This window comes from Raineyella fluvialis (assembly GCF_009646095.1).
Taxonomy (GTDB): Bacteria; Actinomycetota; Actinomycetes; order Propionibacteriales; family Propionibacteriaceae; genus Raineyella; species Raineyella fluvialis.
Map to the genome: position 1 here is coordinate 3246066 of NZ_CP045725.1, position 230686 is coordinate 3476751.

The window sequence follows — 230686 nt, forward strand, 5'->3', positions numbered from 1 at the left end:
GGCTACCTGCCAACGGTGTACGCGGCCTTCAACCGGCGCGAGACGGAGGTCAGCCTCCTCGTCGCGCGGGCAGGGGCCCCCGCCTGGGGGCCCGAGATCCTGCTGCGTACGCACTGGGGGACTGGCACCAGCGACTCCGGACCCGTCCTCAGCGACCTCTTCGTACGCTGGGAACGCTGGACCGCCGAGGTTGCCGAATCGCACAACACGTACCCGACTCTGCTGCGTCTGCGGTCGCCGAGGACCAACTCCCACTGGCTGACCTCGCTGATCGCCGTCATGGACGCCGCCGCCCTGCACCTCGCGCTGGCTCCGCACTCGGACCCCAAGATCACGGCACGCCTGATGCTGCGCATGGGCTTCGAAACCCTGAACGAGATGGCCAAGGCCTCGAAATTGGCCGTCCCGGACCTCGCCCGCTTGGCCACCCACCCGCTGCCCATCTCGGTGACCTTCGAAGAATTCTCCCAAGCGGCGGCATCCCTGCGCTCGGTCGGCTATCCGGTGACCGAGACCGACGAGGATGCCTGGCCCCACTTCACCGGTTGGCGCCAGAACTACGACCGGGCCGCCCTCGCACTGTGCCGCGAACTCGACGCCCCGCCGGCCTTGTGGACCGGGCCCCGCCGGTGGCCGTCTGAGCCGACAGCTCCGCAGCGCCCCAGCCCGGGCAGGAAGCGCGCCCAGGACTGAGGTGCAACCTCCCGACCTCGCCGCGGACGTTGCTTGGTTCCCGCGGATACCCCGGTATCCGCGGGAAAGGACCAAGGTCCGCGGCAGTGCGAGATCACCGCGGTGTTGACCGTCGCAGACAGCCTCACGCTCCGTTATCCGGATCACAGGCCCGTGTCCGTACGATCCAGGCATGGGTGAACCCGCAGTCAAGGGAAAGCGCCGGTGGGTGCGGTGGGTCCTCTGGATGGCGCTCGTACTCGTTCTCGTCCTCAGCGGCTACATCGGATACGTGGCGACCCAGACTGCGCAGCCGGTCACGCTGCCCGTTCCGACCGGCTCCTACACAGTCGGTCGGACCCTCGTCGAATGGACCGGTAGCACCCGTACCGATCCGCTCGCCCCGCGACCGGGTGAGCCACGGGAGCTGTCGGTCTGGCTGTGGTACCCGGGTGTCCCCGGCCCCGGCGCGCAGCAGGCGGCCTATACCCCGGGCGCTTGGGCGGGATTGCATCTGAGCGGTCCGGCCGGTCTTGGCGAAACCAGCTTCGCGGACATTCACGTCCACTCATACGCCGACGTCCCGGTCGCCGAGGGCAGTTTCCCCATTGTCGTGCTGGAACCGGGCATGGGCCTGGCAGCCGCCCAATACACGACGCTCGCGGAAGACCTGGCCAGCCATGGCTACCTGGTCGCCGGCGTCACCCCTACCTACAGTGCGAACCTCACCGTCCTCAACGGACAGACGATATCGGCAACAGAGGCCGGTAAACCACGGGCGACCGACACCGCGAACGAGCACGCGGGCGAAGCCCAGGCCTCGGGCGATCGGCTCGTCGCCATCTGGGCCGCCGACGACCAGTTCGCCGCCACCCAGCTCGCGGCGCTGAACGCCAGCGGCCGCTTCGCTGGCCACATCAACGCCAGCACGATCGTCTATGCCGGTCACTCCTTCGGCGGGGCAGCCGCATTGGAGGCGTGCCGCACCGACCCACACTGCGTAGGCGCGGCGGACCTCGACGGCACCCAGTACGGCGCGGTCGTCCACACCGGGCTCGCCAAGCCGATGATGCTCATCGGCAGCCAGAACTCCTGCATCACCGGTACCTGCCGACCCGCCGACGACGGCGAACAAGCCAGCCGGGACACCGCCCAGACTCTGCTGGCTGCTAGCACGGGGGAGGCCTGGTGCTACCAAATCAGGGGCACCGAGCACTTCAGTTTCAGCGACTACGGCTCCTACTACCTCGCTGCACCGATCCGGTCCCAGGTCCCGCTCGGTCCTATCAACGGCACCAAAGCGCTCACCATCACCAACGCCTATCTGAGCGCATTCGTCGACCACGTGAGCCAAGGGCAGCCCGAACCACTGCTGACCGGCCACTCGCCCTATCCGCAGGTCGACGTTCAGCACACCGAGACTGTCAGATTAACGGTGTGTAGGGGACCGGTCTGATCCGAGAGGAGATGGCCGTGTCGGACACGACCGGAGCAACACCGGAGGTGATGATCGATCCCGTGACCGGGGAGATCATCGATCAGAAGGGCCTGGCCGAGCTGCTGCTCGCCCAGGCCAAGGAGCAGGGCATCAGCCTGGTCGGGCCAGGAGGCCTCCTGTCCGGGCTGACGAAGCAGGTGCTGGAGACGGCTCTGGAGGCTGAACTGACCGAGCATCTCGGCCACGAACACGGACAGACCCCGCTCGGGGCCAACGTGCGTAACGGGACCCGGTCGAAGACCGTGTTGACCGAGATCGGCCCGGTCCAAATCGAGGTTCCCCGCGACCGCGACGGCTCCTTCGAGCCGGTGATCGTCCCCAAGCGGAAGCGACGCCTGGACGGGATCGACCAGATCGTGTTGTCGCTGTCCGCGCGGGGGCTGACGACCGGGGAGATCGCGGCGCATTTCGAGGAGGTCTACGGCGCCAGGGTCTCCAAGGACACGATCTCCAGGATCAGCGAGAAGGTCGCGGGCGAACTGGCCGAGTGGTCGTCGCGCCCGCTCGATCCGCTCTACCCGGTGATCTTCGTCGATGCGATCGTGGTCAAGGTCCGCGACGGACAGGTCCGCAACACCCCGTTCTATGTCGTCATGGGCGTCACCGTGTCCGGGGAACGCGAGATCTTGGGGATCTGGGCCGGTGACGGGGCCGAGGGCGCCAGGTTCTGGCTCCAGGTCTTCTCGGAGCTGAAGAACCGCGGCATCCAGGATGTGCTCATCGCGGTCTGTGACGGGTTGAAGGGCCTACCGGAGGCGATCACCACGGCCTGGGAGCACACGGTCGTCCAGCAGTGCATCGTGCACCTGATCCGCAACAGCTTCCGCTACGCCGGCCGCCAGCACCGCGACGGGATCGTGAAGGCCCTCAAGCCCGTTTACACCGCCCCGTCGGAGCAGGCCGCGAAGGACCGCTTCGCCGACTTCGCGGCCGAGTGGGGTGACCGGTACCCGGCGATCATCAAGCTGTGGGAGAGCGCGTGGGCCGAGTTCGTGCCCTTCCTGGAGTACGACGTGGAGATCCGGCGGGTGATCTGCACGACGAATGCGATCGAGTCGATCAACGCCCGCTACCGGCGGGCGGTCCGCGCCAGGGGCCACTTCCCCAACGAGGCGGCCGCCCTGAAGTGTCTGTATCTCGTCACCCGATCACTTGACCCCACCGGCGGAGGAAAGGCACGCTGGGTAATCAGGTGGAAGCCCGCGCTGAACGCGTTCGCGATCACCTTCGCAGGCCGGTTCGAGAGAACCACTCACTGAAAACGCCCGGCCCCCACACACCGTTTATCTGACACACCCAGCACACCCCCTCCTGAGCGGACGGTGCCTTCCCGTAGGCAGAAGTGTCAATCACCGCGTCGGGCTGACCTCAAGGAGCAGGAGCGCCAATTCCTGCGGTGCGATGATCATGGCGTCATGGCCCGAGCGGAGTGTGCGTCGTTCCCAGCCCGGCCCGTACTGGGGGAGGGCTCGACGCATGATCCTGCGCATCAGCGCGACTGCCGCCCCACGGTCCGTGCACTCGATGAAGGTACGCGGGATCGCGGCGAGGGCTTCCGGGTGAGAAAGGTGCAAGGTCTGGAGGAAGGTCTTCAGCGGCTGGGGCGTCACTCTGGAGCGTACGAGACCCAGGTCCGGTTCCCGCGTGACATCGAAGAGCCCGCCCTTGCCGGGACGCCGTTCCCCCGGCGGGTTCACGCGCCAGCCATCGCCATGCCTTCTCGCCGCATAGCGGAGGAGCGCTCCGAGGTGTGCAGCACTGGCCATGGACTGCCCGTCGCGGGGGACGACTGCATCCAAGTAGACCAGACGAGCGATCCGGTCCGGGAGACTGTCGGCGACGCCGGTGATGACCATCCCCGAGTAGCTGTGGCCCACGAGGATCACCTGCCGCAGATCGTTCTCCTCGATGAGGTCCGTCACGTCCTGGATGTGGGTGTCGAGCCCGATCCCAGGAGCCAGGAGCGCCGCTCTTTCGCCCACTCCGGTGAGTGTGGGCGTGTAGGCGCGATGACCGGCGGCTTCCAGGAGGGGGACCAGCTTGTCCCAGCACCAGGCACCGTGCCACGCACCATGGACCAAGACGTAGTCAGCCATCACGCGTCAGTCCCTTCAGGCTCCGCTACACAGTCTGTGGCACCAGGCATGTGGGGTCCACCCCGTCAGCCTGTTCTGACATAATGTGCATTATCGGTCATCCGCTCGAGGGGCGGCCAGGGCCCATCAGACCACCGACGGGCCCCCACCTACCGCCGACAACAGTCAGGTCGCCTTCGCGCACGTCCAGCCGTATGGCATGGTTCCCGAGGCCAGGAAGTCCTTGACCACCTGGGCGTCGAAGTCCGACAGCGCCGTCGTGGTCACCGGATAGACGATGGGCTCCTCCTTGGCGTTGTGGCTCGCCAGCAGTGTCGTCAACGCCTCCAGGTTCTTGGAGACGTCAGTACTGGCCGAGTCGTCTGCGATCTCAGCATCCAGCGCATCCAACAGGCCCCAGATCTCCCCGTGTTCCCGCTCCATCACCATGATGGGCATCATGAGGCCGGCCTCGCGCAACTGTGGAAACATCATCGCCTCCTCGACGTAGATGTGGCGACGCAGCAGGTCCATCGAACGCCGGAACTCCTCGACGGATATCGATCCGCTGGCGAAGCGCTCGATGTCCTCGTCGATGAGCTGGTGCTCGGCTTCGAGGATCGGGACGATCGTCCGCTCAACCATTGATCAACCTCCGTGGATCGTGCATCCTGTACCTGACCTTCGACCTCGAGCGCACGGGTTCGAGTAGCAGCACCGCTCCACACAACACGCCAACCGTATGAACGTGTCTCAGGACATCCCTAAATTACACGGAGCAATTGTAAATATTCTAGGTGTCCACGTCTCCACGGACGTGGACGTGGCCCCACGGCGGGCCGCTGGAGCCCTACTACACCGCACTCCCCCGGATGTCGCCCAGGACGTCGAGATCATCCTTGCGTGGGGCTGAACGAGGCTCCCCTGCACCGGATGTACGGAGTCCATATGTACGGAGTCCATGCAGGAGGCACCCGCGAGGACTCCGGATACCAGCGCATCAACACGCGGCTCCGATGACAGTCAATGCCCATCACATCAGAGTGCGTCGATGGCCCTCACGAACGCGTCCAGGTCGTGCGGATTGCGCGAGGTGACCAAGGTCCAGCCGTTCGCATCGCTGGTCACCACCGGCTCGTCGTGCCAGGTGGCCCCGGCATTCACGGTGTCGGTGCGGATCGAGACGTACGAGGTCAGGTCCTTGCCGCGGGCCAGTCCGGTCTCGACGAGCACCCAGGGGGCATGACAGATCGCGGCGATCGGACGGCCGGCGTCGGCCTGGGCCTTCACAAGGCGGCAGATGTCCGCGTCCATCCGCCCCTTGTCAGCGTTCAACGCCCCACCGGGCAGGACGATGACGTCATAGTCGTCAGTGACGTCGGCGACCTTGGTGTCAGCCGGGACCCGGTCGGTGGGGTGCTTGTCGCTCTTCAGGGTCTGGACCGCTCCCCCGTTCGGGGTCGCGAGCGTCACTTGGTGTCCCAACTCCTTCAGTCTCTCCAATGGGACGATCAGCTCGTCACGCTCGGTGCCGTACTCCGTCGACAGGATGAGGATCTTCTTGGCCGTCATGTGTCGGGTCCCTTCACTCGGATGTGACCGTCATCCCGGCCTTCGGCTCGACCGGGCGTACGTCCACCGTAGGTCGCGGTGTCCGCGATCTTCAACGATCACACGTGGGCTGGTCGCCACCCACGGCACTGCCACGGACCTGGGACCCCGACACCTCCTGCCGATCGAGGTCCCAGATCGCGCCGCTCAGTTCTTGCCCTGCCCCTTGCCCTGCTCCGCATCGCGCCGCGGCCGCTGCAGGGTGAAGGTGTCCGAGACCTTGCACTCCCCGCCCACTCCGGTCACGGCGTAGTACGTCACCCGGATCGACGTCGTGCCACCGGGCTGGCCGGGGTCGACGTCGAACGCCGCGAAGCCATAGGCGTTCTCGGCATCACGCACGGCCGACCACGGGGCATCCTCCTGCACGTACACCGGCGGGCGCTTGCCGTTGGCCCCCGGAGCACCCACGCTCGTGATCACGCGGCAGGCCGGCGGGGTGAAGAACAGCTGGTTGCTCGGCACGCCGGTACCGCCGCTGCCGATGACCATGTGCACGGTGCCCTTGCTGGTGTCCACGACGTGGGTGTCCGTGCCGGCGGGGACAGGCGTCAGCGTCTGGTTCTGCTGGGCGCCACGCAGGGGGTGCGAGCGTTCGTAGTGGTGCTCGTGACCGCAGACGACGAGGTCGACACCGTACTCGTCGAAGAGCGGGACGAACTCCTGGCGGATACCGAGATCCGCTCCGTTGAACTTGTCCGCGGTGGAGATCACGACCTGGTGCATGGTCACGACGATCCAGTCGATCTCATTGTTGGCGCGGGTGGCCTTCAGCTCGGCCTCGAGCCACGCCTTCTGCGCCCCGTGGCTGTAGCCCCGGACGTACGAGTCGCCGCCGTCCTGGTAGCAGACGTCGTCGTTGTTGATCGAGATCACCCGCACCGAGCCGGCGGTGAACGCGTACCAGAGGCCACGGAACTCCTCGGCCTGGTCGGCGACCGGCGGCAGGTCGAAGTACGTCTGGTAGGCCAGGAAGCCGAAGCCGTTGCCCTTCTCGTTCTCGTGGTTGCCGGCGGACGGCATCCACGGGCGGTTGCGCGCGGAGCGCGTGTTGTTGTTCCAGAAGTCCCACCAGGTGCGGACCCTGTCCTGGGCCAGGTTCGCGTAACAGAGGTCGCCGTTGAAGAGGTGGAACAGCGGCTCGGCCCGCTCGACCCCCGCCACCGTATCGGCGGCGAAGGGCGAGCCCAGATTGTCATTGACGTACGGCGGATTGGGCAGCGTGACGCCGGCCGGCGGGGTGTAGCGCTTGCCGATGGTCGGCGTGGCCTGGTCACCGAAGCTGGTGAACCGGAACGCCTGACGACCCCGGGGCGCGGTCCGGAAGGTGCCGGACTGCGCCGTCGCGCCGTCATGAACGGCCAGGTAGACGTACTCCTGCGCGTCCTTGAGCGCGCCGACCCGCGCATGGTGCGCGTACACGGTCTTGCCCGACTTGGCGTCGCGGTAGCTGCGGGTGGCCGCGGCGACAGAGCCGTGGTAGCCGGAGTTCTCCGTGCCGACCAGCACGCGGGCGTTCGAGACGGGCTGCATCGTGTGCCACGACACCGTCATCTGGCTGGACGCGTCCAGGCCGAACTGGGTGTGGAGGCCCTCGACGGGCGGCGTGGTGACCGGATCAAGACCGGCGAGGTCGGATGCCGGGCCGGAGGACGGAGCAGCGAACGCGGCGGCGGCGCCGAACGGGGCGGACACCGCCGCGCCGACGAGGCCGGCGGCGGCAAGGAATCCGCGCCGACCGAGGCTGGCACGGAAGAGCGCACCATCCGTCTCGTTCGGAACGGGGCGGACGGCTTCCTGGGAGGAGGACGAGTTCATGGGCGCGATGCTCGCCGATCCGAGTGACCGCTCTCACACGGCTGGGTAACCGTTCGCGCCGTCCCCGGTGAACAATGCACCAACGCGCAGCAACGCCCTGCATGACATCGCCGAGCCCGCCCGTACAGCCGTGACACAGCGCGTCACTGAGAGATGGCTGAGGCGCCCTGGGCAAGCTCACTGGAATGCCGATCCATTGCTATGGACAGGATGGAGTCCAGGGTGAAGGGTTGTGACGCAGCTCACGTGGGCGTCTGACGTGTGAGCTGGCGGCCGCCAGGCACCTGGGGAGGCCTCGCCAGGTACCGGGCGGATGTCCACAGGCACAACGATGTGCCGCTCTCGGAAGGAGCATCAGATGCTCATCCACACCCACCGACGCGCCCGCGTACGGCTCGTGAGGCTGCTGGCGGTCCTGATCACGGCGACGCTCGTGGCCCTCGGCGCCGCGCCAGCCCAGGCCGCCACCGGCAGGACCTGGAATGTGATGGTCGGCCAGCAATCGACCGACGGGGCGATCCAAGGGATGGCCTTCGCCCCCAGGACATCTGGATCGACGTCGGTGACACCGTCCACTGGGTCGCCAATTCCATGGAGATCCACACCGTCAGCTTCGTCGACGCCACGCATCCCCTGGGACCGTTCGGTGCGCCCTACATGGTTGCTCCGACTCCGGAGACCACCATCACCGCGCCCGGTCAGTTCCGGAACTCCGGCATCATGTCGACCGACGCCGGGGGCATCACCTCGTATGACCTGCAGTTCACCGGGGTCACCGGGGACTACCACTACATCTGCTACGTGCACGGGCAGATGATGACGGGCATCGTCCACGTACGGTCGGCGGGCACCCCGTATCCCTACTCCCAGCAGCAGTACAACGCGCAGGCCAACCAGGCGAAGGCAGCCGCCCTGTCGGCCGGCTACCAGCTCCGTGCCAAGGCTCAGGCGACCTCCGACTCCCACCACGTCTACGTCGGGGCCGCGAACGACAAGGCTCTGGTGATGCGCTTCATCCGTCCGACCGTCCGTGTCCGCGCCCACGAGTCGGTGACCTTCGACATGGGGATGAACACGGGGCTTCCGGTCCCGCACACCGTCACCTTCGGGCAAGAGAAGATCGGGCCGAACGGACCTGACTTCGCCCCCTACGGCACGCCGACCGCCTACTCCGGCGGCGATCTGTCCTCCGGCATGATGCTCCCGCCGCCCTACAACACCTTCGCCCACGTCCCGTCCACCTTCACGGTCACCTTCACCAAGCCCGGGACGTACCACTACATCTGCATGTTCCACGACACCATGGGCATGGTCGGCGACGTCATCGTCGAGTGACCCATCCCACAACCGCGTGAATCACCGCGACCGGGTCGCCGCCACGGGTCCTCGCCCGTGGTCGGCGGCCCCGCCGCTGTGTGGTCCGATTCCGCGTCGTACGACCCACCGGCGCGCCTCGTCCAGCGCCACCATCACCACCGGCAGTACGCTCAGCGCTGCCCAGTCCCTCATCCTGAGCGGCGCGGTGCCGAAGACGCCCTGAAGCATCGGGACGTAGCTGAGGGCCGCCAGCAGGATGATCTCGACCCCGATCCCGACCATGATCCGCCGGTTGGAGAAGAAGCCGATCCGGCCCAACGAGTCGGCTCTCGTCCGGCAGCCGAGTACCGCCCCGATCTGTCCGAAGATGATCGCGCCCAGCGTCATCGTCGTGGCGCGCGCGTACAACTCCCCCGAACTGGCCAGCGGCACCGCCGGCCAGCCGTGCTCCACGTTCACCAGGACGTACGCCGCCATCGAGAACGCCGCCTCCAGCAGGCCGTACCACCCGAACGCCAGTGCCAGGATCCGCCGATCCATCAGCCGCTCGCTGCGGGGCCGGGGCGGACGCTCCATCACCCCCGGCTCCGGTTTCTCGGTCCCCAGGCCGAGGGCCGGCAGCAGATCGGTGCCCAGATCGATGGTCAGGATCTGCATCACGGTCAGGGGCAGCGGTACCAGCCCTCGCGACATCAGGAAGACCGCCGACGGGACAGCCTCCGCCACGTTGCTCGTCAGCACGTAGATCAGGAACTTCCTGATGTTGTCGTAGACGCCTCGCCCCTCGTCGATGGCCCGCACGATCGAGCCGAAATGGTCGTCGGTCAGGATGACATCCGCCGCCTCCTTGGACACGTCCGTGCCGGTCCGCCCCATCGCGATGCCGATGTCGGCCTTCTTGAGGGCGGGGGCATCGTTCACACCGTCGCCGGTGACCGCGACGATCTCCCCCATCGACTGCAGTGTGGCGACGACGCGGTACTTCTGTTCGGGCGCCACCCTGGCGAAGATCACCTCTCCCCGCAGGGCCTCGACCAGCTCGTCGTCGGGCATCAGTTCGAGGCGGGACCCGGAGATCACGCACAGCGTGTCCCCGCGCACGATGCCGATACTGCGTGCGATCGACTCGGCCGTCAGGCCGTAGTCGCCGGTGATCATGATGATCCGGATCCTGGCGCGGTGGCAGGTGGCGACCGCCTCGGCGATCCCTTCCCGGGGCGGGTCCTCCATCGCCACCAGGCCCAGGAAGGTCAGGTCCTGCTCGACCTCGTCGGCGCTCAGTACGGCGGGATCCTGGTCGCCGTCGAGCGTACGGACGGCGACGGCCAGCACCCGCAGCCCCAGTCGGGCGAGCCGGTCGTTCGCCGCGGTGATCTCCGCCCGGTCGTCGGCTGTCATCTCACGCCGCATCCCGTCGCGGACGAGCGAGGTGCACCGCGCCGGCAGCGACTGCGGGGCCCCTTTCACGTGGGCGACGTATCGGCCGTCCACCCGGTTGATCGTCGCCATCCGCTTGCGGCGCGAGTCGAACGGCACCTCACGGACCCGAGGATTGTCCCGATCGAGGTCGCGGAGGTCGAGTCCCGCTTTGGCTGCGGCCACGAGGAGACAGGCCTCCGTCGGGTCGCCGTGGACGGTCCATTCTGTCTGGTCGGTCTGCGGCGGGTACACCGCACTGTTGTTGCACAGGCCTGCCGAGGTGAGGAGCGCCCGCACCCCCGGATCGCCGGCGGCAGCGCCCCGGGGCCCGGACCCTGGGTCCCCGCTCCGACGGATCTCCCCCACGGGTGCGTACCCGCGTCCTTCGACCTCGTAGGTGACGCCGGGGAGCCAGAGACGGGTCACGGTCATCTGGTTCTGGGTCAGCGTGCCGGTCTTGTCGGAGCAGATCACGGTCGTGCAGCCGAGCGTTTCCACCGAGGACAGCTTCTTCACCAGAGCGTTCTGCTTCGCCATCCGCTGTACCGCCAAGGCGAGTGACAGGGTGACCGTCGGCAGCAGGCCCTCGGGGATGAACGCGACGACCATGGCGAGTCCGAAGATGAAGGCCTTGGCCCATGGTTCACCGACGAAGAGGACCGCCACCCCGACGAAGACCGCCCCCAGGCCCAGCGACAGCGCCGAGAGTTGGCGGGTCAGCCGCCCCAGCTCCTTCTGCAAGGGGCTGCGGTCGTCCTGCACCGCCTGGGTGAGGTCGGCGATCCGCCCGAACTCGGTGGCCATTCCCGTGGCGGTCACGACGGCGCGCCCATCGCCGTTCACGACGTTGGTGCCGGCGAAGACCATGTTGTGCAACTGGGGTGCGGGAAGGTCCGCATCCTCGGCCCACGAGGTCTTGTGCACCGCCCGGGACTCGCCGCTCAGGGTCGACTGGTCGATCTGCAGATCGTTGGCCACGATCACCCGGGCATCGGCGCCGATCCTGTCCCCCTCAGCGATAACGAGAAGATCACCGGGGACCAGATCCTGCGTCGGCACCTCGAGGATCTCGCCGTCGCGGACGACGCACGCGTGCGTCGACAGCATCTTCTTGAGCTCCTCGGTGGCTCGCTCGGCGCGGTATTCCTGCCAGAAGCCGAACACCCCGTTGATCACGTTGACCGCGAAGATCGCGACGCCGAGCTCGGCGATGCCGGCCACGAGCGCGACGAGTCCGGCCGCCCACAACAGCAGCGCCATCGAACTGGTGAACTCGGACAGGAAAGCCAGTGCCAGGGGACGTCGGGCCGGCTCGCGCAGGAGGTTCGGCCCGTGGGTGCTCAGCAGCTCGTCCGCCCGCGCGGCCGTGAGTCCCGTCTCCGCGGACCCCAAGGCATGCAGGGCCTCGTCCGCGGTGAGGCGGTGAACGCCATCAACCGTGGCCGTCCTGGATCGCGTCGCGTCCATCTCGCCACTCCCTGGGCGGAAGGCCCGGCGACCCGGCCCTCCGCCCTACCCGACCACTCTATCCCCGGGCGCCGCCAGGAGGCCGGTCGATGGCCGCGCCGACGATCTGGCGGCCGGGTCGGCCGAGCTCCGGAGGCGACCCCGGCTCTCCCCCATTCCTCCCTCGGCACGGCACCGGTGGACCCGGCAGGCGTCACCATGGAGACATGCAGTCCGATCCGTACGCCAATCGACCGTACGATCCTCGTCTCGGTCACGCGTCGAGCATGACCGATGGCGAGGAGCGTTCCGTCGCCGCCCTGGCCCACCTGTCCGCCATCATCGCCATGGTCCTGAGCGCCGGCTGGCTCAGCTTCGTGGGACCCCTGATCGTCTGGTTCCTCTACAAGGACCGCAGCCCGTACGTCCGCAACGCTGCCGCCGGTTCGTTCAACTTCAACGTCTGGGCCTGGGTGATGAGCGTCGTCGCCTGGATCATGGCGTTCACCGTCATCCTGCTGCCCTTCGCCGTGATTCTGTGGGTGATCGCCGGGTTCCTGACGCTCTGGTGCCACATCCGCGGCGCACTCAAGGCCACCCGCGGCGAGGTCTACCGCTACCCGGCCAGTATCGGCCTGCTCCAGTGATTCAGCAGCTCCCACGACACCACTCCCCTTCGACCTCGTCGGTACGGAAGACCGCCGGGCCACCCTCGGCCTAGGCTCGTCGCATGACTGATACGTCGCTCGAGGAGCTGCACGCGGTGGTGCACGGCCACGTGCAGGGCGTCGGGTTCCGGTTCTGGACCGAACGACAGGCGGCCCAGCTCGGGCTCGTCGGCTGGGTCGCCAATAGGTCGAACGGGACCGTCGAGATCCTCGCGCAGGGTACGCACGAGCAGGTGGTCGAGCTGCTGCGCAAGCTCAAGTCGCCGATGACCCCGGGCGCCGTCGAGTTCCTCGATCGTGAGATCCGCACCCCGACGCAGCGCTACCACAGCTTCGACATCAGCTACTGACAGCCCTCCGGACGCACACCCCACACCGACACGCGGCATTGTCCACACCCGGTCGGTCGTCGGGGAGATGCGACGATGAAGCGTGTGAGTCGTCGTGCGTGGTCCGTGTGGAGTGTCGGGGTTTTCGTGTACGGCATGGCTGTCCTGCAACGCTCCAGCTTCGGGGTCGCCGGGATCGAGGCGTCCCGGCACTTCGGGGTCGGGGCGGGCCTGGTCTCGATGTTCGTCGTGCTCCAGCTCGCGGTCTATGCAGCGGCCCAGGTGCCCGTCGGCCTCGCACTCGACCGGCTCGGGTCGCGCTCGGTGGTCACCGCCGGCGCGCTGGTGATGGCTGTCGGCCAGCTCCTGGTCGCCACCACCCATTCGATCACCGTCGCCATCATCGGCCGAGTCCTCGTCGGACTCGGCGACGCGATGACGTTCAACTCCGTGATCCGGCTGGTGCCCGCTTGGTTCCCCCCTCACGTCGTGCCCGTGGTCACGCAGCTCACCGGCCTGCTCGGACAACTGGGACAGATCCTCAGCGCGATCCCGTTCCGGGCCGCCCTCGCGAGCTATGGATGGCAGCCGGCCTTCCTCGCAGCCGCCGGTGCCTCACTGCTGGCGGCAACCCTGATGGGGACGTTCACCCGCAACGCCCCGCCTGGCCGGTGGCAGCCCGACACCTCCGGCTCCTTGGGCGCCATCGTCGCCAGCATCCGCGGGATCGGAGCCGAGCCAGCCACCTCCCTCGCGTTCTGGATCCACTTCACCGTCTGCTTCTCCACGATGATGTTCCCGCTGATGTGGGGCTATCCGTACATGACGGCCGGCCTCGGGTACCCCCCGCGCTCGCCAGCGGACTGCTGACCTTCTTCGCCGCCGTGGCCGTCCCGGCCGGCCCGGTCGTGGGGCGGCTGACCGCTCGCTACCCGCGGGACCGCAGCAGGTTGGCGCTCATCCTGGTCTGGATCCAGGTGGCCGCCTGGGCGGTGACCCTGCTGTGGCCCGCCACCCCGCCGGTCTGGCTGCTCGTCGTGCTCATCGTCGCGATCGCCATGGGCGGCCCGGGATCCAACATCGGCTTCGACTACATCCGTACGTCCCAGCCGCTCCAGCGCGTCGGGACCGGCACCGGCATGGTCATCATGGGGGGCTTCATCGCCTGCCTGGTGAGCATCCTTCTCGTCGGTCTGGCCTTGGACGCACTCACTGGCGGAGCCGGCTACGACCGCCGGTCCTTCACCCTGGCCCTGAGCACCCAGGCACCCATCTACCTCGTGGGGCTGGTCGGCATCTATCTGTCCCGGCGCCGGCTCCGGGCCCGGACCAGCAACTGAGCCTCCGATCGGACGGGCGCTCCGCCGAACTGTTCCGCCATGGGTGACGTTGTCGCCCGGCGGGCGGCCATGTTTCCCGCGTCGGCACGATAAGGCCCCTTCCCGCGAGCGTCCTTGAGATAGTGGGCGACGACCGAGCTGAACGGAGCAGTCCTGTGCCCACCCGATCCCCCGTGGAGACCCTGCGGTTCCTCGCCGCACCCACCGACGTTCTCTTCGACGGGGAGGACATCGTCAACGGGGGCAGGATCCTGGAGTGGATCGACAAGGCGGCGTACGCCGTGGCCGCCGGGTGGAGCGGCCACTACTGTGTCACCGCCTACGTCGGGCACGTCTCCTTCCGGCACGGGATCCCCTCAGGCCACCTCGTCGAGGTCGAGGCCCGGATCGTGTACACCGGCCGCACCTCGATGCACATCCACTGCACCGTACGTAACTCCGACCCCAAGACTCTGCACTGGACCGAAGCGACCAACTGCTTGGTCATCTTCGTCGCCACGGACGGACAGGGACATTCGGTGCCCGTCCACGAGTTCGACCCGATCACCGCGAAGGAGCGGGCGCACGCCAAGGGCGCGGTCGGCCGCGCCGGGATCCGCCGGGAGATCGAAGAACAGATGGCCGAGCAGGTGTACACCGATGCGGGCACCGCCCCGAAGGTCGTCACCCGGTTCCTGGCCCAGCCCACTGACGTCAATTGGGGCGGCAAGGTCCACGGTGGCACGGCCATGGAATGGATCGACCAGGCGGCCTGGCTGTGCGCGAGCCGCTGGTCGGGCATGACGCCCACCGTCGTCTACTCCGGCGGGGTCCGCTTCTACCGTCCGATCCACATCGGCCACGTGGTCGAGCTCGAGGCCCGGCTGCTGCGGACGAACCGCAAGACGATGGACATCTCGGTGCACGTACGCTCCGGCGACCCACGCAGCGACCAGCGCGATCTGACCACGCACTGCGCCATCACCTACGGTGTCCGCGGCTCCGACGGCCGCCTCGTCGACATCCCGCAGTGGCAGCCGGTCTCGGACGAGGACCGGGCCCTCGCCGAGCACGCCCACCAACTGCGCAAGATCCGCGGCCGGCGGGTCCCTGGTCTGGCCACCGGCTAGCTGTATTGACCCGCCAGGTTGGGTACGCGGTCGGCTGGTGAGGCGCCTTTGAGTGCGGTGTGGCCGCGGTCGTGATTGTAGGCGTGGAGGAAGGCGGGGAACGCGGCGACACGTTCGGACTCGCTGGTGTAGGGGCGGGCGTAGGCCCATTCCTCTTGGAGGGTCCGGTTGAACCGTTCGACCTTGCCGTTGGTCTTAGGCGTGTAGGGACGGGTCTTCTTGTGGACGATCCCGTTGTCGGCCAGCAGTTGGGCGAACAGGTGTGAGCGGTAGCAGGACCCGTTGTCGGTCATTACCCGGGCGGTGGTGATCCCGATCGCGGCGAAGTGGTCAAGTGCCCGGGCCATGAACGCGGTCGCGGTCTGTTTCGTCTCGTCGGTCAAGATCTCGGAGTAGGCGTACCGGGAGTAGTCATCGACCGCGTGGTGGAGGTAGGCGTAGCCGAGGTTCGGGCGTCCGGGGGCCTTTCGTTTCCTGTTGGGGTCACGGTGGGCGCCGGAGTTCCGCACGCCTTGCGCGCGGCCCACGGCACGGTGGCCGCCGCCGTCGGGGATCCGGCCGAGTTTCTTGATGTCGACGTGGATGAGGTCGCCGGGCGCGTCGCGCTCGTAGCGCACGACCTGGCGGCGACGGGCGCGCACGGGCGCTCCGGTGGCCGGGTCGGTCCAGCGCAGCAACAGGCAGCCGTAGCGGGTCAGGATCCGCTGGACCGTGGCCGGGTTCATGCCCAGGTGGTAGGCGATCCGGGCTGGGCCCCACCGGTGGGTGACGCGGAGCCCGACCACGCGTCGTTCGCGTCGTTGGCTGGTCTGGTGCGGACACGATCGGGGACGACTGGACCGGTCGACCATGCCGGCGGGTCCGGACGCCCGGTACCGGTCGGCCCACCGTTTCGCCGTGGTGACCGAGACCGAGAACCGCTCAGCGGCACGGCGCAACGGCCAGCCGTCCTCGACGACACAGCGAGCGAGTAACAGCCGCCCTCGCGGGGTCAGCAAAGCGTTAGCGTGGGACATGAAGGCCTCCGGGACGAGCGAGTGGGTGCGTGGTTGCTCCACACCTCACCCGGAGGCCTTCCCCATGTCACGCCGACAGGCCGAAGCCGTACCTAACGTCCCGGGTCAATACAGCTAGCTAGCCGACCCCGGCCTGGGGTGCCCGTCGGCGCGGCGGCGCGCCCATGTCACCCTCAACGGACCGTCGTGTCCCCCGATGGCTAGGCTGACGCCAGTGCGGCAGGCAGGCAACAGGAGGGGGATGACGATGTCCTCGGCAGTGCTCATTCCGATGGCGCAGCTCATGCAGGAGATGGCCGACGGCACCATCAAGCAGGTCAACCCGTTCAGCGGCACCGAGGTGTGGACCGTCCCCGGTCGTGGGCATCGCCCCCTCGGGATCAGCTACCCCGATCCACAGCCTCTCCGTACCGAGGACGAGGGTCGTTGGTGTGCCTTCTGTGAGAACCGCTACCTGGAGACCCCGCCGGAGAAGTCACGGGTGATCCGGGAGGGTGAGCGCTGGCTCCGTCTCGACGGGCTGGGCGCCGACCACATCCACGACTCGATCGCCGAGTTCCGCCGGATCCCCAATCTGTTCGAGATCGTCTCCTACGACTACTGGCACCAGAACTACGGCTACGCCATGCCCCCCGACGCGCAGCGCCGGATGGACGACTACCTCGCCACCACCATCGGGCGCGACCACGTGCTGCGGATCCTCCAGGCGAAGCTGCGGGCCGCCGGGCACACCAACAGCGAGTGGGCGGCCCTCACCGAGGAGGAGCGGCGGTCCCAGGCGGCCGGCTTCTTCGGTGGCGGCCACGACGTGATCGTGGCCCGGCGTCACTTCGTCGAGGGGGCCTACGACGACTCGATGCTGGCCTCCTCGGGCACGCTCAGCCCGGAGGAGCACTACCAGTACATGGCCTTCAGCGTGGACGCGATGAAGCAGCTCTACAAGGCCAACCGTTACGTCCGCTACGTGGCGGCCTTCCAGAATTGGCTGAAGCCCGCCGGCGCATCCTTCGACCATCTGCACAAACAGCTGGTGGCCATCGACGAACGCGGCGTCAACAATGAGCTGGAGATCGAGAGGATCAGGGCCAACCCGAACCTCTACAACGAGGCTGCCGTGAATTACGCCGGGTATCACAACCTGGTGATCGCCGAGAACGAGCATGCTGTCGCCTTCGCCGGTTTCGGGCACCGCTACCCGACGCTCGAGGTGTACTCCAAGAGCGCGGCGGCGGTCCCGTGGAAGGCGACCGACGAGGAGGTCCGCGCGATGTCGGACCTGCTGCATGCCTGCCACGCCGCCACCGGCGCCGACGTGCCCACCAATGAGGAGTGGTACCACCGTCCGATCGACGTGCTGGAGCCGATGCCGTGGCGGATCATGCTGAAGTGGCGGGTGTCCAACCTGGCGGGCTTCGAGGGCGGCACCAAGATCTATCTCAACACGCTGTCGCCGGTCACCGTACGTGACCGCGTGGTCCCCAAGCTCTACGAACTGCGCGACCGTGGCCGGATCGCGAACATGCGGATCGCCACCGAGGCACTCTGCGAGCCCAACTCCCTGCGCTACATCGAGCAGACCAGGCACTGAGGCCCGGCAGCCGGACGTGCGACGGGCGGCGGGGCCGACACCGCCACCCGGCGCTGGTCTTTCCTGGTCAGTTCAGTGGACCCGGTCCTTGAGGAACGCGACGGCGCGTTCCCAGGCGAGCTTCGCCTGCTCCGGGTCGTAGTTGCCGGCGAGGTTCTCGTCGTTGTGGAAGGCGTGCCCGGCCGGATAGTAGAAGTACTCCACGTCGACGCCCGCCTCGTCGCGGATCTGCTGCTCCTGCCGGCGTGCGTCGGCCACCGGGAACATCGTGTCCTTCTCCGCGTAGTGACCCTGCACCGCAGCCGTCAGGCCGGTGAACGAGCCGGGCACGGCTTGGCCGACGCCATAGAACGGCACCGCGGCGCTGACCTTGTCGCCCTGCTGGACGGCCATCGCCAGGACGAAACCGCCGCCCATGCAGAAGCCGATCACTCCGACGGTGTCGCTGGTGACGAAGTCCTGGCCCAGCAGGTAGTCGACCGCACCGCCGAGCAGGCGCGCCCCCTCCTCCGCGGGAAGATCGGCCATCATCTGCCCCGCCTCGGCGGAATCGTGCGTCACCCACCCACCGAAGAGATCCGGTGCCAGCGCCACGAATCCCTCGGCCGCCAGCCGGTCGCAGATGTCACGGATGTGGTCAGCGATGCCCCACCACTCCTGGACCACGATCACGCCGGGTCCTTCCCCGGTCGAGGGGCGGGCCAGATAGCCGTGTGCCTCCCCCTCGGTGCTCGGGAAGCTCACGTTCTGGTGCGGGGTCCTGAAGGCCATGGGTCCTCCTGCGCTGGCTTGATGGCTCGGTCGTACGGCCCTGAGAGCAGGGCGTGGTCAGTCTAGGAACCGAGGCGGCTCACTGGAAGGGCGTCGGGTCCCCCGCCCCCACGCGGTCGACACTGACCTCGTCCCCGGTGAAGTTGACCACTGTGGTCGGCTCCACGCCGCAGTCGCCGGAGTCGATCACGGCGTCGACCTGGTGGTCGAGCTCCTCCTTGATCTGCCAGCCGTCGGTGAGCGGATCGACGAAGCCGGGCAGCAGCAACGTGCTGGACATCAGCGGCTCGCCGAGGGCGTCGAGCAGCGCCAGCGCGGTGATGTGGTGCGGGACCCGGACACCCACGGTCCGCTTCTTCGGGTGCACCATCGCCTTCGGCACCTCACGGGTGGCCGGCAGGATGAACGTGTACGGGCCCGGGGTGGCGGCCTTGACGGCCCGGAAGACCGCATTGTCCATCTGGACGTACTGACCGAGCTGGGCGAAATTCGAACACACCAGGGTGAAGTGGTGCTTGTCGTCGAGCTTGCGGATCTGCCGGATCCGGTCGAGACCGTCTTTGTTCCCCAGCAGGCATCCGAGGGCGTAGCAGGAGTCGGTCGGGTAGGCGACCAGTCCCCCGCCGCGCAGGATGTCGACCGCCTGCTGGATGGACCGCGACTGCGGGTTGACCGGATGGACGTCGAAATACTTCGCCATGACCGGACAGCCTACCGCCGGGCCCCTCGGGAGGGCAGGAGGCGCACTAGTCTGCAGGGGTGACGTACGAGATCCTCACCGTTCCCCTGGCCGAGCTGCGCACCCGCACATCGATGAAGTGGCGCCGCTACCCGGAGGACGTGCTGCCGCTGTGGGTGGCCGAGATGGACTGTCACATCGCACCACCGGTGGCCGCCGCCCTCCACGCCGCCATCGACCGCGGGGACACCGGCTACCCGGCCGGCCCGGTCTATGAGGAGGCGGTGGCACGCTTCGCGCTGGACCGTTGGGGCCTGTCGCTGGACCCCGCCCTGATGGGCCTGATGCCCGACGTCATGGGGGCATCCGCAACGCCATCCTCGTCACCACGCACCCCGGCGACCACGTGGTGGTCAATCCGCCGGTCTACCCCCCGTTCTTCGCCGCCGTCACCGGGACCGGCCGCGCGCTGCTCGAGGTCCCGATGGCGCCGAACGGGCATCTGGACCTGCCCGCCCTGGAGGCCGCCTTCTCCGGCCGAATGGGCGTACGCCCGACCGCGTATCTGCTCTCCAGCCCGCACAACCCGACGGGGCGCGCGCACACGGCCGAGGAACTGAGCACCGTGGCGCATCTCGCCCACGAGCACCACATCCGGGTCATCGTGGACGCGATCCACGCCCCGCTGACCGACCCGGGCGTGCCGTACGTGCCGTACCTGTCCCGATCGGGGGCTGAGGATGCCCTGGTGCTGTTCAGCGCGTCGAAGGCCTGGAACCTCGCCGGGCTCAAGGCCGCGGTGATGGTCGCCGGCCCGGCTGCGGCGAAGGACCTGGCGGCCGTCCCGTACGACGCGGCCCGCGGCGCAGCGAGCCACCTGGCGGTGCTCAGCCACACCGTGGCCCTCGACGAGGGCCGGTCCTGGCTCGAGCAACTGCGCTCCGAGATCGCCGCCAACCGGGGCCTGCTCGATCGACTGCTCGCCGAGCACCTCCCGAACGTCACCCAACTGCCTGCCGATGCGACCTACCTGGCTTGGCTGGACTGCTCCGCGCTGGGACTGGACGATCCGCAGCAGCACTTCCTGGACACCGCGCGGATCGCACTCAACCCGGGCCCCGCCTTCGGCTCCGTCGGCCGTGGGCACGTACGCCTCAACCTGGCGACGTCCCCGCAGATCCTCACCGAAGCGATCACCCGGATGGCGGCCTCGCTCCGCTGAACCGCCCACTCACCCGGCTGACCGGGTTGGGGGTGCGCTCACGGGACCCGGACCAGGTCGGCCGTGGCCGATGCGTGGGCCCGTACGCTGCCGATGCCGATCACCGAGAGGAAGACGGTGGGGGCCTCCGCACTGGTCTCGACCCGGACGCGCAGACCGGGCAGGACGGTGACACTGCCTCTGACCTCCGGGTCCGACGCCAGCACGGCGCGGGCCGCCGAGCCCGCGGCTCGCGGATCCGGTGACCCTTCGAGCGCCGATGCCGCGGCGGCATCGGTGGCGGCCCGCGCGGCCTGCTCGGCCACGGCCGTTGCCCGCCGGGAGGCGGCGACCTGACGTCCCCCATCGACGACGAGACCGGCCATCAGCCCCAACGCGGTCGTGACCACCAGCACCATGGCCGACAGTGCGTGCCCCCGCTGGTCCCGGGGCCGGCGCGCCGCCCCGGCCGGTGCCGGCAGCGTGGTCGTCGTGTCGGGCCCTGCGGGCGTGGTCGGCGTGTTCCTGGTCATCGGGCTCCCCCTCGTGTCTCCCGTGACGGCCATGGGCATGATGGCACGGCGCCGGGCCGCCCGGAGGGTGGCAGGCGAGCCCGCGGATGCACCCCGCCGCCGAGCGGCGAAGGGAGGCCACTTAGGCTGGTGCCGTCCTCCTTCACGAACGAAAGGTATCCACATGCCGGGCAAGGTAGCTCTGTTGACGGCCGGCGGCTTCGCCCCGTGCCTGTCCTCCGCCATCGGCGGTCTCATCCAGCGCTACACGGAGATCGCCCCTGAGCGCGAGATCATCGCGTACAAGCACGGTTACCAGGGTCTCCTGCAGGGTGATTACCTCACCATCACCCAGAACGTCCGCGAGAGCGCCGGCCTGCTGCACACCTTCGGCGGTTCCCCGATCGGCAACTCCCGGGTGAAGCTGACCAATGAGAAGGACCTGCTCCAGCGCGGACTGATCCAGCCGGGTCAGAACGCCCTCCAGGTCGCGGCCGACCGGCTGGTCGCCGACGGGGTCGAGATCCTGCACACCATCGGTGGCGACGACACCAACACCACCGCCGCCGATCTCGCCGCCTACCTCCACGAGCACGACTACGAGCTGACGGTCGTCGGGCTGCCCAAGACCATCGACAACGACGTGATCCCGATCCGCCAGTCCCTGGGAGCCCAGACCGCCGCCGAGATGGGCGCCCGGTTCGCGCAGAACATCGTCGCCGAACACAACTCCGTCGGGCGCGAGCTGATCGTGCACGAGGTGATGGGGCGCCACTGTGGGTGGCTCACCGCCGCCACCGCACGCGAGTACCGCAACTGGCTGGACACTCGGGCCTGGCTGCCGGAGATCGGCCTGAGCCGGGACGCCTGGGAGATCCACGCCGTCTACGTCCCCGAGGACGAATTCAGCATCGAGGACGAGGCCGTCCGCCTCAAGGAGATCATGGACCGGGTCGGCAACGTGACCATCTTCCTGTCGGAGGGTGCGGGCGTCGAGGCGATCGTCAAGGAGTTGGAGGACCGCGGCGCCGACGTGCCGCGTGACGCCTTCGGTCACGTCAAGATCGACAAGATCAACCCGGGCAACTGGTTCGCCAGCCAGTTCGCCGAGCTGATCGGCGCCGAGAAGGTCCTGGTCCAGAAGTCCGGCTACTACTCGCGGTCGGCGGCCCCGGTCGAGTACGACGTCGACCTCATCTCCTCGATGTGCGACCTCGCCGTGGAGTCGGCGATCGCACACGTCCCCGGCGTCATCGGCCACGACGAGGAGAAGGGCGACGAACTGCGCGCCATCGAGTTCGAGCGAATCAAGGGTGGCAAGCCCTTCGACGTGACCACCGAGTGGTTCACCGAGATGCTGCGCCAGATCGGCCAGCCGATGCCGAAGTCGACCAAGCCGCTCGAGGACTGAGCCGGGCCACCGGGCACCAACTCGCCTCGTGGGGCGGTCGCTTCGGCGGCCGCCCCACGCCGCGTTCGAGGCGCCCTCAGCGGCGCCGCGACATCCGCCGCGTCCCTGCCGTCAAGAGGGCTCCGAGCCCCATCCCGGCTGCGGCGCCGGTGACCCATCCGGTCCGCAGGGCAGCCCGCGCCGCCCGAACGGCTGTGCTCCGACCGACAACGGGCGTGCCCGGCGGGGAGGCCATCGCCTCCTGATAGCGGCTCCCGGAGGCAGACTGCGAGGCCGAGGGCTGCGCCACTGCCGGAGTAGGCTGCGCCCCTGCCGGAGTGGGCTGCGTGGGTGCCGACGTGGGCTCCGTCGGTGCCTGGCTGGGCGCCTGCGTCGCATCCGACCGGTCGCTCGAGTCGTCGTCCGGCGGGAGGATGCCCAGGGGCGCGTCGATGTCCTGGACCTTGAGCGGATTGGCCTGTTGCACGGCGGTGGCCATCCAGGCTGCGACGTAGAGGATCAGCCGGGCGAAGAGGTTGAAGAAGAGCATCAGGACGATGACCGGGCCGAAGAGCGCCGCCGCCGGGTTGCCGGTGAAGGCGCCGACCAGGAAGCTTGCCAGATACTCCAGCAGGGTGAGGCCGACCGTCCCGATCACGGCCGCCCACGCCGTCACCCGGAAGGGGAAGCGCTTCTCCGGGAAGACGGTCAGGATGTAGACGAACAACAGCCAGCCCGCCGCGATGGAGGCCACAGGTCCGATGATCCGCACAGCCACGCCGGCACCGGGGACCGCCTCCAGGTGGAGGACGCCGAGCACCCATCCCGTGAGCACGGTGGAAGCGTTCGCCAAGGCCAACGTGACCGGGATGAGGACGATCAGCCCCAGCAAGAGGGCGATGTTGATCAGGGTCTCCAGGACGATGTTGCGACGGGACTCCCCCAGGTCGAACTCCGCCCGGGTCTGGGCGCGGATGGCGCTCTTGAGGTTGCCGGCCCACCCGGCCGCGGAGTAGAGCCCGGAGAGCAGGCCGACCACGCCGATGGCACCCCAGTTATTGAGGAACCGGGCGACGACGGCCGAGATCTGCTGTTGCAAGGCGGTGCCCATGCCCGCGAGTCGTCGCGCTACCTCGGCATCCACGACCTGCAGGAGCTCGGGGCGTACGACAGTCAAGGTGAACCCGATCCCCGAGAAGGCGACCATCAGCAGGGGGATCAGGGCCAGCACCGAGAAGTAGGTGATCGCGCCGGCGAACTGGGTGCCGAGTCTCGTGCCGAAGCGGTCCTGCATGCGCAGGACGTGGGCGATCCAGGGCGTACGTTTCGCCCTGGCGAGGAGGTCCTTCAACTTCTTCATCGCTGCTCCTTCGGGAGGAAGCGGCGCGGGTGGATCGGCTCAGCTGGCCTGCCGACGCCGGCGCCGCACCGCCAGTTCGTCGCCCGCGACGGCGGGGCTGCTTTCCCCAGCGTTGCGTTCGGCGGGCAGTTCGGACAGTGAACCCTCCACGTCGCGCCAGACGGATCCGATGGCGATGCCGAACATCCCCTGGCCGCCCTTGAGGAGGTCGATCACCTCGTCGTCACGCGTGCACTCGTAGACGGACGCGCCGTCGCTGATCAGGGTAACCTCGGTCAGGTCCTCCACGCCGCGGTCCCGCAGGTACTCCACGGCCGTGCGGATCTGCTGCAGGGAGACGCCGGCGCTGAGCAGGCGCTTGATCACCTTCAGCATCAGGATGTCGCGGAAGCTGTAGAGCCGGGCACTCCCGGAACCATTGGCGTCGCGTACCCCGGGGATGACGAGCCCGATCCGAGCCCAGTAGTCGAGCTGGCGATAGGTGATGTCGGCGGCCTTGGCTGCCACCGGGCCGCGGAATCCCACGTCCTCGGGGACCGGGGCGAAGTCACCGTCGAAGAGCGTGCCCTGTGCCACCGAGGGCTCGCCGGAGGGTGTCGGGGTGCTCGTCGTGCTGCTCATGATCTCCGCCTTCCGACGACCTGCTCGCTGTCTGCTGACGACGTCGACACTAGCTATCTCGGCCCTCTTGGGCCGGTGGCCACGGACGACACGCCCATGCCGCACCTCAAGCTGAGGGAGGGGTTGAGGGTTCAGGTCAGACTCTACGCCGGCCCGTCATCGTCGGCATCCTCCCCGCCGTCGGCATCTCCCCCGTCGGGGGGCTGCTGGCCCTCGTCGCCTTCTTCACCTTCGTCGCTGAAGTCGTCGGCACTCACGTGGTCGAGGAATTCGCGGAACTTCTCGACCTCCTCCTCGGCTTCCTCCTCCTCCTCGAAGCCCGCGGCCTCGAGCACGTCTTCGGCGCAGTAGACGGGCGCCTGGCAGCGCAGTGCCAGGGCGATGGCGTCGGAGGGACGGGCGCTGATCTCGACACCGTCCACCAGCAGCACGGCGTAGAAGGTCCCGCCCTCGAGTTCGGTGATGTGCACTTCCTTGAGGGTGTGCCCCAGGCCGGCGAGAGTGTCGACCATCAGGTCGTGGGTCAGCGGGCGCGGCGGACGCAGCCCTTCGAGGGCCTCCGCAATGGCGTTGGCCTCGTTCCAGCCGATCCAGATGGGGATCATCCGGTGCCCGCCCACCTCGCGCAGCAACACGATGGGCTCGTTGTTGGGCATCTGGGCCCGAACACCGACGACGTCCATCTCACGCATGCCCCCACACTACCCGGGGCGGCCCGTTGCGCCAGCCCCTCCGAGTGGACCCATCGGCCCGCTCCGCAGGGATTCAGCCGAGTTCGCGCTGGACCCCCGAGCGCACCATCGCCAGGTGGGTGACGTTGATCAACCGGGTCAGTTCCTCGATGGTCTGGCGCGAGCTGCCCCGACGGGTGTGCGCGGCGGTCGCCTGGTTGATCAGGCCGACCTCCTTGTCGGCGGCGATCTTGATCTGGCGCAGGTGCCGAGGATCGATCCCGTAGCTGGCGAGCTGCTTCGCGGCGACTGCGACCGCGAAGGCGTCCTGGTCGTAGTAGTGCGTCCCCCGACGTGGCGTGATGACCAACAGCCTCTCCAGCTCGGCGAGGATCGGCTCGGCGAGGCCGGACTTCTCGATCAACTCGGCCCGGCTGAGCCGGACAGGCCGGCGCCGGCGCTCCTCCTGCGGGGAACGTGGTGGATCACCGGCGGGCGGCGGATCGACAGGCCTGACGCGGCGCGGGGGCCCGGCGACCGGCTCTGGCGGCGGATCGGGCACGGCCGGGCTGGGCGTGTCGATCCGCGGCGGGGTGAGGCCACGATCGATCTGATCCAGATGCTCGCGGATGATCTTCAGCGGAAGGTAATGCGTCCGCTGCATGGTCAGGATGTAGTGCAGGCGCTTGACATCCCCCTCCGTGTACTTGCGGTACCCGGAGGGAGCTCGCTCGGGGCTCAGCAGTCCTTCGGTCTCCAGGTAACGAATCTTGGAGATCGACAGATCGGGGAACTCGGGCGTGAGTTCCTTGACCACCCACCCGATCGAGTGTCGGGCCTCGGCCATCAGCGGGAGCCGCGTCCGCCGGTGAAGTAGATCATCCGGAACTTGCCGATCTGCACCTCGTCGCCGTCCTTGAGCACGACGTCACGGTCGACCAGGGTCCGGTTGACGTACGTCCCGTTCAGGCTGCCGACGTCGCGAAGGAGGATGCCCTCGGGGCGGCGCAGGAAGGTCACATGGTGGCGGGACACGGTGATGTCGTCGAGGAAGATGTCCGAGCGGGGATGGCGTCCCGCGGTGATCTCGTCACGGTCGAGCAGGAAACGCGCGCCGGCGTTGGGGCCGCGCCGGACCACGAGCAGCGACGAGCCGGAGGGCAGCGCGGTGACGGCCGCTTTCTCCTCCGAGTTCAGCTCGTCGACGTCGTTGTCATCGCTGAAGGCGGGAATGACCTTGGTGGTATCGGTCAGCGCGACCAAGGGCTCGCCGCACTGGGAGCAGAACTTGCTGCCTTCGGTGTTCTCGTAGCCGCAGGATGGGCACAACATGTCAGTCAATTCCTTGCTCTCGGGGGGTGAGCTTTCAGGACTCGATCAGGTCGCCGTAGGCGTCGGCGTCCAAGAGGTCGTCCAGGCCGTCGTCGTCGCTCAGTTCGACCTCGAACAGCCAGCCATCGCCGTACGGGTCATCGTTCACCAGCTCGGTGTTCGCATCGAGGTCGGGGTTGACGTGAGTCACCACGCCGGAGACGGGGCTGAGGATGTCACCGGCGCTCTTGACCGACTCGACCTCCCCGATCACGTCGCCGACCGTCACCTCGTCCCCCGCCGTGGGTAGCTCGATCGACACGACTTCACGCAGCTGGTCGGCGGCGTACTCGCTGAAACCGATCCGGACGGACCGGCCGTTACCCGACCTGACCCAGAGGTGTTCCTGGCTGTACTTGAGGTCCTCGGGGAGCTCCATCCATCCTCCTGCGTCTGGGATGACCAATCGTCGCTGAACACTGAACCTTAGCCTAACGCCGAGGGATCGGCCGCGCTCATGCGGTGATGAGGCGCCTGACACGCGGCGCTGGGTGGGCTCAGCCGCCCGATCCGGTCCCCGCGGAGGCGCTCGGATCGGCACGGGCGAAGCGAGGGGCCTCGGTCGAGTGCAGGGAGGTGACGGTGAGGTGGTCGGACTTGGTGATGGTCACCTGCCCGCCCACCCGCGGGTCCGTGATCTGACTGACCAGTCCGCCGCGGAACCGTGCCGCCTCCTCCAGAGCGTGCGGGTCGCCGATCACGTCGAGGGTGATGGGCGTCGACACCGCTTGGCCGTCGACCACGATGCCCGAGGAACCGCTGGCGACCCAGGTGCTGGCCACCACACGGATCCTGCCGTTGATCTGCATGACCTCGCCCCCGGCGTCACGCATCTCCTCGAGCGCGTCGAGGATCATGCCGGCCTTCACCTTCCCCTGCGGATCGGTGATGGTGATGGTGATCCCGGTCCCCTGGGCGGGAATGGTCCCGGCGAGGATGCCGAGCGCGGTCAGCCGCTCCTCGGCCTGCGCGCGAGCCAGCGCCTCGTTGTTCTTCCCCGACTCCAGCTGGCTACGCGCCGTCTGCAGGGATTCCAGCTCGCTCTGCAAGCGTTGGGACTCCTGGTTGAGCCCGTCGAGCATGCCGACCAGGTCGGATTGACGCAGTGAGCTGTAGGAGTCGACCGCACTGCGGGCGCGGACCTGGGTGACGAGCCCGAACGCCACGACCGCGAGCACGAGTGCGACGACGACCTGGCTCCGCTCCGGACGCAACCAGTCGCGGAAGGTACGGCGGCTGCCCTTCGGTCCGGCCGCAGGCGGTACCGGCTCGGGCTCGGACTGCTCTGGCTCGGGCTCTGGCTCGGGCTCTTCGGAGTCGGACGCCCTGGAGCGGTGATCGTCGTCCGCGGACCAGTCCTCGGCCGCGACCTCGGGCACCTCGCCCACGACGGCGTCCTCCGCGCCGATCTGCTCCCCGACCGGCTCCTCGGAACCGAGCTCCGCAGGGACGTCGTCCTCCGGTGCGCTGACGGGCTCCGGCTCGCTGTGCCCTGCCGCGGGAGCATCGTCGGGCCGCGTCGCCTCGGCCGCAGGGACGTCGGATGCCTCAGCCGCGGGCTGGGCGGGCGTACGCTCCCCCGGCTCCCGCGACTGAGTGCCCTCGACGGCCGCAGCATCGCCGGGGACATCCACGCTCTCCACAGCCGGGGTGTCGGCGTCGTCGTTCGCCGGCTGCACCGTCTCGGCGGCCGCCGGCTCGTCCTCCGGACGCGGCTCCTCGTCGCGGCGGCGCAGCTCTTCGTCAGGCATGGAAGATCGACCGCCTGATCGAGGCGACGTTGGTGAAGATACGGATGCTGAGCACGACCACCACGCCGGTCGAGAGCTGCGACCCGACACCGATCTGATCGCCGACCCAGACGATCATCGCGGCGATCAGGACGTTGGAGAAGAACGAGACGACGAAGACCCGGTCGCTGAAACGACCCTCGAGCCAGGCCCGGAACGCCCCGAACATCGCGTCCATCGCCGCGATGATGGCGATCGGCAGGTACGGCTGGAGGGCCGTGGGAACGTCGGGCTGGAAGAAGATCCCGAGGACGATACCGGCGATGAGCCCGATGATGGGGATCACGAGGTGCCTCCCTTCGCGTGGCGGAGCGTGACCCTGGTGGCTGCGGGTAGCGACACGCTCTTCGGCCGGGTGACCGTCACCCGGATCCCGATGTTCTTCTCCAGGTAGTTCCACCAGACGCCGCCGTCGGTGCTGATGAACTTCTGCTGGAGGGTGTTGGGGTCACCGATCACCTCGATGGTGTACGGCCTGGTCAAGGAACGATAGTCGACGGTGATGGCGTCACCGGCACCCCGGATGGCGGTGAGCGTGGTGAGGCGATGGCCGTTGACGGCGATCCCCTCGGCCCCCGCCTGCCACAGCCCGTTGGTCAGCTGCTGCAGGTCGGTGTCGATCACCCGAGCGTCGGCGGCACCGGACGGCGAGTCGTCGACCACGAAGACGATCCCGGCGCCGGTCACGGCGGTCGCCCCCGTCGGCACCGACAGCTGGTCCAGCTGGGCGGCGATCCTGGCGTTGCCGGCGTTGCTCGCGAGGCCTTGTTGCTGCAGGGCGTTCACCTCGGACTGGGTGGTGGCGATCTGCTTGCGCAGGGAGTCCTGCTGCGCCTGGGCGGCCTGGACGGCGGCGATCGTCGCCGCCCGGTCCTTGGCGACCTGTGGAGCGGCGCGCGTGGTCATCACGGCCGACATGGCGAAGAGCATGGTCGCCACCACGAACACGGGCAACTGGGCCCACCGATGCCCGTACCCACCCTGCACCCAGGCCCGCTCCCTGGTGTAGTCCGGGTCGACGGCGGTCGCCTGGATCTCGCGCAGCAGGTCCATGCTGTCGAGGCGCGGCCGGACCGACGCCTGGCCCCCCGCTCCCCGTTCACACCGACAGCCTAGGCGATGCCGTCGAGGAACCCGGGAGTCGATGCCGCCGGACCTGGGTGACGGCCGCCGCGGACAGCAGTCCGACGAGGCCGACACCGGTGCCGATCCCCTGCAGGAGCGCACCGAAGCGTACGGCCGGGGTCAGCGTCGTCGAGAGCGGGACATCGACCACCATCGCCTCCGGGGTGTACCACGGCACCCGTGCCAGCACCCGCCCGTCCGGCGCAAAGGCGGCGGTGTGACCGACGGTGGAGACCTGCACCAACGCGCGACCGGTCTCGACTGCGCGCAGCCGGGCGAAGGCAAGCTGCTGGTCGAGTTCGTCGGTGCGGCCGAAATCGGCGTTGTTCGTCGGCGAGAGCAGCCATTGGGCGCCGTCGTGGACCGATTCGCGGGCCAGTGCGTCGTCGATGATGTCGTAGCAGATGGCCAGTCCCACCCCGGTGGTGCGGCCGTCACGGGTCGTCACCGACAGCACGGGATCCCCGGTCCCAGGGACCACGTCGCGACCGATCAGCCCGATCAGGGCCGGGGCGATCTTCGCGTACGTGTCGCGGTCGGGGACGTACTCCCCGAAGGGCACCGGATTCCGCTTGTCGTAGATCTCGCGCTGTCCCCCGGTCATCGGCCAGACGTATTCGGACTGGTAGGTCTTGCCGCCCCGCTCCGTCGACGATCCGAGCAGCAGCGGCGCCCCGAGCGCCGCCGACAGGTTGTCGAAGCGGCTCTGCAGTTCCGGCCACTCGGCCGGATCCCATTCCGCGGCGCCTTCGGGCCAGGCCACCACGTCGGGGTTCGTGCCGGGAGCGATGAGCCTGGAGGCCCTCAGGTGTGCGGCGAGCACGTCGCCGGGTTGGCCGCCCATGAAGTAGCCGGCCCGTTCGTCTCCGCCCTGGATGCCGGCCACCCGGATCGTCCCCTGGGTGGCCACCGGGAAGGCGGGCACCGCGACGAGTCCCAGGACGAAGGCCAGCAGGGCGGTGAGAGGCAGGACACGTCGCGATGGCGGCGCCCCGGGACGGACGAGTCGGCGTGCCACCGGGACGGTCCAGGCTGCGACGAGGCAGAGGACGAATCCGGTGCCGGCCAGCCCGAGCCAGGTCACGAGGTGGAGCAGCTGGCTCCAGGCGAGCGACTGCGCAAGCCGCCCCCAGGCGAAGCCGCGGTAGGGCCAGGAACTCGACGCGGCGTCGCGAGCGGTCCACACGCCAGCCGTGACCAGTGGCGTGAGCAGCCACGTCCCTACCGGCCCCGGCCAGGCGGTGCGTGCCCAGCGATGCAGCCACCAGATCGCCAGGTAGCCGAGGCTCCACCACAACGCCATCTCCGTGCCCAGCGCCAGCCAGGGAAGCCAGCCCAGGAAGAGCGAGGCCCAATGCACCAGGGGCAGGTAGAACGCCAGACCACTGAGCAGGCCGATCGGCAGGACGGCACGCCGACGTCTGATCGGCACGGCAGCCGAGCCGAGGACGAGGGCCAGGCCGGGCAGCAGTAGCGGCCACCATCCCGGCTGGGGGAAGGCGAGACGCATCGCCAGGGCTCCGGCCACGGCCATCGCGGCGGAGACCCACCACGGTGTCCATTGGTCGGGGGCCGGTTGTGTACGCACCGGCGCGGGACCGGTGACGACGGTACCCATCAACCCTCCTGCAGGACTTCCGCCTGGGCCTCGACGGCCGCCAGTCGTTGCCCGACCGTGACCGTGCCAGCGAGGGCCAGCAGCACCACGGCTCCCTCGGCGGCCCACGGCACGCCCAGTCCCGCCAGCAGCAGCCCGAGCAGGATGACGACCAGACGGTCGGCCCGCGCGGCGATCCCGACGTCGGCCCGGAAGCCCTGCGCCTCGGCCCGGGCCTTGACGTAGGACGTGATCTGCCCCATCGCAAGGGCCCATCCCGCCAGCCCGACCATCCACGGGGAGGCTCCGGTGCGGGCGAAATGGATCATCACGGCGGTCATCACGGCGGCGTCACTGACCCGGTCCAGCGTGGCGTCGAGGAACGCGCCGTACCGCGACTCCTTGCCTCCGAGCCGCGCCATCTGCCCGTCGACCGAGTCGGACATCACCAGCACCCCCATCGCCAGGGCACCCTGCCAGAGCAGCCCGAGCGGGACGGTGAGGAAGGCGACGATGACCAGGAGCACCGTCCCGACCCAGGTGACCGTGTTCGGATGCACCCCCAGGCGCAGCAGGAGTCGGGCCGGGGGCGTCATCACACCCCGCCAGCCGTGGCGGAAGCGCTCGAGCATCAGGCATCCTGTCCCGAGGGTGCCACCGGCCAGGCCGCCGCCAGCAGTTCCCGGGTCTGCCCGAGCAGTTGGGGAATCGCCTTGGTCCGGGCCACGATCGGGAAGAAGTTCGCGTCGCCCCGCCAGCGCGGAACCACGTGCTGATGAAGGTGCGCCGCGATGCCGGCTCCGGCGACCTCCCCCTGGTTCATCCCGAGGTTGAAGCCCTGGGCGCTGCTCACCGTCCGCAGCACGGTCATCGCCGTGCGGGTCAACTCGGCGACCTCGATCACCTCGTCGGTGGTCAACTCGGTGTAGTCGGGGACGTGCCGGTAGGGGCACACCATCAGGTGCCCCGCGTTGTAGGGGTACAGGTTCAGCAGGACATAGGCCAGGGCACCGCGGTGGACGATCAGGCCGTCCTCGTCAGAGCCGAGCGGTGCGGTGCAGAACGGGCAGGCGTCGCCGGCGGCCGTCCGGGGGTGCTTGTCCCCACCGACGTAGGCCATCCGATGCGCGACCCAGAGCCGATCGAAGACGTCGGGGTCGCCGGCCAGCGTCGAGGCATCGACGCTGATCGGCTCGGTCGATGCCTCGCCCCCTGCCGGCTGCCCGTCCCGCAGCCCCTCGTCCGGCCCGCCCGTGTGCTCAGGCTGCACCCCCATGCGGTCAGACCTGGGCCTTCGACGCGATCGCCGCGACGATCTCGTCGATCGCATCGTCGATCGGCACGCCGTTCTTCTGTTCCCCGTCGCGATAGCGGAACGACACCGCGCCGGCGGCCCGGTCGTCCCCACCGGCGATCAGCATGTAGGGGACCTTCTGCTTCTGGGCGTTGCGGATTTTCTTCTGCATCCGGTCGTCGGAGGAGTCCACCTCGACGCGGACCCCCGGGCGCGGAGCTTCTCGGCGACCTCGTCGAGGTAGCCGGTGAACTCGCCGGCGACCGGGATCCCGACCACCTGGACAGGGGCCAGCCAGACCGGGAAGGCGCCCGCGTAGTGCTCCAACAGAACGCCGAAGAACCGCTCGATCGAGCCGAAGAGGGCCCGGTGGATCATCACCGGCTGCTGGCGGGAACCGTCCGCGGCGGTGTACTCGAGCTCGAACAGCTCCGGCTCGAAGAAGTCCAGTTGGATGGTCGACAGCTGCCAAGTCCGCCCGATCGCATCCTTCGCCTGGACCGAGATCTTCGGGCCGTAGAAGGCGGCGCCGCCCGGGTCGTCGACGAGCTCCAGACCGGAGGCCTGGGCGACCTCGGCGAGCGTACGCGTCGCCTCCTCCCAGGTCGCGTCATCACCGACGGACTTCTCGGGGTCACGGGTCGACAGCTCGAGGTAGAAGTCGTCCAGGCCGTAGTCCTTGAGGAGGTCGAGGACGAAGGTGAGCAGCCGGGTCAGCTCGTCCTTCATCTGCTCGCGGGTGCAGTAGATGTGCGCGTCGTCCTGGGTGAAGCCGCGGGCACGGGTGAGTCCGTGGACGACACCGGACTTCTCGTAGCGGTAGACCGACCCGAACTCGAACAGCCGCAGCGGCAGCTCCCGGTAGGAGCGCCCGCGCGAGGAGAAGATCAGGTTGTGCATCGGGCAGTTCATCGGCTTGAGGTAGTAGTCGATGCCCGGCTTGACGACGTTGCCGTCCTCGTCGCGCTCCTCGTCGACGCGCATCGGCGGGTACATGCCGTCGGCGTACCAGTCGAGGTGCTTCGAGGTCTCGAACAGGTGCCCCTTGGTGATGTGCGGGGTGGAGACGAAGGAGTACCCGGCCTCGAGGTGGCGCTGGCGGGAGTAGTTCTCCATCTGCATCTTGATCAGCGCACCCTTGGGGTGGAACACCGGCAGGCCGGAGCCGATCTCGTCGGGGAAGGAGAACAGGTCGAGTTCGCTGCCCAGCTTGCGGTGGTCGCGCTTGGCGGCCTCCTCCATCCGAGTCTGGTAGTCCTTGAGCTCCTCCCGGGACGGCCAGGCGGTGCCGTAGAGGCGCTGGAGCTGCTGGTTCTTCTGGTCACCACGCCAGTACGCGGCCGATGACCGGGTCAGGGCGAACGCCGGGATGTAGCCGGTGTGCGGCACGTGCGGACCGCGGCAGAGGTCCTCCCAGGCGCGCTCTCCGTTGCGCCGGACGTTCTCGTAGATGGTGAGCTCGCCCGACCCCACCTCCATCGCGGACCCGTCCTCGGCGTTCGCCGACCCCTTGTCGATGATCAGCTCGAGCTTGAACGGCTCGTCCGCGAGCTCGGCGCGGGCCTCCTCGTCGGAAACCACCCGGCGACGGAAGCTCTGCTTCTCCTTGATGATCCGCTGCATCTGCTTCTCGAGCGCCTTGAGACCCTCGGGGGTGAACGGCTCGTCCACCATGAAGTCGTAATAGAAGCCGTCGGTGATCGGCGGGCCGATGCCCAGCTTCGCCTCCTCGTGCAGGTTCTGCACGGCCTGGGCGGCCACGTGGGCGCAGGAGTGGCGCAGGATGTTGAGGCCCTCAGGGCTGCCGATCAGGACCGGTTCCAGCGTGGCGCCGTCAGGCACCGGGAGGTGGAGATCCCTGATCTCCCCGTCCACGCGACAGGCGACGATCGTACGATCCTCGCCGAACAGGTCCAGACCCGTGGTGCCGTCGTCGAGGACCTCCTGCGAGGTGTCAGACGTCCGGACCAGGGTGACGGTGATGGACACGGCGGTTTCCTCTCTCCCCGCACGGGTGTCGCATACATACCTGGCATGCGTCCGGACGGGCTCGTGTTCGCCGGCGCACCGGGCGGCGCCGCGTCCGAAGCTTACCGCGCCCACCGACCGCGTCCCCTCACCGCTGCCCGGGGGACGCGCCAGCGCCACGGGGCTGGGCCGGGAGCCGGCCCGCTGTCAGCCGACGTCAGCGAGGTGGCGCTGGGCGGAGCGTACGAAGCCGCGCACCAGCGTGCCGGTCCGGGCGGCGAGGGCGATCCGGTGTTCCTGCAGGGCCCGTCGATCCGCCTCCCACTCGGCGTCGTCGTCGGTCGGCGCGCCGGCAGTCGCGCTGAACGAGGTCCGCCATACGTCGAGGGTCGCCTCCGTGGCCTCCGGGTGGAACTGGACCCCGAGGTGCGGACCGTAGCCGAAGGCCTGGACGGACGCCGCACTGGTGGCGATGACATCGGCCTCCGGCGGCGGGACGATCTCATCGCGGTGATGGGCGTACCAGGGACCCGCCGGGACGCGATCCACCTGTTCCGAGCTGACGTCGACCATGCCCCGCTCCATCGCGGCTCCGGGCAGCACCCTGCCGCCGGTGAGGCCGGCGAGGAGTTGGGCGCCGAAGCAGATCCCCATGACCGGTACGCCGCGCGCGATCGCTGCGGCGACGAAGCGACTCTCGTCGTCGAGCCAGGGCAGGCTCCTGTCGGTACTCGAGTCGCGGGAGCCCATCACGACAAGCATGCGGACTCCGTCGAGACTGATGCGGGGTCGTGGTCCTCCCGTGAACGAATGCGTGCCGATGTCGTGGCCGCATCGGGCAAACGCAGCGGTGAGATGCCCGAGGACGCCGTCCTCGTTCCCGGGGGCTACACCGTGCAGCAGGGCGATGACTGAATGAGCCACTGTCGTCCTCCTCGATCCGGGAAGGTTTCGACCATCGTGACCGATTAGGGGGCCCATAGGTTACGGTCGCGTGTCCATCGCGCTGTCTGTCCCGTCACACCGTCGGGGAGGGCTCGAAGCGGCGGAACCAGGGGAGTCCATGATTGCCGCGTGGTGGGCGGTACTGGGTTCGAACCAGCGACCTCTTCCGTGTCAGGGAAGCGCGCTACCGCTGCGCCAACCGCCCGAGGTGGAGACGGGATTTGAACCCGCGTGCACGGATTTGCAGTCCGTTGCCTCGCCTCTCGGCCACTCCACCAGGTGGGAACCTCACCCTGGTGGAGGGCGTACGAGTCCGCCCCTGGGGGCGGGACCCGCTCCGAGCGGACGACGGGATTCGAACCCGCGACCCTCACCTTGGCAAGGTGATGCTCTACCAGCTGAGCCACGTCCGCATTGCCTCCGGCCGACCGTTTGACCGGCGACCTTCAACCATTCTCCGCCTCCACAATCGCTTGGTGAGGCGTTCAGGAACTCTAGCAGAGGTCACCCGGGATGGCGCAAATCAGGCGCCAGCCCACCTCACGCTGAGTATTCCCTGAGTAGTCCCCTCGTCAATAGTTCAAGATTCAAGTTTCAGTGCTACTGTTCTTTGCAGGGCAGGCGACAACCTGCCGACACCTGGAACGAGGAGATTTCCATGAACAACGTCACTGTGATCGGGACCGGAAACGTCGGTTCGGCCGTCGCCGGCATGCTGGCCAAGGCCGGCGCCGGGCTGCAGATCCTCGACCGCGACAAGGAGAAGGCCGCGGCGCTCGCGGGGCAGGTGAACGGCACCGCGGGCACCGTCGGCGAGGCCCTCACCGGCGATGTCGTGGTGCTGGCTGTTCCCTACCCCGCCCTGGCCGAGATCGCCGGCATCTACTCCGGTGACCTGGACGGCAAGACCGTCGTCGACGTGACCAACCCCGTGGACTTCGAGACCTTCGACGACCTCGTCGTCCCGGCCGATTCCTCCGCGGCCGCCCAATTGGCGAGCCTCCTGCCGAAGGCCAACGTCCTGAAGGCCTTCAACACCACGTTCGCCGGAGTTGTCGGCGCTGGCTCGCTCGGCGGCAACGACGCCGTGGTGCTGGTGGCCGGTGACGACAACGGCGCCAAGGAGACCCTGATCCGCCTGGTCGAGGCCGGCGGGCTGAAGGGTGTCGACGCGGGCAGCCTCAAGCGTGCACGCGAACTGGAGGCACTCGCCTTCCTGCAAATGACCCTCGCGGCCAAGGAGACGATCTCCTGGAACGGCGGCTTCGCGCTGGTGAAGTGACACGGCCCGGTCACGGGACCGGCCCAGACAACAAAGACGCCCTCCGCGCTGCTGCGCGGAGGGCGTCTTTCTGGTGGGCGGTACTGGGTTCGAACCAGCGACCTCTTCCGTGTCAGGGAAGCGCGCTACCGCTGCGCCAACCGCCCGAGGTGGAGACGGGATTTGAACCCGTGTACACGGATTTGCAGTCCGTTGCCTCGCCTCTCGGCCACTCCACCACGTGAAGGACCCCACCCGGACCACCTGCACGATCCGGGTGAACCCGCCAGCATGCAGGAGACAAGCTCCTACCGGGTTCCACAAGGGCGAGACCCTCTCCGAGCGGACGACGGGATTCGAACCCGCGACCCTCACCTTGGCAAGGTGATGCTCTACCAGCTGAGCCACGTCCGCAATGAATCCGGATGACCCGCGGGCCAACCCTCTTCATCATGCCCCCCGGGACCCCGAGGCGCGATCAGGAACTCTAGCAGGCTTCCCACAGGCCACCAAATCCGCTCGAACCGGATCAGCCTGCCCGTCGCCAGCCTTGCTCCTGACGATCGCCGCCCGTTTCCGTGCGGCGAGAGAGAGGTCTACCAGAGCAAGTCACACCGATGCAACTTTCCCCACGCTCGGCGGCCGGTTTGCTGATTCGCGTTGAGCATGGCTATTGTTGGCTCTCGCACGGGCGGTTGGCGCAGTGGTAGCGCACTTCGTTCACACCGAAGGGGTCGCTGGTTCGAATCCAGTACCGCCCACCCATACGAAACCCGCTCTGACTAGGTGATTCACCGGTCAGGGCGGTTGTCGTTTTCCCGGGTGCAACTTCTACGCAACGCAAGGCCTCCGAAGCGGGGCCAGGACGTGACGTAGGACACGTACCGGTGCAACCTTCCCGGCCAGGGGCCAACCAACAAGACGGCCCCCGGGAGCGTTGCAACCGCTTCAACCGGGGGCCTAGGACAGCAGAGGACGCTGACCATGGGCACAACCGTACCTGCCGACCGCGACTGGGACCGCATCGAAGCGGGCCACCAGGCCATCGACGCCCTGAACAACATCGTCGGGGAGCTGCGAGGCACGCTCGAGCACGACCCTGAAGCGGTCACCCAGCTCGAGGCGTCCCTCGCCGTCCTGTTCGGCACCGCCAACGCCACCCCGACCGTATAGCCGTCCACCTGGGCGGCCTGACAGCGCTCCCCGCCCGCTCCCCCTCGAGGTCGAGCACACAAGGATGCACCCGGTATTGCTCCCCTGGGCGCCGAACCGGCGGCGCCCGTCCCTCCCCAGCGTGGCCACGCGACGGGAGAGACCAGACGTATGAGCCTGCCGCCCCTGGGACGGCGGGCCATCGGGCGTGGGTCGACAACGCGGGAGCGGCAACAGGGGAAACCCACTGGGGGGGTCGAAGACGAGGCCGCGAAGCCTGCATGCTCGTCAGGGGGCCTCCACTCTTTTCGCCACTACCGAAAGCGAGGCCATGGTGGCGTGAAGCGCCAGCCTTGCCCGCTCGGTCCGATCAGCCCCAATGACTCTGCTGCGCCGCCAGTCAAGCGGCTTGGCCGGGAGTGGCCAGATGCAGTGCACCCCTGGGGCGACCATCTTCCGCAGCGGTATTTCCCTGACCATTACAGCAGTAAGGTCGTGAAGAGGATAATTAGCCCCGAACCACTGTTCAAATATCACAAGACCATCGATGGCCAAGTATGCCGAGCCGCAGTTAGTTCCGTGCTCCCGCACATACTTCGCGCCATCTACCCCGGCCGGTACGAGTGTCCTGGAATCGCTCCAAATTCCGAAGCCTGCATAGGGGCTATTGCTCTTGGCGATGAAGATATGCGTGTCGCTGGTTATCGCTCGTTTCTCGTAAAAGTCGCGGTACTCGCTCGCAGGGTACCGACGGTCCCCCGGGTCACAAAATTGGTCGTACATCATGAACGTCTTGTGGGCCCACACCGCCAAGTCGCACATTTCCGCAGGGGTTATAAACTCCCTGCTCCCGTTGCGGGACATCTCATAAATTAAGGGCTTGATCCCCCTTTCCAGGGTGCTCATCCACCCAGAATTGCAGGAACGGCACACAACCTTCACCTGCACTTCATGTAGGATCGGGGTTTTCTTACCGCGCGTTACCTCATACTCGACCAGTTCATCTTCATCTGTGAACCCCCAGGTTAGTTGAGGGATAGATTCTTGGTACGCCCCATGCTCAGCGATGTACTTAGATGGTGCATCAAACTTGCGTAACCATTGGGGATAAACATGCTCCTTTGAGTCCGCCAGCCCCCACACCAGATGCACCTGCGCATTGCCTTCCCCCTGAAGAGTGCACTCACCCACCCTGCTCATGATATAGCGAGAGGCTATGCGCATCGGCGTGCCTAGGCGACAGGGACCCTATGGAACAGCGCGGAAACGTTCAACCCTATGGAAGAGGCGTCCAGCCGCCCCGGACGCGCTCCGGGAGTTCGCTGGGGTGGTCCTCGAGGCGGCGGACCGGCTCGAGGCCATCGGGTGACACCCTGAGAACGACGAGACGCCCCCGCCCGGGAGTATCTGGGCGGGGGCACTGTTCATGCCTGAACGGTCAGACGAACCGGAGTCCGGCGGTGCTGCCGTCACGCGTCACGCCAGTCGAGGACCACTCGGGGTTACGCCGGGCGGACCAGCCAGGGGCTACGCCGGGCCTGTTCCTCGGATTCGGCCGTGGCGCGGTCGATGTCCTCCAGGGCGCGGGCCCTCATCCGCTCGACCCGGTCCCGCTCGGCGGCATCCTCCCGGGCACGCCAGGCCGCGTTCGCGGCGGCGGTCCGGGCAGCCACGCACGGCGCGTACCCGTCGATCTGCAAGGCGGCGGGCAGGCGGTCGAGCGGACACACGGTGGTCGGGTCACCCCCGTTGGCGGCGACCCTGAGAGCGTCCCGCTGGCCGGTCAGGTAGGCCAGGTTCGCGGCGAGCTGCTCGCCGTTGGGATCCTCGAGGGTCACCTCCGTCCCTGCCAGTTCGCCGAGTCGATTGAGGAGGTCGGCGACCTGGGCGGCGTGCTTGTCGTGGGCCTCCTGGGCGGCGGTGATGGCCGGGTCCAGGGCGGCGGCATCGGCGTTCAGCCGGGCGGTGAGCACGTCCTTCTCGGCGGCTTCAGCGGCCGTCTGGGCGGCCTGCAGCCCGTCGCGGTAGATGGATACGAGTTCGCGTGCCGTGACGCGCTCACGGGCAACCTGGGCCGCCTGCTCGGGGTCGGTGACGGGCGCGGCGAGGCGGTTCACGTCTGCTTCGGCGGCGGTGAGTTGCTCTCGCCAGTTCTTGACGGCGGCGCGGGCGGCTGCGAGGGCGGCGGTCGGGGTCATCATGATGGGGTTCCTTTCGTAGGTCAGCTGGTCGTGGTGTCGAGTTCGGCGCGGACGGCCGCGCCAAGCTCCCGGTATCCGGCCTGCAACTGGCGGTCGGACACGGACGCGGCCATGCGTTCGAGGTGCTCGAGGTGGGTCTGCTTGGCCCGCCGGGCGGCGTTCCTGGGCGCCCGCTTCAGCAGTACCGTGTCCGCGGCCACGGCGCCCTTCCGGGCCTGCTCGAGCTCGGCGCGGAGCCGGGCCAGCTCGGCCTTCTGGCGGGCGGCTGCCTGCCGGACGGCGGCGTCGATCATCTTCTCGACGGTCGCGCGGTCAAACGTTGTCTTCGGGACGGGCATCGGGGTTCCTTTCGTAGGCGGTAGGGGGCCTCCATGAGGTGTTGTCATTCCGGGGGGCCTCCATGAGGTCGGGTGTGTCTAGTCGGGCTCGTAGGGGTAGGCGGCGACCGCGGCGAGGAAGGCCCGGGCGGCCGGGTCGGGGGCGGGCCGCTGGTAGCGGCGGCGGGCCGCAAGGACGGCGAGCTGGTCGGTGGTGGTGTTCTGCCCGGCGTCCTGGCGGCGAACCAGGTCGGCGTACAGCCGGTCCAGGTCGGCGAGGGTGCGGGCGTCGTCCTCATCGCGGGTCGCGGGCGAGTCGGGGGCGATCATGACGGGTGGTCTCCTGTCTGGCGTAGCGGTTGGGTCCCGGTCATCCCAAGGGGGTCTCCATGGGGTTCAGGCGCGCGGGGGGTCTCCATGGGGTTCAGCCATTCCGGGGGTCTCCATGGGGTCACCTGCGGAACGGGGACGTGATCGGCGGTGTCCTGGGGGCGTTTCGGGGTGTCGGGCGCGACTCGTACCGGACCCCGCCGGGCCAGTCGACGAACGCGGCCCGGACGGCTTCGAGCGCGGCGACGGGGACGACCCACCGCATCCCCCGGCGGTCCCAGCGGCGGCCGGGGATCGTCTGAACCCTTTCCAGTGCCGAGTAGGGCGAGACGATGAGGGCGACGTTCCGGCCGACGGTGACGACGACGGGCCCGGTCTGGTCGGTCATCGGGTCACCCCGCGAAAGTACGGGCACGAGTTGTCGTGGTAGGTCGTCACCCGGTAGATGCCGCTGCTGTCGCGGGTCATGGTCTGGTAGGCGTGGCAGTCGTCACAACCGCCGGGGAACGACCGTCCGACGAGGGCGTCCAGGGCGGCGTTCCCGGGGGCTTTGCGCGCGCGGCGGCGGCTCACGCCGAACACCCCATGTGCATGGTGTCGCCAGCAGCGACAAGGGACGGGTGGAGGGGTTCACCGCACCCCGTGCAGAAGAAGGTGTCCGAAGTGTCCGTTGTGTCCGTTTGCGCACTCCGCCCTTCCTCGGTTCGGACACTTCGGACACTTCGGACAGTGGTTTCGGACGGGGTGAAGATTCCTCGGCCAGTCTTCGTGATCCGTCCGGACTCCGCGAGGCGACGCAGGTACTTACCCGCCTTGTCGGCGTCGATGTCGAGGGCCTCGGCCACGTCGGCGGCTCGGACACCCTCGGGGTGGGCGTTGACGTGGCGGAGGATGTTGCCCTGATCGTCCCCCAGGTTGCCCTGCTCGCGGCGCGTGGCGGCCTCCCGGGCGGCCTGGGCGAGGTTATCCCCCACGACCGTCCACTGCCCGTCGAAGTGGAGCGCGTACTCGTCTTCGTCCACGTCACGCCCCGTGACCCGAATGATCCCGTCAGCCTCCTGCCGCTTCCGGGCGAGCAACAGAATCGAGTCGGCGGCCCCGGCGATGCCGTTGGTGCCGGACACCTGCTGCACGAAGTCGTCGGCGCCCATCTTCCGGTCGTGGTGGAGTGCCAGCAGCGCGGACCCGGGCCAGTCGTCCACGATCCGCTTCAACGACGCTGTGAACAGGTAGTCATTCACATAGCCGGACTCCCCCGACCGGGTCGGGGGCATCGCCTTGCCCAACGTGTCGAGAATGACCAGGGGTGCGGGGCCGCAGTTCGGGAGCCGCTCCATCCACGCTTCGATGGTGTCCACGACGAGGGCGGGCTTCACGTCGGTGAGGTAGTCCAGGCCATTGGGCAGCGCCCGACCGAGGGTGAGCTTCCGCATCCGTTCCTGCAGTCGCCGGTCGCCGTCCTCGAGGGCCATCAGCAGCACGGGCCGGGCCGGTCCGACAGGGACCTTCCCCAGGGCCTTCCCGCCGGACGCAACCGCGAGGGCGAAGTCCAACGACATCCACGACTTGCCCATCTTCGGGCCACCGACCAACAGCGAGAACCCTTCGGGAACGATGCCCGGAATCATCCACTGCAGCGGCGGGAACGTCTGCTGGTCGAGCCAGACGGCCGACCGCAGTCCTGAGAGCAGCTCGGTGGTCATGCGCCCACCTCCCCGCACTCGGGGTGCGCGGCGTACCAGGCGGCAGCGGCCCGGTCAGCCCGCTCGAGGTCGGCCTCACGGCGGGCCCTTTCGGCCTCAGCCCGGGCGCGTTCCCGGGCCTGCCGGGCGATCTCGGCACGGACGGCGTTGCCCCACCGGGTGTACTGGGTGGGGTCCGAGGCCTCTACGTGGACCCGACCCAGGTGCAGCAGCGGCACACCGTCCAACAGGCCGTAGGGCTGGACCCGGGCCCCGAGACGGATGACGACATGCGTCCCGGCGGGCGCCTGCTCGCATGCCATCCAGAGGTCGCTGCGGGTGCGGCGGCTGTCGTCGGGTACGTGGACGACCAGGACACCGGTAACGACGGGGCCTGATACGCTGGCGGTGTCGCGGGTAACGACTTCGAGCCGCTCCGGTCCTGTACCGGGGCGGCTTTCGTATGTGGTCATGCGACTGCACCCCCGCGGGTTGCGGCCAGCCGGCCCCCGGTCGGGATGACGGACAAGGCGGCATCGATCTCGTTCAAGTCGACGCGAACGGACTTCGAGCCCATCCGGTAACCCGTGATCTCGCCCCGCGCGATCATGTCGCGGACGTGGCGGGTGGAACACACCAGGTACTCAGAGGCCTGGTCGAGGGTGGCGTAGCGGCGTACAGGCGGCAGGTGATCCTGAGGGACCTTGAGGCCAGCCCTCTGCGCAGTGGCCTTCGTGGCCATGAAAAACCTCCATGAGGAGTCGCAAGATAGCGACCCTCCATAGAGGTTCGTGATGGCACCTACGCTACACCATGCTGGCGCCGTGTGGAAACCCGGCGCGGGGTGTGTCTCCGTCAGGCGGGGTTACGCGCCCCGCAGCCACTCCATCAGCGACACACCCGACGACGGCGACCAGGACTCCACGGCGATCTCGGCATCCCGGCCCCGAATGTCGGCCAGCAGGGCGCGGACGTCCGGCACGTCGAACTCCACGACCCTGAGCCGCCACAGTTGCCCCGTGAACCGCTCCAGCTCCCCATCGTCTCTCGTGGCACCGGCAGGTAGAGGCCACAGGACGGCCGGGAGCAGGTGACCCGCCACCGGGAATGCGTGAACGTGGTCGCGGAGTCCTCATGGGGGCGGGTGAGCAGCTCGGCGGCCGTCTCATCCGCGGTGAACTCGTGGGTGACGTTGATCCCGTCATGCGTCCGCAGGATCATGACCGGCCCGTGCGACGGGTTGTCCGGGCAGAGGATGTTCACCGTGGTCCAGCGGGCCCCCTCGGGAGCTTCCGGCGGGGGTGTGCCCGGTTCCCAGTGGCCAAGCGGCCGGGCGGCCCAGGGGTTGTTCTCGGGCATCAGCGGTTGTTCCCTTCGTGGGGGGTGGCGATCAGGGCGGACAGGGACGCGGCGATCTCGGCGTCACGGCCCTTCGCGGCGTGCTGGTAGCGCAGCGCGGCCCCGGCGGTGGAGTGACCCAACCGGGCCATCAGCTCGGCCAGCGTCGCCCCGGTCGACGCGGCAAGGACCGCACCAGTGTGACGCAGGTCATGCCACCTCAAGTCGCTGCGCCCGGCCTTCTCGCGCGCCAGGCCGTAGACCTTGTACAGAGCCGACTGCCGAAGGTGGCCGCCCCCGCGGCAGGGAACACCAGGCCATCGCGGCCAGGCTGGGCGTAGGCGTCCAGGTGGTAGGAGAGTATCGGGAGCAGGTGCGGCGGGACGTGTACGTCCCGGATACCGCTGTCGGACTTGGGTGTCCCGACGACGGGCACGACCGACGTCGGGTGATCCGGATCGGCGCCCCGGACCCACGTCACGGCCCGGCGGACCCGGATCACACCGCGTTCCACGTCGATGTCGCGGCGGCGGAGTTCGGTCAGCTCGCCGAACCTCAGCGCGCACCAGGCGGCCAGCATCACCGCAAGCTGATACTTCGAGGGCATCGCCTCCGCGATCTTCGTCAGCTCGTCCACGGTCGCTGGCCGGGTCTTGTGGACTGTCTTCGCCGACCCCGCCCCCGGACGTGGCAGGGCTGAGACATGATCAACTGCTCCCCCAGCGCGGTGTTCATGACCGTCCGCAGCAGGCTGTAGGCGTGGGCCCGTTGAGTCGGGGTGTCCGACCCCAGACCGGACCACCACGACCGGACGACGAGCGGCGTGATGGCAGCTAGCTCGCGGTCCCCGAGGGTCGGAAGGATCTGCTTGTCGAGCAACTTGCGGTAGTGCTCCCGCGTCCTGGGCTTCAGGTCCCGGTCGGCGAGCCACTGCTCGGCGTACATCCGCAGCGTCAGGGGCGGTTCCTCGTCGTCCCCGCGAGTCTCGGGCGGGGTCCACGCGCCCCGTTCGACCAGTCGGCGTTCCCCAGCGAGCCACGTCTCCGCGTCTACGCGGGCGGTGAATGTGGTGCTGGCGTGGTGCTTCAGCAGGTCGGGCCCCGTGTACTCGGCCTGCAACCGGCCGGAGCGTTGCACCCTGATGGTGCCCCATCCACGACGCTTGCCCATTTGCCTGCAACCTCCGTGCACCGTAACCGGGTTGGAACCGTTCCATTTGGCTCCACTTGCCGCAACCGTATCACGGGACTAGATTGGGCGTCAGGTCGCCTGAAATGGCGGGTTTCCCTAGCAATCACGCGGACACCGGAGTCCACAGGTTGCGTGCGAGTGGTACAGGTTCGAATCCAGTACCGCCCACCCGCGGAAGCCGCTCTGACGAGGTGAAACACACCACGCAGAGCGGCTTCCTCCTTTCCCGGAGGCTCGCCGTATGCCCACCAGGCCGGCACAGGAAGGCCTTCTTCGGCGGGCCAGCCGAGGCCTCGGCACACGGCCCGACGGCGCGTACACCACCGCCACATTCTGGGAGAGGGTCCCAGTCCGTGAGACATCGACTTGCACTAGCCATTTCCGGCGGGTGAAAGTTCTCCTATCCACTTTTTGAGACGCCGTCCCAGGACGGCCCTCCTGACCAATACTCCCCCGCCACATCTTCGGACGTGTCCGCGGCTGGGGAGGAAAGGAACCGGCAATGACGGCCCCGGCCCTCGTCCTGCTCGCCCATGGCCACAGCGATCCGCAGATCGCCGAGATCACCCATGCGATGCGGAACGAGCTCATGGCCAGGTGCCCCGAATTGGTCGTACGCGCCGCCTATCTCGGCGGATCCGGCCCCTCCCCCGTACAGGTGGCCAGCAAACTCGCACGCATGGGCACCGAGGAGGCCGTCTTCGTCCCGCTCGAGGTCGGCTGCGCCTACCGGGCCAGCGTCGTCGCCCGTGACGCGATCGATCGGATCGCCGCCGCTGTCCCGGACCTGCGGGTGCAGTTGTCGCGACCGATCGGCCCCGAGCCGGTGCTCCTCACGATGCTCGACCGTACGCTTCGCCAAGCCCTCAGCGACCACCACGTGACGGAGCTCGACGGGTTGGTCCTGTCCACCGCCGGAACCGAGGACATCCGCAGCAGGGCGCTCCTGGCCCGGCGTACGCGTCAATGGGGCATGCACCACAAGCTGGCCTGCGTGACCGCCTACGTCGACGAGACCGGCCCTTCGGTCGAGGAGGCCATCCAGAGCCTCTGGAACCAGGGACGCCGCCATGTCGCCGTAGGATCGTGGTTCCTCAGCACCTCCGACCTCTGGGCCCATCAGGCGGAGTCCGCGCTGGCGGCCGGTGCGGTGGCGGTGAGCAGGCCGATGACGGCCGGTCCGGAGGTCGCCGAACTCGCCATGCACCGGTACGTGGTCGGCGCCATGGACCTGATCGATTTCGGGAGCCTGCTGCCGGTGGACGAGGACGCCGACGGGCTGGACGAGGTCGCGCAGTTGCACGCCATCGGCGCCTGACGGCCGCCCGGCCCTGGGCCCCGCCACGATCCCCTGTGACCCCGGTGGCCCGGATTACACTGGCCGGCATGAAGTCCCCCCGCCATCAGCCCCCGCAGGAACCGGCCCTGAAGCTGTCGGACCAGGAATGGCGCGCCCGGCTCACGGCCGCCGAGTATCACGTGCTGCGCGACGCAGGCACCGAACGTCCGTTCAGCGGTGAATACGAGACCACCACCACGCCGGGCGTGTACCGCTGCCGAGCCTGTGGCGCGGAATTGTTCCGCAGCACGGAGAAGTTCGACGCCCACTGCGGGTGGCCGGCGTTCTGGTCCCCCCTGGCCAAAGACCGGATCATCGAACTGGTCGACGACAGCCTCGGGATGCGACGCACGGAGGTGCGCTGCGCGAACTGCGGCTCCCACCTCGGACATGTGTTCGAGGGCGAGGGGTTCGACACGCCCACCGACCTGCGCTACTGCATCAACTCGATCAGTCTGACGCTCGAGCCGGGCGACGCACCCGCCTGATCCTCACGGCCGGCGGCCACGACGGTCCGCTCCCACGGAGGGGGCGGACCGTCGCCGCGGCAGGGGCGGTCGTCAGCGCCGTGCAGGTCAGCCCGGTCGTTCAGACCGTGGTGGGATTCCAGCTGCTCACGATCTCCGGGAGTTCGTAGCGCCGACCGGTGTAGAAGGGCACCTCCAACCGGGTGTGCCGACGGGCCTCCGCCCCACGCAGGTGGCGCATCAGGTCGACGATGCGGTGCAGTTTGTCAGCCTCGAAAGCCAGGATCCACTCATAGTCCCCCAGCGCGAACGAGGAGACGGTGTTCGCCCGGACGTCCGGGTACTCGCGCGCCATCATCCCGTGCTCGGACAACATCCGGCGTCGGTCGTCATCGGGCAGCAGGTACCACTCCAGCGACCGCACGAAGGGGTAGACGACGACGTAGTTGCGGGTCTCCTCGTCGGCCATGAAGGCCGGGACGTGCCCCTTGTTGAACTCGGCGGGACGGTGCAGGGCCACCTGCGACCAGACCGGTTCGAGCGTACGGCCGAGTGCTGAGGCCCGCAGCGTGTGGTACGCGGCCTGCACGGTCTCGACGGTGGGGGCATGCCACCACACCAGGAGATCGGCATCGGCGCGCAGCCCGGAGACGTCGTACCAGCCACGGATGACGAGGTCGTGCTCCTCGTCCTGGAGTCCGTCGAGCGCGGCGAGCGCCTGGTGGGCGGCCCCCGCACCGACGGCGGGGTCGGTCCGCCGGAAGACCGACCACATGGTGTAGCGGATGGTGTCGTTGATCTCGCGTGCCTTCTTCACGGCAATGCCTTTCTGCTGAGGGAGAGGGGTCAGTGTCCCAGCGCCTCGGCGCGGAGGGCGGGGCCCTCCTCGTGCACGAGGGCCACCAGGCGGGTCAGCACGTCGGGGTCGGCCGTGGCCGGGACTCCGTGGCCGAGATTGAAGATGTGACCCGGCGCCGCGGCGCCGGCCCGGATGACGTCCCGGGCGCGTTCGGCGACGACCTCCCACGGTGCCGACAGGAGAGCCGGGTCGAGATTGCCCTGCACCGCGCGGTCCGGGCCGATCCGCTTGGTGGCGTGGTCGAGGGGCACGCGCCAGTCGACGCCGACGACGTCGGCGCCGGCCGCGCCCATCAACCGGAGCAATTCGCCCGTCCCGACCCCGAAGTGGATCCGCGGCACGTCGGCGACCCGGGAGAGGACCGCGGTGGAGTGGGGCTGGACGCGGGTCGCGTAGTCGTAGGGGGCCAGGCTGCCGGCCCAGGAGTCGAAGAGTTGGACAGCCTGGGCGCCCGCGTCCACCTGGACCCGCAGGAAGGTCGCGGAGATGCGAGCCAGCCTGGCGCAGAGCTCGTCCCACAGCATCGGCTCGCCGGCCATCAGGGCCTTGGTCCGGGCATAGTCCCTGCTCGGGCCGCCCTCCACCAGGTAGGACGCGAGGGTGAACGGCGCCCCGGCGAAGCCGATCAGGGCCTTGTGCGCCGGCAGCTCCGCCCGGATCGCACGGATCGCCTCGGCGATGTCCGGGATCGCCGCGGGGTCGAGCTCCGGCAGTTCGTGGATCTGACGGGCGGTGCGGATCGGCTCGGTGATCACGGGTCCGACACCGGACTTGATCTCCAGATCGACTCCGGCAGCCGCCAGCGGCACCATGATGTCGGAGAAGAAGATCGCCGCATCGACGTCATGGCGCCGGACGGGCTGCAGGGTGATCTCGGTCACCAGGTCAGGCCGGCGGCAGGAATCCAGCATGGCGATGCCTTCACGGACGGCGCGGTATTCCGGCAGCGAACGTCCGGCTTGGCGCATGAACCACACGGGAAGGGCGGTACCCTGACGGCGATGCGCGGCGGCCAGCAGGCTGGGAGTGTCGGTCACCCCGCCATCCTCGCACGTCGGGCAAGGTGTCCCCGAGGCGTCCGACTCGCCGTTCCGCCGTACGGGTCGGCGGCACCCGCAAGGGCCCGGCGCGTCGCAGCCGGGCTGGGCGACCGTTCAGAATACCCTACAGGGGTGGCAGCGCATCCCGACCCCACGGCGACTCCGACCCCTTCCAGCGGGTGGTCGACGACTTGAGGGCGCACTCGTGGCGTCCGGGTCTGTCGATCGAGGAGGTTCCCTCCCCGCAGCGGGTCGCTCCGTACGCCGTGGCGTTCTCGGCGGACCTGACCCTGCGTGACCAGGAACTCGGAACGGGACGCCTCGTCATCCTCCATGACCCCGAGGGGGTGGACTCGTGGCAGGGCACCTTCCGCGTCGTCGCGTACGCCAAGGGCGACGCGGAACCCGAGATGGTCACCGACACGATGGCCGCCGAGGTCGGCTGGTCCTGGCTCTTGGAGGCGCTCGACTCCCATCACGCCGCGTACGTCGCGCCGAGCGGGAACGTGGCCTGCACCTGGAGCCGCTCCTTCGGGGGGCTGGAACAGCAGTCGCCGCAGGCCCAGCTGGAGGTCCGGGCCTCCTGGACCCCGGTCCTCGACGCGGACGGCGCCGGGATCGATGCCCACCTGGACGCCTTCGCCGAGTTGCTCTGCGCGACGTGCGGCATCCCGCCGCTGCCGGAGGGTGTCGTGATGATGACTCCGCTGCGGCAGCGCCGCCAGGAGCGCTGACCGTGGACGAGCCCGACGAGGATCTCCCCACGCTGCTCACCCCACGCGACGGGGTCCCGCCCCTGATCGACACTGATGCGGGCTTCGAGGCGATGATCGCCGCCCTGGCCGAGGGTGACGGGCCGGTCGGTATCGACACCGAGCGGGCGCACGGCTTCCGCTACTACCCGAAGGCTTGGCTGATCCAGCTACGCCGCCACGGCGGGGGCACCTTCCTGCTCGACCCGGTGGCGCTTGCCCCGGACGACGAGCTGGCTGACCTGAGCAGCCTGCGCGACGCGATCGGCCAGGCCGAGTGGATCATCCATGCCGCGACGCAGGACCTGCCGTGTCTGGTCGAAGTGGGTCTGATGCCGACCCGGCTTTTCGACACCGAGCTGGCGGGACGTCTGCTGGGCTACCCGCGGGTGTCCTTGGGCGCTATGGTCGAGCGGTTCTGCGGGGTGCGCCTGCTCAAGGAGCATTCCGCGGCCGATTGGTCCACCCGGCCGCTGCCGGAGGAATGGCTCGTGTACGCCGCCCTCGACGTCGAGCTGCTCGGCGAGTTGCGCGACGCCATGGCCGCCGAGCTCGTGGCCGCCGGGAAGGACGGGTGGGCGCAGGAGGAGTTCGCGGCTCTGGTCGCTGATGCCGGGACACCCAGACCGCCGCGGGAGGAGCCCTGGCGGCGGGTCTCCGGACTCCACGACATCCGCGGACGGCGCCAGCTGGCCATCGTCCGCGAGTTGTGGACGGCGCGCGAGGACCTCGCGGCGCGCCGGGACAAGGCACCGGGGCGCATCCTCCACGATCGCGTGATCATCGCGGCCGCCTCACGTCCCGATCTGACCGCCGGCAATCTCGCGGAACTGTCCGGCTTCCGTAAGGGCGTCGCGAAGCGCTACCTCAACGTCTGGTCCGATGCCGTGCGCCGGGTCGAGACGATGCGGCCCGAGGACTATCCGTCGGTCCGGGCCGCGCGGCGCGGACCGGGTGCCCCGCGGACCTGGCAGGGACACAACCCGGAGGCGTACGCCAGGTTCGTCGCGACGCGGGAGGTGCTCGTCCGGATCGCCGAGGAGCACTCCGTCCCGCCGGAGAACCTGCTCAGTCCCGACTCCTGGCACCAGCTCTGCTGGGACCCTCCGGCCTCACCGTCGCCCGTCGCGATCGACGAACGCCTCACCGAGGCCGGAGCACGACGCTGGCAGCGCGAACTGACCAGGGAGGCCCTCGCGGCCGTCCTGGCGAGCGACCGAGGCTGAGCCGGCCGATCCCGTCCGACTCAGCCTCTTGTCCGGCTCAGTCTCTCGTCAGGCTCAGTCCCGCTCGGGACGTACGACCTCGGTCGGGGAAGGTACGGGCAGGCGATCCAGTCGCAGCATGTGCTCCACCACGGAACGGGCGATGTCCTGACCGGTGAGGCCCAGGTCGGTGAGGATCTCGCCTCTCGAGCCCTGCGCGAGGTACTGGTCGGGGATCCCGAAGGTCTGGACGGGTGTGGTGATCTCGTGGTCCGCCATCGCCTGCTCGAGCCGGGCGCCGACTCCACCGACGACGCAGTTGTCCTCGATGGTGACCACGAGGTCGTGGTCCGCGACGAGGCCGAGGAGGTCCTCCCCCACCGGCAGGGCCCAGACCGGGTCGACCACGGTGGCCGGGATGCCCTGCTGGGTGAGGCGGCGGCCCACGTCGAGGCCGGTGCCGACCATCTGGCCGTACGCGACGACGAGCACTCGCGGCCGTCCTTCCGAGGAGTAGAGGACGTCGACCTCGCCGCGGTGCGTGATCGCTTCGATGTCGTCGGGCAACTTGTCCTTGGAGAAGCGGATGAGTGAGGGGGCATCATCGATGTCGACCGCCGCGTTCAGGGCGTCGCGCAGTCGCTGGCCATCGCGGGGGGCGGCGATGTGCAGCCCTGGCACGACCTGGAACACCGACATGTCCCACATGCCGTTGTGGCTGGGACCGTCGCTGCCGGTGACGCCCGCCCGGTCCAGGACGAAGGTGACACCGGCCCGGTGCAGACCGACATCCATCAGCACCTGGTCGAACGCCCGGTTGAGGAACGTGGAGTAGACCGCCACCACCGGATGGAGTCCCATGGCGGCCATCCCTGCCGCTGAGGTCACCGCGTGCTGCTCGGCGATGCCGACGTCGAAGGTGCGGTCAGGGTAGGTGGCGGCGAACCGGTTGAGGCCGGTCGGATGCAGCATGGCCGCGGTGATGGCCACGACATCGTCCCGGCGGCCACCGATCCGGACGAGCTCCTCGGCGAAGACATCGGTCCAGGTCGCCGTGACGATGCTGGAGAGCGGCTCCCCGGTGTGGGCGTCGATCTGGCCGATGGCGTGGAAGCGGTCCTCCTCGTTCTGTTCGGCCGCCCGGAAGCCATGCCCCTTCTGGGTGAGGCAGTGGACGATCACGGGCCCGCCGAAGTCCTTGGCCTGGGCCAGGGCCCGCTCCACGGCCGGCTCGTCGTGGCCGTCGATCGGCCCGACGTACTTCAGGCCGAGATCGGCGAAGAGCCCTTGAGGCGCCAGGACGTCCTTGAGCCCGATCTTCAGGCCGTGCAGCAGTTCGTACGCCGGTCGCCCGACCAGGGGCGCCCGGCTGACGTTGCGCTTGATCACGTCGAGGAGATCCTCGTAGCGCCGGTCGGTCCGCATCACGGCGAGGTGCTGTGCCAGACCGCCGACGGTCGGGGTGTAGGAGCGGCCGTTGTCGTTCACCACGATGACCAGTGGCAGGTCGTCCTGGACGGCGATGTTGTTGAGCGCCTCCCAGGCCATGCCTCCGGTCAACGCGCCGTCACCGACGAACGCGACGACCGTACGATCCTTCTCACCGCGGATCTTGAGTGCCTTGGCCATGCCCTCCGCCCACGACAGCGCGGCCGAGGCGTGCGAGTTCTCGACCCAGTCATGCTTCGACTCCTGGCGGCTGGGATAGCCGGACAGGCCGCCGCGCTGGCGCAGATCGTCGAAACCGCCCTGCCGACCCGTCAGGATCTTGTGGACGTAACTCTGGTGACCGGTGTCGAAGACGATCGGGTCGTGTGGAGAGGTGAAGGTGCGATGTACGGCCAGGGTGAGCTCGACCACACCGAGATTGGGTCCCAGGTGACCGCCGGTGCGGCTCACGTGGGTGATGAGGAAGTCACGGATCTCCGCGGCCAACTCGTCCATCTCGGTGCGGGTCAGGTCACCCAGGTCCTCAGGACCCTGGATCCTCTCCAACAATGGCATGCTGATCAGTCTAAGGCGCGACCCTTGGGATCCTCGACATTCACGGTTCCACCGGCATACTCACAGCCTCGGCACGAACGCCATACCGCGCAGCGCGTCGTCCACCAGACCGATGCCGTCACGGATCGTTCGCAGCCTCACCAACTCCTCCCGCCACGTGCGCACCGCCTCCTCGACCACCTGCGGCTCGACCTGGTCCCGCAGACTGAGCCGGGCGCGCGCCAGTCCCTCCTCCGATGCCCGCACCTGGGCCTCGACGACCTGGGCGGCGAACTGCGCGAGCACCACAGGGTGGCGCCGCAGCACCGGGTACCCCCGGAAATCCGCCGGACAGCAATCGAGGAGGAAGGCGATCGCACTGCGCTCCCAGTCGTCCACCCCAGGTGGCAGCACCGAGACCGGCCAGCCTGCCGGGAGGAAGGGCCGTCCGGACCCCCGCCCCGCGGGGCAGGTCCCTCCCCCACACCCCTGGTCACCCGGGCGTCCGCCCTGTCCCGGCCCGGGTGACGTCCCTCTTCTCCTGAGCGCCGCTGCGTCCAGGCCTCGGACGACTGCGGGCTGACGGCGCGCGGATCGCGACCCGGCGCCCCGGACGGACGATCCCCCGGCGGCGGCGAAACGTAGTCACCTCGCGGATACCCCATGGCCACTCCTCCTCCACCATTAATCGTACGCATGTTCGTAGCGTAGGCAAAGGCGCTGACAGTGGCACGGGCGGACCGCGACAGCGCAGCCCCGACTTCCCCCGCCCGACTCCGAGGCGGTATCATGCATCACAAGCTAACTGGTTGTCCGATACTCTCGGAGCGCCCGCCCGTCTCTCCGGCTCCGGCCGGGACCAACGACCCTCGAGGACGACAAGGAAGGCTCCGATGCTGGAGATCTCACACCTCACCCACCGCTTCGGCAGCACGCTGGCGGTGGACGATCTCACCCTGACCGTCCCCGCCGGGCGGATCACCGGGTTCATCGGCCACAACGGCGCGGGGAAGTCGACCACCCTGCGCGCGGCGGCCGGCATCCTGCCGTTCAACGCGGGTGCCATCGCGGTCGACGGGCACGACGTCCGTACCGATCCGATCGCGGCGAAGCGCGCCAGTGCCTTCCTGCCGGACAACCCCGATCTCTACGACTTCATGACCGGTCTGGATTTCCTGGCCTTCATCGCCGACCTCTATCGCATCCCGCGAGCCGAGCGTCGCGACCGCATCGGCTTCTACGCCGAGGCGTACGACATGACGGGCAACCTCGGCGGGGTGATCGGGGGCTACAGCCATGGCATGAAGCAGAAGCTCGCCCTGATCAGCGCCTTCCTGCGCCGCCCTCGCCTGCTGTTGCTGGACGAGCCCTTCGTCGGGCTCGACCCGTTGGCATCCCACACGCTCAAGGAGCACCTGCGCGCGCTGTGCCGCGACGGCGGCGCCGTCCTCTTCTCCACCCACGTCCTCGAGGTCGCCCAGACCCTCTGCGACGACATCGCCATCATCCGTCAGGGGCGCCTGGTGGTGAGCGGCCCCACCGCGACGGTGACCCGGGACGCTTCCCTCGAGGACGTGTTCCTCGAGCTGCAGGAGAACGCCCGATGACCCCGATCGTGGCTCTCACCCGGATCCAGTTGTGGGGCCTGCTGGTGGGGATGGGCGGGCGGACGCGCACCCGGCGCCGCTGGTCGGTGGCCGCTCTGGTGTCCATCGTCTCCCTCGCCACCCTGGGGCTCAGCGGCGTCTACTCCTTCGGCCTGGCGACCCTGCTCGGCAGGGTGGGCGCGGCCGATCTCGTCCTGGTGATCATGCCGGCCCTGGCCGCCTTCGGCGCCATCTCGGCCGGCACTTTCGGGGTCAGCAGGTCCGTCCTCGGCGGCCGGGACGACACCCTGTTGCTCAGCCTGCCGCTCCACCCGCGCACCATCGCCCTGGCGAAACTGGCCGCCGTGGCACTGCAGAACGCGTTGCTGCTCGTGCTCGTCACCGTCCCCGCGGGATTGGCGTACGCAGGGCAGGTCGCCGTCCCGGGGTGGTTCTGGCCGGTTCTGCTCGCCGGGGCACTGGTCCTCGCCCTCGGGGTGACTGGCCTGTCGATGGCCCTGGCGCTGCTCATCACCCTGGTCGCCCCCGGCGTCGTGGACGCACGGTGGTCAACGTGGTCATCCTCGTCGCCACGGTGGCGCTCTCGCTGGCCCCGTTCCCCGCCGCCCAGCGGGTCCGCACCCTGCTGGCATCCGACCCGGCCGCGGTCCGCGAAGCCCTGCGCCCGTGGGCCTGGGGATTCATGGCCCTGCGGGATGTCGCCGTCGACGGGTCGCCCGGTGCCGCGGCCCTGCTCCTGGCCCTCGGCCTCGTCCCGTTCGTCGCCGTCGCGTGGCTGGTGTCGGTGACGTACGTTCCGCTGCTCGCCGGGCGCACCGATGTCGCCCCCGCGGCCCGGCGGGTACGCATCGAGACCCTGGACGTGCGCTCCCCCTTCGCGGCACTGCTCCGTCGGGAGGCCCATCGCTTCCTCACCAGCACGATCTATGTGGTGAACAGCGGCTTCGGGGTCGTCATGCTGCTGGCCGGCGCCGGATGGCTGCTCTTCTCGGGCGGTCTGCCAGAGCCGCTGCGCGCTCTGGCCGTCGCCCTCGAGGTCCCCCTGCCGATCCTCGCCGCGGTCACCTTGGTCCTGCCCGTGTCGATGACCTGCACCACGGCCCCCAGCATCTCCCTGGAGGGGGACCGGTTGTGGATCCTTCGGGGCGCACCGCTCGACCCGCTGGAGGTCCTGGCCGCCAAGGCCACGCTCAACCTTCTCGTCGTGCTCCCGGCGCTCCTCCCGGCGGGGCTGGTGCTCGCGGTGTTGAGCGGCGCCGGTCCACTCGACGGGCTGCTGATCCTGCTGATCGGCATCCTCGTCACCGTGGCCGTGGCGGAGTTCGGTCTGGTCACCAACCTGGTCTGGCCGGTGCTCGATGCCCCCAGTGATGCCGTGGTGGTGAAGCAGAGCGTGAGTGTGCTGGCCGCGCTGGTCGGCGGATTCGTCGGCTGTGTCGCACTGACCGGCGTCGGGCTGGTCGCGGCGCCTGCAGTGGGCTCCACCGGGGCACTGGTGCTGATGGTGCTGGCCGCGGGTGTCACGGCCCTGCTGCTCTTCGGGGTGCTACGTGGCTGGGGGGTACGCGCCTTCGGCCGGCTGGGCTGAACTGTTGCGGGTGGACCGGTGGGCCGGGTCGATCAACCCCAGCCCAGCAGCCGGGTGATGGCCGCGGCGAGCGCGCCCAGGACCACCACGAGCAGGAAGGGCGCTCGGACCCACAAGGCCAGCGCGGCGACCCCGAGGGCGACCAGCCGGGCGTCCAGGACCAGGCCCTGGCCGTGGGCGAAGGTGTTCGTCACCACCAGGGCCGCGAGCAGACCGACGGTCAGCACCATCGTCAGTCTGGTCATCGCCGGCTGCTGCAGCACCCGGTCGGGCACCAGGTAGCCCGACAACTTCAGCGCGTACGCCGCGACGCAGGCCAACAGGATCCAGGCCCACACCGTCATCTGCGCTCCTCCTTCGCCCCGCGGGGCCGGCCGGGCCCCCACAGCGACCAGAGCACGGCCACGACGGCGGCAACCAGGATCGGGATCCCCGCCGGCACGAAAGGGGTCGCCACAGCGGTCGCCAACCCGCACACCACGGCGATCGAGCCGGCCTCACGGGTGCGGAGACGGGGCCACAGCAGACCCAGGAAGGCGGCGACGGCGGCCCCGTCGAGGCCCCACGCCCGGGGATCCCCCAGCGAGGATCCGATCAGGGCACCGACGAGGGTGAAGGCGTTCCACAGCACGAAGACACCGACACCGGCGGTCCAGAACCCGCGTCGCGTCTCCCCCGGGTCACTCCGACTGGATCCCACCGCCGTCGACTCGTCGATCGTCACCTGGGCGGCCACGTACCGCCGCCAGCCCCGCGGCCGCAGCAAGGCATTCATCGACACCCCGTAGACGGCGTTGCGCACGCCCAGCAGGGTCGCGGCGAGGGCAGCCGTGCCGCCGGCACCGCCACCGGCGATCGTGCCGATGAAGGCGAATTGCGACCCTCCGGTGAACATCAGGACCGAGAGCGCGCAGGTCTGGAGGAGGCTCAACCCGGAAGCCACCGAGAGCGCCCCGAAGGAGATCCCATAGAGCCCCGTCGCCGCCGAGACCGACAGTCCCAGCCGCACCGCGGGGGACGTCAGAGGGGAGGCCAGCACCTCGCGAAGTCTAGGCGAACGCGGGAACGCCGCCGGCCAGGAGTCGACGGGTGAGCCCCACCAGAGCGTGGTCGCCTCCGACCGGACCGATCAGGCTCAGGCCGACCGGAAGCCGCCGCCGGGTGGCGAGTGGCAGGGTGAGCGTCGGAAGTCCCCCGAGTGCCGCGATCCCGGTGAGGAGCGACGTCCGTTGACGTCCGCGTCGTCCTGCCGCCCCGCCCAGATCGCGGGTCGGCGCGACCGTCGCGGTGGTGGGGACGAGCAACACCCCATTGCCGATGAGCTCTGCCACGGCAGCCCGCGCTGCTGCCTGCGCCCGGCGCACCGCGTCCCCCCGGTCGGCGCCCACCGCTCGACCGGCGCGCAGCACCGCCCCGGCCTCGGGGCCGAGGTCGTCCTGGTGGGCGAGGGCCCAGGGACCGTACTGCGCCGCGGCCTCGACCTGCCTGGTGTCGCGGAACGTGTCCGCCCAGCCTTCCACCGTGGTCCGGGGCAGGTCGATCATCCGCATCGGCAGCACCGCGCTGTCCCACCGCTCCGTGATCGTCTCGATCGCCCGGACGACATCAGGATCGGCCAGCTCCAGCAGACTGCGGGCGAGCAGGACCTCGTCGGGCTCGCGGTGGCCGGCTTCCGGAAGCAGGACATCGGCGACGGCAGCCAGCGTTGCGAGGTCGCGCCCGACCCATCCGATGGCGTCGAGGGAGGGCGCGACGGTGGTGACCCCGTCGGTGGAGACAAGCCCGTGGGTCGTCCGCAACCCGAAGAGTCCTTGGTAGGAGGCGGGTACCAGGAGCGATCCACCGCTGTCCGTGCCGAGGCCGATGTCGGCCTGGCCGTGGGCGACCGCCGCGGTCACGCCGGACATCGCCCCGCCCGGGATGCGGTCCACCGCCCGGATGTTGAGCGGCATCCCCACGGGCCCGGCGCCGGAGGTGCCGAGGGCCAGTTCGTCGAGCTGGGCCAGCCCGACCAGCGCGGCGCCCGCCTCCAGCGTGGCCTCGACGACGGGAGCGGAGACCGAGGCCGTCGCGGCCTCGGTGAGCACGGCGTCACTGCCGAGCCCGCTGCGATGTCCCGCGACCCCGATGACATCGGCGACCGCAAGCCGGAGGCCGTCGAGGACTCCCGACCCCTGGGGCGCGACGAGCGGCGTGCCGGCCTCGCGCCAGATCCTCGGGTCGAGGGCGGGGACGGGAGCATCGACGTGGGCCGAGGCGATGCGCCAGCCCTCCGCCGTGTTCTCCCACAGGAGGGTCATCAGCCCGCGTCCGCCGCCCGGCGCGCGGTGGGTGACCGTGATCAGGGTGCCGTCGGGACCGATCTCGCGCAGGTGGGACTGGACCAGTCCGGCGATCGCCGGGAGGGGGTCGGCCCGGACCGCCTCAACGATCGCGGCGAAGCCCACCACCATGCCACCCCCGCGACCGAGCAGCGTCTGCTCACCGGGCAGGAAGAAGCGCTCGACCAGGCGAGGATCGCCGGCACCGAGGGCGGCGACGAAGTCACGGAAGGTGGGAGCCAGATCGGCGTCGTGGCTCGGCATGCGCGGCGTCACGCCACCACCGTAGCGCCCAGCCACGTCGGCGTCCGTGCCGAGCGTCGAGGACGCCGGAGCCGGCCGGGTGGTGTCCCACCCGACCGGCTCCGATCAGTTCAACGCAGCGACCTCAATCGGTCAGATTTCAGGCAGCAGCCTTCATGTGACGCAGCACGTACTGCAGGATGCCGCCGTTGCGGTAGTAGTCGGCCTCACCGGGGGTGTCGATGCGGACGACGGCCTCGAACTCGACGACCGAGCCGTCGGGACGGGTGGCGGTGACGTGCACCGTCTTGGGGGTGTTGCCGTTGTTGAGCTCCTCGACACCGGAGATGTCGAAGGTCTCCTCACCGGTCAGGCCCAGGGACTCGTGCGACTCGCCGGCGGGGAACTGCAGCGGGAGGACGCCCATGCCGATCAGGTTCGAGCGGTGGATCCGCTCGTACGACTCGACGATGACGGCCTTGACGCCCAGCAGCATGGTGCCCTTGGCGGCCCAGTCACGCGAGGAACCGGAGCCGTACTCCTTGCCACCGAGGACGACCAGCGGGGTGCCTGCCGCACGGTAGGCCTCGGAGGCTTCGAACACCGTGGTCACCGGGCCCTCGGCCTGGGTGAAGTCGCGGGTGAAGCCACCCTCGGTGCCCGGCGCGACCTGGTTGCGCAGGCGGATGTTGGCGAAGGTGCCGCGGATCATCACCTCGTGGTTGCCACGACGGGAACCGTACGAGTTGAAGTCCTTGCGCTCCACACCGTGACCGGCCAGGTAACGACCGGCCGGGGAGTCTGCCTTGATGTTGCCGGCCGGCGAGATGTGGTCGGTGGTGACCGAGTCACCCAGCTTCAGCAGGACGCGGGCGCCCTTGATGTCGCTGACCGGCTCAGGGGTCTCGGGCATGCCGTCGAAGTAGGGGGCCTTGCGGACGTAGGTGGAACCCTCGTCCCAGGTGAAGGTCTTGCCCTCCGGGGTGGGCAGCGAGCGCCAGCGCTCGTCACCCTTGAAGACGTCGGCGTAGTCCTTGGTGAACATCTCCGGGGAGATCGAAGAGTTGACCACCTCGTCGATCTCGGCCTGGGAGGGCCAGAGGTCACGCATGAAGACGTCGTTGCCGTCCTGGTCCTTGCCGAGCGCCTCGGTGGCCAGGTCGATGTCCATCGTGCCGGCCAGCGCGTAGATGATGACGAGCATCGGCGAGGCGAGGTAGTTCATCTTCACGTCCGGGCTGATCCGGCCCTCGAAGTTGCGGTTACCGGACAGCACGGCGGTGACCGCCATGTCGTTCTCGTTGACCGCCTGGGAGACCTCGGGGATCAGCGGGCCGGTGTTGCCGATGCAGGTGGTGCAGCCGTAGCCGACGGTGTTGAAGCGGATGTCGTCGAGGTACTGCTGCAGTCCGGCCTTCTCGTAGTAGTCGGTGACGACCTGGGAGCCCGGGGCGACTGAGGTCTTCACCCACGGCTTGGGCGAGAGACCCTTCTCGACGGCCTTCTTGGCGATCAGGGCGGCGCCCAGCATCACCGAGGGGTTCGAGGTGTTGGTGCAGGAGGTGATGGCCGCGACCGTCACCGCACCGTTGGGCAGCTCGAAGGAGGTGCCGTCGGCCAGGGTCACCGGCGCGGTGGCCTTCCAGTCCTCGGTGTAGGACGGCACGGTGGCCTCGAACTTGTCCTTGGCCTCGGACAGCAGGATGCGGTCCTGCGGGCGCTTCGGGCCAGAGATCGACGGGACGACCGTCGACAGGTCCAGCTCGAGGTACTCGGAGTACTTGGCCTCCTTGGTGGTGTCCAGCCACAGGCCCTGGGTCTTGGCGTACGCCTCGACGAGGGCGATCTGGTCCTCGGTGCGCCCGGTCAGGCGCAGGTAGTCGATGGTCTTGTCGTCGATCGGGAACACCGCGATGGTCGAGCCGTACTCCGGCGACATGTTGCCGATGGTGGCGCGGTTGGCGAGCGGGATCGAGGCGAGGCCCTCGCCGTAGAACTCGACGAACTTGCCGACGACGCCGTGCTTGCGCAGCATGTCGGTGATCGTGAGCACCAGGTCGGTGGCGGTGACACCCTCGTTGAGCGAGCCGGTCAGCTTGAAGCCGACGACGCGCGGGATCAGCATGGAGACCGGCTGGCCCAGCATCGCGGCCTCAGCCTCGATGCCGCCCACGCCCCAGCCGACGACGCCGAGGCCGTTGACCATCGTGGTGTGGGAGTCGGTGCCGACGCAGGTGTCGGGGTAGGCCTGCAGCACACCGTTGACCTCACGCGGGAAGACGACGCGCGCCAGGTTCTCGATGTTGACCTGGTGGACGATGCCGGTGCCCGGGGGACGACCTTGAAGTCGTCGAACGCGGTCTGGCCCCAGCGCAGGAACTGGTAGCGCTCCTGGTTGCGCTGGTACTCGACGTCCACGTTCTTGGTGAAGGCCTCGGGGGTGCCGAAGTGCTCCACGATCACGGAGTGGTCGATGACCATCTCGGCCGGGGAGAGCGGGTTGACCTTGGTCGGGTCCCCGCCGAGGTCGGTGATCGCCTCGCGCATGGTGGCCAGGTCGACCACGCACGGCACGCCGGTGAAGTCCTGCATGATCACGCGGGCCGGGGTGAACTGGATCTCCTTGCTCGGCTCGGCAGCAGGATCCCAGGAGGCGAGGGCCTTGATGTCGTCGGCGGTGATGTTCGCGCCGTCCTCCGTACGGAGCAGGTTCTCCAGGAGGACCTTCAGGGAGTACGGGAGGTGCTCGGAGCCCTCGACCGCATCCAGGCGGAAGATCTCGTAGTTCGTGCCGTTGACCTCCAGGCCGGCTTTGGCACCCAGGCTGTTGACGCTCATGAATACAGCTCCCTCGACAGTTTTCTCTTGACGTCAAGATACCACGGTTTTCCCGTGCTTCCCCGATCCAAGCACGTCACCGCCGTCCGCGCAGCCCGCCCCGGAACATCACCCCGATCCACACCGAAGCACGGCACACCGACGGGGACCGCGTCACCGGACCCCACTGCGCGTCCTCTCAGCACCATCGGTTAGCGTCATCGGACCATCACAGTGCGGGAGCTCCGTCGTCGCAGGGGCTGAGAGGACGCCGGCATCGGGCGTCGACCGCTGGAACCTGCCCGGGTAATGCCGGCGAAGGGAGACACCATGGGTCACACCCATCCCACCGTTGCTGACGCCAGCGACATCACCATCGGCCCCATCCGCGGGAGCCACAAGGCCTGGGTCGGGACCACCGGTCCGGCCGGGGAGCCCCTCCGGGTGCCGGTGCGTCGCATCGAGCTGACCAACGGGGAACATCTCGACGTGTACGACACCTCCGGTCCGTACACCTCGTACACCACCGCCGCCGAGGTGCACGACCTCGCCGTCGGACTACCACGGCTGCGCGAGGACTGGTCCCGGCCCCACGCCGTGCCCGCGGACCCGGCCCAGCCGTCGTCCCCGCGGGTGCGTACGCAACTCGCCTGGGCCCGCAACGGGGTCACCACCCCGGAGATGGCCTTCATCGCGGCACGTGAGGGCTTGTCCGTCGACGTGCTCCGGGCCGAGGTCGCGGCGGGCCGCGCCGTCATCCCGGCCAACCATCGCCACCCGGAGGCGGAGCCGATGGTGATCGGCAAGAAGTTCGCCGTGAAGGTCAACGCCAACATCGGCAACTCCGTCGTCCGCAGTTCCATCGCGGAGGAGGTGGAGAAGATGGTGTGGGCGACCCGGTGGGGTGCCGACACGATCATGGACCTGTCGACGGGCCGCGACATCCACCTGACCCGGGAATGGATCCTGCGCAACTCCCCCGTGCCGCTCGGCACGGTCCCGATCTACCAGGCGCTCGAGAAGGTCGACGGCGACCCCACCGCGCTGACCTGGGAGATCTACCGCGACACGGTGATCGAGCAGGCCGAACAGGGCGTGGACTACATGACGGTGCACGCCGGCGTGCTGCTGCGCTACGTCCCGCTGGCGGCCCGCCGGGTGACGGGCATCGTGTCCCGGGGTGGCTCGATCATGGCCGCCTGGTGCCTGGCCCACCACACCGAGTCGTTCCTCTACACCCACTTCGCGGAACTCTGCGACATCCTCGCCGCGTACGACATCACCTTCTCGCTCGGTGACGGCCTGCGCCCGGGCTCCATCGCCGACGCCAACGACGAGGCCCAGCTCGCCGAGTTGCGCACCCTGGGTGAACTCACCCGGATCGCCAAGGGTCGCGGGGTCCAGGTGATGATCGAGGGCCCGGGCCACGTGCCGATGCACAAGATCGTGGAGAACGTCCGCCTGGAGGAGGAGTGGTGTGACGAGGCGCCGTTCTACACCCTCGGCCCGCTGGCCACCGACATCGCCCCCGGCTACGACCACATCACCTCCGCCATCGGGGCGGCGATGATCGCGCAGGCCGGCACCGCGATGCTGTGCTACGTCACCCCCAAGGAGCACCTGGGGCTGCCGGACCGCGACGACGTGAAGGTTGGGGTGATCACCTACAAGATCGCCGCCCACTCGGCTGACCTCGCCAAGGCCCACCCCGGCGCCCAGTTGCGCGACGATGCCCTGTCCAGGGCCCGGTTCGAGTTCCGGTGGCAGGACCAGTTCAACCTCGGACTCGACCCGGACACGGCTGTCGCCTTCCACGACGAGACCCTGCCCGCGGAACCCGCCAAGAACGCCCACTTCTGCTCGATGTGCGGGCCCAAGTTCTGCTCGATGCGGATCAGCCAGGACGTCCGTGACTACGCCGAAACGCACGGCCTGACCTCGGTGGAGGCGATCGAGGCGGGGATGGCGGAGAAGTCGGCGGAGTTCGTCGACCAGGGGGCCCGGGTCTACCTCCCGGTGGTGGACTGAAGCGCGTCCCAGGCGGGGCATCAGCGACCCACACCCAGCGTCAGAGGCGGCCCCTAGGCTGCGGCCATGTCCTCGCGCATCTCGTCCGACTTCGGCTCCCTCGGGGACCGCACGGGTGGGACGGCGCGGGGACCTGCCGCGGCCACGGAGGAGGGCCGCACCCGCTGGGTCGAAGTCGATGACGGGAGGTGGCTGCCGGGCGTTCTGGTGTCCTGGTCCCACTCCCCCGGCGGCTGGCTGGCCCTGGTGGCCTGGGTCGACGAGGAGCGACTCACCGTGGCCACGGTTCCGAGCACCAGGGTGCGCCCGGTTCGCCGGGCCGTGGCGCCGACGCCGTACAAGCCGCATCCCGGCCCGTAGGATGACGATGTGAACCTCTCAGCGCGCACCGAGTACGCCGTCCGCGCGATGGTGCACTTGGCGACCGCCGATCCGGCCGAGCCGATGACCTTGGACTCCGTCGCCCAGCAGGAGGACCTGCCGCGCAAGTTCATGGAGGCGATCTTCGCCGACCTGCGGCGGGCCGGGCTGATCACCAGCCTGCGGGGATCTCGCGGCGGCTACTTCCTGGCCCGTAGCGGTGACGCCATCACCATCGGCGACATCATGCGGGCCGTCGACGGGCCTCTCTGGGAGGTGCGCGGGCTGCGCCCCCAGGACACCGAGTATCGCGGCGTCACCCAGCACCTGCCGACCCTGTGGGTGGCGGTGCGCGCCTCCCTGCGCGCGGTGTTGGATTCGACCTCGCTCTCCCAGCTCGCCAGCGGGCATTTCAACGATCGCGTGACGGCACTGACCGCCGATGACGGCGCCTGGACCAACCACTGAGGCTTTGCCCTTACCCGCCGCGTGCCATGACTCGGCACGGCCAACCGACCTGAGCGGCACTTTATACCCCTTATTCCTACATCTTTAGTGATGTATTGACTCGCCTTATTGTTCTGGCTAACGTCGAGGCCACGAAGCCCATCGCCTCCCTCGAAAGGCCGCCCCATGACCCAACTGCTCACCGTCTCCGGCAGTCCATCGGCCACCTCCCGGGGAAACGCCCTCGCCCGGCTCGTCGGCGCCCAGCTGACCGGCAATGGACACTACGTGGACCACCTCGCCGTCCGGGACCTGCCGGCCGACGCGCTGCTGCACGCCGACTTCGCTGATCCGGCCATCCGAGCCAGCCAGGACGCAGTCGCCAGCGCCGAAGGCCTGGTCATCGTGACACCGGTCTACAAGGCGTCCTTCTCCGGGGCTCTCAAGGCATGGCTGGACCTGCTGCCACAGACGGCGCTCGACGGCAAGACCGTGCTACCGCTGGCGACCAGCGGCTCCCTCGCCCACGCCCTCGCCCTCGACTACGCCCTGCGGCCGGTGCTCCAGGCCCTCGGCGCCCGCCACGTCGTGCAGAGCCACCTCGTCACCGACACCCAGATCGCGGTCCAGGCGGACGGCACCGTACGCCTCCACGAATCGGCGGTGGAACGGCTCGACGCCGCCGTCGAGGCGTTCTCCACCGCCCTGCCGTACGTCTCCGCCGCCGCGTGACACCGAGAGGACCCCACCATGCTCGACGTCAACTGGTTCCTGCCGACCTACGGAGACTCCCGCGGGATCGTCGGTGGCGGCCACGGGCAACCGGCCCGGACCGCCTCGAAGGATCGCCCGGCCACCCTCAGCTACTTGTCCCGGATCGCCACCGCCGCCGACGACCTGGGCTTCGAGGGCCTGCTCGTGCCGACCGGAGCCTGGTGCGAGGACGCCTGGGTGACGGCCGCCATGCTCGCGGCCATCACCGAGCGGATCAAGTTCCTGATCGCGCTGAGGCCCGGGGCGATCAGCCCGACCCTCGCCGCCCAGATGGCTTCCACCTTCCAGTGGCAGTCCCGCGGCCGGCTGCTGCTCAACGTGGTCACCGGCGGCGAATCACACGAACAGCGGGCGTACGGGGATCACGAGGACAAGGCGAGCCGGTACGCCCGCTGTGACGAGTTCCTGCGGGTCGTCAACGCGCTGTGGCAGTCCGAGAAGCCGGTCAGCTTCCGGGGCGCGTACTTCGACATCGAGGACGCCACCCTGCAACGACTGCCCGACCCGCGGCCACCGCTCTATTTCGGCGGATCCTCCGGACCGGCGGGGCCGGTCTTCGCCGACAACTGCGACGTCTACCTGACCTGGGGCGAACCGCCGGCCGCGGTCCGGCGCAAGGTCGAGTGGATCCGCGGTCTGGCGGAGGAACGCGGTCGCACCGTCGAGTTCGGCATCCGGCTGCACGTGATCACCCGGGACACCTCCGCGGCGGCCTGGGCCGAGGCCCAGCGGCTGCTCGACGGTGTCTCCCCCGAGCAGATCGCCCGGGTGCAGGCAGGGCTCCGACGCTCTGAGTCCGAGGGACAGCAACGGATGCTGGAACTCAACCGGGGCACCAAGGACGGACTCGAGGTCTCCCCCAACCTGTGGGCAGGCGTCGGACTCGTCCGCGGCGGCGCCGGCACGGCGCTCGTCGGGTCGCACACCGAGGTCGCGGACCGGCTCGAGGAGTACGCCGAGCTGGGCCTGACGAAGTTCGTGCTGAGCGGTTACCCGCATCTCGAGGAAGCCTATTGGTTCGGCGAGGGTGTCCTGCCGATCCTCGAGGAGCGTGGCCTGTGGAAGCACCCCGGACGGCCCGGCGCCGCACCGGTCAGCCATGTTCCGTTCGCCGCGGCGATCTGAGCCGGGACATGACGACAACCGGCATCCCGGCGAGGACCGGACAGCACGCGCCGACCGTTCCCGTCCTCGATGCGGACAGCGCACGGATGATCGCCCGGGGGCTCGCGGCCACGTACACGGACAGGGCAGCGCACCGTGATCTCCACCGGGAGCTCCCGGCACCGGAGATCGAGTCCCTGAGCGCCAGCGGCCTCCTGGCGCTGGGAGTCCCGACCGCCTTCGGCGGCGCCGGCGCCGGCGCCGCGACCGTGGCCGAGGTGCTCCGCATCCTGGCCACCGCCGATCCGAACATCGCCCAGATCCCCCACTCCCACTTCGTGTATCTCAACCTGGTGCGACTCGCCGCGCCACCAGACCTGCAGGAGGAGATCTTCTCCGCCGTGTTGCAGGGAGCACGGCTCGGCAACGCCCAGTCCGAGCTCGGTGGTCCGACCGCTCTCTCGGTCACCACCCGGCTCAGCCCGGACGCCGCCGGCGGCTACCGGCTGACCGGCCGCAAGGGCTACGCCACCGGCGCGTTGTTCGCGACCTGGATCCCGGTTCTCGCAGGCCTGGCCGGCACCGATGACCAGGTGGTCGCCTTCGTGCCTCGCGACGCCCCGGGCGTGACCGTGATCGACGACTGGGACGGCATCGGCCAGCGCACCACCGCCAGCGGCCAGGTTCACCTCGATGACGTCGCGGTGCCCGCCCACCGGGTGATCAGCCGCCGGGCGGCGGTGTCCGGACCGTACGGCTACGGGGCGTACGCCCAGTTGTTGCACGGTGCCATCGACGCCGGGATCGCGGAGGGGGCACTTGCCGAGGCCGCGGCGTTCGTCCGGACGACGGCGCGCCCGCATCACGAGGCCGCGGTGGGACGCGCGGTCGATGACCCCTCACCATCCAGCGCGTGGGCGAGCTCGAGGTGCGACTCCGTGCCGCCGCGGCCCAGCTGCGAGTGGCCGCCGAGCAGTCGACGCCGTGCAGACGACCCCGGACGAGGACCTGGCCACGGAGGCGACCCTGGCGGTCGCGGCCCTCAAGATCCTCGCCACCGAGGCGGCCCTGGCTGCGGCCGAGGGCGGCTTCGAGATCTCCGGCACCCGCGCCGCAGGACGTACGTACGACTACGACCGGCACTGGCGCAATGCCCGCACCCACACGCTGCACGACCCGGTGCGCTGGAAGTACCAGCACCTCGGCCGATACCGCCTTACCGGCGAACGACCGCCACGTACCGGGACGCTGTGATCGCGTCCGCCCGCCGCAGCCGGCCATCGGTCCCGCCGCACGGCACCCCCCGCCCAAAAGCACCTGCCCGACCGACACCCGATCCACAGAGACCTGATCCAGGAAGACCGAGGCCCCGATGACCGACCGACCCGCCCGGACCCCCGGGCGCGAGATCCTCTTCAACGCGTTCGACATGAACTGCGTCGCCCACCAGTCCCCCGGCCTGTGGCGTCATCCCGACGACCGGGCCCGTACGTACACCACGCTCGGCTACTGGACCGACCTGGCCCGCACCCTCGAGCGTGGCCTGTTCGACGGCCTGTTCCTCGCCGATGTCCTCGGCACGTACGACGTCTACGGGGCGAGCAACGAGGGGCCCCTGCGAACCGGCGCCCAGGTCCCCGTCAACGATCCGATCCTGCTGGTTTCGGCCATGGCCGCGGTCACCGAGCACCTCGGCTTCGGGGTGACAGCGGGCACGGCGTACGAGCACCCGTACCCGTTCGCCCGGCGGCTGGCGACCCTCGACCATCTCACCGAGGGCCGGGTGGGTTGGAACGTCGTCACCGGCTACCTCCCATCCGCGGCGCAGAACCTGGGTCACCGCGACCAGATGTCCCACGACGAGCGCTATGACCACGCCGACGAGTACCTCGAGGTGGTGTACAAGCTGCTCGAGGGCTCCTGGGAGGACGACGCGGTGCTCGACGACAGCGTGAAGGGGTTCGTCGACCCGGCGAAGGTCCACGCCATCAACCACCACGGCCGCTGGTTCGACGTGCCCGGTATCGCGATCACCGAACCGAGCCCTCAGCGGATGCCAGTGGTCTACCAGGCAGGCACCTCGCCACGGGGAGTGACGTTCGCCGGCGAGAACGCGGAGGCGGTGTTCATCAGCTCGCCCACCGTCGACATCATGCGTGACAGCGTCCGGAAGGTCCGGGCCGCTGCCGTTGCTGCCGGACGGGACCCGCAGGCCATCCGGGTATTCGCCATGAACACGATCATCACCGCCGCCACCGACGAGGAGGCGTGGGCGAAGTTCGAGGAGTATCGCCACTATGCCGATCCGGAGGGTGCACTGGTGCTGCTGTCCGGATGGACCGGGGTCGACCTGTCACGGTTCGGCCTGGACGAGCCGGTCGGCACTGTGGAATCCAACGCCATCCGGTCGGCGGTGGAGACCATCCTCGGCGCCCGGCGAGAGGACGGCCGTCCATGGACGGTCCGGGACTTCAGCGAGTACATCGGTGTGGGCGGATTCGGGCCGATCCTCGTCGGCTCGGGGCCACGGTGGCCCACAAGCTGGCTGCGCTGCAGGACGAGACCGACGTCGACGGCTTCAACCTGGCGTACGCCATCACGCCCGGCACGTTCGAGGACATCGTCGAGTTCGTGGTGCCGCAGCTGCAGGATCTCGGGCGCTACAAGACGGCCTACACCCCCGGAACGCTGCGCCACAAGCTGTTCGGACGCGGCGACCGGCTCCCGACGGACCATCGCGGCAGCCGGTTCCGGATCGGCGGCGACCTGTCCACCGCCTCGGACCACCTGGAGTCGATCACCTCCCAGCTCGCCGGGGTCGCCCGGCCCTGACCCTGTCCCGGTCCGCTCCCGACCAGCGGGTCCGCCCCGCTGAGGCTCCCACCCTCTTCCCACCCCTGGAGAAACCCCATGACCACCGCACAGCTCCGCCGCCTCACCGGCCCCACCGCTCGCCCCGCGCTGCTGGCCGCCGCACAGCGCCTGATCCCGGTGTTCGACGAGCTCGCCGCCGGCGCCGTCGCCCGGGAGGCCGACCACGTGATCGACCACGACGCGATCGACCGGCTCCGCGCCGCCGGCTACACCACCCTGCGGATCCCGACGGAGTTCGGCGGCGCCGGACTCGGACTGGCCGAGTTCTACCCCTTCGTCATCGAGCTCGGCGCCGCCGATCCCAACCTGGTGCAGGCCCTCCGGGCGCATCTGCTGTGCGTCGAACAGCTGCTGGCCGCTCCGCAGGGCGAACGACGCGCCCGGTGGTTGCAGCGCATCGGTGCCGGAGCGGTGGTCGGCAACGCCGTCACCGAGGTTGACAACCGGGTCGGCCAGGTCACCACCCGGGTGTCCCGCGACGGCGACGCTTTCCGGCTGGACGGAACGAAGTACTACAGCACCGGAAGTCTCTACGCCGACTGGATCCAGGTCCATGCCGAGGACGAGGAGGGCCGCAGCGTGTGGGCTTTCGTCCCGTCGGACGCCCCCGGCGTCACGATGACGGACGATTGGGACGGCTTCGGCCAGCAACTGACGGCATCTGGCACGACAGTCTTCACCGGCGTCCCGGTGGCCGCCGACGAGGTCGTGTCGAGCCCCTACAGCACAGCGGCGAGCCACGCCCAGGCGCTGGCCCAGTCCGTCCACCTGGCCAACCTCGCCGGGATCGCCCAGTCGATCGTCCGCGACGCCACAGCGTACGTGGCCGGCCGGACCCGTTCCTACAGCCACGCCAACACCCCATTGCCGCGCCACGATCCCCAGGTGCAACAGGTCATCGGTGAGCTGTCGGCCACCGCGTACGCCGCGCGGGCGATCTTCCTGACGTTCGTCGACGAGCTGGCCGAGGTCCAGCACCGGGTGGCCGCGGGCGTCGCGACCGACGACGACTACACAGCGATCGACATCAGCGCCTACCAGGCCCAGCTCGCCATCGCGCCGAGTGTGCTGCGCGCCGCCACCCAGCTGTTCGAGGTCGGCGGCGCCTCCCAGACCAGCAGGGCGCGCGGACTCGACCGGCACTGGCGCAACGCACGGGTCCTGGCCCAGCACAACCCGCTCATCTTTCGTGCCCGGCTCGCCGGATCGCATCTGCTCAACGGCGGCCATCGCGCCGTCCAGTACACGGTCGGGACCGCTCCCGCTGCGGTTGGCGCTCCCGCCGCGACCAGCAGCACGGCCGGTGCCGCCGCGGACAGCGGATTCCCCGTCGGCAGCTGACCAGCAGTCCGGCGCACCCAAAGCACCCGTCACTCAAAGCCCCCGTCACGCAAAGCCCCCACCAAAGCCCGCGCTCCACCCGAAAGTGAGACCCCGATGACCGAGATCCTGCAGACCCCGCCCACCACCGACCAACTGCGGGCGCACTTCGCGCCGGTACTGGCGCGCATCCACGCCGGCGCCGTCGACCGGGAACGGGACCGGATCCTGCCGTTCGACGAGATCCGCGAGCTGGCCGCCGCCGGTTTCGGCCGACTGAGGATCCCGACCGACCGGGGCGGCTTCGGGGCCTCCTTCGAGCAGCTCATCGAGGTGCTGATCGACGTCGCGACCGCCGACAGCAACATCGCCCAGGCACTGCGTGGCCACCTCGGCTTCGTCGAGGACGTGCTGGTCTCGCCGGATGCGGACTTCCGGGCGTTCTGGATCCAGGAGATCGCGGCCGGAGCCCTGGTCGGCAACGCTGAGACGGAGAAGGCCGGCAATTACGGCAACCCTGCCACCCGGGTGGTCGAGACCGACGGCCGATTCCTGCTGAATGGCACGAAGTACTACACCACCGGGACCCTCTACTCCGACTGGACGCGGGTCACCGCGGAGCTGGTCGGCGCGGACGGCGACGCCACCCTGATCCATCTCGCGGCCAGAACGGACGACCCTGGTGTCACCACCGTCGACGACTGGGACGGGTTCGGGCAGCGGCTCACCGCCTCGGGCACCACGACCTTCCTCGACGTGCCGGTCGACCCCCGGTTCTTCGTGCCGCTCGGCAGCCAGCAGACCCTCATCTGGCCGATCTACCAGCTCGACCTGCTGGCGAGCCTGGTCGGCATCGCCGAAGCGGCGACGGCCGAGATCATCGCCTTCCTCCGGCAGAAGGGCCGCAACGCCTGGAACCCGACCGTCGCCCCCACCCAGGACCCGGCCGCCCTGTATGCCGTGGGCTCCGTCCGGGGCCGCACCGGGCTGGTGCGCGCCGCCGTCGTCGACGCCGCCCGTCGGCTCGGCGCGGCCCTCGACCAGCACCAGGCCGGGCACCTGGACGAATCCGACTTCGACGACGTCGACGCGTACGTCGCGCAGTTGTGGCCGGTCGTCATCGAAGACGTCCTGCGGATCACCTCCGAGATCTTCGAGGTCGGCGGGGCTTCGGCGACGGCCAGCGGACGGCAGCTGGACCGGTTGTGGCGCAACGCACGCACGATCGCGTCGAACAACCCCAGCTTCCACCAGACCCTGGCCGTGGGCGACCACGCGCTGAACGGCGTCCCGGTGAGCACCTTCATCCACAACGCGCTGGCCCCGATCCAGCCCGCCGCGACGGTCGCGGCGCCCAGCGCCTGACCTCACCGGTGGCCGCACCGCAGTGGGCGGCCACCGGCCCACCCTCGCACGGACGCGCCCGCTCCGTGCGGCCCGCCCGGACTTGCCGACAGGACCTCCCGATGGCCGACCAGCCTCTCGCCTTCAACGCCTTCCTGATGAACACCCCCAGCCACATCCACCACGGACAGTGGCGTCACCCCGACGCGCACCAGGTCGAGTTCAACAGCCTGCGGTTCTGGGTCGACCTGGCCCGTACGCTCGAGGAGGGGCTCTTCGACGCAATGTTCTTCGCCGACGTCACCGGCCTCTACGGACCCCCGGACGGCCGGTTCGCGGACAACGTGACCGAGGGTCTGCAGATCCCATCCAACGACCCGGCAGTGCTCCTCAGCGCGCTGGCGCTGGCCACCGAGCACATCGGCCTGGCCTACACCTCGAACATCATGCAGAACCCGCCGTTCAACTTCGCCCGGCAGATCTCCACCCTCGACCACCTCACCGGCGGACGGGTGGCCTGGAACATCGTCACCTCCACCCAGGAGAACGCGGCGCGCAACTTCGACCTTGCCGGCCTGTTGGACCACGACGCGCGCTATGACTGGGCCGACGAGTACCTCGATGTGCTCTACAAGCTCTGGGAGGGCTCCTGGGACGAGGACGCGGTCGTGCTGGATCGGGCGGGCAATCGGTACGCCGACCCGGCAAAGGTGCACAAGATCCACCACCGCAGTGCGCGATACAGCGTCGAGGGGCCGCATCTGGTCGCACCGTCGCCGCAGCGCACCCCACTGCTCTTCCAGGCGGGCGGATCGGCTCGGGGCATCGCGTTCGCGGCTCGCCATGCCGAGGCCGTCTTCATCACCACTCCGGATCCGGACGTCGCCCGGGAGCACATCGCCACCACGCGCCGCCTTGCCACGGAGCTGGGCCGACGGCCCGATGACCTGCGGTTCTTCCAGGGCCTGACCTTCGTCGTGGGCGAGGACCAGTCCGAGGTCGAGGCCAAGCTGGCCGACTACGAGGCGTACGCGTCGATCCTCGGCTACCAACTGCACACCGCCCTCGGGACACTGCCGGACGGCTCGCACCTACCCGACGACACTCCACTGCGGGCCATCGCCAACAACGGCGGGCGCGGGCACGTGGACTGGGTGAGCGCGACCGTCGATGGTCGCGAACCCACCCTGGGCGACCTGGTGAACAGCCGGGTGCGCCGCGGACTGGTCGCCGGCACGCCCGAGCAGATCGCCGACGTCCTCGCCGACTACCGCGACGCCGGAGTGGACGGCATCAACGTCATCAACTGGCGGCTCCCCGGCACGTACGAGGAGTTCACCCGTCTACTACTGCCCACGCTCCAGCGTCGTGGCCTGGCCAAGCTGGCGTACGCGCCCGGCACCCTGCGCCACAGGATCTTCGGGACCGACCGGCTCCCCGATCGCCATCCGGCCGCCCGCTACCGCGGCGCGTACGCCGGCAACTGACCAAACCCCACCCCTACCGGGAAACACCCGGGAAGAACAGGAAGAGGAACAATGCCCCAGCCCATCGCCCTGCTGAAGGCCGCCGTCGTCGCTGTGTCCCTGGCGCTGCTCACCGCCTGCAGCGCCGGGAACGCCACCGAACCCAAGTCCGCGGGCCTGCCCACCGACCTGAAGACCGTCAGGATCGGCGTCTCCGATGGAGCGGAGCCCTACTGGCAGGTCTACGCCCACACCGTGAAAGAGCAGACCGGCGTCACCGTCGAGTTCCAGAACTTCTCCGACTACAACCAGCCCAATCCGGCGCTGGACCAGAAGCAGCTCGACCTCAACGAGTTCCAGCACCTGCAGTACTTGGCCACGTACAACGTGAAGAACGGCAAATCGCTCCAGCCGATCGGCTCGACCGCCATCTACCCCTTGCCGCTGTACTCGAAGAAACACCACAGTCTCGCCGAGATCCCCAGCGGGGGGCAGATCGCCGTGCCCAACGACCCGACCAACCTGTCCCGCTCCCTCGTCGTCCTGGAGCAGGCGGGCCTGATCACGGTCAGGGGCGGCGCCAACTCGACCTCCACGCCGGCAGAGATCGACCGATCGGCCTCCCGGGTGACGGTCGTCCCGGTCGACGCGAAGGTCACCGCCCAGAACCTCGACTCGCTGGACGGAGCCATCGTGAACAACAACTACGCCACGGCGGCCAAACTCTCCCAGGACCTCATCCTCGCGAAGGACGACCCGACCGCCCAGGCCTCCGCGGCGTACCTCAACGCCTTCGTGGCGCGACCGGAGGACAAGGACAACCCGACCCTGCTGAAGATCGCGGCGATCTACCACGATCCGACGGTCCAGGAAGCCGTCCGTAAGGATCTGGGGTCCGGAACCTTCCTCAAGCAGGACCCCGCTGCCCTCCAGGCCAGCCTGGCGACGATCCAACAGCGCATCGCCTCCAAGCAGTGACGCGCACTCCTCCGATCTCCCGACTCCTCTGCCCCGGAAGGACCCCTGTGACGGCCATCGTCAGCCTTCGTCACGTCTCCAGGACGTTCACGCCCCGACGGCGCTCCTCGACCGCCCCGGCGGTCACTGCTGTCGACGACGTCAGCCTCGACGTCGAGGCCGGTAGCGTGACCGGGATCATCGGGCACTCCGGGGCCGGGAAGTCGACGCTTGTCCGGCTGATCAACGCCCTCGAACTGCCCGACAGCGGTGCGGTGGAGGTCGGCGGGCGCGAGGTGACGTCGCTGAGCGAGCGGGAGTTGCGGCGACTGCGCTCCTCCATCGGGATGATCTTCCAGCAGTTCAACCTGTTTGGATCGCGAACGGTCGAGCAGAACGTCGAGTACCCGCTGCGGATCGCCGGCTGGGACAGGGCCGAGCGGTCCCGTCGGGTCGCCGAACTACTCGCGTACGTCGGCATGTCCGGGGCAGCGCACCGGTTCCCCGGACAGCTGTCGGGCGGCCAGAAGCAACGGGTCGGGATCGCCCGGGCACTCGCCACCAGGCCATCCCTCCTGCTGGCCGACGAGGCCACCAGCGCCTTGGACCCGAACACCACCGCAGAGGTCCTCGAGCTGCTGCAGCGGGTGAATCGCGACACGGGCACCACGATCGTCGTGATCACCCACGAGATGAACGTCGTACGCTCGATCTGCGACACGGTCGCGGTGATGGAACACGGCCGCCTGCTCGACCACGGCCCGGTCTACGACGTCTTCGCCCACCCACGGTTCCCGGAGACCCGACGCTTCATCGAGTCCACGATCCAGGACGCGCCGACCGCGGCCACGATCGACCGGCTCCGGGCCCATCATCCCGGCACGTTCGTGACGGTTTCCATCGTCGACTCCGCTGCCGCGTCCGCCGGTCCGTCCGCGCAGCAGCAGGTGCTCGAGACGCTGGCCCGCCACCGGAGCGTGAGCAGCGGCGTCGTCTTCGGCGCGGTCGTCGAGATCGCCGAGCGCCCGTACGGGTCACTCACCTATGCGCTCGACGGGTCACCCGACGCGGTCCGAGCACTGGTCGACGACCTGGCGGCGAGCACCAGTGTGACGGTCTGGCCGGCCGTGACGCCGGACGGCGACGCGGCGCCACCACAACCGGGCGGACCCGCCCTCGTCACCACGCCTGACCGCCTCGAGGTGAAGGGCGGCCGACGATGATCGACTGGACCATTATGGGACCACTCCTGGGGCAGTCCGTGGTCCAGACCCTGCAGATGGTGTCCCTGACGATGCTGGTGGGGGCGGTGGCCGGGACCCTCATCGGGATCCTGCTCTACGCGACCAGACCCGGCAACCTGCTGGAGCATCGGGTGCTGTTCGCCGCCGTCAACCTGCTGGTCAATGTCGTGCGGCCGATCCCGTTCGTCATCTTCATCTCCTTGGTGCAACCGTTGTCACTCGCACTGACGGGTCGCTCGGTGGGAACGCAGGCGGCGATCCTCCCGATGACCCTGATGGCCTCGGTCGTGGTCGGCCGCATTGTCGAACAGAACCTCGTCGGGATCGACGCCGGGCTGGTCGAGGCCGCCCGGGCGATGGGCGTCTCCCGGACCAGGGTGCTGCTCGACGTGGTGGTCAGGGAGTCCATCGGACCCCTGGTCCTCGGCTACACCTTCGTCTTCATCGGCGTGGTCGACATGTCCGCGGTCGCCGGCTACATCGGTGGCGGCGGCCTCGGGGACCTGGCGATCACGTACGGCTACCAGCAGTTCAACTACGCCGTCACCCTGCTCGCGGTGGTGGTGATCATCGTGATCGTTCAACTCGCCCAGGTGATCGGCAACCGACTGGCTCACCGGGTGATGCACCACTGAGCCCTCTTGCCGGCTCAGCCGAGCAGCAGCGGCTGGGCCGGCTCAGGCGGGTACGCAGATGGCCACGCACTCCACGTGATGCGTGTTCGGGAACAGGTCGAAGGCCCGCAAAGAGGACAGCTCGTACCCCTGGCGGCGCAACCGCCCCAGGTCACGACCCAGTGCCGCCGGATCACACGCGACGTAGGCGATCGCCCGCGGATTGCGGTCTGCCACCGCATCGACGACGTCCTTGCCCGCCCCGGTCCGCGGTGGGTCGAGCACCACGAGGTCGGTCGACCTGGGCATCCGCCGCAGGAGGCGGTCGACCCGGCCGGCGGTGAAGCGCGCCTCCGGCACGTTCTCCCCCGCCAACTCGATGGCGCGCCGGTCCACCTCCACGCCCCACATCTGCACCCCGGCGGCACTCAGCGCGCCGGCGAAGAGGCCGACTCCACAGTAGAGATCGAATCCCCGCTCGCCGGCCTGCGGAGCGAGCCCCTCCATCACGGCCCCGACCAGGGTGTCGGCGGCGTGGGGATGCACCTGCCAGAACCCGTCGGCATCGACCCGCCAGTCCCGCTCGACAGCATGTTCGACGAGGTCCTGGGGCCCCTGCGTGACGACTCCGTCGATCATCACGGTGGACGTCCCGCTCCAGTCCGTCACGACGCGCAGGGCGTGCTCATCGGTGTCAGGCAGTGCCGCTGCCAACGCGTGCGGGTCAGGCTGTGCCGGGACGGCCAGGGGGCAGCCCTCGGAGGGGACGTCGATCAGGTCGTTGCTCCGATGTACTCGCATCGCGGAGCGTCCCGAGTGTGCAACGTACGCCATCCGCGTCCGCCACCCGAACATCCCGCCAGGCAACTCCTCCACCACGACGTCGAGATCGAGGCCCGCCAGGTGCGAGAGCTGCTCGCGGACCACGCTGGCCTTCAACTCGCGCTGCGTGGAGGGATCGGCGTGCTGGAAGTCGCATCCGCCACACATCCCCGGTCCGGCGACCGGGCAACGAGGGGTGATCCGCGCGGGGTCGGCCCGCAGCACCTCCACGGCATCACCGCGCCAGAAGCGATCGTGTGACGTGTCGGTCAGGCGGACGCGCACCGTCTCGCCGGGCAACGCGTGGCGGACGAACACCACACGGCCCTCCAGGCGACCCACGCAGTGGCCGCCGTGGGCCACGGCACCGACGTCGACGGGGCCGACGACCGTTCCCGGTGCGGCGGTGACCAGCGCATCCTCGGCCATGGCTCAGCCCTGGATCGCGGTGGACTGGCCGCTGGGATCCGGTGGCAGCGTACGACGCTGTCCCTCAGCGTTCGACTGCGCCTGCGCTTGCGCTTCGGCCTCCGCCTCGGCCTGGGTCGCGGCGCGGATCTGCTCCTCGAGCTCGGGCGGAAGGGTCAGCGGGATGATGCTGCCCGGAGGCATCGGCAGGTCACCGCGGCGGACGACGGTGTCCCGCAGGACCTCGCGCAGCTCTGCCGTGACCGCCTCGTCGGCATAGTCGATCGCGGCCCGGCCGTACACGACCGCGCGCAGCGCCCAGCGCGGCCCCTCGATCATCAACATCCGGGTCGGCTGCAGCCCTTGCTGGCCGTCCGGGGTGACGACAGGCATCATCCGGCGCACCTCGACGCCGAACGGGCCCTCGGCCAGTTCGGCGGTCCCACCCTCGTGCCGGGCGACGTCCATGACCTCGCTGCGCACGTCGGCCCACAGCCCGCCGCTGCGGGGAGCGGCGTAGACGCTCAGCTCCATCGCCGATTCGCCGTGCATCAGCAGGACGGCGGTGGCCCGGGCGGACGTCTGTTCCACCTGGAAGCGGACCTCCATGCCGTCGATCGGTGTGATGACGAGCGCTCCGAGGTCCATCCGGCCGACCGGGTCACCGTCGAGGTCGACCTCGTCGATGTCGAAGGGGCCGTCCGTGCGCCAGTCGCGGGCGTCGACAGCGGCCCAGGCGTCCGCCGCTTCGGCGTCGCCGCGCCAGTCGACCTGCTGGTCGGCCTCTGCGCCGGCGGCGTCGGTGTCCGGGATGTCCGGGCGCTCATCCTCGGGCTCGGCCTCGTCGTGCCCGCCCTTGCGCCTGCGTCCGAAGATCATGCGTTCTCCTGTCCTGCGGACGACCGGGTGCCGGTCGAACCGTGTCCCTCGGTGCCCCGTTCCGAGACCGGCAATGCGGTGACCTCGGTGAAGACGGCCCGCAGCACCGGCTGGATCACCAGCTGGGCGATGCGATCACCGCGATGGATCCGGATACTGCGGTGCCGGTCGGTGTTGATCAGGCACACCTTGACCTCACCACGATAACCGGCGTCAACAGTACCGGGCGCGTTGACGATGCTCAGCCCCTCGCGCGCCGCCAGCCCCGAGCGGGGATGGACGAAGGCCGCGGTTCCGGCCGGGATGGCCAGTGCGATACCGGTGCCGACGAGTCGACGCTCCCCCGGTGGCAACTCGACGTCCTCGGCAGCGTGCAGGTCGGCACCCGCGTCCAGCGCCCGAGCGTACGAGGGCGTCGGCAACTCCGGGTCGAGGCGGACGATCTGCACCGCCACCTCCTGCTCCCCGGCGCCGATCCCCGCACCGAGCCCGAGCCCGCTCACCGTCCGGCCGCCCGGCGGATCGCGTCGGCGAGCTCTTCGGGGTGGCGCGAACTGACCAGCCAATAAGGGTGCGGGTCGGCCGGATCGGCGAGGGTCACCTCGACGACGCGCCGGATGTAGGGCCGGGTGACGAGGAAGGCCCGAGGATCGGCCCCCGTCCCCAACCGGTCCCGCGACTCGTCGACCGACAAGGCTCGGGCATCGGCCACGTAGGGCCATCCGAGCTGATGGCGGCCGACGTGCAGGCCGGCAGGCTCGACGCGCACCCGAGCACTCCCCGCGGCGGCAGCTCCGGCGGCCAGCGCCACCAGGCCGAGAGTGACGGCGCCGGCGATCTGCGGCGGCTGGTAGACGAAGTAGACGACGGCGACGGAGAGGATGAGTCCGGCGATCACCACGATCCACCACCACGACAGCATCAGTCGTTCGCGATATGCCACGGACCTACCTAACCATCTCCTTGCCCGGGCGAGGCACGACCGCCCTAGGATGGACCCAACGCCCGATCGCACCGAAGGGACTCGAATGGCCATCGCCGAGACACTCGTCTACAAGGCCTACACAGCACTCGCCACCACGGTCGCCACGGTGGTGGCGCACAAGGCCCTGACGGCGGGCTGGCAGTACGTCACCGGCGAGGAGCCGCCGGAACCGACCGATCCCGATGCCAACCTCACCTCCGCGGTGTTGTGGGCCCTGGCGAGCGCCGCGGGAGTGGCCGTCGCCCAGGTCGTCGCGCACCGCGTCGGTACCCGCTACCTCTTCACGCGGGGGCAGAAGTTCAAGCCGCATCGCATCGGCGTGAAGGTCTGATCTCATCCACGTACGCCCAGGGGCCCAGGTGTCATCACCTGGGCCCCTGGGGCACGTCACCGCTCGTCGCGTCGGCTGACGCTCAGCTGCTGACACAGTCCGTGCAGTAGATCAGGTCGCCGTCGATCTTGGCGATCTGGCTCCGCTTGCGCACGAGGAAGCAGCTGGCGCAGGTGAACTCGTCCTGCTGCTTCGGCAGGACCTTGACGGTCAGCTCCTCGTGGGAAAGGTCGGCGCCGGGGAGCTCGAACGACTCAGCGGCAGCGACCTCGTCCTCGTCCACGACGCCCGACTGCTGGTCGTTGCGCCGGTTCTTGAGGGCCTCGAGCGAGTCCTCGCTCACTTCCTCCTCGGACTTGCGAGGAGCGTCGTAATCAGTGGCCATGCCTGCCTTCCCCATCACAGCCCCGCGGTCTGCGGGCCATCTCGGTGGATCAATACAGGGGCATTCATACCATGCCTGTCAAGTCCCGGATCGTCGGCGCTCCGCGGAAGCCGGGCGGCCCGGCCGTACGGGACGGGGGCAGCAGCCCTCCGGGCAGGGCCGGGGATCGGCGGCGGTGCTGACGAGCCGGTCCACCAGGCCGCTCACGAAGGCCGGATGGACGCCGGCGGTCGCAGCCCGGGCCATCTCCAGGCCCAGGCGCTCCGCCGTGGCGGCCGCCTCGACGTCGAGGTCGTACACCACTTCCATGTGGTCGCTCATGAAGCCGATCGGCGCGACGACGACCGCCCCGACCCCACGTTCCGCCAAGGCCTGCAGCGCGTCGTTGACGTCGGGTTCCAGCCACGGCACCGCCGCCGGTCCGGACCGGGAGCAGTAGGCCAGCCCACTGTCGGGACGCGTACCCGTCTCCTCGGCAAGGGCGCCGAGGATGCGGTCCGCCACAGCCTCCAACGAGGCGACGTACGCTCCGCCGGGGTTCCCTTCCCGCTCGGCCGAGCCGACAGGGCCTGAGGTCCGCGCCATCGAGAGGGGGATCGAGTGGGCGACGAACAGGATGTACGGATCCTGTCGCCCCCGGGCGGCCAGCGCGTCACGCGCGTCGCGCACCGCCTCGAGGTTGGCCGTCACGAAGCCCTGGTCCTCCCCGAACGGGAGGACCTTGTCCACCCGCAGCCCCGGCGGGCAGTGCAGGGCGATGTCCTCGAGGTACTGCCGGCAGCCGGAGTACGAGGGATGGGCGCTGGTGGCGAGGGCGAGCACCCGGCGCGCACCGCTGTCCGCGAGGTCGGTGAGGACGTCGGCCACGTACGGCGCCCAGTTCCGGTTGCCCCAGACCAGCGGGATGTCGAGGCCCCGGGCGTCCAGTTCAGAGCGGAGGGCCGCCAGCAGAGCGCGGTTCTGGTCGTTGATCGGGCTACGGCCTCCGAAGAGCCGGTAGTGGCGGCCGACCTCCTCGAGCCGCGCGTCGGGGATGTCCTTGCCGCGGGTGACGTTGCGGAGGAACGGTACGACGTCCTCCTGTCGTTCCGGGCCCCCGAAGGAGAGGAGCAGGACGGCGTCGTACGTGGACAGGGCAGAGGTCACTCCGCGAGTCTAGGTTGAGGGTTTCAACTGGGGAGCGTCGGTCCACCGGGGTATCTTGGCCCGCATGGACAGCTCTTTGACACTGCGCGAGATCCAGGACCGGTTGCGGTCCGGGTCGAGTGTCGAGGAGGTCGCCCTGGAGGCGGGCGTGGAGCCCGCCGAGCTCGCGGGCTACGCCGTCCCGATCGTCGCCGAGCGGGAGCACATCGCCGATCTCGCCCGCGCCGCCAACGTCCGGCGCGCCGGCGAGTCTCCGGCCCATCGCGGCCTCGAGGCTGTCGTCACAGAGCGGCTCCGTGCGCTGGACCTCGATCCACGAGAGGTGGAGTGGTCGGCGGTACGCGTGGAACGCCGCCACTGGCAGGTGATCGCGGTGCTGACCGAGGACGAGGAGTCGCACCGGGCCGTCTTCAATTTCGACCTGGACGGGCGCTACTCGGTCGCGGCGAACGAGGCGGCACGCTGGATGCTGGGTGAGTCCCCGTTGCCCCCGCTGGATCTGGACACCGAACCCACCGTCGAGTTGACCGAGGAGGAGCGGCGGGCGCGGATGGCCCTTGCCGACGACTTCGACGAGGACTGGGACGACGACGGCCCCACCGAGATGGACGCGCTCAACGAGATGATGAGCGAGTACGAGGACACCCTCTCCGGGTACGAAGACACCCTCAGCATCCTGCGCGGCTTCGGTGGGGACCGCGAGGCGTATGCGGGCCCGCGGCTGGTCCCCGACCCCGCGGACGACGAGGCTGCCTCCGACGAGGACCGCTACGGCCCCTCGGAACGGTCAGAGGACGACAGTGACCCCGGCGCCGCCGCTCGCCGGCCGTCGAATCGGGCGGCTTCGCGAGCCGCCGCCCAGCGCCGTCCCCGCCCCGACTCCGATCAGCCGCCCCTGGTCGAGAGCGATGTCCCGGTGCCCCGTAAGCGGACACCACGCAAGCGCGCGCATGTACCCAGCTGGGACGAGATCGTCTTCGGCAGTGGCTCCGACGGCCAGGATTCCTGACGGCTCAGAGCACCGTCCGGATCAGTCCTCCCCCACCGCCACCGGCCGCGCGGGGTCGCTGATCCAGTCGCTCCAGGACCCGCCGTAGACCGCCACGCCCTCGCCGAGCCCGGCATGACGCAGCGCCAGCAGCGTCCGCATCGCCGTCAGCCCGGAGCCACAGGACAGGACGTCCCCCGGCTCGATGTCGGCGAACCGGCGGCGCAGCTGCTGAGCGGGCAGGAACAGGCCGTCGGCGCCGAACTCGTCCGCGCCGGGACGGTTCTCGGCCCCCGGGATGTGGCCGGCGACGGGGTCGATCGTCTCGTTCTCGCCGCGGAAGCGATCGGCGCCCCGCACGTCGAGCAGCCGGTGGCCCGCGCGCAGCGCGTCCATGGCCCCGTCGGCGTCGACAATGGGCAACCGTCCACCGGCACCGGTGAGGTCACCCGGCGGGACCGTGACCTCCCCGGTGGCGAGGGGCAGCCCGGCGGCCGACCACGCCGCAATGCCGCCGTCCAGCACCCGCACGTCGGGGTGGCCGAGATCCTCCAGCAGCCACCACACCCGGGCCGCCCCGAGCTGGCTCCCGCCGTCGTACACGACGACCGGACGGTCGACGCGGACCCCGGCGGCACGGAGCACGCGCAGGACCGAGTCGTGGTCGGCCAGCGGGTGGCGGCCACCCTCCCCTCGTGGGCCACGGGGCCCGGACAGTGCGTGCTCGACGTCGACGTGGGCGGCCCCCGGCAGGTGGCCGGCCAGGTACTCCGCATGGGCGTCGGGGCCGACGAGGTTGAACCGGGCGTCGACCAGCACCGGTGGGGCGTCGGCCGTCAGCAGGGTCGCAACCTCAGCGGCGCGGACCAAGGGGTCACGGGTCATGGCTGGTTCCTCCCGTCGGTGGGTGCCGGCTCCTCCGGTCCCCCGAGTTCCTCTTGTCCGGGGCCGCCCAGCGGCAGCGGCTCGGCGGGCGAGCCGAGCGCGACGACCTTGCGGGTGGTGCCGCTGCGGTGGTGCTTGCGACAGAGCACTTCGTACGCCAGGACGCCCTGACCTGCTCCGGCACCATCCTCGGTGCGGCCGCCCACGTCGCCGACCACCTTCTGGTCACCCTCGGTGACGATCCATCCGTCGACCGTCCGGGTGTTGGTGGTGGCTTTCGCGCCGCACCAGCACAGCGGGGTGACCTGCAGCGTCTCCAGGCGGTCGGCCAGCTCGACCAGTCGGCGCGAGCCCGGGAAGATCTCGGTCCGGAAGTCGGTCAGCAAGCCGAACGCGTACACGTCGAGCTCGAGGTCGTCGACGATCCGGGCCAGCTGGTCCACGTGCGCGGGCCGGTAGAACTGCGCCTCGTCGCAGATGAGGTACTCCAGTCGTTCGCCGTGGGTCAGCAGCCCGATGACGTGGTGCCAGAAGTCGAAGTCATCGCTCACCTCGACGGCGCGCCGGGTCAGCCCGAGGCGCGAGGTGACGACCGCCGGCCCCGAGCGGTCCTCACAGGTGAAGACCGCCCCCCGGCGCCCGCCGGTGGTCAGGGTGTGATCCAACTGCAGCGCGAGGGTCGACTTGCCGGATTCCATCACTCCAGTGAAGAAGACCAGCTCGGCCATTCAGTCCACCACCAGAGGCACGTACATCTCCCCGGCGGTGAGGGAACCGTGCATGCCCACGAGACTGAGCTCGCCGGGCAGCCGCCGGGTCATCACCGCCCAGTCCTCGAGCATCGCCACCACGACGTCGCCGTAACGGGGCAGCACCTCGGGATCGACGTCGCCGAACCAGCCCTCGGCGACCGCATCCTCGCGGAGGCGGACCAGGGCGTGGTCTCCGACCTCCTGGCGCCAACGCTCTGCCACCGCCCGAGCCCTTCCCGGCACGGTGTAGACCTGCCGGAAGCGACCCTCGCCGGCGACCATCTCGACGTCGCCCTGCAGCGCGGGGACGTCCTCGACGATGACGCGGTGCTCCTCGGGGATGTCGATCATGCCGTGGTCGCCGGTGACGACGATGCGTACGTCGGCGGGTAGCTCGTCGCGGAAACGCTCGATCAACGCGTCGATCCGGCGCAGTTGGTGGCGCCACTCGCCGGAATCGACGCCGGCGGTATGGCCAGTGTGGTCGAGCTCACGTTCGTACGCGTACACCACACCACGGGGACCGGCGGTGGCGGCGCGGACCACCGCCTCCACCCGCTGGTCCTCGTCCCGCTCCTGATGGATGGGGAAGAATCGGGGGCCGGCGAGGGCGACCTGGGTCAGCCCGGAGCCCTCGAACCGCGCCGGAGCCACCATGCCGACCGCGAGACCGGCGTCGGCGAGGGCCTGCAGGCGGGTCGGGTGGGGTTGCAGGGAGACGGGATCGTCCTCCCCGTCCCAGGAGAGCATGTTGAGGAAGGCGCCGGTACGCGGATGCCGGGCGGAGTAACCGACGATTCCGTGCCGCCCGGGGACCAGGCCGGTGCCGAGGCTGGTCAGGCTGGTGACGGTGGTCGAGGGCAGACCGCTGGTGAAGCCGTCGAACGGCGCATGATCACCCTCCCCGCGCAGCAACGACGCCAGGTACGGGGCGTGGTCGGCGTGGTCGGCGAGCTGGAGCGCGCCGAGTCCGTCGACCAGCACCAGCACCCAGCGGTCCGCCTCGGGCAGCCCGAGGACGTCCGGTCCGGCCTGGCCCAGCCGGGCGCCGATCGCCGGCAGCAGGTCACACAGGGACCCGCGCCCGTACTGCGGCAACGTCACCTGACCGGACGCGGGGTACATGGGTCCCGCGACAGACCTCATGAGACGTTCGACGACTGCTGCAGCGCCAGCCCGAACCGGAGGAGTTGGGCCACTCCCTCGGCGCCGTCCGCGTCGCTGCTCATCCGCATCACCAGGTCGTCACCGACGAGTTGGCCCGTCAGTCCGTGGTCCGCGTCGCAGTCGGGGTTGTCACAGGTGGCCGGCTCGAGGTCGATCCGCGAGGCGAAGCCCCACGCCACCGTGAGCAGCGCCTCCTGGACGCCCGCCTGACCGGGACGGTAGGTGCTCGGCTCGTTGACGATGCGGCTCAGACTGACCGAGGAGATCCGGCTCAACCCGACGACCTCGCTCGTCGACGCGGCCTGGGCCCCGCGCCCGGACTGGCGTCGGCGTCGTCGGTGTGGTTGATGATCAGCCGGGTGGGTGTGAGCACCGCCACGGTCACGTGACGGTGGATGCCGTCGGGGGTGATCGTGGGTTCGTGCTGGACGACGTAGGAGACCATCTCCTCCGTGCCCAGCGAGATCATCACGCTGTCATGGACGAGGGCCGGAAAGTAACCGCACGCCTCGATAGCGGCCCTGAGTTCGTCCGCGCCCGTCAGCTGTTCCGATCCAGTCACCCGGCCATCTTCGCACATCGGGTGGAACCACCGGATCCCCGAAAGTGATCGGCCACCCCGTCGGGCGGCCCGCGGATGACGTGGTGCCCGGTCGTGTGTGTAGTGTCGGGGCCATGTCGCGATCGTTCTTCGCTGCCCGCGTCGAGGAGGCGTTGAATCGTGCGGTGGGCCGATTCCTGCGCCGCCGCGGCTGGAAGGAACGCGTCGTCGCCTACACCGGCTACGGCGATCCGACCTTCGTGCGGGTGATGGCGCGACTGATCCTCGTCCCCGAGCGCTCCGCGTCCGGGGCCTTCGGCCGCGAACTGCTCAAGCGCCGCGGCTGGCGCAACTTCCTCGCCCTCCCGGTCGTCCGGGGCACCATCGTGGTGCACACCTCGCGAGGCCCGATCGAGGTCCGCACCGATCGCTCCGGCTACATCGACGTGCGTCTGGAGAACGGGTCGCTGGAGCCTGGCTGGCGGAAGGTGGAACTGTCCACGACCGACGGCCGCCGTACCAGCGCAGACATCCAGGTCATCGATCCCCGCACCGACTTCGGGATCATCTCCGACATCGACGACACGATCATCTCCACGATGCTGCCCCGCCTGATGCTGGCAGCCTGGAACTCCTTGGTGGTGCACGAATCGGCCCGCCAGGCCGTCCCGGGGATGGCCCGGCTCTACCGCGACCTGCTGGCGGAGCACCCGGGGGCTCCGCTGGTCTTCGTCTCCACCGGGTCATGGAACACCCAACCGACGCTCAACCGCTTCCTGCACTCCCGGCGCTTCCCACTGGGCGCGATGCTGCTCACCGACTGGGGCCCGACCTCCACCGGATGGTTCCGCTCCGGACGCGAACACAAGGAGCGCGAGGTACGCCAACTCGCCGAGGACTTCCCGAACATCCGCTGGGTGCTGGTCGGTGACGACGGGCAGCACGACCCCGCCATCTATGGCCGCTTCACCCTCGAGTACCCCGATCACGTCCGGGTCGTGGCCATCCGCCAGTTGACCCCCGCGGAGCAGGTGCTGGCGCACGGTACGCTCGACGCTCTGGAGAGCGAGCAGATGGATCGTTCACACTCCGTACCGTGGGTGGCCGGCCAGGACGGCTGGGAGATCCACGTAAAGCTGGACGCGGCGCTCTCCGGGGAGGACCCGGGAGGGCACCGGGTCGACACGCCGTAGCCCCGGTCCCTCGGGACCGACCCGCAGCAGCGACAATTCCCCTTGTCGACGCGGGTCCCTGACCCGCCGGGGCAGAAGGGAAGGGACGCGATGGCCCGCAGGAGCACCACGGTCGACGAGGAGGAGTTCGAGGAACACGTCATCGACGTCGATGTCTCCGACGAGATGCAGTCGTCGTTCCTCGAGTACGCCTACTCGGTCATCTACGCCCGGGCCCTTCCCGACGCCCGTGACGGCCTCAAGCCGGTCCAGCGGCGCATCCTCTACTCGATGAACGAGATGGGCCTGCGGCCCGACCGTGCCCACGTCAAGTGCGCCCGCGTCGTCGGGGAGGTGATGGGCAAGTACCACCCGCACGGTGACAGCGCCATCTATGACGCCCTGGTCCGGCTTGGCCAGCCATGGGCCATGCGCCTGCCGATGGTGGACTCGCACGGCAACTTCGGCTCCCTGGACGCCGGCCCCGCGGCGATGCGCTACACGGAGTGCCGGATGGCCCCCGCTGCGCTGACCATGACCGACGGTCTGGACCTCGACACGGTCGATTTCCGCCCCAACTACGACGGCCACGAGACCGAGCCGGCGGTCCTGCCCGCATCCTTCCCCAACCTGTTGGTCAATGGCTCCACCGGGATCGCCGTGGGCATGGCGACCAACATCCCACCGCACAACCTGATCGAGGTCGTCCACGCCCTGCGTCACCTCCTCGCCCATCCCGAGGCGGACCTGGACGCCGTGATGCGGTTCATCCCGGGACCGGACTTCGCCTCCGGCGGCACCATCGTCGGCCTCGAAGGCATCCGCGACGCGTACGAAACGGGCCGTGGCACCTTCCGGATCCGGGCCAAGGCCCGGATCGAGCAGATCAGCGCACGTCGCCAGGGCATCGTGGTGACCGAACTGCCACCGATGATCGGGCCCGAGAAGATCATCGAGCAGATCAAGGTGCTGGTGCAGTCCAAGAAGCTGCAAGGGGTCTCCGACGTCAAGGACCTCTCGGATCTGCAGCACCCGACCCGGCTCGTCATCGAGGTGAAGAACGGATTCCATCCCGAGGCGCTGCTCGAACAGCTGTACCGGCGGACCAAGCTGGAGGACTCCTTCGGCATCAACACGGTGGCGCTGGTCGACGGCCAGCCCCGCACCCTCAGCCTCATCGAGGCGCTGCAGGTCTACCTGGAGCACCGGCTCGAGGTCACCCTGCGCCGGTCCCTGTACCAGCGGGCCCGCGCCGAGGAGCGCCTGCACCTGGTCGAGGGCCTGCTGATCGCCATCCTCGACATCGACGACGTGATCGCGATCGTTCGACGGTCCGAGGACGCCGGCGAGGCGAAGGCGGCCCTGATCGAGGCCTTCGACCTCAGTGACGTCCAGGCGACGTACATCCTCGACATGCAGTTGCGCCGGCTGACCCGGTACTCACGGCTGGAGCTCGAGGGCGAGCGCGACGAACTGACCACACGGATCGCGGCGTTGACCGAGATCATCGAGTCGGACGAGAAGCTCCGCGGCCTCGTCGGCGACGAACTGGCCGCCGTCGCCACGGCCCACGGCGACGCGCGCCGCACGGTGCTGCTGTCCTCCGCCGGCGTCTCCACGGCGGCCGCCGCCCCGATCGAGGTGGCCGACGAGCCGTGCTGGGTGATCGCCTCGGCGACCGGGCTGCTCGCCCGCACCTCCGACGCCTCCCCCTTGCCGGGCGCCGGACCCCGCACCGGTCACGACGTCCTCGCGGCGGTCGTCCGGACGACCGCCCGGTCCCAGATCGGCGTCGTCACCTCGACGGGGCTGGTGCACAAGCTGTCCGCCTTGGATCTCCCGGTGCTGCCGCGGACCGCGTCGGCGCCTCATCTGCAGGGTGGCTCCCAGCTCTCTGAACTGCTGCCCCTGGAGCCCGGTGAGGAGCTCCGTGCCCTCGTCCCGCTCGACCCGGACTCCCCCGGCCTGGCGATCGGCACCCGTCAGGGTGTTGTCAAGGTGGTCCGACCCGAGATCCTCGGGCGCTCGGAGTGGGAGGTGATCCGGCTGGACGCCGGCGACGAGGTCGCGGGTGCGGTGTGGCTCGGGGGGCTGCCCGGCGCCGAGCTGTGCTTCATCACCTCAGACGCGCAGTTGCTGCACTTCCCGCTCGACGCCGTGCGTCCGCAGGGACGCACCGGCGGCGGAGTGGCGGGGATCAAGCTGACCCCCGGGGCTCGCGTGGTCTTCTTCGGCGCCGTGCCATCGACTGGTTCGGTCGTCGTCACCGTCGCCTCGACGGCCGGCGCGCTGCCGGGTGGCGGGACCGGCAGCGTGAAGGTGGCCCCGTTCGAGGAGTTCCCCGGCAAGGGCCGGGCCACGCAGGGCGTCCGGTGCCACCGCTTCCTGAAGGGCGAGGACGAACTGCAGCTGGCGTGGGCCGGACCTACCCCCGCCATCGCCTGCGCCGGGTCCGGTGCTCCCATCGACCTGCCACCGGCCGACGGGAGGCGGGACGGATCGGGACACCCGGTCCCCCAGCCGATCCTCGCCATCGGGAGCCGGACCTTCGCCGTGCCGTCCTCGGGTGAGACACACCACATCGCCGGACCGGCGGAGTAACGTCGGCGCCATGCCTCACGATGACTTCGCCGATCTGCTCGCCAGCAACGCGCACTACGCCGACTCGTTCACCGACAGTGGGTTCGACGGGATCGCCAAGGCGGGTGTCCTGATGGTCACCTGCATGGACTCCCGCATCAAGCCGCTGGAGATGATCGGGCTGCGTCTGGGCGATGCCAAGATCCTGCGCACGCCCGGTGGCCGCGTCACCCCCGACGCTCTCATCGGCTGCATCCTCGGCGTGCACCTGCTCAATGTCAACCGGATCATGGTCGTCCCCCACAGCCGCTGCGCGGTGGGCTCTGGCGACGACAAGTTCCTGGCCGACAAGGTCCGCAACGCGACCGGTGCGGACATCTCGGGCATGGTGCTCGGCAGCACCCCGGACCAGGAGGCAGGGCTGCGCTTCGACGTCGAGCTGCTCCGTTCGCACCCCCTGATGGCGGGCCGCGAGGTCTTGGTCGGCGGCTTCTACTACGACGTCGATTCCGGCCGCCTCGAGCAGCGCCTCTGACCACCGCCTGCCCCGCCCGGTCCTGACCGGGCGGGGCGGGTCGCCAACGAAGGGCCGTCGCGGTCCTCCTCCGGGAGGACGGTGGCGGCCCTTCGTCGTGCCTCGCGCCGCTGAGCGTTCCTCTGCGGGACTCCCCGACTTGACCCGTCCCACGGATCGCCGACATACTCACCGTGTCTTAGGTAAGGCTCACCTTACTTAGTCTTACCTCACCCGATTCCGATGGAGGCAATGATGCTGGGCAACTTCCTGATCGGCCTGCGCGAGGGGCTGGAGGCGGCGCTGGTCGTCGTCATCCTCCTCGCCTATCTGGTCAAGACCGATCGGCGGTCACTCATCCCGGGGATCTGGGGGGCGCGGGCCTGGCGGTCGCCGTCTCGTTGGCCTTCGGCGCGATCCTCACCTTCGGGCCGAGCGGCCTGTCCTTCGAGGCCCAGGAGATCATCGGCGGTTCGCTCTCGCTGGTGGCCGTCGGCCTGGTGACCTGGATGATCTTCTGGATGGCCCGGCACGCGAAGCACCTCTCCGGTGAACTCAAGGGCAGCATCGACAACCACGCCGCCTCCGGACGCGGGGGCATGGTCCTGGTCGCCCTCCTGGCGGTCGGCCGCGAGGGTCTGGAGACCGCACTGTTCCTCTGGGCCGCCACGCGGGCCGCGGCGGGGACGTCCGAGGGCGGCTGGGTGCCCCTGACCGGTGCCGCGCTCGGCCTCGTGAGCGCCATCCTCATCGGCTGGCTCATCTACCGAGGTGCCCTGCGCCTGGACCTCGGCATGTTCTTCACCTGGACGGGTGCCTTCCTCATCCTCGTCGCCGCGGGCGTACTCGCCTACGCCTTCCACGATCTCCAGGAAGGCGGCCTGGTCCCCGGCCTCGACGCCGTCGCCTGGGACATCAGCGGACTCGTCCCGCCCACCTCGATCGTCGGCTCCGTCCTCAAGGGCGTCTTCAACTTCACCCCGAGCCCGACCCTGCTCGAGGCGGCCGCCTGGATCGTGTACGTCGCGATCGTCCTGCCGCTGTACTTCATCCGCCTCCACCGCGGCCACCAGACCAGCACCGAGTCCACCACCGCCACCACCGAAGGAGTCCACGCATGACCTCCCGCCCCACCCGCTCGATGGTGCTGCTCGGCGGCACCGCGCTCGCCGTCGCCCTCACCGCCGGATGCACCCGCAACGTCTCGACCGCCGCGCCGGCCACCGGCACCGGTGCCGTCGCCGTCACGTCCACCGACGACGCCTGCCGGCTCGCGACCACCTCGGTGCCCGCGGGCAAGGTCACCTTCGACGTCACCAACAAGGGGACGAAGGTCACCGAGTTCTACCTCTACGCCGCCGACGGCAAGCGCATCCTCGGTGAGGCCGAGAACATCGCCCCCGGCCTCACCCGCAGCCTCGTCGTCACCGCCGCGGAGGGCAGCTACCTGACCGCCTGCAAGCCGGGTATGACCGGAGACGGGATCCGCGCCGCCTTCACCGTCACCGCCTCCCACGAAGCGGTCGCCGCGCCCGCCGGCGACCAGGAGCTCGCCGGCCAGGCCAAGGCCGCGTACGCCACCTACATCCGTGCCGAGGCGGACCAGTTGCTCGAGGGCACCAAGGAGTACGCCGAGCTCTACAAGGCCGGAAAGGACGACGAGGCCCGGGAGGAGTACGCCGAGGCACGTACGCACTGGGAGCGGATGGAGCCCGTCGCCGAGTCCTTCGGGGATCTGGATCCACGGATGGACGCCCGTGAGGCCGATCTCGAGCCCGGGCAGGAGTGGACCGGCTGGCATGCCATGGAGAAGGACCTCTGGCAGCCCGCGGGCGGCGGCCACACCGCCCTGACCCCCGCGCAGCGCGCGAAGCTGGCCGATCAACTGGTCACGGACACCGAGGAGCTGCACCGCCGCACCCGCGACATGGCCTTCACCCTCGACCAGATCGGCAACGGCGCGAAGAGCCTCCTCGACGAGGTGGCCACGGGCAAGGTGACCGGGGAGGAGGAGACCTGGTCGCACACCGACCTGTGGGACTTCCAGGCGAACATCGACGGCGCCAAGGAGGCGTACGAGACGCTCCACCCGCTCCTGCAGCAGCGCAACCCCCAGCTCGACCAGGAGATCGACGAACGCTTCGACGCCCTGCAGGCCCTGCTTGACACCCACCGCAAGGGCGACGGGTTCGTCGGCTACGACACCCTGTCCAAGGACCAGGTGAAGCGCCTGTCCGATGCCGTCAACGCACTCTCCGAGCCCCTCTCCCGGATGACCGGGGCGGTGCTCTGATGGAGGCCGGTCTGATGCAGGTCGGTCGCCGGGGCTTCCTCGGGCTCGCCGGGGCCGGTGCCGCCGGGGCAGCGGTCGCCCTGGGAGCTCAGGCCGGACTCGGCCAACGCCGCACGGGCGCTCCGGCCGCAGGGATGTACGCCTTCGAGGGGCCGCATCAGGCCGGCATCGTCACCCCGGCCCAGGACCGGATGTACTTCGCGTCCTTCGACGTCACCACCCGGTCCCGGGAGCGGCTCGTCGCCCTGCTCCAGGACTGGACCCGCGCGGCCCGGGAGCTGACGGCGGGACGCGAGGTGGGTGGCGGGACGCTGCCGTACGCCGACCCGCCGGCCGACACCGGCGAGGCGATCGGCCTGCCGGCCTCGGGTCTGACGCTGACCTTCGGTGTCGGCCCGTCGCTGTTCACCGGAGCGGACGGGACGGACCGGTTCGGGCTCGGCGGCCGCCGGCCGGCCGCACTGGAGACCCTGCCGCACTTCCCCAAGGACCACCTGGACCCTTCGCGCAGCGACGGGGACCTGTGTGTCCAGGCCTGCGCCGACGACCCCCAGGTGGCGTTCCACGCCATTCGCAACCTGACCCGACTCGCCTTCGGGACGGCGGCGCTGCGCTGGAGCCAGCTCGGCTTCGGCCGGACGTCCTCGACCAGCAGCTCACAGGAGACGCCGCGGAACCTCTTCGGGTTCAAGGACGGGACGGCGAACCTCAAGGCCGAGGAGAGCGGCGAACTCGACCGGCACCTCTGGGTGGCCGCCGGGGACGACCCGAGGGCCGATTGGCTGGCCGGCGGGACCTACCTGGTGGCCCGCCGGATCTCGATGCGGATCGAGACCTGGGACCGGACCAGTCTGCGTGAACAGGAGGGCATCTTCGGACGTGACCGGGCCCAAGGGGCTCCCCTGTCCGGTGGCCGGGAGTTCGACAGGCCCGACTTCACCGCCACCAGTCGTGACGGGGCTCCGCTGATCGCCACCGGCAGTCATGTCCGACTGGCCCACCCGTCCCAGAACGACGGGCACCGGATGCTGCGCAGGGGCTACAACTACACCGACGGCGACACGTCGCTGGGCCGCATGGACGCCGGTCTGTTCTTCGTCGCCTTCGTCCGCGACCCGGCCCGTCAGTACATCCCGCTGCAGAACACATTGGCCCGGCAGGACGCCCTCACCGAGTACCTGCAGCACACCGGGTCGGGGCTGTTCGCCTGCCCGCCCGGCGTCGGCCCCGACGGCTGGATCGGCGAGGGACTGTTCGCCTGACGCGGCCGCTCAGACGTCGATGTGCTCCTGGTCGAGCCGGTAGGCGCCATCCACGATGAACTCCTTGCGGGGTGCGACCTCACTGCCCATCAGCATCTCGAAGACCTGCTCGGCCCCCTCGGCATCGTCGAGGGTGAGCCGGCGCAGCGTACGACGCCGAGGATCCATCGTGGTCTCCATCAACTGGTCGGCGTCCATCTCACCCAGGCCCTTGTACCGCTGCGGCTCCTTGAACCGGATGCCCTTCTTCGTCAGCTCCGCGCGCTTGCGCTCGTACTCGGCGTCGGAATAGGTGTAGAGGTACTTCTCCTGGCCCTTCTTCGGATTGGTGAGTTCGAACCGGTGCAGCGGCGGCACGGCGCTGTAGACGTGACCCTGCTCGATCATCGGTCGCATGTAGCGGAAGAACAGCGTCGCCAGCAGCGTCCGGATGTGGGCGCCGTCGGAGTCGGCGTCCGCCATGAAGATGACCTTGCCGTAGCGGCTGGCGTCGATGTCGAACGTACGTCCCGATCCGGCCCCGACCACCTGGATGATCGAGGCGCACTCGGCGTTCTTCAGCATGTCGGTGATCGACGCCTTCTGCACGTTGAGGATCTTGCCGCGGATCGGCAGCAGGGCCTGGTACTCGGCGTTCCTGGCCCGCTGGGCGGTGCCGAGCGCGGAGTCGCCCTCCACGATGAACAACTCGCACCGGTCGACGTCGTTGCTGCGGCAGTCCTTGAGCTTCGCCGGCAGGGTCGAGGACTCCAGCGCGTTCTTGCGGCGCTGAGCCTCCTTGTGGATCCTGGCCTGTACCCGGGTCCGCGAGGCGGCGACGATCTTCTCCAGCACCGTACGTGCCTGCTGCTTGTCGTCACGGCGGGTGGAAGAGAAGTACTTCCCCAGCTCGGCCTCCACCACTCGGGCCACGATCCGGGACACGGCGGGCGTGCCGAGCACCTCCTTGGTCTGGCCCTCGAACTGCGGTTCGGCCAGGCGCACCGTGACCACGGTGGTGAGCCCCTCCAGGACGTCGTCCTTGGCGACCTCCTCGCCGCTCTTCAGCAGCCTGGTGCCCTCGAGGGCGCGGCCGACCGCCCGCACCAGACCACGGTCGTAGCCTTGGACGTGGGTGCCGCCCGACGGTGTCGCGATGATGTTCACGAACGACTTGGTGATGGTGTCGTAGCCGGTCCCCCAGCGCAGCGCGATGTCCACCCCCAGGTCGCGCGTGACGTCGGTCGGGGTCATGTGGCCGCGGTCGTCGAGGACCGGCACCGTCTCCTCGAACGTGTCGTGGCCCTGCAGGCGGATGACATCGGTGAGGGGCGGGTCCTGGGCCAGGAAATCGCAGAACTCCGAGATACCCCCCTCGTGATGGAAGACCTCGACCTGCGGCGCGTCCCCGCGCGCGTCGGTCACCTCGATCCGCAGCCCCGGCACCAGGAAGCTGGTCTGCCGTGCCCGGGCATACAGGTCGGGCAACGAGAGCTTGGCGTCCTTGAGGAAGATGTTGTGGTCGGGCCAGTAGCGGATCCGCGTACCGGTCGCCCCCTTGGGAGCCCGGCCCGCCTTGACCAGCCCACCCCCCGGGGTGAACGCGGCGTCGGGGCCCTCCCCCGCGAAGCTGCCGGGCGTGCCGTGCCGGAAGGACATCGTCCACCGGGAGCCGTTGCGCGCCACCTCCACGTCCAGCCGGCTGGACAGGGCGTTCACCACCGACGCGCCCACGCCGTGCAGGCCGCCCGAGGCACCGTACGATCCGGAGCCGAACTTGCCGCCCGCATGCAGTTTGGTCAGCACCACCTCGACACCGCTGAGGCCGGTGCGCGGTTCGGTGTCGACCGGGATCCCTCGGGCGTGGTCGGTCACCGTGATCGCGCCGTTTGCCCCCAGCAGCACCTCGATGGCGTCACCGAAGCCCGCCAGCGCCTCGTCCACCGCATTGTCGATGATCTCCCACAGGCAGTGCATCAGGCCCTTGGTGTCGGTCGACCCGATGTACATGGCAGGACGCTTGCGCACCGCCTCCAGCCCCTCCAGCACCATCAGGCTGCGAGCGTCGTACGCGCGGGGTTCCGCGGAATGGGATTCGGAGAGGGGGACGGAGCTCGGCACGGTCAGAGCCTACCTTTCCGTCACCGAGACCCCCGCCGGCGACATGCCTGTCAACGCGTCACAGGATCGAGACACGTCCGTCATCGTCAGGCGCTGGTGTCGTTGGTCCACGGCGGTAGTCTCGGTGGGAACAAGGACGAGCGGGCGTACGTTGCATCTCCAAGAGCGCGCATGACCAACAACGATGCGCGCATCACCGATCGAGACCACCACGGCCTCCCGCGGGATCATCCGCAGCGACGCCACGACGGCACCACCCGCAACTCCGAGTTCACCGCCCCGGCGCACCGGCCACCCGGCCGAGAAAGTGAGGCCCATCATGAGCACGACGACCACCACGGTCCAGGATCCCGCACTGACCGCTGCCGACCGCTGCGACCGCTGCGGCTCGAAGGCCTATCTCCGGGTAACCCTCGCCAGCGGCGGGGAGCTTCTCTTCTGCGCCCACCACGCCAAGGAACACGCGGAGGCGTTGGCCAAGGTTGCGGCCCGGATCCAGGACGAGACGCACCTGCTGTCCTGACCGACCACGAGGTCCACAGCTCAGATACACGACTCCCCGTCGCCCTTCGGGCGGCGGGGAGTTTTCCGTGCTGCGGGACCGGTCGCCCGGCCGCGCCCACTCAGGAGGCGCTGCCCTGGGTGGCGCAGGTCCCGTTCGAGATCGGCCCGGCGGTGACCGGGTGGGAGGAGTCGGGGTCGACGATGACCTGGCCGGGACCGGTGATCCTGTCCATGCACGTCGCGGAGGCGGCCCGACCGGCCGCCGCACCGTCGATCCACACGTCCAGCCGGGTAGAGGCGCCGGACTTGGCACCGAGGTGACAGGCCCCGCAGATGTCCTCGACGATCAGGTAGCGCTGGAGCTTCGGGACGTAGAAGCGGGTGCCGGGCTGCCAGTCCATGCTGCTGGTCCGGCCACCGCTACCGGTGAAGCCGACCGCCACGGTGATCGGATCGGCGTAAGTGCCGGTGCCACCCGCCTTCGCGTGCAGCACCGAGTTCGAGACGGCGGCCGACCCTGCGGGCGAGTTGTCCCAGTAGGAGTAGCCGGTCAGGTACGCACTGACGGTACGTTCCTTCGTCGCGGCCGGTGGTGTGCTCGACGGCTCGGAGGGGGCGGGAGCAGACGTGGGCGTGGACGACGTGGTCGGCGTGGACGACGCCGAGGGCGAGGGCGAAGACGTCACCTCGGTCAAGGGCGGCCGCTCGGTGGAGCGACTGGTGCCGACGGTGTCCTCACGGTCGATGGCCACCGCCGTGGCCGGGGAGGCCTCGGGCGAGCGCGCCTCGCCCGGTCGGACCAGGACCCCGGTCAGACCGGCGGCGGCCACGAGGACCGCCGCGGTCGTCACTGCGAGCCGACGAACCACCCGCGCCGATCGGCGTGGAGAGGCCGCGGGAACCTCCTCGTCGAGGAGATGTCGCGCGGGTTGCCCAGCCCGGTCGGCCGGGCCGAGCAGGTCTGCTGGGGTCCCCGCTCGGGCGCAGGACAGGGCGCGGCGGGCTTTGCTCACGTGGTGCCTCTCGATCACAGGTGGTCGAGAACGAAACTACGTCAAGATGAGCAAAGATCACAATTTGGACACATTCGGATCACGTTTCAGCATCTGTCTGTGCCACAGGCCGGAAAAGCCAGTGGCCCGAGCCGGTGTCGGCTCCTGACGCACGGTGCCCCCGCCGCGACCCGGAGGTCGCAGCGGGGGCACCGTAGCTGGGATTGAGGCCCGATACGTCAGTCGAGGTAATCCCGCAGCACCTGGGAGCGGGACGGGTGACGCAGCTTCGACATGGTCTTCGACTCGATCTGGCGGATCCGCTCGCGGGTCACGCCGTACACCTTGCCGATCTCGTCCAGCGTCTTCGGCTGACCGTCGGTCAGGCCGAAGCGCATCGACACCACGCCCGCCTCACGCTCGGACAACGTGTCGAGCACGTCGTGCAACTGCTCCTGCAACAGCGTGAAGCTGACCGCGTCCGCCGGGACGACCGCCTCGGAGTCCTCGATCAGGTCGCCGAACTCCGAGTCGCCGTCCTCACCGAGGGGGGTGTGCAGCGAGATGGGCTCACGCCCGTACTTCTGCACCTCGATGACCTTCTCAGGGGTCATGTCGAGCTCCTTGGCGAGCTCGTCCGGCGTGGGTTCGCGACCGAGGTCCTGCAGCATCTGCCGCTGGACACGGGCGAGCTTGTTGATCACCTCGACCATGTGGACGGGGATACGGATCGTCCGGGCCTGGTCGGCCATCGCGCGAGTGATGGCCTGCTTGATCCACCACGTGGCGTACGTGGAGAACTTGTAGCCCTTGGTGTAGTCGAACTTCTCGACCGCACGGATGAGACCGAGGTTGCCCTCCTGGATCAGGTCCAGGAACAGCATGCCGCGGCCGGTGTAGCGCTTGGCCAGCGACACCACCAGACGGAGATTCGCCTCGAGCAGGTGGTTCTTGGCGTTGTGGCCGTCGTTGGCGATCCACTCGTAGTCGCCCAGGTCGTTGGGCGAGAGCTTCCCGTTGTCCTCACCGAGCTTCTCCTCGGCGAAGAGGCCGGCCTCGATCCGCTTGGCGAGCTCGACCTCCTGGGCAGCGTTCAGCAGGGCGACCTTGCCGATCTGCTTGAGGTAGTCCTTCACCGGGTCCGCCGTCGCACCGGCGACGGTCACCTGGATCTCGGGCTCGTCCGAGTCGTCGGACTCGGCCAGGCTGAAGCCCTCCTCCTCGTTGATCTGCTTCTCGTCGACCTCGGCCTCTTCGACCTTGAATTCCTTGTCATCGACCTCATCGAGGTGCCGGCCCTTCTCGCCGCCACCGATGGTGATCTCGAGCTCGTCACCCACTCGGGTCGCCTCGACCGTGGTGTCGACCGTCTTCCGGGCGGCGGTCTTGCGGGCCGTCGTCTTCTTCGCGGTGGTCTTCTTGGCTGCAGCCTTCTTGACCGGCGCGGCCGCGCCGGCAGCGGCGGTCTTCCGCGTGGTGCCGGTCCCGTTGGCCGTCTTCGCGGTGGTCCGGTGAGCCGCCGCCTTGCGAGCGGGACCCTGCGAACCCCCCACCGTCGGTTCGGAGGAGTTTTCCTCAGCAGCTGATGACACAGACAACCTCTCTGCTTGGTGTCTCGGAGAACACGGGCGCGCAGAACCAGACCGGTCGATGCGCAGACCTGCAGGCCATTGTGACACGCCGGGGCAAACCGGGGCCAATGGAAATGGTCCGCCGCCACCATCCCCTGCGACCGTAAGGGATCGCCTGGGGCGGCTCAGGCTCCCGTCATCGTGGTCGGCTCAGCTGCACTTGACCGTGACGACCGGGCAGGGCGCCTCGAGCAGGACGCGCTCGGCCGTGTGCCCCAGGTTCAATCGGCCCTCAGCCGTCCGGCGGCGCAGCCCGATGACGATGGCCGGTGCACCGCAGCCGTCCCCGGGCAGGGCCGGACAGGCGGCCCGGAGCATGGCGTCGGCGAAGTCGTCCCCGGGCCCGCACTGCTCCCATTCCCAGGTCAGTCCGTCCAACAGCTCTCGGACCCCGTCCGGGACGGGATCACGGCTCACCACATGCAGGACGGTCCCGTCATGGCGGGCTCGCATCACGCCATGGGCGAGAGCTGCCCGGCCTTCATCCGACGACGAATGGGCCACCACGGTACACACGCTCGAAAGGGCCTTTCCCAGCTCGCTGCGCGGCGTTCCCCGGGCGCCGTCTCGAATCATTCGGACGACAGTGGCCACTCGTGGACGGGGAGATTCGACCTCATCAGATCCACGTACGAGGCGAGCATAGCCCTCAGGGCCGCCCTGCGGTCGAGCCCGTCCGCTTCGCGGGCGGCGACATGGGCCACCTGCCAGCTGGAGCCGTTGCGGCCGCGCAGGCAGCGGCGCTCGATGATGCCGAGCAGCCGATCGATCTCCTCCCCCGCCACCCCGCGATCAGCGAGGCCCTCGGCGGCCAGCGGCAGCAGCGTCCGCACCACCAACTCCTGCCCCGGAACCTGGCCGACACCCGGCCAGTACTGCTCAGCGCGGATGCCGTCGCGCACCGCCGCGCGGAAATTGTCCTCGGCCGCGCGGAACGACATCTTGGCCCACAACGGAGCGTCCTGGTGGGCCAGCGCATGGACCAGTCCGGCGAAGAACGCGACGTTCGCGAGGGTATCGACCACCGTGGGCCCGCCGGGTAGCACCCGGTTCTCCACCCGCAGGTGCGGCCGGCCGTCCGGCGCGGAGAAGATCGGCCGGTTCCAGCGGTAGATGGTGCCGTTGTGCAGGTTCAGCTCGGTCAGCCGCGGCACCCGCCCCGCCTCGAGCTCCGCCTCGGGATCCTCGGCGCCGGTGATGGGCAGCAGGGCCGTGAAGTAGCGCCGGTTCTCCTCGAAGAGGTCGAAGATCGAGTCCACCCAGCGCTCGCCGAACCACACCCGGGGCCGTACGCCCTGGGCGACCAGCTCGGCGCTGCGGGTGTCGGTGCTCTGCTCGAACAACGGCACGCGGGTCTCGGCGACCAGGTGGCGCCCGAAGAGGAAAGGCGAGTTCGCCCCGACGACGATCTGTGCTCCCGCGATGGCCTGGGCGGCGTTCCAGTGGGCGGCGAACTCGTCCGGGCTGACCTGCAGGTGCACCTGGGTGGAGGTGCAGGCCGCCTCCGGCATGATCGAGTCGGTTTCGATGCTGAGATGCTCGGCACCCCTGATGTCGATCAGGATGTTCTCCTGGCGTGACTCGAGGATCTGGTCGTTCAGCAGCAGGTAGCGGCCGCCGCCGGAGATGTTCGCGATGTCCAGATGGCGCGGTTCGAGAGTGGGCAGGGTCCCGATCATCACCACGGACGGGCGCACCGTGAGGTCGGCGGCATCGACCCGTGTCTGCGCGTGGCTGAGGATCTCGGCGACGTCCTGTTCGAACGAGCTCAGCCCGTGCGGCCCCAGGGCCCGCGGTTCGACGTTGAGCTCGATGTTGAACCGGCCGAGTTCGGTGGTGAAACGGTCGTCGTCGATGGCCTCCAGGACCTGGGCGTTGACCATCGCGGGCCGCATCCGGTCGTCGACCAGATTGAGCTCCACCTCCAGTCCCGCCAGCTTGGGCTCGGTGACGAACTCCACCTCCTCGAGCAGACGACCCAGCACGGCCACGTCCCTGGCCACCTTGCGCCGGTACCGACTCCGGTCACGACGGTCGAAGGTGCGGATCTCGACTTCGGCTCCCATGGCTCCATCATTCTGGGCATGCGGGCCATGGCGCAAAGGATCCCCCGCACCACGCGTCCGTTGCGAGCAAGCTCACAGGATCCGTCCTGGACACAGCTCCCTCCGATCCCGTCCCCGCGGGCCCTAGGGTGGGGTCGTGTTCGACTCCGCCGATACCCGCCCCAGCGGCGCTCCCCGGGCCGCGCGTCTCCCCCGGGAACGTACGCACCACGGCCGTACGTTCCTCGACCCGTACGAATGGCTCCGGGACGACGATCCCGCGGTGACCGCCTACCTGCGGGCGGAGAACGACTGGTTCGACGCCTGCACGGCGGAGCAGGAGCCGTTGCGGCGCTCGATCGTCGCCGACATCGCGGCGCGGACCCAGCAGACCGACCTCAGTGTCCCGGTCCGCGTGGTGCACCAGACCGCGGACGGGCCGCGGACGTACTGGTACTACCGCAGGTTCGTCGAGGGTGACAGCTATCCCGTCCAGGTCCGGCTGCGGACCGAGAGCGGTCCCGACGAGCTCCCGCCACGTCCGGATGACGCGCCGGAGGGCGAAGAGGTCCTGCTTGACCTGAATGCACGCGCCGAGGGCCACGACTTCTACCAGGTCGGCCTTCTGGAGGTGTCTCCGGACGGGAGTCTGCTCGCCTGGTCGGAGGACACGACCGGTGATGAGCGCTTCACGGTGCGGTTCCGTGACCTCGTCACCGGGGAGGAGGTTGCCGACACGCTGGAGGAGGCCGCCTGGGGCGGGGTCTGGGCGGGCAACGCGGCGCTGGTCTTCACCCGCTGCGACGCGGCGTGGCGGCCCTTCGAGGTGGTCGTGCACGAGCTCGGGACCGCTCCCGAGGAGGACCGGGTCGTACTGAGGGAGACCGACGAGCGCTTCTGGCTGTCGGTCGACGAGTCGCGCGACCACCGCTGGGTCGTCATCACCTCCTCGAGCAAGGACAGCTCGGAGTGCTCCCTGCTCTCCGCCGCGGCACCGTACGAGGCGCCGCACGTCGTCCTGCCCCGCACCCCGGGGGTCGAGTACGACGTGGAAGCCGGGCCGGACCGGCTGTGGATCATCCACAACGCCACCCTGGGCGGGGAACGAGCCGTGGACTTCGCCATGGCCACCGCCGCCTTCAACGCCACCGCGTTGAGCGACTGGACGCCGATGATCCGGCCCTGCCCTGGCGTCCGCCTGCTCGGCGTGGATGCGTACGACACCCACGTGGTCGTCCATCTGCGCCACGGCGGCGCCCTCGACGCCTACGTGGTGCCCACCACCGCGCTGCCCGAGGCCGGGCCGGCCGACGCCGGGCGGCCCGTCGAGTCCGCGCCTCCTGCCGACCGGATCCCGGGTCTTTCGATCGCCGCAGCACTGGCCGGTGTCGGCTCCGGGGGGCGGTCCGACGTGACCTCGCAGCCGATGACGGTCCAGGCGATGTCCCTGCCCGAGCTGGCGCCACGCCGGGTCCGGGCAGTGCTCACCTCGCTGGTCGACCCCCAGACCGTGGTGGAGTGCGACCTGGACCCGACCGGCGAGCTGAGCGGGCGCCCGGTCCATGTCCTGCGGCGTACGCCCGTCCTGGACCACCCCGAGCACGGGCCCTTCCGCGCCGAGGACTATGTCCAGTCGCGACTGTGGGCCACGGCCGACGACGGCACCCAGGTGCCGATGTCGGTCGTGCACCGTCGCGAGGTCCCGCTGGACGGCAGCGCTCCCGCGGTCCTCTACGGCTACGGGGCCTACGAGATCAGCATCGACCCCGAGTTCAGCATCTCGCGCCTGTCACTGCTCGACCGTGGCTTCGTCGTCGCCCTGGCCCACGTCCGTGGCGGCGGTGAGCTGGGCCGCGCCTGGTACGACGACGGCCGCCTGCTGAACAAGCGCCACACCTTCACCGACTTCGTCGCCTGCGCCCACCGGCTGGTCGAGGCCCGCTACACGTCGTCCTCGCGCCTGGTCGCCGAGGGTGGCAGCGCCGGCGGTCTGCTGATGGGTGCCGTAGCGAACCTGGCCCCCGACGACTTCGCCGGGATCCTCGCCGAGGTCCCGTTCGTCGACCCGCTCACCTCGATGCTGATGCCCGAGCTCCCCCTGACCGTGACCGAGTGGGACGAGTGGGGCGACCCGCTGACCGACCCGGTCGTCCACGACTACATGGCCGGCTACTCGCCGTACGAGAACGTGGCCCACCGCCACTATCCCCGGATCCTCGCCACCAGTGGCCTGCACGACACCAGGGTGTCGTACGTGGAACCGGCGAAGTGGGTCGCGGCGCTGCGCCACACCGCGATGAATGACGACGCCGAGATCCTGCTGCGGGTGGAGATGGAGGCCGGTCACGGCGGGGTGTCGGGCCGCTACGAGGGCTGGGCCGAGCGCGCCCGCGAACTGGCCTGGATGATCACCGTCGCCGGCGCGTAGTTCGCCCGGGCCCGGGTAAGAACATCATTGACGGGTCAACCCTGATCGGTCACAGGCCCAGATCAGGGTCGGCTCAGGGTCGGCTCGGGAATGAATTCCACGCTGAGGGACGTTGAATGTCCGTAGGTAACGGAAAGGGGCCCTCCTGTGGCTACGACGCGCACACGCACCAGCGATGGCATCGACGGCAAGGACGCGGTCGGTCTCTACCTCGACGGCATTGCGAAGACCGCACTGCTGAGCGCCGAGGAGGAAGTCGCCCTCGCGAAAAAGATCGAACTCGGCCTCTACGCCGAACATATTCTGTCCGGCGACGTCACGACTGCCGAGCGGCGTGCCGCCGCAGCCGAACGCGACGGGCTGACGCTGCGGCGGCCGACCGTCCAGGAGCTCGAGTTCCTCGTGGCCGAGGGGAGCAGGCGATGCAGCGGTTCGTCCAGGCCAACCTGCGCCTGGTGGTGTCGGTGGCCCGTAAGTACGGTCGCGGCCAGATGCCGTTGCTGGACCTCGTCCAGGAGGGCAACACCGGCCTGATCCGTGCGGTCGAGAAGTTCGACTACAGCAAGGGATTCAAGTTCTCGACGTACGCCACCTGGTGGGTCCGTCAGTCCATCTCCCGGGGTATCGCCCAGCAGGGACGCATCGTCCGGCTCCCCGTCCACGTGGCCGAACAGGTCAACCAGGTCGGGGCCGTGCGCCGCACCCTCGAGCGCGCCCTGGGGCGTGAGCCGGAGCTGGCCGAGATCGCCGCCGAGATGGGCCTGGAGGAGGAGAAGGTCATCGACCTGATCCGCTTCGGCCATGACCACGTCAGCCTGGACGCCCCGGTGGAGCAGGACGGCGACACCGCCCTGGGTGACCTGATCGCCCGTGAGCCCATGCCCGGACCAGACGAGGTCGTCCTGGACGCCGAGGACCACGCGCTCCTCGAGGACCTGCTGTCGACCCTCGACGACCGGTCGGCCGATGTCGTCCGCCGCCGCTATGGGCTGCTCGACGGCCGGCAGGCGAAACTCGCCGATATCGGCGCCGTCTGGGGGATCACCGCCGAGCGGGTCCGACAGATCGAACGGCACGCGATCACGCAGCTCCGCGTCCGGAGCGAGGAAATGGCTGCCTGACAACCGACCACCACGTCGGTCGCTACGAGAAATCGACCGGCGTGGTGGGGTGCTGTGCGCCCCACCACGCCGGTCGTCCACGTCCGGGCCCGGTTCGCAGCCGGCTCAGGATCTGCGGATGAGCCCTTCCTGGGCCTGGGTCGAGACCAGCTCCCCGTCCTGGAAGACGCGCCCCAGGGCGAGTCCGACGGCCATTGACGCCGATGGCGAGACCTGTTCGAAGAGCATCCAGTCATCGACCCGGATGGGCCGGTGGAACCACGTGGAGTGATCGAGCGAGACGGCCGTCAGCTCCGGGCTGAAGCTCACCCCATGGGTGACCAGGGTGGTCGACAGCAGCGAGACGTCCGACAGATAGGCCAGGATGCAGTCGTGCAGTCGCTGGTTGACCACCGGGTCGGTGCCGACGTCGGGGATGGTTCCGTTGGTGCGGTACCAGAAGCGCTGGGCGGACGGATGGGCCGAGTTCTCCTTGGCCTCGCCCACCCAGCGGATGTCCAGGACGCCCCACTCCTCGTCGACGTCGAGGAACGGTAGGCCGAGCCGCCGGTAGACCCGCTCGGTTTCGGGACCGCCGTCGAGCCGGGGGCACTCGTCCGGGCCGGGGATGCCGGGCGGCAGCGAGTCCTGGTGTTCCAGGCCCTCCTCGGGGGCCTTGAAGGACGCGGACAACCGGAAGATCTGCTTGCCGTGCTGACGGGCGGTGACGGAGCGCGTCGTGAATGTCCGCCCGTCCCTCTCCATCGCGACGTAGTAGATCAGCGGGGCGTCGTACTGCCCGGGACGCAGGAAATAGGCGTGCAGGGAATGCACCCGCCGCTCCGTCGGCACGGTGAAGTACGCCGCTGCCAGTGCCTGGGCGAGCACCTGTCCACCGAAGACCCTTTGCAGGCCGGATCGGGGATTGCGCCCGCGGTACAGACCGAACTCGATCTCCTCCAGACGCATCAGGTCGACGAGCTCATCAATGCCTTTGGGCACCAGTCATCCTTCCGGGGTGTCACCGTCCCCGGTGTCACGGCGACGGTCCTGCTCGGCCAGAAAACGCTCGAACTCGGCGGCCAGTTCGTCGGCGCTGGGCAGGTCACCCACCAGCGTGCGGAACTCGTCGTAGTTCGATTCCAGGATGGACACTACCGCCGGACCGTTCTCTGTCGCCGTCACCTGGGCGTCGATCTCGGCACGATTGACCAGCGCCCGCTCCTCGAGTTCGCCCGGTGCGAGATTGAGCCCGCAGGTCGCCTGGATGACTTCCAGCGCCGCGAGCGCCGAGGCCATGTGTTCCGACTTGCCCAGGTAGTAGGGCACGCAGACGTCGATGCCCAGGGTGCGATGTCCCTTCTCCTCGAGCACCGTCTCCAGGTATGCACCGAACGTCGCGATGACGGACAGCGAACCGCTGAAGGCCTCCCAGGGCTGCAGGACAAGCTCAGGTTCCGCGGAGTGGGTGAAGACCTGGGCCGGGCGCGTGTGCGGGACACGCATCGGCAGCCCGGTGAGATTGACGGTGAGGCGGACGTCCAGTCCGACGATGAGCTCCGTCATCGCCGCCACGGCCCGCTCCCACAGCAGCATCGGCTCGGGACCGATCAGGGCGAGGAAGGTCTCTCCCGCCGCGTCCGTCATCGCGTAGAGCACCAGTTCGGGTGCCGGCGGCCGGGTGAAGTGCCCGTCCTCGAAGTCGAGCATCGGGCGTCGGTCCGCGTATTGCGTCAGCAGGTCGAGGTCGAACCTCGCCAGCGGCCGATGGTCGCACTGCCCGAGGAGGTGGTCGCCGACGATCTGCTGCACCTCCCCGGCGCTGCCCGCGCCGTCGAGCAGGAGCAGCAGCACCGGGCGTTTCCCACCGAGCTCTCCCCAGCCGTCAGGGTGGGAGCGATAGAGGGGATGGGAGCCGGACATGGTCCCCACAGTACCCGCCGCGACCACAGCGGGAGCCGCCGATGCTAGGTGGCAGCCCGCTCGATCGCCTTGCGGACCCGTTTCGCCGAGACCGTCATCCGGGTGCCGAGGGTCTGGGCGAACAGGCTGACCCGCAGCTCCTCGAGCATCCAGCCGATCTCGTCCACGGCGGCAGGCAGCCGGCCGGGTGGCTGGCGGGAGCACAGGTCGGCGTACGCCTCCTCCAGCGCGTTCACCGTCTCCATCCCCTGGCGGTCACGGACGGCGGCACCAGGCAGAGCTGCCAGCCGCGCCACGATCGCGCGAAGGTAGACGGGTAGCCGCTCGTAGTAGGGATCATCGGTCGCGGCGATGAATCCGGGGAAGACCAGATTGGCGCGCTGTTCTGTGACGTCCGCCCGGACGTCGGGATCGGTGACGGATCCCAGCGCGAGACTGACCTGCTGGTCGGCCCGCAGCACCTCGGCCGCGATGGCGACCACCCGGCGCATATGGTCCGCGTTGTCCTGGCGGACGGTGTCGCACAGGGCGGCGAAGGCACGCTCATCCCGTACGTCCTCCGGGTCGACCGCCCGGGCGACCAGATCGCCCACGGACTTCAGCCGGGCGTCGGCGAGCAGGTCGGGGACGCTGGCGTACGGGCTGGATCCCAGGGCGAACTTGTCGGGATTGGGCAGGTGCGAGACCACCCACCGGGTCGGGTCCGGAGTGTTGAGCAGGACCAGTCTCCGCAGGCCGACGCGGTGACTGGCCGCCGCATGCGCCGGGGTGTCCTGGACGACACTGCCGACCGATGTCCCCTCATCCACCAGCGCCGGATGGCCTGTGGCCCGAGTGCCGAGCCGCTCGACCGTGATCTCGCGGGGCAGACTGCCGAAGACCCAACTGGTCGACCCCGCGTGCCGGGCAGTCTGCGAGGCCTTGGACAGCGTGGCGGCGACGGTGCGGGTGTGCTCCTGCTGCAGCTCGGCCAGCGACTTCCCGCGGGCCACCTCGACCTCGCCGTCCGCGCCGCCGCGCGAACCGCCGGGTCGGACCACCACGAAGGTGACGCGTAGGTGGTCGGGCAGCTTGGCCAGATCCCAGTCGGCGGGTGCGACACGCAAGCCGACATCGACCGCCAGTCGGCGGGCGAGGGCCGCGGTCAGCGACGTGACGGACGGGTCGATCTCACCGTCGCGGATGTCGTCGGCCAGCTCGGCGAGGAGCCGACGCGCCCAGTCGGGCGCCGGCACCACCCGGGTGCGCTGCGCCTTGGGCAGCGACCGGATCAGCTGGGTCACCAGCTCCAGCCGCAGCCCGGGAACCTGCCAGGTGAACGGTGCCGACGGCAGTGCGCTGAGGATGGGCAGTGGGATGCGCACGCTGACGCCGTCGGCGCCCGCCCCCGGGTCGAAGACGTACTCGACGTCCAAGGTGTGCTCCCCCACCCGCCAGGTGTCGGGGAAGTCGCCCGCGCGACCCAGATCGGCCGTGTCCTGCACGAGGTCCTCGAGGGACAGGTCGAGGAACCCGTCGTCCTCGTGGCGCTTGCTCCGCCACCACGCGTCGAACGCCGCCACTGTGCAGACGTCGTGCGGCACCCGGGCGTCGTAGAAGTCGAAGAGAGTCTGGTCGTCGACGACGATGTCGCGGCGGCGGGTCCGCTCCTCCAGCTCCTCTGCGCGACGGCGGGTCTCCTCGTTGCGCGCCCAGAAGTGGTGACGGGTGTGCCACTCGCCCTCGACCAGCGCCGAGCGGAGGAAGATCTCGCGGGCGGCCACCGGGTCGACCCGGGCGTACGACACCTGCCGGCGCGCGATGATCGGGACCCCGTACAGGCTGGCGGTCTCGTACGCCACCGCCTGGCCCGAGCGCATGGACCAGTGCGGCTCGGCGTAGTGGCGCTTGAGCAGATGCCCGCCGACCTCCTCGACCCACTCGGGGCGGATGCCCGCCACGGTGTGCGCCCACAGCCGGGTGGTTTCCACCAGCTCGTTGGCCATCACCAGCTCGGGGGGCTGCTTGGCCAGCGCCGAACCGGGGTTGATCGCGAACCGGGCGCCGCGGGCGCCGAGGTATTCCCGCGGCGCCCGACGGACACGCCCTCGGCCATCCCTGGGGCGGTTCTTCCGCTCGTCCTTGAGGTCCGCAAGCCCGACCCGCGAGAGCAGACCGGTCAGTACCGCGATGTGCACCCGGTCGGCGTCCGCCGTCTGCTCGTTGCGGGTCATCCCCAGGTCTCGGCAGATGTCGCGCAACTGGTTCTGCAGGTCCTGCCACTCCCGGATCCTCAGGTAGTTGAGGAACTCGTCGCGGCACATCCGGCGGAAGGCGTTGCCCGACATCGCCCGGCGGCTCGTCGTGAGGTAGTCCCACAGCCGCAGCAGGGCGATGAAGTCGGATCCGTCCGGCTCGGGGGCCGGGGCGTCGGCGGCGTCGGCGGCGTCGGCGGCGTCGGCGGCGTCGGGGGAGCCTCCCGGAGCCGGCATCGGTGCCCAGAAGCGCCGGTGCAACTGGTCCGCCTTCTCCCGCTGCTCGCGCGGCCGCTCCCGGGGATCCATGATCGTCAGCCCGGCGACGAGCACCACCATCTCCCGCAAGCAGCCGTAGTGCTCACCGGCCAGCAGCATCCGACCCATCCGGGGATCGAGCGGGATCCGGGCCAGGCGGTGACCCATCCGGGTCAGTCGTGGCCGGGACCTGGTGGCCTGCGGCGCGAGCGCGCCCAGCTCGTCGAGCAGGCGCATCCCGTCGGTGATCTGGGCGGACTCGGGGGGTTCGACGAAGGGAAACCCCTCGATGTCGCCGAGTCCGGCCTCGGTCATCTGCAGGATCACCGAGGCGAGGTTGGTCCGTAGGATCTCCGGTTCGGTGAACTCCGGTCGCGAGAGGTAGTCCTCCTCCGCGTAGAGGCGGATGCAGATGCCAGGGGCGACGCGGCCGCATCGGCCGGCCCGCTGGTCCGCTGAGGCCCTGGAGACCGGCTCGATCGGCAGGCGCTGCACCTTGGTCCGGGTCGAATACCGCGAGATCCGCGCGGTTCCCGGATCGACGACGTAGCGGATGCCGGGCACGGTCAGCGAGGTCTCCGCGACATTGGTGGCGAGGACGATCCGACGGCCGGTGTGCGGGCTGAAGACCCGATGTTGCTCGGCCGACGACAGCCGGGCGAACAACGGCAGCACCTCCGTGCGCGGCAGCTTCAGGTCGCTGATGGCCTGCTCGGCGTCGCGGATCTCCCGTTCGCCGGACAGGAAGACCAGGATGTCGCCCGGTCCCTCGGCCGACAGCTCAAGGATCGCGTCGCAGATGCCCTCGGTCTGGTCCTTCTCGACCGCAGGGGTGACGTCCTGCGTCTCGTCGTCCACTGCTCCGTTGTCGGTCAGGGCCCGGTAGCGCACCTCCACGGGGTAGGTACGACCCGACACCTCGATGATCGGGGCGTCGTCGAAATGCCGGCTGAACCGCTCCGTGTCGATGGTGGCCGAGGTGACGATGACCTTGAGTTCCGGTCGCCGCGGCAGCAGTTGCTTGAGGTAGCCGAGCAGGAAGTCGATGTTGAGGGACCGCTCGTGGGCTTCGTCGATGATGATGGTGTCCCAGGTCCGCAGGTCGCGGTCATGGGAGATCCCGGCGAGCAGGATGCCGTCGGTCATCACGGTCAGCGCCGTGTCGCGCTGGGCCTTGCGGGTGAAGCGGACCTGGTAACCGACCTCGTTGCCGAGATCGACGCCCATTTCCTCGGCGATGCGCTCGGCCACCGTACGCGCGGCGATGCGCCGCGGTTGGGTGTGCGCGATCCGCGTACGCCCCAACCGCAGGCACAACTTCGGCAATTGGGTGGTCTTGCCGGAGCCCGTCTCCCCCGCCACGATGACGACCTGGGATTCGGACAGCGCGGCGGCGATGTCCTCGACCCGCGCGCTGATCGGCAGCTCCGCGGGGAACGTGATGGTCGGGCTCAGGAGGGCTGGCCTCCCCGGATCTCCTCCTCGTCGAGGGGGCCGGTGTCCTCGGCACGGTCGCGGATCAGCGCGAGCGGGCACTCCGCGTGAGCCATCACACCGCGGACAACGCCTCCGACACCGAAGCCGGCGGTGGTGTGCACACCGAGCCAGAGCAGGTCGAGCTCCTTGGAGCGGGCGACCATCTCCTTGACCGGGTGGCCCTGCACGACATGGGTGGTGACGCTGACATCGGGGTAACGCTGCTGCAGGGGCTGCAGCAGGGCCTGGACACCGCCGATGGCGGCTTGTCCGGCGACGTCGACCGCGTGCTCACCGGTCCGATGCACCGGCCCCGGGACGTCCCACACGTGGATGACCTCGAGGCCGACCTTGCGCAGGGACGCCTCGGCGAAGGCGGCGGCGAGGGCGGCTGCCCCGTTCGCGGTGGCATCGACGCCGACCCCGATCCGCTGCAGGCGTCCGGTGGACGCCGGTGAGGACGCGGCGGAGATCATCACCACCGGACAGTGCGCGGTCGCGGCAACTCCGACGCTGGTGGACCCGACGAAGATGCGCTCGAGGCCGGACAGGGAGCGGCGGCCGACGACCAGCAGGTCGGCGGTGCGGGACAGCTTGGTGAGGGCCGCAGTGGCGTTGCCCATGACCACCTCGGTGCGGATCCGCTCCGCGGGGAAGCCCTCGGCCTGGACGGCGTCGGACGCTTCGCTGACGACCTGCATGCCCGCCTCGTGGAGGACGGACGGGTCGTACACGACACCCCAGGCACCGGCCAGGATCGCATCGTCGACGACGTGGGCGATCAACAGGTCATCCCCGCGCAACTCGGCCGCCCCCACGGCGTACCTCAGCGCTCGGTCGGCGTCCGGAGAACCGTCCACACCGACCAGGACGACACCTCGACGAGAATCTGATTCAGTCATCACTGCCTCCTGCTGTCGAGTTTGTCACTTCTCCTGGCGGTCCACCACGCGTCCGCTGATTTCGCGCACCTGCAGTGTGATGAACAGATCACGGTCCCCCATCGCCCAGGGCATGGGGCCGTCGACCCGGAGAGCCTCGAGCTGCGCAGGCGAGGTCGGAGTGGACGAGACCCCCTGGAACATCACGCTCCACCCGTTGCCGGTCGACACGTCGATGTCGTCCACCTGGAAGGAGATCTCGCGCTCGTCGCCGAGTTCGGCGAGGACGGACTCGCGTGACGTCCGGAAGACCACCAGCCCGTCACGCACGACGTAATTGACCGGCAGGATGAGCAATCCCGCCGCAGGAGAGGTCCAGGCGACGCGACCGACCTCCTGGGTGCGCAACAGGGCGCGACAGTCCTCGGGGTCGAGCGCCGCGAACATGCCTTCGTGCATGGTCCTCCTCCGTTTTCCTCGTCCGATGTTACTGGAGTGCGGACACCTCACTCGACCTCGAACGTGGTGTGACCTCCGAGCTTGTGCGCGAGTTCGTCGTCGATGGCGTCGGCGATGTCGCTCATGATCCGGACGGCCTGGTGGAGATGGGCCGGCACGAAGGGATGGGTGAGCACCGAGAGGCTGGCGAAGACCTTGTCCCGGACGAGGTGGAACTTGACCATCCGGGCGTCGGCATTGAGGTCGTTGAGCACCTCCGCCGCGCGCGAACGTCCCGCCACGTCATGGACGAGCACCGAGAAAAGGATCAGCTCGCGACCGTCCTGGCTGAGCCGCAGGAACAGCATGGCCGACCCCACCCGCAGCGCGATGTCACCCTCGTGGTCCCGCAACGGGGCATGACCGAACATGTCGGTCAGCTCCGCCTCGATCATGTCGTTGAGGTGTTGCGTGGTGACCGGGATCGTCGCGATGACGTCCTCGGCGTCGAACTCGGTGGCCCCGGAGAGCGGCTCGGGCCGCGGCGTCAGCACCTCCGCCAGGTGGTCGGGGGCGAGGAAGACCGGGTGCTGGACCCCGAAGACGTCACGTAGGGCCCCGACGGCGGCCCCGGCGAGCCGGTCCGACGCCTCCTGGTCGAGCTCGATCCAGAAGTTCGCGGTCGGGCGCGGCCCCTCGTTCGTCGGCGCCGACCAGCCCAGCCGCTCCATCAGCGCCAGTTGCTCCGAGCCGAGCTGGTAGTCCTCGCCGAGCACCGAGTTGCTGGAGGCTTCTGCTCGGATCGTCGTACGGTCCAGGGCCGTGAAGGTCACGTACGGGACCTGACTCTCGTCGACGGCCACACACCCGATGGTGAAGTCCGCCGAATCGTCGATCACCGAGATGACCTCGGCGAGGCGCAGCTCGAACTCGTCCCACGCCTGCGCGATGCTGCGATCGAGGTCGAAGTCTCCGTACTGGGGCACGGCCCGAAACTAGCGCACGGAAGGGAGCACGTCACGAGAGCAGCGCTGCGATCCCGAAAATGCTCAGCACGGACAGCACTGTGGTCACGAAGATGGCGTCGCGCACCATGACGACGCCGGTGTCGTAGCGGGTCGCGATCACGAAGACGTTCTGCGCGGTGGGCAACCCCGCCATCACGGTGACGGCGAGCAGGTCCTCGTGGCCGAGGTGCATGGCGAACCGTCCGAAGGCCCAGGCCACCAAGGGCATGGCGACAAGCTTCAGCCCGGTCTGCCAGGCCAGCATGGGCCCGCCGGCACGATCGGGCCGGGGCCCCAGGCACAAGGAGATGCCGAAGGCCATCAGCACGCCAGGCACGGCCATCGCCCCCACCATCGACATGGGTGCGGCCAGCAGCGGAGGGATCCGCGTGCCCGTCACGGACAGCAGCACACCGACCAGGGTGGCGATGGTCAGCGGGTTGCGGAGGAACCGGCTGACGAACGCCCGGATCGTGAAGCGCGCCTCCGTCCCCGTACTCAGGTCGAGGAGGGCCAGACCGACCGGCTGCAGGAACAGCAGCTGGGTGAGCATCACCGGTACGGCTCGGGTCGGCGACCCGAGGACGTAGGTGGCGATCGGCAGACCCAGGTTGCCGGCGTTGACGTAGGCCGAGGCGAATGACCCCGCGACGGTCTCCCCCAGCGGCATTCTCCAGATCAGGCGGGCCGAGGCGACCCACAGCAGGACCGTGGCGCCGATCGAGACGAGGGAGGCGACGAGATCGACCGACAGCACGGCCCCGACATCCTGTCCGGCCATCAGGGTCACGAAGAGGACGGGCATGGCGACGTAGAAGGAGAGCGTCCCCAGCAGATTCTGGGCCTGCTCGGTGAAGACGCCGAGCTGAGCCATCAGGTAACCGACGCCGACCACCACACCGATGACGAAGAAACCCGACAGCACTCCCTGCACGGGCACACTGTAGGCCCGTGTGGTCGCTCGCCGGCCGACGACCGCACGGTTGTGAGTGGCAGGGCTGCGGAGGGCACGGCACCGGTGCACGGGCGGGTAGGCCCGAGCGCGCCTGAGATACTGGCGCCATGACCGCTCCCCCGCAGCCGTCGTCGCCGCGCCCCGGAGCCGCGGGCCTGCCCCCCGCCGCCCCGTTCGGCGCCGACCCGATCGAGCACCCCCCGGCCCAGGGGGGCCCACCCACACCGCCGATGACGCCCCTCGCCGAGCACACCACCGCGGTGCTGCCGAGCGTCCCCGCGGCGCCGGGTGAGGACGAGTTGCCAGCCACGCCTCCCCCCTCGCCCAGGGGTACCCAGGTCCCGGGGCGGGGCCCCGTCGCCGCCCCCATCCCCACCACGAACGCCCCCCGTCGCGCGAGACCCCCGCGTCGCGGACGACGATTGCCGAAGGTGGTGGTCGGCACGGTGCTGGCGCTGGTGCTGCTCGCCGGCGCGCTCCTCACCTGGCGCTCCGCCGTCGGTCGGGAGTACGACACGAGGCTGACGACGGATCGCGCCGCCGCCCGCCAGGTCGCCGAGGCCTACCTGGGCGCCCTGCGCGATGCGAATGCCGCAGCGGCCCTGGACACCGCCGCGACGCGACCGCGCAACGCCTCGTTGCTGACTGACGACACCCTGCGTGGGTCGCAGGCGAGCGGCGGTGTCACCGGCATCCGGGTAGGCGAGGCAACAGTGGCCCATGACGCCACGACGAGGGTCGTCGGCGACACCGGGACGGTCCAGGCGCACTATCTGATCGGCGGAAAGCCGGTCGACGTCCAGCTCCCGGTCACCCGGGTGGGATCGCGATGGAAGATGTCGGCGGTCACCGCCCGGGTGGACCTGGGCGGACCGCCCACCCGCAGCGTCGACGGGAAGGTGCCTGAGGCGTCGACGGTCGACCTGTTCCCCGGCACCTATCGCATCGCCACGACGTCGACGTACGTCACCCTCGCCCAGCCTGACCTGGTGGTGACCGCCCCCGATCCGGTCGGGGACACGGCGAAGCACTGGTCCGGCGGGTCGCCGAGCCTGTCGGCCGACGCCAAGGACAGGATCCTCCGGGCAGCACAGGCATCGTTGTCGGCGTGCCTGGGCCAGAAGTCGCTCAATCCCGCCGGCTGCCCGATCGCCATCACCACCGGCCCGGCCATCAGCGTGAACGAGGCGACTATCGCCTACACCCTGCTGGACGATCCCTGGCAGGGCGTCGAGGTGGCGTACGAGGACAGCACCGGAGGCGCCACCGGCCGCGTGCCGCTGCACTACCGCCTGGACGCGGCGGCCACCAACGGATCCGTGGAGGGGGTCGTCCGCCAGGACTACCGCTACGACGCGACCTTCGTCGCCGATCTCACCGGCACCGATCCCGCCATCAGCTGGAAGTGACGTCGGGCCCGCTGACGTCGCCCGCACGATGACGCCGACGCCTGCGGCGCCGACCCGGCTGGCCGGCCGCCGACCCGCCGTCGGGCTCGTCCGCGTGGCTTTCGGCGTTGTGGCTTTCGGCGTCGTGGCTTTCGGCGTCGGCCGGCTCATCGGCCGGGTGCCCGGCGGCCCATTCCTCGAAGGCAGAGATCGCCGTCGGGAGGGTGGGGAACACGTAGTCGCGGCCCACGGCGTCGATGATGCCGGCACGTTCCAGCTGCGCCAGGGCCTCCTCGTTGAGACGAGCGATGGCGAACCGGATGCCGTGCTCGTCCAGCATCCTGCGCAGTTGTTCCATCTCGTCGCCGGCGGTGAGGTCGACCTCACCGTTGGCCTCCGCATTGAGCAGGAACCAGCGGGTCGGCGTCTCGGCCGACAGGGCCGCCTGTAGAGCCCGGCGGCGGAAGTCCACGGAGTTGGCGAAGAACAGCGGAGCGTCGTACCGATAGACGACCAGCCCGGGAACCGGCTGGGCGGCCGGGGTGTCAGCCGTGTCGTACATGCCCGGCGTTCCCGGCACCCGCCCGAGGACGGCCTCGGCGGGGGCCGTGAGCCGTCGGAGCAGGTCGATGATGGACAACCCGACCGCGATGGCGATGCCGATCAGCACGTCGAACGCCAGCACCCCGGCCGTGGTGAGGACGGCCAGGACGAGCTCGCTGCGGCGGAAGCGGGACACGCGTCGCCATTCGCGCAGGTCGATCAACTTCAGGGCGGCGAAGATCACGACCGCACCGAGCGCCGCGGACGGGAACGAGGCGATGACCGGCCCGAGGAAGAACAGGGTGGCCAGGACACAGGCGAGGGAGACGAGTGAGGCGACCTGCGTCCGGCCACCCATCGCCGCTCCCAGCGCGGTGCGGCTCCCGCTGCTGCTGACCGGGAAGCCGCCCGAGAGGCCGGCCGCGATGTTGGCGGCCCCGAGGGCGAGGAACTCCTGGTCGGAATCGATCTCCGCCCCCTGGCGAACGGCGAAGGACCGACCCGTGAGGACGTTGTCGGTGTACCCGACCAGGGCGACGCCGACGGCGACGGGGACCATCTCGCGCCACGGGATGCCTGACAAGTCGGGTGGTCCGAACGGCGGCAGTCCTGCGGGAACGGCACCGACGACCCGGATACCGACGGCGGTGAGGTCCCAGCCGGCCACGATGCCGGCCGAGGCGACCATCGCGAGCAGGGGCCCAGGCCAGCGCGGCAGGAAGCGGTCGAGCAGAAGGAGCGCCGCCAGGACCGCCAGGGCCAGGACTGCGGTCTGCCAGTGCAACTGGCCGGCGTTCTGGAGGAGGCTACGGACCTCGAGGTAGGTGCTGCGACCATCGGTCGCGATCCGCGACACCTTGCCCAACTGGCTGAGGATCATCAGGGCGGCGATGCCGCTCATGTAGCCGAGCAACACCGGGGTGGAGAAGAACTCCGACAGGAAGCCCAGGCCGGTCGCCCATCCCACGAAGCAGATCAGCGCCACCGTGAGGGCGAGGACCGCGGCCAGGGTGGCACGCTGGCCGGGACCCGCGTCGGGAGCCAGGGTGGCGATGGCCGTCGCCGTCATCAGCGCCGTGGTCGACTCGGGCCCGACGGAGAGCTGACGGGAACTCCCCAGCACGGCATAGAGCAGCAGTGGCCCGACGATCGCCCACAGTCCCGTCACGGCCGGCAGACCGGCAACCCCCGCGTACGCCATCACCTGGGGGACGAGATACGCCGCGACGGTGACACCGGCGAGCAGGTCACCCCGAAGCCAGCGCCGTTGGTAGTGGCGCAGGACCCGGAGGCCGGGAAGCACACGGGAGCCTTCGAGGCGACCGCGTTCCGCCCCGGGGGCCGGCTGCGCCGGCCGTGACCCCGCACCGGCTGTCATCCCCCCATCGTAGGGATGCTTCCGCCGACCTCGCCGGGAATCAGCGAGGGACAATTGGGAGGGCGGGGACCTGGACGGGGGTCAGACAGCCTTCCGCCGGGACTTGCCGCCTGAGGTGCGCGTGGCCGCCTCGTCACCAGCCGCCTCGTCACCGGCCGCCTCGTCAGCGGCCTCAACCTCGTCACCACGCCCCGCACCCGACTTCTTGTCATGCGCTGCGCGCTTCTTGCCGACCGCTGGCCCCTTGTGCTCGGTGTCCGCCTCTGTGTCCGTGTCGGCCGAACCGCCGCGCTTGCGTTCGAGGGAGGCCTGCAGGGCGGCCATCAGGTCGATGACTTCGCCGCCCTCGACCGCGGGTGCCGGGGTGGGTTCGGCGACGATTACGCCCTCATCCGCCGCAAGCCGGGCCTCAACGAGCTCCTTGAGCTGCACCTGGTAGTCGTCGACGTACGCCGAGGGGTCGAAATCCTCGGACAGTTGCGCCACGAGCATGTTGGCCATCGACTGCTCCGCCTCCGTCACCGACGCGTCGGGGACCTTGCCCGCGAAGTCAGGCTCCCGGACCTCGTCGGCCCACAACAACGACTGCAGGACCATGAGATCGCCGCGCACCCGCAGCACTCCGAGTCGGGTCCGCTGGCGCAGGGCGTACTTGACCACGGCCGTCCGTGCGGTCTGCTCGAGAGTCGACCGCAACAGGAGGTAGGGCTTGGCCGCCCGGGAGCCGGGCTCCAGGTAATAGGCGGAGCCGAGGGTCAGGGGGTCGATCTGTTCGCTCGGCACGAACTGCAGCACCTGGATCTCATGGGCCGCCTCGGCCGGCAGATTCTCCAACTCCTGCTCCGTGAGCACCACGCGCCTGCCGTCGGCTTCGTACGCCTTGTCGATGTGCTCGTACGCCACGACCTCACCGCAGACCTCGCAGCGCCGCTGGTAGCGGATCCGCCCCCATCGGCGTCATGGACCTGGTGCAAGGGCACGTCATGGGAGGACGCGGCGGCGTAGAGCTTCACCGGCACGTTGACGAGTCCGAACGCGATGGCGCCGGCCCACATCGACCTCATGTCTCCATTGAACCCGACAGAACAGGTAAGGGGAACCTAAAGTGAAGACAGACCGGTCGCGATCCCCTCGCATACCGGCCGCCGACGGCCGAAACGGCCACAGTCCGGGCGCGGAGGTGAGATGGAGGGCAAGCCGCGAACGATCCACGTCGAGGGCCGCGCGATCAGGTTGACCAATCCGGACAAGATCCTCTACCCGTCCACGGGGACCCGGAAGGGCGACGTTCTCGAGTACTACCTGGCCGTCGCGGAACGCCTCGTCGGCTGGGCCCGCGACCGCCCGGCGACCCGCAAGCGTTGGGTGCATGGCGTCGGGACCGCCGAGGCCCCCGGACAGGCCTTCTTCACCAAGCAACTGGAGCGGGGGGCACCGGCATGGGTGGCCCGCCAGGACATCCCGCACACGGAGCGCGTCATCACCTATCCCCTCGTCAACGACGCCGCGACCCTCGCCTGGCTGACCCAGGTGGACACCCTGGAGATCCACGTCCCACAGTGGCGGTTCACCGCCTCGGGCGAGCAGGGACCGCCCGACCGACTCGTCCTCGACCTCGATCCGGGGCCCGGCACCGGACTGAGGGAGTGTGTCCGCGTGGCTCGCGAGGCACGCGACATCCTCGCCGGCATGGGACTCGGTGCGACGCCGGTCACGTCCGGCTCGAAGGGGATCCACCTGTACGCGCAGCTGACCGGCACCGAATCGTCCGAGCAGGTCAGCGCTGTCGCGCGAGCGCTCGCCGAGGCCCTGCGACACGAACTGCCGACCCTCGTCGTGTCGGAGATGCGCAAGTCCCTGCGGGTCGACCGTGTCCTTCTGGACTGGTCGCAGAACAACGCCCGGAAGACCACCATCTGCCCGTGGTCCCTGCGTGGCCGGCTCACCCCGACAGTGGCGGCTCCTCGGGACTGGGACGAGCTGGATGACCCTCAGTTGGCGCAGCTGTCCCTGCATGACGTGCTGGACCGCCTCGACCAGTCGATCGGGAACGGCTCGGGCCCCGTCGAGGGGACCGGCGGTCGGGATCTCCCGCCGCCAGCTGACCGAGCCGACCATGCCACCCTGCGATCGCCGGAACGCTCCTACTCCCCCATGCTGGCCACGCCCGGGACCCTGGCGTCGATGTCGGGTGCCGGATGGGCGTACGAGATGAAGTGGGACGGCATCCGGGTCATCGCACGAGTGAGGGACCACACCGTACGACTCACGAGCAGAGGCGGCCGCGACGTGACCGCGACCTATCCCGAGCTGGCGCAGATCGCGGCGCGGGCCGGTGTGGACATGGTGCTGGACGGTGAGGTGGTGGCCATCGGCTCGGGCCGGCCCGACTTCGCGCTGCTGCAGCGGCGGATGAATCTGACCGGGGCAGGAGACATCCGCCGGCTCAGCGTCGAGGTCCCCGTGACGTTCATGGCGTTCGACCTGCTCGAGGCCGAGGGGCAGGACCTCACCGGTCAGACGTACGACGAGCGGCGGGCACTCCTCGAAGACCTGGTGCCCTCGGGGGGCGTTGTCCAGGTGCCGCTGGCGCACCATGGCTCAGCGGCCGAGGCGATGGAGATCTCGGCCGAGCTCGGGCTGGAGGGTGTCGTCGCCAAGCGGCGAACGTCCCGCTATCACCCCGGCGTACGCTCCTCGTCCTGGCTGAAGGTCAAGCACCACCGAAGCCAGGAGGTGGTGGTGGTCGGGTGGCGGCCACTGACGGGCGGTGTCGACGTGGGGTCGGTCCTCATGGCGGTGCCGGACCCCTCCGGGGCCCTGGTCTTCGCCGGGCGGGTGGGGTCCGGGTTCAGTGACCGGGCGCGGGCCGAGGCCCGGGAGCTGCTCCTCCCGCTCGCGGTGCCGACACCACAGCTGGATGTCCCGTCCGCGGAGGTTGCCGGGACCCACTGGGTGGACCCGCGGCTGGTGGCGGAGGTGCGTTATGGCGAGGTCACGCCCGAGGGGAGACTGCGGCATCCGGTCTGGCGGGGCTGGCGGCCGGACCGGATGCCGCAGGACGTGCGGTGGGAATGACGGCTCAGTGGACGGCGTCGGGCTCGACATCCGACGACGGCTGTGTGGTCTTCGGAGCTGTGCTCAGGTGCAGCGCCAGGTAGAGCGGGCAGGTGGAGATCGAAGCGGTCCCGATCAGCAGAAGGCCGACGATGACCGCGACGATGCCGAGGACGGACGTGAAGCCGAGGATGTAGGCCAGGACGATGAGGATCGGGCCCAGGATGAAACGGATGAGACGGTCGGTGCTACCGATGTTCTTGATCACGAAGTTCTCCTCAGATAAATACCCCAGGGGGTATTAGCGTACGTCCAGCGTACTACGTCCTCCGTGGGCCGGTCACCCCTCGGTGGCACGAGTGCCACCCGTCGGCGACGACAGGAAGGACGGGGGTGGCGCGCCCGTGCGGCGCACCACCCCCGTCCTCGTTCGGCCGCTGTGATGCGTCACGGCGACCGGTCGGTCATCAGCTGCAGCCGCTGGTCGAGCCGCAGCCCTCACACACGTAGCAGGAGCCGCTGGGCCGCATCTTCGTCCCGCAGGTGAGACAGAGCGGTGCGTCGACCGAGGTGCCCGTCAGCTCCTCCATCAGTTCGGCGCTGGTACGAGCGTCGTGAGCGGCCGGACGGGTGGTCTCCGCGGCAGGCTTGCGCGCGGGGGCACTCTCCACCGGGGCCGGGGCCGAGGCCGTGCGGGACGCCGCGACCGGTCCAGTGGACCCCAAGGCCAGTGGCGCGACCAACAGGGCGGGGGTGGAAGACGGCTTGACATCTGCCACCGGCTGCGAGATCTCGGACTCGTCCTGGTAGCTGCCGGTGTCCAGGTATCGCGCCCGCTCGGCGGCGGTGTAGATGCCCAGCTCGCTCCGTTCCTCGAAGGAGAGGTAGTCCAACGCCAGGCGGCGGAAGATGTAGTCCATGATCGACTGCGCCATCCGGATGTCGGAGTCGTCCGTCATGCCGGCCGGCTCGAACTTCAGGTTGGTGAACTTCTGCACGAAGGTCGTCAGGGGCACCCCGTACTGCAGACCGATCGACACCGCGATCGAAAAGGCGTCCATCACGCCGGAGAGCGTGGACCCCTGCTTGCCGAGCTTGAGGAAGATCTCGCCCAGACCATCGTCGGGGTACGACCCCGTGGTCATGTAGCCTTCGGCACCCGCCACTGTGAACGAGGTGGTGAAGCTGGGACGCTTCTTGGGAAGACGCTTGCGGATCGGGCGGTACTCGATCTGGACCTGCGGCTCGACGACCTTCTTGGCCTTCTCCGCCTTCTTGCCGGTCGACAGCGGCTGGCCGACCTTGCAGTTGTCACGGTAGACGGCCAGCGCCTTCAGCCCGAGCTTCCACCCCTGCATGTAGACATCGGCGATGTCCTCCACGGTGGCGGATTCCGGCAGGTTGACCGTCTTGGAGATCGCGCCGGACAGGAACGGCTGCACGGCCGCCATCATCCGGACGTGGCCCATGGGCCGGATCGCCCGCTGCCCCATCGCGCAGTCGAAGACCTCGTAGTGCTCGGCCTTCAGCCCCGGCGCGTCGACGACGTGACCGTGCTCGGCGATGTAGGACACGATCGCCTCGATCGTCTCCTCGGCGTATCCGAGCTTGGCCAGGGCGCGCGGCACCGTGAGGTTCACGATCTGCATCGATCCGCCGCCGACCAGCTTCTTGAACTTCACCAGCGAGAAGTCGGGTTCGATGCCCGTGGTGTCGCAGTCCATCATGAAGCCGATGGTCCCGGTCGGCGCCAGCAGGGATGCCTGGGCGTTGCGGAAGCCGTTCTCCGCCCCGAGCGACACGACCTGCTCCCACTCCAGGGTCGCCGCGCGATGGATCGTCGCGTCCATCTCGTTGACCGTACGCAGCTCGTCGTTCGCGGCCTGGTGCTTGCGCATCACCCGCTGGTGGGCGTCGGCGTTGCGGGCGTACCCGTTGTACGGCCCCTCGATGGCGGCGAGCTCGGCCGAACGGCGGTAGGCCGCGCCGGTCATCAGCGACGTGATCGAGGCAGCCAGGGCGCGCCCACCGTCGGAGTCGTACCCGTGGCCGGTCGCCATCAGCAACGCCCCGAGGTTCGCGTACCCGATCCCGAGCTGGCGGTAGTTGCGCGTCGTCTCGGCGATCGCCTCCGTCGGGAAATCACCGAAGGTCACCGAGATGTCCATTGCGGTGATGATCAGCTCGACGGCCTGGACGAACCGCTCGACGTTGAAGGTGTCCTCGTCGGTCAGGAACTTCAGCAGGTTGAGGCTGGCCAGGTTGCACGACGAATTGTCGAGGCTCATGTACTCCGAGCAGGGGTTGGACGCGGTGATGCGGCCCGTCTCGGGGTTGGTGTGCCAGTCGTTGATGGTGTCGTCGTACTGCAGCCCCGGATCGGCGCACTCCCACGCGGCCTGGGCGATCTTCCCGAACAGGTCACGGGCGTCGACGGTGTCGATCACATCGCCGGTGAGCCGAGCTCGCAGGCCGAACTCGTCCCCGTCCTCGACGGCACGCATGAACTCGTCGGAGACACGCACCGAGTTGTTGGCGTTCTGGTACTGGACCGAGACGATGTCCTTGCCGTCGAGATCCATGTCGAAACCGGCGTCACGCAGAGCGCGGATCTTGTCCTCCTCGCGCGCCTTCGTCTCGACGAACTCCTCGATGTCGGGGTGGTCGACGTCGAGGACGACCATCTTCGCAGCGCGGCGCGTCGCCCCACCCGACTTGATGGTGCCGGCCGAGGCATCGGCCCCCGCATGAACGAGACCGGACCGGAGGCGGTCCCACCGGAGCTGAGCAACTCCTTCGAGGACCTGATCCGGGAGAGGTTGACACCGGCACCGGAGCCGCCCTTGAAGATGCGCCCCTCCTCGGCGTACCAGTTGAGGATCGAGTCCATGGAGTCGTCGACGGAGAGGATGAAGCAGGCGCTGATCTGCTGGGGAGCCTGCGTGCCGACGTTGAACCACACCGGGGAGTTGAAGCTGAAGTATTGGTGCAGTAGCAGCCAGGTGAGCTCGTCCCCGAAGACCCCCGCATCCTCCGGCGTGGCGAAATAGCCCTCCTGCTCGCCGGTGGTGCGGTACTTGTCCACCACTCGGTCGATCAGTGTCTTCAGGCTCGCCTCGCGTACGTCCGACCCGACGGCGCCGCGGAAGTACTTCGTGGTGACGATGGTGGAGGCGTTGATGCTCCAGAAGTCGGGGAACTCGACGCCGCGCTGCTCGAAGACGTTCTCGCCCGTCTTCCAGTTCGTCTGGACGATGTCGCGCTTCTCCCACGTGACCTCGTCGTACGGATGAATGCCTTCAGAGCTGAAGACCCGCGCGATCGTCAGACCCGCACCCTTGACAGGCTCAGGACGGGCCGACCGCGACCGGCTGGTCGTCGGACGGGTGGATTCGGACATGGATGACCCCTCTTCTGGTGGGTGAAGGCTAGGCGTTGGTAGCGGCGATCGGGGTCGACCCGGCCCGAAGGGCGGCGATCTCGGCCTCGAAGTCCTCGGCGGACTGGAACTGGCGGTAGACGCTGGCGAAGCGCAGATAGGCCACCTCGTCGAGCTCCTGCAGGGGGCCGAGGATCGCCACCCCGACCGCATGTGACGGGATGAGGGTCTGGCCGGAGGCCCGGATCGCGTCCTCGACCTGTTGGCCGAGCCGGGCCAACTGGTCCTCCGTGACGGGGCGGCCCTTACAGGCCTTGCGAACACCCTGGACGACCTTGTCACGATCGAACGGCTCGACGACACCAGACCGCTTGCTCACCGAGAGCAGCATCTGCTCCACGGTGGTGAAGCGACGTCCGCATTCGGGGCACTGGCGACGCCGGCGGATGCACTGACCGTCCTCGGTGGCTCGTGAATCCAGGACGCGCGTGTCATGGTGGCGACAGAACGGGCAATACACGACCTCCCCCTGTCTCCGGTTGCACCGGCCGCTCGGCAGACAGGTCCACCGACGCACGGGGCTGGGGATGGGCCTGTTGATCACGTGTGGACAACGTGTGTGCAAAAGACCACAATCTGTGGATTAACCACACACGTGTAACTACTAGATGTTGTGATCTTAGGCCGGTCGCCTCCATAGATCAACCCGTTGGCCGGACGGGTTTTCGCAGCGCGGCGATGGGGTGCAGTTCGTCGTCAGCAGACCTTGTCCGGTCACCCCTCGCCAGAAGCTCCCGCCAGCACCCCTGGCCGACGCGACACCCGATCGGTCACGAAATGTAGCCCGCCATCACCCCGACGACGACAACACCCACGACCACGGCGGAGATGGCCATCACGACCATCAGGGCAACAGTGCAGACACTGTCCCACAGCGCACCCCACCCCACCCCGGCGTGGGACCGCGGGGCCACCCCAGCCGGGCCGAGACCCAAGGCGTGCAAGACCTCTCCGGCGAGCCCCGCACCCCCGACACGAACCTGCCACGGGGCCGAAGTGTCCGACCTCACCGCTCCAACCGCCCCGCTGACGAACAGGGCCGAGCCGCCGCACCGTCGAGCGCTGGACGTTGCGCTCAGACGGGACTCGACGTCCACTGCACACGTCCTGGAGCTGCGGACGCCGCTAAGTCCGGCGTCTGCCGCCTTGGCGCGGCGGTGAGCCGACACCGTCACCGCCGAGGCGGTCATCACGGGCCTATCCACGACAACAGTCATCGCGACCTCCTGAGTCGAACCTACGTACGAAAAGCCTACCGAACGCCTGATCGAATGACAAGGGTGTGATGCCCTCGCGCTGAGACGTTCGATCACGAGGACAAGCAGACCGCAGGGGTCTGACATCGCCCCGGACACCGAACCCTCAGCCACCTCCGGCACCACCGAAACTCGCTGGCGCTCCCTTGCCGCGACACGCTCGAACAGGTGTTTGATTGGGGGTTTCGCCGACGATAGCCTGAGGTCATGGCCGATGTACCGGACGTGATCCCGGCTCCCCGACGAGGGCGCCCCCGTACGAGCGCCGTCGAGGAACAGGTGCGAGCGGCGCGCCGCGCCCGTCGCCAGGACCTCGCCGAGCGGGAGCAGCGTCCGACCGCTCCTCCTCGCCCCTTGGGGGAGCTCACCCCGCGCCAGCGCCTGATCCTGGATCTCATCCGCGCGACCGTGGAGGACCGCGGCTATCCGCCCACTGTTCGTGAGCTGGGAGAGGCTGCCGGCCTGTCCAGTCCGTCAAGCGTCTCCCACCAGCTGAAGGTGCTGGAGGAGAAGGGCTACATCCGGCGCGACCCCAATCGCCCGCGTGCCATGGAGGTGGTGACGGGGAGTGACGCAGCGTCTCCGGAGGCATCGTCCGGCCCCGAGGTCCCCGCCTTCGATCCCACCGGTCTGCGCGATGCGATGCCCACCGCGGTCAACGTGCCGGTCGTCGGCCGGATCGCTGCTGGCGTCCCGATCACCGCGGAGGAGCACATCGAGGACGTCTTCGCCCTGCCGAAGCAACTCGTCGGCGAGGGCACCGTGTTCATGCTCGAGGTTCGTGGCGACTCCATGATCGAAGCCGCCATCTGTGACGGCGACTGGGTCGTCGTGCGTCAGCAGCCGGATGCCGAGAACGGGGACATCGTCGCGGCCATGCTGGACGACGAGGCGACGGTGAAGACGTTCAAGCGCACGGCGGACAAGGTGTGGCTGCTGCCGCACAACCCCGCGTTCGAGCCGATCGACGGCAGCGCGGCGACCGTTCTGGGCAAGGTCGTCGCCGTGCTGCGCCGGGTCTGATCCGTCCCTCAGGCATCGTGTTCGGTTGTCCGGTCCGCCTCGGCAGCCAGCCGCTGCAGCGCCTGCACGGCGACGTCCGACGTGGTCGTGGTCCACATCGGCGGGAGTGACGCGCGCAGGAAGCTCCCGTAGCGGGCAGTGACGATCCGAGGGTCCAGGACGGCGACCATCCCCCGATCGGTAGTGCGGCGGATCAGCCGGCCGGCTCCTTGGGCGAGGAGCAGCGCCGCATGCGTGGCGGCCACCGACATGAATCCGTTGCCCCCGTGGCGCTCGACCTCCTGCTGGCGCGCTTGCATGAGCGGCTCGTCCGGGCGCGGGAAGGGGATCTTGTCGATGATGACCAAGCGGCAGGTGTCCCCCGGCACGTCAACCCCCTGCCACAGGGAGAGCGTCCCGAAAAGACTGGTCGCCGGCTCCGCCACGAACGTCCGGGTCAGTTCGGCGAGATGGGCATCCCCCTGCAACAGCACCTCCAATGCCGGCAGTTCCTGGCGGACGTACTCGGCCGCAGCCTGCGCCGCCCGCTGGGAGGAGAACAGTCCGAGAGTGTGACCGCCAGCGGCCCAGACGAGCTGGGCGATCTCGGCCAACACCGCGGGGTCGGTCCCCTCGCGCCCCGGGCGGGGCAGGTCGCGGGCCAGGTACAGGATCCCCTGCCGGCTGTAGTCGAAGGGCGATCCGACGTCGAAGGCTCGCCAGGGGAGGACACCCTCCATCGCCGCGGTGAAGCCCTCTCCCATCACCTCGTCGGCGGAGGGACCCTTGTCCCCGTTCTGCTCGGTGTCCTCCACCTGCTCGGATGCCCGCAGGCCGAAGGACCCGGCGACTTTGGTGAAGCCGCCCCCGACCTTCAGCGTCGCCGAGGTGAAGATCACGGTCCGGCCGGAAAGGATCGACCCACGCATCAGCCCGGCCACGGACAACGGTGCCGCGCGCAGCTCCCGGCCCGATCGATCCCGGTCGATCACCCAGACGACGTCACCCTCGGTCGGGGAGGCCATCCGCTCGGCGACCTCGAACACTTCCTGGAGGGTCGCCTGGGCCTGGCGCCGCTCGTTGTCGGCCTCCCGGCCCTCCTTTCCCTTGCCCAGCTGGGACACCCCGTCGCGGGCGAGGTCCCGGACCTGGGCCAGAGCCGTCGTCAGAGCGGAATCCCCCGGCTCCACCCGGGCGAGTGGCGCGCTGTCCAACGCTGTCCCGAGGGCCTCGCCGGCATCCATCAGGTCCAACGCGGTGTCGTCATCCATCCAGGCCATCGCCCGCTTGGCCACCCGCTCGACGATCTGAGGACTGAGTTCGGCAGAGGCGGCACCGGTCACCCGGGCAACCAGTTCGTGGGCCTCGTCGATCACCACGGCAGAGTGCTCGGGGAGCACCGACCCCTCCTGCATGGCGTCAATGGCCAGCAGTGCATGGTTCGTCACGACCAGATCCGCGGCTCGGGCACGCTCCCTGGACCGCTCCACGAAGCACTCCGCCCCGAACGGACAGCGCTGCGCCCCGAGGCATTCCCGCGACGAGATCGAGACCTGGGCCCAGCCCCGGGCCGTGTGCGTCGGGGCGACATCACGATCGGCGAGCCCGTCCCGCTCCGCTTCCTCCTCCGCCCACTCCCGCAGGGCGAGCACCTCGGCCCCGAGCACGGAGACGTCGTCGGCCCCGGAGCCGCGGATCTGGTCGACCACCTCCGCACCACCGAACAGCCCCTGCTGCTCGGCCACTCCGTTCTCACGGACCCGCAGCAGACAGGCGTAGTTCGACCTCCCCTTGAGCACGGCGGACCGTACCCGCTTGCCGGCCACGTTCTCCAGCGCCGCCAGGGCGTGCGGGATGTCACTGTCGGCGAGCTGCGCCTGCAACGCCAGTGTCGCGGTCGCGATCACCACCCGGTCGTCGGGATGGGCCGCGAGATGGGCCAGGACGGGAGCGAGATAACCGAGGGACTTGCCGGTGCCGGTGCCGGCCTGGACCAGCAGGTGCTCACGGCCCGCCAGGGCGTCGGCCACAGCGTGCGCCATCCGCTGCTGCCCAGGCCTCGGGCTGCCACCGATCTCGCCGACGGCCGCCTCGAGGAGGGCGTCAGCGGTCACCGTGGGCACTTTCTGGGATGGCACCTGACAACAGTAGACGCTCTCCCCGACACGCCCGATCCACCGCCGGTCCGGACCGTACGCTGAGCCCATGAGCGACAGGGGCAGCGCGCCGCACCCGGTGGGCGACAGCCCGGAGGACGCCGACGTCCGGGCGGTCATCGAGGCCGAGCTCGAGCTGCTGCGACCGGCGACGGCGACGGATCGCGCACGGATCGAGCAACTACTGGCCCCGGATTTCCGAGAGGTCGGGGCCTCCGGTCGTCTCTGGGACCGGACCGCGATGGTCGAGGCCATGGTCGCCGGCCCGTCGGCACGCTCCGTGCGGGCCAGCGACATCGAGGGTCGCCGGGTCGGCGCGGACCTCGTCCTCGTGACGTGCGTGTCCATCAGCGGTCATCGTCGGGCACATCGGACGTCCTTGTGGCGCCGCTACGGCCGGCGCTGGCGGATCGTGCACCACCAGGGCACGTTCATCCCGGAGCGGGAGCACGATCCGGGATGAACGTGCCCTGGTGGTGCACGATCCGGGACGCTGAGGCCTCAGGCTTGCCTGTCGACCACCACGCCGGTCACGGCGCAGGCGTGGTCGGGTCCTCGAGGTAGGGCTGGAAGTCGCCCGCGAGGTCCGGATGCACGCGAGCGACGACCCTGGTGCCCTCGGCGGTGAATTCCTGGGTGATGAACTCCCCGTGCTGGTGCACCTTGTCCAGCAGGTCCCCCGGGCGTACGGCACCAGGGCCCGGACCTCGACCTCGGGTCGGGGCAGCCCCGATTCGACGGCCGCCCGGACCTCGTCCACGCCTGCCCCGGTCCGGGCCGAGCAGAAGAGCGCGGACGGGAAGGTGGAGGCCAGTTCCAGCCTGGTCGTCGCATCGATCAGGTCCGCCTTGTTGAAGACCAGGAGCTCGGGGACGTCCGTCGCCTCGATCTCGGCGAGGACCTGCCGCACGGCCTCCACCTGGCCGGTGGGATCCGGATCGGCCCCGTCGACGACGTGCACCAGCAGATCGGCCTGCGCCGACTCCTCCAATGTGGACCGGAAGGACTCGATCAGTTCGGTCGGCAGGTGGCGGACGAAACCGACGGTGTCGGTCAACGTGTAGATCCGCCCGTCAGCCGCTTCAGCACGTCGCGTGGTGGGATCGAGGGTCGCGAAGAGCGCGTCCTCGACCAGCACCCCCGCGCCGGTGAGCCGGTTGAGCAGGGAGGACTTCCCCGCGTTCGTGTAGCCGACGATGGCGACCGAAGGGATCCGGTGGCGGTGCCGCTCGGCACGCTTCGTCTCGCGGGTGACGTCCATGTCGCGCAGCTTGCGACGCAGTATCGCAATCCGGGTGTTGATCCGGCGCCGATCCGTCTCGATCTTCGTCTCACCGGGGCCGCGGCCACCGATGCCCGCGCCGCCCGCGGCCTGGCCACCGGCCTGACGGGAGAGGTTGCCGCCCCACCCGCGCAGGCGCTGCTTGCGGTACTGCAGTTGGGCGAGTTCGACCTGCGCCTTGCCCTCGGCGCTCTTGGCGTGCTGGGCGAAGATGTCGAGGATGAGGATCGTACGGTCGACGACCTTGACCTTGATCTCGTCCTCCAGGTTGCGGAGCTGGGAGGCGGAGAGTTCGCCGTCGCAGATCACCGTGTCGGCCCCGGTCGCCTGGACGACCTCGCGGACCTCGACGACCTTGCCGCGGCCGATGTAGGTGGCGGGGTCGGGTTGCTTGCGTCGCTGGATCAGGCCGTCGAGGACCTCCGAGCCGGCCGTCTCCGCCAGCAGCTTGAGCTCTGCCATCGCGTTGTCGGCGTCGTCCTGGCTGCCAGTGGTCCAGACGCTGACCAGGACGACCCGTTCGAGTCGCAGCTGGCGGTACTCGACCTCGGTGATGTCCTGCAGGTCGGTGCGGATGCCGGCGACCCGGCGCAGCGAGAGACGCTCGGCGAGTTCGAGCTGGTCGCCGTCGTACGCTTCGGGATCCTCACCCTCGGCCGGGACGAAGTCGTCGTCGCCCAGCAGGGTGGGCCCGTCCTCGTCGTCCTCGTCGTCCCAGTCGTCCTGGTCGTCGTCCTGGTCGACGGCCGGCGCGTCGGACGACGCGGCCTCGTCGGTGTGGATCCGGTGGGCCCGGATCGCGGCGGCACGATCACGTGCGGGCCAGCAGCCGTCCTGTGGGTCTTCCGGAGCGGGTCCGGACGGGGTGATGGCGATGGTGGTCCTCCCTGGGTATCCGATCACCCCAGTGTAGGAGGTGCCACCATCCCCCGACGACGGCTCGGCCGCAGCCAGGTGCCGACCGCGGGCGCTCAGCCGAGGTCGGGGATGACGATCTTCCCCCGGAAGACGAGTTGGGCCGGACCGGTCAGGGTGGCCATGAGAGGGCCGTCGGACTCCGGGCGGCTGAGGCCGACGACCACCGCACCGCCCGGGACATCCACCCGTATCCGCCGTTCCTCAGCGCCGATCTCCAGGCCGAGACGCGCCGCGCTGGCAGCCGCCACGGCCACCGTTCCGGTGCCGCACGACTCCGTCTCGCCGACCCCCCGCTCGTACACCCGCATCCCGACGTGGCCCTCGTTGTGGACCCGGACGAACTCCGCGTTCACCCCCAGCGGGAACTCCCCTGCCGGCCACAGCGGTTGGCGGGTGAGGTCGAGGACACCGATGTCGTCGGTGAAGGCCACGGCGTGCGGGTTGCCGACGTCCACCGGTTGGGCGTCCCAGGTGCGCTCCACCAGGGCGCCATCGAGCACGGTGATCGGGACGGTCGGCCCGAGCAGTCCTTCGTGCAGGCGCACCGGCCCCATCCCCACCCGCACGCGGTCATCGGGCAGCAGCACTGCGTGGCGGGCGCCGGCACGGGTCCCGATGGTCACCTCGCGCTCGTTCACCAGTCCAGACTCGTAGAGGTAGCGGACGAACACGCGCACCCCGTTGCCGCACATCTCGGCGATCGAGCCGTCGGCGTTGCGGTAGTCCATGAACCAGACGTCGGGGTCACCCTCCCACTCCGCGATGTGCTTGCCGCGGACGGCGCGCAGGAGCCCGTCGGCGCCGACGCCACCGCGACGGTCGCAGAGGAAACGCACCTCCACCGGCTCGAGGTCCAGCATGCCGGCCTGGTCGGTGAAGACCACGAAGTCATTGCGGGTGCCGTGGCCCTTGGCGAAGGTGATGTCGCGCATGGCGACCATCATTCCACGCTCGTCAGGTGACCGACGGCAGGAGAAGTCCCCGCAATGGTCCCATGAGCAGTGCCTCGGCGAGCTCCTCCGACGGTCGCGTGGCGTCGACCCAGAGGATCCGGTCGTCGCGACGGAACCATCCCAGTTGCTTGCGGGCGAAGCGGCGGGTCCGGGTGATCGTCAGCTCCTTCGCCGTGGGCTCGTCGATCACCCCGTCGAGGAGATCGAGGACCTGCCGGTACCCCAGGGCCCGGGACGCCGTACGTCCCTCCCGCAGACCGTGCGCGGCCAGACGCCGCACCTCGTCGACGAATCCCTCCGCCCACATCCGTTCCACCCGCTGCGCGATCCGGGCGTCGAGCACGTCGCGGTCGAGGGAGAGACCGATCTCGGTCACGCCGTCCAGGGCGTAGCGGTGCTCCGGGAGCGTGGAAGTGTAGTGCCCGGTGAGCTCGATGACCTCGAGGGCGCGCACGATACGGCGCTCGTTGTTCGGCTCGATGCCGGCCGCGGCCCCGGCGTCGAGGTCACGCAGTCGGGCGTACATCGCCTCCGCCCCGGAGGCGGCCAGCTCCGCCTCGAGCCGGGCGCGGACGCCGGGATCGGTCCCGGGGAACTCGAACACGTCCAGGATCGCGCGGATGTAGAGCGATGAGCCCCCGACGAGCAGGGGCAGCACCCCTCGCGCCCGGCAGTCGGCGATCGCCTCCCGGGCGAGCCGCTGGAAGTCGGCCACCGTGGCCGTACGGTCGATGTCCCAGATGTCCACCAGGTGGTGGTGGACCATCGCCCGCTCTTCGGGCGTCGGCTTGGCGGTACCGATGTCCATCCCCCGATAGACCAGCATCGAGTCGGCATTGACGATCTCGGCAGGCCTTCCGACGGCCGCCAACCGCCGGGCCAGGGCGATCGCCAACGCCGTCTTGCCTGAGGCTGTGGGACCGATCACGGCGATGACGGGCGGGGGCGGGGACGCAGGCACGCCCCCAGTCTGCCGCACCTTGCGCCCGCGATTACGGCCCGATGACGGCCGATCACGCCGCGGTGACGATGTGCTGCCCGCCCGTTACGACACCGTGAAAGCACTTCCCCGCAGTCGGGCCCGCCTATCTACTGGTGTCAGGCCCCCACAGTTCGGCCCCCGGATCAGCCGGCCGCCGCCCTGCGGACCTCGGCCGAGACGCCACCCAGACGTCCGGTGCACGAAAGGACACTGCCATGGACCCCGTGAACATCATCGGCACCAGCCTCCTCGCCCTCGTCGGTCTCGAACTGGCGGTCGACTCCGTCCGCACCTGGTTCCAGAGCCGGGACGTCGATCCCCAGATCAGAGCCCGGAAGGCTCAGGACCGCCTCACCGGCATCCCCAGCTGGACGCTGGTCGGTCGCACCGACCCGTTCTGATCCTCCGACAGGCCGCCTCCGACAGATACCCCGCCGACCGCCGCACCCGCAGCGCGACGACGCAGCTCCCAGGCGTCGCCGCCGCGGGTGCGGCGCAGGTTCCTGATCCCCGCATCGGCGTTCAGATGGTGCGGCGCCGCATAGGTGATGACGGTCTCGGCGATGTCGCCCGGGCGCGGGCGCAGGGCCGGGTCGTCGGGGACGGCGACGTGGACCAGTCGATTGTCCCGTGCCCGGCCCGACATCCGGTTGGTGTCAGCGTCCTTCTTGCCCTCACCGTCTGCGAACATCACCTCGACACTTTCCCCGACGAGCTGCTTGTTCTCCTCCCAGGCGATCTCGTTCACCAGGTCGACCAGTCGCTGGTAGCGGGCATGCTTGACCGTATCGGACACCTGGTCGGGCATCGTCGCCGCCGGCGTTCCCGGCCGGATGGAGTAGAGGAACGTGAACGCCGCGCTGAACCGGGCCCGCCGGACCACCTCCAGCGTCTGCTCGAAATCCTCCTCGGTCTCCCCCGGGAAGCCGACGATGATGTCGGTGGTGATGGCCGCGTGCGGCATCGCCGCGCGGACCCGTTCGAGGATGCCGAGGAAGCGGTCGGAGCGGTAGGACCGGCGCATCCGTCGCAGCACCTCGTCCGACCCCGACTGGAGCGGCATGTGCAGCTGTGGCATCACGTTGGGGGTCTCGGCCATCGCCGCGATGACGTCGTCGGTGAAGTCCTTGGGGTGCGGACTGGTGAAACGGACCCGCTCGAGCCCGTCGATCTCCCCGCACGCCCTCAGCAGCGAGGCGAAGGCCTGCCGGTCGCCGTGCGGGCCCAGGTCCCCCGGCCGGTCCTTTCCGAACCATCCGGTGCCGTAGGCATTGACGTTCTGACCGAGCAGGGTGACCTCCTGGACGCCCTGCTCCACGAGCGTACGGATCTCGCGCAGCACGTCGCCGGGGCGCCGGTCCGTCTCCTTGCCCCGCAGCGACGGGACGATGCAGAAGGTGCAGGTGTTGTTGCAGCCGACGCTGATCGAGACCCAGGCGGAGTAGGCGGAGTCGCGATGCGTCGGCAGGTCGGACGGGAAGGTCTCCAGGGCCTCCTTGATCTCGACCTGCGCCTCCTGCCGCAGCCGGGCCCGCTCCAGCAGCACCGGCAGCGAGCCCAGGTTGTTGGTGCCGAACACCGCGTCGACCCAGGGGGCACGCGCCACGATGGTGTCCCGGTCCTTCTGCGCCATGCAGCCGCCGACGGCCACCTGCATGCCGGGCCGCTCCGCCTTGACGGACGCGATGTGGCCGAGGTTGCCGTAGAGCTTGTTGTCGGCGTTCTCCCGCACGGCGCAGGTGTTGAACACCACCACGTCCGCGTCCTGCCCCTCGTCGGCGGGCACGTACCCCGCCTCGTCGAGCAGACCGGCGATCCGCTCGGAATCGTGCACGTTCATCTGGCAGCCGTACGTGCGCACCTCGTACGTACGGGGCCGGGCCGGCCCAGTGACGGCGGGACGATCGGCGGTGGTGGAAGTCTCAGTCATGGCGGCCCCACTGTACAGGAGCGGCCTCCTTTACCACATCACGCGCAGGCACGCCTGACACTTCCGTTGACGTGTGGGGCCGTTCACCTCACCCGGTCATGTGACGGCCAGGCAACGATCGGTGGTGATGGGCGTGTGAAACGCTGTCCAATCGGCCCCGGGGGCCATATCGTGCCGTCATGACATCAATCAAGCCCGAGGGCACCGGGCCGCTGACCCCCGGGATCGGTGAACCGGTCGTTGTCCTGAAGGACGTGAACAAGCACTTCGGCGAGCTGCACGTCCTGCGTGACATCAACCTGTCGGTGGCCAAGGGTGAGGTGGTCGTCGTCCTGGGCCCCTCGGGCTCGGGGAAGTCGACGCTGATCCGGACGATCAACCGGCTGGAGACGATCGATTCCGGCAGCATCGCCGTCGACGGCAAGCAGCTGCCCTCCGAGGGGAAGGAACTGGCCCAGCTGCGCGCCGAGGTGGGCATGGTGTTCCAGTCGTTCAACCTGTTCGCGCACCGAAGCATCCTCGAGAACGTGACGCTCGGCCCGATCAAGGTACGCAAGGCGGGCAAGGCCGACGCCGAAACCCAGGCCATGAAGCTGCTGAAGCGCGTCGGGGTCGCCGACCAGGCGAAGAAGTACCCCGCCCAGCTCTCCGGTGGCCAACAGCAACGCGTCGCCATCGCCCGGGCTCTGGCGATGAACCCGAAGGTGATGCTGTTCGACGAGCCGACCTCAGCCCTGGACCCCGAAATGGTCCAGGAGGTGCTCGACGTGATGATCAACCTCGCCGGCCAGGGCATGACGATGATCGTCGTCACCCACGAGATGGGCTTCGCCCGCAAGGCGGCGAACCGGGTGGTCTTCATGTCCGAGGGGCAGATCGTCGAAGAGGGCGACCCCAAGACGTTCTTCACTGCCCCGAAGAGTGACCGGGCCCGCGACTTCCTGTCGAAGATCCTGCCCCACTGAGCCTCCCGGACGACACGACCGCACCCCCGCGTACGCCCGTACGCACCCGCGCCGGGTGACAACACCCGGCACAACCGAAAGGAACGCGTGATGCAGCATCGCAGGATCGGCCTCGCCGTCGGTGCCGCTGTCATGAGCCTCGCCTTGTCCGCCTGTGTGGCGGGCGGCTCCGGCGGCTCGTCCAGCGGAAGTTCCAGCGGAGGCGCCTCCGGAAACATCACCATCGGCATCAAGTACGACCAGCCCGGTCTGGGCCAGCAGGTCGGCAACCAGTACAAGGGTTTCGACGTCGACGTCGCGACCTACGTCGCCAAGGAGCTGGGCTACCAGCCCAACCAGATCAAGTGGATGGAGGCCCCTCCGCCCAGCGCGAGACGCTGATCCAGTCCGGTCAGGTGCAACTGGTCTTCGCCACTTACTCGATCACCGATGCCCGCAAGCAGAAGGTCGACTTCGCCGGTCCCTACTTCATCGCCGGCCAGGACATCCTGGTCAAGGCGGACCGTAACGACATCAACGGTCCCAACGACCTCGCGGGCAAGAAGCTCTGCTCGGTCGTCGGCTCGACCTCGGCCAAGCAGATCAAGGACAAGGTTCCGCAGACCCAGCTCCAGGAGGTGGACACCTACTCCAAGTGTGCCGAGGCGGTCGCCGCCGGCTCCATGGACGCGATGACCACGGACGACATCATCCTCGCCGGCTACGCCGCGCAGGACCAGTACAAGGGCAAGCTCAAGGTGGTCGGGCACCCGTTCACCCAGGAGCGCTACGGAGTGGGCCTGAAGAAGGGTGACACCGAGCTGCAGAAGAAGGTCAACGACGCCCTCACCAAGATGATCAGCGACGGCTCCTGGCAGAAGTTCGTGGACGCCAACGTCGGCGCCTCCGGCTACACGCCGAACAAGGATCTGAACCCGCCGAAGCCCGGCACCGCCTGATCCGGCCGGTGACCGCGGCGTGGGTGGCTCGCACCCGAGGTCGACCCACCCACGCCGCGGGACCCGTCCACCCCGTGCGACCCGGCGCCCTCCGGGACCCCCTTGACCCAGGAGGTGAGTCGCCGTGCAAGGTCTGGTCGACCTGCTGACGCAGTACAACGTGTTCTCGGCGTTCTGGATGACGATCAGGCTTACCCTGGTCTCGGCGCTCGGTGCGCTTGTGATCGGCACCATCATCGCGATCATGCGGGTGTCCCCCGTCCCGTCGTTGCGGGCCTTCGGAGCCGGCTATGTCAACATCATCCGCAACACGCCCTTGACGCTGATCATCACGTTCTGCGTGCTCGGGCTGTATCTCTTCATGAACCTGCATCTGCTGCCCGACTCCGTCGACCCCAAGGCCCAACTGTTCACTTGGGCGGTGGTCGGCCTGTCCGTGTACCACGCGACGTTCGTCGCCGAAGGCATCCGGTCGGGAATCAACACGGTGCCACAGGGTCAGGCCGAGGCAGCCAGGGCGATCGGCCTGACGTTCGGCCAGTCGCTGGCCCAGGTGGTGCTCCCTCAGGCGTTGCGAGCGGCGATCACGCCGCTGGGCAACACCTTCATCGCCCTGACGAAGAACACCACGGTGGTCTCGGCCGCCGGCGTCGCCGAAGCCTCCTACCTGATGAAGAACATGATCGAGTTCAGTCCGCAGTTCCTCTACGCGATCTTCTTCCTGATGGCGCTTGGTTTCGTCATCCTCACCCTGCCGGCCGGCCTGTTCTTCTCCTGGGCCTCGACGAAGTGGCAGGTGCAGCGATGAGTACGCGTGGCGCCACCGTCCTCTTCGACGCCCCCGGCCCGCGCGGGATCGTCCGTAACCGGATCATCGGACTCGGCGGCGCGCTGCTGGTCCTGGCCCTGTTGGCCGGCCTCACGTATGGCCTGCGCGTCCAGCTCGTCGGCGCCAAGTGGTCGCCGTTCCTCCGCTCCGACACCTGGGTCTCCTACCTTGTCCCCGGCATCATCAACACCCTGGAGGCGGCGGCCATCTCGGTCGTCACCGCCTCGCTGCTCGGCCTCGCCCTGGCCCTCGGCCGGATGTCGTTCAACGCGTTGGTGTCGTGGCTGTGCACGGTGGTCATCGAGTTCTTCCGCGCCGTCCCGGTGCTGATGATGATGCTGTTCGTCTACTTCCTGACGATCTTCGCGCCGTTCATCTCCCGCCTCTTCCCGGGACCGATGGTGGAGCTCAAGCCGCTTGTGGCGGTCGTCGCCGGGCTGACGTTCTACAACTCCGCAGTGATCGCCGAGCTGCTGCGCTCGGGGGTCAACAGCCTGCCGCGCGGCCAGACCGAGGCCGGACTGGGGATCGGCCTCAACATCGGTCAGACCCGCCGGCTGATCCTGCTGCCGCAGGCCATCACCGCGATGCTTCCGGCGCTCGTCTCCCAGCTGGTCGTCATCGTCAAGGACTCCGCCCTCGGCTACATCATCAGCTACCCCGAGCTGCTGCGGTCCTCCCAGACCCTGGCGAGCCGCTGGTCGAACTCGATCGCTGCCTTCATCATCGCGGCGGTGCTGTTCATCATCATCAACTACTCCCTCACCCGTCTCGCCGGCTACCTCGAGGGGCGTTCCCGCTCCCGCCAGGCCGGACGGCCGGTGCAGCTCGAGGCGCTCAACATGGAGGACCACGCCCACAACGAGGTCCCCCTCAAGGAGTGAGGTCGTCCCCGACTGAAGCTGATGACCTGACAGGGGCTCCGCACTTTCGGTGCGGAGCCCCTGTCAGGTCGAGCGGACGAGTGTCCAGGGCCCGTCAGTGGGCGACCTCGGTGGCCCGGGACTCGCGCACCACGGTGACCCGGATCTGACCGGGGTAGGTGAGTTCCTCCTCGACCTGCTTGGCGATGTCGCGCGCTAGCACCTGGGCACCGATGTCGTCCACGGCGCCGGGCTCCACCATCACCCGGACCTCCCGCCCGGCCTGCATGGCGAAGACCTTGGCCACCCCCTCGTGGGCGGCAGCGAGTGCCTCGAGCCGTTCAAGACGCTGCACGTACGACTCCAGCGACTCCCGCCGGGCGCCTGGCCTGCCGCCGCTCATCGCGTCGCAGGCCTGGGTGAGGACGGCCTCCACGGTGTGCGGTTCGACATCGTTGTGATGCGCCTCGATGGCGTGGACGACATCCTCGGACTCGCCGTACTTGCGCGCGAGATCGGCCCCGATGACGGCATGAGGGCCCTGGACCTCGTGGGTCAGCGCCTTGCCGATGTCGTGCAGGAACGCCCCGCGCTTGCAGCTCGCGACGTCCAACTTGAGCTCAGCGGCCATCACGCCGGCGATGTTGGCGCACTCGACCAGGTGCTTGAGGACGTTCTGGCCGTACGACGTCCGGTAGCGCAGCCGGCCCATCAACGTCACCAGCTCCGGGTGCAGGTCGTGGATGCCGACCTCCATCAGCGCGTCCTCAGCCGCCTGCTGACAGCGATCCGCGATGCGGCGCTGGGACCGCTCGTAGACCTGCTCGATCCGGGCCGGGTGAATCCGGCCGTCGGAGATGAGCTCGGTCAGCGCGAGCCTGGCAGTCTCCCGGCGAACCGGGTCGAAGCACGACAGCAGGACGGTCTCCGGGGTGTCATCGATCAGGACGTTCACCCCGGTGATCTGCTCGAACGAGCGGATGTTGCGGCCTTCACGACCGATGATGCGGCCCTTCATCTCGTCGCCGGGGAGGTCGACCGTTGAGACGACGGACTCGGCTGTCTGCTCGGGGGCCAGCCGCTGGATCGCCTCGACGATCACGGACTGGGCCTTCACCTCCGCCTGCCGACGGGCCTCGGACTCGATGTCGCGAGCGACGATCGCCGCCTGTCGTTTGGACTCCTGGCGGGCGACGGCCAGCACCTCCTCCCGCGCCTGGTCAGCGCTGAGCCCAGCGATCCGCTCCATCGCCGCGCGTTGCTCCGCCTCGGCGGCCGCCAGTGCCTCCTCGCGGACGCGCAGGACCTCACGCAGTTCCTCGGCCTCGCTGCGGCGACGCTCGAGTTCCGCACCGTCCCGGTCCAGGCGCTCCTCGCGTTCGGTCAGCCGGTGCTCACGACGCTCCTGGCTCAACCGGATCTCGCGGATCTCGTCATGCTGCGACTGGGAGAACGACGCGGCCTCACTGCGGAGCCGATCCCCCTCGAGCTGGGCCTCCTCGGCCTGCAGCAGAGCCGCCTGGGCCTTCTGTCGCAACTCGTCCACGCTGGCCCGCAACGATCGGTCGTAGCCGTCGGCCTCTTCCCGGACACTGCGTTGGTAGGCGTCCACCTCGGCACGCACCCGCGCCGCCTCGGCCCTGGCAGCCTCCGCCTCCGCCAGGCCTTCGGCCCGTACGTCATGGGCTTCCTCCGCGGCACGCGAGCGGAGCTGGTCGATCTCGTCCTGGGCCTCCGCCCGCAGTCGCGCCAGCTCCTCGAGCTGGGCCGGGGTAGGACCCTCCGGGCCCGCGGAACGGGATCGGCGCAACAGGATGACAGCGAGGACCCCGATGGCGATCAGGACGACGACCAGAAGGGCCCCGACGACCAGGAACCCGACCGTGGAATTCATATCTCAAGCACTCCCTTTCGACACGCGTACGTGCAGGTTGGGAGGGCGCTACAGCGTGGTGCACCGAATGGCCGGACATCCTGCGATGCCGGCCACCCTGCTGACCATCTCTATCGTGCGTGGGGTCGTCCGACCCCGCTTGTTCATCACCTGTAAGTGAAGGATCACTGCACTACCCTCACCGGGCATCTTACTGAGACGCCGCAAACGCCGCTTGAACCAGAGCGCATGCCCGGTCGTGTCGGGGCATGGTCACACTGCGCCTCAGGCATCCGGGAGGTCATCGCCCGGGCCCGAAGACCAGGCATCGAGGTCAGCGTCCGCCCCTCGAGGTCGAGGTCGGACAGGACCCGCGATGTCACGCTGCCGGAGAATCCCCGCCGGGCGAGGGCCCCCGCGAGGCGCCGTCGGCGGACCTCCGGGGCGAGCCCCGTCATCGACCGTGCCTTGCGCGTGGCCAATGCGGAGGCCGCGGCGTACTCCTGCTCGGTGTCGACGGCGCTGAGCACCTCGTCGATGATCCAGCGGTCCACCCGCTTCTTCACCAGTTCCTCCCGCAGGGCCAGCCGGGACAGGTGCTTGTGGTCCTGCCGGGAGGCGACCCACGCCTCCGCGAAGCCCCGGTCATCGACAAGTCCCACGTCGGTCAGCCTGTCGAGGACCGCTCGGGCCACCGCGGGGTCGGTGTTGCGCTTGGCCAGGGCCTGCTCCAGCTCCCCCGGGAGTGTGCCCGCACGGTGAGCCGGCGCAGCACGATCTCGCGGGCGATCTCGTACGGGTCCGCCTCCGGGTCCGGGTCCTCATCCGGACCCGGACCGCGCCGTCCTGCCGTGCTCAGAACTTCACCTCACCGGTCTCCGGGTCGATGTCCTCCTCGGCATCGGTGCCCTCGTCGGCGTCCTTGGCGACGCCGATCCCCACCTTGGCCTTGATCTTGGTCTCCAGTTCGGTGGCGACCTCGGGGTGGGTCTTCAGGAAGTTGCGGGCGTTCTCCTTGCCCTGCCCGAGCTGGTCGCTGTCGTAGGTGAACCAGGCCCCCGCCTTCCGGACCAGGCCGGTCTCCACACCCATGTCGATCAGCGATCCCTCGCGACTGATGCCCTCGCCGTAGATGATGTCGAACTCGGCCTGCTTGAACGGGGGCGCCACCTTGTTCTTCACGACCTTGACGCGGGTGCGGTTGCCGACCATCTCCGTGCCGTCCTTCAACGTCTCGATGCGTCGAACGTCGAGACGTACGGAGGCATAGAACTTCAGGGCCCGGCCTCCGGTGGTGGTCTCCGGGTTGCCGAACATGACGCCGATCTTCTCGCGCAACTGATTGATGAAGATAGCCGTGGTGCCGGCGCTGCTGAGCGCACCGGTCATCTTCCGCAGCGCCTGGCTCATCAGCCGGGCCTGCAGACCGACGTGCGAATCGCCCATCTCGCCCTCGATCTCCGCGCGCGGGGTCAGCGCCGCCACGGAGTCGATGACGATCAGCGCCAGTGCCCCGGACCTGACGAGCATGTCCGCGATCTCCAGTGCCTGCTCGCCGTTGTCCGGCTGGCTGACCAGCAGGGCGTCCGTGTCGACGCCGAGCTTCTTGGCGTACTCGGGATCGAGGGCGTGCTCCGCATCGATGAAGGCGCAGATGCCACCCTGCTTCTGGGCCTGCGCGACCGCGTGCAGGGCGACCGTCGTCTTGCCGGACGACTCCGGTCCGTAGATCTCGACGACGCGCCCCCGCGGGAGCCCGCCGACACCGAGCGCGATGTCCAGGGCCACCGACCCGGTGGGGATCACTGCGATGTTCGCGTGGGTGCGGTCACCCAGGCGCATCACCGATCCCTTGCCGTACTGCTTCTCGATCTGGCCGAGCGCGGCGTTCAACGCCTGCTCGCGGTTGTTGACTGCCATCTGCTCGCCCTTTCGTCTCCCCGTCGCCGGGGCTTTCATCCCCCGTCTGGCGGGGAGGTCGGCTCCCGGGCGTTTCGCACCGGAGCCTCGCTGTCGTCGATTCCCACCGTCACCGCTCCCGGCGATGGTGGTTGACCTGCTCGCAGCCGTCCTGCCTGCGACTGGTGCTCCCTCGGCGGCGGCTGCTGCCACCTTCAGGGGTGATGAAGTCGACTCGGGTGCCGTCGACTCGGGTACTGGTCGTGGCCGCGCGGCCTTCTGCCGCGCCGCTGGGTTGCGGTTCGTTCTCCCGGGTGCTGTCTTTCTCGCTGGTGCAGTGGATCCTGTCGTCACTTGTTCGGATACTCCCCCGTCACGCTGGTCGGGGTCGTCGTGTTGTGCAGTGTTCGTCGCCGTCATCGTCATCGTCGACAACACTAGGCAAGACCACTGACAACGCCGCACAGCCTGTCCGTGCTGTGGATGAGCGGCCCCTGTGCGCTCATCCCGGTGGACAACTTACCGAACATGTGTTCGATCCTGCGCACATTTCGCGGTGTGTCGGGTCTCGGGCGCGTCAACGCTCCTTGAGCGGCAACTCGAGGGCCTCCCAGCACGCCCGCCAGACGGTCTTCGGCGGGACACCAGCGGCCAGAGCCTCGACCACCGTACGACTCCCGAGGGCAGCCATCACCTGTTGCTCGGCCCACACCCTGGCGTATCCCGACCCGAGTTGCTGCTCGAGCCTGCGCCACAACTCCGTCTCACGCACCCGGACACAGTACCGGGCACCGCGATGGGTCCAGCTGCAGTGAAATCAGGCGGCGGCCGCGGTGGCGTGCGGCCTCAACGGCAGCGGCCGGACGGTCCGTTCGGTCACGGCCATCCGTTCGGCGACGTCTCCGATCACGTGCGACATGGGGACGTCGAGGGCGCCGCAGATGGCGGCGAGGAGTTCGCTGGAGGCTTCCTTCTGGCCGCGCTCCACCTCGGAGAGGTATCCGAGGCTCACCCCGGCCCGGCGGGACACCTCACGAAGCGTCTTTCCCTGCTCCACACGCTCCGAGCGCAACGAGGCGCCGAGGTGCTCGCGCATCAACGCGGGCCGGGTGATGTCGGTGACAGGGGCCATGGCGTCAGCTTACCCGGCCGCCCAGCCCCGCCCAGCCTGACTCGCACGGGGATTCAGCGCGCGTCGTACGCCGCGGCCACCTGGCGCAGAGCGGCTTCCACGGTGCGTCTCCGGACCCCGTGGCGATCACCGTCGAAGCGGTACTCCCGCACCGACGTCCCCGAGCCGTGGGCCACGGCGACGAAGACCGTGCCCGCGGGATGGCCCTCCTGGCCATCCGGGCCCGCCACTCCGGTGACGGCGACGGCCCAGTCGGCCTGGCAGGCCCGCCGGGCCCCTCGGCCATCGCGACGGCGGTGCCGGAGGCCACCGCGCCGTCACGGGCCAGTTCAGCGGCGTCGACGCCCGCGAGGCGATGCTTCAGATCGGTCGCGTAGGTGATGAGACCGCCCCGGTAGACGGCCGAGGCTCCCGGGACCGAGGTCAGGGTTGCCCCCAGCAGGCCACCGGTGAGCGACTCGCAGGTGGCCAGGGTCGCACCGCCCCCTCGAGCCGGGACAGGAGGCCGGCGGCCAGTGCGTACGACTCCTCGCTCGGTGCGGCGCCTCGCGACGCCGTGGTGCCGGAGCGGTGAGCACGGGCGACGGGCGGGATCTCCGGGAGGATCATCGCGTCCCGGGGTGGGCGGCGAGGTAGGAGGCGCGCATCCGCGCCGCCTCACGCAGGTAGTCCAGACCGGTCAGCACCGTGAGCACGAAGGCCGCGGCCATCAGGATCCAGGACACGATCTCCATCGCGCCACCGATCGACAGCCCGGCGGCCGGGAGCGGCAGCAGGTAGAGCACGAGCGCCGCCGACTGGGTCATGGTCTTGGCCTTCCCGCCGCGGTTCGCCGCCATGACGCCGTACTTGAGGATGAAGAAGCGCATCACGGTGATGCCCCATTCGCGCAGCAGGATGACGATCGTCACCCACCACCACAGCTCTCCGATGACGCTCAGACCGATGAAGGCCATGCCGGTGAGCGCCTTGTCGGCGATCGGGTCCATCAGCTTGCCGAAGCTGGTGATCAGATTGCGGGAACGGGCCAGGTGCCCGTCGACGAAGTCGGTCGCCATGGCCACGACGAACACCCCGGTGGTCATCCATCGCCACCCCGCGGCGTCCGGGTGGGACAACAACATCCAGCCGAACAGCGGCACTAGCAGGATGCGCAGGACGGTGAGGGCGTTCGGCACGTTCCAGGGGGACGGCTCGCCGGTGGACGGGGTGCTCATCAGTAAGCCTCCAGCGGAACGGCGACCAGGTCGATGCCCTCGGCATCGCTGACCCGGGCGCGAACGAGGTCTCCGACAGCGAAGCGTCGGTCGGGCGACGCGGAGAGGTCCAGGGTGGTGACCCCGTCGACCTCGGGACCCTGGTGGGCCGCTCGGCCGATCCAGGCGCCGTCCTCGTCGTCACGCTCCTCGAGCAGGACCGTCACCTCCTCGCCGATCCGGTCGGCGGCACGGTCCTCCATCACCTCCATCACCAGGTCCGCCAGCATCGCGCGGCGGTCCTCGATCTCGTCCTCGGGCAGGTGCCCGTCGAGACGGACGCCCTCCGTGCCCTCCTCGTCGGAGTAGGCGAAGACGCCGCAGACATCGAGACGCGCGGCGCGCAGGAAGTCGGCCAGCAGTTCGACGTCATGCTCGGTCTCGCCGGGGAAGCCCGCGATGACGTTGGCCCGGATACCCGCCTGCGGCGCGACGGACCTGACCCGGTCGACCAGGTCGAGGAAGGCCTCCGGATCACCGAAGCGGCGCATCCGGCGCAGCACGTCGGGTGCCGCGTGCTGGAAGGAGAGGTCGAAGTAGTCGACCACGCGGTCGAGGCCAGCGATCGTCTCGATCAGTCCGGGCCGGATCTCGGCGGGCTGGAGATAGCTCACCCGGATCCAGGGCAGGTCCTCGACCTCACACAGACCACGCAGCAGCGTGGTCAGGTCCTGCCCCCCGCCGAGGTCCTTGCCGTACGACGAGGTGTTCTCCGAGACGAGGAAGGCCTCACGGACCCCCTGGGTGGCCAGCCAGCGCGCCTCCTCGACAACCTCGGCGACCGTTCGGGACACGTACGAGCCCCGGAACGAGGGGATGGCGCAGAAGGCACACCGTCGATCGCAGCCGGAGGCGATCTTGAGCGGTGCCGAGGGGCCTCCGGACAGGCGGCGGCGGAACGAGCGTGGCCCACTCGCCGGGCCGGTCACGGCGGCGTCCGCCAGGTGGGTGACGCCCGGCACCGCGACGGTGGCCGCGGCCGCACGGCGCTCCACCGGCGTGATCGGCAGCAGTTCGCGACGGTCGCGGGGGACGTGGGGTGTGGGATGGACCCCGTGCAGGATCCCCTGCAGACGGGCGGCGATGTTGTCGTAGTCGTCGAAACCCAGGACGTCGGTCTCGGGCAGTTCCGCGGCGAGTTCGGCACCGTAGCGCTCGGCCATACAGCCGACGGCGACGACGGCCTGCGTACGGCCCTCGGCTTTGAGGTCGGCGGCCTCGAGGAGGACGTCGACGGACTCCTGCTTCGCCTGGGTGATGAACCCGCAGGTGTTCACCAGGACGGCGTCGGCGCCGTCGGCGTCATCGACGAGGCGGAAGCCCCCGCGGCCAGCCGGCCGGCGAGCTCCTCGGAGTCGACGTCATTGCGTGCACAGCCCAAGGAGACCAGGTGCACGGACAGCAGGTCTGATGATTCACCACTCATGATGCCGTCCAGTATCCCCTACGAAACGCCCGAGGCCGGCCACCCGACGAGGCGACCGAGGCCGCGACCCACTCAGCCCTGCTGCAGATTCTCCAGCACCTCGTCGAGGTCGTCCGGCTTCACCATCACGTCGCGAGGCTTGGAGCCCTCGGAGGGGCCGACGATGCCGCGGGTCTCCAGGATGTCCATCAACCGTCCCGCCTTGGCGAAGCCGACCCGCAGCTTGCGCTGCAGCATCGACGTCGACCCGAGCTGCAGGTTCACCACCAGCTGGGCCGCTTCGAGCACCAGTTCCATGTCGTCACCGATGTCCTCCGCGACCTTCTTGGAGGCGGCCGGTGCCACCACGTCCTCGCGGTACTGCGGCTTCAACTGGTCCTTGACGATGTCGACGACGTCGCGGATCTCCTTCTCGGTGACCCAGGAGCCCTGGACACGCACGGGCTTGGAGGCTCCCATCGGCAGGAACAGACCGTCGCCCTGACCGACGAGCTTCTCGGCGCCGGGCTGGTCGAGGATGACTCGCGAGTCCGTCATGGACGAGGTGGCGAAGGCCAGCCGGGACGGCACATTGGCCTTGATCAGGCCGGTGACGACGTCGGTCGACGGGCGCTGGGTCGCCAGCACCAGGTGGATGCCGGCGGCCCGGGCCAGCTGGGTGATCCGGACGATGGAGTCCTCCACGTCCCGCGGCGCCACCATCATCAGGTCGGCCAACTCGTCGACGATCACCAGCAGGTACGGGTACGGGCGGACCTCGCGTTCCGACCCGGCGGGCGGCTGCACCTGGCCGGCCCGCACCGCCTTGTTGAAGTCCTTCACGTGCTTGAAGCCGAACTCCGCGAGATCGTCGTAGCGCTGGTCCATCTCACGGACCACCCACTGCAGCGCCTCAGCCGCCTTCTTCGGCGACGTGATGATCGGCGTGACGAGGTGCGGGATGCCCTCATAGGCGGTCAGCTCGACCCGCTTGGGATCCACCAGGATCATCCGCACCTCCTCCGGAGTGGACCGGACGAGGATCGAGGTGATCATCGAGTTGACGAAGGACGACTTGCCCGAGCCGGTCGCGCCGGCCACCAGCAGGTGCGGCATCTTGGCCATGTTGGCCAACACGTAGCCACCCTCGACGTCCTTGCCCAGGCCGACGGTCATCGGCTCGTGGTCGTTGCGTGCCTTGGTGGACCGCAACACGTCACCGAGGGAGACGATCTCCTTGTCCTTGTTCGGGATCTCCACGCCGATGGCCGACTTGCCGGGGATCGGCGACAGGATCCGTACGTCAGCGCTGGCGACGGCGTAGGCGATGTTCTTGGAGACGTTGAGGACCTTCTCGACCTTCACCCCGGGACCGAGCTCGATCTCGTAGCGGGTGACTGTCGGGCCGCGGGTGTAGCCGGTCACGCGGGCGTCGATGTCGAACTCGTCGAACACCTCGGTCAGCCGGTTCACCACCTCGTCGTTCGCCGGCGTCCGCGGCTGGGGCGGGGTACCCGCCTTGAGCACGGCCATCTCCGGCAGGCGGTACTCGACGTCGCCGACCTGTTCCACGCGCTGCGGCAGCGGCGAATCGTCCGGCGTCTCGGCCGGCGGATTGACGGTCACCCTGGGCGCCAGGCCCGCGGTGACCGGGCCGGTCTTCGCAGCCTCGACGGCCGTGGCCGGGCCCTTCCAGCGCGGCAGGGGCTCGGCATCGAGGCCGTCGTCGAAGGCCATCGGGTCGATGTCGGTGAAGTCCTGGCGTTCCCGGGTCCTGGGCGCGCGGGCGATCACGACGCTGTCCTCATCGGAGGCGCCGCGACGCTTCCGCGCGCGCGGAAGCGTGTCCCGCGTCATCTCGTCCTCGGCCGGTGCGTCCGGGTCGGCCTGACGGACCGACCGGCCACGACGGTGCCCACCCACCAGCGGCGTGTCGTACGCCTGCTCGTCGACGCCGTACTCCGGACGTTCGGACGCGTGCGGCAGGCCGCCCCGCGCCTGGTGGACCAGCGCAGGGATCTCCCGGAGCGGGACGCCGACGATCAGGACCACCCCGTAGACCGTCAGCAACACCATCAGCGGCACCGACACCCAGACCGTCATCAGGTCGGTGAGCACGCTGGACGACACGAATCCGAGAACGCCCCCGGCTTCACGCAGGGCGACCGGGTCGGCGGGTCGTGGCAGGCCATGGGCGACGCTGACCAGCCCGAGCAGGCCCAGCGCTGCCGTGAGCCACCCGACCACCTGCCGACCGGCCGGCCCGGTGGTCTGGGGGTGGCGGATGGTCCGCCAGGCCATCGTGCCGGTGAGCAACGGCGAGGCGTACGCGGCCATCCCGATCACCGACGTCACCGCGAACTCGAGCCACTTCCCGGTCGGTTCGGGCAGGCCCCACCAGAACTCCGCCGCCAGCACGATGGTGGCGCCGATCAGTGCCAGGCCGACCCCGTCACGTCGTAGGTCCGGGGGACGTCGCGTGCAGTGGTGCCGATCGACCGGACCCCCGCCGCCACCAGCCCGGCGATCCCGTCCCAGAGGACCACCAGCGGATTGCGCGGCTTCGGGGGCGGAGTCCGCCGCCCACCCGAGGCGCGCTGCTGCGGCGGGCGCGAGGACGACGAGCCACCCTTGCCGCGGTTGCTCGCCGAAGATCCCCTGGATCCCCCGGAGCGTGCTCCACCCGAACGGGCCTGAGTGGTCCGCCCGTCGGAAGGACGCGCAGGGGAAGTCGCGCGTGTCGCCATGCTTCCGACACTAGGCCATGGAGGCAACGGCTCCCGGGCGCACACGCCGAGAGCCGGGACGCCGGGACGCCGGGACATCCGGACGTCACGCGAGCGACAGGCTGCCGACGGGGTCAGCCCTCAGCGACGCGCAACCGCAGGCCCGGCGTCCAGCCGCCCTCGGCGAGTGCTGGGCGCAGGTGCCACAGCGGGTCGACCGGACCGATGCCCTGTCCCAGCGCGTAGCCGGCCGGGATCGCACCGATCATGAACCGCTTCGCCAGGCCGACCGCCTGCGGCGCCGTGAGCCCTTGGCCGAGCCCGGCGGCGATCAGCGAGGCCATCGTGCAGCCGGTGCCGTGCGTGTGAGTGTTGTCGGCGCGCGGAGCCCGGAACACATGCCGCTCGCCGGTGTAGGAGACCAGCAGGTCGTCTGCGTCGCCCTCCTTGTGACCCCCCTTGATGAGCACCCACTCGGCCCCGAGCTCGAGCAGCGCCCCGGCGAGCATCGTGGGCGGAGTGGTCGCCGACATCCCGGCCAGCAGCGCCGCCTCGGGAATGTTCGGGGTGAGGACGGTGGCCAGCGGGACCAGGTCCGAGCGCAGCGTGGCGACCGCCTCGGCCGCCAGCAGCGGGTCACCGTGCTTCGACAGAGCGACCGGATCGACCACCAGCGGGACACGGGTGCCGTCCGCACGGGGCGGGACGGTGACGACCAGTTCCGCGACGGTGCTGACGATCTCGGCGGAGGCGAGCATGCCGGTCTTGAGGGCGTCGACGCCGATGTCGTCGACGACGCTGCGGAACTGCGCCCGGATCGCGTCGAGCGGCAGCGGCCAGGCCCCCTGGACACCGACGGAGTTCTGCGCGGTGACGGCGGTGACGACGCACATCCCGTGCGTACCCAGTGCCATCATCGCCTTCAGATCGGCGGGGACCCCCGCTCCCCCACCGGAGTCGGTGCCCGCGATAGTGAGCACGCGCGCCGTGGGCAGCGCCCGTGGTGCGTCGGGGGACGCCGTGAGGTCGTCAGTGGAAGTGGTCATAGCCCTGCCGTCCTTCCCATGGCCTGCCGTCCACCGTGACGGCCCAGGATCCTGGAGTCGATGATTCCCCGACCGTACCGATCACCGTCCAGCCCTCCGGCAGCGCCCCCGGGGGGAAGGTCGCGGCCAGGGCGTGGTCCTCGCCGCCGGTGAGCAGGTACACGTACGGGTCGATGCCGGTGGCCTGCCCGACCGCGCGGATCGGTTCGGGCATGCCGAGGGCCGAGCGGTGCACGTCGATCGTGACGTGCGACCGCTGCGCAATGTGGCCCAGGTCGCCCAGCAGCCCGTCGGACACGTCGATCATCGCGGTCGCCCCGGCTCGGGCAGCCTCAAGGCCCGCACCGTACGGCGGCTGCGGCACCTGCTGGGCCTCGACGACCGCCTTGGGCGTCCGGAAGCCGCGGCTCAGGGCGGCGAGGCCGGCGGCCGCCCACCCGACGCGTCCCTTCAGGGCGACGAGGTCCCCGGGCCGCGCGCCGGACCGGAGCACGGGACCCTCCGGGCCCACGTCACCCAGGATGGTGACGGAGATGGTGATGTCGCGGGCCTTGGTGATGTCGCCACCGATCAGCGACACGCCGGCACGGTCGCACTCCTCGCGGACCCCCTGGATGAAGTAACGCACCCAGGTCAGGGACAGGTCACCGGGTGCGGAGAAGCCCATCACGATGCCGATCGGTCGCGCCCCCATGGCCTCGATGTCCGACACGTTGACCGCTACCGCCTTGCGTCCGATGTCCATCGCGGAGGACCAGTCCCGTCGGAAGTGGACCCCCTCGATCAGGATGTCGACGCTGCACAGGGTCCTGCCGTCGCGGGTGCGGACGATCGCGGCGTCGTCACCCGGCCCCAGCTCCACCTGGTCGTTCTCGGTCAGGCCCTTGGTGACAAGGTCGATCAGCTCGAACTCGCCGACGTCGGCGATGGTCTGTCCACCGCCGGCGGGATCGTCGTCCCCCGGTCGGGGGCCCGGATAGGGCCAGGGACTGCGCCCGGAGCTGGCGGTCGGATTCATCGGACTCCTCGTGGTCGGTGTCCTCGACACGGTAGCGTGAGCCCCCACGGGGCTGAGCCCCGAGTACCGAGAAAAGGGGAGGCCATGGTCGGCACCACACAGCTGGAGCCCACGGATGCTGAAGCCCTGCCGGTGGAGGCGTACGTCCTGGTGCAGACCGAGGTGGGTCGCAGCGAGGAGGTGACCGCCGCCATCCGCAGCATCGACGGTGTCACCCATGCCGACGGCGTGACCGGGCCGTACGACGTGATCGTGCGGGCCCACGCAGGGGACATGATGGCCCTGGGGCGGCTGATCCGCGCGATCCAGGAGGTCGACGGGATCACCCGGACCGTCACCTGCCCGGTCATGGCGGAGTGAACCGTCTCGACACCTCCCCGCGTCGGACGTGCGGCCGACGAGCCGGCCTCGTCCTGTCCGCGCTCGCGGCGGTACTCGTCCTCGGCGGGTGCAGCGCCCCGGTGCAGTTGCCCGACCCGCAGGTCGACGACGCGACCCGGACGACCTGCTCGGCCCTTGTCGCCGACGCACCGGCGACCCTGCTCGGGTCGCCGCGCCGGGCGACGACCGGATCCCTGGCCGTTGCCTGGGGCGACCCGCCGATCACCCTGGCCTGCGGCGGGCCCAAGCCGGCGGGACTGACCGCGACCAGCCCATGCCTCGAGGTCAACGGAGTCGGCTGGTGGTCCCAGGACGGCACGACCGGGACGATCTTCACCACCGTCGGCCGAGCCGTCTACGTGCAGGTGGGGGTGCCGAACGCCTACGGCAACTCTGGGGACGCCCTCGCCGAGCTTGCCCCCATCGTGTCGCGTCACGACACGCTGCTGCGCCCCTGCGCCGGGTGAGGCACCCGGACCCGAGGACAACGGCACCGGCGCACGGCCGGCCCCCGCCGGAGCGGGTGCCGATCAGCGCAGCCCGACGGGCCGGCACAGGGCCAGTTCGATGAGCCGGTCGATCAGGTCGGGGTAGGCCACTCCGGCCGCCGCCCAGACCTGCGGGAACATCGAGAACCGGGTGAAGCCGGGCATCGTGTTGAGCTCGTTCACCAGAACGGTGTTGTCATGGGTGAGGAAGCAGTCGACCCGGGCGAGGCCTTCACAGTCGAACGCCTCGAAGACGCGGATCGCCACCTCGCGCACCTCGGCCGCGACGGCCGGATCGAGATCCGCGGGCACGTGCAGACTGACCTGCTCCTCGGGAAGGTACTTCGCGTCGAAGTCGTAGAAGCCCGAGGCGTTGTGCATCTCGATCTCGGCCACCACGGAGGCCTGGGGCCGACCGCCTGCCGGGTCCTGGAGGACGCCGCACTCGATCTCGCGCGCCTGGACGACGCCCTCCTCGACGATCACCCGCGGATCCCAGCGCTGCGCCTCGGCGATCGCGTCGCGCAGGCCGGCGGGATCCTCGACCCTGGTGATACCGACGCTGGAGCCGCCTCGGGCCGGCTTGACGTAGACCGGGAACCGCAGGGCCGAGATGGACTCCAGGCAGGCTTCCGGATCGGCGGCCCAGTCCGCCGGCCGGATCCCGACCCAGGGGCCGATCGGCAGGGCGCTGAGGGCCATCACCTGCTTCATCCGGATCTTGTCCATGGCCACCGCGCTGGCCGTCACCCCGGAGCCGACGTAGCGGATGCCGTACATCTCGAAGAGGCCCTGGATGGTGCCGTCCTCGCCCATCGGTCCGTGCAGCAGCGAGAACGCCAGGTCGATGTCGTGGACATCGACGAGTCGGTCGCCGTCGATCGATGCGATCCGGGCGCCGTCCGGCGTCCGGGCCAGCACGGCGTCGGGCCGGTCCTCGGGGACCTCCGGCAGGACGCCGTCGACGGTCGTCAAGGCCACCACCTCGTCGAGCCCCAGCTGGACCCACCGGCCGGAACGGGTGATGCCCACGGCCACCAGGTCGTAGCGTTCCTGATCGATCGCGGCCAGCACTCCGGCGGCGGTCAGGCACGACACCCCGTGCTCGGAGCTGTTGCCACCGAAGACGACGGCGACGGTCGGGCGAGCGGGTGTGGTCATGGGACCTCCTGGGACGACAACGGGCAACACCCTACCGCCGTCGGGAGGGCACTCCGGACCGGTGAACCGAGCCCGATCACCACTCGGGTTTGGGCTCCCGCTGCATCAGGACCGGGACCAGAGCCGCGGGTGACGTACGTCCCTCCAGGACCTCGACGACCCCCGAGACGATGGGCATGTCGACCTCGTAGGCGCGGGCCAGATCGCGTACCGCGCGGCTCGTCGCCACGCCCTCAGCCACCCCCCGGCTCTCCCGCGCCGCCTCCTCCACCCCCAGGCCGCGGCCCAGCCGCTCGCCGAACGTACGGTTCCGCGACAGAGGCGACATGCAGGTGGCGACCAGGTCGCCGAGGCCGGCCAGGCCCGCGAAGGTCTCCCGCCGACCCCCCATCGCCTCACCCAGGGCGGCCACCTGGTGCAGCCCCCGGGTGATCAACGAGGCGAGGGCGTTGTGCCCATAGCCCAGCCCCTCCCCCATGCCGACGGCGAGAGCGATGACGTTCTTGGCCGCTCCGGCGATCTCGACGCCGACCACGTCGTCGAGGGTGTACGCCCGGAACGAAGGGGTCAGGCACCACTGCTGGACCAGCTCACCCACGGCGGCCTCCCTCGCCGCCACGACCGACAGGGAAGGCTGCCGTTCGGCGATCTCGCGCGCGAGGTTGGGACCGGAGAGGACGGCGATCCTGGCCGTGGGCACTCCCCCGACCTGCTCGATCACCTCGCTCATCCGCATGTCCGTCCCCGTCTCGATTCCCTTGACGAGGCTCAGGACGGGGGCCGTGGCATCGCGCCAGACCGGCAGGGTGGCCAGGTGGCGCAGATAGCCGCGCAGGTGCTGGGCGGGCAGTGCAAGCACGACCAGATCGGCGCCGGCGAGACCGCGGACCGGATCGGTGGTGGCGCCCACCGTCGGGCCGAGCTCGATGTCGGAGAGATAGGAGGGGTTGTGGTGGCGCTGGTTGACCCCGTCGGCAATGACGGGACGGCGGGCCACCAGCGTGACGTCGTGACCGGCGTCGGCGAGGACCCTGGCGAAGGCTGTCGCCCAGTTGCCCGCTCCGAGGATGCAGCACTGTGCCATCCGGTCAGCCTATCGTCGCCGGCCGGACGCCGCGCCCGCACCGCCCCGCTGGTCGTCGAGCAGACAGGTGTGCCAGCATCCGAGGCATGAGCGATCTCGGCGATCCCGTCCACTGGCTGCTGCCCCCCGATCCGGACGCCACCGAGGCCTTCCGGGACTGGCCCGCGCCGGCCCGGCACCGACTGGCCCTGTGCGCCCTGTTGGACCGGATCGATGACGTGACCTCCACCGGCACGCGGGTCGGGGTGGTGGTGGCCGGCACGACGGGTTCCCCGTGGATCGGGCTCGCCGCGCGACTGCGGTCGTACGGTGCGGAGGCGCAGGTCGCCGGCATGGTTCCCGGACAGGCGACCGAGCAGATGGAGATGCCTGCCGACGCCGACTCGGCCCGGGCGGGCCGGCATGGCGCGGCGATGCTGGGACCGGCGGATACGCCGGTACGTCATCTGGGGGTCACCGTGACCGGCACTCCCGGAGAGACACCGTGGACCGGCCCATGGATGGTGCTGACCGACGAGGGCTGGCGGGCCGAGCTGTCCCCGACCGCCCTGCTGGACCCCGTGCTCGGATTGCGTCCGGGACAGCGTCTGCAGGTGATGGTCACCCTCGGTGCCGAACCGCGGGTCGTCAGCGCCTGGCACTAGACAGCACGCCGCGCCTCGGCCGGGAGGTGATACTCCCGGCCGAGGCGCGGCGGTGGTGGCGGACTCAGTCCTGCGTGCGCAGCGGGAGGGTGGCGACCTTCCAGCTCGGCCGCTTGGCCTCGTACGCGGCGATCTCGTCCTCGTGGGTGAGGGTGACGCCGATGTCGTCCAGACCGTTCATCAGCCGGTAGCGGGTGTAGTCGTTCACCTCCAAGGGTGCGACCAGATCACCGGCGGTGATCGTCCGGGCGTCGAGGTCGACGGTCACGGGGAGGGCCGGATCGGCCTCGGTCGCGTCCCAGAGCTTCTCGACGACGTCCTGGGGGACCACCGCGACGAGCAGCCCCGACTTACCGGCGTTGTTGCGGAAGATGTCGCCGAAGCGCGACCCGATGATGACCTTGAAGCCGTAGTTCTGCAGGGCCCACACCGCGTGCTCACGCGACGAGCCGGTGCCGAACTCCGGGCCCGGGATCAGGATGGTGGCGCCCTGACGCTCGGGCTTGTTCAGGACGAACTCCGGGTCCTGGCGCCAGGCGGCGAACAGCCCGTCCTCGAAGCCGGTCTTGGTGATGCGCTTGAGGTAGACCGCCGGGATGATCTGGTCGGTGTCGACGTTGCTGCGGCGCAGCGGAACGGCCGTGCCGGTGTGCTCGATGAACTTCTCCATGGCGATACTCCTCAGGCGTTCTGCAGGACGGGCAGGTCGGCGGGACCGGCCAGGTGACCGGCGACCGCGGTGGCGGCGGCGACGGCCGGGGAGACCAGGTGCGTACGGCCACCCTTGCCCTGCCGGCCCTCGAAGTTGCGGTTCGAGGTGGAGGCCGAACGCTCGCCCGGCTTCAGCTGGTCGGGGTTCATGCCGAGGCACATCGAACAGCCGGCGAAGCGCCAGTCGGCACCGGCCTCGGTGAAGACCTTGTCCAGGCCCTCGTCCATGGCCTGCTGGCGGACCCGCTGCGAGCCGGGGACGATGAGCATCCGCACGCCTTCGGCGACCTTGCGACCCTTGATGATGGACGCGGCGAGGCGGAGATCCTCGATCCGGCCGTTGGTGCAGGAGCCGACGAAGACGGTGTCGACCGGAATGTCCTTCATCGGGGTACCCGCGGTCAGGCCCATGTACTCCAGCGCCTTCTCGGCAGCGGTCCGGTCGACCTCGTCGGAGAAGTCCTCCGGGGCGGGAACGGCCGCCGCCAGCGGCACGCCCTGACCCGGGTTGGTCCCCCAGGTCACGAACGGGCTGAGCTGGGTGGCGTCGATGTCGACCTCGACGTCGAAGGTCGCGTCGTCATCGGTCCGCAGGGTCTTCCAGTAGGCCACCGCGGCATCCCAGTCGGCGCCCTGGGGTGCGTAGGGACGCCCTTCGAGGTAGGCGAAGGTCTTCTCGTCGGGGGCGACCATGCCGGCCTTGGCCCCCCACTCGATCGACATGTTGCAGATCGTCATCCGGCCCTCCATCGAGAGTGCCTCGATGGTGCTGCCGCGGTACTCGACGATGTGGCCCTGGCCGCCGCCGGTGCCGACCTTGGCGATGATCGCCAGGATGACGTCCTTGGCGGTGACGCCCTCGGGCAGCTCACCATTGACGTTGACGGCCATCGTCTTCAGCTTGGCCTGCTGCAACGTCTGGGTGGCGAAGACGTGTTCGACCTCGGAGGTGCCGATGCCGAAGGCGATCGCACCGAACGCGCCGTGGGTGGCGGTGTGCGAGTCACCACAGACGATCGTCATGCCCGGCTGGGTCAGACCGAGCTGCGGGCCGATGATGTGCACGACACCCTGGTCGATGTCACCCAGGGAGTGGATCGGCAGGCCGAACTCCTCCGCATTCTTCCGCACGGTGTCCAGCTGGAGCTTGGACACCGGGTCGGCGACCGGCGCGAAAATGTCGTCGGTCGGGGTGTTGTGGTCCTCGGTGATCATGGTGAGCTCGGGACGGCGTACACGGCGACCGGCCTGGCGCAGCCCGTCGAACGCCTGCGGGCTCGTCACCTCGTGGGCGAGCTGCAGGTCGATGTAGAGCAGGTCGGGTTCCCCGTCCGCGGAACGGACCACATGGTCCTCCCAGACCTTCTCGCTCAGGGTCTTACCCATCGAATGTCCTCCATCCGGATCAACAAGGACCGCTCTGCATGCCGACCGGAGGTGCACACTGCATCGTGCGGTCTTACAATGCGAGACGTAAGTCCCATTTCGTGAGATCATCGTAGCAAAGGAGTGCGTCGTTTGAGAGACCACCGGGACTTGCGTTTCACATCCCGAGACGGCAATATCGAAATATGGATAACGGAAGCGGAGTCGGCGTCCTCGACAAGGCGGCCCTCGTACTGAGTGCCCTGGAGACCGGTCCCACCACGCTGGCGGGTCTGGTCCAGAGTACCGGGCTGGCGCGCCCGACCGCCCATCGCCTGGCTGTGGCCCTCGAGCACCATCGTCTGGTCGCGCGCGACCTGCAGGGACGCTTCGTGCTGGGTCCCCGACTCGCCGAGCTGGCGGCGGCCGCGGGCGAGGACCGCCTGGTGGCGACGGCAGGCCCGGTGCTGGCCAGGCTGCGGGACATCACCGGCGAATCCGCACAGCTCTTCCGACGCCAGGGCGACATCCGGATCTGCGTGGCCGCGGCCGAGCGGTCCTCCGGTCTGCGCGACACCGTGCCGATCGGCAGCCAGTTGACCATGTCCGCGGGCTCAGCCGCCCAGGTCCTGCTCGCTTGGGAGGATCCGGACCGGATGCAGCGCGGCCTGGAGTCGGCCGAGTTCAGCGCCGTCGCCCTCACCGGCGTCCGCCGGCACGGTTTCGCGGAGTCCGTCGGCGAGCGGGAGCCCGGCGTCGCCTCCGTGTCAGCGCCGGTGCGCTCCCCCTCCGGCAAGGTGATCGCTGCCGTCAGCGTCTCCGGACCGATCGAGCGACTCACCCGCCAGCCGGGTCGACTGCACGCCCCGGCGGTGATGGCCGCGGCCGACCGCCTCAGCGAGGTCCTGCGCCGGTCGGGTGGTCAGGAGTCCTGACCACCCCACCGGTCAGCCGGCGAACTTGCCGCGGGCGCGCCGGCGGCCCGCCTTCTCACCCCGTGCCTCGGCGGCGGCCAGTTCCCCCGGCGCCGTGCCCAGCGGCTGGTCGGCGAACGAACGCGTGTTGACCTTTTCCGCGACCTCACGCATCGCCAGCCACCACTGCTCGAGCGGGCGGCGGGTCTCGAAGTCCACCAGGTCACGGAAATCCTTGAACGGCGTCATCGCGTACCCCTCGTCCCGCTCGGAGGCGAAGACGTAGGCGTGCTGCTTGTCCGCGAACTGGCGATCGAGCTCCTCGATACCGGCCGCCGCCAGACGGGTCGCCACCAGCCGGTCGAACGGGGTGGGGTTGCCGCCCTGCTGCACGTGGCCGAGGATGATCGGCCGGACGTCGAAGAGGTCACCGCCTTCCGCCTCGAAAAGGCGGGCGAGGAAGTCGGCGGTGTAGTACTCGGCGGCGTCCTCGTTGCGTACGGCCAAGTAGAACCGGCGGCCCTGCTCGAACGCCGCGCGCATCTGGCGGACGTCCTCCTCCAGCATGGAGATGGTGATGCCCTCCTCGTTGAGGTAGACGCGCTCGGCCCCCGAGGCCAGACCACTGGCCTGGGCCAGGAAGCCGCAGCTGCGGCCCATGGTCTCCACCACGAAGCACCGTCGGCTCGCCGCTGCCGACTGCTTGATCCGGTCCAGTGACTGCATCGCGACATTGAGGGCCGAGTCCGCGCCGACGGCCATCCGCCACTCCGGGAGGTTGTTGTCGATGCTCGCGGGCAGCACGACGACGGGCAGGTCGAACGCCGAGTAGCGCCGCCGCTCGTCCATCATCAGCTGGACCGCTTCGTACGCGTTGAACCCACCGATCACCAGGAGCGCATCCATCGCGTGCTCCTCGATGGTGCGGGCGATGCCGTACAGCTCCTCCGAGCGCGGCACCTCGCGTCGGGTGCCGAGTTCGGCACCCCCCATGCCGGTCCAGCCCTCGACGTCGCCCCAGGCGAACTCGCTCACCCGGCCCCGCATGAAGCCGGGGAAGCCGCCCTGGATGCCGAGCATGGTGTGGCCGGCATCGATGCCCAGCCGTACGGCGGCCCACACGGCGGTGTTCATCCCCGGAGCCAGACCACCGGCGTGCAGGATGCCGATCCGCTTCGCCCGGTGTCCATGGGTCACCCGCGGCTCGGCCTCGGCGAGGGCGTTGAAGATCTCCACCATCCGGCGGAACCCGTCGCCGCGGGCATCAATCGCTGCTTCGAAGTCGTGGGCGCGGACCAGGTCCCGATCGCCCGGGTGGCGCGGACGGCGTCCACCAGGGGACTGCGGATGACCTTGTTGCGGTGGACGCCGATGACGACCGGCACCGAGTCGCGGGTGGCGTTGAGCAACTCCTCGGCGGCCGCGACGCCGACCATCGACGACATCCACCGGTCGTACGCGGTGGGCGAACCGCCCCGCTGGACGTGACCGAGGATGGTGACCCGGGCATCCTGGCCCAGGTTGGCCTGGAGGGCCTCGCGCACGGTGTCACAGCTGATCGGGTTGCCGCTGCGGTCGCGGGCACCCTCCGCGACAATGATCAGCGAGTCGCGGCGGCCGGCGGCCCGACCGCGCAGGATCAGCTCGCACATGTGCTGCTGCCAGCCCTCGGCCGGCGGGGCCTCGGGGATGAACACGTACGCAGCGCCGCCGGCGACGGCGCTGTTGAGCCCGAGGTAGCCGCATTCACGCCCCATCACCTCGACGATGAAGATCCGCTGGTGCGAGGCTGCGGTGGAGGCGATCGCGTCCGTCGCCTCGATGATCCGGTGCAGGGCGGTGTCGGTGCCGATCGTCATGTCGGTGCCGACCATGTCGTTGTCGATCGACCCGACCAGGCCGGCGATCATCAGGTCGGGGTGGGCCTCGGCCACCTCACGCTCGAGCTGCCCCTCCTCGACCAGCTCCGCGAGGAGCTCGCGCCACTCCTGGCGCAGCATGTCGGCTCCGGTGAGGGACCCGTCGCCGCCGACGACGGCGAGCCGGTCGATCCCGTTGCGGACCAGGTTGAGAGCCGCCGTACGACGTCCGTCCCGCTCGCGGAACTCCTGGCAGCGCGCAGTGCCGATCACGGTGCCGCCGCGCTGGAGGATGCCGGAGACGTCATCCCACTCCAGCGCCTCGATCTCGTCGCCGCCGTTGACGGCACCCTGCCAGCCCTCGCGGACCGCGAAGACCTCGGCACCGGCCGCGATGGCGGACCGGACCACCGCGCGGATCGCGGGGTTCATGCCCGGGGCATCGCCACCGCTGGTGAGGACACCGATCCGAACAGGTCCTGGGGTATCGGACACGGTGATGTTCCTTCCGCTGGGCGATGGCGAACGCGCCCCAGTCTATGGACCGGCCCGGTCAGCATCGCCGAGGGGTGCGACAGTGGCGAGGTGGTGCCCGATCTGTCCCGTCACGCCCTCGAGGTGGCCCCCTCCTCCTCGGCTGCCGGCTGCGACTCGGCGGCGTCACGGTGCGCCTCGTCGAGGTCGAGGCGTACGAGGGCGCCGACGATCCGGCCTCGCACGCCTACCGTGGCCCGACCCGTCGCAACGCGGTGATGTTCGGGCCCGGTGGCCACCTGTACGTGTACGCGTTGCACGGGTCCTTGTGCTGCAACGTGGTGTGCGGCCCCGAGGGCGTCGCGACCGCGGTGCTGCTCCGCGCGGGCGAGGTCGAGGAGGGCCACGACCTGGCACGCGCCCGGCGGGCCGAGCGGCGGGCCGCCCCGGTGGCCGATCGCGACCTTGCCCGCGGTCCCGGCAACCTGTGCCGGGCCCTGGGGATCACCGCCGCCGACAACGGCACGGATCTGCTCGAGGGCGGCTCCGTACGCCTGCTGCCGGCCCTGCGCCGGCCCGCGACCCTGGGCATCGGTCCCCGGGTGAATGTCTCCACGGCCGCCGACCGGCCGTGGCGCTTCTGGGATGCGACCTCGACGGCGGTCTCGCCCTTCAAGCGCCACCCAAAGGCGCTGGCCGACTGATCCGGTGCCGGCTGATCCGGTGTCAGCTGCGGCGGGCCAGGTCCGCCCCGTCACCCTGGCCGTGCACGCCGCCGGAATCCAGGTCGGCGCCGTCGGGGTCGCCGGTGTCGGCCCCGCCGGCATCGATCCCGAACGCCTTCAGACGCGCCCGGTCCGCGAGCGTGTTCGAGGCCTGGAGGGTGAGCAACTCGGCGTAGATGCCGCCGGAGGTGGCCAACTGTTCCGGGGTGCCGATCTCGTCCACGCGTCCGTCGCGCAGGGTGACGATGCGGTCGACCGAGGAGATGGTGGAGAGCCTGTGCGCGATGATCAGCGTCGTCCGCGCCGTCATCAGCTCCTCCAGGCCCTCCTGGACGAGCCGTTCGGACTTCGTGTCGAGCGAACTGGTCGCTTCGTCCAGGACGAGGACCGGCGCGTCCTTGAGCATGGCGCGGGCCACCGCCACCCGCTGTTTCTGCCCACCGGACAGCTTGACGCCCCGCTCCCCGATCAGCGCCTCGTACCCCTCCGGGAACCGTTCGATGAAGCGATCGGCGTTGGCGCGCCGGGCGGCTTCGCGTACCTCCTCGTCGGTGGCGTCCGGGCGACCGTACGCGATGTTCTCCCGGATGGTGCCCGAGAACAGGGACGGGTCCTGGAAGACGACGCCGACGCGACGCCGCAACACGTCCAGCGGCAGGCTCGCCGTCTCCTGTCCCTGCAGGGTGACCCTGCCCGCGTCCGGCGGATAGAGGCCCAGCAGCAGGTTGACCAGGGTCGACTTCCCGCCGCCGGACTCGCCCACCAGGGCGATCCGCTCGCCGGCGTCAGCGTGGAAAGTGACGTCGCGCAGCACCGGGCGGCCGGGCTCGTAGGCGAAGTCGACCTCGTGGAAGGCGATGACATGGTCGTCGATCGTACGGGCGGGCGCCTGCGGCCCCTCGGGTCCGGCGTCGACAGCCGTCGCCACCGATCCCACGGTGGCGCGCTCCTCCACCGTTTCGTCCATCACTTCGAAGTACGACACGGAGCCGGCGATGGCCCGCTGACCGGAGTCGATGATGAAGCTCATCATCATCACCGGTTGGCGGGCCATGTTCATCAGTTGGATGAGGAGCACCATCACACCGACGGTGAAGACCCCGTGGGCGGTCTGGAGGAAGATCACCAGGTAGATGCCGAGGAAGGCCACGTTCAGCACGGCGCGGCGGGCAGTGTCCATCCCGTGCCAGTGACGCGCCTGTTGCCGGGTCAGCGCGATGGTGCGGCCGTATCGCTGGTCGAACGCGGCCAACTCCGCGCGCTCCCGGACGAAGCTCTTCACGACCCGGATCTGGCCGATCACCTCGGAGAAGCGCCCGTTGGCGATGTCGACCTGCTCGTTCTTCTCCCCCTCCAGGCGCTGCCAGTTCGACGACGTCCTGGCCGTCAGCCACATGTAGGCGGGGAACATCACCGCCAGCAGGACGGCCAGTGGCCACGCGTAGAAGGCACTGATCACCAGCACCGCCACCGTGGTGATCAGCATCGTGAAGAAGTTGTTGGAGAAGGACTTGAGGAAGTTCGTCACCTCCGCGATGGACCTCGAGAGCCGCCCGATGATCGTGCCGCTGAGCTCGTTGTCGAAGTAGCGCTGGGGAAGCCCGAGCAGCTTCTCGAAATAGCGGGTCGACAGGATCTGGCGCAGCCGCGCCGTCATCGTGTCCCCGAGGTACCCGCCGACGTTGGTCAGGACGGTGTTGAGGAGCTCGGCGGCGAGCAGCGCCAGGGCGATCAGCACGATCGTCCTGGTCGTGCCGCCACGACCGCCGGCCAGCGCGACGACCTCGTCGGTGGCCCGCCCGATCAGGAAGGGCGTCACCAGGGAGGTGACCGACATCAGCACCGAGCTGAGCACGATCCCCAGGTAGGAGGGCCAGAGCTCCTTGGTGGTCGACAGGATCCGGACCAGGGATCGCATGAGCGGCTCCGGGGCTCGCTGGGATGGGACGGGGACATGCTAGTGCCCGTCAATGACAGCCCGGCCGCGTCGCGCGACGGGCGGCCGGTCACGCCAGGGGGACGTCCCTGTCCAGCTCCGACAACCAGGCGGCCGCGGCGACATCGGAGGGCATCCGCCAGTCACCCCGGGGCGAGAGCGACCCTCCCGCCAGCACCTTCGGCCCGTTGGGGAGCGCGGAGCGTTTGAACTGATTGGCGAAGAAGCGGCGCAGGAACACCTCGAGCCAGCGGCGGATCGTGGCCAGGTCGTACGAGGCGCGTTCCTCCTCCGGATAACCGGGCGGCCAGTGGCCCCGCTCGGGATCCTGCCAGGCGTGCTGGGCCAGGAAGGCGATCTTCGCCGGGCCGAACCCCAGCCGGAGGAGGTGGTGCAGGGTGAAGTCGTGCAGCGCGTACGGTCCGATCGAGTCCTGGGTGGATTGGGGCTTCTCGCCCTCGGCGACCGGGATGAGCTCGGGGCTGATCTCGGTGTCGAGGATGGACCGCAGGATGGCGGCGGTCTCCTCCCCGACCTGCCCCGAGGAGATCACCCACCGGATCAGGTGCTGGATGAGCGTCTTCGGGACCCCGGTGTTCACCCCGTAGTGCGACATCTGGTCACCGACGCCGTACGTGCACCAGCCGAGGGCCAGCTCGGAGAGGTCGCCGGTGCCGACCACGATGCCGCCGCGCTGATTCGCCAACCGGAACAGGTAGTCGTAGCGAAGACCGGCCTGGACGTTCTCGAACGTCACGTCATAGAGGGGCTCTCCGCCGGCGAAGGGGTGGCCCAGGTCGGCCAGCAGTTGGCGGGCGGCGGGCCGGATGTCGAGCTCCTCGAAGCTGACCCCGAGGGCGCGGCAGAGTGCCTCGGCGTTGCCGCGGGTGTGCGCGGTCGTCGCAAAGCCGGGCATCGTGTAGGCAAGGATGTCGGTCCGTGGGCGACCGAGCCGGTCCATGGCGCGCGCCGCCACGAGCAGAGCGTGGGTCGAGTCCAGACCGCCGGAGACGCCGATGACCGCCTTCGGGGTCCCGATGGCGCCGAGGCGCTGGACGAGCCCGGCGACCTGGATGTTGTAGGCCTCGTAACAGTCGAGTGCGAGCCGGTCGGGATCGGCGGGCACGAACGGGAAGCGGTCGATCGTTCGCTCCAGGCCGATGTCGTGCCGCGGCGGCTCCAACCGGAAACGGACCGTACGGAAGGACCCGGCCCGATCCGCGTGGGTGCGCCGGTTGTCGTCGAAGGTGCCCTGTCGGTAGCGCTCGGCAGTGAGGCGCTGCAGGTCCACGTCGGCCACCGAGCACCGCCAGCCCTCGGGGAAACGCTCGGTCTCGGCCAGCAGGTCACCGTTCTCGTAGACGAACGTCTGTCCGTCCCAGGCCAGATCGGTGCTGGACTCCCCCTCCCCCGCGGCCGCGTAGATGTAGGCCATCAGGCACCGCGCCGACGCTGCTCGCACCAGCAGCTTGCGGTGCTCGGCCTTGGTGACGGTGATGGGTGAGCCCGACAGGTTGGCGATGACCGTCGCACCGGCCAGGGCGGCCGGGGCACTGGGCGGGACCGGCACCCACATGTCCTCGCACACCTCCGTGTGCAGCACCAGCCCCGGCACGTCGTCGGCGGCGAAGAGCAGGTCGGTCCCGATCGGCACCGTCCGCCCGGCGAGGGTGATCTCACCGCGGATATCGTCACCGGGAGCGAACCATCGCCGCTCGTAGAACTCCCGATAGGTGGGAACGTACGCCTTGGGGACGACACCGAGCAGTTGGCCGCGGTGCACCACGGCGGCGGCGTTGAGGACGCGATTGCCGTGCCGGACCGGGAGTCCGACGAGCAGCACCGGCAGCACCTCGCTGCTCGCCTCGACGAGCGTGGCGAGGGCCTCCTCGGCGGCGTCCAGCAAGGGGCTCTGCAGGAAGAGGTCGTCGAGCGAGTATCCGGTGAGGCAGAGCTCCGGGAACACCGCGACGCCCACGCCACGGATCGACAGCTCCTCGGCCGCCTCGATCACGGCTTCGACGTTGCGCGCCGGCTGGGCAGCGATGATCGGGATCGTGACCGCGGCGACCCGGAGGAACCCCTGGTCGTACGCCGATGCGAAGTGCACGGATCCTCCTCGGGCCGATGGCTGCTGGGAGACCAGCCTAACGACCCTCTGCACCGCCCCGGGGCCACCCGCCCATGTGCTCGGCCGAAGCCGACCCGGGCCCGGCCGGATCGACCTAGGATTCTGATCATCAGTGGACCAACGATCGGGAGGGCGTGATGGACTCCGACGAGAGCGAGATCTCCGAGGCCGACCTGGCGGACAGCATCGAGCCGGATGCGTACGATCCGGACGAGAGCGAGGTCTGGACCGACGAGCGCGAGGAACCGATGGACGACGAGGTCGACGAGGTGGAGGACGATCCCGATCCCCGCGGCGACGAACCCCCACGCGTCGACTGACCATCTGCTCGGCGTGCCGCGCTGCCACCGGGCGCCGGCTGTGCAGAATGGAGTCACGGACAACCATGACGACCTCACCCGAAAGGGTCCGGCTCCCGGGGCCGGACCCTTTCGCGTGCCCCGGGCGATGCCTGGCGCACCACAGCACAGCGACGGGAGTGACGCCACGATGAGTACCGGTCCCCGACAGGAGCCGCCACGATCGCGACGTCCGGCGGCGCGCGACGCCGCTGGCGCGGACGACGGCCCCGACACCACCACCATCGAGGTGAGCAGGAAACAGGCCCGCTCCGAGCAGGCCGCCGTGGAGCTCGCCCGCACCGTCTACCTGGCGATGAATCGTCGCCCCGCGCCGGCCGCCGTCGCCGTCGTGACCCGCAAGGACGGGTGGGACGTCACTTTCACCGAGTGAGCCGCGCCTACAGGGCCAGTTCGGCCCCCATCACCACGGTCCGTTCCGGCGGCAGGTGGAACACCTCTGTGCGCGAGGCCGCATTGTTGGCGAGCAGCACGTAGAGGCGCTTGCGCCACGCGGCCATCCTCGCGTCCCCGGTCGGTCGCAACGTCAGGACGGACAGGAAGTAGCGCACCTGCTGGGGTTCGAAGTCCAGCTCGGCGCTCTTGCCGACAGCGAGCGCCAGGCCACGCGGGATGTCCTGGGAATCGTTGAACCCCACGTGCACGCTGATGTGCACGATCCCGTCCGCCGCGTCGCCGAGGTCATGGACGTGCACCCGGTCCTTGTGCCGGATGTGCGGGACGTTCTCGTTGACGATCTCGACGAGCACGACGTGTTCGAACATCGCATGGGTGAACATCACGAGGGTCCGCAGGGCCAGCGGGGCAGTGGTGCTGTTGGGGTGCGGGAACACAGCGGTTCCAGGGATCCTGGGCAATTCGGAGTTGTGCACCGCCTCGATGAACTCATCGAGTGGGCCCTCGAGCTCCCGGCGGCTGCGGGAGACGAGGTTGAAGCCACGCCGCCAGGTGGTCATCACCAGGATGACGAGGCTGGCGATGAGCAGCGGCAACCAGCCGCCGCTGACCACCTTCGCCAGGTTCGCGGCGAAGAAGAACACCTCGACCAGCACGACGGTCGCGCCGTAGAAGATCAGCTTCCACAGCGGCTGGTGCCAGGCCATGTGGGCCAGGGCGAGGAAGAGCAGGCTGGTCAGCAGCAGGGTACCGGTGACGGCCAAGCCGTACGCCGACGCCAGGTTGGCCGAGCTGCCGAAGACCGAGATCAGCGCGAGCACACCGAGGTAGAGCACCCAGTTGATCAGCGGCACGAAGATCTGGCCGCCCTCCTCCTTCGACGTGTGCTTCACCAGCAGGCGCGGCAGCAGGCCGAGGCGTACGGCTTGGCGGGAGACGGAGAAGGCGCCCGAGATGACGGCCTGCGAGGCGATCACGGTGGCGAGGGTCGCCAGCACCACCAAGGGCAGCCGCGACCAGACCGGGGCCATCTCGAAGAAGGGGTTGTCGATCGTGCTCGGGTCGTTGAGGATCATCGCTCCCTGCCCCAGATAGTTCAGGGCGAGGGCCGGGAAGACGATGGCGAACCAGGAGACCTTGATCGGCAGCGGACCGAAGTGTCCCATGTCGGCGTACAGGGCCTCGGCACCGGTGATGGTCAGCACGACCGCACCCATCGCGATGAAGGCGGTCAGCGGATGCTCCAGGACGAAGGCCAGGGCGTACGTCGGGGACACGGAACGGAGGATGCCCGGGTGCTCGACGATGTGGGGCACACCGAGCAGGCCGAGGATGATGAACCACGCGGTCATCACGGGCCCGAATGCGCGCCCCACCGCGGCGGTGCCCCATCTCTGGACGAAGAAGAGCACCGACAGGATCACCACCGACAGTGGCAGGACGAGGTCCTGGAAGCCCGGGTCCACCACAGTCAGGCCCTCGATGGCCGACATCACCGAGATCGCCGGGGTGATCACCGAGTCGCCGTAGAAGAGGGCCGCTCCCAACATGCCAAGGCCCAGGACGATCGACATCCGCCGCCGCTGCTGGACCTTGTCGACCAGCAGGTGGGTGAGGGCGAGGATGCCGCCCTCACCGTCGTTGTCGGCGCGCATGACCAGGATCACGTACTTGAAAGTCACGACCAGGGTGATCGACCACAGCACCATCGAGATCACGCCGTAGACGTCGACCGGGACGGGCTTGACGTTGTTGTGGTCGATGCTGAAGACGGTCTGCATCGAGTACAGCGGGCTGGTGCCGATGTCGCCGAAGACGACGCCCAAGGCCGCCAGGGCCAGGCCGGGGAGCTTCGACCGACCATGGAGCGAGGTGATCGTCGTGGTGTCGGGATCAGGCGCCTGACCCTGCCGACGACCAGTGCTGACTGGACCCATATGACTCATCCTTGTTCCGTGAGCCTGAGCACTGGCTGAAGGGCCGAACTCTCAGATCTCCATTTCGGCGCCCATCACCGCCGTACGGTCCGGCGGGAGATGGAACACATCGGTCCGCGAGGCCGCGTTGTTCGCCATCAACACGAACAACTGCTTGCGCCAGCGCGTCATCCGCGACGAGCCGGTCGCGTGCAGTGTCAATACCGACAGGAAATAGTGCGCCTCGCCCGGACGGATGTCCAGTTCGGGGGTACGGCCTACGGCGAGGGCGAGTCCCTTGGGGACGTCCTGGGAATCGCTGAATCCGACGTGGACGCTGATGTGGACGATCCCGTCGTCCTCAAAACCGAGATCGTGCACCCGGACCCGGTCGACATGCCGGATGTGCGGAACGTTCTCGTTGACGATTTCGATCAGGATGACATGTTCGTGCACGACGTGGTTGAAGTACACATTGGAGCGTAGCGCCAACGGCGTGGTCTCGCGATTGGGATGGGGATAGACGGCGACGCCCGAGACCCGCGGGATGTCACTGGCCCGCAGTGCCTCGACGAACTCGTCGAGCGGGCCCTCCAACTGCCGGCGGTGCTCGGCCACCAGGACGTACCCCTTGCGCCAGGTCGTCATGATCAGCAGCACGAGGGTGGCGATCAGCAGCGGCAGCCAGCCACCGCTGATCACCTTCGCCAGATTGGCGCCGAAGAACGCCAGTTCGACGCTCAGCACGATGAGGATGTAGACCGCGATCTTCCACCCGGCCTCGTGCCAGACCATGTGCGCCAGGGAGAGGAAGAGCAGGCTCTCCAGGATGAGGGTGCCGGTCACCGCCAACCCGTAGGCGGACGCCAGGTTGGTCGAGCTGCGGAAGACCCCGATCAGCGTGAGCACGCCGACGAACAGGATCCAGTTCACGGCGGGCAGGTAGATCTGGCCGCCTTCCAGCTTCGAGGTGTGGCGCACCAGCAACCGCGGGAAGAGCCCGAGCCGTACGGACTGGCGGGCCACCGAGAACGCGCCCGAGATCACCGCCTGCGAGGCGATGACGGTGGCGAGGGTGGCGAGCACGACGAGCGGCAGCGTCGCCCAGGAGGGCGCGAGGTTGAAGAACGGACTGTTCACCGTCCCCGGGTCCTCCAACAGCATGGCCCCCTGGCCGAAGTAGTTCAGGGCGAGGCTGGGGAAGACGAGGATGAACCAGGAGAACCGGATCGGCGACTTGCCGAAGTGGCCCATGTCGGCGTAGAGCGCCTCGGCGCCGGTGATGGTCAGCACCACGGCGCCCATCGCGATGAACGCGATGAGCGGATGGGAGAGGACGAACCCGATGGCGTGGTGCGGTGAGACCGCGCCGAGGATCTGGGGATGGCTGATGATGTGCGGGACGCCGAGCAGGGCGAGGGTCAGGAACCAGATCGCCATGATCGGCCCGAAGAGCCTGCCGACGGTGGCGGTACCTCGCTTCTGCACCATGAACAGGCCGGACAGGATCACCACGGAGGCGGGTGCTACCCATTTCTCGAGACCAGGATTGACAACGGCGAGGCCCTCCACGGCCGACATCACCGAGATCGCCGGCGTGATCACCGAGTCGCCGAAGAACAGCGCGGCACCGGTCATGCCGAGTGCGGTGACGATGGCGATACGTCGCACCGAGGTCACGTTGTCGCGCAGCAGGGCGGTGAGGGAGAGGATTCCGCCCTCTCCCTCGTTGTCGGCCCGCATCACCAGCGAGATGTACTTGAAGGACACGATCAGAGTGATCGACCACAGCACCATCGAAATGACACCGAAGACATCCTCGGGGACCGGCTTCACGTCGTTGTGGTGCGCCGCGAAGACGGTCTGCATCGCGTAGAGCGGGCTGGTGCCGATGTCGCCGAAGACGACTCCCAGGGCTGCGAGGGCCAGGCCCGCCATCGGATTCCGGTTACCCTCCCCGGGCCGGCCCTCGCGGATCGTGGGGATCATCGTGAGGGTGACGTCCGTCGATCTGTCGGAGCGCCCGAACGAGCGGGAACGGCGGCGGCCTTCGGTGTGCGGCATGATGCCAGTGTCCCCCTGAGAGGACCCTTGGGGCCAACCTTCCGTCGAGGTCGTCGGCACCTGCGGAACGCGGGAGGCACCTGCGGAACGCGAACGCCCGGCCGACTGATGTCGGCCGGGCGTTCGTTCCAGTAGCCCCGACGGGATTCGAACCCGCGCTACCGCCTTGAGAGGGCGGCGTGCTAGGCCGCTACACAACGGGGCCCCAGCTGCTCCCCCTTGGTGGGGAACCTGCGGAAGCTTAGCAGGTGGGGCCACCCGGGCTCAAATCGTGCCACCGTAGCCGGCCCCTCTTCGGGCGGCCGGGCGAAGCCGTGGCAACGCCCGCCTCGAGCGGTAACGCGGCAACCAAAAAATCCCCCGCTCAGCGGAGGGATTTCCCTGGTAGCCCCGACGGGATTCGAACCCGCGCTACCGCCTTGAGAGGGCGGCGTGCTAGGCCGCTACACAACGGGGCCCTAGCCGATTTCCGTAGGACCGGAAATCTGGGAAAGCCCGACAGAAATAACGAATTCCATCATGACTTTCTTGGTTGGGGTACAAGGACTCGAACCTTGACTAAGTGAACCAGAATCACTCGTGCTGCCAATTACACCATACCCCAAGGGTTTGTCACCCCGGGGGGCAACGACGTGAAACTCTAGCGCAAGCCTCCCCGACAACACAAATCCGCGTGTCCGCCGGGCCGGACCGTGCGGCGGCTCTCACGCCACCCGCCCGCTGGTCCGGGGAAGGGCCCGCGTGGCGGTCTCCAGTCGCATTGCCCGGGCGATCCCCCAGGATGCCAGCGCGTAAAGGCCGTATCCGCCGACGATCACCAGCGAGTTGAGCCAGCCGACCTCCGTGAGGCCCCGCGTCGCGGCGATCCCGGTGGTCAACCCGGCCCAGACGTACGCGGAGATGTTGTTGACCACGTGGCCGGCGATGCCGGCCTCCAGGCCACCCGTCCGCCACACCAGGAGGGCGGCGACGAGTCCGAACGCCAGGCGGTTGAGGAAAAGTGGGACGTTCTGCGAACCGTGCATCACCGCGAAGACCACCGCTGACGTGAGCACGCCGAACCACGGCGTCGGCGTCAATGACCCGAGGGCCTGCATGAGGTAGCCGCGGAAGAAGTACTCCTCCCCCGTCGCCTGGACCCAGGTGGTCGCCAGGACGACCGCCATGAAGGCCCAGAAGCCCGGCTGAGGCACGAGATGGACGGCGACCCCGTTGATCATCCACAGGGCCACCTGCCCGGCGTTGAGGACCAGAATGGCCACCCCCGCGCAGGCACCCAGGTAACGCCATCGGATCCGGGGTCCCACCGAGGCCAGCCAGCCCGGCCTGGTCCGGTGGATGCCCGCGACCATCAGCCAGCTCACCAGGACCAGGCTGCCGATGGCGACGTTCATCCCCAGCATCCCGGCCGGGTCGAGGTAGGCGACGGCGTCGGCGCTGAAGGTGGCGTACGAGCGACCCCTCGCCTCCACCAGCCAGGCGATGGCGATGACGATGCTGGGCAGCACCGAGGCCACCGTCAGGTAGAACACGAAGGCCGCGATGACGCCGAAGAGCGTACGCCAGGCCTCGGTCCCCGCCCGCCGCAGCAGCATCGGATAGGGGACCCCCGGGGGCGGATCCTCGAATCCTCCGATGAACGTCTCGAAACGTCCGCGGGCGGGGACCGGGGTCGCCGCCACCTCAGGCCTTGGTGACCGAGGCCAGTGCCCGGTCGATCCGCACCAGGCTGGACTCGCGGCCCAACAACTCCATGGACTCGAAGAGCGGCGGAGACACCTTGCTGCCCGTCACGGCCGTGCGGAGCGGACCGAAAGCCTTGCGGGGCTTGAGCCCGAGATCGTCGACCAGAGCGCTGCGGAGGGCCGCCTCGATGGAGTCGTGGTCCCAGTCGGCGTCCACCAGGGCGTTACGCGAGGCCAGCAGGACGGCTTCCTCGTCCGGCTTCAACGCGGCCGCGGGCTCGATCTCGAGCTCCTCGTCCGCCGTGAAGAGGAAGGCCAGCTTCTCGACCGCGTCGGACAGGCAGGTCAACCGCTCCTGGATGAGCGGGGCGGCGCCGACGAGAAGGCGCTTCTCGGCCGGCGTCGCGGGCGTCGCGACGAAACCGGCGCCCTGCAGGAACGGGGTGATCTGCGCGGCCAGGTCCTCGGCGGAGAGCAACCGGATGTGGGCCGCGTTGATCGCCTCGCACTTCTTGTGGTCGAAGCGGGCAGCGTTCGCGTTGACACGGCGGATGTCGAAGGCCTCGGCCATCTCTGCCATGGTGAAGACGTCGCGGTCGTCACTGATCGACCAGCCCAGCAGCGCCAGGTAGTTCATCAGGCCCTCGGGCAGGAAGCCACGCTCGCGATACTCCTCCAGCCCCGACCCCTTGTCGCGCTTGGACAGCCGCTTGTTGCCCTCCCCCATCACGATCGGCAGGTGCCCGAAGCGCGGGGTAATGCCCGACCCGACACCGATCCGGGCCAGAGCCTCGTACAGGACGATCTGACGGGGCGTCGAGGAGAGCAGGTCCTCCCCGCGCAGCACGTGGGTGATGCCCATCAGGGCGTCGTCCACCGGATTGACCAGCGTGTAGAGCGGCTCGCCGTTGGAGCGCACGATCGCGTAATCGGGCACATGGCGGGTGTCGAACGCCACATGGCCACGGACCAGGTCGTCGAACGCGACCTCCCCCTCGGGCATCCGGATGCGCAGCACGTGCGTACGACCCTCGGCTTCGTACGCCTCGATCTGCGCGGCGCTCAGAGTGCGGCAGTGACCGTCGTAGCCGATCGTGTCACCGCCACGGGCGGCCTCCCGCTGCTCCTGCTCCTCGCGGGTGCAGTAGCAGGGGTAGGCGGCACCGGACTCGACCAGCTGGGCGATGACCTGCTGGTAGATCTCGGTGCGCTGGGACTGCCGGTAGGGACCGTACGGGCCGCCGATGTCGGGGCCCTCGTCCCAGGTGATACCCAACCATTTCAGGGAGTCGATGACGTTGTCGTAGTACTCCTCGGTCGACCGGGCGACGTCGGTGTCCTCGATGCGCAGCACCAGGGTGCCCCCGTAGTGGCGGGCGAAGGCATAGTTGAACAGAGCGGAGCGGACGTTGCCGACGTGGAGGTTGCCGGTCGGTGACGGTGGGAAGCGCACCCTGACGTCCTCGGGGGCGATGCCCCCCAGGACGTCCACGTCGGTCCTGCCGTGCTGGTCGGTGCTGGTGTCACTCACTGCGCGTTGTCTCCGCTTGTCGAGGTGGGGTCCGCCACGGGCGTGGGGACCAGGGTGTTGGTCAGGGTGCCGATGCCGTCGATGGTCACCGAGACCTCTTGGCCGGGTTCGAGCCGCCCGACACCTGCCGGGGTGCCGGTGAGGATGACGTCGCCGGGGAGCAGGGTGGTGAAACTGGTGACGTAGGCGATCAGCTCGGCGATCGACCGGATCATCAGGGCGCTCGACCCGTGCTGGCGCTGCTCGCCGCCGACGACCGTCGTGATCATCAGGTCGGACGCCTCGTCGAGGGTGAGATGCGTCGCGATCCACGGTCCCAGCGGGCAGGAGGTGTCGAACCCCTTGGCCCGCGACCACTGCTTGTCGGGTTCCTGCAGGTCCCGCAGGGTGACGTCATTGGCCACGGTGTAGCCGAAGATGACCTCCTCGGCCCGTTCGACCGGGACGTCCTTGCAGATCCGGCCGATGACCACGGCCAGTTCACCCTCGTAGCTGATGAAGCGCGAGGCCGCCGGCGGGACGATGACCTCATCCGGGCCGATCACGGCCGTGTTGGGCTTCAAGAAGCACAGCGGTGTGGCCGGGACCTCGTTGCCGAGCTCAGCCGCATGCGCCGCATAGTTGCGCCCGACCCCCACGATCTTCGAGCGTGGGATGACCGGCGCCAGCAGCCGGACGTCGCCCAGCCGGTGTCGCGCCCCGGTGTACTGGACCGGACCCGCCAGCGGGTCCCCGGTGAGGTCGCTCACGGTGTCGGGATGCCCGCCGCCGTCCTCGGCCAGTTCGACCACCCCGAAGGCGGGGTCCTGTCCGGCGATCGAGTAGCGTGCGATTCGCATTGCCTCACCTTATCGCGCCCGCGTGACCCTCCGGGTCCGCGCCCGCCACGGCGGCCATGGCCCGCACCGACCGGGCACAATGGCGACATGGACGGCCACCTCGACCCCCGGCGCTACAGCACCGTCGACCTGATCCGGCGTAAACGGGACGGTGGACAGTGGTCTCCCGACGAGGCGCGGTGGATCATCGAGGCCTACACCGCGGGATTCATCCCCGACGAACAGATGTCCGCGCTCGCGATGGCGGTGTTCTTCCGAGGCATGTCCGCGGCGGAGATCGATCCCTGGACCGCCGCCATGATCGACGGTGGCGTACGGCTCGACTACTCCGATCTGGGCAGGCCCACGGTGGACAAGCACTCCACCGGCGGGGTGGGCGACAAGATCACCCTCGTGCTCACCCCGCTCGTGGCCGCCTGCGGCGTGGCGGTCCCCCAGCTCTCCGGTCGCGGACTCGGCCACACCGGCGGCACTCTGGACAAGCTCGAGTCGATCCCGGGGTGGCGGGGGGATCTCTCCTCCGCGCAGGTCCGCTCCCAGCTCGCCGAGGTGGGCGGCGCGATCGTCGCGGCGGGGCCGGACCTGGCCCCGGCGGACAAGAAGCTCTACGCCTTGCGCGACGTGACAGGCACCGTCGAGTCCATCCCCCTGATCGCCTCCTCCATCATGGCCAAGAAGATCGCCGAGGGCACCGAGGCTCTGGTGCTCGACGTCAAGGTCGGCTCCGGCGCCTTCATGAAGGATCTGGCCGAGGCGCGCGAGCTTGCGCGCACCATGGTGCGGATCGGGACCGGCGCAGGAGTGCGCACCGTCGCCCTGCTCTCCGACATGTCGACGCCCCTGGGACTGACCGCCGGCAACGCCCTGGAGGTCCGGGAAGCGGTGGAGGTGCTCGCCGGTGGTGGGCCGCCGGACGTGGTGGAGCTCACCCTTGCCCTGGCCGCCGAGATGCTGGCGGCGGTCGGCTCGGACGCTGACCCGGCCGAGGTGCTCTCCTCCGGGCGAGCGATGGACCGCTGGCGCCGGCTCATCCGAGCCCAGGGCGGCGACCCCGACGCACCTCTGCCGAGCGCCCTCGAGACGGATGTCGTCACCGCGCCGACCAGTGGCGTGCTCGATCGGCTCGATGCCATGGCGGTCGGCCTGGCCGCCTGGCACCTGGGGGCTGGTCGCGTCCGCAAGGAGGATGACGTCCAGGCTGCGGCGGGCGTGGAGCTGCACGCGAAGCCGGGGGACCTCGTCCGGGCCGGTGATCCGCTGCTGACCCTGCACACCGACACGCCCGAGCGGTTCGCGGCGGCACGGGCAGCCCTGGACGACGCTGTCCGGATCGTTGAGCCCGGGGCCGCCTCGACGCGCCCGCCGCTGGTCCAGGATCGGGTCGAGTGACCCGGCCGCTCGTCGGTCTAGAACCACTGGTCCGGATCCGGATCCTCCCCCACCACTCCCCTGCGGACCACTGCACCGACCGGCTCGGCCGCCCCAGGGCGGACCAGTCGAGGGTCATCGGGATGCCCCGGATCTCCCGCATGATCGTTGTCAGCCGCTGGCTGAGTGGCCAGGGGTCGAAGAGGTCCTCGGCGGACCACTCGACGACGCACCAGCCGCGTGACCGCAGGAAGCGGCGGGGCCCCTGGAGCCAGGCGTCCCGGTCACCCTGCCATCCGGTCGGCACCCCTTGTGCCTCGGCCGGCCCGTCCAGCACGATGCCGAGGACCCGTAGGTCGGGCCAGCTGAACGGAACGACGACAGCTCCGGCTCCGGTGCGCTCGGGCTCGGTGTCGGCGGTCTGGTGGGGTGTCCACACGTCGATGTCCAAGGGCGGTCCGACAGGTACGGACTGGTCCGGCGCTGGCTCGGGGGCCGGGGTCCAGCGGTAGGTGACATCCAGCAGCGGGGCCGGGATCTCCATCCGGCGCAGCAGCGCCCGGCTGATGGTCTCGGCCGCCGCGGCCGCATGGGGGGTGGCCTCCCGCAGCACCCGGCGGGTTTGGGACAGGCCCGCGCAACCCTTGAGGTCGGTCAGCACGGAGTCGATGTCGTGGCGCAGCCGAGCCGGGTCGGTGCAGTGGCGGAGCGCGGACTCGGCCACCACCAGCCCGGTCAGGCTCCCGAACGGTTCGCGTCGGGTGATGTCGACAACGGTCCGCGCCACCGTGCTGACGCGGATCCCATCGACCTCGCAGATGTGCGAAGCGGGCAACCGGGTCGCGAGGATCTCATAGTCCGCCGTGCCGCCGCCCGCTCCCGGACGCAGCAGGGTGATCGGGGTGGGCAACGTTCCCGGACCGAGCTCGAGGCCGTGCAACAGGGCGGCGGAGACACCCCCACGACGCAGTCTGGCACCGGGTGGGCCAGGCACGCCCGGACGACCTGGAGGTGACGGTCCTCCTGGGCCTCGGGTCGGCTGCGGGCGTACACACCGTGGCAGAGCCTCACCACCTCCCCACGGTTGAGGGCACGCTGCAGGAGCCGGTGGTCCGGGCCCTGCCGCTGGACGTCATCGGCGGTGAAGAACTCGAGGTCCGGGAGCGGCGTCGTCGCCGCGGAGCGGGCTGTGGTCATGAACCCATCCCAGGCCCTCGCCGCGACCTCTCAAGGGCGGCAACGGAGCGCCCAACATCGGGACAACACCCGTCCTCCGCTGCGGGCCGCAGGTGGGTCGTCCCGCGGTCCCCCCGGTTCGGTGGCGACGGCGCTCAGGCCTGGAGGGCCCGCTGACGCAGGCGGCGGCGCTTGCGCCTCCGCAGCAGCCACAGATCGATGGCGTTCGCCGGCCGGGCGACCAGATCGCCCAGGGTGAGCGTGCCGGACAATTCGAGCAACGGTGCGCCTCGTGCGGGACGGCCGGGGACCCGTACGCGTACTCCCCCGATGCCCCTGGCGACCCGATCCGCCCGGACGGCCCAGCCTTCGGGCAGGATCAAACGGATGTCGCCGGCGCCACCGGACACCTCGATCCGGATCACCCGGGTCTCCGCGGTGGCCTCCAGGCACACCAGAGTCACGTCCCCGAAGCCCGTGGTCACCCTGATGTACGGCGGAAGGGACCACTCGCCGACCCGGCGGTCATCGTCGAAGGGCGCCGAGATGACAAGTGGGTCGTCGGGGGCCCAGCCGGGTTCCCTCGACTCACCGGGCACCGCGACGCGGTCCAGCGGCCGGTTGAACGGATGCAGGGCCTCGACGTCCTCGGCCATCGACGGGAGCACGGGCGTCAGGTCGGCGACCAGCGGGTCGAGGTCCCCGTACGTCCGCGCCGCCAGGGCCTGCTCGATCCGCTCCCGCCCCTCGGTCATGCCGAGGCGTCCGTCACCGACGGCGTGCTGGAGGAGATCGATGACCTGGTCGCGCTCGACGTCCCCGATGCGCATACCGCTGCGTTCGCTCACACCGCCGAGTCTACGGAGGAGCGCGTCCCGTCCGTGTTCGTCGTGTCCGCCGTCCGCCCGGCGTCCTCGAGGCGCCGCTCCTCCCCGGACTCGACCCGGTTCTCCAGCAGGTGGATCAAGCCGTAGCGATACGCGTCACAGAGTGCCTCCCAGGAGGCCTCGATGACGTTGGTCCCCACGCCGACGGTGGTCCAGGTCCGCTCCCCGTTGGTGGTGTCGATCAGCACCCGGACCGAGGCCTCGGTGCCCGAGGAGCCGTCGAGGATGCGGACCCGGTAATCCTGCAGCTCGTAGCCGGCCATCGTCGGGTAGACGGGGATCAGGCAGCGGCGCAGCGCCATGTCCAGGGAGTTGACCGGGCCGTTGCCCTCGCCGACGAAGTACTGCGTGCGACCCTGCGCGACGAGCTTCACGACCGCTTCGCTGACCGGGTCACTGCCGGCGTTCTCGTACGAGGTCGTGGTCCAGTGCGAGACGGTGAACACCTCGGGCAGCAGCCCCAACTCCTGGCGCAGCAGCAGCTCGAACGAGGCGTCCGCGGCGTCGTAGGTGTAGCCCTGCAGCTCCCGTTCCTTCACCCGCTCCGTGACGGCCGCGGCCGTCGACCGGTCGGAGAGGTCGAAGCCGAGCTGCTCACCCTTGATCTGGATGTTCGCCCGGCCCGCCATGTCGGAGACCAGCATCCGCATGTCGTTGCCGACACGGGCCGGGTCGACGTGCTGGTAGAGATTCGGGTCGACCTTGATCGCCGAGGCGTGCAACCCCGCCTTGTGGGCGAACGCCGACGTGCCGATGTAGGCGCGACGCGGACCGGCGGGGACGTTGGTGATCTCGGCGATCGCCTGAGCCGTCCGGGTCGCCTCGGCGAGGTTGCCCTCCGGCAGGACCTGCCAGCCGTACTTCAGCTCGAGGTTCGCGACGACGCTGACGATGTCGGCGTTCCCGGTCCGCTCCCCGTAGCCGTTCACACAGCCCTGGACGTGCATCGCCCCAGCCTCCACGGCCGCGAGGGTGTTCGCTACCGCGCAGCCCGAGTCGTTGTGGCAGTGGATCCCGACCGGCGCACCGACACCGACGGCCGCCGACACGATCTCGCCCATCCAGCTGGGCAGCATGCCGCCATTCGTGTCGCAGAGGACGACGGCCTCGGCGCCGGCCTCGGCGGCGGTCCGGACCACCTCCAGGGCGTACGCCCGGTCGAGGCGATAGCCGTCGAAGAAGTGCTCCGCGTCGATGAAGACCCGCATGCCCTCGGAGCGCAAGTGGGTGACGGAGTCCCGCAGCATCTCGAGGTTCTCCTCGAGAGTCGTCCGGAGGGCCTCCCGTACGTGGCCGACGTGGCTCTTCGCGACCAGCGTCGCGACACCGGCACCGCAGTCCCGCAGCGCCGCGATCAGCGGGTCGTCCGCGGCCTTGACCCCCACGCGTCGCGTCATGCCGAACGCGACCAGCTCAGCGTTGCGCAGCGGCAGCTCACCGGAGGTGGCACGGCGGAAGAACTCGGAGTCCTTCGGGTTGGAGCCGGGCCAGCCGCCCTCGATGAAGCCCACCCCGAAATCGTCCAGGTACGAAGCGATCCGAAGCTTGTCGTTGATCGAGAGCTGCATGCCCTCCTGCTGCGAACCGTCGCGCAGGGTGACGTCGTAGACGTGGAAGGTCTCGGGGCGGTGGGGGTCGTGGCAGCCATGGTGCTCGGTCCTCTGGATCGGCGGCGGGCGCTGGCCCGACGGAAGGGGCTGGTGGGTGGACGGGAGGCGGGATCTGCGGGCAACAAAAAACCTCCTGTGGGTGGACAGGAGGTTCAGCGCGCCGGACCGTTCGAACTCAAGGCCGAAGGGTACAGGCGCGCTCGACAATAATGAGCGTGCGGTGCATCACGTTGGCGATTCTGCCTGCTGGGCGCCGCCGGCGCCACCCCGTTCTCACTGACTGAGACCCGACCGTGACCGACGGGGTGGTCCCCCACGTGGGCAACCACCCCGTCAGCCGGTGCCGAGTCCCACCCCGGGGGTCAGCAGACCTTGTGCATCCAGCCATGGGTGTCGGCGACCCGCCCGTACTGGATGTCCAGCAGGGCGCTACGGATCCCCACCGTGACGGGGCCGGAGGTCCCGTCACCCACGACGTACTCCTGATCGGCGTCCTTGAACGCCCGGACGGGCGCCACCACGGCAGCAGTGCCACAGGCGAAGGCCTCGGCGATCTCCCCGCTGCGGACCCGCGCGAGCATGTCATCGACCTCGATCCGCTCCTCGACCGGCTCGAGACCGTGCTCGCGGGCCAACTCGAGGATCGAGCGCCGCGTGACACCCGGCAGGATGGTGCCGGTGAGCGCCGGTGTGTGCAGCCGACCGTCCTTGGTCACGAGGAAGCAGTTCATCCCGCCGAACTCCTCCACATAGCGGAACTCCGCCGCGTCGAGGAACAGCACCTGGGGGCACCCATGCGCGTACGCCTCCTCCTGGCCCGCCAGGCTCGCCGCGTAATTGCCGCCGCACTTGGCGGCTCCGGTCCCTCCCGGGGCGGCCCTGGTGTACTGGCGCGAGACCCAGAAGTCCACCGGCTCGGCCCCACGCTCGAAGTAGGGCCCGGACGGGGAGGCGATGCAGCAGTAGCGGACCGTCCGTGCGGCCCGCACGCCGAGGAAGTCCTCGTGCGCGACGGTGAACGGCCGGATGTAGAGGCTGTCCTCGCCGCCGTGGGCGGGGACCCACGCGGCGTCCTGGCGGACCAGGGCCTCGATCGACGCCACGAAGTCCTCGACGGGCAGGGGCGGGAGCGCGAGACGCTCGGCCGAGTCGATCATCCGCTGCGCGTTGGCCTCGGGCCGGAAGAGCCAGACGGAGCCGTCGGCGTGGCGGTAGGCCTTCAGTCCCTCGAAGATCTCCTGGGCGTAATGGAAGACGGCGGACGCGGGATTGAAGGCCTCGGCACCGTACGGTACGAGCTTGGCGTCTCCCCAGCCGCCTCCAGCGGTCCACGTGGCCACAGCCATGTGGTCGGTGAAGTGCTGGCCGAATCCGGGCGCGGCCAGTACGGCCGCACGTTCCTCGGCGGACGCCGGGGACGGATGGGGGTGCACGTCGAAGCTCAAGCTCATAGGAAAAATCTAGTCCTCCCCCACAGGCGCCGATCAGGCGAGCACAGGGTGAGACCACCCGCCGTCGGCGGGCGAGGCCCGCCAGGAGGACCCGGGCCGATCGGGTGCGTGGCGCCGGCTGGGAGGAGGATCGTGAGATCATGCCCCCGGCGGGGTGGCCCCCGATACCCTGACGCCGTGTCTACTCAGAACTCTGCTGATCGCCCGTCCATCGCCGTGATCGCCGGCGACGGCATCGGCCCCGAGGTCGTCGCTGAGGGCCTGAAGGTCCTCGACGCCGTGGCCGGTGCGGACGCCTTCGACAAGGTCCACTACGACCTCGGCGCCGACCGCTGGCTGCGCACCGGCGAGGTGCTCCCCGAGTCCGAGATGGAGTCGCTCGCCCGGCATGACGCCATCCTGCTGGGTGCCGTCGGTGCCGCTCCCGGGGACACCCGGATCCCCTCCGGGATCCTCGAGCGCGGCCTGCTGCTGAAGCTACGCTTCGCCTTCGATCACTACGTCAACCTGCGGCCCTCCAAGCTGTTCCCGGGAGTGCCCACCCCGCTGGCCCCGCATGTCACCGAGGGCAAGGAGATCGACTTCGTCGTCGTCCGTGAGGGCACCGAGGGCCTGTACGCCGGCAACGGCGGCAAGCTGCGCGCCGGCACGGTGCACGAGGTGGCCACCGAGGTGTCGGTCAACACCGCCTATGGGGTCGAGCGGGTCGTCCGGTTCGCCTTCGAGCACGCCACGAAGCGTCGCCACAAGGTGACACTGGTGCACAAGCACAATGTGCTGGTCAACGCCGGTGGGCTGTGGCGCCGGATCTTCGAGAGCGTCGCCGCCGAGTACCCGCAGGTGGAGACCGACTACCTGCACATCGACGCCGCCACGATCTTCATGGCCACCGACCCCGCTCGCTTCGACGTCCTGGTCACCGACAACCTGTTCGGTGACATCATCACCGACCTCGCGGGCGCGGTCACCGGCGGCATCGGCCTGGCCGCGTCGGGCAACCTCAACCCGTCCGGCGCCTTCCCATCGATGTTCGAGCCGGTCCACGGGTCCGCCCCCGACATCGCCGGGCAGCAGAAGGCCGACCCGACGGCGGCCATCCTGTCGGTCGCGATGATGCTGGAGCACCTCGGCAGGCGTGACGAGGCCGCGCGCATCGTCGCCGCCGTCAATGCCGACATCACCGGTCGAGGTGACCAAGTGCGTACCACCTCCGAGGTCGGCGACGCGATCGCCGCACGACTGGCCTGATCCGCGGGTCTCGCCGCGTCGCGGCGAGACCCGCATGACATGGCGAAGGGCCCGGGGAGTCACTCCCCGGGCCCTTCTGCACGCGGCACCGACCCCTGACGGGAGACGGTGACCGTCGCTGTCAGCGGGCGGTCTGGCCCTCGACGTAGTCCTCGGTGCCCTTGGTGTCGACCCACGCCATCAGACCGCGCAGTTCGCGGCCCACGGCCTCGATCGGGTGCTCCTCGCCGGCCTTGCGGTAGGCGCTGAACTTCGCCCGGCCGCTACGCTGGTCCGCCATGAAGTCCTGGGCGAACGCGCCGGACTGGATGTCGGCCAGCAGGCTCTTCATCGCGGCCCGGGACTCGGGACCGATGACCCGCGGTCCGGCGATGTAGTCGCCGTACTCGGCGGTGTCGGAGATCGACCAACGCATCTTGGCGATGCCACCCTCGTACATGAGGTCGACCAGGAGCTTCAGCTCGTGGAGGCACTCGAAGTAGGCAATCTCCGGCTGGTAACCGGCCTCGACCAGGGTCTCCCAGCCGGCGGTCACGAGGTGCGACATGCCACCGCACAGGACGGCCTGCTCGCCGAACAGGTCGGTCTCGGTCTCCTCGGTGAAGGTGGTCTTGATGACTCCAGCGCGCGCGGCACCGATGCCGGCGGCCCAGGACAGGGCCAGCGCCTGGCCCTCGCCCTTCGGGTCCTGCTCGACGGCGATCAGGGCGGGAACGCCGCGGCCGTTCTCGAACTCGCGACGCACCAGGTGACCCGGACCCTTCGGGGCGACCATCGCCACGGTGACGTCCACCGGCGGGGTGATGAAGCCGAAACGGATGTTGAAGCCATGGGCGAAGAACAGCGCGTCGCCGGCCTTCAGATTCGGCGCGATCTCGGCGTTGTAGAGGTCCGCCTGCACCTGGTCGGGCGCCAGGATCATGATGACGTCGGCCTCGGCAGCGGCCTCCGCCGGGGTGAGGACGCGCAGGCCCTGCTCCTCGGCCCGAGCACGCGACCGGCTGTCAGGCTGCAGACCGATCCGGACGTCGACGCCCGAGTCACGCAGGTTCAGCGAGTGGGCGTGGCCCTGCGAGCCGTAGCCGATGACGGCGACCTTGCGACCCTGGATGATCGAAAGGTCCGCGTCCTTGTCGTAGAACATTTCAGCTGCCACTGAGCTAACTCCTTGTATGTGTGGGGTGGGTAGTCCGGCACCCGGCCCCGTACGTGCCAGCCTAAACGCAGGGAACGTACGGGCCGGGCCGGTTTCACCGTTGGGTCTGCTGGACCCGCTCTTTGCGGGTCTTCTCACTGATCGACTTGGCGCCACGACCGAGCGCGACCAGTCCCGACTGGGCCAGTTCGCGGATGCCGTAGGGCTCCAGCATCGACAGCAGCGAGTCGAGCTTGTCCGGGTTGCCGGTGACGACCAGGGTGATCGAGTCAGGGGTGACGTCGACCGTCTTGGCCTTGAACAACTGGACGATGTCGAGGATCTCGCTGCGCGTGTTCGCGTCGCACCGGACCTTGACCACCTGGAGCTCGCGGCGGATCGCGTCCGGCTCCAGTTCGACGATCTTCAACACCTCGATCAGCTTGTTGAGCTGCTTGGTGATCTGCTCGAGGATGTGGTCGTCGACGTCCACGACGACCGTCATCCGCGAGACGCCCTCGTTCTCGGTCGGGCCGACGGCCAGCGACTCGATGTTGTAGCCGCGGCGGGAGAAGAGTGCGGCGACGCGGGTGAGGACGCCAGGCTTGTCCTCGACCAGGACACTCAGCGTACGGTGGCTGCTCACAGTTCTTCCTCTTCCCACTTCGGCGCCATGTCGCGCGCGATCTTGATGTCGTCATTGCTGGTGCCTGAGGCCACCATCGGCCACACCATGGCGTCCTTGTGGACGACGAATTCCACCACCACGGGACGGTCGTTGATCGCCATCGCCTGCTCGATGACCGCGTCGACCTCCTCGGGTGTCTCCGCCCGCAGCCCCACGCAGCCCATCGCCTCGGCGAGCTTGGGGAAGTCGGGGATGCGGTAGGAGTGCAGGTCGGTGTTCGAGTAGCGCGCGTCGTAGAACAACGTCTGCCACTGCCGCACCATGCCGAGCGACTCATTGTTGATGACGGCGATCTTGACCGGGATGCCCTCGAGGGCACAGGTGACGAGCTCCTGGTTGGTCATCTGGAAGCAACCGTCGCCGTCGATGCCCCACACGACGGAGTCGGGCTGGCCGACCTTCGCCCCCATCGCCGCGGGGACGCAGTAGCCCATCGTGCCCAGACCACCGGAGTTGAGCCAATGACCCGGCTTCTGGAACGGCAGGAAGTGCGCCGCCCACATCTGGTGCTGGCCCACCCCGGCCACGTAGTAGGCGTCCGGTCCGGCGATCTCGCCGATCCGCTTGATCACCGCCTGCGGGGACAGACGGTCGAGACCTTCCTCCCAGCCCAGCGGGTACTTGCCCGCCATGTCAGTGAGGTAGCTGATCCACGGGGTGTAGTCGGCGATCTGCCCCTCGCTGCGCAGCGTCTGGTTCAGGTCGATCAGCACCTCCCGGACGTCACCGACGATGGGGACATCCGCCAGGCGGTTCTTGGAGATCTCCGCGGGGTCGATGTCGGCATGGATGACCTTCGCACCGGGGGCGAAGGAGTCCAGCCGGCCAGTGACCCGGTCGTCGAAACGGGTGCCCAGGGCGATCAGCAGGTCCGCCTGCTGGAGGGCGCCCACGGCCGCGACCTTGCCGTGCATGCCCGGCATGCCGAAGTTCAGCGGGTGGTTGTCCGGGAACGCGCCGAGAGCCATCAGGGTGGTGACCACGGGGACCCCGGTGAGCTCCACGAGTTCGGCCAGCTCCGCCCCGGCCTGGGCCTTGACGACACCGCCCCCCACGTACAGCACCGGACGGCGTGCCTCGGCGATGAGGCGGGCCGCCTCCTTCACCTGGCGGTGATGCGGCCGGGTGGTCGGGTGGTAGCCCGGGAGGTCCATCTCCTGGGGCCACTCGAACGGGGCGCTCGACGTCAGCGCGTCCTTGGTGATGTCGACCAGCACCGGGCCCGGTCGCCCGGACGAGGCGATGTAGAACGCCTCCTTGATGGCGATCGGGATGTCCTCGGCCTTCTTGACGAGGAAGCTGTGCTTGGTGATCGGCATCGTGATGCCCCGGATGTCCGCTTCCTGGAAGGCGTCGGTGCCGATCATCGACGACCCCACCTGGCCGGTGATCGCGACCATCGGGACGGAGTCCATCATCGCGTCGGCGATGGGGGTGACCAGGTTGGTCGCGCCCGGGCCGGAGGTCACCATGCAGACGCCGACCCTGCCGGTCGTCATGGCGTAGCCCTGGGCCGCATGGCCGGCACCCTGCTCGTGACGGCAGAGGATGTGACGGATCTGGTGGGAGTCCATCAGGGGGTCGTACGCCGGCAGGATGGCCCCACCCGGCAGACCGAACATGACGTCTACCCCGACGTGCTCCAACGCGCGGACGAGCGCCTGCGCGCCGGTCAGCATCGTTGTGGTGGACGTGGCGGTCGTGTCCTCCATGGCCTCACTACTTCCTCTGGATGGATGGGTTCGTCGGTGATCCTGCAACAAAAAACCCCCGCCGCCACGAGGCGCGCGAGGGATGCGTGTCCGATCGGGTCTCAACCCGAAGGACACGCTAAAGAACTACGAGAATCATGCCGAGCACGCATGTACCCTCCCGCAGACCTGACGGCCGTGTCAAGCATCAGACAGGGATTCCCACCATGTGGATGTGAGCTCTGCCACGCTGCAGGCCGCGGCACCAAGGTCCCGGTCATACAGCGCTGGCCCGAAGCCCTAGGGTGGCGGCATGTCGTTCACCGCTGAGCTGCGCGATACGTACGCCGACCTGTTCGAGGCCTTCTGGTCGCACCCGTTCTTCCAGGGCCTGCTCGACGCGACGGCCTCGAAGGAAGCGGTCGTCCACTATGTCGGGCAGGACCGGCAATACCTCGCCGCGTTCCTGCGCTGCTACGGCCTGGGCATGGCCAAGGCGCCGGACACGGACTGGACCCGCTTCTTCCTGGAGGGGGCCCGGATCATGCTCGAGGAGGAGCCGGACGCGCACCGCGCGTTGGTGGCGCACTTCGGCGTGGACTACGACACGAGTCAGGCGCCGCGGTTGGCACCGACGGCACAGGCGTACGCCAACCACATGGAGCTGGCCGGCCACGACACCCTCGGCGTGCTGATGGCCGCCCTCCTCCCCTGCCAGTGGAGCTACGCCTGGGCGACGCTGCGCGCCTACCGCGAGGAGACGCCGGGACCGGATCACCCCTTCCGGGCATGGTTCGCCTTCTACGCCTCCGAGGAGTGCCAGTCGCTGGTGGCGGAGTACCGGACCAGGATCGACGCCCTCGCCGCAGCCGCCGGGCCGGAGGAACGCGGCCGGATGGAGCGCGCGTTCGTCGACTCGATGTACTACGAGGTCGCGTTCTGGCAGATGGCGGCCTCAGGGGAGACGTGGGAACGTCTGCCGTCCCGGGTCCTGGAGCCGCGCGACGCCCAGTGATTCTGGCCCGATCCGACCCGGGGGTCCGGACCTGATCGGGCGGCACATCACCCCGCCGAGGGGATCGTGCCGGTTACCGGATCTCGCCGTTCCTGGGCCTCTCGATCCCTGGCCTCGGCCTCACCACGCGGCCGGCGGAGCAGATCGACGAACAGACCGATGTAGAGCAGGAGGCCGACGAGCGGGGTGACGTTGGCGACGAGGTTCTGCCAGAAGCTGTAGTGGGCCGCCGCGTTGTCGGCGTACGGGAGGATGGTCAGCGGCAACTGGATGCTGATCCACAGGCCCCAGAACATCCCGACGCGGCGGACCCAGACGGGCAGCCCGTCGTCCGTGACCACCGCCACGAGGAGCGGCAGCACCCAGACGAAGTGATGCGTCCAGGCCAATGGGGAGACCAGGCTCGTGGCCAGGCCCACCAGTGACAGGGCGAAGACCTTGTGCCCGGTCAGCCACCAGTAGCGCGCCACGAGGATCGCCAGCACCGCGACCACGGCGGCGAGGACGGCGAAGAGCCCCCGTGCGGTGAGGCTCATCCCGAAGAAGCGGGTGGTCAGCCCTTGGAGAGACTGGTTGCCCACGTACTGCGGCCCGGACGTCCCCGCGGGGATCTGGAAGGTCCAGAACCGCAGGCTCTCGGCAGGCAGCACGATGATGCCGAGCACGGTCGCCACGCCGAAGGCGGCCGCACTGGTCCACGCCATCCGGGCGCGCCGGGCGAAGAGCGCGAACACCCCGAAGAGGGCCGGGAAGAGCTTGATGGCCGCGGCGACACCGATGCCGACACCGCGGGGCCAGCGCCGGCGGCGGTCCGGCAGCAGGTCGAGGACCACCAGGGCCATCAGCAGGGTGTTCACCTGACCGTAGCCGAGCGTGGTCCGCAGCGGCTCGACGGCGACCAGGGCGGCGGCGCCGACCAGGCCGAGGACCAGGCCGCGCGGCACCCCGCAGCGCCGCAGCACCGACTGCTGGGCCACCACGAGCAGGGCGACCCACAGCAGACGCCACAGCCAGGTCGGCCCGAGCGCCAACGGCAGCATCACGATCGCGGCGAACGGCGGATAGATGTAGGCCAGCTTCCACGCGGGGCTCAGCACGTCGTAGATGCCCTGGCCGGACAGCAGCGACTGCACGCCGAAGCGGTAGACGTCGAGGTCGATCATCGCCGGCTCCCACGGCCACAGCCGCCCGCCCGTGATCACGAACGGGACGAGCAGCACGGCCACCACGAAGGGGATACCGAACTCCAGCAGGACTCGGCCGACCCGCCGGGACACGCTCTTCTCCTCGGTAGGCAGCTCGGCGACGTTCAGCTCGTCGGCACTCGTCTCCACGTGTTTCGTCTCCTGGGGTCTGGTGGGGAGCCGCGCGGACCTCACCGCGCGGTCCCCGTGGTCGGCAGGGCGTTCCGCAGCGGTTCCCCGTCGGCCCAGCGGCGCAGCTGGGCGGCGATCAAGGCATCCGCGCGGGGTTGGAAGGCTTCGGACCAGCCTCCCACGTGCGGGGTGATCGTCACCCCGGGGGTGGTCCAGAGCGGGTGGTCCGCGGGCAGCGGCTCGGGCTCGGTGACATCGAGGGCGGCGCGCAGCCGGCCGGTCGCGCACTCGGTGAGCAGGGCGTCGGTGTCGATGACCCGTCCCCGGGCGACATTGACCACCAAGGCGCCGTCAGGCAACAGGGCGAGTGCCCGGGCATCCAGCAGGTGCTCCGTCTGCTCGGTGAGTGGGCAGGTCACGAACAGCACGTCGGTGGCCGCCAGCAACCCGGGCAACTGCTCGAAGGGGTACACGTACGGCTGGCCGGTGGCGACGTCGGCGGCACGTTCCCGCCGCGCCACCCGGGTGATCGAGGCCGCCTCGAATCCGTCCAGCCGGCGCTCGATCGCCGTCCCGATCCGTCCGTAGCCGAGGATCGTCGCACGACGGTCCGCGAGGGAACGGCCGATGGTCCGGCGCCAACGCAGGGACGGATCGGCCCCATTGCGCGCGTGCACGTCGATGGCGCGCAGGTTGGCCAGGGCCAGCGCGAGGGCGAGCTCGGCGGTGGCGGTGTCATGGATGCCGGCGCCGGTGCACAGGGTCACGCCCTCCGGCACCAGTGGCTGCAGATGCTCGTAGCCGGCCAACAACGACTGGACGACCCGCAGGCGCGGCATCTCCGCGATCCGGCTCAGGCCCGTGGTACCGGAGAGGTAGGGCAGCACCATGAACTCCACCTCGGCCAGCGAGTCCGGCCAGCGGATCTCGCCGTCGCGGCAGTCGTCCTCCGTGAAGAAGTCCACGTCGATGCCGTCGGGGAGCGGACCCAGATGTCCCTCGGCCTCCTCGCGGTCGGCGTACGGCAGCCAGGCGATACGCGCCATCTCAGGCCCTCCTGACGACGTGGCCCGCGGCGGCCAGCGCGTCCTTGACCTCACCGACGCTCAGCGTGCCGAAGTGGAAGACGCTGGCGGCGAGCAGTGCGTCGGCCCCCGCGTCGGCGGCCTCCACGAAGTGGCGTACGGTGCCGGCGCCGCCCGAGGCGATCAGCGGTACGTCGACGACCCGACGGACGTCGGCCAGCATCTGCAGGTCGAACCCGGTCGTGGTGCCGTCGGCGTCCATCGAGTTGAGCAGGATCTCGCCCGCGCCCAGGTCGACGCCCTGCCGGGCCCAGTCCAGGGCGTCGATACCGGCCGAGGTGGTGCCGCCATGGGTGGTGACGCCGTAGCCGGAGGGCATCCCGGCCTCGCGGCGCGCGTCGACCGACAGGACGAGCACCTGGTTGCCGAAGCGCTCGGTGATCTCCCGGATCACCTCGGGCCGACGGATCGCCGCGGTGTTGATCGACACCTTGTCGGCGCCGGTCCGCAGCAGGGCGTCGACGTCCTCCACGGAGGAGACACCGCCGCCGACGGTCAGCGGGATGAAGACCGTCTCCGCCGTCCGGCGCACGACGTCGCGGGTCGTCTCCCGACCCTCGCGTGAGGCGGAGATGTCGAGGAAGGTGACCTCGTCGCCGCCCTCCCGGCCGTACAGGGCGGCGAGCTCGACCGGGTCACCGGCGTCACGCAGGTCGCGGAAGTTCACTCCCTTGACGACGCGCCCGTCGTGCACGTCAAGGCACGGGATGACGCGGATGGCAACACTCATGGGGGTCAGCCTAGCCGTCCCAGTCCTCGTCCTCGGGTGCCGAGATCGCCGCATCGACGACCCCGCGCTGCATCCGGTGGCGCACCTCGTGGCAGGTGTCGCGGAGGTCGCCTGGGCCTGCGGCCGTCGCGACCTGGTCGGTCAGGTCGATCACCAGTCGGGCCCAGCGGACGAAGTCCCCGGCGCTCATCTCGCCACGGCCGAGGACCTCGGCCAGCGGGCGGCCCGCGCACCAGTCGAAGGCCGGCTGAGCGAACCCCGGCGGCAGCTCGACACCGGACTCCAGCCGGGCGTCCCGCTCCACCAGCGCGATCCGCCGGGCGATCCGGCCCACGTTCTCGTACGCCTCGTGGGTCACCAGGTCCGGCATCCGCTGCGAGCGGTGCTCGTCGCCCTTGCGCGGCTCGTAGGTGAAGACCGAGAGCACTGCGGCCAGCTGGGGGGCGCTGAGGCCGTCGAAGGCGCCGTCGCGGATGCATTCAGCCACCACCAGATCGTCCTCGGAGTAGATCTGGGCCAGCGTGCGGCCCTCCTTGGTCACCTCGAGGTCGTCGGTGCCGGCGGCCCGGACATAGTCGAGGGAACCCAGGACGGTACAGATCTTGTCGAAACGATCGGCGATGGAACGGGTGCGGCGGGCGACCTGGTGCTCGAGCTGGCGCGCCTCCTTCTCCGCCCTGAGTGCCTTCTCGGCCCAGCGGGCGTGCACCTCACGGTCGGGACAGGTGTGGCAGGGGTGCGTGGCGAGTTGGTCGCGCAGCTCCGCGATCCGAGCCCGCTCCTTGTCGTTCAGCGATCCCTCGGTCCGGGTCCGCTGTGGGGTCGGGTCCAACTGGTCGAGTCGCTGGCGCAGGGCGGCCGCCAGGCTGTGGCGGTGCGAAGGGTCCCGGGACTGGAAGTGCTTCGGGACGCGTACCTTGCCGGCCACCTGCGGGAGGGACGGGAAGTCGGTCAGCGAGAGCCGGCGCACCTGCCGGTCCACGGTCATGACGGTCGGGCGCGGCCCCTGCTGCGGGTCGATGTGGCCGTTGTCGAGGACGACGACCCATCCCTGCGAGCGGCCGCTGGGGACCCGGAGGACGTCGCCGGGACGCAGGCCGGTGAGCAGCCGCTCGGTCTCCTCGCGGCGGAACGCCTTGTCCTGCTTGACGGCGGTGGTCTCGATCAGGTGGATCTCCTCGCGCAGGCGGGCGTACTCCATGAAGTCGCCCCGATCGCAGGCGGCCTGGGCTGCGAGGTCGTCGTGGTCGCCGGTGGTGCGAGCCAGTCGGCGGGCGAGGCCGACGACGGACCGGTCGGTCTGGAACTGGGCGAACGACAGCTCCAGGACCGTACGCACCTGGGAGCGCGGCATCCGGTTGAGCATGTTGACGGCCATGTTGTACGTCGGCCGGAACGCCGAGCGCAGCGGGTAGGTCCGCCGGCTCGCCAGGCCGGCGACGGCGCGGGGGTCCATGCCCGGCTGCCAGATCACCACGGCATGGCCCTCGACGTCGATGCGGCGGCGCCCGGCGCGGCCGGTCAGCTGGGTGTACTCCCCCGGCGTGATGTCGACGTGGGCCTCGCCGTTGTACTTGACCAGCTTCTCGATGACCACCGACCGGGCGGGCATGTTGATGCCGAGCGCGAGCGTCTCGGTGGCGAAGACCACCTTGATCAACCCTGCCTCGAAGCACTCCTCGATGCATTCCTTGAGTGCCGGCAGGACGCCCGCGTGGTGGGCGGCGACACCGCGCAGCAATCCGTCGAGGAAGAGTTCGTAGCCGAGCGCCTGCAGGTCCTCGGGACTGAATCCCTGGACGTGGCGCTGCGCGATGGCGAGGATCGCCGCCTCCTCGTCGGGCGCGGTGAGGTGCACGTGCGCCGCCTGGAGTTGCCGGACGGCGGCGTCACAGCCCTGTCGCGAGAAGATGAAGACGATCGCGGGCAACAGGTCCGCCCGTTCCAGGACCCGGACGACTTCGGCTCGGTGGGCCGGCCGGTAGCGGGAGCGTTCCTGGTGCTCGCGGGCGGCGCCGCCGCCGTACTGAGCCGTGCCGGAAGTCCGCTTGCCCTTGCCGGATCTGCCCCGCGGGCGCCGCGAGTCGTCCCGGACGACGCGGGACTCCTCCTTGGCGATCCGTACGAGGGCCGGGTTGACGTCGTAGGTGGCGGCCCGGTCCTCCAGGTCCGCGGTCGGCGCCACATCCGCGAAGAGGTCCATCAGCCGGTTCCCCACCATGACGTGCTGGTAGAGGGGCACCGGGCGACGCTCGGAGACGACGACCTCCATCTCCCCCCGGACCTCGGCGAGCCAGCCGCCGAACTCCTCGGCATTGGACACCGTGGCGGACAGACAGACGAGCTGGACCGAATCCGGCAGTCCGATGATGATCTCTTCCCAGACCGGGCCACGGAACCGGTCGGCGAGGTAGTGCACCTCGTCCATCACCACGAAGCCCAGGCCGCGCAGCGTGGGCGACCCGGCGTACATCATGTTGCGGAGCACCTCGGTGGTCATCACGACCACCGGTGCCTCGGAGTTGATCGAGGAGTCACCGGTCAGCAAGCCGACCCGGTCGGAGCCATGCCGCTCGCACAGGTCGTTGTACTTCTGGTTGGACAGCGCCTTGATCGGGGTCGTGTAGAAGGCCTTGCGCCCCTGGGCGAGGGCGAGATGGACCGCGAACTCGCCGACGATCGTCTTGCCGGCCCCGGTGGGGGCGGCGACCAGGACGCCGGATCCCCCCTCGACGGCCTGGCAGGCCTCGACCTGGTACTCGTCGAAATCGAAGCCGTACCCGTTCGCGAAATCCCTGAGTTCGGGGAAGGCCTGGTGGTGCCGGAAGCGGGCGTACGCCTCGGCCGGGGAAAGCTCCTCAGCTGATGCCATGTCCCGACGATAGCGCGCTGTCCCGTGGGCCGAGCCGGTGTCGATCCGGCACCCGGGTCAGCGCCGGTGCCGACCGGAGAGGGCGCGCGGGGCCGGGGTGAAGATGGTCAGCGCATCAGGGACCGCGGTGACCGTGAGCGGCACCGGGCCCAACTCGTCGCCGTCCGCCATCCCATACAGGCCGTCGCCGTCGATGACGACCTCGCGGGCCCGGAGCTGCTCCACCGCCGGGTCACGGACGAAGGCGCCCGTGAACAACGCCGGCAGGAGCCGGATGAAGGTCCCCCTGCTGACGGGATGAACGATGGTCAGATCGAGCAGCCCGTCGGTGACGTCGGCATCGGGACAGATGGCCATCCCCCCGCCGACGTAACCGGCGTTGCCGACGGCGACGAGGATGGCCGGGACGTCGCGCCGCTCGCCGTCGATGACGAGCCGGTACGGGAGTGGTTCGAACTGCGCCAATTGCACGGTGGCCGACCAGGCGTAGCGAAGCCGTCCACGGGGAAAGCTCGTCCGGTTCGCGCGCAGGTTCACCAACGCGTCGAAGCCGGTCGAGACGACCGAGACCACGTGCTCCAAGCTCTTCCCCGTCGCACCGCGGTCGACCAGACAGCCGCGTACGCTCGCCAGGTCGATCCGCCGGGTGGCGCCACGGACGACGAGGCGCGCGGCGGCCACCGGGTTCGCCGGCGGCAGACCCAGCCCTCGGCAGGAGTCGTTACCGGTTCCGGCGGGGATGAGTCCTAACGGCACCGGGGTCCCGGCGCAGGCGTCCGCGCCGAGGTGCATCATCCCGTCACCGCCCATCACGAGCAGGGCGTCGGGACGGCGGTCCCCCTCGCCCGGACGGGCGGCCGCGACGGCACGCCGACAGTGCGCGGCCGCCTCGGCGAAATTGGCCGCGAGGTGCACGCGGACATCCACGCCGGGCAACGAGGTGACCAATTCGGTGACGACCTTGGGCAGCAACTTCCGCGCCCGGCCGAGGCCGGCACTGGGATTGACGACCAGCGTCAGGACCGCCGCGTCCTCAGTCACCGGCCGTCCCCGTGCCGGACTCCACCTCGGCGGCCTCCGCCGCGGCGAGCCGACCGGCCCGGCGTCTGTCATTGACCCGGCAGATGATCTCGGCCACGACGTAGAGCACGCTCATCGGCACGGCCAGGGCGAGCATCGAGATCGGGTCCGTCGACGGTGAGGCGACGGCGGCGAAGATGAAGATCCCCACGATCGAGTACGACCGTACGGCCGCCAACTGGGCGCCGGTGATCACCCCCGCGAAGTCGAGCGCGACGATCACCACGGGCAGCAGGAACGCCACCCCGAAGACCAGCATGATCTGGATCATGAAGGTCAGGAACGGCACCATCTCCACCATGTTCGCGACCGGCGAGTTCTGCGGGGTGAACCCCAGCAGGACCACCAGGCCCTTGGGCAGCACCCAGTAGCCCAGCGCGACGCCCGACAGGAAGAGCGGGACACCGGCGCCGATGAACCCGAGAGTCCAGCGGCGTTCCTTCGCCAGCAGGCCCGGCACGATGAACGCCCAGATCTGGTAGAGCCAGAAGGGACTGCTCACCACGGTGCCGGCGATGGCGACGATCTTGATGGCCAGGGTCATCGGGGCCGCCACACCGGCGTTGACGACCATGACCTGCTGGTCGGGTCGGCTCCGGTTGAGCTCCTGGACGGCACGCAGGTACGGCCTCAGCAGGAACTCGTACAGGTCGTTGTAGAAGAACGCCGTCACGGCCATGCCGATGAGGATCAGGACGACGATCATGATCACCCGGTAGCGGAGCTCCCGGAAGTGATCGACCAGCGTCATCCGGCCGTCCTCGGAAATGGCGGGAGGACGCAGCCAGGCGAGGCGCCGCTTCTTCACCGGCGCCTCCTGCGGGGCCGCCACGGCCGGTCCGGCATCGTCCGCCGAAGCGGACCGGGCGGGGTCGAGCCAGTTGGCCACGGGGTCAGTGGTCCTTCTTGTGCTCCGGGTCGACGATCTCGGCGTCGTGGACCTCGGTGGTCCGCTTCGCCTCGTCGGCGGCGGGAGTGGGGGTGGGCTCGGTGGTGCCGACCGCCTGCGGATCGCGGCGCAGGTCCTTGGTCTCGTCCTTGAACTCACGGATCGCCCGGCCGGTGCTCTTGCCGAGGCCGGCCAGCCGCGAGCCACCGAACATCAGCAACACGATCGCAAGGATGATGAGCAGCTCGGGTCCGCCGAGGCCTGCAAGGGAGAGGGGGAGCATGTGAACCTCTGTCTCGTTCAGTAACGGTGCGTGGCGTGCCGGGCGCTGAATCCAGCGAAGTCGGGCTCGAACTCCAGGTCCGCCTGACCCGATGGTACGCGCTCACCGTAGGGGTCCGGGACCTCCCCCGGCCGGCCGACGGGCCCCCCGGCCGGGAGTGGCGTGATCTCGTCGAGGAGGCTCAGAATCTCCTCAGCCTGGCGCCCGAGGTGGTCGACCTCGCTGAGCAGGTCCTGCACCTTGTGCCACAGCCAGACGACGTAGGCGACGAGGCCGACGAGCCCGAGCAGGGCGATACCGACGAACACGAGGACCCAGAGCATGGCGGTGAGACTACCGGACCTGCGCGCCCTGATCGTCGCCCGGACCAGCCGGTCGCGACGTCCGCGGTGTGCCCGCTGCGTTCTCGTAGAGGGTGAGGGTGGCCCGGGCCCGTTCGAGGGCGCCCTCACCGGCGTCCGGCGGGTCGAGCAGGACCACGTCCGCACCGAAACGCAACAGCAGCCCGGTGAGCCAGGACGGATCGAGCACCCCCAGGGTGACGATCAGGTCGCCGTCGGACGGCTCTCGGTCCGGACCCAGGTCGTCCTCGGGAGTGACGGCCCGAACCTCGGTGGTCGGGTAGTACTCCACCAGCCACCTGGCCGCGGGACGCACCCACAGCCGGATCTGCTCGGCGTGTTCCAGCTGACGGATCCAGCTCGGTGGCCCCTCGGCCGCACCGCCGTGATCGAGGGCGGCGCGGGAGAGCACCTCGGCGACGCGGATCCGGTCCATCCGGAAGGATCGGCGGTCGGCCCGGTCGAGATCCCAGGCCTCGAGGTAGTGGTAGCCGTCGACCACCTTGGTGCCGAGGGCGTCGACCGTACGCCGAGACGCCCGGCCCTGCGCATCGACGTAGTCGAGCGCGAGGCTGCGACGCACCGCCAGCGCCCGGTCCACCGCCTCGCGGACCTCCGGGGTGCCCGAGGCGACCTTGAGGCGGAAGCGGTCCGCCATGGCGGCGTGCTCACCGGCCACCGCGGCGATCTTGGCGCGAGCGGATTCCACCACCTGCGCCGTACGTCCGGTCGACGTCTCGGCGAGGACCTGCAGCCCTACCAGCAGGGTGACCGCCTCGTCGGCGCTGAAGCGTGCGGGCATGGTCGGGGCGTTGTCGAGGGAGGGGCGGATGATGCCCTCCTCGAGCGCGTCGAAGTCGAGGTCCAGCACGTAGAAGCCGAGCTGACCGGGGAGCTGGCACATGGTCAGCAGCCGGACGTCCTCACGGGCCTGGTCGACCGTGACCCCGAATTCCCGGGCCACGTCCTCGACGGTCGTCTCGTCCAGCCCGCGCAGCCAGGTGCTCAAGGCCAGCAGGCGCGGCACCTGCTCAGTGGCGGTCGACGCCATGGGTCACTTCCCCTCCGTCCGCCACTCCCGCAGCCTGGCCGGCGCGCAGCATCGCGGTGAGGTGGTCCACCAGGGCGCTCGCCAGCTCCGGCGGGGTGAGGACCACGACGTCGGTGCCGAGCATCGCCAGCTCGCCGACGAAGCCCTTGCGATAGGTGTAGGCCACCCGCCAGGCGCGGTATCCCTCCGGTGCCTGCCGGTCGGCGGGCGTCAGGGGCCGGTGCAGTGCGCCCTCCCGACCCAGCCGGAGGGCGAGCACGGCCTCATCGGCGGGGTGCTCGCTCGAGATCTGTTCGCTCAGCCGCCGGACCTCCTCCGGATCGGGCTCGGGGAAGGTGAAGTTCGCCGTGCTGGAGCGCACCCGACCCTGAATCCGGGCGAGCTTGAACCGACGGGTCGCGGCCCGGTCGAGATCCGCGCCGAACAGGTACCACTGCCCGTGGGCCATGGCCAGCCCCCATGGCTCGACATGGCGCACCCCCCGGTCGGCGTACTCAAAGGTGACCCGGCGACGGTTGGTGACGGCGTCGCGGAGCACCGCCAGTCCGTGGGTGGCTTCGGGTCGGGTCTCGGCCACATCGCTGGGGGTGAACAGGGAGGCCAACGCGTCCGTGTCGGGCTCGACCCCGATGGAGCGCAGCTTCATCAGGGCACGCTGCGACGACGCCGCCATCCCCGCCTCCCGCCAACTGCGCGCGGCCAGGGCGACCGCGCCCGCTTCCTCCGGGGCCAGGTCCACCGGCTCGAGGGCGAAGTCGCCCAGCCGGATCCGATAGCCCTCGTCCTCCCCGGCCCCACTGGTCTCGATCGGGAGGCCCAGCTCGACCCGCAGAGCGCGCTTGTCCCGCTCGAACGCCTGGTTGAAAGCCGCGTCGGACAGGTCGGCGTATCCCTCGACGAGGCTACGGATCCGCGCCTTCGTCAGGGGTTGCGGGGCACCCAGCAGCAGCAGCGTCAGACCGACCCGACGTTCGGCACTGCTCGGCGCCATCCTCGCTCCCCCGTTCCGCGGTCTACCCTCGTGACTGCGAGACTAACAGCCGCGACCACGCAGACCCGGGAGGAGCAGCCGGTGACCACGCGGGAGCCACCGGACACCGCCAGGGTGTCCACCGCCGGCGCGATCGGAGCGGGCCGGTTCGCTCCGAGCCCGACCTCCGATCTCCACCTCGGCAATCTGCGCACGGCTCTGCTGGCCTGGCTCTTCGCCCGGCACACGGGGCGGCGCTTCCTGGTCCGGATCGAGGACCTCGACACCGCCAGGGTGGCCCACGACCCCGCCGTGGCCCGCCGCCAGCTCGCTGATCTGCGCGCCATCGGGGTGGACTGCGACGGGGACGTCCTGCGCCAGTCCGAGCGTCTCGAGGCGTACGCCGATGCGGTGACCCGGCTGAGCGAGGACCCCGGCACGTACCCGTGCTTCTGCACCCGGCGCGAGATCGCCGAAGCGGTCAGTGCCCCGCATGCGCCGCCGGGCGCCTACCCGGGCACCTGCCGCCACCTCACCACGGTGGAGCGCGCCGCTCGAGGGTCCCAGCGCAACCCGGCACTGCGGGTCCGTGGTGGCGACGTGGTCGTGGAGGTCGTCGACGAGTTCGCCGGACCGATTCGTGGGCCGGTGGACGACTTCGTCCTGCGGCGCAACGACGGGGCGTACGCCTACAACCTGGCGGTGGTGGTCGACGACGTGGCGCAAGGGGTGGACCAGGTGGTGCGGGGCGACGACCTGTTGACGTCCTCACCCCGCCAGGCCTGGCTCACCGAGCGACTGGGTGGGCGGGTCCCCCACTACGCCCACGTTCCGCTCGTGGTGAACGCGCAGGGCCGACGGCTGGCGAAGCGGGACGGCGCCGTGACGCTGGCCGCACTGACGGCTCGGGGCGTCGACGGTGCGGCGGTGCGCTCCTTGCTCGCCGCGTCCCTCGGCCTGGCCGAGGCCGGGGAACCGGTCACGATGACCGACCTGCTCGCGCGCTTCGACCCCGCGGCCCTGCCCCGAACCCCCTGGGTGTGGGACGACGCGGTCGCCGGGTCCACGCCCTGAGGCGGCCGGCGCAGCCCTGGGGCCCTGCTGATCGGGTCAGGACACCTGGAGGATGTCCACCACGTAGACGAGGGTGGCACCGGCCGGGATGCCCTGGTCGGGCGCTCCGTCCGGGTAGGCCTGGGACGGTGGGACGACGATGAGGATCCGGCTGCCCACCGGTTGGTCCTTCAGCGCTGTCTGCCACCCCTTGATCAGGTCGGTCAGTGCCCCCGACTCGGGTGCGGCGGGCACCTGCTGCCCGTTGACAGTCTTCGCCGAGTAGGTGTCGCTGACCTGCTTAGCGCCGTCCCACAGCCAGCCGCGGTAGTTGACCGTCACCGTCGAACTCGCGGTGACCTTGTCACCCTTGCCCTTGATCAGCGGCTGCACCACCAGATCGGTGGGAGCCGCGCCCGATGGGATGGAGATCTTCGGGTCGTTCACCGCGCCACTCACCGTCGGCTGGCCGGACGGCTGGGTGACCTTGTCGCCCTCGGGGCCGCTCAGCGGAACGCCGATGATGTCGACGACGAAGACGAGCGTGTCCCCGACCTGGATCCCGGCTTGGGCGATGCCGCCGCTGGAGTCGTAGCCGTCCTTGCCCGGAATGGCCAGCAGGACCCGGGAGCCCTGCTTCTTGCCGACAAGTCCCTTGGCGAATCCGGGGACGACCCCGCTGAGCTGGAAGGAGGTCGGCTTCCCGTTCGCGTACGACGCGTCGAAGACCTGGCCGGTACGCCCGTTGAGGCCCTGGTAGTGGACCGTCACTGTCATGGACGACGTCACCTCGGGCCCAGAGCCCTGGCTGATGACCTTGGACTGGGTGTCCGCGACGGTGAAGGGTGAGAACTTCACGGTCGGCGATTCGCCGTACTTCCCCTCGACGCTCACCCCGTCGAGATTCGTCACCGGGGCCGGCTCGGGGGCGGCGGACGCCGAGGCCGAGGCGCTGGGGCTCGCGGTCGCCGACGCGGACCCGGTGCCCTTCGTGCAGCCGGCGAGGCCGAGCCCCAGAGCGAGGACCGACGCGACGACACCGGTCATTGCGAGACGCCGTCGGGGGGTGCGGGTGGGACGGGAGCGGAGGAAGTCCATCACGTCGGGCAGCCTACCGCGAGGGGTAGTCAGCACAGCGGGTCGAGCCCGCGGCGGTCACCAGAGCGGTTCGGAGAGGGACGCGATCAGCGCGTCGACGCGCTCGTCGACGTCGCGGAACGGGTCGCGGAGAGTGAGGGCGCGGGTCTGGTTGCCGCGATTGACCCGCAGGTGCATCCAATCGGCCAGGTAGTCCACCTCGGCGGCCCGGGCCGCCTCGATGAAGGCGCCCCGCAACCGGGCCCGGGTCGGGGGCGGGGTGGTGAGCGCCCGGTCGACCTGTGCCTCATCGACGATCCGGCTGACCTCGCCGTGGGCGTCGAGCAGCCGGAAGAGTCCGCGGCCCTCGGCGATGTCGTGGTACGCCATGTCGAGCTGCGCCAGCCGTGGACTGTCGGGAGGCAGGTTGTGGCGCTCCGCGTAGCGGGTGATCAGGCGATGCTTGATCGCCCAGTCGATGTCGCGGGACAAGGTGTCCATGTCCCCCGCCTCGACCGCGGTCAGTGTCCGCTGCCACAGCCGCAGGGCATGCTCGAGCCCCGGGGCGAAGGGACCCAGTCGGTCGCGCTGGTCGAGCACCGCCTGGAGATAGGCCTGCTGGATCTCCAGGGCACTCACCGTCCGCCCGTTGGCGAGCTCGACCGGCGTGCGGCCGGTGAGGTCGCGGGAGATCTGGCGGATGGCGAGGTTGGGATTGTCCAGGGTGAGGTCGGGCAGGGCGACACGCGCCTCCACCAGGCGCAGCACCAGTTCGGTCGCGCCGACCTTGAGCAGGGTGGTCGTCTGGGACATCGACGAGTCACCGACGATGACGTGCAGGCGCCGGTAGAGCTCGGGGTCACCGTGCGGTTCGTCGCGGGTGTTGATCATCGGCCGCGACCGGGTGGTGGCCGAGGAGACGGTGTCCCACATCTGGTCGGCCCGCTGGCTCAGCTGGAACACGGCCGGGCCACCCGCTCCGGCGGTCCGTTCGGGGCGCTCATAGAGCTTCGTACGCGACAGGTGCCCGGCTCCCGCGATCAACTGGCGACTCACCAGGAACGGCAACACCACGCGGTAGTAGCGGTTGATGTCGACACCCCGGTCGACGAGGTAGTTCTCGTGACAGCCGTACGAGTTGCCGGCCGAGTCGACGTTGTTCTTGAACAGGAAGATCTCGACCGGGGTGCCGTCCGCGGCGAGCTGGTCGGTGGCGAGGCCGCGGAGGTCCTCGACCAGACGGTTGCCGACGGCGTCGTGGGCGACGAGGTCGTACAGGTCGTCACACTCGGCCGTCGCGTACTCGGGGTGCGACCCGACGTCGAGATAGATGCGGGAACCGTTGGCGAGGAAGACGTTGCTGGAGCGCCCCCAGGCGATCATCCCGCGAAACATCTGCCGGGCGATCTCCTCCGGCCCGACCCTGCGATCGCCGCGCGGGCGACCGGTCAGTCCGTACTCGGTCTCCAGCCCGTAGATCCGCCGCGTCCGCGCCTCGCCCGGTTCCACCGCCATCTTCCCACCCGACCTTCCGTCAGCCCCCGCTTCCCCCGCACCCGATCCGGGCCTGCGTCACATCCCGACCAGGTCGAGCAGCTTGCCCAACTCCTCCTGGGTGAGGTCGCGCATCTCCCCGGGCTGCAGGCGACCGAGGCGCACCGGGCCGATCGCGATCCGGGTGAGCTTCTGCACCGGGTGGCCGAACGCCTCCATCATCCGTCGCACGACGCGGTTGCGGCCCTCGTGCAGGGTGATCTGCAGCAGCGTGGCATCGGGCATGGTCTGCATGACCTTCACCTTGTCGGGGCGCACCGGGCCGTCCTCCAGGGTGATGCCGCGCTGGATCCGCTTCAGCGTGTGCGGCGAGACCTGACCCAGCACCTGGGCGACGTACGTCTTGGGCACTTCGTACGACGGGTGGGCCAGCCGGTGGGCGAACTCTCCGTCGTTGGTGAGGATGATCAGGCCCTCGGTCTCGGTGTCCAGTCGGCCGACGTGGAAAAGGCGGACGTTGCGACGGTCGATGTAGTCGGTCAGCGTCTCGCGTCCCTCGGGGTCGTCCATGGTGGAGACCACCCCGCGCGGCTTGTTGAGCACGGTGTACACGTGTCGGCGTGCGGTGGGGATGCGCGATCCGTCGACGCGGATCTCGTCCTTCTCGGGGTCGACCCGACGTCCCTGCTCGGTGACGAGTTCGCCGTTCACCTCGACCCGGCCGGCCTGGATCAGTTGCTCACTGGCTCGGCGGGAGGCGATGCCGGCCTGCGCGAGGACCTTCTGCAGGCGGATGCCGTCGCGTTCGTCGTCGTCGGTCTCGCTCATCGATCTCCCTCGGGTTGTTCGGTCTCGGTCGCGGCGCTCGCCCGGGCCCCGATGGCGTCGGGACACCGGCGCCACTACCGGCCAAGCGTACGCATCGCGCGGGTGGTGGTCAGGGCAACGGCCGTCACTGGGACGGACAGCGACGCTCAGGCGTCCAGGCGGGCCAGTACCTCCCGGGCGAGGGAACGGTAGGCCTCGGCCCCGGGCGAGCTGCTGGCGTACGTGGTGATCGGCTCACCCGCGACGGTGGTCTCGGGGAACTTCACCGTACGGCGGATGACGGTGTGGAAGACCTGGTCACCGAACGCGTCGACGACGGTCTGCAGCACCTCCCGGGAGTGCAGGGTGCGCCCGTCGTACATGGTGCCGAGCAGACCCAGGATGGTGAGTCGGTGGTTGAGCCGGTCCTGGACCCGCTTGATGGTGTCCTGCAGCAATGCCACGCCTCGCAGGGCGAAGAACTCACACTCCAGCGGAATGACGACGTAGTCCGCGGCGGTGAGGGCGTTCACGGTGAGCAGGCCCAGCGACGGCGCACAGTCAACGAGGATGACGTCGTAGCGGTCCCGCAGTGGGTCCAGCACCCGGGTGAGCGACTGCTCGCGGGCCACTTCGGCCACCAACTGGATCTCGGCCGCCGACAGGTCGATGTTGCTCGGCAGGATGTCCATGCCCTCGACCGGGGTGTCCGCGAGGACGTCGTCGACGTCCACGCGCGCGCCGAGCAGGAGGTTGTAGATGCTCAGCTCGAGTTCGTGAGGATTGACCCCCAGCCCCACCGACAGCGAACCCTGGGGGTCGAGATCGACCAGCAGTACCCTGCGCCCGGTCTCCGCGAGAGCGGCGCCCAGGTTGATCGTCGTCGTGGTCTTGCCGACGCCGCCCTTCTGGTTGCACATCGCGATGATCGTGGCGTGCTTGGGGCCCGGTGCGGGAGCTGTGGGCGGTGGGAGCTCAGGCCAGGGGCGGCCGGTCGGTCCGAGTCCGGCGGCGTCGGTGTCGGTGGGTTCGACGTCGAACAGTGCCACGTCGTCATCACGCGCCTCACCGAACCGGTCCACGGAACCCCCTCGAACTGTCGCAGCCAACACTACTCATGTGTAGCGAGCAGCGGGCGTCAAGTCTATCCCCGGCGCGTCCGCGCTCAGCGTGCGCGCGGATGGGCCTCGGCGTAGACCTCGCGGAGGTGGTCGACAGTCACCAAGGTGTAGATCTGCGTCGTGGTGACCGAGGCGTGCCCGAGCAACTCCTGGACGACGCGGACGTCCGCGCCGCCCTCCAGCAGGTGCGTCGCATAGGAGTGGCGCAGCGTGTGCGGTGAGATCTCGAGGGCCAGTCCGGCCGAGGCCGCCGCGCGCCGGATGATCTCCCAGGCGCTCTGCCGCGACAGGCGCCGGCCCCGCGAGTTGAGCAGCAGCGCGGGGTCCCCATCGCCGCCGACGGCCGCCAACGCCGGACGACCGCGCACCAGCCACGCCTCGACGGCGCGGATGGCGTACGACCCCAGGGGCACCACCCTTTCCTTGCTGCCCTTGCCGTACAGGCGCAGCACCGCCGTGTCACCGTCCCGGACCTGCAGGGCATGGGTGAGGTCGTCCACGTCGAGGCGGACGATCTCGGAGATCCGGGCGCCGGTGCCGTAGAGGAGCTCGAGCAGCGCGGCGTCGCGCAATCCGGTCGGGGTCTCGCGGTCCGGAGTGGCGAGGAGCGCCTCCACCTGCCCCACGCCCAGCGCCTTCGGCAGGTGGCGCCCGGTGGCCGGCGGCCGGACGTCGGCCGCCGGATCCGCGCCCGTGATCCCCTCCCGGGCGACGAAGCGGTGGAAGGACCGTACGGCCACGACGGCGCGAGCCACCGACGAGGCCGCCAGTGGGCGGTGCTCACCGTCGCCGGCCGAAAGGTGGGCGGCGAATCCGCCGACCACCCCCTCGGTGATCCGGTCCGGGGCGCCGATGCCCAGCCCGGCCAGATAAGCGAGGTAGCGGTCCAGGTCGCGCCGGTAGTTGGTCAGGGTGTTGGCCGACAATCCCCGTTCGACACCCAGGTGCGCCAGGAATGTCGCCACCAGGTCGGCCAGGCCATCAGTGCTCATCGCGGCACCTCGGGCGTGGGATCGTCAGGCGAACGGTGCACGGGCGAGGAACTCCTCGCGCAAACGCCGCGCGGGCCATGGGGCATCGGCGTTCCGAAGACGATCCCAGCCGCGGGGACGGGCGGCCGCCGCGGCCATCACACCGGCGACGAGCACCGGGTTCTGCAGCCGGCCGTCGAGGATAGCGTCGACGACGTCGTCGAAGTCCGCCCGGACGATGTCCATGTGCGCCTCCTCACCGTCCGCGACGAACCCTGTCGGCTGCGGCTCCGGGTGCAGGTCGCGGGCGAGGTAGATGCGTACGCCCTCCTGGCTCGCCCCCGGAGAGGTGAACATGTCGACGAGCACTCGCCAGTCCGCGGCACGCAGCCCAACCTCTTCGGCGAGTTCACGCCGGGCCGCCGCCACGTAGTCCTCACCGTCGACGTCGAGCAACCCCGCGGGCGGCTCGACGAGGCGCAGACCGGCCGCGTGCCGGTACTGCCGGACCAGCACGATCCGGTCGTCGTCGTCGAGGGCGATGACACCGACGGCTCCGGGGTGGCGGATCCACTCCCGGCGCAGCTCGGCACCCGAGGGGTCGACCACCTGGTCGCGGACGAGGTCGAAGATGGCCCCCTCCCCGACCAGGTGGCGGGAGACGACGGGCCACCCCATCGGGACGTCCGCCAGCTCCGTCCCCGACACCACTTCCGTCACGTCAGGCCTCGTCCTCGACCGGCAGGCGGTCGCTGTCGCGGCGCTGCAGGGAGGCCCGGATCAGGCCGGCGAACAGCGGGTGCGGGCGGGTCGGACGGGACTCGAACTCGGGGTGGGCCTGGGTGGCGACGAAGTACGGGTGCACCTGCTCGGGCAGCTCGATGAACTCGACCAGGTTGCGGTCCGGCGAGGTGCCGCTGATCACCAGACCGGCCTCCTCGAGGCGGGGCCGGTAGGCGTTGTTGACCTCGTAGCGGTGGCGGTGGCGTTCCGAGACGTGCACCGAACCGTAGAGCCGCGACACCTGCGAATCCCGCTCGAGCAGGGCGTCGTACGCTCCGAGCCGCATCGACCCGCCCAGATCGCCCTCCCCCGAGACGATCGCCTGCTGCTCGGCCATGGTGGCGATCACCGGGTCGGTGGTGTCGGCATTGAACTCCGACGAGTCGGCCCCGTCGATACCGGCCAGGTGCCGGGCCACCTCGATGACCATCACCTGCAGCCCCAGGCACAGGCCGAGGATCGGGATGCGATGTTCGCGGGCGAAACGTACGGCCCCGATCTTGCCCTCGACACCGCGGATGCCGAAGCCGCCGGGCACGCAGATGCCGTCGACGTCGCCGAGGTGCTCGGCGGCACCCTCAGGGGTCTGGCAGCTGTCCGAGGGCACCCACTTGACGCTGACCTTGGCCCAGTTCGCGAAACCTCCGGCGCGCAGCGCCTCGGTGACCGACAGGTAGGCATCGGGCAGGTCGATGTACTTGCCGACCAGCGCGATGGTGACCTCCTCGCGCGGCTTGTGGACGCGCTCGAGCAGGTCGTTCCACTTGGCCCAGTCGACGTCGCGGAACGGGAGGTTGAGGCGGCGGACGACGAACACGTCGAGGCCCTCGTTGTAGAGGACCTTGGGGATGTCGTAGATCGAGGGTGCGTCGGGGCAGGAGACGACCGCCTCCTCCTCGACGTCGCAGAACAGCGCGATCTTGTGCTTGATCCCCCGGGGATCTCCCGGTCGGAGCGGCAGACGATGGCGTCGGGCTGGATGCCGCCCTGGCGCAGCGCCGCGACGGAGTGCTGGGTGGGCTTGGTCTTCAGCTCACCGGACGGGCCGAGGTAGGGCACCAGGGAGACGTGGAGGAAGAACGAGTTGTCCCGGCCGACCTCGCGGCGCACCTGGCGGGCCGCCTCGAGGAAGGGCAGCGACTCGATGTCGCCGACGGTGCCGCCGATCTCGTGGATGACGACGTCGACATCGTCGCCACCCATCCGCAGCATCTCGTCCTTGATCTCGTTGGTGATGTGCGGGATCACCTGGACCGTGTCGCCGAGGTACTCGCCGCGACGCTCCTTCGCGATGACGGACGCGTAGACCTTGCCGGTCGTGACGTTGGCATCGGCGTTGAGGTGCCGGTCGAGGAAACGCTCGTAGTGTCCGATGTCGAGGTCGGTCTCCGCACCGTCCTCGGTGACGAACACCTCACCGTGCTGGAAGGGGTTCATCGTGCCGGGATCCACGTTGATATAGGGATCCAGCTTCTGCATGGTGACGCGCAAGCCGCGGGCAACCAGGAGGTTGCCGAGGCTTGAGGCGGTCAGTCCCTTGCCGAGCGACGAGGCGACACCTCCAGTGACGAAGATGTGCTTGGTCTCGACGTGATGCTGGTTCATTTTCGCGTGGCCCACGGGCCTCCACCTTATCGGCTGGAAGGCTTCGGGACCAACGATCCGGCGGACAGTGGCTCGGCGGCCACCGCGAGGAGCTCCTCGGCATGCGCCAGCGCGGTGTCCGTGGTGTCGATTCCGGCCATCATCCGGGCGAGTTCGCCGGCCCGGTCCGCCTCGGCGACCTCACGGACGCCACTGGTGGTGATGTGCCCGTCGTCGGCCTTGACCACCACGAAGTGGCGGTCGGCGAAGGCGGCGACCTGGGCGAGATGGGTGACGACGACCACCTGGGAACGTTCGGCGAGCCGCTTGAGTCGGCGGCCGATCTCGACGGCCACGGCGCCACCGACGCCGGAATCCACCTCGTCGAAGACGAGGGTCTGCCCGGGGCTGTCGGCGACGGTCACCTCGAGGGCGAGGCGGACACGGGAGAGCTCGCCGCCGGAGGCCACCTTGCCGAGCGGACCGGGCTGCGAGCCGGGGTTCGCGGCGAAGAGGAACTCTGTCGTCTCCGCACCCCAGGGGCCCCGCTCCCCCGGCTCCAGCACCACGGTGAGACGCGCCTGCGGCATGGCGAGCGCCGCCAGTTCGACGCGGACCGCGTCCTCGAGGTGGCGTGCGGCAGCGGTGCGGGCCGCGGTGAGGTCACGCGCGAGACCCTCCAGCCGGCTGGTCAACTGCTCGACCCGGGCGGACAACTGCTCGATCCGGTCGTCGGTGCCGACGAGGTCGTCGAGGCGGGCCCGGGAGGCGTCGGCCCAGGCCAGCACGGCATCGGTGGTGTCGCCGTACTTGCGGTGCAGCGCGGACAGGGCGGCCCGGCGAGCGGTGATCTCCTCGAGGCGGGCCGGGTCGGCCTCCAGGCCCGCGAGGTACCCGGCCAGGTCTGCGCCGAGGTCGTTGAGCTGGTAAAGGACCTCACGCGTCCGAGCGGCCAGGGCCGCTGCGGGCGCGTCGGCGTCGGCGATGGACTCCAGGGCGTGGCGGGCGACCCCGACGAGGGCGGCAGCGCCGGGCGAGGTGTCGAAATCGACCTCGTCGCCGTTGAGTGCCAGGGCCGCCTTGGCGGCACCGACGCGCAGGTCGTCGACGGCCTGGAGCCGCCGTGTCTCCGCGAGCAGTTCCTCATCCTCGCCCGGTGTCGGATCGACGGCGGCGATCTCGTCGAGGGCATGGCGCAGCATGTCGACCTCGCGCGCCCGCTCCCGGGCCTGCGTACGCAGGGTGTCGAGCTCGGCCGACGCTGCCCGCCAGTCCTGCCAGCTGGCCCGGTAGTCCGCCCTGATCGCCAGCAGCTGCTCACCGCCGAACCGATCGAGCATGTCGCGCTGGGTCTCGGGCAGGGCGAGTCGGATCTGGCCGGACTGGCCGTGGATGGTGATGAGCTCCTCGCTGACCGTGCTCAGCGCGGCGACCGGGACCTGGGCCCCGCCGACGTACGCGCGGGAGCGCCCGGCGGCGCCGACGGTGCGGGCCAGGACGAGTTCGGGGCCGTCGTCCGGCTCGTCGAATACCCCTCCGAGGTCGCCGACACGGTCGAGAACCGGGTCGGGCAGCCGGCCGAAGCGGCCCTCGACCCGCGCCGTCCGCTCCGCCCCGACCGCGTCACGACGGACGATGCCTCGTGCAGCGCGCTGGCCGAGGAGCAGTCCCAGGCCGCTGACGATCATGGTCTTGCCCGCGCCGGTCTCGCCGGTCACGGCCGTGAAGCCGGGGGCGAGGTCGAGCGTGGCCTCCGCGATCACCCCGAGGTCACTGATCCTCAGTTCGGAGATCATGCGCCGTGCCGTTCATGGGTGCCACGCCGCTCCGCGGCACCGCGCCACCCCTCGACGCTGAGCCCGAACTTGCGGACCAGTCGGCCGGTGAAGTCGTCCGGCGCAATGCGCGCGAGCTGCAGGCGATGCTGGCCACGGGTCACGTCGAGGACATTGCCGGGAGACAGGTCGAAGGAGCGACGTCCGTCGAGCCAGACCACGGCGTTGTTCTGTTCGGCGCGGACGACCTGGACGTGGACGTGCGCGTCGGCCGGTACGACGACGGGCCGGTTGAACAGGGCATGGGCGCTGAGCGGGACGATCAGCATCGCGTCGACCCCCGGCCAGGTCACCGGGCCCCCGGCGGAGAAGGCGTACGCGGTGGAACCCGTCGGGGTGGAGACGAGGATCCCGTCGCAGCTCCACCGGGACAGCGGCTGGTCGTTGACAGCCACCACGGCCTCCAGCATCCGTTGCCGCGAGGCCTTCTCCAGCGAGGCCTCGTTGACGGCGAACGACTCCCACAGGACGTCGCCCCCCGGGCTGGAGAGGACTCGCACGCGGGCGGTGAGCCGGGTCTCGGTGTGGTAGGTCCGATGGCACACCGCGGTGACCACCTGGTCGATCTGGGAGGACTCCGCCTCGGCGAGGAAGCCGACGTGCCCGAGGTTGACGCCGAGGATCGGCAGGTCGACCGACAGCGCCCACTCGACACCGCGCAGGATGGTCCCGTCACCGCCGAAGACCACGGCCAGTTCGCAGCCGTTCGTCCCGGCCTCGTCGACCAGATCGGTCCGCAGGTCGGCACCGTCGAGGAACGACGCCATCTCCTTGGTGTCGGCCCGCGGCAGGACGCAGGTGATGTCCTGACCCGCGACGCCGTGCATGAACTGGACGGCGGCGCGCACCGCCTCGGGGCGGTGGGTGTGCGTGATCACCGCGACGCGCCTTCCGGCGGCGCCGGTCTCCGGGTCGGTGGCGCTGACGACGGGACCGGATTGCGGGGTGCTCACCCGGCCAGCCTAAACGCTGCGGGACGGGTCCGGCTGCAGTCCCGCCCATGCCGCCAGCATGGCGGCGGCGACGGCGGCGCCGCAGAACACCGAGACAGCCGGCCAGCCGCCGACGGTGAACAGGTACCCGCCGGCCCAGCCCATGACCGAGGACCCGCTGTAGTAGAAGAAGTTGTAGAGCGCGGTGGCCTGGGCCCGACCTTCGCTCGCCATCATGCCGGCGAGCGCCGAGGCGATGGCGTGCCCGGCGAAGAAACCGGCGGTCAGCACGACGAGTCCCAGGATGACGACGGCGATGGACGGCAACCAGGTGAGCGCGAGCCCGGTGAGCATCAACCCGGCCGCTCCCAGCAGGACTGTACGCCGCCCCCGGTGGACTGCGGCGCGGGTCGCCCGGCTCGAGGACCAGGTCCCCGCCAGGTAGGACAGGAAGAGCAGCGAGGTGATCGTCGGGGACAGGTCGAAGGGGGGACGCTCCAGCCGAAAGCCGAGGTAGTTGTACACGGTGACGAAGGCGCCCATCAGGCAGAAGGCCTGGGCGAACACCGCCAGCATCCTCGGGCTACGCAGATGCCCGGCGGCCCGGCGCGTCACCTCCGCCAGCGACGTGCGCCGCGGGATGAACCGTCGCGCAGGCGGAACCAGGACAGCGAAGAGGACTGCCGCCACGACGCTGAGACCCAGAACGGCACCGACGCCGGCCCGCCAGGACCCGGTGAGATCGGTGATGGGGCCCGAGACGAGGCGGCCTGACAGTCCGCCGAGTGACGTTCCCGAGATGTAGAGACCCGTGGCCGCAGCCATCGACGCGGCGTGCGTCTCCTCGGTGATGTACGCGACGGCGACGCCCGCGACACCGCCGAGACAGGCACCTTCCAGGAACCGCAGGACGACCATCACCGGCAGTGCGGTGGTGAACGGGACGACCGCACCGATCACCGTGGCCCCGACGATCGCGATCAGCATCGTCCGGACCCGGCCGGCTCGATCCGCCAGCCAGGACCACAGCAACACGGACACCGCCAACCCGCCGGTGGCGGCGGACACCAGCAGGGCCGCTGCCGCCGGGGGAACGCGCAGTCCGGTGCTGATCGCCGGGAGGACGGCCTGTGGCGCGTACAACTGTGCGAAGGTCGCCACACCGGCGAAGAACATCGCCGCCAGGAGTCGGCTGAAGTCGCGGGTGCCGCGACGATGCCCCGCCCAGCCCGTTCGGCTCGGGTCGTGCCCGGCACCTCCAGCCGATGCCTGCTCGTCCTCCGTACCGTCGGCGAAGTGGTCGCTCGTCCTGCTCACCTTCCGTTCCGCGCCAGGCGCAGGAAGTACTCGACGTTGCCGGCAGGACCCGGCAGCCTGCTCGGGGCGTGTCCGGTGACCACCCAACTGAGCTCCTCGGCCGCCCGGGCGACCGCGTCGACGGCGGCGAGCCGCGCGCGCTCGTCGCGTACGACGCCCTTGCGGTCCAGCCCCTGGCGCCCGACCTCGAACTGGGGCTTGACCATGAGCAGAGCGTACGCCGCCTTGTCGCAGACCCCGGTGATCGCCGGAATCAGGTGCGTCAACGAGATGAAGGAGACGTCCGCGACCACCAGGTCGACCGGTGCGTCATCGAGATCGGCGAGGGTGATCGCCTTGGCGTTGAGCCCTTCCCGGACGTGCACCCTCGGATCGTCGCGTACCGCCGCGGCGAGTTGGTCGTGACCGACGTCCACCGCATACACGACCTGGCAGCCGGACGCGAGCAGCACCTGCGTGAACCCACCGGTGGAGGCGCCGACGTCCAGGGCTCGTCCGCCGATCGGGACCGGAAGGTCCTCGAGGGCCCCGAGCAACTTGTGCGCGGCGCGCCCCACCCACTCCTCACCGTCGACGTCGAGTCCATCGGCGCCGGCGGGGACCATCGTGGCCGGACGAGTGACCGTCCGGCCCCCGACCCGGACACGACCGGAGCGGATCAGCTCCTGGGCATGGCTTCGGGACCGAGCCAGCCCGGACTCGGCCAGGGCCAGATCCAGCCGTCGATGGCCGGTGGTCACCGCGCCAGCTCCGCCGCCACCGCCTCCTCGACGGTCGAGGGGTCAGCGGTCTGGCCGGCATCCCGGGCCGCCCACACCAGGCGTGCCGTCGCCCGGACGAGGTCGAGTGCCTCGCCGGGGGACACGATGGTGACCGACCCATCCTGCAGGCGCACGTGCGCCTCCCCGCATCGGGCCTCGTCCTCGTCCAGGACCACCGACGCGGCGGGCGCCAGCAAGTCGCGCAGGTCCCGCCCGATATGGGTGGGTCGTTGCGCTGCATCGGCGCCGAAGAGATCGGCCACGCGGTGCGTCCCGGAGAAGACGAGCATGGTGTCCATGCCGGTGTTCGTACCGCCGGCGATATCGGTGTCCAGACGGTCACCGATGAAGATCGGCCGTCCGGCGCCGAGCCGCGCGGCCGCGGCCTCCATCAGCGGCTTCTCGGGCTTGCCGGCCGTGCGGGGGTTGCCCCCGACAACCATCCGGACGACAGCGATCTGGGCACCTGCTCCCGGCTCCAGACCCCGATCTGTCGGTCGGGTCGGGTCGGCGTTCGTCGCGAACCAGCCTGCTCCGCGCTGCACGGCGAGCGCGGCCTCGGTGAGCGTCGCCCAGTTCAGATCGGGCTCGTACCCCTGGATCACCGCGTCCGGGGCATCCTCCGCCGATGTGGTCACGACGAAACCAGCCGCCCTGACCTGCTCGGCGAGAGCGGCCGACCCGCAGACGAGCACCGTCGCCCCTGCCGGGAGCTCCTGGGCCAGCATTCGTACGCCTGCCTGCCCGGAGGTGATCACCTCCTCGGCACTGCAGGGGATGCCCAAGCTGATCAGGTGCTCGACCACCGCCTGCGGAGCGCGGGCAGCGTTGTTCGTCACGAAGCACACCGGCACTGAGCGTTCCCGCAGGGCCGCCAGTCCTTCGGGTGCCCCCGGAACGGCCTCAGGCCCCAGATACACCACTCCGTCCAGGTCGAACAGGGCGGCGTCGTAGTCGGAGATCAGCTCACTCATCAGCGACTCCGTTGTCCCCAGGCTCGGCGGCCGCAGAATCGGACGAGGTCTCGGCCGTCTGGTCGCTCACCGATTCGGGCGCAACATCGGGCCGATCCGACTCCTGAGCCGGCGTGACGTCCTGCGGCTGCGCCTCGGACACGTCCGTGCGCTCCGCCTCCGTTGCGGAGGTCGGCTCGGGGACGTCGTCCACCTGCTGGGCCTCGGCCGCGAGCTGACCCTCGTCAGCGGTGTCCTCTGCCTGTTCGGAGTCCTGGTCCTCGTCGGAGTCCTCGTCCTCCTCGTCGAAGTCGAACTCGAAATCAACGCCGTCAAGCAGCTCGATCTGGTCGGCGGCATCCAGTTCGCGCGCTGTGTCGAGCTCGTCGGCAATCATGAACCATTCACGAGCCTCGTCAGGCTGGTCATGCCGCAGGAGCATCGCCGCATAGGCGTAGGCGAGTCGCGCATGGGCCTCGTGCGGGATGTCCTTCGACAGGCGACCCAGGAATGTCCTGAGGACGCGCATCCCCTCCTTGGCCTGGCCGAGATCCTCACGGGCACCGGCCTCGATGATCACCAACTCGACCTTGCTGCGCTGGGTCATGTCCACCAGCTTTGCCTCGCGGACGAGGCGCAGGGCCTCCTCCGGACGGCCCAGGGCACGCTCACAGTCGGCCATCACCGGGAGGTAGGCGGAGTCCCCACTCAACCGACGCAGGGCCCGATACTCGGTCAGCGCAACCGCGAAGTCCTCCGCGGCATAGGCCGTTTCGGCGACCGCCTCGCGAACCAGCGGCAGTCGTGCCCCTCGACGCTTGGCCGCAAGGGCGTGGCGCAGCGCCAGGGCAGGATCGTCATCGACCAGATCCCCCGCTGCCACAAGGTGCGCGCTCACGAACTCCGCCGCCTCGGAGGACAGCCCCCTCAGCTCCGCCCGCACCTCCCTGGGCAGGCGCGACAGATCCACATCCTGTGGCACCGGCGGCTCGTCAGCGGCTCGCTCGAGACCCGGCGGGACAGGCTCGCGCTCGCGGTCCGCCCGTCCGGCGAAGCCCCGTTCGGGACCACGGCCACGCCCTTCAGGACCACGGCTGTCTCGCCCACGGCCTTCGGACCCCCGAGTGGGACGGTCAGTGCCTCGACCGCGATCGCCACCCCTGCGGTCACGGGAGTCCTGCCAGGCTCGATTACCCTGGCCACTCTCCCGGCCGCGCTCCGGGCGTGATCCCTGACGCATCTGGTCGCCGTGGTCGAACTCGGGACGCCGCATGTCCTCGGGGCGTCGTTCTCCGCGCCCGGCCTGAGGACTGCCCGCGGAGCGCTGCCCCGAATCCGGACGCGAGCCCCACCGACCCCCGGTGGATCCACTGTCGCGTCCACCGGTTCGCCGGTCGTCGCCGCCTCCGCGCCGCTCGTAGCCACCCGAGCGCTCGCGACGCTCCCCTCCGCCACGCTGCTCGTCATAGCGGGGCCGACCTTCACCAGTGCTTCTCCGCTGAGGGCGGTCCCCGCGGGTCGGACTTCCTTCCCGCTCGGCACGCCGGCCGCTCTCGCCGCCACGCCATTCGCCACCGCGCGACTCGCCAGCGCGGGAGTCACGACCGCGGGACTCGCCACCGCGGGACTCGCCACCGCGGGACTCGCCAGCGCGGGAGTCACGACCGCGGGACTCGCCACCGCGGGACTCGCCACCGCGGGACTCGCCACCGCGACCCTGGCCGCCCGAACGAGGTCCTCCAGACCTCTGACCCCGGAAATCTCCGGAGCGTTCCGCTCCGCCACGGCCACGGAAACCACCGGAACGATCACTATCGGAGCGACGCTCGCCCCCTTCGCGGCCCTGACCGCTGTCACGGCCGCGCTCCGATCCAGGACGCTCTCCGCGGTATCCGCCACGATCGTCGCCAGAGCGCTCACCGCGGTACCCGCCACGATCGCCTTCACCGCGGTACCCGCCACGATCGCCTTCACCGCGGTACCCGCCACGGTCACCACCGGAGCGACCGCCCTGGCCACGCTGACCGCCGCGATCACCGCCAGAACCCTCACCCCGGTATCCGCCACCGCGGTATCCGCCACGGTCACCACCGGAGCGACCGCCCTGGCCGCCTTGGCCGCCCTGACCACCGCGACCGCCACCAGCGCGGCCACCACGGCCGGAGCCGCCCTGGTGTCCTCTGTTTTCGTCGCCCATGGCGAGTCCTTTCGCAAAAATGCATCTATAACGCAGCTGAGGCCGGCACCTGACGGTACCGGCCTCCAGCCGTACCACCCCGAGGGGTGGTGTGTGTTGTCCGGCGATGTCCTAGTCTCCCACACACTCCCGTGTGCAGTACCATCGGCGCTGGAAGGCTTGACTTCCGGGTTCGGAATGTGGCCGGGTATTTCCCTTCCGCCATGATCACCGTAACACTGTCGAAACAGTTTCACACTATTCAACTGTCACCACCCACCCTTACGGGGTTGGGCGGCCAGGAACCGTGTGTTTGTGTTCCGGGAACAACATAGTGGACGCGAGTCTTTGCAGCAGATTTTCTTGGTGTGTAAGGTAAGCCCTCGGCCTATTAGTATCGGTCAGCTCCACCCATTTCTAGGCTTCCACATCCGACCTATCAACCCAGTCGTCTACTGGGGGCCTTACCAAAAAGTGGGAGTCCTCATCTTGAAGCGTGCTTCCCGCTTAGATGCTTTCAGCGGTTATCACTTCCCAACGTAGCCAACCAGCCATGCTCTTGGCAGAACAACTGGCACACCAGAGGTTGGTCCGTCCCGGTCCTCTCGTACTAAGGACAGCCCTTCTCAAGACTCCTACGCGCACAGCGGATAGGGACCGAACTGTCTCACGACGTTCTGAACCCAGCTCGCGTGCCGCTTTAATGGGCGAACAGCCCAACCCTTGGGACCGACTCCAGCCCCAGGATGCGACGAGCCGACATCGAGGTGCCAAACCATGCCGTCGCTATGGACGCTCGGGCAAGATCAGCCTGTTATCCCCGGGGTACCTTTTATCCGTTGAGTGACGGCGCTTCCACACGCCACCGTCAGATCACTAGTCCCGACTTTCGTCCCTGCTCGACCCGTCAGTCTCACAGTCAAGCTCCCTTGTGCACTTACACTCGACACCTGATTGCCAACCAGGCTGAGGGAACCTTTGGGCGCCTCCGTTACTCTTTGGGAGGCGACCGCCCCAGTCAAACTACCCATCAGGCACTGTCCCTGAACCAGATCATGGTCCGAGGTTAGATAACCAGAACAACCAGAGTGGTATTTCAACAATGACTCCACAACCACTGGCGTGGCCGCTTCAACGTCTCCCACCTATCCTACACAAGCTGTACCGATCACCAATACCAAACTATAGTAAAGGTCCCGGGGTCTTTCCGTCCTGCTGCGCGTAACGAGCATCTTTACTCGTAGTGCAATTTCACCGAGTTCGTGGTTGAGACAGTGCCCGAGTCGTTACTCCATTCGTGCAGGTCGGAACTTACCCGACAAGGAATTTCGCTACCTTAGGATGGTTATAGTTACCACCGCCGTTTACTGGGGCTTAAGTTCAGTGCTTCACCGAAGTTGACACGTCCCCTTAACCTTCCAGCACCGGGCAGGAGTCAGTCCGTATACATCGTCTTACGACTTGGCACGGACCTGTGTTTTTGATAAACAGTCGCTTGGGCCTGGTCTCTGCGGCCATCAACGCTTCACCACGCAAAGGCGGATCACGCATCCGGCCCCCTTATCCCGAAGTTACGGGGGTATTTTGCCGAGTTCCTTAACCACGATTCTCTCGATCGCCTTAGTATTCTCTACTCATCCACCTGTGTCGGTTTAGGGTACGGGCGGCTCATGACATCGCTCACGAAGCTTTTCTCGGCAGCATAGGATCACCCACACCACCACACGAATGTGGCAGTGGCATCAGGTCTCAGACACACAAGGCACGGATTTACCTATACCTCGTCCTACACCTTTACCCTGGGACAACCACCGCCCAGGATGGGCTACCTTCCTGCGTCACTCCGTAGCTTGCCTACTACACGTCTGGGTCGCAGAGTCACTGAACCCGGCCACCCGAAGGTGACATGGGAACAGCTTCCGTGCTCAGCATCGCGCGCCTCGGCAGGGGCGCCATTACACCGGTACGGGAATATCAACCCGTTGTCCATCGACTACGCCTGTCGGCCTCGCCTTAGGTCCCGACTTACCCAGGGCAGATTAGCTTGACCCTGGAACCCTTGGATATTCGGCGGACGGGTTTCTCACCCGTCATTCGCTACTCATGCCTGCATTCTCACTCGCGCACACTCCACGGCCGGGTCACCCCGCCGCTTCACCACGTGCACGACGCTCCCCTACCCATCCACACCAATGTGTGAATGCCATAGCTTCGGCGGATTACTTAAGCCCCGCTGAATTGTCGGCGCAGAATCACTTGACCAGTGAGCTATTACGCACTCTTTCAAGGGTGGCTGCTTCCAAGCCAACCTCCTGGTTGTCACCGCAACTCCACATCCTTTTCCACTTAGTAACCACTTAGGGGCCTTAGCTGATGATCTGGGCTGTTTCCCTCTCGACAATGAAGCTTATCCCCCACTGTCTCACTGCCACGCTCTGGCTTCACCGGCATTCGGAGTTTGGCTGATTTCGGTAAGCTTGTGGGCCCCCTAGACCATCCAGTGCTCTACCTCCGGGAAGAAACACGTGACGCTGCACCTAAATGCATTTCGGGGAGAACCAGCTATCACGTAGTTTGATTGGCCTTTCACCCCTATCCACAGCTCATCCCCCCAGTTTTCAACCTAGGTGGGTTCGGTCCTCCACGACGTCTTACCGTCGCTTCAACCTGGCCATGGATAGATCACTACGCTTCGGGTCTAGAGCATGCGACTCAACGCCCTTATCGGACTCGCTTTCGCTACGACTACCCCACACGGGTTAACCTCGCCACACACCACTAACTCGCAGGCTCATTTTTCAATAGGCACGCCGTCACCCTCGCAGGCTCCGACGGCTTGTAGGCGACCGGTTTCAGGTACTATTTCACTCCCCTCCCGGGGTACTTTTCACCATTCCCTCACGGTACTGATCCGCTATCGGTCACCAAGGAGTATTTAGGCTTAGCGGGTGGTCCCGCCAGATTCACACGAAATTCCAGGAGTCCCGTGCTACTTGGGAACCGCCCCATGGAGTGCACACCTTACGTCTACAGGGGTATTACCTGCTCTGCCGGACCTTCCCAGAATCCTTCGACTTCAGTGCACATTTTTGACTCCACGACCCGTCGACAGCCAGGTCAAAGACGGCCCCACAACCCCACGCATGCAACCCCTGTCAGGTCTCACACACACGCAGTTTGGCCTCATCCGCGTTCGCTCGCCACTACTTACGGAATCACTTTTGTTTTCTCTTCCTATGGGTACTGAGATGTTTCACTTCCCCACGTTCCCTCCCACTACCCTATAGATTCAGGTAGAGGTCGCTCCACATGACTGGAGACATTCGAGGTTTCCCTATTCGGACATCCCCGGATCACAGCTCGTTTACCAACTCCCCGGGGCTTATCGCAGGTTACAACGTCCTTCATCGGCTCTTGGTGCCAAGGCATCCACCGATCGCCCTTAGTAGCTTTCCCAACACAAATATCAAGAAAATAAATCTACAAAGATGCTCGCGTCCACTATGAAGTTCTCAAAACACAAACAACACCACAACCACACACGTGCGGATGCGATCCCGTCCAAGACCACCACCCCCAACCGGGAGCAGATGGCCACACCAGGTGGCCGAGGTCTCAGGACCCAACAGTGCGCCCCACCCACCACACCACCCCCGGACCCGAAAGCCCACGGACGCGCAGTGACCCCCGCCAGGCCTCTAGACCCAACGGGAGCAGTCAATGTTCCACCCAGAAAACCCTTACCGGCCTGCCGGCCACACCACGTGACCGATCCACCGGCAACCACCCCACCCCCACCAGACAGGCCGGCAGACGTGGAATGTTCTGTTTCGGGCTCCTTAGAAAGGAGGTGATCCAGCCGCACCTTCCGGTACGGCTACCTTGTTACGACTTAGTCCTAATTACCAGCCCCACCTTCGACGACTCCCTCCCCAAAGGGTTGGGCCGCCGGCTTCGGGTGTTGCCGACTTTCATGACTTGACGGGCGGTGTGTACAAGGCCCGGGAACGTATTCACCGCAGCGTTGCTGATCTGCGATTACTAGCGACTCCGACTTCATGGGGTCGAGTTGCAGACCCCAATCCGAACTGAGACCGGCTTTTTGAGATTCGCTCACCCTCACAGGCTCGCAGCTCTTTGTACCGGCCATTGTAGCATGCGTGAAGCCCTGGACATAAGGGGCATGATGACTTGACGTCATCCCCACCTTCCTCCGAGTTGACCCCGGCAGTCTCCTATGAGTCCCCAACCGAATTGCTGGCAACATAGGACAAGGGTTGCGCTCGTTGCGGGACTTAACCCAACATCTCACGACACGAGCTGACGACAGCCATGCACCACCTGTAAACCGGCCCAAAGGGAGGCCACATCTCTGCAGCTTTCCGGCATATGTCAAACCCAGGTAAGGTTCTTCGCGTTGCATCGAATTAATCCGCATGCTCCGCCGCTTGTGCGGGCCCCCGTCAATTCCTTTGAGTTTTAGCCTTGCGGCCGTACTCCCCAGGCGGGGCACTTAATGCGTTAGCTACGGCACGGATCACGTGGAATGTGACCCACACCTAGTGCCCACCGTTTACGGCGTGGACTACCAGGGTATCTAAGCCTGTTTGCTCCCCACGCTTTCGCTTCTCAGCGTCAGGAAATGTCCAGAGAACCGCCTTCGCCACTGGTGTTCCTCCTGATATCTGCGCATTCCACCGCTCCACCAGGAATTCCATTCTCCCCTACATTCCTCTAGTCAGCCCGTATCGAAAGCAAGCTCAGGATTAAGGCCTGAGTTTTCACTTTCGACGTGACAAACCGCCTACAAGCTCTTTACGCCCAATAATTCCGGACAACGCTCGCACCCTACGTATCACCGCGGCTGCTGGCACGTAGTTGGCCGGTGCTTCTTCTGCAGGTACCGTCACAAAAGCTTCGTCCCTGCTGAAAGCGGTTTACAACCCGAAGGCCGTCATCCCGCACGCGGCGTTGCTGCGTCAGGCTTCCGCCCATTGCGCAATATTCCCCACTGCTGCCTCCCGTAGGAGTCTGGGCCGTATCTCAGTCCCAATGTGGCCGGTCACCCTCTCAGGCCGGCTACCCGTCGAAGCCTTGGTGAGCCACTACCTCACCAACAAGCTGATAGGCCGCGAGTCCATCCCCCACCGCCGGAGCTTTCCACCCCCACCCATGCAGGCAGGAGTCATATCCGGTATTAGCCACCATTTCTGGTAGTTATCCCAAAGTGAAGGGCAGGTTACTCACGTGTTACTCACCCGTTCGCCACTCGTGTACCCCGAAGGGCCTTACCGTTCGACTTGCATGTGTTAAGCACGCCGCCAGCGTTCGTCCTGAGCCAGGATCAAACTCTCCATCGAAAAAATATCGCAAAACCCCGAAAGGCTGATGCGTCACAATGAAAAGAGATCTGACAATCCCAGACATAAACTGGTCATTACATATCTCAAAGAAATCCGACCATCACCGAAGCAATGGCCGAGGACAACACAAAAACAACATATTGTGATGTCAGACACCCCAAAAAAGAGGCGCCTATTTGGCATTGACTAAACAAAGCACACTGTTGAGTTCTCAAACATCGGACACACACCTCACCACCCCGGAACAACCCGGAGCCGCTCGGGGCGACCAGATCAACTTTACTCGCCGTTCCCCCTCAAGTCAAATCCGACTTTCAGCAGAACAACCAGCCCCGGAATCCATCCCTGAACCCCAGGATCACCAACCCGTTTCACCGGCCCGGCAACTCGACTTACTTTAGTGAGAACCACACCCGGAGTCAAATCCGAATCCTTGTCCCACCACCCCCGAAATCACCCCGGAAAACCCCCGAAAAGGCCACCCGAAACAATCCCGAAAAGCTTTCGCCACCACCCCGACAAACACCCGAACCGGGCATTCCCCGCGGAAAGCAACTCCCCCACCCTAATGAAGCCACCAACCGGAGTCAAATCCGACCAGCACCCCCACCCCACCCCCGAACAGCCGGCAAACCGACCACCCACGAGCAGACCCCACCCGACACACGATCGAGAAGGAGAATGAGTACCCCACAACACCACCCCCAGACGAGGGCCCGTGCCGCAGAGCCAGATGAACATTACGCCGCGCTGCCAGGGACGTCAAACCGGCGGCGAGTGACGTCCGTCACCCACCGCCGGTCGCGTTCAGCGGCCACTGAGTCGGGGAAATCAGCTTCGCTTCACCGCTACGCCACCGATCGTCTTCTTTCCGCGACGAGCGACGACGTAGCTTCCGTGCAACAGGTCCGGTTCCGTGAGCCTGGCTTCGGCATCGGTGACCTTGACGTTGTTGATGTAGGCGCCCCCCTCGTTGATGGCACGTCGGGCGGCGGACTTGGACGCGACGACACCCGCGGCTTCCAACACGTCCACCACCGCCGGCAACTGGTCCCCGGTGGGCAGCTCATTGAGCGAGATGTCGCCCAGGACAGCCTCGAGCGTGCGGGCGTCGAGTTCGGCGAGATCCGAGCGTCCGAACACGGCATCTGCTGCAGCGATGGCCTTGCGTGTCTCAGCCTCTCCGTGGACGAGGGTCGTCACGTCATCGGCCAATACGTGCTGGGCGGCCCGCTTCCACGGCTCACGAGCGAGGCTGTCCTCCAGCTCCGCGATCTCGTCGGGACCTCGAGAGGTGAACACCTTGACGTAGTCGATCACCTTCTCGTCCTCCGCATTGAGGAAGAACTGGTGGAACGAGTACGGGCTCAGCATGTCGGCGTCCAGCCAGATCGCCCCGCCTTCGGACTTGCCGAACTTCGACCCGTCCGCCTTCGTGATGAGCGGCGTCGACATGGCGTGGACGTGCGCACCGTCCGAGCGCCGGATCAGCTCCACCCCGGCGGTGAGGTTGCCCCACTGGTCGTTGCCACCGGTCTGTAGCGTGACGCCGTATTCGCGGTGCAGGTGCCGGTAGTCCATCGACTGGAGCAGCACATAGGAGAACTCGGTGTAGGAGATCCCCGATTCCAGCCGCGATCGCACGACCTCACGGGCCAGCATCCGGTTGACCGGGAAGTGCTTGCCGATGTCGCGCAGGAACTCGATGACGTTCATCGTCGAGGTCCAGTCGTAGTTGTTCACGACCCTCGCGGCGTGGGGGCCCTCGAAGTCGAGGAACCGACTCACCTGCGCCCTGATCTTCTCGGTCCACTCCCGGACCGTCTCCTCCGGGTTCATCACCCGCTCACCGACCTGGCGGGGGTCACCGATCATGCCTGTCGCACCGCCGACGAGCAGGAACGGGTGGTGACCGGCCTCCTGGAGACGCTTGGCCAGGATGATCTGGACGAGGTTGCCGATGTGTATCGATGCCGCGCTCGGATCGAAGCCGACATAGAAGTTGACGGGCCCGGCGGCGAGGTGGTCCCGCAGGGCCTCCTCCTCGGTCGTCTGGGCCACCAGGCCCCGCCACTTCAGCTCATCCAGAAGGTTGCTCACAGAGCTCACCCTATCGAGCCAGGAACTCCCGGGCCGAGGCCATCTCGCTCGCCAGTTCCTGCAGCTGCGTACGGACGGCCGACTCCGCTGTGCCACCACGGGCCGAACGCGAGGCGATGGCACCCTCGACGTTCAGTACCTGCAGCACCCCTTCGCCGAGTTCCGGGGCGATCTGGGGCAGGTCCTCCGGCGTGAGGTCGGGAAGGTCGATACCGGCCTTCTCGCAGTACCGTACGGCCGCGCCGGCGATCTCGTGGGCCTGCGCGAACGGCACCCGCTGCCGGACCAGCCAGTCGGCGACGTCGGTGGCGAGGGAGAACCCGCGGGGGGCGAGTTCCTCCGTACGTTCCGGGTGGAAGGTCAAGGTCGCGACCATGCCTGCCATCGCGGGCACCAGGACCCGGAGCTGGTCGAGGGAGTCGAAGATCGGCTCCTTGTCCTCCTGCAGGTCGCGGTCGTACGCCAACGGGAGACCCTTCAGGGTGGCCAGCAGACCCGCCAGATTGCCGATCAGGCGACCGGCCTTCCCCCGGGAGAGTTCGGCCACATCCGGGTTCTTCTTCTGCGGCATGATGCTCGACCCGGTGGACCAGGCGTCGTCCAGCGTCGCGAAGCCGAACTCCACCGTGCACCAGGTGATGACGTCCTCACTCAGCCGTGACATGTCGACGGCCACCTGGGCGAGCACGTACGCGCATTCGGCCACCTGGTCGCGGGCGGCCGTCCCGTCGATCGAGTTGGCGACCGAGGAGGAGAAGCCGAGGTCCGCGGCGACGGCCTCCGGGTCCAGCCCCAGCGAGGTGCCCGCTAGGGCCGACGATCCGTACGGGCTGACCGCCAGGCGCTTGTCGAGGTCGCGCAGCCGGTCGATGTCGCGCACCAGCGGCCAGGCATGGGCGAGCAGCTCGTGGGACAGCAGGATCGGCTGCGCGTGCTGCATGTGCGTACGTCCTGGCATGGCGACGCCGAGGTACCGATCGGCCTGGGCGCGCAGGGCTTCGATCACCCCCAGCAGTTCCTCGGCCACCACCCGGATCTCGTCGCGCAGATAGGCCCGGATCAGCGTGGCGATCTGGTCATTGCGGGAACGCCCGGCGCGAAGCCGTCCACCGAGCTCGGGGCCCAGGATGTCCATCAGGCCGCGTTCCAGCGCACCATGGACGTCCTCGTCGGTCGGTGCCGGCCCGAACGCCCCACTCGTCACGCGCTGGTCCAGCTCGTCCAGCCCGCGGAGCATGGCGCGATGCTCGTCGTCGGTGAGCAGCCCGGCCCGGTGCAGGGCGTTGGCGTGGGCCTTGGAGCCGGCGATGTCGTAATGGGCCAGCCGCCAGTCGAAATGCGTCGACTTGCTCAGCGCGAACATCGCGTCGGCCGGACCGCCACTGAACCGGCCGCCCCACAGCATGCCTTCGCCGGCATGCGCGGGGCCGGCGGCTGCCGGCCCCAGAACAGCAGCGGTATCGGTGGGCTCGGTCATGGATTTCCTCCCAGGGAGAGCAACCGGGCGGCGATGTCCTCGCCGCCGGAGGGGTCGCGGGTGATGACGGCGACGGTGTCGTCGCCGGCGATGGTGCCGAGGATCTCCGGCCAGGCCGCACGGTCCAGCACGGAAGCAAGGTACTGCGCGGCGCCCGGCGGCGTCCGCAGCACCACGAGGTTGGCGGACGCGGCGGCGGAGACCAGGACGTCCTGGCACATCCGGGCCAGATGGTCGTCGACCTCAGCCGGACGTGGACGCAGCCCCGGCACCGGCCCCTCGTTCGGTAGGCGGTAGACCGTCTGGTCGCCCTCCCGGACCCGGACCGCGCCCAGCTCGACCAGGTCGCGCGACAGGGTCGACTGGGTGACGGCGAAGCCGTCGGCGGCCAGCAGGTCGGCGAGCCGGGTCTGCGACGCGACCGGGCCCGCCGTCAGGATCTGCCGGATCCGCGAGTGGCGTGCCGTCCTCGTCAGTGGGGCGCGCGCCGGCTCCCCCATCGGTACGACCTCAGCCATCCGACGCCCTCAGCGGGAGCCGACCCGCCCCGCACCACGAGGGCCGCCGGCAGGCGCCGACGCCTCGGCGAGCAGGGTGAGAACGGCCTTCTGGGCGTGCCGGCGGTTCTCCGCCTCATCCCAGATCACCGACTGGGGCCCGTCCAGCACCTCAGCCGTGATCTCCTTGCCGCGGTAGGCGGGCAGGCAGTGCATGACGATGGCGTCCTTGTCTGCCAGCGTCATCAGGTCGGCGTTGATCTGGTAGGGCCGGAAGACGGTCTCGCGGCCCTCCCCCGACATCCCCATCGACACCCAGGTGTCGGTGACCATCACGTCGCTGCCCTCCGCCGCGGCGCGGGCGTCGGTCGTGACGGTGATGCTGCCGCCGGTGGACGAGGCGATCCGCTCGGCCCGCGCGATGATCTCGGGATCGGGGAGGAAGCCCTCCGGACCGGCGAGTCGGACGTGCATGCCGGCCAGTGCCATCCCGAGCGCGTACGAGTTGCCCATGTTGTTGGCGGCATCGCCGAAGTAGGTGAAGGTGAGGCCGCGCGTGCCGCCCTTGTGCTCGCGGATGGTCTGCAGATCCGCGAGGATCTGGCAGGGGTGGTACTCATCGGTCAGGGCGTTGACGACGGGCACGCCGGCGTACGCGGCCATCTCCTCGATCCGCTCCTGGCCGGACGTCCGCCACACGATGGCGGCCACGTGGCGCCCCAGCACTCGGGCGGTGTCGGCGATCGACTCGCCGCGCCCCATCTGGGAGCTCGACCCGTCGATGATCATCGGATGGCCACCGAGTTCGGTGATCCCCACCTCGAACGACACCCGCGTACGGGTGGACGCCTTGTCGAAGACGACCGCGATGGATCGATCCTCGAACGGGCGGCGGGCCATCGGATCAGCCTTCAGTTCGGCGGCCAGCTCGAGGACGGAGTACTGCTCCTCCGCGGTCAGGTCGTCGTCGGCGAGAAAGTGGCGCAGAGTCATGTCAGCCTTCCAGGAGAGTGGGGAGCGCGGCGACGAACGAGTCGATCTCCGATGTAGTGATGATGAGCGGCGGCGCGATGCGCAGCCGGTTGGGACGCGGGGCGTTGATGATGAAGCCGGCCTCCAGGGCACGAGCGCTGACCGCCGGGGCGATGTCGCGGGTCAGGACGATGCCCCGCAGGAGCCCGGCGCCGGTGACGCCGACGATGTCGGGGTGTCCGAGCGCCACAACGGCGGCCTCGAGATGGTCACCGACCTCCCGGACGTGCTGTAGCAGGCCGTCCCGCTCGATCACGTCCAGGACGGTGAGGCCGGCCCGCGAGGCGAGGGGGTTGCCGCCGAAGGTCGATCCGTGTGACCCCGGGCCGAGGAGTTCTGCCGCGGGACCGGTCGCGATGCAGGCACCGATCGGGATGCCGGCACCGAGGCCCTTCGCCAGGGTGACGACATCCGGGGTGATGCCGGAGGGGAGGTAGGAGAGCCATTCGCCGGTCCGGGCGATGCCGGTCTGCACCTCGTCGACCCACAGCAGGGCGCCGTGCTGGTCGGTGATCCGGCGCGCGGCGCGCAGGAAGTCCTCGGGGGCGACGATGATGCCGCTCTCACCCTGGATCGTCTCCAGCACCACGGCCGCCGTCTCGTCGTCGACGGCCTCGGCCAACGCCGCCTCGTCCCCGTACGGAACGAAGACGACGCCGCCCGGCAGCGGCTCGAAGGGCTCCCGGTAGGCCGCCTTGGCGGTCAGGCTGACGGCTCCGAGCGTACGACCGTGGAAGGACCCCTCCATCGCGACGATCTTGGTGCGGCCGGTACGACGGGTCAGCTTGAACCCGGTGTCATTGGCCTCGGAGCCCGAGTTGCAGAGGAACACCCGCGAGGGGGTCCCAGGGGCGTTGGCGGTGACCAGCGCATCCAGCCGCTCGGCCAACTCCACCTGCCAGGGGCTGGTGAAGAGGTTGGAGATGTGGACGACGGTCGCGACCTGGTCGGTGACCGCGGCCACGACGTCGGGGTGGGCGTGGCCGAGGGAGTTGACCGCGATACCGGCCAGCAGGTCGAGGTACTCGCGGCCCTCCACGTCCCACACCCGGCAGCCCTCGCCCCGGGTGAGCACTCGCGTGGGTGAGCCGAAGTTGTGCATGTAGGAGGTGTCGTAGCGTTCCAGCCACTCCGCCTGGACGGTGCTCGTCCGGTCAGTCATCGATGTTCTCCTTGTCCGCGACGACCATGGTGCCCATGCCCGCATTGGTGAAGATCTCCAGCAGCAGCGCGTGCGAGACGCGACCGTCGATCACCGTGGCCCGGTTGAGCCCGCCGCGGACGGCCCGCAGGCAGGCCTCCATCTTGGGGACCATCCCGGAGGCCAGGGACGGCAGCAGGGCTTCCAATTCGGAGGCCGTGATCTGGGCGATGATCTCCTCGCTGGTGGGCCAGTCCCGGTAGAGGCCCTCGACGTCGGTCAGCATCACGAGCTTGTCGGCCTTGAGCGCGACCGCCAGGGCCGAGGCGGCGGTGTCGGCATTGACGTTGAGGACCTGACCGTCCTCGTCCGGTGCCACGGTCGCGACGACGGGGATGCGGCCGGCGTCGATGAGGTCCTGGATGGCCCGTGGCCGCACGTGCACGACGTCGCCGACCAGGCCCAGGTCGACGGATTCACCGTCGACCACGGCGGTGCGGCGCTCGGCCCGGAAGAGTCCGGCGTCCTCCCCGGACGAGCCGACGGCCAGCGGCCCGTGCTCGTTGACCAGCCCGATCAACTCCCGGCCCACCTGGCCCATCAGGACCATCCGGACGACCTCCATGGTCTCGGGCGTGGTCACCCGGAAGCCGCCGCGGAACTCCGAGGGGATGTCGAGGCGCTTGAGCATCGCCGAGATCTGCGGCCCCCCGCCGTGGACGACGACCGGGTGCACGCCACACCGGCGCAGGAACACGATGTCCTCGGCGAAGGCGCGCTGCAGGTCCTCGTTGATCATGGCGTTGCCGCCGTACTTGATCACGATGGTACGGCCGGCGTACCGGTCGATCCACGGCAGCGCCTCGATCAGGATCGAGGCCTTGTCGGTGAGCGTGAGGGCGTCCACCGCGTCACTCATGAGGAGTACTCCGCGTTCTCCTTGACGTAGTCGTACGTCAGGTCGTTGGTCCACACGGTGGCCTGCGCGTCACCGGCGTGCAGGTCGACCAGCACGTCGACCGCGCGGGGATGCAGGTCGACCAGTTCGCGCGGTTCGCCGATGGCGCCGCCCCGGCAGACCATCACGCCGTTGAAGGAGACGTCGACCCCGTCGGGTTCGTACGCGGCGGCGGTGGTCCCCAGCGCCGAGAGGACCCGGCCCCAGTTGGGATCATTACCGAAGATCGCGCACTTGAAGAGGTTGGATCCGGTGATCGAGCGTGCGACCTGGACGGCGTCATCCTCGGAGGCGGCGTTGACGACGCGGACCGCGATGTCGTGACTGGCGCCCTCGGCGTCCCCGATGAGCTGCTGGCCAAGGTCGTGACAGACCTCGGTGAGCGCCGCCAGGAAGGCCGTCGCCTCAGGGGTGATTCCGGAAGCACCGGAGGCCAGCGCCACGACGGTGTCGTTGGTCGACATGCAGCCGTCGGAATCGAGCCGGTCGAACGTCACGCGGGTCGCCGCGCCCAGCGCCGACTGCAGGTCCTCGGCGGGGACGACGGCGTCGGTCGTGATCACCACGAGCATGGTGGCCAGACCGGGGGCGAGCATGCCGGCTCCCTTGGCCATCCCACCGACGGTCCAGCCGTCGACCGTACGGACAGCCTCCTTGGGCCGCGTGTCCGTGGTCATGATCGCCTCGGCAGCGGCCAGGCCGCCGTCAGCGGACAGGTCGGCGGCCGCCGTCGTGATGCCGGTGAGCAGGGCGTCCATCGGCAGCCGGGCGCCGATCAGACCGGTCGAGCAGACGACGACGTCACCCGCAGCGATGCCCAATTCCTCGCCCACCTTCTCGGCGGTGTGATGGGTGTCGGCGAAGCCCTCGACGCCGGTGCAGGCGTTGGCACCACCGGAGTTGAGGACGACGGCGTCGATCCGGCCGTCGGCGATCGCCTGACGCGACCACGTCACCGGCGCGGCGCAGATCCGGTTGGAGGTGAACACCCCGGCGGCGTCGAAGCGGGGACCGAGGTTGCGGACCAGGGCGAGGTCCTTGCGACCGGAGGCCTTGATCCCGGCTGCGACACCGGCGGCGGTGAATCCCTGGGCTGCGGTGACACTCACGGCGCGACTCCGATCATCGGCAGACCAGTGGTCTCGGGCAGACCACAGGCCAAGTTCATGGACTGGATGGCACCACCAGCGGTGCCCTTGGTGAGGTTGTCGATGGCAGACACCGCGACCAGCCGACCGGCGGCCTCGTCGACCGTCACGTTGACGTGGACGACGTTGGACCCGACGATCGACGCGGTGGTCGGCCAGGTGTTGGGCGGAAGCACCCGGACGAACGGCTCATCGGCGTACGCCTCGGCGTAGGCCGCGTAGGCCTCCTCGGCCGAGACCCCGGTGATCGGGGCGGTGACGGTCGACAGGATGCCGCGCGGCATGGGCACGAGCAGCGGGGTGAACGACAGGGCGGGGTGCGTCGCCCCGAGCCGCGCCATGTTCTGCAGGATCTCCGGGGTGTGCCGGTGCACACCGCCGACGCCGTACGCGCTGACGGAGCCCATCACCTCCGACCCCAGCAGGTGGGGCTTGAGCGACTTGCCGGCGCCAGAGGTGCCCGAGGCCGAGACGACGACCACGTCGTGGCCATCGATCAGTCCCGCGGTCAGCGCCGGCAGCAGCGCCAGGGTGGCCCCGGTCGGATAGCAGCCGGGCACGGCGATCCGCTTGGTCGCGGCGAGAACCTCGCGCTGCCCGGGCAACTCGGGGAGTCCGTACGGCCAGGTGCCGGCATGCGGGCTGCCGTAGAACTTCTCCCAGGCGAGCGGGTCCTCGAGCCGGAAGTCGGCGCCGCAGTCGACGACGAGGGTGCCGGGATCGAGCTGGGCAGCAACGGCACCCGAGGTGCCGTGCGGCAACGCCAGGAAGACCACATCGTGACCGCGCAGCGTGTCGACCTCGGTCGGCTCGATCCGCCGATCGGCGAGCGGCGTGAGGTGGCGCTGATGCTCCCCCAGCGTCGAACCGGCGGACGAACCGGCCGTGAGGGCCCCGATCTCGACGTCGGGATGGCCGAGCAGGAGGCGGAGGACCTCTCCGCCGGCATACCCGGTGCACCCGGCTACAGCTACGCGCAATGACATGCGCATAACTATGCCACAACCGGAATGATTATGCAGGTGGTTCCGCGCCGGCTTCCGGTCAGTACTTCTGGGCGAGCCGGCGCCGCTGGGCCACGTGCGCGAGCCACGCCAAAACGATCGCCACCAGGAGGTTGGTCGCGAGGTAGACCGCACCGAACGGTCGCGATGTCCCGGTGTCGACCACGAGCGGGCCGAAGGCGATCAGGGCCGCCGCGATGTACGCCGCGGGAGTGCTCCGGGTCAGGAGGTGCGCCACGACGGCCACCGCCGCCCCCAGAACGCCAGGGCCCCCACCAGACTGTAGGAGAAGGAGCCGATGGCCAGCAGGAGGGCGTAGATGCCGTAGACGAACCAGGCGACCCTGATCGCGAAGGTCATGACCGCAATTCTGCGCCCAGCTCGCCTGCCGCGGCGACCGCGGCGTCACGTGCCTCGATCGCTTCCTTGTCCTTGAGCGTGCGGTCCGCCGCGCGGAATCGCAGCGCGTACGCCAGGGACTTCTTGCCGGCGGGGATCTGCTCGCCCTCGTAGACGTCGAACAAGCGGATCGACTCCAGCAGGTCACCGGCGCCGCGGACCAGGGCAGCCTCGACGTCGGCGGCGGCCACGTCGCTGTCCACGACGAGTGCGACGTCCTCCTTGGCGACCGGGTGGGAGGAGATCGGGGTGACCGACCCGCCCGCAGGTGCCAGCTCGATGAGCAGGTCCAGGTCCAGCTCGGCGGCGCAGGTGCGCGCCGGCAGCCCGTACGCCTCGCACACCTGGGGATGCAGCTCACCGGCGTGACCCACGACCGTGCCGTCCACCGACAACTCGGCGCACCGGCCAGGATGCCAGGGGGCGATGCCGACCGCTCGGCGCTTGAGGGTGAGGCCAAGCGCCTCCGCCGCGGTCTCGGCGAAGTGCACCGCGTGCACCCAGGAGACCTTCTCCGCGCCGCCGGCCCAGCCGGGACTGCGCCAGTCGCCGGTCAGCACGCAGGCGAGGTGGCGCGGCTGCTCCGGGAGGGCTGCCCGCAGCTGGGCGATCTGCTCGGCGTCGGGGCGCTGAGTGACCCCCAGGCGAGGAGCGACGGGCCGGCTCGCCCCCCGGAAGACAGAGCCCTGCTCATACAGGGCCAGGTCGTCGAGGCTGCGGGAGGTGTTGCGCGCAACGGCACCGAAGAGCCCGGGCAGGAGGGAGGATCGCAGCGCGGGCTGGAGATCGGAGAGCGGGTTGGCGAGTCGCACGAGGTCGCGGCGCCGGTCGTCGGCCGGGATCCCCATCCGGTCGAGGTCGTCGACGGCGACGAACGGGAAGCTGAGCACCTCGGTGTACCCGGCGGCCGGCAGCACGACGTCGAGGGAGCGGCGGGCCCGCTGGGAAGCCGTGAAGCCGCGACCGGAGGGCGCCGGCGGCAGCACGCCCTCGATCGTGTCCAGACCGACCTTGCGGCCGACCTCCTCCACGTAGTCGTAGGGGTCGACGAGGTCGGGACGCCAGGTGGGCGGGGTGAGGGTGAGCCGGTCGCCGCGCCGCTCGACGCGGGTGCCGCCCCCCTCGAGGTAGCGGATGGTGGCCTCCGCCGTCACGTCGGTGCCCAGGATCCGCGCCGGCAGGTCGATGTCGATGGTCTGCACCGGGGCAGGGGGAACCTCACCGACGACCGTCTCGGCGGACGCCAGGGTCGCCCCTCCGTACTCCACGAGCAGGTCCGCGGCGCGGTGTGCCGCCGCGTAGGCGGCGTTCGGGTCGACGCCGCGTTCGTTGCGCCGGGCAGCCTCGGAACCGAGCCCGTGCCGACGAGCGGTGCGCGACATCGCCAGGGCGTTGAAGTTCGCGGACTCGAGGATGATCTCGGTGGTCGTCTGGCGCAGCTCGGTGTTCTCCCCGCCCATCACGCCGGCCAGGCCGATCGGCCCGGAGTCATCGGTGATCAGCAGGTCCTGCGGATCCAGGGTACGGACCACCCCGTCAAGGGTGGTCAGTGTCTCCCCCGCCTTCGCCCGGCGGACCACGATGCCGCCCTGAAGGGTCGAGGCATCATAGGCGTGCAGCGGCTGGCCGGTCTCAAGCATGACGTAGTTGGTGACGTCGACTCCGAGGGAGATCGAGCGCATGCCGCACAACGCCAGGCGGCGCTGCATCCAGCGCGGGCTGGTCGCCGTGGGATCGAAACCGGTGAGGCGGAGCGCGACGAAGACCGGACAGCCGTCCGCATCCTCGACGGTGACCGGGAAGCCGGCGGCACTGGGGGCCGGCACGTCACGGTCGATGACATCGGTGAAGGCCGCGCCGGTCGCCTCGGCCGCCTCCCGGGCCAGCCCACGGATGGACAGGCAGTAGCCCATGTCCGGGGTGACGGCGATGTCCAGGACGTCCTCACGCAGGTGCAGCAACGGCTTGGCGTCCTGGCCCACGACGAGGGCGTTGCCGTCATCGTCGGTGGGGTCGAGCACGATGATGCCGTGGCCGCCGTCGTCGCCGAGCCCCAGCTCGGCCGAGGAGCAGATCATCCCGTCGGAGATGTGGCCGTACGTCTTCCGGGAGGCGATCGCGAAGTCACCGGGCAGCACCGCGCCGGGCAGCGCCACGACCACGAGGTCGCCCGCGACGAAGTTGTGCGCGCCGCAGATGATGCCGCGGTTACCGGTTGTGGGGTCGTTGTGCTCGCCGACGTCGACATGGCACCAGTTGATGAACTTGCCGTTCTTCTGCTGGTTCTTCTCCAGGTCGAGGACCCGACCGACGACGACCGGCCCCTGGACGTCGGCACCGGCCGACTCGACCTGCTCCACCTCGTGACCGTACGTGATGAGCTCCTCGGCGAGCTCGCGGGCCTCGAGGGCTTCGGGCAGCGCGACGTACTCGCGCAGCCAGGACATCGGGGCCTTCATCGGGCACCTCCCAGGAGAGAACGGCTGAAGCGGATGTCACCCTCGACCATGTCGCGCATGTCGGCGGCGTCGTTGCGGAACATCAGGGTGCGCTCGATGCCCATGCCGAAGGCGAAGCCGGAGTAGACCTCGGGGTCGATCCCGGCGGAGACCAGCACGCGGGGGTTGACCACACCGCAGCCGCCCCACTCGATCCAGCCCTCGGAGTTGCAGGTGCGGCACGGGCGGTCCGGGTTGCCGACGGACTCGCCGTGGCAGACGAAGCACTCGAGATCCACCTCGGCGCTCGGCTCGGTGAAGGGGAAGTAGTTCGGGCGCATCCGGGTCCTCACGTCACCGAACATGGCCCGGGCGAAGTGCTCGAGGGTGCCGCGCAGGTGGGCGAAGGTGATGCCCTTGTCGATGCACAGGCCCTCGACCTGATGGAACACGGGCACATGGGTGGCATCCAGCTCGTCGGCCCGATAGACCTTCCCTGGGCAGACCACGTAGATCGGCACCTCGCGCTCCAGCATGGTGCGCACCTGCACCGGAGAGGTGTGGGTCCGCAGCAGGGTGTTGTTCTCCAGCGGCTCCAGGTAGAGGGTGTCCTGCATCTGGCGGGCAGGGTGGTCAGGATGGATGTTCAGGGCGTCGAAGTTGACCCATTCGGCCTCGGCCTCCGGTCCTTCGGCGATCTCCCAGCCCATCGCCACGAAGACCTCGGCGACGCGGTCCATCAGCCCGGTGATGGGGTGGACGGCACCGGCCGGGTGCAGCTCGACGGGCAGAGTGACATCGACCCGCTCCTCGACGAGGACCCGCTCGAGTTCGGCGGAGCGGACCTCCTCCTCGCGGATCTTGAGAGCCTTGTTGACCTCACCGCGAGCCTTGCCGATCCGCTGTCCGGCTTCCTTGCGGGCCTGCGGCGGGAGGGCACCGATCTCTCGGTTGGCCAAGGCGAGGGGGGAACGGTCGCCGGTGTGGGCGATACGCGCAGCCTTCAGGTCCGCGAGGGTCATCGCCCCGGCGAAAGCAGCCTTGGCCTCGGCGACGAACAGGTCGAGCGCCTCCTGCTGCAGCGGCGTCGTCTCCACCGGGTCATAGTTCGTGTTCGGCCCTGACATGGGCTCCCCTCGCGTTCCGTACGGCCCCGACACCCTGCCGACACCGCGGCCAAGTCTAGGAGTTGACGGCGCGGCGGGCGAACCGGTGGGATCGTGGATCTGCCGCGGGAGGAGGATTCAGCGCACCCCCTCCGGGCGGAACTGGACGGAGATCCGCGGCTCCATGGTGCGGCGCGTCTTGGGAATGCAGTGCTCCCAGGTGCGCTGGCAGCTGCCGCCCATCACCACCAGATCGCCCGCACCGAGCGGCAGGGACAGCGACCGCCCGCCGCCGCGTGGGCGCAACATCAGCGGCCTCGTCGCCCCCAGCGACAGGATGGCGACCATCGTGTCCTCCGTACGGGAACGGCCCACTCTGTCGCCGTGCCAGGCGACCGAGTCGCGCCCGTCGCGATAGAGGCACATCCCCACCGACACGAACTCCTCCCCCAGCTCGGCGCGACAGTGAGCGGACAGGGCGTCGCGGCACTCCGCGATCGCCCGGTGCGGCAGGTCCTCGCCGCCCCCGTAGAACCGGGTGAGACGGGGTACGTCGACGACGGCGTCGTACATCACCCGGCGTTCGGCGCGCCAGGGGACCGCCGGGAGCAGCGCGTTGAACAGCTCCTCCGCCCCCGACAGCCAACCCGGCCGAAGGTCGATCCACGCACCGTCCCTCAGCGGGACCCTCCGCACCCCCGGGCCGTCCCAGGCGGGAGAGGGTCCTACTCGTGTCTGGAGATCGAACAGTGTGCCCTGCACCATGGAGCCATTCTATTCGTTCACGTGTTCGATCGCCAGAGCTGAAGTCGGACGAGTCCGACGTGTCAGCAGTGTTTGTCTGGGTATCGGCTCGCCAGTACCGTCG

At 69.2% G+C, this 230686-nt stretch carries 200 protein-coding genes, 10 tRNA genes, 3 rRNA genes and 11 pseudogenes (1 of these 224 running past the window's edge); 69 read left to right on the forward strand and 155 right to left on the reverse strand.

The window, feature by feature from the left end; translation table 11 throughout:
* The 3 genes from Rai3103_RS14890 to Rai3103_RS14900 form a co-directional block, all read left to right on the forward strand.
* A protein-coding gene (locus tag Rai3103_RS14890) for an MFS transporter (RefSeq protein ID WP_228488966.1) crosses the window boundary here: on the forward strand, positions 1-693 show its 3' portion. Its footprint begins 435 nt before the window's first position; the window shows 693 of its 1128 coding nt (coding positions 436-1128); its start codon lies beyond the left edge, outside the window; its stop codon occupies positions 691-693.
* Between the two features lie 172 nt (positions 694-865).
* The gene (locus tag Rai3103_RS14895) at positions 866-2128 is read left to right on the forward strand and encodes an alpha/beta hydrolase family protein (RefSeq protein WP_228488967.1); all 1263 of its coding nucleotides are present in this window, start codon (positions 866-868) and stop codon (positions 2126-2128) included.
* 50 nt (positions 2129-2178) lie between these two features.
* Entirely contained in the window at positions 2179-3429 is a 1251-nt protein-coding gene (locus tag Rai3103_RS14900) for an IS256 family transposase (protein WP_153573799.1), read from the forward strand.
* Positions 3430-3519: 90 nt separating this feature from the next.
* On the opposite strand, the gene Rai3103_RS14905 is transcribed toward Rai3103_RS14900, so the two are convergent.
* The 4 genes from Rai3103_RS14905 to Rai3103_RS14920 all read right to left on the reverse strand — a co-directional run bounded on the left by Rai3103_RS14905 (position 3520) and on the right by Rai3103_RS14920 (position 7674).
* Complete coding sequence (locus tag Rai3103_RS14905) at positions 3520-4266, reverse strand: alpha/beta fold hydrolase (protein WP_153573236.1); 747 nt, start codon at positions 4264-4266, stop codon at positions 3520-3522.
* Between the two features lie 165 nt (positions 4267-4431).
* Complete coding sequence (locus tag Rai3103_RS14910) at positions 4432-4890, reverse strand: hemerythrin domain-containing protein (protein ID WP_153573237.1); 459 nt, start codon at positions 4888-4890, stop codon at positions 4432-4434.
* 393 nt (positions 4891-5283) lie between these two features.
* Positions 5284-5817: a type 1 glutamine amidotransferase domain-containing protein gene (locus Rai3103_RS14915; RefSeq protein ID WP_153573238.1), complete on the reverse strand. Its 534-nt coding sequence runs from the start codon at positions 5815-5817 to the stop codon at positions 5284-5286.
* A gap of 186 nt (positions 5818-6003) precedes the next feature.
* Positions 6004-7674 (reverse strand): purple acid phosphatase family protein, encoded by a 1671-nt coding sequence (locus Rai3103_RS14920; RefSeq protein WP_153573239.1) that lies wholly within the window; start codon positions 7672-7674, stop codon positions 6004-6006.
* 591 nt (positions 7675-8265) lie between these two features.
* On the opposite strand from Rai3103_RS14920, the gene Rai3103_RS14925 reads away from it, so the two are divergent.
* Positions 8266-9009, forward strand: coding sequence for a cupredoxin domain-containing protein (locus Rai3103_RS14925; RefSeq protein WP_153573240.1), 744 nt, complete (start codon positions 8266-8268; stop codon positions 9007-9009).
* Positions 9010-9030: 21 nt separating this feature from the next.
* On the opposite strand, the gene Rai3103_RS14930 is transcribed toward Rai3103_RS14925, so the two are convergent.
* Positions 9031-11877: a cation-translocating P-type ATPase gene (locus Rai3103_RS14930; protein WP_153573241.1), complete on the reverse strand. Its 2847-nt coding sequence runs from the start codon at positions 11875-11877 to the stop codon at positions 9031-9033.
* 206 nt (positions 11878-12083) lie between these two features.
* On the opposite strand from Rai3103_RS14930, the gene Rai3103_RS14935 reads away from it, so the two are divergent.
* The 5 genes from Rai3103_RS14935 to Rai3103_RS14955 all read left to right on the forward strand — a co-directional run bounded on the left by Rai3103_RS14935 (position 12084) and on the right by Rai3103_RS14955 (position 15302).
* A complete protein-coding gene (locus tag Rai3103_RS14935; protein WP_228488968.1) occupies positions 12084-12503 on the forward strand; it encodes a DUF4870 domain-containing protein in 420 nt (139 codons plus the stop codon).
* Positions 12504-12586: 83 nt separating this feature from the next.
* Positions 12587-12874 carry an acylphosphatase gene (locus Rai3103_RS14940; protein WP_153573242.1) on the forward strand — a complete coding sequence of 96 codons (288 nt, stop codon included), beginning with the start codon at positions 12587-12589 and terminating at the stop codon, positions 12872-12874.
* A 135-nt stretch (positions 12875-13009) separates the two neighbouring features.
* On the forward strand, positions 13010-13723 hold the full coding sequence (locus Rai3103_RS14945) for an MFS transporter (RefSeq protein WP_194793169.1): 714 nt from the start codon (positions 13010-13012) through the stop codon (positions 13721-13723).
* 14 nt (positions 13724-13737) lie between these two features.
* Positions 13738-14193: an MFS transporter gene (locus Rai3103_RS14950; RefSeq protein ID WP_153573244.1), complete on the forward strand. Its 456-nt coding sequence runs from the start codon at positions 13738-13740 to the stop codon at positions 14191-14193.
* 155 nt (positions 14194-14348) lie between these two features.
* A complete protein-coding gene (locus tag Rai3103_RS14955) occupies positions 14349-15302 on the forward strand; it encodes an acyl-CoA thioesterase (RefSeq protein ID WP_153573245.1) in 954 nt (317 codons plus the stop codon).
* On the opposite strand, the gene Rai3103_RS14960 is transcribed toward Rai3103_RS14955, so the two are convergent.
* Entirely contained in the window at positions 15299-16318 is a 1020-nt protein-coding gene (locus tag Rai3103_RS14960; RefSeq protein WP_153573246.1) for an IS481 family transposase, read from the reverse strand. The genes Rai3103_RS14955 and Rai3103_RS14960 overlap by 4 nt on opposite strands.
* Before the next feature lie 247 nt (positions 16319-16565).
* Between Rai3103_RS14960 and Rai3103_RS14965 the strand changes: the two genes are divergently transcribed.
* On the forward strand, positions 16566-17906 hold the full coding sequence (locus tag Rai3103_RS14965; protein WP_153573247.1) for a DUF4921 family protein: 1341 nt from the start codon (positions 16566-16568) through the stop codon (positions 17904-17906).
* 72 nt (positions 17907-17978) lie between these two features.
* Here Rai3103_RS14965 and Rai3103_RS14970 read toward each other — a convergent pair whose 3' ends face one another.
* Positions 17979-18677 carry a dienelactone hydrolase family protein gene (locus Rai3103_RS14970; protein WP_153573248.1) on the reverse strand — a complete coding sequence of 233 codons (699 nt, stop codon included), beginning with the start codon at positions 18675-18677 and terminating at the stop codon, positions 17979-17981.
* 79 nt (positions 18678-18756) lie between these two features.
* On the reverse strand, positions 18757-19377 hold the full coding sequence (locus tag Rai3103_RS14975) for an L-threonylcarbamoyladenylate synthase (protein ID WP_153573249.1): 621 nt from the start codon (positions 19375-19377) through the stop codon (positions 18757-18759).
* A 286-nt stretch (positions 19378-19663) separates the two neighbouring features.
* Here Rai3103_RS14975 and Rai3103_RS14980 point away from each other — a divergent pair, with 286 nt between their 5' ends.
* Positions 19664-20578: an aminotransferase class I/II-fold pyridoxal phosphate-dependent enzyme gene (locus Rai3103_RS14980; protein WP_228488969.1), complete on the forward strand. Its 915-nt coding sequence runs from the start codon at positions 19664-19666 to the stop codon at positions 20576-20578.
* Positions 20579-20616: 38 nt separating this feature from the next.
* Here Rai3103_RS14980 and Rai3103_RS14985 read toward each other — a convergent pair whose 3' ends face one another.
* Positions 20617-21090: a pilus assembly protein TadE gene (locus Rai3103_RS14985; protein ID WP_228488970.1), complete on the reverse strand. Its 474-nt coding sequence runs from the start codon at positions 21088-21090 to the stop codon at positions 20617-20619.
* 163 nt (positions 21091-21253) lie between these two features.
* Between Rai3103_RS14985 and Rai3103_RS14990 the strand changes: the two genes are divergently transcribed.
* Entirely contained in the window at positions 21254-22480 is a 1227-nt protein-coding gene (locus tag Rai3103_RS14990) for a pyrophosphate--fructose-6-phosphate 1-phosphotransferase (protein ID WP_153573250.1), read from the forward strand.
* Between the two features lie 76 nt (positions 22481-22556).
* On the opposite strand, the gene Rai3103_RS14995 is transcribed toward Rai3103_RS14990, so the two are convergent.
* From Rai3103_RS14995 to Rai3103_RS15075, 17 genes and pseudogenes are all read right to left on the reverse strand, one after another.
* Positions 22557-23819, reverse strand: coding sequence for a YhjD/YihY/BrkB family envelope integrity protein (locus Rai3103_RS14995; protein ID WP_153573251.1), 1263 nt, complete (start codon positions 23817-23819; stop codon positions 22557-22559).
* A gap of 39 nt (positions 23820-23858) precedes the next feature.
* Entirely contained in the window at positions 23859-24440 is a 582-nt protein-coding gene (locus tag Rai3103_RS15000) for a MerR family transcriptional regulator (protein ID WP_153573252.1), read from the reverse strand.
* 143 nt (positions 24441-24583) lie between these two features.
* On the reverse strand, positions 24584-25132 hold the full coding sequence (locus tag Rai3103_RS15005) for a bifunctional nuclease family protein (RefSeq protein ID WP_153573253.1): 549 nt from the start codon (positions 25130-25132) through the stop codon (positions 24584-24586).
* Positions 25133-25205: 73 nt separating this feature from the next.
* On the reverse strand, positions 25206-25958 hold the full coding sequence (gene ftsR / locus Rai3103_RS15010; protein WP_153573254.1) for a transcriptional regulator FtsR: 753 nt from the start codon (positions 25956-25958) through the stop codon (positions 25206-25208).
* Positions 25958-26443, reverse strand: coding sequence for an FHA domain-containing protein (locus tag Rai3103_RS15015; protein ID WP_153573255.1), 486 nt, complete (start codon positions 26441-26443; stop codon positions 25958-25960). Before Rai3103_RS15015 ends, ftsR begins: the two co-directional genes overlap by 1 nt.
* Before the next feature lie 34 nt (positions 26444-26477).
* The gene (gene gcvH, locus Rai3103_RS15020; protein ID WP_153573256.1) at positions 26478-26861 is read right to left on the reverse strand and encodes a glycine cleavage system protein GcvH; all 384 of its coding nucleotides are present in this window, start codon (positions 26859-26861) and stop codon (positions 26478-26480) included.
* Between the two features lie 118 nt (positions 26862-26979).
* Positions 26980-28233, reverse strand: a complete 1254-nt coding sequence (locus tag Rai3103_RS15025; RefSeq protein WP_153573257.1) for a DUF881 domain-containing protein — start codon at positions 28231-28233, stop codon at positions 26980-26982.
* The gene (locus Rai3103_RS15030) at positions 28226-28558 is read right to left on the reverse strand and encodes a small basic family protein (protein ID WP_153573258.1); all 333 of its coding nucleotides are present in this window, start codon (positions 28556-28558) and stop codon (positions 28226-28228) included. Before Rai3103_RS15030 ends, Rai3103_RS15025 begins: the two co-directional genes overlap by 8 nt.
* Complete coding sequence (locus Rai3103_RS15035) at positions 28555-29325, reverse strand: DUF881 domain-containing protein (protein ID WP_153573259.1); 771 nt, start codon at positions 29323-29325, stop codon at positions 28555-28557. Before Rai3103_RS15035 ends, Rai3103_RS15030 begins: the two co-directional genes overlap by 4 nt.
* A 46-nt stretch (positions 29326-29371) precedes the next feature.
* The gene (lnt, locus tag Rai3103_RS15040; protein WP_153573260.1) at positions 29372-31015 is read right to left on the reverse strand and encodes an apolipoprotein N-acyltransferase; all 1644 of its coding nucleotides are present in this window, start codon (positions 31013-31015) and stop codon (positions 29372-29374) included.
* The gene (gene pgsA, locus Rai3103_RS15045) at positions 31015-31626 is read right to left on the reverse strand and encodes a phosphatidylinositol phosphate synthase (protein WP_153573261.1); all 612 of its coding nucleotides are present in this window, start codon (positions 31624-31626) and stop codon (positions 31015-31017) included. The genes lnt and pgsA (Rai3103_RS15045) overlap by 1 nt, the downstream gene beginning before the upstream one ends.
* Entirely contained in the window at positions 31626-32270 is a 645-nt protein-coding gene (locus tag Rai3103_RS15050) for an HIT family protein (RefSeq protein ID WP_153573262.1), read from the reverse strand. Before Rai3103_RS15050 ends, pgsA (Rai3103_RS15045) begins: the two co-directional genes overlap by 1 nt.
* A gap of 4 nt (positions 32271-32274) precedes the next feature.
* Positions 32275-34277, reverse strand: a pseudogene (gene thrS / locus Rai3103_RS15055) (threonine--tRNA ligase).
* Between the two features lie 186 nt (positions 34278-34463).
* Positions 34464-35018 (reverse strand): type 1 glutamine amidotransferase, encoded by a 555-nt coding sequence (locus tag Rai3103_RS15060; protein WP_194793170.1) that lies wholly within the window; start codon positions 35016-35018, stop codon positions 34464-34466.
* A 313-nt stretch (positions 35019-35331) separates the two neighbouring features.
* Positions 35332-35406 (reverse strand) — tRNA-Val (locus tag Rai3103_RS15065).
* A gap of 1 nt (position 35407) precedes the next feature.
* Positions 35408-35478 (reverse strand) — tRNA-Cys (locus tag Rai3103_RS15070).
* Positions 35479-35541: 63 nt separating this feature from the next.
* Positions 35542-35614, reverse strand: a tRNA-Gly gene (locus Rai3103_RS15075).
* Positions 35615-35859: 245 nt separating this feature from the next.
* On the opposite strand from Rai3103_RS15075, the gene Rai3103_RS15080 reads away from it, so the two are divergent.
* Positions 35860-36483 carry an NADPH-dependent F420 reductase gene (locus Rai3103_RS15080; protein ID WP_153573264.1) on the forward strand — a complete coding sequence of 208 codons (624 nt, stop codon included), beginning with the start codon at positions 35860-35862 and terminating at the stop codon, positions 36481-36483.
* A 71-nt stretch (positions 36484-36554) separates the two neighbouring features.
* Here the strand turns inward: Rai3103_RS15080 and Rai3103_RS15085 are convergent.
* From Rai3103_RS15085 to Rai3103_RS15095, 3 genes are all read right to left on the reverse strand, one after another.
* Positions 36555-36629 (reverse strand) — tRNA-Val (locus Rai3103_RS15085).
* Position 36630: 1 nt separating this feature from the next.
* Positions 36631-36701 (reverse strand) — tRNA-Cys (locus Rai3103_RS15090).
* A 102-nt stretch (positions 36702-36803) separates the two neighbouring features.
* Positions 36804-36876 (reverse strand) — tRNA-Gly (locus Rai3103_RS15095).
* A gap of 275 nt (positions 36877-37151) precedes the next feature.
* Here Rai3103_RS15095 and Rai3103_RS15100 point away from each other — a divergent pair.
* Both Rai3103_RS15100 and Rai3103_RS15105 read left to right on the forward strand, forming a co-directional pair.
* Positions 37152-37223 (forward strand) — tRNA-Val (locus tag Rai3103_RS15100).
* 223 nt (positions 37224-37446) lie between these two features.
* Positions 37447-37635, forward strand: a complete 189-nt coding sequence (locus Rai3103_RS15105) for a hypothetical protein (RefSeq protein WP_153573265.1) — start codon at positions 37447-37449, stop codon at positions 37633-37635.
* A gap of 267 nt (positions 37636-37902) precedes the next feature.
* On the opposite strand, the gene Rai3103_RS15110 is transcribed toward Rai3103_RS15105, so the two are convergent.
* The 13 genes from Rai3103_RS15110 to Rai3103_RS18025 form a co-directional block, all read right to left on the reverse strand.
* Positions 37903-38520 carry a hypothetical protein gene (locus tag Rai3103_RS15110; RefSeq protein ID WP_153573266.1) on the reverse strand — a complete coding sequence of 206 codons (618 nt, stop codon included), beginning with the start codon at positions 38518-38520 and terminating at the stop codon, positions 37903-37905.
* A 596-nt stretch (positions 38521-39116) separates the two neighbouring features.
* A complete protein-coding gene (locus Rai3103_RS15115; protein ID WP_153573267.1) occupies positions 39117-39815 on the reverse strand; it encodes a hypothetical protein in 699 nt (232 codons plus the stop codon).
* Positions 39816-39835: 20 nt separating this feature from the next.
* Positions 39836-40153 (reverse strand): hypothetical protein, encoded by a 318-nt coding sequence (locus tag Rai3103_RS15120; protein ID WP_153573268.1) that lies wholly within the window; start codon positions 40151-40153, stop codon positions 39836-39838.
* Between the two features lie 78 nt (positions 40154-40231).
* Positions 40232-40462, reverse strand: coding sequence for a hypothetical protein (locus Rai3103_RS15125; protein WP_153573269.1), 231 nt, complete (start codon positions 40460-40462; stop codon positions 40232-40234).
* Positions 40463-40583: 121 nt separating this feature from the next.
* The gene (locus Rai3103_RS15130; RefSeq protein WP_153573270.1) at positions 40584-40850 is read right to left on the reverse strand and encodes a hypothetical protein; all 267 of its coding nucleotides are present in this window, start codon (positions 40848-40850) and stop codon (positions 40584-40586) included.
* Positions 40847-41035: a hypothetical protein gene (locus Rai3103_RS15135; protein ID WP_153573271.1), complete on the reverse strand. Its 189-nt coding sequence runs from the start codon at positions 41033-41035 to the stop codon at positions 40847-40849. The genes Rai3103_RS15130 and Rai3103_RS15135 overlap by 4 nt, the downstream gene beginning before the upstream one ends.
* Positions 41032-42165 carry an AAA family ATPase gene (locus tag Rai3103_RS15140; protein ID WP_153573272.1) on the reverse strand — a complete coding sequence of 378 codons (1134 nt, stop codon included), beginning with the start codon at positions 42163-42165 and terminating at the stop codon, positions 41032-41034. Before Rai3103_RS15140 ends, Rai3103_RS15135 begins: the two co-directional genes overlap by 4 nt.
* Positions 42162-42617, reverse strand: a complete 456-nt coding sequence (locus Rai3103_RS15145) for a hypothetical protein (protein ID WP_153573273.1) — start codon at positions 42615-42617, stop codon at positions 42162-42164. The genes Rai3103_RS15140 and Rai3103_RS15145 overlap by 4 nt, the downstream gene beginning before the upstream one ends.
* Positions 42614-42886 carry an excisionase family DNA-binding protein gene (locus tag Rai3103_RS15150; protein WP_153573274.1) on the reverse strand — a complete coding sequence of 91 codons (273 nt, stop codon included), beginning with the start codon at positions 42884-42886 and terminating at the stop codon, positions 42614-42616. The genes Rai3103_RS15145 and Rai3103_RS15150 overlap by 4 nt, the downstream gene beginning before the upstream one ends.
* 123 nt (positions 42887-43009) lie before the next feature.
* A complete protein-coding gene (locus Rai3103_RS18630) occupies positions 43010-43138 on the reverse strand; it encodes a hypothetical protein (protein ID WP_277872983.1) in 129 nt (42 codons plus the stop codon).
* A gap of 364 nt (positions 43139-43502) precedes the next feature.
* Positions 43503-43706 carry a hypothetical protein gene (locus Rai3103_RS18015; RefSeq protein WP_228488971.1) on the reverse strand — a complete coding sequence of 68 codons (204 nt, stop codon included), beginning with the start codon at positions 43704-43706 and terminating at the stop codon, positions 43503-43505.
* Positions 43703-44119 (reverse strand): site-specific integrase, encoded by a 417-nt coding sequence (locus Rai3103_RS18020; protein WP_228488972.1) that lies wholly within the window; start codon positions 44117-44119, stop codon positions 43703-43705. Before Rai3103_RS18020 ends, Rai3103_RS18015 begins: the two co-directional genes overlap by 4 nt.
* Complete coding sequence (locus Rai3103_RS18025) at positions 44107-44652, reverse strand: N-terminal phage integrase SAM-like domain-containing protein (protein ID WP_228488973.1); 546 nt, start codon at positions 44650-44652, stop codon at positions 44107-44109. The genes Rai3103_RS18020 and Rai3103_RS18025 overlap by 13 nt, the downstream gene beginning before the upstream one ends.
* Positions 44653-45175: 523 nt before the next feature.
* Here Rai3103_RS18025 and Rai3103_RS15160 point away from each other — a divergent pair.
* Entirely contained in the window at positions 45176-45991 is an 816-nt protein-coding gene (locus tag Rai3103_RS15160) for a sirohydrochlorin chelatase (RefSeq protein ID WP_153573275.1), read from the forward strand.
* A 68-nt stretch (positions 45992-46059) separates the two neighbouring features.
* Positions 46060-46500, forward strand: a complete 441-nt coding sequence (gene msrB, locus Rai3103_RS15165) for a peptide-methionine (R)-S-oxide reductase MsrB (RefSeq protein WP_153573276.1) — start codon at positions 46060-46062, stop codon at positions 46498-46500.
* A gap of 100 nt (positions 46501-46600) precedes the next feature.
* On the opposite strand, the gene hemQ is transcribed toward msrB, so the two are convergent.
* Positions 46601-47296 carry a hydrogen peroxide-dependent heme synthase gene (gene hemQ, locus Rai3103_RS15170; RefSeq protein WP_338420030.1) on the reverse strand — a complete coding sequence of 232 codons (696 nt, stop codon included), beginning with the start codon at positions 47294-47296 and terminating at the stop codon, positions 46601-46603.
* A 29-nt stretch (positions 47297-47325) separates the two neighbouring features.
* A complete protein-coding gene (gene hemE, locus Rai3103_RS15175; RefSeq protein ID WP_153573277.1) occupies positions 47326-48375 on the reverse strand; it encodes a uroporphyrinogen decarboxylase in 1050 nt (349 codons plus the stop codon).
* Positions 48376-48557: 182 nt separating this feature from the next.
* Between hemE and Rai3103_RS15180 the strand changes: the two genes are divergently transcribed.
* Both Rai3103_RS15180 and Rai3103_RS15185 read left to right on the forward strand, forming a co-directional pair.
* The gene (locus tag Rai3103_RS15180; RefSeq protein ID WP_153573278.1) at positions 48558-49112 is read left to right on the forward strand and encodes a DUF3000 domain-containing protein; all 555 of its coding nucleotides are present in this window, start codon (positions 48558-48560) and stop codon (positions 49110-49112) included.
* 2 nt (positions 49113-49114) lie between these two features.
* Positions 49115-50356: a ribonuclease D gene (locus Rai3103_RS15185; protein WP_228488974.1), complete on the forward strand. Its 1242-nt coding sequence runs from the start codon at positions 49115-49117 to the stop codon at positions 50354-50356.
* A gap of 54 nt (positions 50357-50410) precedes the next feature.
* On the opposite strand, the gene dxs is transcribed toward Rai3103_RS15185, so the two are convergent.
* Positions 50411-52339, reverse strand: coding sequence for a 1-deoxy-D-xylulose-5-phosphate synthase (gene dxs / locus Rai3103_RS15190; protein WP_153573280.1), 1929 nt, complete (start codon positions 52337-52339; stop codon positions 50411-50413).
* Between the two features lie 60 nt (positions 52340-52399).
* Positions 52400-52732 carry a hypothetical protein gene (locus Rai3103_RS15195; RefSeq protein ID WP_194793171.1) on the reverse strand — a complete coding sequence of 111 codons (333 nt, stop codon included), beginning with the start codon at positions 52730-52732 and terminating at the stop codon, positions 52400-52402.
* Between the two features lie 479 nt (positions 52733-53211).
* On the opposite strand from Rai3103_RS15195, the gene Rai3103_RS15200 reads away from it, so the two are divergent.
* Genes Rai3103_RS15200 through Rai3103_RS15210 form a run of 3 tightly spaced genes read left to right on the forward strand, consistent with a single transcriptional unit; the run spans position 53212 to position 55513 of the window.
* On the forward strand, positions 53212-53925 hold the full coding sequence (locus Rai3103_RS15200) for an ABC transporter ATP-binding protein (protein ID WP_153573281.1): 714 nt from the start codon (positions 53212-53214) through the stop codon (positions 53923-53925).
* Positions 53922-54713 carry a hypothetical protein gene (locus tag Rai3103_RS15205; protein WP_153573282.1) on the forward strand — a complete coding sequence of 264 codons (792 nt, stop codon included), beginning with the start codon at positions 53922-53924 and terminating at the stop codon, positions 54711-54713. Before Rai3103_RS15200 ends, Rai3103_RS15205 begins: the two co-directional genes overlap by 4 nt.
* Positions 54608-55513, forward strand: coding sequence for a hypothetical protein (locus tag Rai3103_RS15210; protein ID WP_153573283.1), 906 nt, complete (start codon positions 54608-54610; stop codon positions 55511-55513). The genes Rai3103_RS15205 and Rai3103_RS15210 overlap by 106 nt, the downstream gene beginning before the upstream one ends.
* A gap of 32 nt (positions 55514-55545) precedes the next feature.
* Here Rai3103_RS15210 and Rai3103_RS15215 read toward each other — a convergent pair whose 3' ends face one another.
* The 4 genes and pseudogenes from Rai3103_RS15215 to acnA all read right to left on the reverse strand — a co-directional run bounded on the left by Rai3103_RS15215 (position 55546) and on the right by acnA (position 60915).
* Positions 55546-55857 (reverse strand): AzlD domain-containing protein, encoded by a 312-nt coding sequence (locus tag Rai3103_RS15215; RefSeq protein WP_153573284.1) that lies wholly within the window; start codon positions 55855-55857, stop codon positions 55546-55548.
* The gene (locus Rai3103_RS15220) at positions 55854-56552 is read right to left on the reverse strand and encodes an AzlC family ABC transporter permease (protein ID WP_228488975.1); all 699 of its coding nucleotides are present in this window, start codon (positions 56550-56552) and stop codon (positions 55854-55856) included. Before Rai3103_RS15220 ends, Rai3103_RS15215 begins: the two co-directional genes overlap by 4 nt.
* A 10-nt stretch (positions 56553-56562) precedes the next feature.
* Entirely contained in the window at positions 56563-58110 is a 1548-nt protein-coding gene (locus Rai3103_RS15225; protein WP_153573285.1) for an amidase family protein, read from the reverse strand.
* A gap of 127 nt (positions 58111-58237) precedes the next feature.
* Positions 58238-60915: pseudogene (gene acnA, locus Rai3103_RS15230) on the reverse strand (aconitate hydratase AcnA).
* A 309-nt stretch (positions 60916-61224) separates the two neighbouring features.
* Between acnA and thiC the strand changes: the two are divergent.
* The 14 genes and pseudogenes from thiC (at position 61225) to Rai3103_RS15295 (ending at position 75447) form a co-directional block, all read left to right on the forward strand.
* On the forward strand, positions 61225-62922 hold the full coding sequence (gene thiC / locus Rai3103_RS15235; protein ID WP_153573286.1) for a phosphomethylpyrimidine synthase ThiC: 1698 nt from the start codon (positions 61225-61227) through the stop codon (positions 62920-62922).
* 66 nt (positions 62923-62988) lie between these two features.
* Complete coding sequence (locus Rai3103_RS15240; RefSeq protein ID WP_153573287.1) at positions 62989-63282, forward strand: hypothetical protein; 294 nt, start codon at positions 62989-62991, stop codon at positions 63280-63282.
* Between the two features lie 9 nt (positions 63283-63291).
* Complete coding sequence (locus Rai3103_RS15245; protein ID WP_153573288.1) at positions 63292-63750, forward strand: RrF2 family transcriptional regulator; 459 nt, start codon at positions 63292-63294, stop codon at positions 63748-63750.
* A gap of 165 nt (positions 63751-63915) precedes the next feature.
* Positions 63916-64461 (forward strand): NADPH-dependent FMN reductase, encoded by a 546-nt coding sequence (ssuE, locus tag Rai3103_RS15250; RefSeq protein WP_153573289.1) that lies wholly within the window; start codon positions 63916-63918, stop codon positions 64459-64461.
* Between the two features lie 18 nt (positions 64462-64479).
* Positions 64480-65628: an LLM class flavin-dependent oxidoreductase gene (locus Rai3103_RS15255; protein WP_153573290.1), complete on the forward strand. Its 1149-nt coding sequence runs from the start codon at positions 64480-64482 to the stop codon at positions 65626-65628.
* Positions 65629-65714: 86 nt separating this feature from the next.
* Positions 65715-66296: pseudogene (locus Rai3103_RS19140) on the forward strand (acyl-CoA dehydrogenase family protein); the annotation flags it as partial.
* A 295-nt stretch (positions 66297-66591) separates the two neighbouring features.
* On the forward strand, positions 66592-66861 hold the full coding sequence (locus tag Rai3103_RS18030) for an acyl-CoA dehydrogenase family protein (RefSeq protein WP_228488976.1): 270 nt from the start codon (positions 66592-66594) through the stop codon (positions 66859-66861).
* Between the two features lie 118 nt (positions 66862-66979).
* Complete coding sequence (locus tag Rai3103_RS15265) at positions 66980-68482, forward strand: NtaA/DmoA family FMN-dependent monooxygenase (protein ID WP_228488977.1); 1503 nt, start codon at positions 66980-66982, stop codon at positions 68480-68482.
* Between the two features lie 35 nt (positions 68483-68517).
* Complete coding sequence (locus Rai3103_RS15270) at positions 68518-69822, forward strand: acyl-CoA dehydrogenase family protein (RefSeq protein ID WP_153573291.1); 1305 nt, start codon at positions 68518-68520, stop codon at positions 69820-69822.
* Positions 69823-69918: 96 nt separating this feature from the next.
* Entirely contained in the window at positions 69919-71166 is a 1248-nt protein-coding gene (locus tag Rai3103_RS15275; protein ID WP_153573292.1) for an acyl-CoA dehydrogenase family protein, read from the forward strand.
* Between the two features lie 101 nt (positions 71167-71267).
* The gene (locus tag Rai3103_RS15280; RefSeq protein ID WP_153573293.1) at positions 71268-72632 is read left to right on the forward strand and encodes an NtaA/DmoA family FMN-dependent monooxygenase; all 1365 of its coding nucleotides are present in this window, start codon (positions 71268-71270) and stop codon (positions 72630-72632) included.
* 51 nt (positions 72633-72683) lie between these two features.
* A complete protein-coding gene (locus Rai3103_RS15285) occupies positions 72684-73589 on the forward strand; it encodes a MetQ/NlpA family ABC transporter substrate-binding protein (protein WP_153573294.1) in 906 nt (301 codons plus the stop codon).
* 47 nt (positions 73590-73636) lie between these two features.
* Positions 73637-74791 (forward strand): methionine ABC transporter ATP-binding protein, encoded by a 1155-nt coding sequence (locus Rai3103_RS15290; RefSeq protein WP_153573295.1) that lies wholly within the window; start codon positions 73637-73639, stop codon positions 74789-74791.
* 14 nt (positions 74792-74805) lie between these two features.
* Positions 74806-75447, forward strand: a complete 642-nt coding sequence (locus tag Rai3103_RS15295) for a methionine ABC transporter permease (protein WP_241864241.1) — start codon at positions 74806-74808, stop codon at positions 75445-75447.
* 42 nt (positions 75448-75489) lie between these two features.
* On the opposite strand, the gene Rai3103_RS15300 is transcribed toward Rai3103_RS15295, so the two are convergent.
* From Rai3103_RS15300 to Rai3103_RS15315, 4 genes are read right to left on the reverse strand one after another with little or no spacing between them, the layout of a single operon-like run.
* Positions 75490-76677: a class I SAM-dependent RNA methyltransferase gene (locus tag Rai3103_RS15300; RefSeq protein ID WP_153573297.1), complete on the reverse strand. Its 1188-nt coding sequence runs from the start codon at positions 76675-76677 to the stop codon at positions 75490-75492.
* 3 nt (positions 76678-76680) lie between these two features.
* Entirely contained in the window at positions 76681-77535 is an 855-nt protein-coding gene (locus Rai3103_RS15305; RefSeq protein WP_153573298.1) for a DUF3710 domain-containing protein, read from the reverse strand.
* Positions 77532-78038, reverse strand: a complete 507-nt coding sequence (gene dut, locus Rai3103_RS15310; RefSeq protein WP_153573299.1) for a dUTP diphosphatase — start codon at positions 78036-78038, stop codon at positions 77532-77534. The genes Rai3103_RS15305 and dut overlap by 4 nt, the downstream gene beginning before the upstream one ends.
* A complete protein-coding gene (locus tag Rai3103_RS15315) occupies positions 78035-78478 on the reverse strand; it encodes a DUF3093 domain-containing protein (protein ID WP_228488978.1) in 444 nt (147 codons plus the stop codon). The genes dut and Rai3103_RS15315 overlap by 4 nt, the downstream gene beginning before the upstream one ends.
* Before the next feature lie 85 nt (positions 78479-78563).
* Here Rai3103_RS15315 and Rai3103_RS15320 point away from each other — a divergent pair, with 85 nt between their 5' ends.
* Positions 78564-78851 (forward strand): DUF4235 domain-containing protein, encoded by a 288-nt coding sequence (locus tag Rai3103_RS15320; RefSeq protein ID WP_194793172.1) that lies wholly within the window; start codon positions 78564-78566, stop codon positions 78849-78851.
* 82 nt (positions 78852-78933) lie between these two features.
* Here the strand turns inward: Rai3103_RS15320 and Rai3103_RS15325 are convergent, their stop codons facing one another.
* Both Rai3103_RS15325 and Rai3103_RS15330 read right to left on the reverse strand, forming a co-directional pair.
* Positions 78934-79236 carry a DUF4193 domain-containing protein gene (locus Rai3103_RS15325; protein ID WP_153573302.1) on the reverse strand — a complete coding sequence of 101 codons (303 nt, stop codon included), beginning with the start codon at positions 79234-79236 and terminating at the stop codon, positions 78934-78936.
* 78 nt (positions 79237-79314) lie between these two features.
* On the reverse strand, positions 79315-80382 hold the full coding sequence (locus tag Rai3103_RS15330; protein WP_153573303.1) for a ferrochelatase: 1068 nt from the start codon (positions 80380-80382) through the stop codon (positions 79315-79317).
* Between the two features lie 64 nt (positions 80383-80446).
* Between Rai3103_RS15330 and sepH the strand changes: the two genes are divergently transcribed.
* The gene (gene sepH, locus Rai3103_RS15335) at positions 80447-81391 is read left to right on the forward strand and encodes a septation protein SepH (RefSeq protein WP_153573304.1); all 945 of its coding nucleotides are present in this window, start codon (positions 80447-80449) and stop codon (positions 81389-81391) included.
* A 21-nt stretch (positions 81392-81412) separates the two neighbouring features.
* Here the strand turns inward: sepH and Rai3103_RS15340 are convergent, their stop codons facing one another.
* The 4 genes and pseudogenes from Rai3103_RS15340 to Rai3103_RS19145 all read right to left on the reverse strand — a co-directional run bounded on the left by Rai3103_RS15340 (position 81413) and on the right by Rai3103_RS19145 (position 84754).
* Positions 81413-82255, reverse strand: coding sequence for a sulfurtransferase (locus Rai3103_RS15340; RefSeq protein WP_153573305.1), 843 nt, complete (start codon positions 82253-82255; stop codon positions 81413-81415).
* On the reverse strand, positions 82252-82983 hold the full coding sequence (locus tag Rai3103_RS15345) for a thymidine kinase (protein WP_153573306.1): 732 nt from the start codon (positions 82981-82983) through the stop codon (positions 82252-82254). The genes Rai3103_RS15340 and Rai3103_RS15345 overlap by 4 nt, the downstream gene beginning before the upstream one ends.
* Positions 82984-84132, reverse strand: a complete 1149-nt coding sequence (locus Rai3103_RS15350) for an alkaline phosphatase family protein (RefSeq protein WP_194793173.1) — start codon at positions 84130-84132, stop codon at positions 82984-82986.
* Positions 84133-84149: 17 nt separating this feature from the next.
* Positions 84150-84754: pseudogene (locus Rai3103_RS19145) on the reverse strand (DUF5998 family protein).
* 95 nt (positions 84755-84849) lie between these two features.
* On the opposite strand from Rai3103_RS19145, the gene Rai3103_RS15360 reads away from it, so the two are divergent.
* From Rai3103_RS15360 to efeB, 7 genes are all read left to right on the forward strand, one after another.
* Positions 84850-85908: an App1 family protein gene (locus Rai3103_RS15360; protein ID WP_153573308.1), complete on the forward strand. Its 1059-nt coding sequence runs from the start codon at positions 84850-84852 to the stop codon at positions 85906-85908.
* Between the two features lie 90 nt (positions 85909-85998).
* Entirely contained in the window at positions 85999-88488 is a 2490-nt protein-coding gene (locus tag Rai3103_RS15365) for a DNA gyrase/topoisomerase IV subunit A (protein ID WP_153573309.1), read from the forward strand.
* A 10-nt stretch (positions 88489-88498) separates the two neighbouring features.
* A complete protein-coding gene (locus Rai3103_RS15370) occupies positions 88499-89002 on the forward strand; it encodes a beta-class carbonic anhydrase (protein ID WP_153573310.1) in 504 nt (167 codons plus the stop codon).
* Between the two features lie 234 nt (positions 89003-89236).
* The gene (locus Rai3103_RS18830; RefSeq protein WP_338420115.1) at positions 89237-89485 is read left to right on the forward strand and encodes an FTR1 family protein; all 249 of its coding nucleotides are present in this window, start codon (positions 89237-89239) and stop codon (positions 89483-89485) included.
* Entirely contained in the window at positions 89383-90102 is a 720-nt protein-coding gene (gene efeU, locus Rai3103_RS15375) for an iron uptake transporter permease EfeU (protein WP_239022360.1), read from the forward strand. Before Rai3103_RS18830 ends, efeU begins: the two co-directional genes overlap by 103 nt.
* Positions 90099-91274 (forward strand): iron uptake system protein EfeO, encoded by a 1176-nt coding sequence (gene efeO / locus Rai3103_RS15380; RefSeq protein ID WP_228488979.1) that lies wholly within the window; start codon positions 90099-90101, stop codon positions 91272-91274. The genes efeU and efeO overlap by 4 nt, the downstream gene beginning before the upstream one ends.
* Entirely contained in the window at positions 91274-92536 is a 1263-nt protein-coding gene (efeB, locus tag Rai3103_RS15385) for an iron uptake transporter deferrochelatase/peroxidase subunit (RefSeq protein ID WP_153573311.1), read from the forward strand. Before efeO ends, efeB begins: the two co-directional genes overlap by 1 nt.
* A gap of 9 nt (positions 92537-92545) precedes the next feature.
* Here efeB and Rai3103_RS15390 read toward each other — a convergent pair whose 3' ends face one another.
* A complete protein-coding gene (locus tag Rai3103_RS15390) occupies positions 92546-94636 on the reverse strand; it encodes a DNA gyrase/topoisomerase IV subunit B (RefSeq protein ID WP_153573312.1) in 2091 nt (696 codons plus the stop codon).
* 319 nt (positions 94637-94955) lie between these two features.
* Between Rai3103_RS15390 and Rai3103_RS15395 the strand changes: the two genes are divergently transcribed.
* Positions 94956-95159 carry a DUF7455 domain-containing protein gene (locus Rai3103_RS15395; RefSeq protein ID WP_153573313.1) on the forward strand — a complete coding sequence of 68 codons (204 nt, stop codon included), beginning with the start codon at positions 94956-94958 and terminating at the stop codon, positions 95157-95159.
* Between the two features lie 100 nt (positions 95160-95259).
* Here Rai3103_RS15395 and Rai3103_RS18035 read toward each other — a convergent pair whose 3' ends face one another.
* From Rai3103_RS18035 to Rai3103_RS15415, 4 genes are all read right to left on the reverse strand, one after another.
* Positions 95260-96153 carry a hypothetical protein gene (locus Rai3103_RS18035; RefSeq protein WP_228488980.1) on the reverse strand — a complete coding sequence of 298 codons (894 nt, stop codon included), beginning with the start codon at positions 96151-96153 and terminating at the stop codon, positions 95260-95262.
* A gap of 218 nt (positions 96154-96371) precedes the next feature.
* Positions 96372-97784 (reverse strand): RNA polymerase sigma factor, encoded by a 1413-nt coding sequence (locus Rai3103_RS15405; RefSeq protein ID WP_422396049.1) that lies wholly within the window; start codon positions 97782-97784, stop codon positions 96372-96374.
* A gap of 129 nt (positions 97785-97913) precedes the next feature.
* Positions 97914-98216 (reverse strand): universal stress protein, encoded by a 303-nt coding sequence (locus tag Rai3103_RS15410; protein WP_194793174.1) that lies wholly within the window; start codon positions 98214-98216, stop codon positions 97914-97916.
* 119 nt (positions 98217-98335) lie between these two features.
* Positions 98336-99829: a glutamate-cysteine ligase family protein gene (locus Rai3103_RS15415; protein WP_153573316.1), complete on the reverse strand. Its 1494-nt coding sequence runs from the start codon at positions 99827-99829 to the stop codon at positions 98336-98338.
* A 136-nt stretch (positions 99830-99965) separates the two neighbouring features.
* Here Rai3103_RS15415 and Rai3103_RS15420 point away from each other — a divergent pair, with 136 nt between their 5' ends.
* Together Rai3103_RS15420 and Rai3103_RS15425 are read left to right on the forward strand one after the other, a co-directional pair.
* A complete protein-coding gene (locus Rai3103_RS15420) occupies positions 99966-102236 on the forward strand; it encodes a S9 family peptidase (RefSeq protein WP_153573317.1) in 2271 nt (756 codons plus the stop codon).
* A 147-nt stretch (positions 102237-102383) separates the two neighbouring features.
* Positions 102384-103357: pseudogene (locus tag Rai3103_RS15425) on the forward strand (sigma-70 family RNA polymerase sigma factor).
* Positions 103358-103462: 105 nt separating this feature from the next.
* Here Rai3103_RS15425 and Rai3103_RS15430 read toward each other — a convergent pair.
* Genes Rai3103_RS15430 through Rai3103_RS15460 form a run of 7 tightly spaced genes read right to left on the reverse strand, consistent with a single transcriptional unit; the run spans position 103463 to position 112487 of the window.
* The gene (locus Rai3103_RS15430; RefSeq protein WP_153573318.1) at positions 103463-104338 is read right to left on the reverse strand and encodes an acyl-CoA thioesterase; all 876 of its coding nucleotides are present in this window, start codon (positions 104336-104338) and stop codon (positions 103463-103465) included.
* 3 nt (positions 104339-104341) lie between these two features.
* Positions 104342-105259: a PAC2 family protein gene (locus Rai3103_RS15435; protein ID WP_153573319.1), complete on the reverse strand. Its 918-nt coding sequence runs from the start codon at positions 105257-105259 to the stop codon at positions 104342-104344.
* A gap of 44 nt (positions 105260-105303) precedes the next feature.
* A complete protein-coding gene (hrpA, locus tag Rai3103_RS15440; RefSeq protein ID WP_153573806.1) occupies positions 105304-109206 on the reverse strand; it encodes an ATP-dependent RNA helicase HrpA in 3903 nt (1300 codons plus the stop codon).
* The gene (locus Rai3103_RS15445; protein WP_153573320.1) at positions 109203-110129 is read right to left on the reverse strand and encodes a universal stress protein; all 927 of its coding nucleotides are present in this window, start codon (positions 110127-110129) and stop codon (positions 109203-109205) included. The genes hrpA and Rai3103_RS15445 overlap by 4 nt, the downstream gene beginning before the upstream one ends.
* Before the next feature lie 24 nt (positions 110130-110153).
* The gene (locus tag Rai3103_RS15450) at positions 110154-110567 is read right to left on the reverse strand and encodes a pyridoxamine 5'-phosphate oxidase family protein (RefSeq protein ID WP_153573321.1); all 414 of its coding nucleotides are present in this window, start codon (positions 110565-110567) and stop codon (positions 110154-110156) included.
* A 47-nt stretch (positions 110568-110614) separates the two neighbouring features.
* Positions 110615-111532: a T3SS (YopN, CesT) and YbjN peptide-binding chaperone 1 gene (locus tag Rai3103_RS15455; protein WP_153573322.1), complete on the reverse strand. Its 918-nt coding sequence runs from the start codon at positions 111530-111532 to the stop codon at positions 110615-110617.
* Between the two features lie 31 nt (positions 111533-111563).
* Positions 111564-112487 (reverse strand): AEC family transporter, encoded by a 924-nt coding sequence (locus Rai3103_RS15460; RefSeq protein WP_153573323.1) that lies wholly within the window; start codon positions 112485-112487, stop codon positions 111564-111566.
* A gap of 128 nt (positions 112488-112615) precedes the next feature.
* Between Rai3103_RS15460 and Rai3103_RS15465 the strand changes: the two genes are divergently transcribed.
* On the forward strand, positions 112616-113917 hold the full coding sequence (locus Rai3103_RS15465; RefSeq protein WP_153573324.1) for a hypothetical protein: 1302 nt from the start codon (positions 112616-112618) through the stop codon (positions 113915-113917).
* On the opposite strand, the gene Rai3103_RS15470 is transcribed toward Rai3103_RS15465, so the two are convergent.
* The gene (locus Rai3103_RS15470) at positions 113904-115742 is read right to left on the reverse strand and encodes a SulP family inorganic anion transporter (protein WP_228488982.1); all 1839 of its coding nucleotides are present in this window, start codon (positions 115740-115742) and stop codon (positions 113904-113906) included. The two genes, Rai3103_RS15465 and Rai3103_RS15470, sit on opposite strands and share 14 nt — an antisense overlap.
* A 156-nt stretch (positions 115743-115898) precedes the next feature.
* A complete protein-coding gene (gene ku, locus Rai3103_RS15475; RefSeq protein ID WP_239022361.1) occupies positions 115899-116720 on the reverse strand; it encodes a non-homologous end joining protein Ku in 822 nt (273 codons plus the stop codon).
* A gap of 282 nt (positions 116721-117002) precedes the next feature.
* Between ku and ligD the strand changes: the two genes are divergently transcribed.
* A complete protein-coding gene (gene ligD, locus Rai3103_RS15480) occupies positions 117003-118895 on the forward strand; it encodes a non-homologous end-joining DNA ligase (RefSeq protein ID WP_153573326.1) in 1893 nt (630 codons plus the stop codon).
* Positions 118896-118899: 4 nt separating this feature from the next.
* Here ligD and Rai3103_RS15485 read toward each other — a convergent pair whose 3' ends face one another.
* The 4 genes and pseudogenes from Rai3103_RS15485 to Rai3103_RS15500 form a co-directional block, all read right to left on the reverse strand.
* Positions 118900-119142 carry a YgaP family membrane protein gene (locus Rai3103_RS15485; RefSeq protein ID WP_153573327.1) on the reverse strand — a complete coding sequence of 81 codons (243 nt, stop codon included), beginning with the start codon at positions 119140-119142 and terminating at the stop codon, positions 118900-118902.
* Between the two features lie 199 nt (positions 119143-119341).
* Positions 119342-122274, reverse strand: a pseudogene (locus Rai3103_RS15490) (vitamin B12-dependent ribonucleotide reductase).
* Positions 122275-122302: 28 nt separating this feature from the next.
* The gene (nrdR, locus tag Rai3103_RS15495) at positions 122303-122773 is read right to left on the reverse strand and encodes a transcriptional regulator NrdR (RefSeq protein WP_153573328.1); all 471 of its coding nucleotides are present in this window, start codon (positions 122771-122773) and stop codon (positions 122303-122305) included.
* A 310-nt stretch (positions 122774-123083) separates the two neighbouring features.
* Positions 123084-123257, reverse strand: coding sequence for a hypothetical protein (locus tag Rai3103_RS15500; protein ID WP_194793175.1), 174 nt, complete (start codon positions 123255-123257; stop codon positions 123084-123086).
* A 519-nt stretch (positions 123258-123776) separates the two neighbouring features.
* Between Rai3103_RS15500 and lexA the strand changes: the two genes are divergently transcribed.
* Positions 123777-124592: a transcriptional repressor LexA gene (lexA, locus tag Rai3103_RS15505; RefSeq protein WP_228488983.1), complete on the forward strand. Its 816-nt coding sequence runs from the start codon at positions 123777-123779 to the stop codon at positions 124590-124592.
* A gap of 8 nt (positions 124593-124600) precedes the next feature.
* On the opposite strand, the gene Rai3103_RS15510 is transcribed toward lexA, so the two are convergent.
* Positions 124601-126613 (reverse strand): ATP-dependent DNA helicase, encoded by a 2013-nt coding sequence (locus Rai3103_RS15510; protein WP_228489358.1) that lies wholly within the window; start codon positions 126611-126613, stop codon positions 124601-124603.
* A gap of 163 nt (positions 126614-126776) precedes the next feature.
* Here Rai3103_RS15510 and Rai3103_RS15515 point away from each other — a divergent pair, with 163 nt between their 5' ends.
* On the forward strand, positions 126777-127190 hold the full coding sequence (locus tag Rai3103_RS15515) for a nuclear transport factor 2 family protein (protein WP_153573331.1): 414 nt from the start codon (positions 126777-126779) through the stop codon (positions 127188-127190).
* A 67-nt stretch (positions 127191-127257) separates the two neighbouring features.
* Here the strand turns inward: Rai3103_RS15515 and hflX are convergent.
* The 3 genes and pseudogenes from hflX to miaA form a co-directional block, all read right to left on the reverse strand.
* Positions 127258-128693, reverse strand: a pseudogene (hflX, locus tag Rai3103_RS15520) (GTPase HflX).
* Positions 128694-128980: 287 nt separating this feature from the next.
* Positions 128981-129859: a diaminopimelate epimerase gene (gene dapF, locus Rai3103_RS15525; RefSeq protein WP_153573808.1), complete on the reverse strand. Its 879-nt coding sequence runs from the start codon at positions 129857-129859 to the stop codon at positions 128981-128983.
* A gap of 22 nt (positions 129860-129881) precedes the next feature.
* Complete coding sequence (gene miaA / locus Rai3103_RS15530; RefSeq protein ID WP_153573332.1) at positions 129882-130841, reverse strand: tRNA (adenosine(37)-N6)-dimethylallyltransferase MiaA; 960 nt, start codon at positions 130839-130841, stop codon at positions 129882-129884.
* 236 nt (positions 130842-131077) lie between these two features.
* Between miaA and Rai3103_RS15535 the strand changes: the two genes are divergently transcribed.
* Complete coding sequence (locus tag Rai3103_RS15535; RefSeq protein WP_153573333.1) at positions 131078-131263, forward strand: hypothetical protein; 186 nt, start codon at positions 131078-131080, stop codon at positions 131261-131263.
* On the opposite strand, the gene miaB is transcribed toward Rai3103_RS15535, so the two are convergent.
* On the reverse strand, positions 131203-132792 hold the full coding sequence (miaB, locus tag Rai3103_RS15540) for a tRNA (N6-isopentenyl adenosine(37)-C2)-methylthiotransferase MiaB (protein WP_153573334.1): 1590 nt from the start codon (positions 132790-132792) through the stop codon (positions 131203-131205). The two genes, Rai3103_RS15535 and miaB, sit on opposite strands and share 61 nt — an antisense overlap.
* A 179-nt stretch (positions 132793-132971) precedes the next feature.
* On the opposite strand from miaB, the gene Rai3103_RS15545 reads away from it, so the two are divergent.
* From Rai3103_RS15545 to Rai3103_RS15560, 5 genes are all read left to right on the forward strand, one after another.
* Complete coding sequence (locus Rai3103_RS15545) at positions 132972-133757, forward strand: amino acid ABC transporter ATP-binding protein (protein ID WP_153573335.1); 786 nt, start codon at positions 132972-132974, stop codon at positions 133755-133757.
* A 90-nt stretch (positions 133758-133847) separates the two neighbouring features.
* The gene (locus Rai3103_RS18040) at positions 133848-134138 is read left to right on the forward strand and encodes a type 2 periplasmic-binding domain-containing protein (protein ID WP_228488984.1); all 291 of its coding nucleotides are present in this window, start codon (positions 133848-133850) and stop codon (positions 134136-134138) included.
* Positions 134102-134695, forward strand: a complete 594-nt coding sequence (locus tag Rai3103_RS15550) for a glutamate ABC transporter substrate-binding protein (protein ID WP_228488985.1) — start codon at positions 134102-134104, stop codon at positions 134693-134695. The genes Rai3103_RS18040 and Rai3103_RS15550 overlap by 37 nt, the downstream gene beginning before the upstream one ends.
* 124 nt (positions 134696-134819) lie before the next feature.
* Positions 134820-135503 (forward strand): amino acid ABC transporter permease, encoded by a 684-nt coding sequence (locus Rai3103_RS15555; RefSeq protein WP_153573336.1) that lies wholly within the window; start codon positions 134820-134822, stop codon positions 135501-135503.
* A complete protein-coding gene (locus Rai3103_RS15560; RefSeq protein WP_153573337.1) occupies positions 135500-136408 on the forward strand; it encodes an amino acid ABC transporter permease in 909 nt (302 codons plus the stop codon). Before Rai3103_RS15555 ends, Rai3103_RS15560 begins: the two co-directional genes overlap by 4 nt.
* Positions 136409-136502: 94 nt before the next feature.
* Here Rai3103_RS15560 and rny read toward each other — a convergent pair whose 3' ends face one another.
* The 11 genes and pseudogenes from rny to Rai3103_RS15615 form a co-directional block, all read right to left on the reverse strand.
* Positions 136503-138281, reverse strand: a complete 1779-nt coding sequence (gene rny / locus Rai3103_RS15565) for a ribonuclease Y (RefSeq protein ID WP_153573338.1) — start codon at positions 138279-138281, stop codon at positions 136503-136505.
* A gap of 164 nt (positions 138282-138445) precedes the next feature.
* A complete protein-coding gene (locus tag Rai3103_RS15570) occupies positions 138446-138922 on the reverse strand; it encodes a regulatory protein RecX (RefSeq protein ID WP_239022362.1) in 477 nt (158 codons plus the stop codon).
* 193 nt (positions 138923-139115) lie between these two features.
* Positions 139116-140180 carry a recombinase RecA gene (gene recA / locus Rai3103_RS15575; RefSeq protein ID WP_153573340.1) on the reverse strand — a complete coding sequence of 355 codons (1065 nt, stop codon included), beginning with the start codon at positions 140178-140180 and terminating at the stop codon, positions 139116-139118.
* Positions 140181-140736: 556 nt separating this feature from the next.
* Positions 140737-140931 carry a DUF3046 domain-containing protein gene (locus Rai3103_RS15580; RefSeq protein ID WP_153573341.1) on the reverse strand — a complete coding sequence of 65 codons (195 nt, stop codon included), beginning with the start codon at positions 140929-140931 and terminating at the stop codon, positions 140737-140739.
* A 45-nt stretch (positions 140932-140976) separates the two neighbouring features.
* Positions 140977-141291 carry a helix-turn-helix domain-containing protein gene (locus Rai3103_RS15585; protein ID WP_153573342.1) on the reverse strand — a complete coding sequence of 105 codons (315 nt, stop codon included), beginning with the start codon at positions 141289-141291 and terminating at the stop codon, positions 140977-140979.
* Between the two features lie 53 nt (positions 141292-141344).
* Positions 141345-141763 (reverse strand): annotated as a pseudogene (locus Rai3103_RS15590) (CinA family protein).
* Between the two features lie 133 nt (positions 141764-141896).
* Positions 141897-142508 (reverse strand): CDP-diacylglycerol--glycerol-3-phosphate 3-phosphatidyltransferase, encoded by a 612-nt coding sequence (pgsA, locus tag Rai3103_RS15595; RefSeq protein ID WP_153573343.1) that lies wholly within the window; start codon positions 142506-142508, stop codon positions 141897-141899.
* Positions 142508-143949, reverse strand: a pseudogene (gene rimO / locus Rai3103_RS15600) (30S ribosomal protein S12 methylthiotransferase RimO). The gene pgsA (Rai3103_RS15595) and the pseudogene rimO overlap by 1 nt, the downstream one beginning before the upstream one ends.
* 96 nt (positions 143950-144045) lie before the next feature.
* Entirely contained in the window at positions 144046-146394 is a 2349-nt protein-coding gene (locus tag Rai3103_RS15605; RefSeq protein ID WP_228489360.1) for a DNA translocase FtsK, read from the reverse strand.
* 418 nt (positions 146395-146812) lie between these two features.
* On the reverse strand, positions 146813-147724 hold the full coding sequence (thiD, locus tag Rai3103_RS15610) for a bifunctional hydroxymethylpyrimidine kinase/phosphomethylpyrimidine kinase (protein ID WP_153573345.1): 912 nt from the start codon (positions 147722-147724) through the stop codon (positions 146813-146815).
* Positions 147708-148742 (reverse strand): thiamine-phosphate kinase, encoded by a 1035-nt coding sequence (locus Rai3103_RS15615; RefSeq protein WP_153573346.1) that lies wholly within the window; start codon positions 148740-148742, stop codon positions 147708-147710. Before Rai3103_RS15615 ends, thiD begins: the two co-directional genes overlap by 17 nt.
* Before the next feature lie 84 nt (positions 148743-148826).
* Between Rai3103_RS15615 and Rai3103_RS15620 the strand changes: the two genes are divergently transcribed.
* Both Rai3103_RS15620 and Rai3103_RS15625 read left to right on the forward strand, forming a co-directional pair.
* Positions 148827-149102, forward strand: a complete 276-nt coding sequence (locus Rai3103_RS15620; RefSeq protein ID WP_153573347.1) for an Lrp/AsnC family transcriptional regulator — start codon at positions 148827-148829, stop codon at positions 149100-149102.
* The gene (locus tag Rai3103_RS15625; RefSeq protein ID WP_228488986.1) at positions 149099-149590 is read left to right on the forward strand and encodes a DUF3515 domain-containing protein; all 492 of its coding nucleotides are present in this window, start codon (positions 149099-149101) and stop codon (positions 149588-149590) included. The genes Rai3103_RS15620 and Rai3103_RS15625 overlap by 4 nt, the downstream gene beginning before the upstream one ends.
* A 63-nt stretch (positions 149591-149653) precedes the next feature.
* Here the strand turns inward: Rai3103_RS15625 and Rai3103_RS15630 are convergent, their stop codons facing one another.
* Positions 149654-150772 (reverse strand): D-alanine--D-alanine ligase family protein, encoded by a 1119-nt coding sequence (locus tag Rai3103_RS15630; RefSeq protein WP_153573348.1) that lies wholly within the window; start codon positions 150770-150772, stop codon positions 149654-149656.
* 76 nt (positions 150773-150848) lie between these two features.
* Positions 150849-151856, reverse strand: coding sequence for an NAD(P)H-dependent glycerol-3-phosphate dehydrogenase (locus tag Rai3103_RS15635; RefSeq protein ID WP_153573349.1), 1008 nt, complete (start codon positions 151854-151856; stop codon positions 150849-150851).
* Positions 151857-151942: 86 nt separating this feature from the next.
* Between Rai3103_RS15635 and Rai3103_RS15640 the strand changes: the two genes are divergently transcribed.
* A complete protein-coding gene (locus tag Rai3103_RS15640; protein WP_153573350.1) occupies positions 151943-152500 on the forward strand; it encodes a hypothetical protein in 558 nt (185 codons plus the stop codon).
* A 64-nt stretch (positions 152501-152564) separates the two neighbouring features.
* Here the strand turns inward: Rai3103_RS15640 and leuD are convergent, their stop codons facing one another.
* Positions 152565-153170 carry a 3-isopropylmalate dehydratase small subunit gene (gene leuD, locus Rai3103_RS15645; RefSeq protein WP_153573351.1) on the reverse strand — a complete coding sequence of 202 codons (606 nt, stop codon included), beginning with the start codon at positions 153168-153170 and terminating at the stop codon, positions 152565-152567.
* 11 nt (positions 153171-153181) lie between these two features.
* Positions 153182-154597: a 3-isopropylmalate dehydratase large subunit gene (gene leuC / locus Rai3103_RS15650; RefSeq protein ID WP_153573352.1), complete on the reverse strand. Its 1416-nt coding sequence runs from the start codon at positions 154595-154597 to the stop codon at positions 153182-153184.
* Between the two features lie 185 nt (positions 154598-154782).
* Here leuC and Rai3103_RS15655 point away from each other — a divergent pair, with 185 nt between their 5' ends.
* The gene (locus Rai3103_RS15655; RefSeq protein WP_153573353.1) at positions 154783-155511 is read left to right on the forward strand and encodes an IclR family transcriptional regulator; all 729 of its coding nucleotides are present in this window, start codon (positions 154783-154785) and stop codon (positions 155509-155511) included.
* Between the two features lie 126 nt (positions 155512-155637).
* On the opposite strand, the pseudogene Rai3103_RS15660 reads toward Rai3103_RS15655, so the two are convergent.
* Positions 155638-157781 (reverse strand): annotated as a pseudogene (locus Rai3103_RS15660) (6-phosphofructokinase); the annotation flags it as partial.
* A gap of 233 nt (positions 157782-158014) precedes the next feature.
* Between Rai3103_RS15660 and Rai3103_RS15665 the strand changes: the two are divergent.
* Positions 158015-158527: a DNA-3-methyladenine glycosylase gene (locus Rai3103_RS15665; protein WP_239022363.1), complete on the forward strand. Its 513-nt coding sequence runs from the start codon at positions 158015-158017 to the stop codon at positions 158525-158527.
* 22 nt (positions 158528-158549) lie between these two features.
* On the opposite strand, the gene Rai3103_RS15670 is transcribed toward Rai3103_RS15665, so the two are convergent.
* A complete protein-coding gene (locus Rai3103_RS15670; RefSeq protein ID WP_153573355.1) occupies positions 158550-160466 on the reverse strand; it encodes an ABC transporter ATP-binding protein in 1917 nt (638 codons plus the stop codon).
* Between the two features lie 88 nt (positions 160467-160554).
* Positions 160555-162594 carry an NAD(+) synthase gene (locus tag Rai3103_RS15675; RefSeq protein WP_153573356.1) on the reverse strand — a complete coding sequence of 680 codons (2040 nt, stop codon included), beginning with the start codon at positions 162592-162594 and terminating at the stop codon, positions 160555-160557.
* A gap of 158 nt (positions 162595-162752) precedes the next feature.
* Here Rai3103_RS15675 and Rai3103_RS15680 point away from each other — a divergent pair, with 158 nt between their 5' ends.
* Together Rai3103_RS15680 and Rai3103_RS15685 are read left to right on the forward strand one after the other, a co-directional pair.
* A complete protein-coding gene (locus Rai3103_RS15680; RefSeq protein WP_153573357.1) occupies positions 162753-162935 on the forward strand; it encodes a hypothetical protein in 183 nt (60 codons plus the stop codon).
* A 169-nt stretch (positions 162936-163104) separates the two neighbouring features.
* A complete protein-coding gene (locus Rai3103_RS15685) occupies positions 163105-163347 on the forward strand; it encodes a hypothetical protein (RefSeq protein WP_153573358.1) in 243 nt (80 codons plus the stop codon).
* Positions 163348-163354: 7 nt separating this feature from the next.
* On the opposite strand, the gene Rai3103_RS15690 is transcribed toward Rai3103_RS15685, so the two are convergent.
* From Rai3103_RS15690 to Rai3103_RS15725, 8 genes are all read right to left on the reverse strand, one after another.
* Entirely contained in the window at positions 163355-165307 is a 1953-nt protein-coding gene (locus Rai3103_RS15690; RefSeq protein ID WP_153573359.1) for a potassium transporter Kup, read from the reverse strand.
* A 51-nt stretch (positions 165308-165358) separates the two neighbouring features.
* Positions 165359-167224 (reverse strand): KUP/HAK/KT family potassium transporter, encoded by a 1866-nt coding sequence (locus Rai3103_RS15695; RefSeq protein ID WP_194793365.1) that lies wholly within the window; start codon positions 167222-167224, stop codon positions 165359-165361.
* A 258-nt stretch (positions 167225-167482) separates the two neighbouring features.
* Positions 167483-167555: transfer RNA gene (locus Rai3103_RS15700), tRNA-Glu, on the reverse strand.
* A gap of 177 nt (positions 167556-167732) precedes the next feature.
* Positions 167733-167808 (reverse strand) — tRNA-Glu (locus Rai3103_RS15705).
* A gap of 71 nt (positions 167809-167879) precedes the next feature.
* Positions 167880-167954 (reverse strand) — tRNA-Gln (locus Rai3103_RS15710).
* A gap of 100 nt (positions 167955-168054) precedes the next feature.
* On the reverse strand, positions 168055-169032 hold the full coding sequence (locus tag Rai3103_RS15715) for a CPBP family intramembrane glutamic endopeptidase (RefSeq protein ID WP_153573360.1): 978 nt from the start codon (positions 169030-169032) through the stop codon (positions 168055-168057).
* A gap of 1 nt (position 169033) precedes the next feature.
* Positions 169034-170566: a glutamate--tRNA ligase gene (gltX, locus tag Rai3103_RS15720; RefSeq protein ID WP_479685343.1), complete on the reverse strand. Its 1533-nt coding sequence runs from the start codon at positions 170564-170566 to the stop codon at positions 169034-169036.
* Positions 170563-171405 carry a fumarylacetoacetate hydrolase family protein gene (locus Rai3103_RS15725; protein ID WP_153573361.1) on the reverse strand — a complete coding sequence of 281 codons (843 nt, stop codon included), beginning with the start codon at positions 171403-171405 and terminating at the stop codon, positions 170563-170565. Before Rai3103_RS15725 ends, gltX begins: the two co-directional genes overlap by 4 nt.
* A gap of 87 nt (positions 171406-171492) precedes the next feature.
* Between Rai3103_RS15725 and Rai3103_RS15730 the strand changes: the two genes are divergently transcribed.
* Entirely contained in the window at positions 171493-172794 is a 1302-nt protein-coding gene (locus tag Rai3103_RS15730; protein ID WP_153573362.1) for a thymidine phosphorylase, read from the forward strand.
* Between the two features lie 1310 nt (positions 172795-174104).
* On the opposite strand, the gene Rai3103_RS15735 is transcribed toward Rai3103_RS15730, so the two are convergent.
* From Rai3103_RS15735 to Rai3103_RS15745, 3 genes are all read right to left on the reverse strand, one after another.
* A complete protein-coding gene (locus tag Rai3103_RS15735) occupies positions 174105-174797 on the reverse strand; it encodes a DUF1707 SHOCT-like domain-containing protein (RefSeq protein ID WP_153573363.1) in 693 nt (230 codons plus the stop codon).
* The gene (cimA, locus tag Rai3103_RS15740; RefSeq protein ID WP_153573812.1) at positions 174794-176503 is read right to left on the reverse strand and encodes a citramalate synthase; all 1710 of its coding nucleotides are present in this window, start codon (positions 176501-176503) and stop codon (positions 174794-174796) included. The genes Rai3103_RS15735 and cimA overlap by 4 nt, the downstream gene beginning before the upstream one ends.
* Before the next feature lie 305 nt (positions 176504-176808).
* On the reverse strand, positions 176809-177897 hold the full coding sequence (locus tag Rai3103_RS15745; RefSeq protein WP_153573364.1) for a branched-chain amino acid aminotransferase: 1089 nt from the start codon (positions 177895-177897) through the stop codon (positions 176809-176811).
* A gap of 177 nt (positions 177898-178074) precedes the next feature.
* Between Rai3103_RS15745 and Rai3103_RS15750 the strand changes: the two genes are divergently transcribed.
* Positions 178075-179145: a 3-isopropylmalate dehydrogenase gene (locus Rai3103_RS15750; RefSeq protein WP_228488989.1), complete on the forward strand. Its 1071-nt coding sequence runs from the start codon at positions 178075-178077 to the stop codon at positions 179143-179145.
* A gap of 121 nt (positions 179146-179266) precedes the next feature.
* Here Rai3103_RS15750 and ilvC read toward each other — a convergent pair whose 3' ends face one another.
* The 3 genes from ilvC to Rai3103_RS15765 form a co-directional block, all read right to left on the reverse strand.
* Positions 179267-180289: a ketol-acid reductoisomerase gene (ilvC, locus tag Rai3103_RS15755; RefSeq protein WP_153573813.1), complete on the reverse strand. Its 1023-nt coding sequence runs from the start codon at positions 180287-180289 to the stop codon at positions 179267-179269.
* A gap of 106 nt (positions 180290-180395) precedes the next feature.
* A complete protein-coding gene (gene ilvN / locus Rai3103_RS15760) occupies positions 180396-180926 on the reverse strand; it encodes an acetolactate synthase small subunit (RefSeq protein ID WP_153573366.1) in 531 nt (176 codons plus the stop codon).
* A complete protein-coding gene (locus Rai3103_RS15765) occupies positions 180923-182680 on the reverse strand; it encodes an acetolactate synthase large subunit (RefSeq protein ID WP_153573367.1) in 1758 nt (585 codons plus the stop codon). Before Rai3103_RS15765 ends, ilvN begins: the two co-directional genes overlap by 4 nt.
* 292 nt (positions 182681-182972) lie before the next feature.
* On the opposite strand from Rai3103_RS15765, the gene tenA reads away from it, so the two are divergent.
* Positions 182973-183674, forward strand: coding sequence for a thiaminase II (tenA, locus tag Rai3103_RS15770; RefSeq protein ID WP_153573368.1), 702 nt, complete (start codon positions 182973-182975; stop codon positions 183672-183674).
* A 47-nt stretch (positions 183675-183721) separates the two neighbouring features.
* Here the strand turns inward: tenA and Rai3103_RS15775 are convergent, their stop codons facing one another.
* From Rai3103_RS15775 to Rai3103_RS18050, 10 genes are read right to left on the reverse strand one after another with little or no spacing between them, the layout of a single operon-like run.
* On the reverse strand, positions 183722-185008 hold the full coding sequence (locus Rai3103_RS15775) for a glycosyltransferase 87 family protein (RefSeq protein ID WP_153573369.1): 1287 nt from the start codon (positions 185006-185008) through the stop codon (positions 183722-183724).
* Between the two features lie 41 nt (positions 185009-185049).
* The gene (locus Rai3103_RS15780) at positions 185050-186036 is read right to left on the reverse strand and encodes an NAD(P)-dependent oxidoreductase (protein WP_153573370.1); all 987 of its coding nucleotides are present in this window, start codon (positions 186034-186036) and stop codon (positions 185050-185052) included.
* Position 186037: 1 nt separating this feature from the next.
* Positions 186038-186805, reverse strand: a complete 768-nt coding sequence (gene hisF, locus Rai3103_RS15785; RefSeq protein ID WP_153573371.1) for an imidazole glycerol phosphate synthase subunit HisF — start codon at positions 186803-186805, stop codon at positions 186038-186040.
* Between the two features lie 10 nt (positions 186806-186815).
* A complete protein-coding gene (locus Rai3103_RS15790; protein WP_153573372.1) occupies positions 186816-189677 on the reverse strand; it encodes a DEAD/DEAH box helicase in 2862 nt (953 codons plus the stop codon).
* 57 nt (positions 189678-189734) lie between these two features.
* Positions 189735-190718, reverse strand: coding sequence for a diacylglycerol/lipid kinase family protein (locus Rai3103_RS15795; protein ID WP_228488991.1), 984 nt, complete (start codon positions 190716-190718; stop codon positions 189735-189737).
* Positions 190711-191646 (reverse strand): twin-arginine translocase subunit TatC, encoded by a 936-nt coding sequence (tatC, locus tag Rai3103_RS15800; RefSeq protein ID WP_228488992.1) that lies wholly within the window; start codon positions 191644-191646, stop codon positions 190711-190713. The genes Rai3103_RS15795 and tatC overlap by 8 nt, the downstream gene beginning before the upstream one ends.
* A 4-nt stretch (positions 191647-191650) precedes the next feature.
* Positions 191651-191929 carry a twin-arginine translocase TatA/TatE family subunit gene (gene tatA, locus Rai3103_RS18635; protein ID WP_153573374.1) on the reverse strand — a complete coding sequence of 93 codons (279 nt, stop codon included), beginning with the start codon at positions 191927-191929 and terminating at the stop codon, positions 191651-191653.
* A 17-nt stretch (positions 191930-191946) separates the two neighbouring features.
* Entirely contained in the window at positions 191947-192252 is a 306-nt protein-coding gene (locus Rai3103_RS15810; protein ID WP_153573375.1) for a hypothetical protein, read from the reverse strand.
* Positions 192253-192262: 10 nt separating this feature from the next.
* Positions 192263-193321 (reverse strand): helix-turn-helix transcriptional regulator, encoded by a 1059-nt coding sequence (locus Rai3103_RS15815; protein WP_153573376.1) that lies wholly within the window; start codon positions 193319-193321, stop codon positions 192263-192265.
* Positions 193302-194312 (reverse strand): helix-turn-helix transcriptional regulator, encoded by a 1011-nt coding sequence (locus Rai3103_RS18050; protein WP_153573377.1) that lies wholly within the window; start codon positions 194310-194312, stop codon positions 193302-193304. Before Rai3103_RS18050 ends, Rai3103_RS15815 begins: the two co-directional genes overlap by 20 nt.
* An 81-nt stretch (positions 194313-194393) precedes the next feature.
* Between Rai3103_RS18050 and gluQRS the strand changes: the two genes are divergently transcribed.
* Complete coding sequence (gluQRS, locus tag Rai3103_RS18055; protein ID WP_228488993.1) at positions 194394-195365, forward strand: tRNA glutamyl-Q(34) synthetase GluQRS; 972 nt, start codon at positions 194394-194396, stop codon at positions 195363-195365.
* A 36-nt stretch (positions 195366-195401) separates the two neighbouring features.
* Here the strand turns inward: gluQRS and Rai3103_RS15830 are convergent, their stop codons facing one another.
* The 30 genes and pseudogenes from Rai3103_RS15830 to Rai3103_RS15975 form a co-directional block, all read right to left on the reverse strand.
* Complete coding sequence (locus Rai3103_RS15830) at positions 195402-196442, reverse strand: FKBP-type peptidyl-prolyl cis-trans isomerase (RefSeq protein ID WP_153573816.1); 1041 nt, start codon at positions 196440-196442, stop codon at positions 195402-195404.
* 57 nt (positions 196443-196499) lie between these two features.
* Positions 196500-197936, reverse strand: a complete 1437-nt coding sequence (gene pafA / locus Rai3103_RS15835; RefSeq protein ID WP_153573378.1) for a Pup--protein ligase — start codon at positions 197934-197936, stop codon at positions 196500-196502.
* A 57-nt stretch (positions 197937-197993) separates the two neighbouring features.
* The gene (locus Rai3103_RS15840) at positions 197994-198743 is read right to left on the reverse strand and encodes a pseudouridine synthase (protein ID WP_153573379.1); all 750 of its coding nucleotides are present in this window, start codon (positions 198741-198743) and stop codon (positions 197994-197996) included.
* A 146-nt stretch (positions 198744-198889) separates the two neighbouring features.
* Positions 198890-199771, reverse strand: coding sequence for a ParA family protein (locus tag Rai3103_RS15845; RefSeq protein ID WP_277873028.1), 882 nt, complete (start codon positions 199769-199771; stop codon positions 198890-198892).
* Between the two features lie 116 nt (positions 199772-199887).
* Positions 199888-200835, reverse strand: coding sequence for a site-specific tyrosine recombinase XerD (locus Rai3103_RS15850; protein WP_153573380.1), 948 nt, complete (start codon positions 200833-200835; stop codon positions 199888-199890).
* A 24-nt stretch (positions 200836-200859) separates the two neighbouring features.
* Positions 200860-201492: an NUDIX domain-containing protein gene (locus Rai3103_RS15855; RefSeq protein WP_153573818.1), complete on the reverse strand. Its 633-nt coding sequence runs from the start codon at positions 201490-201492 to the stop codon at positions 200860-200862.
* 43 nt (positions 201493-201535) lie between these two features.
* Positions 201536-203202 (reverse strand): annotated as a pseudogene (locus Rai3103_RS15860) (CTP synthase).
* Positions 203203-203228: 26 nt separating this feature from the next.
* On the reverse strand, positions 203229-204977 hold the full coding sequence (recN, locus tag Rai3103_RS15865) for a DNA repair protein RecN (protein WP_153573381.1): 1749 nt from the start codon (positions 204975-204977) through the stop codon (positions 203229-203231).
* Complete coding sequence (locus tag Rai3103_RS15870) at positions 204974-205969, reverse strand: NAD kinase (RefSeq protein ID WP_153573382.1); 996 nt, start codon at positions 205967-205969, stop codon at positions 204974-204976. Before Rai3103_RS15870 ends, recN begins: the two co-directional genes overlap by 4 nt.
* Before the next feature lie 9 nt (positions 205970-205978).
* A complete protein-coding gene (locus Rai3103_RS15875; protein WP_228488995.1) occupies positions 205979-207265 on the reverse strand; it encodes an MFS transporter in 1287 nt (428 codons plus the stop codon).
* Positions 207262-208005, reverse strand: a complete 744-nt coding sequence (locus tag Rai3103_RS15880; protein WP_153573383.1) for a TlyA family RNA methyltransferase — start codon at positions 208003-208005, stop codon at positions 207262-207264. Before Rai3103_RS15880 ends, Rai3103_RS15875 begins: the two co-directional genes overlap by 4 nt.
* Positions 208002-209000, reverse strand: coding sequence for an HAD-IIA family hydrolase (locus Rai3103_RS15885; protein WP_153573384.1), 999 nt, complete (start codon positions 208998-209000; stop codon positions 208002-208004). The genes Rai3103_RS15880 and Rai3103_RS15885 overlap by 4 nt, the downstream gene beginning before the upstream one ends.
* Positions 208993-209877 carry a hypothetical protein gene (locus Rai3103_RS15890; protein ID WP_153573385.1) on the reverse strand — a complete coding sequence of 295 codons (885 nt, stop codon included), beginning with the start codon at positions 209875-209877 and terminating at the stop codon, positions 208993-208995. The genes Rai3103_RS15885 and Rai3103_RS15890 overlap by 8 nt, the downstream gene beginning before the upstream one ends.
* Positions 209878-209906: 29 nt before the next feature.
* A complete protein-coding gene (locus Rai3103_RS15895) occupies positions 209907-211136 on the reverse strand; it encodes a hypothetical protein (RefSeq protein ID WP_153573386.1) in 1230 nt (409 codons plus the stop codon).
* Between the two features lie 138 nt (positions 211137-211274).
* Positions 211275-211391, reverse strand: a 5S ribosomal RNA gene (gene rrf / locus Rai3103_RS15900).
* A 135-nt stretch (positions 211392-211526) separates the two neighbouring features.
* A 23S ribosomal RNA gene (locus Rai3103_RS15905) occupies positions 211527-214611 on the reverse strand.
* Positions 214612-214998: 387 nt separating this feature from the next.
* Positions 214999-216515 (reverse strand): 16S ribosomal RNA (locus Rai3103_RS15910).
* The 16S, 23S and 5S rRNA genes sit together here, the layout of an rRNA operon.
* Positions 216516-217349: 834 nt before the next feature.
* A complete protein-coding gene (gene tyrS, locus Rai3103_RS15915; protein ID WP_153573387.1) occupies positions 217350-218618 on the reverse strand; it encodes a tyrosine--tRNA ligase in 1269 nt (422 codons plus the stop codon).
* A 10-nt stretch (positions 218619-218628) separates the two neighbouring features.
* Positions 218629-220095, reverse strand: a complete 1467-nt coding sequence (argH, locus tag Rai3103_RS15920; protein ID WP_153573388.1) for an argininosuccinate lyase — start codon at positions 220093-220095, stop codon at positions 218629-218631.
* Positions 220092-220613 (reverse strand): arginine repressor, encoded by a 522-nt coding sequence (locus Rai3103_RS15925; protein WP_228488996.1) that lies wholly within the window; start codon positions 220611-220613, stop codon positions 220092-220094. Before Rai3103_RS15925 ends, argH begins: the two co-directional genes overlap by 4 nt.
* Positions 220614-220622: 9 nt before the next feature.
* Positions 220623-221585 carry an ornithine carbamoyltransferase gene (gene argF / locus Rai3103_RS15930; RefSeq protein ID WP_153573389.1) on the reverse strand — a complete coding sequence of 321 codons (963 nt, stop codon included), beginning with the start codon at positions 221583-221585 and terminating at the stop codon, positions 220623-220625.
* 1 nt (position 221586) lies between these two features.
* Positions 221587-222786: an acetylornithine transaminase gene (locus Rai3103_RS15935; protein ID WP_153573390.1), complete on the reverse strand. Its 1200-nt coding sequence runs from the start codon at positions 222784-222786 to the stop codon at positions 221587-221589.
* Positions 222779-223684, reverse strand: a complete 906-nt coding sequence (gene argB, locus Rai3103_RS15940) for an acetylglutamate kinase (protein ID WP_153573391.1) — start codon at positions 223682-223684, stop codon at positions 222779-222781. The genes Rai3103_RS15935 and argB overlap by 8 nt, the downstream gene beginning before the upstream one ends.
* Positions 223681-224832: a bifunctional glutamate N-acetyltransferase/amino-acid acetyltransferase ArgJ gene (gene argJ / locus Rai3103_RS15945; RefSeq protein WP_153573392.1), complete on the reverse strand. Its 1152-nt coding sequence runs from the start codon at positions 224830-224832 to the stop codon at positions 223681-223683. The genes argB and argJ overlap by 4 nt, the downstream gene beginning before the upstream one ends.
* Positions 224829-225857, reverse strand: a complete 1029-nt coding sequence (argC, locus tag Rai3103_RS15950; RefSeq protein WP_153573393.1) for an N-acetyl-gamma-glutamyl-phosphate reductase — start codon at positions 225855-225857, stop codon at positions 224829-224831. The genes argJ and argC overlap by 4 nt, the downstream gene beginning before the upstream one ends.
* Positions 225858-225915: 58 nt before the next feature.
* Positions 225916-226113 carry a hypothetical protein gene (locus Rai3103_RS15955; RefSeq protein ID WP_153573394.1) on the reverse strand — a complete coding sequence of 66 codons (198 nt, stop codon included), beginning with the start codon at positions 226111-226113 and terminating at the stop codon, positions 225916-225918.
* Complete coding sequence (locus Rai3103_RS15960; RefSeq protein WP_153573395.1) at positions 226098-226235, reverse strand: hypothetical protein; 138 nt, start codon at positions 226233-226235, stop codon at positions 226098-226100. Before Rai3103_RS15960 ends, Rai3103_RS15955 begins: the two co-directional genes overlap by 16 nt.
* Positions 226232-228733 carry a phenylalanine--tRNA ligase subunit beta gene (gene pheT / locus Rai3103_RS15965; RefSeq protein WP_153573396.1) on the reverse strand — a complete coding sequence of 834 codons (2502 nt, stop codon included), beginning with the start codon at positions 228731-228733 and terminating at the stop codon, positions 226232-226234. Before pheT ends, Rai3103_RS15960 begins: the two co-directional genes overlap by 4 nt.
* Positions 228730-229839 carry a phenylalanine--tRNA ligase subunit alpha gene (gene pheS / locus Rai3103_RS15970; RefSeq protein WP_153573397.1) on the reverse strand — a complete coding sequence of 370 codons (1110 nt, stop codon included), beginning with the start codon at positions 229837-229839 and terminating at the stop codon, positions 228730-228732. The genes pheT and pheS overlap by 4 nt, the downstream gene beginning before the upstream one ends.
* A 117-nt stretch (positions 229840-229956) precedes the next feature.
* The gene (locus Rai3103_RS15975) at positions 229957-230583 is read right to left on the reverse strand and encodes an alpha-ketoglutarate-dependent dioxygenase AlkB (RefSeq protein ID WP_153573398.1); all 627 of its coding nucleotides are present in this window, start codon (positions 230581-230583) and stop codon (positions 229957-229959) included.
* Between the last annotated feature and the right edge of the window lie 103 nt (positions 230584-230686).

Bases quoted from the DNA above. Each gene is read 5' to 3' on its own strand.
- Rai3103_RS14895 (WP_228488967.1), top strand. From the start codon at position 866: ATGGGTGAACCCGCAGTCAAGGGAAAGCGCCGGTGGGTGCGGTGGGTC.
- Rai3103_RS14900 (WP_153573799.1), top strand. From the start codon at position 2,179: ATGATCGATCCCGTGACCGGGGAGATCATCGATCAGAAGGGCCTGGCC.
- Rai3103_RS14905 (WP_153573236.1), bottom strand. From the start codon at position 4,266: ATGGCTGACTACGTCTTGGTCCATGGTGCGTGGCACGGTGCCTGGTGC.
- Rai3103_RS14910 (WP_153573237.1), bottom strand. From the start codon at position 4,890: ATGGTTGAGCGGACGATCGTCCCGATCCTCGAAGCCGAGCACCAGCTC.
- Rai3103_RS14915 (WP_153573238.1), bottom strand. From the start codon at position 5,817: ATGACGGCCAAGAAGATCCTCATCCTGTCGACGGAGTACGGCACCGAG.
- Rai3103_RS14920 (WP_153573239.1), bottom strand. From the start codon at position 7,674: ATGAACTCGTCCTCCTCCCAGGAAGCCGTCCGCCCCGTTCCGAACGAG.
- Rai3103_RS14925 (WP_153573240.1), top strand. From the start codon at position 8,266: ATGGAGATCCACACCGTCAGCTTCGTCGACGCCACGCATCCCCTGGGA.
- Rai3103_RS14930 (WP_153573241.1), bottom strand. From the start codon at position 11,877: ATGGACGCGACGCGATCCAGGACGGCCACGGTTGATGGCGTTCACCGC.
- Rai3103_RS14935 (WP_228488968.1), top strand. From the start codon at position 12,084: ATGCAGTCCGATCCGTACGCCAATCGACCGTACGATCCTCGTCTCGGT.
- Rai3103_RS14940 (WP_153573242.1), top strand. From the start codon at position 12,587: ATGACTGATACGTCGCTCGAGGAGCTGCACGCGGTGGTGCACGGCCAC.
- Rai3103_RS14945 (WP_194793169.1), top strand. From the start codon at position 13,010: ATGGCTGTCCTGCAACGCTCCAGCTTCGGGGTCGCCGGGATCGAGGCG.
- Rai3103_RS14960 (WP_153573246.1), bottom strand. From the start codon at position 16,318: ATGTCCCACGCTAACGCTTTGCTGACCCCGCGAGGGCGGCTGTTACTC.
- Rai3103_RS14965 (WP_153573247.1), top strand. From the start codon at position 16,566: ATGTCCTCGGCAGTGCTCATTCCGATGGCGCAGCTCATGCAGGAGATG.
- Rai3103_RS14970 (WP_153573248.1), bottom strand. From the start codon at position 18,677: ATGGCCTTCAGGACCCCGCACCAGAACGTGAGCTTCCCGAGCACCGAG.
- Rai3103_RS14975 (WP_153573249.1), bottom strand. From the start codon at position 19,377: ATGGCGAAGTATTTCGACGTCCATCCGGTCAACCCGCAGTCGCGGTCC.
- Rai3103_RS14985 (WP_228488970.1), bottom strand. From the start codon at position 21,090: ATGACCAGGAACACGCCGACCACGCCCGCAGGGCCCGACACGACGACC.
- Rai3103_RS14990 (WP_153573250.1), top strand. From the start codon at position 21,254: ATGCCGGGCAAGGTAGCTCTGTTGACGGCCGGCGGCTTCGCCCCGTGC.
- Rai3103_RS14995 (WP_153573251.1), bottom strand. From the start codon at position 23,819: ATGAAGAAGTTGAAGGACCTCCTCGCCAGGGCGAAACGTACGCCCTGG.
- Rai3103_RS15000 (WP_153573252.1), bottom strand. From the start codon at position 24,440: ATGAGCAGCACGACGAGCACCCCGACACCCTCCGGCGAGCCCTCGGTG.
- Rai3103_RS15005 (WP_153573253.1), bottom strand. From the start codon at position 25,132: ATGCGTGAGATGGACGTCGTCGGTGTTCGGGCCCAGATGCCCAACAAC.
- ftsR (WP_153573254.1), bottom strand. From the start codon at position 25,958: ATGGCCGAGGCCCGACACTCGATCGGGTGGGTGGTCAAGGAACTCACG.
- Rai3103_RS15015 (WP_153573255.1), bottom strand. From the start codon at position 26,443: ATGTTGTGCCCATCCTGCGGCTACGAGAACACCGAAGGCAGCAAGTTC.
- gcvH (WP_153573256.1), bottom strand. From the start codon at position 26,861: ATGGAGCTCCCCGAGGACCTCAAGTACAGCCAGGAACACCTCTGGGTC.
- Rai3103_RS15025 (WP_153573257.1), bottom strand. From the start codon at position 28,233: ATGCCTGACGAAGAGCTGCGCCGCCGCGACGAGGAGCCGCGTCCGGAG.
- Rai3103_RS15035 (WP_153573259.1), bottom strand. From the start codon at position 29,325: ATGGACCTGCTGCGCGAGATCCAGGCGACCGCCGTCGACCCGGACTAC.
- lnt (WP_153573260.1), bottom strand. From the start codon at position 31,015: ATGGGTACCGTCGTCACCGGTCCCGCGCCGGTGCGTACACAACCGGCC.
- pgsA (WP_153573261.1), bottom strand. From the start codon at position 31,626: ATGCTCGAGCGCTTCCGCCACGGCTGGCGGGGTGTGATGACGCCCCCG.
- Rai3103_RS15050 (WP_153573262.1), bottom strand. From the start codon at position 32,270: ATGGGGGTGCAGCCTGAGCACACGGGCGGGCCGGACGAGGGGCTGCGG.
- Rai3103_RS15060 (WP_194793170.1), bottom strand. From the start codon at position 35,018: ATGCTTGTCGTGATGGGCTCCCGCGACTCGAGTACCGACAGGAGCCTG.
- Rai3103_RS15080 (WP_153573264.1), top strand. From the start codon at position 35,860: ATGAACAACGTCACTGTGATCGGGACCGGAAACGTCGGTTCGGCCGTC.
- Rai3103_RS15105 (WP_153573265.1), top strand. From the start codon at position 37,447: ATGGGCACAACCGTACCTGCCGACCGCGACTGGGACCGCATCGAAGCG.
- Rai3103_RS15110 (WP_153573266.1), bottom strand. From the start codon at position 38,520: ATGAGCACCCTGGAAAGGGGGATCAAGCCCTTAATTTATGAGATGTCC.
- Rai3103_RS15115 (WP_153573267.1), bottom strand. From the start codon at position 39,815: ATGATGACCCCGACCGCCGCCCTCGCAGCCGCCCGCGCCGCCGTCAAG.
- Rai3103_RS15120 (WP_153573268.1), bottom strand. From the start codon at position 40,153: ATGCCCGTCCCGAAGACAACGTTTGACCGCGCGACCGTCGAGAAGATG.
- Rai3103_RS15125 (WP_153573269.1), bottom strand. From the start codon at position 40,462: ATGATCGCCCCCGACTCGCCCGCGACCCGCGATGAGGACGACGCCCGC.
- Rai3103_RS15130 (WP_153573270.1), bottom strand. From the start codon at position 40,850: ATGACCGACCAGACCGGGCCCGTCGTCGTCACCGTCGGCCGGAACGTC.
- Rai3103_RS15140 (WP_153573272.1), bottom strand. From the start codon at position 42,165: ATGACCACCGAGCTGCTCTCAGGACTGCGGTCGGCCGTCTGGCTCGAC.
- Rai3103_RS15145 (WP_153573273.1), bottom strand. From the start codon at position 42,617: ATGACCACATACGAAAGCCGCCCCGGTACAGGACCGGAGCGGCTCGAA.
- Rai3103_RS15150 (WP_153573274.1), bottom strand. From the start codon at position 42,886: ATGGCCACGAAGGCCACTGCGCAGAGGGCTGGCCTCAAGGTCCCTCAG.
- Rai3103_RS18025 (WP_228488973.1), bottom strand. From the start codon at position 44,652: ATGGGCAAGCGTCGTGGATGGGGCACCATCAGGGTGCAACGCTCCGGC.
- Rai3103_RS15160 (WP_153573275.1), top strand. From the start codon at position 45,176: ATGACGGCCCCGGCCCTCGTCCTGCTCGCCCATGGCCACAGCGATCCG.
- msrB (WP_153573276.1), top strand. From the start codon at position 46,060: ATGAAGTCCCCCCGCCATCAGCCCCCGCAGGAACCGGCCCTGAAGCTG.
- dxs (WP_153573280.1), bottom strand. From the start codon at position 52,339: ATGCCATTGTTGGAGAGGATCCAGGGTCCTGAGGACCTGGGTGACCTG.
- Rai3103_RS15200 (WP_153573281.1), top strand. From the start codon at position 53,212: ATGCTGGAGATCTCACACCTCACCCACCGCTTCGGCAGCACGCTGGCG.
- Rai3103_RS15205 (WP_153573282.1), top strand. From the start codon at position 53,922: ATGACCCCGATCGTGGCTCTCACCCGGATCCAGTTGTGGGGCCTGCTG.
- Rai3103_RS15210 (WP_153573283.1), top strand. From the start codon at position 54,608: ATGGCCCTGCGGGATGTCGCCGTCGACGGGTCGCCCGGTGCCGCGGCC.
- Rai3103_RS15215 (WP_153573284.1), bottom strand. From the start codon at position 55,857: ATGACGGTGTGGGCCTGGATCCTGTTGGCCTGCGTCGCGGCGTACGCG.
- thiC (WP_153573286.1), top strand. From the start codon at position 61,225: ATGGGTCACACCCATCCCACCGTTGCTGACGCCAGCGACATCACCATC.
- Rai3103_RS15240 (WP_153573287.1), top strand. From the start codon at position 62,989: ATGTCCTCGCGCATCTCGTCCGACTTCGGCTCCCTCGGGGACCGCACG.
- ssuE (WP_153573289.1), top strand. From the start codon at position 63,916: ATGACCCAACTGCTCACCGTCTCCGGCAGTCCATCGGCCACCTCCCGG.
- Rai3103_RS15255 (WP_153573290.1), top strand. From the start codon at position 64,480: ATGCTCGACGTCAACTGGTTCCTGCCGACCTACGGAGACTCCCGCGGG.
- Rai3103_RS15265 (WP_228488977.1), top strand. From the start codon at position 66,980: ATGACCGACCGACCCGCCCGGACCCCCGGGCGCGAGATCCTCTTCAAC.
- Rai3103_RS15270 (WP_153573291.1), top strand. From the start codon at position 68,518: ATGACCACCGCACAGCTCCGCCGCCTCACCGGCCCCACCGCTCGCCCC.
- Rai3103_RS15275 (WP_153573292.1), top strand. From the start codon at position 69,919: ATGACCGAGATCCTGCAGACCCCGCCCACCACCGACCAACTGCGGGCG.
- Rai3103_RS15280 (WP_153573293.1), top strand. From the start codon at position 71,268: ATGGCCGACCAGCCTCTCGCCTTCAACGCCTTCCTGATGAACACCCCC.
- Rai3103_RS15285 (WP_153573294.1), top strand. From the start codon at position 72,684: ATGCCCCAGCCCATCGCCCTGCTGAAGGCCGCCGTCGTCGCTGTGTCC.
- Rai3103_RS15295 (WP_241864241.1), top strand. From the start codon at position 74,806: ATGGGACCACTCCTGGGGCAGTCCGTGGTCCAGACCCTGCAGATGGTG.
- Rai3103_RS15300 (WP_153573297.1), bottom strand. From the start codon at position 76,677: ATGGCCGAGGATGCGCTGGTCACCGCCGCACCGGGAACGGTCGTCGGC.
- Rai3103_RS15305 (WP_153573298.1), bottom strand. From the start codon at position 77,535: ATGATCTTCGGACGCAGGCGCAAGGGCGGGCACGACGAGGCCGAGCCC.
- Rai3103_RS15320 (WP_194793172.1), top strand. From the start codon at position 78,564: ATGGCCATCGCCGAGACACTCGTCTACAAGGCCTACACAGCACTCGCC.
- Rai3103_RS15325 (WP_153573302.1), bottom strand. From the start codon at position 79,236: ATGGCCACTGATTACGACGCTCCTCGCAAGTCCGAGGAGGAAGTGAGC.
- sepH (WP_153573304.1), top strand. From the start codon at position 80,447: ATGGACAGCTCTTTGACACTGCGCGAGATCCAGGACCGGTTGCGGTCC.
- Rai3103_RS15340 (WP_153573305.1), bottom strand. From the start codon at position 82,255: ATGACCCGTGACCCCTTGGTCCGCGCCGCTGAGGTTGCGACCCTGCTG.
- Rai3103_RS15345 (WP_153573306.1), bottom strand. From the start codon at position 82,983: ATGGCCGAGCTGGTCTTCTTCACTGGAGTGATGGAATCCGGCAAGTCG.
- Rai3103_RS15350 (WP_194793173.1), bottom strand. From the start codon at position 84,132: ATGTACCCCGCGTCCGGTCAGGTGACGTTGCCGCAGTACGGGCGCGGG.
- Rai3103_RS15360 (WP_153573308.1), top strand. From the start codon at position 84,850: ATGTCGCGATCGTTCTTCGCTGCCCGCGTCGAGGAGGCGTTGAATCGT.
- Rai3103_RS15365 (WP_153573309.1), top strand. From the start codon at position 85,999: ATGGCCCGCAGGAGCACCACGGTCGACGAGGAGGAGTTCGAGGAACAC.
- Rai3103_RS15370 (WP_153573310.1), top strand. From the start codon at position 88,499: ATGCCTCACGATGACTTCGCCGATCTGCTCGCCAGCAACGCGCACTAC.
- Rai3103_RS18830 (WP_338420115.1), top strand. From the start codon at position 89,237: ATGCTGGGCAACTTCCTGATCGGCCTGCGCGAGGGGCTGGAGGCGGCG.
- efeO (WP_228488979.1), top strand. From the start codon at position 90,099: ATGACCTCCCGCCCCACCCGCTCGATGGTGCTGCTCGGCGGCACCGCG.
- efeB (WP_153573311.1), top strand. From the start codon at position 91,274: ATGGAGGCCGGTCTGATGCAGGTCGGTCGCCGGGGCTTCCTCGGGCTC.
- Rai3103_RS15395 (WP_153573313.1), top strand. From the start codon at position 94,956: ATGAGCACGACGACCACCACGGTCCAGGATCCCGCACTGACCGCTGCC.
- Rai3103_RS15410 (WP_194793174.1), bottom strand. From the start codon at position 98,216: ATGCGAGCCCGCCATGACGGGACCGTCCTGCATGTGGTGAGCCGTGAT.
- Rai3103_RS15415 (WP_153573316.1), bottom strand. From the start codon at position 99,829: ATGGGAGCCGAAGTCGAGATCCGCACCTTCGACCGTCGTGACCGGAGT.
- Rai3103_RS15435 (WP_153573319.1), bottom strand. From the start codon at position 105,259: ATGTCCGGCTCCCATCCCCTCTATCGCTCCCACCCTGACGGCTGGGGA.
- Rai3103_RS15445 (WP_153573320.1), bottom strand. From the start codon at position 110,129: ATGACTGAATCAGATTCTCGTCGAGGTGTCGTCCTGGTCGGTGTGGAC.
- Rai3103_RS15450 (WP_153573321.1), bottom strand. From the start codon at position 110,567: ATGCACGAAGGCATGTTCGCGGCGCTCGACCCCGAGGACTGTCGCGCC.
- Rai3103_RS15465 (WP_153573324.1), top strand. From the start codon at position 112,616: ATGACCGCTCCCCCGCAGCCGTCGTCGCCGCGCCCCGGAGCCGCGGGC.
- ligD (WP_153573326.1), top strand. From the start codon at position 117,003: ATGGAGGGCAAGCCGCGAACGATCCACGTCGAGGGCCGCGCGATCAGG.
- lexA (WP_228488983.1), top strand. From the start codon at position 123,777: ATGGCCGATGTACCGGACGTGATCCCGGCTCCCCGACGAGGGCGCCCC.
- Rai3103_RS15510 (WP_228489358.1), bottom strand. From the start codon at position 126,613: ATGGCGCACGCTGTGGCCGACGCCCTGGCGGGCCGTGAGCACCTGCTG.
- Rai3103_RS15515 (WP_153573331.1), top strand. From the start codon at position 126,777: ATGAGCGACAGGGGCAGCGCGCCGCACCCGGTGGGCGACAGCCCGGAG.
- dapF (WP_153573808.1), bottom strand. From the start codon at position 129,859: ATGCGCGACATCACCTTCGCCAAGGGCCACGGCACCCGCAATGACTTC.
- Rai3103_RS15535 (WP_153573333.1), top strand. From the start codon at position 131,078: ATGGACCCCGTGAACATCATCGGCACCAGCCTCCTCGCCCTCGTCGGT.
- miaB (WP_153573334.1), bottom strand. From the start codon at position 132,792: ATGACTGAGACTTCCACCACCGCCGATCGTCCCGCCGTCACTGGGCCG.
- Rai3103_RS15545 (WP_153573335.1), top strand. From the start codon at position 132,972: ATGACATCAATCAAGCCCGAGGGCACCGGGCCGCTGACCCCCGGGATC.
- Rai3103_RS18040 (WP_228488984.1), top strand. From the start codon at position 133,848: ATGCAGCATCGCAGGATCGGCCTCGCCGTCGGTGCCGCTGTCATGAGC.
- Rai3103_RS15560 (WP_153573337.1), top strand. From the start codon at position 135,500: ATGAGTACGCGTGGCGCCACCGTCCTCTTCGACGCCCCCGGCCCGCGC.
- rny (WP_153573338.1), bottom strand. From the start codon at position 138,281: ATGAATTCCACGGTCGGGTTCCTGGTCGTCGGGGCCCTTCTGGTCGTC.
- recA (WP_153573340.1), bottom strand. From the start codon at position 140,180: ATGGCAGTCAACAACCGCGAGCAGGCGTTGAACGCCGCGCTCGGCCAG.
- Rai3103_RS15585 (WP_153573342.1), bottom strand. From the start codon at position 141,291: ATGGCCCCTGTCACCGACATCACCCGGCCCGCGTTGATGCGCGAGCAC.
- pgsA (WP_153573343.1), bottom strand. From the start codon at position 142,508: ATGAGCACCCCGTCCACCGGCGAGCCGTCCCCCTGGAACGTGCCGAAC.
- thiD (WP_153573345.1), bottom strand. From the start codon at position 147,724: ATGACCACTTCCACTGACGACCTCACGGCGTCCCCCGACGCACCACGG.
- Rai3103_RS15615 (WP_153573346.1), bottom strand. From the start codon at position 148,742: ATGAATCCGACCGCCAGCTCCGGGCGCAGTCCCTGGCCCTATCCGGGC.
- Rai3103_RS15620 (WP_153573347.1), top strand. From the start codon at position 148,827: ATGGTCGGCACCACACAGCTGGAGCCCACGGATGCTGAAGCCCTGCCG.
- Rai3103_RS15630 (WP_153573348.1), bottom strand. From the start codon at position 150,772: ATGACCACACCCGCTCGCCCGACCGTCGCCGTCGTCTTCGGTGGCAAC.
- Rai3103_RS15635 (WP_153573349.1), bottom strand. From the start codon at position 151,856: ATGGCACAGTGCTGCATCCTCGGAGCGGGCAACTGGGCGACAGCCTTC.
- Rai3103_RS15640 (WP_153573350.1), top strand. From the start codon at position 151,943: ATGAGCGATCTCGGCGATCCCGTCCACTGGCTGCTGCCCCCCGATCCG.
- leuD (WP_153573351.1), bottom strand. From the start codon at position 153,170: ATGGAGAAGTTCATCGAGCACACCGGCACGGCCGTTCCGCTGCGCCGC.
- leuC (WP_153573352.1), bottom strand. From the start codon at position 154,597: ATGGGTAAGACCCTGAGCGAGAAGGTCTGGGAGGACCATGTGGTCCGT.
- Rai3103_RS15655 (WP_153573353.1), top strand. From the start codon at position 154,783: ATGGATAACGGAAGCGGAGTCGGCGTCCTCGACAAGGCGGCCCTCGTA.
- Rai3103_RS15670 (WP_153573355.1), bottom strand. From the start codon at position 160,466: ATGCGATCCCTGGTCCGGATCCTGTCGACCACCAAGGAGCTCTGGCCC.
- Rai3103_RS15680 (WP_153573357.1), top strand. From the start codon at position 162,753: ATGGACTCCGACGAGAGCGAGATCTCCGAGGCCGACCTGGCGGACAGC.
- Rai3103_RS15685 (WP_153573358.1), top strand. From the start codon at position 163,105: ATGAGTACCGGTCCCCGACAGGAGCCGCCACGATCGCGACGTCCGGCG.
- Rai3103_RS15690 (WP_153573359.1), bottom strand. From the start codon at position 165,307: ATGGGTCCAGTCAGCACTGGTCGTCGGCAGGGTCAGGCGCCTGATCCC.
- Rai3103_RS15695 (WP_194793365.1), bottom strand. From the start codon at position 167,224: ATGGCGGGCCTGGCCCTCGCAGCCCTGGGAGTCGTCTTCGGCGACATC.
- Rai3103_RS15725 (WP_153573361.1), bottom strand. From the start codon at position 171,405: ATGCGAATCGCACGCTACTCGATCGCCGGACAGGACCCCGCCTTCGGG.
- Rai3103_RS15730 (WP_153573362.1), top strand. From the start codon at position 171,493: ATGGACGGCCACCTCGACCCCCGGCGCTACAGCACCGTCGACCTGATC.
- Rai3103_RS15745 (WP_153573364.1), bottom strand. From the start codon at position 177,897: ATGAGCTTGAGCTTCGACGTGCACCCCCATCCGTCCCCGGCGTCCGCC.
- ilvC (WP_153573813.1), bottom strand. From the start codon at position 180,289: ATGTTCTACGACAAGGACGCGGACCTTTCGATCATCCAGGGTCGCAAG.
- Rai3103_RS15765 (WP_153573367.1), bottom strand. From the start codon at position 182,680: ATGGAGGACACGACCGCCACGTCCACCACAACGATGCTGACCGGCGCG.
- tenA (WP_153573368.1), top strand. From the start codon at position 182,973: ATGTCGTTCACCGCTGAGCTGCGCGATACGTACGCCGACCTGTTCGAG.
- Rai3103_RS15780 (WP_153573370.1), bottom strand. From the start codon at position 186,036: ATGGCGCGTATCGCCTGGCTGCCGTACGCCGACCGCGAGGAGGCCGAG.
- hisF (WP_153573371.1), bottom strand. From the start codon at position 186,805: ATGAGTGTTGCCATCCGCGTCATCCCGTGCCTTGACGTGCACGACGGG.
- Rai3103_RS15790 (WP_153573372.1), bottom strand. From the start codon at position 189,677: ATGGCATCAGCTGAGGAGCTTTCCCCGGCCGAGGCGTACGCCCGCTTC.
- tatA (WP_153573374.1), bottom strand. From the start codon at position 191,929: ATGCTCCCCCTCTCCCTTGCAGGCCTCGGCGGACCCGAGCTGCTCATC.
- Rai3103_RS15810 (WP_153573375.1), bottom strand. From the start codon at position 192,252: ATGCTCTGGGTCCTCGTGTTCGTCGGTATCGCCCTGCTCGGGCTCGTC.
- Rai3103_RS15815 (WP_153573376.1), bottom strand. From the start codon at position 193,321: ATGGCGTCGACCGCCACTGAGCAGGTGCCGCGCCTGCTGGCCTTGAGC.
- Rai3103_RS18050 (WP_153573377.1), bottom strand. From the start codon at position 194,312: ATGGCGCCGAGCAGTGCCGAACGTCGGGTCGGTCTGACGCTGCTGCTG.
- Rai3103_RS15830 (WP_153573816.1), bottom strand. From the start codon at position 196,442: ATGGACTTCCTCCGCTCCCGTCCCACCCGCACCCCCCGACGGCGTCTC.
- pafA (WP_153573378.1), bottom strand. From the start codon at position 197,936: ATGGCGGTGGAACCGGGCGAGGCGCGGACGCGGCGGATCTACGGGCTG.
- Rai3103_RS15840 (WP_153573379.1), bottom strand. From the start codon at position 198,743: ATGAGCGAGACCGACGACGACGAACGCGACGGCATCCGCCTGCAGAAG.
- Rai3103_RS15850 (WP_153573380.1), bottom strand. From the start codon at position 200,835: ATGAGCACTGATGGCCTGGCCGACCTGGTGGCGACATTCCTGGCGCAC.
- Rai3103_RS15855 (WP_153573818.1), bottom strand. From the start codon at position 201,492: ATGGGGTGGCCCGTCGTCTCCCGCCACCTGGTCGGGGAGGGGGCCATC.
- recN (WP_153573381.1), bottom strand. From the start codon at position 204,977: ATGATCTCCGAACTGAGGATCAGTGACCTCGGGGTGATCGCGGAGGCC.
- Rai3103_RS15885 (WP_153573384.1), bottom strand. From the start codon at position 209,000: ATGAGTGAGCTGATCTCCGACTACGACGCCGCCCTGTTCGACCTGGAC.
- argH (WP_153573388.1), bottom strand. From the start codon at position 220,095: ATGACCGAGCCCACCGATACCGCTGCTGTTCTGGGGCCGGCAGCCGCC.
- Rai3103_RS15925 (WP_228488996.1), bottom strand. From the start codon at position 220,613: ATGGCTGAGGTCGTACCGATGGGGGAGCCGGCGCGCGCCCCACTGACG.
- argF (WP_153573389.1), bottom strand. From the start codon at position 221,585: ATGACTCTGCGCCACTTTCTCGCCGACGACGACCTGACCGCGGAGGAG.
- Rai3103_RS15935 (WP_153573390.1), bottom strand. From the start codon at position 222,786: ATGACTGACCGGACGAGCACCGTCCAGGCGGAGTGGCTGGAACGCTAC.
- argB (WP_153573391.1), bottom strand. From the start codon at position 223,684: ATGAGTGACGCGGTGGACGCCCTCACGCTCACCGACAAGGCCTCGATC.
- argC (WP_153573393.1), bottom strand. From the start codon at position 225,857: ATGTCATTGCGCGTAGCTGTAGCCGGGTGCACCGGGTATGCCGGCGGA.
- Rai3103_RS15960 (WP_153573395.1), bottom strand. From the start codon at position 226,235: ATGACCTTCGCGATCAGGGTCGCCTGGTTCGTCTACGGCATCTACGCC.
- pheT (WP_153573396.1), bottom strand. From the start codon at position 228,733: ATGAAGGCCCCGATGTCCTGGCTGCGCGAGTACGTCGCGCTGCCCGAA.
- pheS (WP_153573397.1), bottom strand. From the start codon at position 229,839: ATGTCAGGGCCGAACACGAACTATGACCCGGTGGAGACGACGCCGCTG.
- Rai3103_RS15975 (WP_153573398.1), bottom strand. From the start codon at position 230,583: ATGGTGCAGGGCACACTGTTCGATCTCCAGACACGAGTAGGACCCTCT.